The sequence below is a fragment of the Bacillus sp. FSL M8-0049 genome (assembly GCF_038593355.1).
In the GTDB taxonomy this organism is placed as follows: Bacteria; Bacillota; Bacilli; order Bacillales; family Bacillaceae; genus Bacillus; species Bacillus safensis.
Window position 1 is genome coordinate 2471244 of the sequence record NZ_CP151986.1, and the last position, 230686, is coordinate 2701929.

The following is a 230686-nucleotide window of genomic DNA, read 5'->3' on the forward strand; positions in this document are numbered from 1 at the left end:
CAGCCATTCCTAGATCATCGTGACAGTGAGCGGACAAGTTGACGCGGTCGATATTTGGAACGTGTTCCTTCATATATTTAAAGATGTTTCCGTACTCTTTTGGCGCTAGGTATCCAACTGTATCTGGCAAGTTAATGACACTCGCCCCAGCGTCAATCACCTTTTCTACAATTTCTGCCAAGAAAGCAAGATCTGTACGGCACGCATCTTCTGCTGACCATTGGACAACTGGAAAACGTTCTTTCGCATATTTCACCATTGCGACTGCCTGTTCTACGACTTCTTCACGTGTTTTCTTGAGTTTATGCTTCAGGTGAATGTCAGAAGTGGCAATAAAGACATGAAGCCTTGGCTCCACTCCATCTTTTAATGCTTCCCATGCAGCATCAATGTCACCTTTCACACATCGTGCAAGACCAGCTACAGAACAGCTTTTAATCGTTCTTGCTATTTCTTGTACGCCTAAGAAATCCCCTCGGGATGAAGCGGGAAAACCCGCTTCAATGATATTAACCCCAAGGCGCTCAAGCTGCTTTGCAATGATTAGCTTTTCTTGTGCATTTAAGTTCACTCCTGGAGATTGCTCTCCATCTCGAAGTGTTGTGTCAAAAAAATTAATTTTCCGCACCGACGCTCACCGCTTCCTTTTTCTTTCCTTGTTTAACGAAAGGCATCATTTCACGAAGCTTTCTACCAACGATTTCAATTTGGTGCTCATTTTCATTTGCATTGATTGCATTGAAACGCGGACGATTCACTTGGTTTTCAACAATCCATTCTTTTGCAAATGTTCCGTTTTGGATATCAGTCAAAACAGCTTTCATTGATTCTTTTACTTTTGCATCCACAACACGAGGTCCTGATACGAAGTCACCCCATTGTGCTGTATCAGAGATTGAATATCTCATGCCTTCTAATCCTTCTTCATACATAAGGTCAACGATTAATTTCAGTTCATGCAGACACTCGAAGTATGCAAGCTCTGGCTGATAACCAGCTTCTGTTAACGTTTCGAATCCTGCTTTTACTAGTGAAGTAAGACCTCCACAAAGAACTGCCTGCTCACCGAATAGATCCGTTTCTGTTTCTTCTTTAAATGTTGTTTCAAGAACGCCCGCTCTTGCTCCGCCGATCGCTTTTGCATAAGCAAGTGCTTTGTCTTTCGCTTGGCCAGATACATCTTGATAGATAGCAAATAGGGCAGGTACACCAGCGCCTTGCTCATATGTTCTTCTCACAAGATGTCCTGGACCTTTTGGAGCTACAAGATACACGTCTACGTCACTTGGAGGAACAATTTGATGGAAGTGAACGTTGAATCCGTGTGCGAATACAAGTGAGTTGCCAGCTTCTAATTGATCTTTGATTTCTTCATCATATACTTTCTTTTGCTGCTCATCTGGAAGTAGTACCATGACTACGTCTGCTTGTGCTGCTGCTTCTTTTACTGTGAACACTTGATGGCCGTCTTCTTGTGCTTTTGTATAAGATCCGCCTTTTCTCACGCCGACAATAACATCTACGCCGCTTTCTTTTAAGTTCAACGCATGTGCATGACCTTGTGAACCGTAACCAATGATTGCTACCTTTTGACCATTTAATACGTTTTCTTGAATATCACCGTTATAATATACTTTTACCATTTGACTCTCTCCTTTTGTTTAGACAATTGAAATTGTTTTATTTGTTTGCGGCTTTTGCTGATTATCTCTCGCAAAGGCCGTGGTGCCAGTTCTGGCGACTTCTTTAATGCCGTATGGCTTAAGTAATTCAATGAGTGCTTCAATTTTTGAAGACTCACCTGTCACCTGAATGACGACACTCTCTCTGCTTACATCTACAATAGAAGCTCTAAAAGGTTCAATGACCCCTGTGATCTCCATTCTTGATGCTGGTGCAGATACGACTTTTATCAAAGCCAGCTCTCGCTGAACGATTGATTGGTTTGTAATGTCTGTTACTTTCAGAACATCGATTTGTTTGTTCAGCTGTTTTGTCAGCTGTTCGATGTCTTTCTCCTGGTCTACATGGACGACGAACGTGATGCGTGATACATCTTGAATCTCAGAATGGCCGACCGTAATGCTTTCAATGTTGTAGTGTCTTTTAGTAAAGAGGCCTGTGATTCTGTTCAGTACGCCTGATCGATTTAATACAGTCAACACAATAATTCTTTTCAAGGTTTCACCCCCACCATCTCATGAAGTCCTTTCCCCGGTGCTACCATCGGGAATACTTTTTCATCTCTCGCTACATTGACATCGATGAAAACAGGCTCTCTAGAGGTTAAGGCTTCTTCAAGCTTTTCTTTCGCCTCTTCGTCTGATGAGATTCTGATTCCTTTAATGCCATAAGCTTCAGATAATTTGACGAAGTCTGGCTGCTCTGAAAATTTAGAATGTGAGTAGCGTTCTTCGTAGAAAATTTCTTGCCATTGTCTTACCATTCCAAGGCTGTGATTATTGAGTACAATCACTTTGACTGGAAGGTTCAGCTCACGGATAACGGCAAGTTCTTGCAGGGTCATTTGGAAACCTCCGTCTCCTAAAATTGCCACAACAGTTGCCTCTTGATCAGCCAGCTGAGCGCCGATGGCTGCTGGTAATCCGAAGCCCATTGTGCCAAGACCTCCAGATGTGACCCACTTATCTGCATTTTCAAATGGATAGAACTGTGCCGCCCACATTTGATGCTGTCCGACATCAGTTGCGACAATGGCTTCACCTTTTGTGAATTGATGAATGTATTCAATCAGCTTTTGAGGCTTAAAGCCTTCTGCTTCGTTTTCAACGTACCAGAGTGGATATTCTTCCTTCCACTGATCTAATTGATTTTTCCATTCGTCTGATTCCCCTTGCTTCCCGTCCTGCTTGATCAGCTCTTCAAGAACGAGCTTACTGTCTCCAACAACCGGGATATGGGTATGAATGTTCTTGCCAATTTCCGCTGGGTCGATGTCAATATGAGCCACCTTCGCATGTTTCGCAAAATGATTAAGGTTGCCTGTTACCCTGTCATCAAATCTTGCTCCGATTGAAATGAGCAGGTCACATTGATGAAGAGCCATGTTCGCTGCATATGTGCCATGCATACCGGCCATCCCTAGGAAAAGAGGATGCTTTGCCGGGAATCCGCCAAGTCCAAGCAATGTATGAGCGACTGGGATTTGCTGCTGCTCTACATACTGTCTTAATTCTTCAGATGCTTTGCCATGAAGAACGCCAGCTCCTGCTAGAATGACTGGTTTCTTCGCTCTGCTGACAGCTTCTACTAATTTGCGAATTTGCAAATAGTTTGGCTCTACTTTTGGCTGATAACCAGGTAAATCAATTGGCTGATCATATTCAAACGTTCCTTCAATGCCTGCGACATCTTTTGGAATATCAATCAAGACTGGACCAGGTCTGCCTGTTGTTGCGATATGGAACGCCTCTTTAATGACACCCGGTAATTCCTCTGGATTTCTTACTTGGTAGCTGTGCTTTGTAATTGGCATTGTGATGCCGAGTACATCAGCTTCTTGGAAAGCATCCGATCCAATGACTGACGTTGCCACCTGCCCTGTGAATACAACAAGGGGAAGTGAATCAATCATCGCATCTGCAATTCCTGTCACAAGGTTTGTCGCTCCCGGCCCTGATGTGGCTATGACAACACCCGGTTTACCAGATACTCTTGCGTATCCTTCTGCTGCGTGAATCGCTCCCTGCTCATGTCTTGGCAGGACATGAAATAAACCAGAATCGTAAATTTTATCGTAGATTGGCAAAACCGCTCCGCCCGGATAGCCGAAAATGACTTCTACTTTTTCTCTTTTAAGTGCTTCAATTAACATGAGTGCACCGTTCATCGTTTGTGGCGCTTTTGATTTTTCCGTCTCCATTTGTACATTTGTCCCCATTTGATTTCCTCCTCTTTGTCTTGCTTCAGTCAAGTCCTTTCACCCTTTTCTATTCAAGATAGAGATATGAGACCATATAAAAAAGCCTTCTCACCCCACAATGACACTACTTTTCACTAGGTCAAAGGGGCGAAAAAGCTTTGTTTTTTCGCGGTACCACCCTTGTTCACGGCATATCCTGCTGCCGTCTCATGGACATCTTTCGTCCATTTTGGTAACGAGTGAGCAATGTCACTCGGTCTGCCCTACTATCATTTCAAGCAGACACTCAGAGGTGAGTTCACTTTAGAAAGTAACACCGGTTTCCAGCTAGCACCGGCTCTCTGTAGATACTGACTCTAAAGCTACTAGTCCTCTTCAACGTTTATCGATATCTATTTAGCTTGCATGAATGTTTTCATTTGCAAAAACGACTTTTTCTCCTTCTTCAACTACTCGCTTGCGGAATTGTTCAAGAAGTTTGTTTGTGTGGAATCCAGGTTTCCCTTCACCGATTGTACGGCCGTCAACTTTTACAACGGCGATGACTTCGGCTGCGGTTCCTGTTAGAAATACTTCTTCAGCTGTATACACATCGTGTCTTGTGAATGGTTCTTCTTTCACTTCGTATCCTAAGTCTTCTGCAATCTCCATGATGGCATTTCTTGTAATGCCTTCAAGTGCGCCGATATAACCTGGCGGTGTATAAAGCTTGCCTTTTTTATAAATAAACACGTTGTCAGCAGAACCTTCCGCCACGTACCCTTGATCGTTCAGCATCAGCGCTTCACTCACACCGGCCATATGGGCTTCAATTCGGACAAGAATGTTATTCAAATAATTTAATGATTTCACTTTTGGGCTAAGGACATCTGGACGATTTCGTCTTGTTGGAACCGTCACAATATCAATACCCGTTTCATATAGGTGCTTTGGAAAAATGGCCAGCGGCTCTACAATGATCACTGTATTGGCTCTCCCGCAGTTGTTAGGATCTAATCCAAGATCACCTGCTCCTCTTGAGACGACAAGGCGGATATAGGCATCCTTTAGGCCGTTCCTTTCAACTGTATGAATCATTTTCTCCGTGAGTTCCTCAAGTGAATATGGAATGTTCAGCATAATGGATCTGGCGGAATCATACAGGCGGTCTAAATGTTCTTTCATTCGAAAGATATTTCCGTTATATACGCGAATCCCTTCGAACACACCGTCGCCATATAAGAAGCCATGATCGTAAACTGAAATTTTCGCATCCTCTTTTTTCACGAGTTCATCGTTTAAAAAGATCCACTGTTCCTTTTGGTCTTCCATTTTCAGTGAGCACCCTCTCTTTCAAACAAAAAGTAGTTGAATTTTCAGACACTTTATATTGAAGTGTCTCTCGCTTGCACTGCGTGTTTGTTTAGCTTTTGTTGAACCCATCTTACGCCGCTTTCCATACAGTGTCAACAGCATTTTTAAAATTATTAGACAATTTAGACTAATCAAAATTAAATGTATACGCTTACACCTTTGCTAGACAAGGAATGAAAAAACTTAAAATTTTTTGTATTTTTTCTTCAATTTATTTACTTTACATGAACGCTTTTCTTTTGAGAAAACTTTTGTGATATTTTTTCACATGATTTTTGATGAATATTGTGAGATTTCAATGACTTCGTTTTTTCTTTTGACATGCCTTTCTAAAGCGTTTTCCTATGAATTTATGATAGAATGAGAGCATCTAATAGAAGGAGGGCAATACATGGCTAACATCAGAGGTTATATTGGTACGTATACAAAGGCAGACAGTAAAGGTGTTTATACGTTTACATTAAATACGGACAAGCAGCAGATTGAGCAAGTAGAAGTCGCTGCTGAACTTGAAAATCCTACATATTTAACCGTGTCAGAGGATCAAAAGTTTGTTTATGCTGTTGTGAAAAAGGGCTCACAGGGCGGCCTTGCTGCGTATCAAATTGATTCAACGACAGGCAGACTTCACTTCATCAACCAAGAGCTTGCCGATGGAGCTTCTCCTTGCCACGTCAGCGTGGACAGTCAAACGAAAACGGCGTATACAGCGAATTATCATAAAGGGACAGCAGAGATGTATGAAATCGATGCTGAAACTGGCTCAGTGATCCGCACGCTCTCACAGGCGCAGCATGAAGGAACTGGCCCTAACGAAGATCGTCAGGAAAAACCGCACACTCACTTTATGGGTCTCACGCCAGATGAACAATTTGCAGTAGCTGTTGACCTTGGAACAGATGGAATTTATACGTATAAGAAAGAAGACGGCAAACTTGAGCTTGCTCATACATTTGAAACAAAGCCTGGCAGCGGACCTCGTCATATCACATTCCACCCAACGAAACCTGTGGCATATGTAATGACAGAGCTAAGCTCCGAGGTCATTGTGCTTCGTTACTTTGAAGATGGTCATTTTGAAGAGATCCAAACAATCGCGACCATTCCAAGCGATTTTACAGAGAACAATCAAGGCAGTGCCATTAATGTCTCTTCAGACGGACAATTTGTTTATGCAGGAAATCGCGGTCATGATAGCATTGCGATTTTTAAAGCAGATGATGACGGCCAATTAAGCCTAGTCGAGATTGCTTCTTCTGAAGGAAACTGGCCTAGAGATTTTGTGCTTGATCCAACAGAAGAATTCCTCGTCGGTTCAAACCAAGAATCTAGCAATCTTGTGTTATACAAACGCGACAAAGAAACAGGACGTCTCACTGTCTTACAATCAGACATTACCGTCCCTCATCCAGTTTGCGTGAAATTTTTAGGGTAAAGAAAAAAGCCTCCAATAACGGAGGCTTTTCTTTATGCAGACGGCATACCGCCATCCTCAAGCTTTTGATCAATCAGAGACGTATCCGTTTTTTCACCGAACCATTTTGACAGCCTGTCTTTTGCTTTCCCTTTCACATCATCATCAATGTACATTGCTACTTGAAGCAGAGCAAATGTGATGGCTCCTAAATCATCTGTGTAGCCGACGCCAATCAATGTATCCGGAATGAGATCAAGTGGAAGGATAAAATAGCCGAGTGCTCCAATAATCAAGGTCTTTGCTTTGACCGGCACTTCGGGTTTTTGCAATGTATAGTAAAGTAATAGCACAGCATAGACAAGAGAGACACCTGCTTTTTGTGCCGTCTTTTTTAACTTTTCCCAAAAGGCATGATCATTAAAATGCTTCTTTGAACGCTTTAATAGTTCTTTTTTCTCAGAACGATTCATCATATCGCCTCCATCTACAGCATAGCCCTTTTCCCTCAGTTATACAAGATATCCGCTGATTCGACAAACAAAAAGCAGCAGAAAGCTGCTGCATTCTACTGCTCTTTGTAAAACTTTTCAATTGCCTTATCGATGTACACCCATCCTTTATAAGACACATGAATCGTATCTTTAAAGAAATATGGATCGTACTCATGCTTAGTCAAATCCGCGACTTCATACCCATTATCTCGAATTTGACGATTGATTTTTTCATAATAACCTGTACGGCCTTCTTTCGGAAAACCGGTGTAATCATACCACTTTCCGTTGACAGGAATCGTCACAAACAAAGGCTTCGCCCCTGCCTGTTTTAAAATATCCAGCATGATTTGAAAATCTTTGTATTCTGGTGATTCGGCATAAGAATGACCTTCACGGGAATCCTTCATCTTTTTCATAATCGGTTTCAGCTTGTGGTCAAACAGTTTTTGGTTAATATAAAACGGGTTGTCCCCTGCTCTTTTCGCACCAAAAATGCTCGCTTCTTTTTCAAGCTCAGCCCATGTTTTTCCTTTGACTGAAGGAGACGGTTGAAGCTTGCGCTCATGCCCCGATCCAATCGTATAGTACATGTCTTTCTTTTGAAGCATACCATAATACATTTTCGCAATAGGAGAAATCGCGCCATAAGCGAACTTGTTCCCAGATAGCTCTGCTTTAAAAAGCTCTGTAATCACCATGTCGTTTTTGACTGCTTTAAACTTCATGATTCTTTTAATCAGTTCTTTTTTCACAGTTGGATCAATTTCTTTATTATAGGCGAGATTCAGCGCTTGAAGCGCTGAATAGTTAGGTGCAAAGTGATTCTCGTCAGATCCCCATTTCACAAACCACTGCGGAGACACGATAAATACAAGCTTCTTCCCTTTTAATTCATCCATATGCGCTGCGAAGTTCATCGCATGAATTAATGATTGCGATCCACCTTTTCCAATAAGATAAGGTGTAAACCCTTGAGGATTCTCATGAAAGAAATTCGAAGGGTGATATGGATCAAAACGTGATAGTTCAGAAGATCCATAGATCGGCAAATAAGTTGGATCTTTTAGCATTTCATCTTGTAAATAGAGCCCTTGAAACATCCCTGGATCTAATTCTGTGGCTGACTTTTGTAATTTGTCTTTTGGGATCAGGTGTGAAAGCCATGCATTTGGTACAAGAAGAACACCAATGAATAGAACAGCCGCTAAAATAAGCGGCCCAAAAAAACGCTTTTTCATTACTTCATCTCTGCCAGCTGCTCAGCAATATGATTCGGCGTATCCCACACATCACGATCGAATTCTGTAATCGGAACAGTGATTCCGAGTTGACTTTCAATTGCCATAAGCAGTTCTACTGTACCAAATGAATCAAGAAGACCTTCTTCAAAAATCGCAATCTCTGGATTTTCTTTCACAACGTCATCCTGACAAACCTCTGCAATAATACCGTATACTTGATTTTTAAATTCCATAATTTTCTACTCCCTTAATCATTAATGATGAAATGGTTTTCCTGAAAAAATATAAAATCCGAAACAAATCACATGGAATGTAATAATGATCGACACAACCATTGTGACCTTATTATCCGGCCACCACTTGTGCTTTTTATTCCATTTCTCAAATAAATTGTAACCGGACATGACAACTGCATGATATAGTCCGTAAATAATATATTGAAGGGCAAGACCATGCCAAGCACCCATCAATAGAAAAAGGACAAAGTACCCAATATTTGATACAGCCATTCGGTTCTTGATCCACTTCTTTTTAGTCATAAAGAACACAAATCTCATAAACACGTAGTCTCTGAACCAGAAGGACAGGGACATGTGCCAGCGATTCCAGAAGTCTTTAATGTTTCGGCTGATAAACGGTTTATTAAAGTTCTCTGGTGATTTAATCCCCATAATATAACTCACACCTACAGCAAATGCTGTATATCCAGCAAAGTCAAAGAACAAATACATGCTGTAAGCATACATATATGTTAACTGCTGAACAAAGTGACTGCTGCTAATGTGATGGATATTCATCAGAATATATGTGTGAATCAGATAGCCAATAATGAACTTATATAAGAAGCCAATAAAAATTTTATGAATACCGGCATATAGAAGATCACTGTATGCTTCTTTTTCAGGCGGCGTATCCATATCCTTTTCAAATCGGCGGTAACGGTCAATCGGACCTGATGAAATCGTCGGGAAAAAGACAATGAAATAGACCAAACGGTGAATCGGGATTTTCTTCTTAATCAAGCCGTCTCTTGTTTCAATAATTAACTGAACACCTTTAAATGTTAAGTACGAGATCCCCAAAAAGCTCAGCCAGTTCATTGGCGGCGGCTGGTGCGGCTGATGAGTTAAAAAGAATGGTAAAATCTTAGACAGCACAAGCGGCAAAATAGATGCCACCACTGCTGCATAGAAAACAGATGCCTGATTCGCCTTTAACCGATATGCAAGGTACAGGCGGATGATGAAGACTTGCCACACCGTGAACAAGAAGAGCAGCAGCGCGCCATGGGCATCCTTTGAGAAAATAAGTGCCAGCGCCACCACCGTTGCAAACATGTTGTAGCCCTGCATTCTTTTGCCGCGAAGACCAAGAATGATCGTCGGCAAAAGAAGAATACCAATTAGAATGAAGAAAAAGAATGAACTAAACGGAATCATAGAAGAACCTCTTTCGCGATTCTCTTACGGTCAACCTTCCCGTTTGGCGTCATGTACAGCTGCTCAAGATACACAAATTTTCTTGGAATCATGTACGCTGGCAGTGAATCCGCCATTTCCTTCTTAATCGCACTTGTCAGCTGATACTCTTTTTCAAATGAATGAGCTGCTGGAACAATCGCTGCAATCAAGTACTCGACATGACCGTTTGGCTGGAATGGCACAATCACACAAGCATTGACATAGGTTGTCTCGCTCACATGATATTCAATTTCTTCAAGCTCCATCCGATATCCATGAAGCTTAATTTGATAGTCGAGACGGCCATGGCACGTAATTAATCCATCCTGCGCCACACCTGCGTCACCTGTACGGTAAGCAGGGCGTCCCTCGTATTCAAAGAACACTTTATCCGTTAAGGCTTGTTCACCTAAGTAGCCTCTCGTGACGCTTGGGCCCACGATGACAATTTCCCCTTTTTCACCATCAGGAAGTGTCTTGCCTTCTTCATCTAAAATGACGATGTCTGTATCAGGTTTGGCATAGCCGACTGGTAAAGAATCGTGCTGATCAAGAATCGCCTGCGTGACTTCAATTGATGTGATCGCAACAGTTGCTTCAGTCGGACCATACGTATTAAAGACCTGCGCCTTTGGAAAACGCTCCAGAAGTGCACTTGCTACAGCTACAGGAAGCGCCTCACCGCAGAACAAGAAAACTTTCAGCTCAGGTAAAAGCTCCCCTGTAAAGGAAGGGTCCATTAAGCACATTTGCACAAAAGAAGGTGTTGATGTCCACACTTCAACGTCAGATTGACCAAGTGCTGCAAACATATCCTTTGGCTTATTGACGAGATCTTTTACTAAACAGTAAAGCGTGCCGCCTGATTGAAGCGCTGGATAAAGATCCATCACTGATAAGTCAAAAGAAAATGGTGCTTGATTTAAGAATGTGCGTCGCTCACCAATTGGGAAGTCACGGCACATCCAATCTGTAAAGCTTTCTAAATTATTGGCAGTTACCTGAACGCCTTTCGGTTTTCCTGTACTGCCAGAAGTATAAATAATGTAGAAAACATCATCTTGTTGAACCCACTGCGTGAATGGCGGTGCTTCTTTTTCAAGTGCTAAAAGCGATGCCGCACTCTTCACTTCAATGTGTTCTTCTACATCTAATACATTCTGCTCATTTGCACAAATCAATAGACTGGCTTTTGAGCTTTCAATAATTGAGACGATACGCTCGACAGGTATTGAGATGTCGACCGGAATATATGGTCTGCCTGATTTCACACTGCCTAAGAAAGAAATCAGCATCTCTGGCTCCATATGACCGTATACAATGACAGGTTCACTGCCAGCTGCGACTGCATCGATCGCACCAGCCATTTGGTCTGATAAATGCCAAAGCTCATCATATGTGATCGAAGCATGTTGAGAAACAAATGCTGGCTGTGTTGGTTTCGTTTGCTGGTATTCATGAATCGTTTGTAATAGTTTCATAATTTAATCTCCAATTAAAAATCGTTGTAAATGAATGATCCCGTATTTGCTGTATGGAATCCGTAAATAAAGAACAATAATAGCAAAATAAGTAAGTAAAAGCTTGTATATCCTATCCATTTTACAGACTTATTTTCTGATAGCTTTTTGAATAGCATATTGATAACCTCTTTTCTTTTGACACTTATAGAGACGCATGACTCATTCAAAGAGTTTCATATCAAACGATAAAATTTTTAAGAAATGCTAAAAAAATGTCGAACCTTGGAACGTCTCTTTTGAGCAAAGCTGTCTTATTGTAACAAAGATTTAATGTATTTGAAATGAAATTCGATCTTAAATTTGCCTTAAAATTGCTGAAAGCTGTCGAACTAACGCAAAAGCCACCTAGTTGGACTAGATGGCATTGATTTCATTTACTTCTTATATTTATTGACTTCGAACATGAGAATGTTTTTGAACACCACATAATCCTTTTTACTTTCAAAAGGACCTTTGTTGTTGTCATGCTCATCAATTTCATAAAAACCTGGTCCTTCTCCGGCATCACGTTTTTTGTACCAGGATAGGAAAGCGTTGACTTCTTTCATTGAAAGGTCATACTCTTTCTGTAAGCCATTGACCATGGTGATGATGAGAAGGGCATCGCCGTCTTCATCGTTTGCATCATCTTTAGGCGGTGTGGTTGGTTCTGGATCTTTGTCACCAGGTGTTTCTGTGTTGTTTGGGAATTGCAGGTCTTTTAAAGATAAAGAGATGACGGATTTGTAGTTTTGATCTGCAATCTCTGTATAATTCACATTATAATCTCGACCGCCAATAACGTATAAAGTATCGTCAATAATGACAGAGGAAGCACCTATACGAGGATTGTGATAAGGTACATCAACACCTATAATTTCTTCTTTATTAGCATCATAAATATTTAATTTTCTAGTTGAAGAGGCAGGAAATATCATATTTCCTTTATAAGTAACGCCAGTTAAATAACCTGAAAGATTTTTTTTCTTAAATGACCAAACTCCTTTGTTTGTGTCATACTCAAAAACTTGGCGATTATCGTTCTGTCCAATGATATAAAACTTCTCTTTTAAAACTAAACCGGTTGCACCCTCTGTTTTCACATTTAGAGGAGCTTCCTCTTTCCATGTTTGACTGGTTAGATCATAACTAAAAAATTCTTTACCGCCTAGTACATAAATTTTATTTCCAATAACACCCGCTTGAACGTTATAAGAGCCTTTTGATTTGCTGATAAAGGGAATATCAGGTAGTTTTTCCCATTCATCTTTTTTTGTATCATACACTTCGAACTTATTATAAGTAAAACCCGTATGTTTTCCAGCAAGGACATAAATTTTTGAACCTACTACTACTGATGCTGCTCCCCCTCTTCCAGTTGGTATATTATTTTTTTTAGTCCATTTATTTATAGATGGATCATATTCTAACGTTTCTTTGTCCGCATTAAACCCACCAATTACATAAATTTTCCCATCTACAGCATTAGCTACAGCTCCCACTCTTGCTGTTGGCAAATCAGCTAATTGATTCCACTCATCCTTAGCCGCATGTACCATTTGAATTGACTGCGTGAATGAAAGAATTACTAGTAACATCATGACGATCCATTTTTTCAAAAATAACACTCCCTTTTCATTATCTTACTTCTTCATTATCGGAGTGTTTTTAAATTTTTATAGAATAATTGATCTTTTTAAGGAGAAATTAATAGTAAAAAAGCATTAGAAAGGGCCTTACTAAAGAGAGCCTCTTAAAATAGCAAGTTCAATCAGAAACTGCCTGAGACTATAATCAGAGAACAATTTTAAAAAACCCATGGCTTTGCGATAAAAGATTTTTATATGGAGTGTCACATTCCCTTTTTGCAATTCTTTCAGATTGTCATTGAAGAGTACAGCAGTGCGCTAAAAAAGACAAAACAGTTGAAGTTATTCGAGATGGAATGCTATATCGGTTACGAATATCGGATCAAAACAAAGTGAATATTGAAAGCATCACAAAAATTTCTGATGTGAAAACGGGTGAACAAACCTCAAAAATCTTACATACAGCGGTTGAATTTACAGGAATAAATGATGCCATTCAAGTCATCACAGGGAGAGACCCTGTCACAGGTGACAAAGTTGCTGACATGGACCGTCTAGTATCAAGCTTGTACATGATACCAGGAGCTAAAATCGCTAAAGTTGGAAAATACGCATTTAAAATAATGAAAGGAGATAAAGCAGCCAAGAAGATTGTCAAAACACCTTCCTTCGGCAAACATTCCGTACCAAAAGGTCCGTATCGTGAAGTAAATGGTTTCCCGGCAAAAGTAAAACCAGGTGTTCAAGAGAAACATATTCCTGATACACCTAACTATAAACAGGAGATAGCTAATGGTAAAAAACAAAGAGTATCTTCTTTGGAGATAATAAAAAAGCACAAAAATTGCTTGATAAACATGCAGGTACTGGTGATATGTTAAAAACAAAAAATAAAGAAAGAGTGGATTTTGGTCAAGTCATAGGAGAGCATTACAATACAGAGACCAATAAGTATGAAGAGACTACAAGAGGCATTATACATTATAGTAAAAACGGCGCTCACATCGTGCCTTCACAACCATCCTAAATATGAGAAAAGAGGATTGACATGGAACCTGATTCTTTATTTAAAACATTATCAAAATACAAAAATAGAGACCTTAAATTGGAATATGAAAATGGATTAAGGCTAATCGGTAGAACTGATACATTTTTTGAAACTGATAACGGTCTAGAAGATGATGACATCAATTATAAAGAATATTACGCTACAGTCTTTCAAGTAAATAAGATTTTATCTCCTCCCCTTATTAATGAAAAAGACAGTTTATATACTTGGTTAATTGAGGGAAACACTTTGTTTGAGATTTCTCTTTATGAAGATACACCAAATGCAGTTTATATGGCAGACGGTCAAAAAATATGGGAATTGGCCAGTAATGAATAACTAAGAAAAGCCCCTCCATGTCGGAAGGGCTTTTCTTTTACTTCTGCTTTATTTCAACATATTTTAGTAGGATGTGTACTCAGCTTTACACCCTGGACATACAAGAAGATGTCGTTTAATGCCACGTCCGATTTTCATAATCCTAGAACAGAACTTGATTATAAAGATAGTTCCACATTGATCACATGTGCATTTTTTATAATCCATTTCCAAACCCTCCATCTTCTTTAGCTGTCTTCCTACCGTAACAGGATACACATAGCAGCTGCCAGTTAGAAGAATCCCAGAATAATTTTTTATCTCCCTTATGTGGTTTGAAGTGATCCACTACTGTATCAGCAATCCGTTTGCCTTGTAACATACAAGACTGACACAAAGGATGCTTTGCTAGATCACCTTCACGCGCTTTACGCCATCGGCTGTTATACCCACGGCGTGACGATGATTCACGGAACAGATCATATAAAGGCTTTGATGTCCTATGCTGCTGGCAATATCCTTCGCACGTTAGTTGAGGACATCCAGGTTCATTACACGGCTTTAATGACTTTTTCATTCATGTTCTTTATCCCCTCTATAAAACGTTTATCTTTAGCCTCTCTTTTAAGAGAGGCTAAAGATAAACGTTTTATAGCATAATAATATATCTAACTTAATTTGAATTTAAATCTTTTGCCTTTTTAGTATATATCGCTTTAACTTCCTTATCTGACAAAACTTTTCCATCTTGTATTTCTTGCTTAGTTCGACTCCATTCTGATTTTAGGATTACTTGCTGAAACATTATTATTTCTTTTTGATGTTTCATTGCAACATCTTTATCAAATTCGTCATTTTTTAATAATAACAAGAGAACATAATTGAATTCATTAATAAGTTTTTTCGCATATTCCTCTGTTGGATTGACTAGTAAACTGATATTAATTTGTAATCTCCTTATTGTTGCAATACTCTCACCGAAGTTGAAATCATCCTTCCATTCTTTCTCTTCTTGTGAATGTCTCAATAACGAATCCCATTTGACAATATGTAGAAATATCAAGTCATTAATTTCCACAAAATTATCTCTCATTTTATTAACCCATTCAATTCTTTGACTACTTATAGTGTCCACAATAGACGTCCTTCTTGCATTTTTTACTTGAATCACAATTGTTATAATACCAGTAACAACAGAAACAATACCTGCAATAATTGCAGCGGTTATAACTTCATTCATTAAATCTCCCCCTTTTATTTTTACCGGTGAATTTCGAAATTTGTCAAACGAAAAACGACCTCTACAATGGAAGCCGCTCTCAATTTATCACCTAATACCATCATAACCGCACTCAGACAAAATGCTTTGCCAAAAGTGTGCCATTTTATTAAAACTTATATAATTGGCTTGAAGCCACTACCTGTCCCTGTATATTCAACTTTCTTTATCGCTTCTAAGTCAACATATTCACCTTCTTCTTGTGTATCGTAATATGTAAAGTGTTTATATTTGATGAACACAGTAATTACTTGAGAATCTCGAGAAGAAAAGTTTCGATTGATTTCATTTAAAAAACTGATAATGTCTATTTTTTCCTTATTTTCGTATTTTTTTCTAACCCAGTATTTAAAATCATTAATTATTACTTTTTCTGGGATAATTCTAATGGATTCACCTTTAGCAATTTTTGTGTCTAAATCTGAAGTTTTCTTATTAAGTTTAATTAATAATTCGTCTAATTCTTCTCTGCTTATAGATTGCTCTTCCTTTTTAAATAATCCTTGTATTAATTCCTCGGTGCCATTTCTGTAATCTGAAACAGATTTTAATAATTCTTGTCTAAAATCAATTAATTCTTCTAATGTTTCTTTTAATTTCTGTATAGTATCTTGAGAAACTGATTGTGACTCAGCTAATTTCTCAGCAGTCTCTCTAATATCAACGATAGACTGCCTTTGACCAGCTACGTCTACTAAAGTCATTAAAATAGCTATAACCGCTAGTATTATAGAAATTCCTGTAGCCATAACATTAACTTGATTTCCGGCATCTTTATCGCTACCAAAAGCTAATACTAATGTAAATGTAATGATTAAGAGTGCAATAATAATATTGTATACAAAATGACCAATGCCTATTTTTTTATTTATCACCATAAATCCCCATTCTCTTTTTAAAGACATTATATAACTAGAATAGTTATTAATCCACACAATCCACCAATTAACCATATCTATTATTGTGTCTAACTCAGGGAATCGCTGAATCCTTTGCCCCTCTTGCTGTTCAGCCATTTTATTTAAAATGAGCTGGACATTTTCTCGTTATGGTGAGTTGATGAAAATAATCTCAAAAAAAGCCCACGTTTAATACCGAGGACTTTCAACTAACTCTATACACCTATTTCAATTTGATATAGTGCTTAGAATCCCATTCTCAAAATATAAATACTTATTCCCTTTATAAATCCACTGCTCCATAGTATGATCTGCTGTTTGAGTTTTGTTTATCTTTTCAGGCTTCCCCCATCCTTCAATTAATACTTCTTCTTTAGACATACCAACAGAAACACTTTGAGGACTATTAGTTCTCTCTTCTATCACAGTTGCTCTTTCTCTTATAGCAGAATACTTTTCTGCTTCTTCCACTTCCTTAATATTTTCTTGAATTTGGTCATCTTTATCATTTTGCAAAGCATCTATGTGTTTTTTATTATTTTCTTGGGTTTGAAGAAAATCTAAATCTGCATGACTGTTTTTGTATTTTACTTTATCTAACATTGCATCAACATAAGTATAATCATCATAATTATCTAAACTCACTTTAGCACCTTTTAACTGTTCTAACTTTTTGTATGCGGAAGCTATAAAATAATAATCTTTTTTAAATTCATTTTCTAAATCCCTTGTCTTTTTAATAACATGATCATATTCTTTATTTTTAATAAAATTAATAATTTTTTTGTCTTCTTTAGTGAGGTCATGTTTCTTTTGAGTTATTTTTTCTTCTCTTGATGATTCTTTAAGTTTATCTCCATTGAACTTAGTAACATTTTGATTAGAGCATCCGAATAAAGCAACTAAAAGTACGAATAAAACAAGAAGAAAATTTTTCATTGGAAACCTCCAACATATTATTTAAGTTCAAGTGACTAAATAACCCGATTTTTAGCATATCGTTAGAAAAAGCACCCCTTAGGGGATGCTTTATTTACTAAAAATAAGTCGATAAATCATTTCTTCATTGCGAATATCTTCTTTAAATTTTGACCTATCCAAAGAGTAAAGATACCATTTTTCATGACTATTAGAGGAATTAGCTAACTCCACTTTTATGATATCGGGAAAACTGTATGTATACTCTTCACCATTTTCTGGATTCTCCAAATGAATCAATAAAAGTACTCCTGTTCTAGTTACAAATAAATCATGACCAAGTATTTTATGCCATATACTCTCATCAAATCCTGGAATATCAGGTTCATAACTAATTTGAATCCTTTTAAAAATATTAAAACAACTAATCAAATTTTTATCAAATTTCATTTATATCCTCCTATTTTTTAAAAGAGCTCATTATAGACATAACGACTAAAACTATCAATATCCACTATAAGGCCCGACACATCATTTATTAATTTAATTTCAATATCGTTCATTAGAATTTCTAATATAATTTCAGTATATGGTCTACCAAATTTCTTTTTAAGTAGATTGAATAACTCATCGAAGTAAAGAGGTTTTTCATTAAAATAGTGCAGCTTATTTACTATGAATTTGCAAAATTTAATCATTAATTCACTCTTATCTTCTTCACTTAATTCATTCATTTTAAATGAAAAAGGGATTTTAAATTTTTCACCTTTCATATTATAAAAAATAGCATCTTCGTATTTCTCTTCAAACAACTTGGTTTTAAACGCTTCACTTACTTCTTTAACCTCTGAAACAGCTGATTGATCTAAACCACCCTTAATTTCTATAAATCCAATAGAGCTAAACATATAAAAATCTTTCTCTGATTTATTAGAGAATTCATTTAACAATTCTACTCTAGGACCAATAATTCTTCCTTTAGCTTCATACCACCAATCTTCTTTTTTTTCATCAGTTATGAAAATTATATTTGTGTTATTTTCGACAGCATAATCCAATACCTGTTTCCAAAGAATGAAGTCACCATACTTATTTTGTATCTGTACCCCATTATAATATTTAATACCTTTTTTATTTTTAACATCCTTATATCCAGGTGGTATTTCGTTATTAAATCTATTGTCTGCTTCTTTCATAATATCTATTAATTCTTCTTCAGAATAGGGGTCACCGACTCTATTACTATACAAATCAGTGATTTTTGATTTTATCGAATCACTTTGTAAAAGATCATCTTCTTCACTAATCTTTTTTAAATTATGTACCTTTACCTCAATTACTTTTTTAATCTCGTAAACTAAAGAATCTAAGTCATCTTTATGTCTTTTTTTAAAATTTGACAGATCTTTATTGAGTATGTCTCTAATTTTGTCAGGTATCTGTTGAAAAGCTGAACATACTTTTTCATTCGATCCTCTCTGTTCTAAAATAACTGATTTTCTATTGTAATGATATTCTAATCCTACGTGATGTGGCATCCATAAATTTTCTTTATATTTATCTAATAGTTCGAGAATTTGATCTGAAGTTTCCTTAGTGTATCTATATAAATTTAATAAAACGTTGGTATCAATAACAATTATTGACTCTTCCCAAATATTTTTATCTTCTTTATCAAAATAAAATTCGCGAAATTTCTCTTTCAATCTAATTCCTCCTATACAGATTTCATAATGATTATCGAACATAATTGCCTAATTTGAAGTAAATGCAAATTTTGTCGAACGAAACACCCTCTGCTATAAAAAAGTCTTTAAATTTATGACCTATTACAACAAGCCTACTCTCTTGGAATATGGGGTTTCCTGATAAAAAGTCGAATTTCATTTTTAAACTAATTACTGAAACATTTAAACATCCACCTGTCATGAGTACATGTGGGACTATAAACCGAAATTGTCCTTTGTCTTATCCGTTGTATCTTGTATAATCCCGATATATCGTAATCTAACGTCTGGTGTTGAATGATTGAATATTTCTTGCAACAAGGCAACGCCTTTGAATTTCTTATAGTGCCAATAACCAAATGTCTTTCTCAAAGTAAAGGTCGGAAACTTCAAAAGTTTCTTTACCAATAAGAGAAAGGGAAACCAATTCTGCGGCAATTAGCTTTACATATTTAAAGAGTGGAGTCTGACTACCTACTTTGAAAATCTCATGAACAAAATTGAGATACCTAATAGGACCTGTAAAATACTCTTCTTCGCCTTCATACATTTTTCGACTTCCGATAAATTGGTCTGCAACTTTTATTACTTCCCAGCCTTGATTGCTGATGCGTATTCAAACACCTTGAAATTCCAACCTACTCATAAAAGCTTACTAAAACTCTTCAAATAACTCCTTCACAAGTTTATTCATTATTAATACTTGGATTAGCAGTAAACAACATAAACATTTAAAGGGAATAAGTACGTTTGGAGGGAATTCAATGACACAAGATTCTGATGAGAGTAAGTTGCAACAAATAAAACAAATGCAACAGATGTTTCTAGAGAAAATGAAAACTCAACCTTATCCCATGTATCCTAATTACGGAAAAATCACACGCTATGAAGAAATCCCAATTAATTTACCTGAACAACGTCAACTTCGTCATCCTGGTGTAGAAGGTTTAATGGTACCACTTCCAATTATTGAAAATACAAATTACAAAGGGAGTGGTAAGTTAGCGGGAAAAGTTGCTCTCATTACAGGAGGGGATAGTGGTATTGGTGCAGCAGTAGCCATTGCCTTCGCAAAGGAAAGTGCTGACGTTGCGATTGCATACTTAGATGAACATGAAGATGCTAATAGAACAAAAGCAAGAATCGAAGAACTCGGGCAACATTGTTTATTGATGCCAGGAGACTTGCGAGATAAAAGGCAATGTATCAACATTGTAGAGAAAACAGTAAAAACCTTCGGGCGTCTAGATGTTCTATGTAACCACGTTGGTATCCAATTTCAACAACCAAGCCTTCTTGACATTACAGACGAACAATTCGATGACACCTTTAAAGTCAACATATACTCACATTTTTACACAACCAGAGCAGCGCTTCCATACTTAAAACCAGGCAGTTCTATTATCGGCACTTCTTCAGTCGTAACGTATGTAGGGGAGCAACAAATGATTGATTATACAGCCACAAAAGGTGCAATTGTTGGTTGGACACGTGCTTTGGCTAAAAATGTTGTAAAACAAGGAATTCGTGTAAACGCTGTTGCTCCTGGTCGAATCTGGACGCCACTCATTGCAGCAAGCTTCTCGTCAGATCAAGTGGGTGTATATGGAGCATTTAATCCAATGGAACGAGTTGCACATCCATTTGAACTCGCACCAACATTTGTTTATCTTGCTTCTGATGATTCACGTTTTGTTACAGGTCAAGTGCTGCATGTTGACGGCGGGGAATCCACACATTCCTAATATAAGGAGGTCATTGGATTGAGATATGAATTTAATCCAAAAGTAGAGTTATTACTTGTGAATCATTCAATGAAAAAAGTTACTATGGTTTATATGGAGCATTCATGGCTAATGTCTGAAATTGGACGTAGACCGCCTTATTATTGCTACCCACATTACGAACTGAATTATCCAATCATTTAAATAAATCGCAGTTATTCAGGCACGTTTAGGGCATACAAAAATGGATACAACTATGTCAATTTACGCTCATGTCATTGAAGAAGCTGATCAGAAATCAGCCACTCATTTTGATAGCTTCTTTGATACAAAAACAGGGAACGGAAATACTTAAAAATAAATCCGCTCCCAAAACCCTGTTTTGAAGCGAGTTGCGAACTAATGTTTCAATGAACAAAAAAGCCTGAAACCCTTTCTTATCAAGGGTTTCAGGCTTTTAAAATAGTACGTCCCAGGAGAGATTCGAACTCCCGACCGACGGCTTAGAAGGCCGTTGCTCTATCCTGCTGAGCTACTGGGACATGTTGTTATGTAGTGTGCTGTGGTGTATTACCTCAGCGACAAGATTTATTATATTACTATTGTTCTTTAAAGTCAACGGTTTTTCGAAAGTTTTTTCATAAGGGGCAAATGCTGCACCCTTATGAAATACCTTCCAATGTGACAGTGTTTTCGAGGTCTTGTATTGCAAGACCTTCGTCCGTGAAAAACTGTACGTTTGCTTCGCTTCCATCTAGTGTCAGTATAGCATAGCTGCGCTCTTTTCGCACTCTTGGCAGGTGCACGCTGCCTGGGTTAATGAGCAGTTTTCCTCTTAGCAGTTCACTGCCTGGGATGTGCGAGTGGCCAAAGCAGATAATGTCTGCGCCCAGCTCTTCTGCACGGTAGTAGACTTGAAGTAAGGATTGTTTGATGCCATGCAGATGTCCGTGAGTGAGAAATAGTTTTCCGCCCCCATCAAGTGGGAGCAGGAGCTCTTCTTCAAAATCGCCCATAAAGTCACAATTTCCTTTGACGACTTTGTATCCTTCAAGTGCTGGGTGGTTCGTTTCGAGTTCTGAATCTCCGCAGTGGATCATCATGTCAACTTCAGCCTCATGCCGTTTGGCAATGGTTTGAAGTTCGTCTGTGAGTCCATGACTGTCACTAATGATGAGTATCTTCATGGCTTCATTCCCCCTTATTCATTTGCGTCTAGCAGTGATGAAAGCTTTTGAAGCGCGACCGCTCGATGGCTGATCTTGTTTTTCTCCTCTGGTGATAATTCGGCCATCGTCTGGTCTTTGTCTTTGACGATGAAAATCGGGTCGTATCCGAAGCCGTTTTCGCCGATCGGTTTTTCAGCGATGAAGCCTTCTACTGATCCTTCTACCGTCTTTGTTTCTTTTCCCGGTATGCTGACAGCAAGGGCACATCTGAATCTGGCTGTGCGGTCTTCTTTTTCAATGCCTTGAAGTTCGCTCAGCACTTTTTCCACATTCTCCGCATCGTCTTTATGCTCACCTGCGTATCTCGCTGAATACACGCCAGGTTTTCCGCCCAGATAATCAATTGACAGACCGGAATCGTCTGCAATGACCATTTCACCTGCTTTGGCTTGAATGGCCTCCGCTTTGATGATGGCATTTTCTTCGAAGGTTTGTCCTGTTTCTTCAATTTCTTCAGTAAAGCCAATGTCTGCTAGTGTTTTGACCGTGAATCCTTTTGGCTCAAGAATGGCTTTGAATTCTTTCGCTTTACCCGCATTGTGCGTTGCAATGATGGCTGTTTTCATCCTGATCAAACCCTTCTCTTTATTCGATGACTTCTCCTGTTAGTGCTTTTTGCTTTTCGATTAATTCTTTGATGCCCTTTTCGGCTAAATCAAGCAGTCCGTTTAGCTGTTCTCTTGAGAATGTCGCTTCTTCGCCTGTTCCTTGAAGTTCAACAAAGCGACCAGCGCCTGTCATAATGACATTCATATCTACTTCAGCAGAAGAATCTTCTTCATAGTTTAAATCTAACAGAAGACCTTGCTGAGAATCAATTCCGACGGATATCGCCGCTAAATAATCAGTAATCGGGTTTTCTTTGATGACTCCTTCAGCCCGCAGCTTTTGAATCGCAAGTGTCATGGCAACAAAAGCACCTGTGATGGATGCTGTGCGTGTGCCGCCGTCTGCTTGAATAACATCACAATCAATCCAAATGGTGCGTTCGCCAAGCTTTTCTAAGTCAACAACTGCGCGGAGTGCTCGTCCAATTAAACGCTGAATCTCCATAGTGCGTCCTGTGACTTTTCCTTTAGATGATTCTCTTATCGTTCTTTGTGCAGTTGCTCTTGGAAGCATGCTATATTCTGCTGTGATCCAGCCTTTTCCTTCTCCTCTTAAAAAAGGAGGTACGCGGTCTTCGATCGATGCGTTACAAATCACCTTCGTATTTCCCGCTGAGATTAAGACAGAGCCTTCTGGGTGCGTGATGTAGCCTGCCTCTATTTCAATTTTTCTCAATTCGTCATATTGTCTTTCATCTAATCTCATGTTTTACCTCCGTTACGATATACATTCCTCGCGAGTGCCAGCGGGGTTCTCCTACTAACTTTGACAACCTCAGCTCGTTCTAATCGCTTGGAATAAAAAAGAGGCAGCGAATATGCATGCCTCTTTTTCTCCATTATATCAATGTGTGACGTTAAAAACTACCTGTATTCACTTGTTCTGGTCGTGAAACCGGCTTTGTAAGCTCTGCTCCTTTTTCGTTCACAAGCTCAGCCTTGCCGTTCACCTTGACAGATACGCTTTTGACGTCCGGCAGCTCGGTTAATGTGAGCACAATGCTATCAAGAACTTTTTGTGAAATGACCTTTTTCTTTTCATCTGCACTGCCAAAAATGGATTCGTTGAAATCAAGTGTCACATGGCCATCTTTTACTTTTGGTACATCATTCAGCTTCACATCTTGATCGAAGTCTGTAAGCAGATGGCTTTTTTTGCTTGGTCCAGAGACGAGCTCATCAATCGCTGCTGTAATCGGATCATCCTCGTCTTTTGGCGCTCTTTTGGTCACCGGAACATAGTACGTCTGTTCATCAGATTCAGCTAAATAGTAAACCGTCACTGGCTTTGTCGCTGTCATATCAGCAGCAGCCTCGTGCTGGATATTAATACCGTCTTCTCTGCTTAAATCATCTGAGATAGGTGTACCGTTCACAGGCATTTCTTTTAGTTCATGTCCATTCATCTTCAATTTGACTTTGGCTATGGAATCAAACTGTGTTAACGTCCAAGTAACAGATTGCAGGATGCGCTGCTCGTCTTCTTTTTTATAGTTTTTAAATTCATTTGAAAAATCGACAACCGCCGTTCCGTCTTTAATATCGACAGATACGCTCGTATCCGCTGGCAAAACTGCTCTGAATCCATTCGGCATTAAGTTCGAAATAGGCCCCCCATCCACGAGATATTCAAGGGTTTGTTTGGCACTCCCTTCATTTTTCGGCAATGGAATGGATTGAGATACGACATACCCGTTTTTATCTATTAAATATAATTCTCTCATGACCGTATCTGCCTGCTTCTCTTCTTTTCCTTCTTTGGCTGTTTGTTTATCTTCTTTATTTTCTTTCACATATGTGACGTTTTGTGGCGGGTCAATCTCTGTTTTCGCTTGGTCTGTTTGAAACAATCCGCATCCTGACAAAAGCATGGCTGACGCGATACACGTAACAGCTGCTGTAGATCCTTTTTTCAGCATACTTCACCCTCCTCTAGTAGTTTGTACTACTATGTATACGAGCTCCCCCAGAGGATTAGACCCTTTTCATAAAAAAATAACCCACTTCAAAATAGAAGGGGGTTATTGCTGGTAGATGTGTTCAAGTGACACAGTTTCGACCTTCCCTGGCAGGTAGCCAAACCAGTCACGAGCGATGTTTTGAAAATTTTGCTGCTGCCCCGTTGTGTAAAATGTATGGACAGGCGCTTCTTTAGAGGTATTTAACAGCCCTTTATATGAAAGAATCGTACTCGCTTCTCTCGCTGTCTCATCCCCTGATGAAATGATGCTGACATCACTGCCCATAAAGCGCTGAATCGGCTCTTTTAAAATCGGATAGTGTGTACAGCCAAGTATAAGTGTATCAATTCCTGTTTCCTTCATCGGTTCAAGGGAATCTTTCACCACTGCCTCTGCTGTCTGATCTAAAAACGTACCGCTTTCCACAAATGGGACAAGGAGCGGACACGCCAGACTTTGAACTGTTAGACCTGCTTTTAGTGACAGCAGCGCTTCTTTGTATGCCTCGCTTTTGATCGTATTGACTGTGCCAATAACGCCAATATGCTGGTTGTTCGTCACTTTAATTGCTGTACGGGCGCCAGGCTGAATGACGCCAATAACCGGAATATCAAGCGTTGCTTTAATTTCATCCAGTGCGATCGCTGTTGCTGTGTTGCATGCAATGACGAGCATTTTAATATGGTGGTGTTTTAATAAGTAGTGTGCCATTTCCCATGTATATTGAAGAACTTCTTCTTCTTTCCTTGGGCCATATGGACATCGTTTTGTATCGCCTACATAAATGATTTTTTCTTTTGGCAGTTGTCTCATGATTTCCTTTGCAACGGTTAAACCGCCGACGCCGGAATCAATGACGCCAATTGGTTGATCCAACAAAATCGCCTCATTTTCTTTTCATTTGCTGCTGTAGTTTCGTTAAGGATTGGTTGAAAACGATGGCTTCTTCTTCTGAGAAAGCCTCTAGAAGTTCACTGACGTATTCTTGGCGTTTAGCAATCACTTCTTGAATGATCCGCTCGCCTTCAGGCAATAAATGAATGCGAACCACGCGGCGGTCAGATGGATCTTTCACCCGTTCGACAAGTTCACTTTTTTCCATTCTATCAATTAAATCAGTGGTTGTACTGCAAGCCAAGTACATCTTTTGTGACAGCTCGCCTATTGTCATATCTCCGAATTCATAAAGCCACTGAAGCCCAATGAATTGTGGAGGTGTAATCGTATATTGATTCAGTATTTCTCTGCCTTTTTGCTTAATAATTGCGGCAATGTGACGCAATGATTTTTCAATCTCTGCAACATGGCCTGACTCATTCGTTTCCATTTAATTGATACCTCACTATAGCATCTCACTTTGATTAAAACGTACATGTCTATTTTCCTCGTTTTTCAAAGAAAATGCAAGAAGAGACTCATGGAAACCATATAGAAATAACCGGTTCCTTCCCGATATGGAAGGAAAACCGGCTGACTTTAGAGCTCTAGCTCACCCATACGCAGAAGCTCGACTACGGCCTGTGAACGGCCTTTGACTCCTAGCTTTTGCATGGCATTCGAAATATGATTTCGAACAGTCTTTTCGCTAATAAAAAGCTCGCTTGCAATTTCTTTTGTTGTTTTATCTTGGACGAGCAATTCGAATACTTCTCTTTCTCTTTTGGTTAATAGCGGCTTGGATTGAAACTCTTTCTCCTTCAAGTATTGTAACCCTCCTTGCTAAGGTGAGAGCTCTAGTCTCTATAGAATGGGATTCTGTATAGTCGAGATATCATATGCCGGGTGCCTGAGGTAGGTGACGTTAAAATCAAGAAATCCCGCATATCAGCGTCCAATTTCTACGCTTTCATCCACGCAAAAAAGGACGAGTCTCCTCCCCGAGACATCGCCTTTTTTTGCGTGGTATTTAAAAGATTGAAATGGCGCCTGTTAACAATGCAATAAGTGTTGTAAAAAGGGCAGTTAACACGGTCCATAGCAGTGCATATTTTTGCAAATCACCAATATCTTTGTTCAGCATACTGACAAGCAGCAGTGTTGAAGCGACAAGCGGACTCAGTAAGTGAACAGGCTGCCCTATGATAGAGGCACGTGCAATTTCCACCGGATCAATCCCATAAGCTGCGCCGGCTTCAGCCAGGATTGGCAGCACTCCGAAATAGTAAGCATCGTTTGAGAGCACAAATGTAAATGGCATACTCGTCAAAGCCACAATCAGCGGAAAAAATGAGCTGTAGGAATCCGGAATCATGTAAATGACCAAATGGGCAATGGCCTCAACCATTTTTGTTCCAGAAAAGATCCCTGTAAAAATCCCTGCTGCAAATACAAGTGTAATGACCGTTAATGCGTTGCCTGCATGAGATAAAATTCGCTCGCGCTGATCTTCAACCTTTGGATAGTTGATCATAAGAGCGATGACAAATCCAATTAAAAAGAGTACAGGAATTGGTATGATATCCATGACGAGTGTGACCATGACAGCAACTGTAAGGAAGAAGTTAATCCAAATCAGATTCGGTCTCTTGATATCGGCTACTCCATCTTCAATTGACGCAGCCAATTCAGGAGAAATGGACGGCTCTTCTTTGTACTGAATCTCTGCAATCCCAATCCGTTTTCTTTCTTTTTTCCCAAGTACATAAGCAGTAAAAAGTATAAAAAGACCGCCTCCAACCATCGTTGGGAGTAATGGAATGAAAAATTCGCCTGCATCTAATCCAAGCGCCGCGATTGCACGAGTAGCCGGGCCGCCCCATGGCGTCATTCCGCTCATAATTCCTAATGATAATAATGAAATTGTTCCTAAAATTAATGGGTTCATCCCGATTCTTAAGAAAAGTGGCAGCATCGCTGATACGGTAATCATGTACGTTGTTGTTCCGTCACCATCTAATGCAACAAGCATAGACAAAATTGCTACCCCAAAAGCAATTTTGACAGGATCACCTTTTACAATACGTAGAATGAGTTTAATCAGAGGATCAAACAATCCAGCATCCAGCATGACACCGAAGAATAAAATCGCAAATAACAATAAAGCAGCTGATGGTGCAACAGTTTTCAGTCCATCAAGCATCATGTCCCCTAACCCTTTGTTAAAGCCGCCGATCAATGCAAATATGATAGGTACAACGGTTAGAGCCACCACCGGATGCATACGTTTTGTCATAATGAGAAATGTAAATGTCAAGACCATCAAGATCCCTAAAATAGCTAGCACTTTATATCCCTCCATCCTCTTCTTTACATGATCTCCAAGCGCCCCCTTGCACTTGCGATCTATATGTTAGCGCTTTCTATTTCAAGGATATAATAGCTTTTTTTATAATGAAAATATCGATTTTTTCGTTTATTCAATAAATTTCTTTTATAATCAACCTTGCTGATTTCTTAAAAACTCAATGAACGCTTTCACCACAGACAAATGAAGTGAGTCTGGCTGATACATGAGCCATGTATCTCTTAAAACAGGCTGTCCATCTTTATACGAAAGTCCTTTTACAAATAACTCATCACTTGGTCTGAGGCAAATTTCTGGGACAATGGCATAGCCTAAACCATGCTTCACCATCTCTTTTGATGTATCCTGACGGTCTGTCTCCATCGTGACAAGCGGAGGCATTGTGAATGTTTCCTGCCACCATCTGTTAATCAGCCGTTTTAATGAACTGTCTGTATGATAGTCAATGAGCGGCAGATTCGGGAGATCCTTTAGCTGAATCTCTGATTTTGAAATAATGCAAAGACGCTCTTTATCAAGCAAAAAACGCTCTCCATTCCAGTCATAATCACCTCTTAAAATCCCTAAATGCACACTTGATGTTCCTAATAAATCCATTACCTTTGTGCTCCATCCTGTGTTGACCATAAATTGAACATGTGGATACTGCTTAGAAAATTCTTTTAATATTTCTGGTAGTTTATATTGGGCAAAGTTACTTGAGACCCCTAATCGGATCGTTCCTTTGACCTTTTTTTGCATATTGAGCATGCCATCTTTCGTTTGCTGCAGCTGTTTGAGCATGTCATTTGCGTATTTAGCCAAGTATTCGCCCTCTGATGTAAATTCAATTCCTCGTTTTCTTTTAAAGAAAAGCTTCATATCAAACTCCTCTTCAAGCTGTTTCAATCGATAGCTTAAGGCAGGCTGAGAGACAAATAATTTTTCTGCCGCTTTTGTGATGTTCTTTTCTTCATAAAGTACCTTTAAAAACCGCCAATCTTTTTCATCCATTGTATGGCCTCCTTTTCTACTAATTATAAAATATTTTTATTGATTTCTCTTAAAATAATGTATTTAACTTATTTCTTATTATACTTTACCATTTTGGTTAGATAAACAGTTCATTAAAAATTGAGGGTGAGAGTCATGAGAAAAGTTCCAATCACAATCATGCGAGGCGGTACAAGCAAAGGGGTATTCATTCACGCAAACAATGCACCATATGAACACGATGAGCTCGAGGCATTTCTATTAGACATTATGGGCAGCCCTGACCGGCTGCAGGTCGATGGGATCGGCGGCGGTAATTCTTTAACAAGTAAAGTGGCCATTATCGATAAAGCCACACGCCCGGATGTGGATGTGAACTATACATTTGCACAAGTCAGTATTAATGAGAGATATGTCGACTTTAAAGGAAACTGCGGGAACATCTCATCAGCCGTTGGGCCGTATGCGATCATTAAAGGACTTGTTCAAGCGGTTGAGCCCATTACGACTGTACGTATTCTCAATACCAATACAAATAAAGTCATTACGGCAGAGGTCGAAGTCGAAAATGGGGAAGTAAAATTTGAAGGACAGGCAGAAATTCCAGGCGTAAAAGGAACCGGTTCTCCCATTTATTTATCCTTTGAGAATCCTGAAGGCGCTGTCACAGGTAAAACCTATCCGACTGGAAACAAAATGGATACGATTCAAACAAAATTTGGAGAAATTCCAATCTCGATCGTTGACATTGCAAATCCAATTGCCTTTATTCGCGCCAAGGATATTCAATTAAAAGGAACTGAATTACCTGAAGAGTTTACAGACGAATTACTGGATGATTTAGAAGAAATTCGTTCACTCGCTGCTGAAATGTGTCACTTTGCACCAAAAGAAATGGCCACATTACAGTCTCCAGCTGTTCCAAAGCTTGCGCTCATCAGCGAGCCTGCGGATTATGTAGATACAAATGGAATCTTGAGACGAGCAGCAGATATGGACATCATTGTTCGTATGCTATCAATGCAAAGACCGCACCAAGCACTTGCCATTACCGGCTCTGTCTGCGTGACAGCCAGCTGTTTCCTGGGTGAAACGCTTCCTTCTCAGCTGTTCCAAGGTCAAGATGACACCCTTCGTATTGGGCATCCTGCCGGGATTATGCAAACGGAAATTGACATCTCTCAAAACAGAGTCAAAGTCATTCGAACCGCAAGAGAAATTCTAGACGGAGTTGTTTTCACAAAACAAGATTATGTGATTCAGCCTCATATTAAAAGAGAAGCTTAAAGCAGACGAGAATATCGTCTGCTTTTTTAATGCTGAAGCGGTGCATCTATATCTCCGGCAGAATGAGCTTTTATCTGCCCTTTCTCATCTTTGAGCTGGAGATGACCGTAGCGGTTGACTCCGCAGCAAATGCCCTCTTCCCATGTTTGTTTTTCACGGTCTAACGAGATCCGCAGCGGTTTATGAAGACGATATAACCGTTTGTTATAGAGGGAAGTGAGTGCTTCAAACCCTTCATTCTTCCAGCGTGTATGATATTTTTCAAAAGCGGCGGCAAGTTCCTTCACAAGCTGATCGGCTTTTACCTCTGTAAGCTCTGATAGGCAAATGGTTTTGTACGGAACATGCTCCGGCCTTGTCTTCACATTGATGCCAACCCCGATATAAATGGCGGTACGGTCCGCTTCAATCAATGTGCCTGATACCTTTGCTTCATTGATGAGAATATCATTTGGCCATTTGATCGCCAGCTGATCCTCAGCCCTGATGAGAGGTTTGAGTACATCGTAGATCGCTAGTGCCGTCAGCGGAGCAATCGTTGACTGGGTGGAGAGTTCTTCTGGCAGCAAAACCGTCATGGTCAAAGCGACATTCCCTGCAGGCGTTTCCCACGGCCTGCCTAGCCTGCCTCTTCCTTCTGTCTGCTGATGTGCATAGACAGCAAATGAAGGTTTTTCTCCTTGCTGAATGAGCCTTTTCGCTTCATTATTTGTACTATCAATGGTGTCATATTGAAAAATCTTCATGTGTTCTCCTTTTGTTCTTCTTGATATGATCTTTTTATTATAACAAAATGAAGCTTACACGTTGCTGAGGCTGCATGCTATCCATTTCGCTGAGCTTGAAATGTATCTTTTTCTTCCTCTGTAAATGGGACAGGTGCGCCTGTTTCTTTATTAATTTGCACCATAGTGACTGAGCCGGTAAAGCATGGTTCCTGCTGCTCGTTTTCTCCTAAATAATGAAGGATAAGTGAGCTTGATCCGACTTTTTCCGGCTTTACATACACACGAAGTCGCTCTCCTATCTCCACCTGTTTGATGTAATCACATTGCAGGTTTGCCACGACTGTAATCGTCTCTTTCACACGTTTCATTCGTTTATCCACAATTCCTGTTTTTTGAAAAAAGGCAATCCGTGCTTCTTCAAAATACACAAAAGGGGTGACATTGTTCATATGGCCGAACATGTCCGTTTCTGAAAAACGGACAGTCGTTTCGACATAAAATCGAAAGGATGCTCTCCATTCTTCAAATGGTTCCTCAATATATGATGGAAGTCTCACTTCATCATCTCCTTATTCATCAATAAACGCCTCTCCCATATTGGAAGAGGCGTTTATTTTGTGTTCCATCCAGCCTCTTTTAAACACTCATCATGATTGGCAAAGAGGACTGAATGTGATGTTATTCTGCGTGATCGCTTCCGAAGAAGTTACGGAAAGCTTGTAATGTTGTATCTCGGTTAAGTGCTGCAATTGACGTTGTCAGCGGGATTCCTTTCGGACAAGCCTGCACACAGTTTTGAGAGTTCCCGCAGTTCGCAAGACCGCCGTCTCCCATAATTTCTTCTAGACGGTCTGACTTATTCATCGCACCTGTCGGATGTGCGTTAAATAGACGAACTTGCGAAAGCGGTGCAGGGCCCATAAAGGAAGACTTATCATTCACGTTTGGACAAGCTTCAAGGCAGACACCACATGTCATACATTTAGAAAGCTCATACGCCCATTGACGTTTTTTCTCAGGCATTCTTGGTCCAGGTCCAAGATCATATGTGCCATCGATCGGCACCCATGCTTTTACTTTTTTCAAGGAGTTGAACATGCGGCTTCTATCAACCTGCAAGTCTCTCACGACCGGGAATGTCTTCATCGGCTGAAGACGGATCGGCTGATCTAACTTGTCAATCAAGGCTGTACATGACTGGCGCGGTTTTCCATTAATGACCATAGAACAAGCTCCGCACACCTCTTCAAGACAGTTCATGTCCCAGTTGATCGCCGTTGTTTTTTCACCTTGTTTATTGACCGGGTTACGTCTAATTTCCATGAGTGCGGAAATGACGTTCATATTTGGGCGGTAAGGGATTTCGAATTCCTCATCATAAGGCTTTCCATCTGCTGTATCTTGACGTGTGATAATGAATTGAATTGTGTTTTTTTCACTCATCTTATTTCTCCACCTTTTTCTTCGAGTAATCTCGTTTACGAGGTGCAATTAACGATACATCGACGTCCTCATAGTGGAATGCAGGCTTTTGATTTTTCCCTTTGAACGTAGCCATCGTTGTTTTAAGGAATTCTTCATCGTTTCTTTCTGGGAATTCCGGTTTATAGTGTGCGCCTCGGCTTTCATTCCGGTTATAAGCCCCGATCGTAATGACTCTTGCCAGCTGAAGCATGTTGTCAAGCTGACGTGTGAAGGCAGCGCCTTGGTTGCTCCATGATGCGGTATCATTGATGTTGATCTTCTTGTAGCGCTCCATTAGTTCTTCAATCTTCTGATCTGTTTTTAAGAGTTTGTCATTGTAACGAACCACTGTCACGTTATCCGTCATCCATTCTCCAAGCTCTTTATGAAGCACGTACGCATTTTCTGTTCCGTCCATGCTGAGGATGTTGTCCCATTTCTCCTGCTCTTTCTTCACGGCACTGTCAAATAGTGCAGAAGAAAGGTCTTCCGCAGATTTTTCAAGACCGCTAATGTACTTCACCGCATTTGGTCCAGCGACCATTCCGCCGTAAATCGCAGAAAGAAGTGAGTTTGCACCAAGTCTGTTTCCGCCGTGCATTGAGTAATCACATTCTCCGGCAGCGAATAGACCTTTGATATTCGTCATTTGATCATAATCGACCCATAATCCGCCCATTGAGTAATGAACAGCTGGGAAGATTTTCATCGGCAGCTTACGCGGGTCGTCACCCATGAATTTTTCATAGATTTCAATGATTCCGCCAAGCTTAATATCAAGCTCTTTTGGATCTTTGTGAGAAAGATCGAGATATACCATGTTCTCTCCGTTGATGCCAAGCTTTTGCTCGACACATACGTCAAAGATTTCACGCGTTGCAATGTCACGCGGTACAAGGTTCCCGTATGCTGGGTATTTTTCTTCAAGGAAGTACCAAGGCTTCCCGTCTTTATACGTCCAAACACGTCCGCCTTCACCACGAGCCGATTCACTCATGAGACGAAGCTTGTCATCTCCTGGGATCGCTGTCGGGTGAATTTGAATGAATTCTCCATTTGCATAATGCGCACCTTGCTGATAGACGATGGACGCAGCAGATCCAGTGTTAATCATGGAGTTCGTTGATTTACCGAACACGATTCCAGGACCGCCTGTTGCCATGATGACTGCATCTGAACGGAAGGATTCAATTTCCATTGTCGTCAAGTTCTGCGCGACAATCCCGCGGCATACTTCCTCGTCATCTAAAACAGCGCCAAGGAATTCCCAGCCTTCATATTTCGTGACAAGTCCTGCTACTTCATAGCGGCGAACCTGCTCATCCAGTGCGTATAATAGCTGCTGGCCTGTTGTAGCTCCAGCAAACGCTGTACGGTGGTGCTGTGTTCCCCCGAAACGGCGGAAGTCCAATAATCCCTCTGGTGTTCTATTAAACATAACACCCATACGATCAAGTAAATGGATAATGGACGGCGCTGCTTCACACATTGCCTTTACTGGCGGCTGGTTGGCTAAGAAATCTCCGCCGTATACCGTGTCATCAAAATGCTCATAAGGTGAATCCCCTTCACCTTTTGTATTAACCGCTCCGTTGATTCCGCCCTGTGCACATACAGAATGCGAACGTTTCACAGGTACGATTGAAAATAGTTGAACAGCTGTTCCCGCTTCTGCTGCTTTAATAGTTGCCATGAGACCAGCTAAGCCGCCTCCGACAACGATGATGCTAGAATTACTCATTGTAGCCCCTCTCCCTCTTCTACTAATCTATTTCCTCTTAAACAAAAGCGAAAATTGCTCTTAGCCCTACATATGAAAGCGCTATAAATATACCTAATGTCACATATGTGGAGATTCGTTGTGAGCGTGGTGAAACAGTAATTCCCCAGCTGACAGCAAATGACCACAAGCCATTAGCAAAGTGGAAAATAGTAGATAAAACGCCGACAATATAGAAGCCTAGCATAAATGGAGAGCTTAAAATATTCGCCATCATGTCATAGTTGACTTCAGCTCCAAGCTGAGCTTGAATTCGTGTTTCCCATACGTGCCAAGAGACAAAAATCAATGTGATAATACCTGAAATCCTTTGCAGTCTGAACAGCCAGTTTCTTAAGTAACTGAAGCGAGACGTGTTGTTTTGTGCCGTAAAGGCTATGTACACCCCATAAACAGCATGATAGATCAGTGGTAAGAAAATCACGAACAGCTCAAGTGCATATCTGAAAGGAAGCTGTTCCATAAAGTGTGCAGCTTTGTTAAACGCCTCAGGTCCATTCGTCGCAAAGTGGTTAACCACTAAGTGCTGTATTAAAAATAGACCGACCGGAATGACGCCAAGCAAAGAATGCAATCTCCGATAAAAAAATTCTTTGTTCCCCGACATTACTTTACCCCCTAGTAAAAAAAGTGCAATTGCTTGAAAATTGTCTTACCCCCGCTTCTTTCAATTGTAAGCACTTTATTCAAATTTATTGACAATTTCATTTTACTCCTATGTCAAAAAAGCGTCAAGAAACCGCGTACATAAATTAAAATTTTCCGAAATTTAAAAGTTTTAAATCAAAATTCGTTTTACTACAATAAGAATTTCTTAGACTTCAGGGAAAACTCTGTCATCATATGCCCACATAAGCTATAATAAATTGTTGAAAGAGGGGAGCCGTACAATGAATAAATTCGAATCTAACTTAGAACAGCTAAAAGAAATTGAAGTCAATGGATTTGCCTACGAGCTGATACGCGAAGTTCTGCTGCCTGATATTCTTGGTCAGGACCATTCATCTATGATGTATTTTGCGGGTAAACTGCTTGCTCGTAAATTTCCTCAAGAGTCATGGGAGAAGATCCCCGAATTTTTCCATGATGCCGGATGGGGGACTCTCACAATGGTCCATTCGAAAAAACAGGAAATTGAGTTTGAGCTCGAAGGTCCACTAGTATCAAATCGACTCACCTATCAAAAGGAGCCATGCTTTCAGATGGAAGCGGGTTTTATTGCTGAACAAATTCAGCTTCTGAATGAGCACGTGGCTGAATCCTATGAACAAGTGAAAAAGCGTGCTGAGAAAGTCATTTTAACCGTTAAATGGGATTTAAGAGACCCTAGCTAATACTCTTGATAAAAGGCGCGGACTTCAGGTCACGCCTTTTTTATATGTCTACATCTATCATAGCATACTTAATGAATGGGTTTACGCCCGTTTCAGCCGATTCCATATAGAAAAAAGAGGCGACCCTCTTTCATGAGAGCACCTCTTTACCTTTTTAAGAATGAGCAGCGGCGCTCACCTTTGATAAATCAAACGCATCATGCAGCGCTTCAACCGCTTTGACCATATCATCACGGCCGACCACTGTTGAGACTTTGATTTCAGACGTACTGACCATTTTCACTTGAATGTCTTTTTGCGCTAACACAGCAAACATTTCAGCAGCTACGCCTGGGTTTGAGACCATTCCAGATCCCACGATGGATACTTTCGCTAATTTGCTTTCTGTCTCAATCTGCTCGTAGCCAAGCGCCCCTTTATATTCTTCTAATACTTCAACTGTTTTGGACAAATCATCCGTTTTGACAGAGAAAGAGATCGACGTCTGATTGGTGCTTGTGACAGACTGAATGATGATATCAACATTGATATTCTGTTTCGCAAGCGTCGTAAAAATGGTCGATAATGTTGTTAAACCGCTTGAAAGTCCGCACACTGTCACACGTGTAATCTGATCTTCAAATGCAATGCCTCTGACGACTAAATTTTGTTCCATGGATGATTCCTCCTCAATTAACGTACCCGATTCATTTTCAATACTAGAACGGACTTCTAGCGGGACTTGATAATTTTTCGCAAATTCAACAGCTCTTGGATGCAGAACGCCAGCTCCTAAATTAGCCAGCTCAAGCATCTCATCGTATGAAATGCCTGCAAGTTTCCGCGCAGATGGTACATAACGCGGATCTGTTGTAAACACTCCTGGTACATCTGTGTAAATATCACATTTATCAGCTTTTAGTGCGGCAGCCAGTGCCACAGCAGTTGTATCTGATCCGCCGCGGCCAAGTGTTGTGATATGTAAGTCATCTGCAATTCCTTGGAAGCCTGCCACAACAACAACTTTCCCCGCACTTAATTCCTCTTTTATTCTTGATTCATCAATGTCCACGATTCTTGCATTTCCGTGTACATGCTCTGTTTTCATACCAGCCTGCCAGCCTGTAAAGGAAATGGCATCATAACCTCTTCTTTGGAGCGCCATCGCTAATAATGAAATGGTCACCTGCTCACCAGTTGCGAGCAGCATATCCATCTCTCTTTTGCTTGGATCGTCTGTGAGTTCTTTCGCTAAGTCTACTAGAACATCCGTTGATTTGCCCATCGCTGATACAACCACAACCACATCATGTCCTGCCTCGCGTTCAGCGATCACTCTCTCTGCGGCATTGCGAATTTTTTCTGCCGACCCAACGGAAGTTCCACCAAATTTTTGTACAATTAGTCCCATGTCTACCACCCTTTTTCAAAAGTTCACGTGTGAGAGAAGAGGCAGCTTTGGAGACTGTCCGCTCACTGCAAATAAAAAAGCAATGAGAGAACAAATCTCCCATTGCTTTAAAATCATCATTAAACGATGCAAACAATGAGATAGCCCTCCAAGAAATGAATTCTTGACAGCCCTACATTTCTTCAATGTACAGCCAGCGAATAAAATGAGTGGATTTTATTCACTTCGGCGACGCTCCCCTTTCAGCCCTCTTCTTAGATCCCATCGATCTCCGAAGGCTTACTCTTGAAGTTCGCACCTCTATCTTCAACAAACAACACGTTCATTTATTAAATTAGTCACATCTTAACAGACTTTTGGTAAAAGTACAATCTATTTTTTTAATGCTTCCATTAAAAGTTCAGCCGTCTGTTTCGGAATGCCAGCCTCCTGAAAGTCTTGGATAGAGGCTTCTTTCATCTTTTTCACAGAGCCAAAATGTTTGAGGAGCTGTTTTTTACGTTTCTCTCCGATACCTGGTACATCGTCTAAAATAGACTGGAATGCATTTTTTCCGCGCAGCTGCCGGTGAAAGCTAATGGCGAACCGGTGCACTTCATCTTGAATGCGCTGCAATAAGTAAAAAGCCTGGCTATTCCGCTCCAGCGCAACAATTTCAAGTGTATCTCCCATCATGAGATTCGATGTCCGGTGTTTTTCATCTTTTACAAGACCTGCGACTGGGACAGACAAATTCAATTCATTTTCAAGCACATCGATGGCTGCGTTGATCTGTCCTTTTCCTCCGTCAATTAAAATTAAATCTGGCAGCGGCAGTTCATCCTTTAACACGCGGGTATATCGTCTTCTAATGACTTCACGCATGGATGCATAGTCATCTGGCCCTGAGACGGTTTTAATTTTGTATTTTCGGTATTCCTTTTTATAGGGTTTTCCGTCCTGAAAGACGACCATGGCAGAAACCGGATCTGCCCCTTGAATATTTGAGTTATCAAATGCCTCGATTCTGTATGGCATATAAATATTAAGCGCATCCCCGAGCTGTTTCACCGCACCAATTGTCCGCTCTTCATCACGCTCAATGAGCGAAAATTTTTCTTTTAAGGCGATTTTGGCATTTTGATGGGCAAGTAAAAGTAAATCCTTTTTCTTTCCTTTTTTCGGCTGGTGAACGTTCGTCTCAAGCAATTGCTCAATCATCTCTTGATCGACACTGTCAGGCACCAAAATTTCCTTCGGCAGAAAATGGTTGTTCTTTTCATAAAATTGCCCCATAAACGTGAGGAACTCTTCCTCAGGGTCCTGATACATTGGAAACAGGCTGACATCACGTTCAATCAATTTCCCCTGTCTGATGAAGAAAACTTGGACACACATCCAGCCTTTATCATAGGCATAGGCAAAGACATCTCGATCTGATAAATCACTCATCGTCATTTTCTGTTTTTCCATCGTTGAGTCGATATATGCGATTTGGTCTCTTAGTTCTTTTGCCCGTTCAAACTCTAAATTTTCAGCAGCTTCCTGCATCTTTTCGGTGAGTTCTTTTTTGATTTGCTGATGTCCTCCGTTTAGAAACCTTGTGATTTCATCCACGAGCTGCTTATTCGTTTCCTCGGAAATGTCATACACACATGGCGCAAGACATTGTCCAAGGTGATAATAAAGACAGACCCGGTCAGGAAGAGTGGCACATTTTCTCAGTGGATATAAGCGGTCGAGCAGCTTTTTTGTTTCTCGAGCTGCTTGTACGTTTGGGTATGGACCGAAATATTTTCCTTTGTCCTTTTTTACATTGCGGGTGACGATCAGCTTAGGATGGCGTTCATTCGTAATTTTTATAAATGGATACGTTTTGTCATCCTTGAGCATGACATTGTATTTTGGGTCATATTTTTTGATTAAATTCAGCTCTAAAATGAGCGCCTCGATATTAGAAGAGGTGACAATGTATTCAAAGTCTTCAATTTCACTGACAAGCCGCTGCGTTTTGGCGTCATGTGATCCAGTGAAATAAGAGCGCACCCTATTTTTTAAAACCTTTGCCTTTCCCACATAAATGATCGTATTTTGTCTATCTTTCATTAAGTAACAGCCTGGTTGATCCGGCAGGACTGACAGCTTTTCTTTGATTAGTTTGTTCATCTTTTCATCCGTCCTTGTTTTCCTCTTTCACTCCTTCTAGTGTATCACGAACATTTGTTTTATACCATGTTGAAAGAAAAGCGGCTCTCGTCTTTACGAGAACCGCTTCAATGATTATGCCGCTTGAGCATAGATTGGTTTATAGATGTTTGTTGACAAGCTCAGCAAGTGCTTCTTTTGGTTTGAAACCAACAGAAGTTTCTACAACTTCACCGTCTTTTAAAACAAGAAGTGTTGGGATACTCATCACGCCGTATTTACCAGCAGTTTCTTGGTTATCGTCTACATCAATTTTTACAATTTTCATTTTGTCGCCCATTTCTTGATCAAGTTCTTCAAGAACTGGAGCAATCATTTTACAAGGTCCACACCATGGTGCCCAAAAGTCTGCAAGAACAACACCTTCTGCAGTTTCTTGTGAAAATGTTGCGTCAGTAGCTTTTACGATTGCCATTATTCATTCCTCCAATGTAAATTATGCTTTTTAGTATAGCATCTACCAATGTGACTTGCGAATGAAATGCTTACGAATCATTTTTTAGGAAATGAATTAAAAAACAAACCGTATAATCGCACCAATAACAACAATCGCACCGATGATCATAAGAATGGTTCTAAGCATATGACATGACACCCTTTCCGCTTCATTTACAATGTATGATGCCCCAACATTCTTCTCATCAAACATCGAAATATGCAATTAAGCGAGGTCGACAGTTATCATGACCACTGACATTGGCGGCAGCTCCACCGTTAATTCTCCGGACTTTACAGCCATTTGCTCAAAGTCTTTTGGCTGAACAGAATGAGGATCATCGAATGTATTATGGGCATTCATGCGATCAGCCGTCAGTACACGTCCAGTGACTTTCGTTTGTTCTTCAATCCCTGCAATGGCAAGGGATATCTCTGTTTGTTCATGCGGATTCAAGTGACAGTAGCTAATATGCATCTTACCTGATGAACGCGAGGCTGACACACTGACCTGAGGAATTTTTTCACCTCTTCGTTCATACGGCGGTGAAACGAACTCCACTTCAAGCGCTTCTTCCTCTTGATGCACTTGAAACATGTGAAATACATGATACGTAGGTGTCAGAAGCATCTTTTCATCCTTTGTTAATACCATCGCTTGCAGCACATTGACCGTCTGAGCAATATTTGCCATATGAATCCGCTCGCAATGGCGATGAAAAATATGAAAATGGAGGGCGGCCACAAGGGCGTCTCTTAGTGTGTTTTGCTGATATAAAAACCCAGGATTTGTCCCTGGCTCTGGGTCATACCATGTCCCCCATTCATCAATAATCATCCCGATTCGCTTGTCTGGGTCATAACGATCCATGATTTCTCCATGGTCTTCGACAAGCCGTTCCATCTCATAGGCCTTTTTCAGCGTGATAAACCATTCATCCTCATCGAATTCAGTCGCTGATCCTTTCTTCTCCCATGTACCCGGTACGGTGTAATAATGTAAACTGAGCCCATCCATCCACGGTGCGGCCCGCTCCATCAATACTTTCGTCCAATTCACGTCATTAGAGTTCGCGCCGCAGGCGATTTTATAAATACGCTGCCCTGCAAACTCTCTTACGTACGTTTGATAGCGTTTATATAAATCTGCATAGTATTCAGGCGTCATATTCCCGCCGCAGCCCCAGCTTTCATTGCCTACACCAACATAGGTCAGCTTCCAAGGTTCTTGTTTTCCATTTTTAATGCGCCAATCTGACATAGGTGTCCCTTTTGGAAATGTCATGTATTCGACCCAATCGGCTAATTCTTGAACAGACCCGCTTCCCACATTGCCGCAAATGTAAGGTTCACATTCAAGCAGCTCACACAATGCCATAAATTCATGCGTACCAAATGCATTGGATTCAACCGTACCACCCCAATGGGTATTGACCATTGGCTTTCGTTCACTCAGCTCACCTACACCATTTGCCCAATGATACTCGTCTGCGAAGCAGCCCCCCGGCCATCTCAGCACCGGAATATGTAATGCTTGAAGGGCCTTCAGTACATCAGTACGAATCCCCTCAATATGATCAATCTCTGAGTCTTTTCCTACCCAAATCCCGTCATAAATCCCTCTTCCTAAATGCTCTTGAAAATGCCCGTAAATGTGTTTAGAAATGCGTCCGATCACGTCATTGACTTTTACTGTCCCCTTCACTTGTCAACCGCTCCTTTTCTTCTTAATAACATACAAAAAAACCCAGAATACCTAGGCATTCTGAGTGTATGAGCGTTACGAGTGGATATTCATCTTTTTTAACTCTTCATTCAAAAGCGGTACCACTTCAAACAAGTCACCAACAATTCCATAATCGGCGATTTTGAAGATTTCCGCTTCTGGGTCTTTGTTGATGGCCACAATGACTTTACTGTTAGACATTCCCGCTAAATGCTGAATCGCTCCTGATATCCCGCATGCAATATAAAGATCAGGTGTGACGACTTTTCCCGTTTGACCAATTTGCAGGGCATAATCACAATAATCAGCGTCACAGGCTCCTCGCGAAGCTCCGACTGCTGCCCCCAGCGTCTCAGCGAGTTCATTCAGCGGTTCAAAGCCTTCCTTGCTCTTAACCCCGCGCCCTCCAGCAACAATGACCTTTGCTTCTGATAAATCTACACCTTCTGACGTTTTTTTAATGACTTCCTTCACGATCGTCCGAAGGTTTTGAATATCGACAGAAACTGGTGTGACTTCTCCCCCTCGTGACGTATCCCGCTCAAGTGGTGCCACGTTATTTGGCCGGATGGTCGCTAGAAGCAGAAGGTCTGTCGAAATGACTTTTTCGAAGGCTTTTCCAGAGTAAATCGGTCTAGTGAAAACAAGATGTTCACCAGTAACGCTTACATCAATCGCATCTGAAATCAAGCCAGTCTGGAGACGTGCGGCTATTTTCGGCGACAAGTCTTTTCCGATAGATGTATGGCCAAAGAGCACAGCATCTGGATCAACCTGATCTAATATGGCTTGAAGCGCCTGCGCAAAACCATCTGACGTATAATATGAAAGGTGCGGATGCTCCACAATCATGACATGATCCGCTCCATAGTAAAGCAGTTCATCTGCTAGGTCTTTGACGTCATCCCCTATTAACACGCCAATGACCTCACCGCCATCTGCCACTTTGTGAGCGGCAGCAATGGCTTCAAATGTCACATTTCTTAACTTACCGTCACGACTTTCTCCAAGTACAACAACTTTTTTACTCATCTTCAAGCTCCCCCTTGTTCTCGTGATATCGTAAAGTGGATGTTTAGATGACTTTTGCTTCATTTCTGAGTAGATCTGTCAGTTCTTTGACTTGATCCTGAAGCTCGCCGCTCAGCACCTTGCCACCCTGTTTTTTCTCCGGTAAGAAACGTTCAATTGTTTTGATTTTATATGGTACATCGTCTTCATCCAGATCTAAATCATCAAGTTCCAATTCTTCTAAAGGCTTTTTCTTTGCCTTCATAATGCCTGGTAATGATGGATAGCGAGGCTCATTGAGTCCTTGCTGAGCTGTGACGACAAGCGGGAGTTCGGCAGAAATGACTTCCACATCCCCCTCTGCATCTCGTTCAATCGACGCAGAGCCGCCGTCAATTTGAATACTTGTTATCGTAGTCACATATGAAAAACCGAGTAATTCAGCAAGACGCGGGGCTACCTGTCCAGAGCCGCCGTCAATTGCTACATTCCCTGCTAAGATCAAGGAAGCCTCTTTGTCTTTTAAATAGTGATAAAGAATGGTAGAAGCAGAATATTGGTCCCACTCTTCTAAGTCATCCTCCACATTTAATAAGACGGCCCTGTCACAGCCCATAGCAAGCGCTGTTCTCAGCTGTTTCTCTGCATCCTCACCGCCAACTGTCACAACGGTCACTTCTCCCCCGTGCTCATCGCGAAGCTGAATGGCTTCTTCAATGGCATACTCGTCATAAGGATTAATAATGAACTCTGCTCCATCTTCTTGAATTGCACCAGACTGAATCGAAATTTTCTCTTCCGTGTCAAACGTACGCTTCATCAAAACAAATATATTCATTTATTTCTCCCCCTTGTGTCGTACTTATCCCTTATTCCCCTTTAAAATTCGGTTTGCGCTTTTCAATAAAGGCCTGGATGCCTTCTTTGGCGTCATTTGATTGGAAAACCTCACCAAATTTTTTGGCTTCCAGCTTCATTCCGCCGTCATATGAATACAGTTTTGTGGCGTTCAATAAATCAAGCACATATTCAAGTGATTTAGGGCTTTTCGCGGCAAATTTCCCCGCAAGTGTTTTGGCCGCTTCGAGCGCTTCTTCCTCTGTTTCTGCCAGCTTTGTAACAAGGCCGCACGTAAATGCTTCTTCACCTGTAATCGGTTCAGCTGTTCCCATCATTTCAAGTGCTTTAGCAGAACCAACGTAGCGCGGGAGACGCTGCGTGCCGCCGAATCCTGGAATAATGCCAAGGTTTAGTTCTGGCAGTCCAAGCTTTGCATCTTTTGTTGCGATTCGGATATCACAAGACATAGCAAGCTCAAGGCCCCCGCCTAATGCTGCTCCGTGAATCGAGGCAATGACTGGCTTTGGACACTGTTCAATCCGTTCAAAGACTTGCTGTCCTCTATCAGCGAGGCTTGCATAATCAGACTCTTCCTGTAAAGTCGTAAATTCTTTAATATCAGCACCTGCTGAGAAGAATCTGCCTTCTCCGTGGATCACAATCGCTCTTACTTCTTCATTCTGTTCGAGCTTATCGAACATGTCATTAAGCTCAGTGAGCAGCTGAGAGGATAAGGCATTTGCAGGCGGGTTCTGAATCGTGATGAGCGCTGTCTGTCCTTCATGATGTAAGCTGAGTATTTTTTCCATGTCAATCATCCTTTTTCACATTGTCTTTAGGATTGATGTATTCCGTTTAACAGCAGATCATGTACACTTTCTGCGAGTGCAGGCAGATCATATTTTTGATCATTCATGACCCATGTTGTTGCGGTTTCATCAATCGTCCCAAATACCATTTGTCTTGCTAAGCGGACATCTAAATTTTGTCTGAATTCTCCTGTTTTCTTTCCTTCTGTTAAAATCGACTCGAGCATATTTAAATACCCTTTTAGCACCTCATTGATTTTTTGCCGCAGCTCAAGGTTTGACTGCCTGAGTTCAAGCTGTGTCACAAGAGCCAAATGATGATTTTGCGCCAGCATGCGAAAATGCTCCTCGATCAACAGTAGAAGCTTTTCTTTTGCAGACGGCTTCTTTTGAATATCTGTCTCCATCCGTTCGATGAATTGTCCCATTTTTTCTTTGAACAATGAGATGAGAATATCCTCTTTGTTTTTGAAATAAAGATAAATGGTTCCGTCTGCCACCCCTGCTTGTTTCGCAATCTTTGAAACTTGTGATTGATGATAGCCGTTCTCCGCAATCACCACAACTGCAGCATCAATAATTTGCATGTACTTCGGTCTTTTCTGCTTCAATGTGCTTCGTCCCTTTCTAAATTGAATGAGCATTCATTCATAACTTTATGTTAAAAAGAAACGGGTGATTTGTCAAGTGATCTTCTTCTTTCTTTTCAACCTTTATCATACCAGAGCAGACGGTCATCATTCAAATCATCCGGCCGCTCGACCGGATGATGAAGGTCGTTATTTCTTCAATTGATCGACAGGTGTCTCAGATGATGAAGCTTGCTTTCTTTTTTCTTCTTCAATTAATACTCTGCGCAAAATTTTTCCGACAGCCGTTTTAGGCAGTGATTCTTTAAATTCATACACGCGCGGTACTTTAAATGAAGCAATTCTCGTTCTGACAAAGCGATCGAGTTCATCCTCTGTTAAATAAGCATCCTTTTTCGGCACAACAAACGCTTTTACTGTTTCTCCTCTATAAGGATCTGGTATGCCTGCGACAACGGCTTCTTGTACAAGCTCATGCTCATAAAGGGCTTCTTCGACCTCTCTTGGGTAAATATTATAACCGCTCGCAATAATGACATCTTTTTTCCGGTCAACGATATAGAAAAAACCGTCCTCATCCATATACCCAATATCTCCAGTGAAAAACCATCCGTCCCTTAATACAGCTGCTGTCTCCTCTGGCTGATTCCAGTAGCCTTTCATGATCTGCGGTCCTTTGACGATAATTTCTCCGTGCTCATACGGCTCTTTAAGGCCACCCGTTTCCTCGCAATAAATACCTGCGTCTGTCCCAGGCCACGGACAGCCAATGCTGCCTGTTTTGTTCGCTCCCCATAAAAAGTTAGAATGGGTCACTGGCGAAGTTTCTGAAAGACCATACCCCTCAACTAAACGCCCTCCTGTTAATTTCTCAAAGCTCTGTTTGACTTCAACAGGAAGAGCCGCCGAGCCGCTTAAACATGCAGTGATGGACGACAGGTCATACTTTTCAATGTTCGGATGATGCAGCAAGGCAATATACATGGTGGGTGCACCTGGAAAGAGTGTCGGTTTCTGTTTTTCAATCGTTTTGAGGGTATCAGCTGCGTCAAATCGCGGAAGGAGAATCATTGAATGCCCTTCTTTCACAGCAAGGTTTAATACGGTCGTCATTCCGTATACATGAAAAAACGGAATGATGCCAAGGATTCGTTCTTTTCCTCTTGTCGTTTTATACATCCAAGAAGCGCACATTTCAGTATTCGCTAAAATATTTTCATGCGTCAGCATGACCCCTTTTGGTAAACCAGTCGTTCCGCCTGTATATTGCAAAACAGCGACATCCTCTTTCGGTTCAAAGGCAAGAGCCGGAATCTGTTCTCCTGACGATTCTTTCATAATTTGTGAGAAGTGATGAATGGTCTCGCTTTTCTCTACTTGGATGACCATTTTATTTTTTCTTTTTTGGACGATAGGAAACAGAATGTTTTTCGGAAATGGTAAATAATCCTGCAGTTTGGTGATGATCAAGTGCTCCATACTTGTCAGCGCTTTCATTTTATAGGCCTTTGGATACAATAAATCCAGTGTAATCAGCACTTTTGAGCCGCTGTCCTCCATTTGATATGCCAGTTCTTTCTCCGTATAAAGCGGGTTCGTTTGAACAACGATGCCGCCTGCAATTAAAACAGCATAATATGAAATGACAGATTGAGGACAGTTTGGCAGCATGATTGCTACTCTGTCGCCTTTTTTCACGCCAATTTTCATCAGGTGACCAGCTAGTTTCAATGCTTCTTCCTGGAGCTGTTCATAGGTGATGTTTTTTCCTAGAAAATGAATGGCTGTATGCTCAGGTGCAGCCTCTGCGGAGCTGAATAAGTAAGATTGTAACGTCTCATTTGGGATGGTGAGTTCGTGGGGAATTTGATTCGGGTAATGCAGAAGCCAACGTTTATCTGACTGCATAAAAACCCTCCTTCCTGAACTTTCGTACTATTTTATTATAGCAAACTTTTCCTTAAGGCAGTTTTCTTTTTTCAAATAGAGCTTGGTTCCATGGCATCTTTACTTCTTTGCCGGTGTTTCGATCGATGCTCTTTTTCCTTCATGATGCCACTGTTCATATAATCCACCGATTGCACGAAATGACTCATTTACTCTCTCCACGATCTGTTGATGGATACTCGGGTCATTAGGTAAATGCGTCTGGATGTTGTCGACTTGATACTGCCTCATCATATCTATGTAGACTGTAAGAAAGATTGTGTCTTCTAAAATCCAGTAAATGACTTCATCCGCCGCTTTTGTTCTTTTATGCAGCATTTGGATTCCTCGTTCATATTGAATGAGAATATAGCCACTCGGATCGATTTGAATATAAGGGCTCAAATCATCAAAAAATCCAGTCGTTTGAAATGGACGTGCAATATACGGTTCGTATATGTCTCTTGGCAGGGAAGTCATTTGGAGACAAGTATCAATTCGCTTTATGAGTTCGTCTTTTTGCAGAATTTGCTTCATGTGATTCACCGCCTTCTGGTGAGATAAAAGCTGCCAAGGAATCCCTGACAGCTTTCTCACTTTGTCTTATTCATTTCACAGGAACATGTAAACGGCACCAATGACCGCAAAAGTGCAGGCAACTACGATTAATACTTTTGCTAGCTTTTCCATGTCGTCTCCTTAAATGCCGGCTGCTACTACATAAGACAGCCCAACTGAAATAATGAGTGAAATAAACCCGACCGCTCTATTATCATTCTCAATTTCTTTGTCTACTTTAAATCGTGGTGTTAAAAATTCAAAAATGAAATAGCTGACAAGCAGCATCACAAAGCCGTATACGCCCCATCCAATCATTTGCAGAAGGGAATTGTGCTGTGCGATAGAATGCTGAAACACATTCGCAATCCCAAAGATCTTTCCGCCTGTTGCCATGGCAACAGCTAAGTTCCCCCGCTGGATCTCTTCCCAGTTTTTATAGGAGGTAACGAGTTCAAAAATGGTTAGAAATAAGACAAGACATAGGACGGCCACGCTGTAATAGGCGGCAATTTCCACAAGTTCATTTTCCCAAAAGGCTTTCATGCGTTTTCTCCTTTTTACTTTAATTCGACGATGGTAACGCCTGATCCTCCCTCGCCTTGTTCCCCAAAACGAGCATTTTTCACACTTCGGTGCTGTTTCAGTAATTCCTGAACCCCTTTTCTAAGGGCGCCAGTTCCTTTTCCGTGAATGATCGACACACGCGGATAACCAGCTAAGACAGCATCATCTAAATATTTCTCGACTCTGCTTAAGGCATTTTCATAACGCTCTCCCCTTAAGTCAAGCTCAAGCGATACATGATAGTCTTTTCCTTTGACTGCCGTAATGGCTTTCTCCTGCTTAAATTCAGGTGCTGATTTGATAAATTCCATGTCTTTTTCTTTTACTTTCATTTTCAGAATGCCCATTTGGACACTCCATTCTTTGTCACCTGTTTGTTCAAGCAGCGTTCCTTTTTGCCCGAAGGTGAGCACTTTCACTTCGTCGCCTGATTTTAGATGTCTTGCTGCTTTTTTCACCGGCTCTGGCTTTTTCTTCCGGTCAAACTCAGGGACTGCTTCTTCAAGACGCTTTCTCGCATCGATGAGTTCATGCTCTTTAAATGATCGATGCTCATTTTTTATCGAACGAAGCTCTTGAATGATGTCTTCTGCTTCTTTTGAGGCTTGTTCAATTTTTTCTGCCGCTTTTTTTTCAGCTTCTTCAAGCAGTTTGTCCTTTTGCTCATTCCATTCAAGAATTTGTCTCTGCAATTCTTTATGAAGCTTTTCTGCTTCTTTTCTATAGCCTTCTGTCTCATGCAGCTCTTCTTCTGCTTGTTTCTTGCTGTCTTCTAATGAAGCAATCATTTGGTCTACTTCATTATGCTCGGCATGCATATCCGCTTTTGCACGGTCAATGAGATGATCTGGCAACCCAAGACGTTTAGAAATTTCAAATGCATTACTTCGTCCGGGCACACCGATGAGCAAGCGGTACGTTGGTGATAAGGTTTCAATGTCAAACTCCACGCTCGCATTTGTGACACCTTCCCGGTTATATCCGTAAGCCTTCAGCTCAGGATAGTGGGTCGTTGCGATGACGCGTGCATTTGTTTGATGCACTTCATCTAAGATACTCATGGCCAGCGCGGCACCTTCTGCAGGGTCTGTTCCTGCCCCTAATTCATCAAATAACACGAGTGAGTTAGATGTCAAATTCTTTAAGATATCTACAATATTGACCATATGAGATGAGAACGTACTCAAGCTTTGCTCAATAGATTGTTCATCTCCAATATCAGCAAAGACTTGGTCGAATACAGCCACTTCCGAGCCTTCTTCAACTGGAATATGAAGGCCTGCCTGCGTCATCAGCGTAAGAAGACCAAGCGTTTTCAAGGTAACTGTCTTACCCCCTGTATTTGGGCCAGTAATAACGATGGTTGAAAAATCTTTGCCGAGCTCAATGTCATTTGCCACAACCTGATCCCTAGGCAATAGAGGATGTCTTGCCCGCTTTAAATAAATCTCCCCTTGATCATTCACAGCAGGCTTTGTGGCTTTTTCTGCCTTTGCATATTTGGCTTTAGCAAAAATAAAATCTAACGTCTGAAGCTCTTTTACATTGTGAAGAAGTTCCTCAATGTGTTCTGACACGCTCGCTGTCAGCATTTGGAGGATCTTTTCGACCTCTTGTTTTTCTTTTAAACGGGTTTGCTGCAAGGTGTTATTTAAATCCACGACCACTTGCGGCTCAATAAAAAGGGTTGCCCCAGATGATGATTGATCGTGAACAATTCCGCCGTAATTCGAGCGGTACTCCTGCTTTACCGGAATCACAAACCGATCATTACGAATGGTGACAATCGTGTCTGACAGCATTTTTGAAGCAGATTGTGAGCGAATCATGGATTCTAATTTATCTCGCACTTTTGATTCTAATGAACGTAATTGCGTACGTATTGTTCGTAGCGCCGGAGTTGCGTGATCAAGCACTTCTCCATTATCACCAATACAGCTTTCGATTTCTTTTCTGACTTCAGGCAGTAATATCAGCGTCTCTGCATATGTATGAAGGCGAGGTATGTCTACACCATCTTCATACAGGGACGTGAGAAAGTGCTTCATATTTTTCGCAGTGTATAATAGCGCTGCAATTTCCATGAGCTCAGATGGGCTTAATGTACTGCCGATTTCTGCCCGTTTGACCCCGCGTCTAATATCCGTCAGCCCGCCAAATGGCGCCGATCCCTTTAAGCGGATGACATCCTGTGCTTCTGCTACCTCTTCCAGCAAATGCTGAATGGTTTCTATATCCGTCAGCGGCGTTAAATCCTGCGCTCTTTCTTTTCCTAATGAGGATGCGGTATAGGACATGACTTTTTCTTTTACTTTATGAAATTCTAATGATGCTAACACTTTTTGTTGCAGCATGGTCCAGCCTCCTAACGACTACCTGTCACGCGTTAAAAACTTTTTGATCTCGCTTAGAGAAAAAGTATTCACGACATTTGCTTTTGGTGTCCAGCCTTTTCTTGCAGCTGTTACACCAACTTCCATATGATCCAGCATGGCGATATTGTGCGCATCTGTATTGATCATGATGTTCACACCTGCTTCGTTTGCTTTCATTAAATGCTCTGTTTTTAAATCCAGTCTTGACGGGTTGCTGTTGAGCTCTAGTGCAGTTCCCGTTTTCTTCGCAAGCTCTATGAGCTGATCTATATTTAAGGCATAGCCGTCCCGTCTGCCGATCAAACGGCCTGTTGGATGTGCAATTAAATCCACATGCTGATTCCGCAGGGCATTTTCAAGGCGCTCCATAATGACTTCTTCCGGCTGAGAAAAGCTCGAGTGGATAGACGCAATGACAAAATCCATGTCTGCTAAAAAGTCATCATCATAATCTAATGATCCATCCGGGAGAATATCCATTTCGACCCCTTTGAAAATGTGAAAATGCTCGAATTCTTGATTCAGCTTGTCAATTTCTTTTGCTTGCAGACGTAAACGTTCTTTTGTTAAACCGTTTGCTACTTTTAAATATTGCGAGTGGTCTGTAATCGCCATGTATTCATAGCCTTTTGCGATACATGCCTCTGCCATTTCGCGAATAGAAAATGCGCCGTCACTCCATGTTGAGTGCATATGAAGGTCGCCTTTGATATCTTTTAACTCTACAAATTGCATACTTTCTTTATACGTATCAATCTCCGCTCCGGTTTCACGAATTTCTGGCGGAATGAGCGGAAGTTGAAAATGCGCATAAAAAGCGGCCTCGTCTTCAAACGTTTTGACTTCTCCAGTTTCAATTGTTTCCACACCATATTCACTAATACGCTCTCCGCGTTCCTTCGCAAGCTGACGCATGCGAATATTGTGATCTTTTGAGCCAGTGAAATGGTGCAGCGTTGTTGCAAATTGATCTGTTGTCACAAGCCGGAAGTCTACACTGATCTCAAAATCAAGGGCAAGAATGACAGATACCTTCGTATCACCGCTTGCAATGACGTCTTTGACATCATCAAGTGCAACGAGCTGCTCTCTGACTTGTTCAGGATCGCTGGTCGCAATGATATAATCTAAATCTTTGACAGTTTCTCGTGCACGTCTTAGACTGCCAGCTCTAGAAAAACGAATAATCCCCTTCATCTGTTCTAGCGCATGATCAATCCGCTCTGCCACATCTAATGCAAAGCCAATTGGCAGTCGTTCTGGCTGCTTTCCGGCCTCCTCAAGAGCAGCGAGAATCTTCTCTTCTGTTTTTTTACCGAAGCCTGCAAGCGCTTGTACTTTTTCCGCTTCACATGCTTCTTTTAATGACTGGGCATCATGGACACCAAGCTCTTGGTAAAGCTTCGCAATCTTCTTCCCGCCAAGCCCTTGCAATTTCAAGAGCGGGACAAGTCCTTCAGGCACTTCCTTTTTTAATTGTTCGAGTGTTTCTGATTTTCCTTTTTCGATATACTCTGTGATCACAGCAAAGGTTCCTTTTCCAATGCCGGGTAATGCTAATAGATCATCTATTTGAGAAAGGCTGCGGTCGTCTTGTTCCAGTGCCGCTGCTGCTTTACGAAAGGCAGAAATTTTAAAAGGATTATCTCCTTTTAGTTCCATATATACTGCAATTGTTTCAAGAAGTTTGATAATATCTTTTTTATTCATCTCTCATCCTCCAGCCGCTTTCGCATCTTCCTATATAAATATACAAACTTTCCCTTCTTCCTACAACTTTCTGTCATGGAATGAGAAAAAACTTCTCCAGAAAAGGAGAAGTTTTTAAACTCCATACGTCGACCATAGGTCTTTGACAAGACCGGACAGGTAAGGGGTGTTGTTTACGATCACATCTGCTAACATTGATTTGCTCATCATTGTTTGGAGCGCATCTACTGGAAGTAATGCAGCGACAAACAATAGAATAAACACAAATAAATAGGTTTCAAGAAATCCTAAAACACCGCCAAGCAGTTTGTTCACCTGTTTAATCACAGGTATACTTGCAATGGTTGTGAGCAATCCGCCAATGATGGCGAGCAGGATTTTGGTCAAGATAAACAGAATGATAAACGCAATGGTATTATAATAAGCTGTTTCTAGATTCCCGCTAAAGAAAGCGAGCTGCGGTTGACCGCCGCTAAAATTAGGTGACGGAATCCACGTAAGCTGTGGTGCAAGTGACTGATAAAACATGGAAGCCACTAAGATAGAAACAACAAAGCTGATCAATTTAATAAATTGAAGAATAAACCCGCGTTTTAGACCGACAAGCGTTCCCATAAGAAGCAAAAACAAAATGATGATATCGATCACGGTAATTTCATTCCTTTTCTTTTAGCTGAATCTCTAATTTTTCGTATTGCTCTTTTAATTTCAAGTAGTCGTGGACGACATTGACTGCTGTCAGTACAGCTAATTTGTTTATATCAAGATATGGATTTTTTTCATTTATTTCTCTCATTTTATCATCAACAATTGACGCAACATGTCGCATATGCATCTTCGTTTCTTGTCCGATGATCGTATAGGACTGTCCGTAAATCTCAACTGTTGTTTTCGTTTTACCGCCGTCAGACAACGTTTCTCCTCCATTCCACGAGAATCCTAGTCTCTATCATAACATGTTTAGACATTGAATGGAAAGACGAGCCCTTCCCTGTTATGGTACACTTTAGAAATCAATGATATCAAGGTAAAAAGGAGTTATCCACTGTGCCCCAATCCGTTTTAAAAGCAACATCAGAAGACCTCAAAAAGATGAAGAGCGCGTATGCGCACCATTTAACAGACAATTTGCCGCCAGGCGCCCTCTTTCAAGCAAAAGTCCCTGGCTGTACGATTACAGCCTATCGATCTGGAAAAGTATTGTTTCAAGGACAAAAGGCAGAAGCTGAAGCCAGTCAATTCAGCCACTTGCAAGCAGCTGATACGAAAAGTCAAAAATCACCTGCTGTTACAAAATACAGTCCGCCGCCCGGCATTGCTTCCATGTCGGTCATCGGTTCAGATGAAGTAGGTACAGGTGATTATTTCGGACCGATCACAGTCTGTGCGGCCTATGTTGATGCCAGCCAGCTTGCTTTAATGAAAGAGCTTGGCGTAAAAGACTCAAAAGGGCTAAAGGACCCGCAAATTCTCAACATTGCCAAGGATCTCATCAAAACCATTCCGTTCAGCCTTCTCGTTCTCCGAAATGAAAAGTACAATACGATGCAGGAAAAGGGCATGAGTCAAGGAAAAATGAAGGCACTGCTTCATAACCAAGTCATCACCTCTGTGCTAGAAAAACTGGACGGACAGCAGCCTGAAGCCATTTTGATTGACCAATTTGCAGAACCAGGCATTTATTTCAAGCATCTTGCCGGGAAAAAAATTATTCGGGAACGGACGTATTTTAGTACAAAAGCAGAAGGCATCCATTTGTCAGTCGCTGCAGCTTCCATTATCGCAAGGTACGCCTTTTTAATTGAAATGGACAAATTATCACAGGCTGCAGGCTTTGACATCCCAAAAGGAGCCGGTCCTCATGTAGACAAGGCCGCCGCCAAGCTCATCAAGCTGCATGGTGAAGATACTTTACGTCAATTTACAAAGCTGCATTTTGCCAACACACAAAAAGCGAAAAAAATGCTATAAAAAAAGCTAGAGCCCATGAGGCCCTAGCTTTTTTCCTTTAACCGCGTAAGACGGCTTGATACGTATCTTCTAGTGCTTTCAAAACTTTTGTGTGAACAGCGGTGACTTCTTCCTCGGTCAACGTTTGTTCAGGGTTTAAATATTGAAGAGAGAATGCAACAGATTTTTTGCCTTCTTCCATATGTTCCCCTTCGTACACATCGAATACAGATAGGTCTGTGAGTAGATGACCGCCTGCTTCATAGATGACACGCTCCAGCTGTCCGCTTGAGATATGCTGATCGACAACAAGTGCGATATCTCTTGTCACAGCAGGGAATCTCGGAATCGCTGTATATTTCATATCCTTCGTTTCAGATGTCATCACATCTGTTAAATCAAACTCGAATACATACGTTTCTTTTAAATCCAATTCTTTTTCAACGACTGGATGCAGTGCGGCAACAAAGCCAATGACTTGACCATTTAAGTGAACATCTGCTGTTCGCCCTGGGTGAAGACCCTCACGCTCTGCTTGAACATATGTGATTTGGTCTGACACACCAAGCTTTTCAAACAATCCTTCAGCAATTCCTTTCGCTACATAAAAATCGACGGCTTTTTTCTCGCCCTGCCAAAGATTTTTATGCCATAAGCCTGTCAGCGCACCAGCGACATGTTCTTTTTCCACTGGCTTTGCCCCTTCAGCTTCTGCTAAGAAAACAGAGCCCGTTTCATAAAATCCAAATGAATCAGCTTGTCTTGCCAAGTTATATGCAACAGAATCAAGTAAGTTTGGCAGAAGACTTTGTCTCAGCACACTGCGTTCCTCACTCATTGGCAGAGAAAGTCTCGTTTCATAAGCTGGATGCAGGGCAAAAGCTGTGGACTTATGCTGATTCGTCAATGAATACGTAATCGCTTGAGAAAGTCCTGCGCCCTCTAAGAAACGTCTTACCTTTCTGCGCTTTACTTGGTATGGGGTGAGACCGCCAACAGTGCCGGCTGTCGCGGGCAGTGTAGATGGAATATTATCGTAGCCGTATAATCTTGCGACTTCTTCAATGAGGTCTTCTTCAATCGTAATATCCATTCTGCGGGAAGGAACTGTTACGACAAGAACATCATTTGATTCGCCCACTGTAAAGCCTAATTTGTTGAAAATCTGAATCATATCTTCTTTTGAAATGCTCATTCCAAGCACCTTGTTCACACGCTCAGTTGATACGTGGATGACATTCATACTTGCTTCAAGGTGATTTTCCTCAACTGTACCGCTTAGCACTTCACCGCCTGCATACATGCTGATCAATTGAGCTGCTCTTTCTGCTGCCGGTTTCGTACGCTGCGGATCGAGGCCTTTTTCAAATCGTGTGCTTGATTCACTGCGAAGCCCTAAGTCTCTAGATGCTTGACGGACTGTTTGACCGTTGAAATATGCCGCTTCTAAAAGAATCGTCGTCGTCTCATCCCGTACCTCTGATTCGAAGCCGCCCATGACGCCTGCTACCGCGTGCGCTTTCGTTCCATTCGTGATGACAAGATGCTTTGATGACAATGTACGCTCTTGCTCATCGAGTGTTTGAATGATTTCGCTGTCAGACGCTTTACGAACGACCACCTGCTTTGAACCAAAGCGGTCATAATCAAAGGCATGAAGCGGCTGGCCGTATTCAAGCAGTACAAAGTTTGTAATATCCACAACGTTGTTAATTGGACGGATGCCTGCATTCATCAATCTTGTTTGCATCCAAAGCGGTGCTGGTCCAACCTTTACATTTTTAATGATCTTCGCTGCATAAAGTGGATTCGCTTCTTGATCCTCAATTTTAACAGAAATATAGTCTGCTGCTTTTTCGGAAGAAGTGTCATGTGCTGTATCAGGAAGCTTGATATCTCTTCCTAAAATGGCGGCAACCTCATAAGCCACACCCAGCATATTCAGGGCATCGGCACGGTTTGGTGTTAAGCCAAGCTCAAGTACCGCATCATCTAATTGAAGTGCTTGAAGAGCATCATCCCCTGGTTTCACGTCATTCGGAAAAACAAAAATCCCTTCTGCATATTCCTTTGGTACGAGCTTGCTCTCTACGCCTAATTCTTGCAGAGAACAAATCATGCCATGAGACTCTTCACCGCGCAGTTTTGCTTTTTTAATTTTAAAGTTGCCAGGAAGGACTGCGCCAACCGTTGCGACGGCCACATACTGTCCTTTCTCCACATTCGGAGCCCCGCAAATAATTTGCACCGGTGCGTCTTCGCCGATATCAACAAGACATTTGTTTAATTTATCCGCATTCGGATGCTGTTCACGTTCAATGACGTGTCCAACGACAACTCCTTTGATGCCTTCGCCTTTATATTCAACGGTTTCCACTTCAATTCCGCTTCTTGTGATTTTTTCTGCTAATTCAGCCGGCTTGATGCCTTCTAAATCGACATAGTCTTCTAACCATTTATATGAAACAAACATGTTGATTTCCTCCTCTTAGTCCTGCTTGAATTGCTTTGTGAATCTAATGTCATTTGTGTAGAAATGGCGAATATCATCAATGCCGTATTTCAGCATCGCGATCCGTTCCACACCCATTCCAAAAGCAAAGCCTTGGTAAGTTTCTGGATCAAATCCGCTCATTTTCAGGACATTCGGATGAACCATTCCTGCACCTAAAATCTCAATCCAGCCTGTTCCTTTACATACAGAGCAGCCCTTCCCGCCGCATTTAAAACAAGACACATCGACTTCGACAGATGGTTCTGTGAAAGGGAAAAAGCTTGGACGCAGTCTAATTTCACGATCTTCCCCAAACATTTTTCTTGCGACTGTCTCCAGCGTTCCTTTTAGATCACTCATGCTAATATTGTGATCGACGACAAGCCCTTCAATTTGCATAAATTGATGTGAATGAGTCGCGTCATCACTGTCACGTCTATATACTTTACCAGGACAGATGATCTTCACAGGACCTTGTCCTTTATATTTCTCAAGTGTACGTGCTTGTACTGGTGATGTTTGTGTTCTCATCAGTGTATCTTCGGTAATATAGAAGCTGTCCTGCATATCACGTGCCGGATGCTCCTTTGGAAGATTCAGCGCTTCAAAGTTATAATAATCTGTTTCTACCTCAGGACCTTCCTCAACGGTATAGCCCATTCCGATAAATAAATCTTCAATATCTTCGACAACTATCGTTAATGGATGTCTTGCTCCCATTTTGATTGGACTTGCCGGCAAAGTAACATCGATCGTTTGAGAAGCAAGTTTTTTCTTCACTTCTTCTGCTTCCAGCTGTTCATTTTTTTCAGCAATGGCACTAGCAATCTGCTCTCTTACTTCGTTTGCAAGTGCACCCATTTTCGGTCTTTCTTCTGCGGAGAGCTTGCCCATTCCGCGAAGTACTTCTGTAATCGGTCCTTTTTTCCCTAAGTATTGAACACGAATGTCATTGACCTCTTTGAGCGAGCTAGCTGCTTCAACCTTTGCTATCGCCTCTGTTTCAAGCTGTTTTAACGTTTCTTGCATGAGTGTGATCCTCCTTTTGATATACAAAACCGCTCGGATAAACGGCTGTTTGATCGTTTGAAGACAATAAAAAAACTCGTTCCTCCATAAAAGAAGGGACGAGTTGTGGTCGCGGTACCACCCTTGTTAAGCACAAATGCATGTGCGAATAAGCTTCATTGACATAACGGAATCAAACGAATCCGGTCCACCTTTACGCAAAGCCTGCGGTCCCGGTGACAACTCCAGAGGTGAATTCCTGTTTCAGCATTCCTTAAATGCACTTTCAGTCTACGATGCATTCTCCCTAAAAGGCCGCTTCTTGAAACAATCTTCCTCTATCATGGTTTTTAAATATTAGTTTCATTATAGTGAAAATGAGCACTTGATGCAACACTATCCGCGCAAATGATAGACTAGAACAGCTGCTGCAACAGCGACATTTAATGATTCTGCCTGCCCATACATTGGCACATATAAATTTTGATCTGTCATTTGCAGAATCGCTGGATCAATACCTGCTCCCTCATTTCCAACAATTAATGCAAACGGACCTTCTGCCGTTACGCTTCTATACTCTTTCGCATCTTTTAAGGCACTCCCGTATACAGGTATGCCTCGTTCTTTCAGTTCGGTGATCGCCTGTTGAAGGGTTTGCTTTAAGATAGGCAGGTGAAAATGAGACCCTTGTGCCGAACGGAGCGTTTTTCCGTTAAACGCATCAACTGTTCCTTCTCCTAAGATCACAGCATCAAGACCAGCGGCATCTGCTGTTCGAATGAGTGTGCCTAAATTCCCCGGGTCCTGCACTGCGTCTAATAGAAGAATTCGTTCAACCTTCTTTTCTTCAAAAACAGGAACTGTACAGACTGCGGCAATGTGCTGAGGCGTTTCTGTTTCTGTCATGGCAGAAAAGGCCTCTTCGCTCAGTTCATAAAGCTCAATGTCAGGCTGGATATGAGAAGGAAGCATATCGGGCGAGGTGACCATTAATTCCTTCACGATCCCGCTCTTTAATGCTTCTTCGACTAAATGTATTCCCTCAACGAGAAATAGCCCCGTTTTCGTTCGTTCTTTTTTCGTATGGAGCTTCTTCCACTGTTTAATGTTTGTGTTTTTAGCTGATTCTATATATTTCAAGCGACGTTAACTCCTTTAATTATCATGAATTTATTATATCTCATGCACACTACATAATAAACCTGTCTTTGAGACAGAATAGGGCTATTACCATCAAAAAAGGAGTGTGGGCAATGGATTTTAATTTAAGAGGCGCAGTCATTCAAAACATTACTGGCCATAATCAAGAACAGCTTGAACATACGATTTTAGATGCGATTCAAAGCGGCGAGGAAAAAATGCTGCCAGGCCTTGGCGTGTTGTTCGAGGTGCTTTGGCAAGAAGCATCAGAAAACGAGAAAAATGAGATCCTTGAAACATTAGAGCAAGGCTTAAAGCCTCAACAGCAGCAATAAAAAAAGCCGGTTTGCTTATAAAAGCAAGCCGGCCTTTTTCATTTAGCCAGTGATAGGCGTTTCCATTCGAAGCGCTGGATCACGCCAGATTTCGACCCATTTTTTTATCGCAAACACAATAATCACAAAACCTAAGATCAGCATGATGATCGACAGCACCGCATTCAGCACGCTGTAACCGGATGCTTCAGGATTGAGATATACATTTGCTACCATCCAATAGCCTGCATAATTCACCGTCACATATAAGTAAGCAAGCGGAATTAAACAAGTCAGCATATATCGTCTTTTATCTGCAATTTTTAATACAACGGTTGCCCCGATGATCAACCCAACCGAGGCCATTAACTGATTTGAAACCCCAAACAGCGCCCAAATAGACCCGATGTCCCCTGAGTAAAGTAAGTATCCCCACATAAAACAAGCAAGCGCACTTGCAAACACCGAACCAGGTATCCAGTCAGTTCGTTTAAGCGGTTTATATGCTTCACCTAAGAAGTCTTGAATCAAATAGCGTGCCACACGTGTCCCCGCATCAATAGCAGTTAAAATAAAGACAGCCTCAAACATAATGACGAACTGGAAGAAGTAAGAAGCCAAATGACTAAAGAACGGAATCCCCGTAAAGATATACGCCATCCCTACCGCTAATGTTACGGCACCACCCGTTCTTCCTTCTAAGTCAAGGCCGATTTCCTTACTCAGCTGCGGAAGGTTTTCGACACTCATACCGAGTGTACGGAACACTTCGGGTGTACTGTTTATCGCAAAATAATCTCCTGGATGCAGAGCAGTAGCTGCAATTAAAGCCATAATCCCAACTAAGCATTCCACAAGCATTGCGCCAAACGCAACAGGCTTCATATCACTCCATCGGTCCAGCATCTTAGGTGTTGTCCCTGAACCAACAAATGCGTGGAAACCAGAAATGGCACCGCAAGCAATGGTAATCGAAATAAATGGCCAGACAGGACCAGCTAATACAGGTCCTCCTCCATTCACAAACTCTGTAAACGCGGGGAATTGAATGGACGGATTCACGACAAAGATACCAGCAATCAGCGCAATGAATACACCAATTTTCATAAAACTACTTAAATAGTCCCTCGGTGCAAGCAGCAGCCAAACTGGCAGAGCCGCAGCAAAAAAGGCATAGATCGGCAGGGCAAGAGCAAGCGTTTTTGTATCAAGTGTTAAAAAATCACCTAGTGCCGTTCCTTGAATATTTGGACCAAGGAATACCCCAAACATCAGCAAAATAAATCCCGCAGATGTCGCCAGCTTTAAATTGCCTGTTTTTTTATAATACAGACCAACCCCCATCGCAATCGGAATCGTGATTCCAACTGCAAATGTCCCCCAAGGGTTACGTTCTAAAGCATGAAGCACAACCATAGACAAACCTGCCATTGTGATTGTAATAATAAACAGCATCGCAAGCCCTGTACAAAACCCGGCAACAGGTCCCAGCTCTTCCTTCGCTACCTCTGATAATGATTTCCCCTTTTTTCGCATCGATGCAAATAAGACGACTAGATCATGTACAGCTCCGCCTATGACTGCTCCAATTAAAAGCCAAAGGAGACCAGGTAAATACCCAAATTGAGCGGCTAAAATCGGACCCACTAACGGACCAGCAGCTGCAATGGCAGCAAAGTGATGCCCAAATGTGACCCATTTATTTGTCGGCACATAATCTTTCCCGTCCTCTAGCGTGTGAGCCGGTGTAGGATGATCATCTGTGACCTTTAATACCTTGACCATCATAAATGTGCCATAAAGACGATAGGCAATCGCTAAAATACACATAGATCCTATTACAATTGTAACCGCATTCATTTAACCATCCCCTTTGTATAAACAATTTGTTACAAATATAACATAAATTGATTGATTTTTCTTTCTTTTAAAACCAAGTTGACAAATAAGAATAATATGTTTATTCTTAAGGTAGCTTCACCTACTTCCATAAACTCTCTTTTGACAGGGCATTCTATGGCTCTGTCCTTTTTATTGCTTTCATCTTACAAAAATAAACGCTCGATCACATGTGCCTTATTCACTAGGAAATATTCTCCTTTTTTACTGAAAATAGTTCTTTTGACTCACTTTGAACACACCGTTCATTTCCTGGGAAATTCAATAAAAAAGCCTTTCCCCTGTACTGAGGAAAGGCTTTCTTACTTAAGAACCGTACGTAATCTGTTCAACGGTTTTTTGATCAAGTCTTTTGATCACTTCTGTTAAAAGCTTCACTGCATTTTCATAATCATCTCGGTGAATCATTGCGGCATGGGTATGAATATATCTGCTCGGAATTCCGATAGATAGTGATGGAACACCATGGCCTGTTAAATGAATACCGCCAGCATCTGTCCCGCCGCCAGGCATTGAGTCATATTGATAAGGAATGTTCAGTTCATCAGCTGTTTGGACAACAAAATCACGAAGTCCTTTATGAGAGACCATTGAAGCATCAAATACAACAATCGTTGGGCCTTTGCCAAGTTTGCTAGTTGCTTCTTTCTCAGTGATGCCCGGTGTATCTCCTGCTACACCTACATCAATGGCAAATCCAATATCAGGCTGAATCGTAGCCGCTGCTGTTTTAGCTCCGCGCAGGCCTACTTCCTCTTGGACAGTTGCGACGCTGTAAGCAATATTCTCATGCTGAGCATTGTGCAAATTTTTCATGACATCAATGGCGACTGCACAGCCAATGCGGTTGTCCCATGCTTTTGCAAGGAGCATTTTTTCATCATTCATGACTGTAAACTCAAAGTAAGGAACGATTTGATCTCCAGGCAGCACGCCCCACTCCATTGCCTGTTCTTTGCTTGACGCCCCAATATCAATAAACATATCCGTAATCTCAATTGACTTTTTACGAGCTTCAGGTGACAAGACGTGTGGTGGCTTTGAACCAATTACCCCTGTGATCTCTCCCTTTTTCGTCACAATGGTGACACGCTGGGCGAGCATGACTTGTGACCACCAGCCGCCGACTGTTTGAAAACGAATGTAGCCTTTGTCATCAATTTTTGTCACCATGAATCCTACTTCATCTAGGTGACCAGCGAGCATAATTTTAGGTCCGTTAGCGTTTCCTTCCTTTTTAGCGATCAAGCTGCCAAGGCGGTCTGTAGAGACTTCATCTGCATATGATTCTATGTATGTCTGCATGACTTTTTTGACATCACGTTCATTTCCTGGAATCCCTTTTGCATCCGTTAGGTCTTTGAGCATAGTTAATGTTTGATCGAGCTTTGTCATTCCATTTATCCTCCTTTATCTTCATGGTGCATTCTTATTATACAAAACCTCTTTCGTTCAATACGATCTTTTTATGAATATTTTTTCGTTTTACGAAATATTTTTTTAAAAAAAGTTGAAACCTTTTGGCGTTTTCATTCGTAGTACATCAGATAACGGTATTGGAGGTGCATCCTGTCATGTTTGTAATCCTCATGAGACTAGCTCTTGTTGCACTGCTTGTCTACATCTTCTACATGGCGGTAAAATTCTTCTCAAATCCGAGAAGAAAGCTGAAACAAGCACAATTAAAAGAAGGCTTTTATTTTATGGATGAACAGCAAAATGCGCGCAAAAATTTTAATTTCGTCTATAAAGGTGTCTTGTTTGAAGGGGAGAAGCATGTTCCTTCTAAGGATCATCCTCTGTTTGTCCACTCCATTTACGTTTGGACGGAGTCACCTGAGAAGCTGAGTGAATTTACATTAGAAGACTTTGAAAAACTGGAGGAAAACATTATCGAGCGTTATCCTCAAACAAAAATTGATTGGGATCAGCCCATAAAAAAAATCAAACAAAAAAAAGGAGCAGACACGCCGTCCTAATGGCGTCTGCTCCTTTTTCAAATAACTTGGATATATCCCAATAGGATCAACTGCAAAATAATTAATAAAGGCATGCCGATTTGAAAGGCAGGATGCTTTGTTTTATGCCGGAAATACTGCATTCCTAGATACGACCCGGCAGCGCCAAAAAGAACCGCAACACTCCATAAATGCGCCTCTGAAATTCTCCATTTATGTGCTTTGGCCCGGCGTTTGTCTTCACCCATGAGAAAAAAGCCATAGCCATTCACCAAAATAAGCAGCAGGATCAAAGCCATATTCATTCATTTCACCTCAGAAAAAAGATCACCCCTCGAAGGAATGATCTTTTATAGAACTTACTTGTCTAGTTGTGCTTTTGCAGCATCAGCAAGCTGATTGAATGCATTTAGGTCATTCACAGCAAGGTCAGCAAGCATTTTGCGGTTTACTTCGATACCAGAAAGCTTTAAGCCATGCATTAAACGGCTGTAAGAAAGACCGTTCATACGAGCTGCAGCGTTGATACGAGTGATCCATAGTTTACGGAAGTCACGTTTTTTCTGACGACGGTCACGGAAAGCGTAGTTTCCAGATTTCATCACCTGTTGGTTTGCTACTTTGTATAATCTATGTTTTGAACCGAAATAACCTTTTGCTAATTTAAGAACCTTTTTACGACGCTGACGCGACACAGTTCCGCCTTTTACTCTTGGCATTGTAATTCCCTCCTATGATTCCTATTCCAAATTACTTAATGTTTGCAAGTTGTTGTTTGATACGTTTGAAATCTCCAGCACTTACGATTGCACTCTTACGCAATTTACGTTTTTGCTTTGTAGATTTGTTAGCGAACAAGTGACTTGTGTACGCATGAGAACGTTTAAGTTTACCAGAACCTGTTTTTTTGAAACGTTTAGCAGATCCGCGGTGAGTTTTCATTTTTGGCATTGGATGTTTCCTCCCTCTGTTACTTTACTTTTCGACTTTTGGTGCAAGCATGAGGAACATGCTGCGTCCGTCCATCTTAGGTTTTGTTTCTACTGTTGCTACTTCAGCGCAGGCTTCAGAGAAACGGTCTAACACGCGCTGTCCGATTTCTTTATGCGTAATCGCACGGCCTTTAAAGCGGATAGAAGCTTTCACTTTATCTCCCTTTTCAAGGAATTTGATTGCATTACGGAGCTTCGTGTTAAAATCATGTTCATCGATTGTCGGGCTCAACCGAACTTCTTTTAAGCTAATGATTTTTTGATTCTTACGTGCCTCTTTTTCCTTCTTCTGCTGTTCGAATCGGAACTTACCATAGTCCATGATTCGGCAAACAGGTGGTTTTGCATTTGCAGCAACTAACACAAGGTCAAGATTGGCTTTCGTAGCAATTTCCAGAGCTTCCTGGCGGGTTTTAATCCCAAGCTGATCGCCATTTTGTCCGATCAAACGAACTTCACGCGCACGAATACCTTCATTAACTAATTGATCTTTGCTAATAGTGAGCCACCTCCATGAGATTTTGAATTGAGTTCACAATTCATTTGACCATTTCGTTGTATGTTTTACAGGCAAACAAAAAGTGTGGGCATATAAAACACCCACACTGCGAACATTTGCATGAAAAAATAAATGTACGGTCAACCTGTCAACTACAAACATGTGTCAATCAGGTGAGAAGCGGGTGCTTCTGCTTGTGATATCTATTCAATTCGTTAATTATTCTACACAATTTTCATTCGTCCGTCAAGTAACCGAACTCTTGAAACAACTTTTTCAGTTTAACATGATGAGACGAATTGGGCAAGACTTTTTCACACAATGACGCCATCAAAGAATCAACTGCATAAAGATTGGAATGACGATAACGGTCACAACTCCTACGACCACAACGGCGATACTTGCCATCGCTGCTTCTACTTCTCCCATCTCAATTCCAACAGAAACCCCAAGCGCATGTCCTGATGTACCAAGTGCAAGACCTTTTGCCACTGGGTTTTTAATGCGAAATAATTTTAAGAAGAAGGCACCTAGTGCATAGACAATGACTGCGTTAAATATGACCGCAAAGGCTGTGATATCTGCGATTCCGCCAATATCCTTTGCAATCGGAAGAGCAATCGCTGTTGTCGCTGCTTGTGGAAGCATGCTTTTCATCACAGCCGCATCTAAATGAATCCCTTTCGCTACGAGATATACGATCGTAATGGAACAAAGTGAACCTACAAAAATAGCGGATAAAATTTGCCACCAATATTTTTTAAGCAAGGCTCTCTGCTTATAAAGCGGGATAGCGAAAGCAATCGTGGCAGGCTCTAAGAAAAATTTGATAATCTTGCCGCCCTCATTATAATCTGCGTAGGAAAAACCGCCAACTTTCAAAAATAAAATGCCTAGTACCATCGCCACAAACAGCGGGGTGAACAAGAAGAAACCTTTTGATTTTTTAAATAAGAATGTCCCTATCCCAAAGGCGACTAATGAGACGACAATGCCAAAATAAGGACTCATTGTACTTGTACCCATTTTGCATCTCTCCTTTAATGCGTACTTGAAGCTGGTTTATTTGAATGAGAAGGAGCAGATTTACTCTCCTTTGTCTCTTTACGTTTCTGCGGTCTTTCTGATAATTGCATGAGAAGCTGCGAAAACAGCCCTGTCGCTGCAAGTAGCATAATGGTTGCAATGATAATGACGCCGACTACTTGCACACCTACTTCTTGCATGACACCTAGTGATTGAATGACTGAGATTCCAGAGGGAACAAATAGAAAGCTAATGAGTCCTGTCAATGATGTTCCTAATTGCTCCACCTGCTCCAGTTTAACGATTTTCGTTGTTAACAAAACAAATAATAGAACCAAACCAATGACGGATGCGGGCATCGGAATCGGTAAATACATTGAAATGAGATTAGAAACAAACATTACGGTTGCAAAAATAAATGCTTGAGATAGAAATCCATATACTTTCGTGGCACTCATGCCGCTTCACCTCTTTCTTCGACTGCCCTCAGTATAAGGCATGAAATAAACGAATGAAGCGTTTACAATAAAACTCGCTCGATTCAATGACTGAAATGCAAAAAACGAGTATTGAAATACAAACAAAAAAAGCCCTCCTACTCTAGCAGGAGTGACTTCTTTAATTCTTTGGCATATGTGCGGCTGACAGGAATGATAGACCCGTCTGTCATATGCAGATTATACGTCGAATTAAACCACGGCTGTACTTCTTTCATATGAGAGGTATTCACGATATAGCTGCGATGGACCCTCATAAAGTAAGCCTCAGGAAGTTTCTTTTCAATGACCACCAGCGGTTCTGAGACCTCATACTCGTGATCCTTTGTTTTCACGACCTTTTTCCCCTCGCTGAGTCCTACATACATGATCTCTTCAACTCGCAGGATCACAATTGAGTCATCGACTGAGATCGCTAATTTTTGCTGGTGGGGCGCTTTCTCATCTGACAGCTGGTGATCTTGCGTCTCAACAGATTTCCACTTTTTAAACTTTTGAATGGTCTGGAGCAGCCGCTCTTCATCAAATGGTTTTGTTAAGTAATCAAGGGCACTTACCTCAAACGCCTTCAGCGCATATTGATCAAAGGCTGTCGCAAATACAACCGCTGGCGGATCAGACATCCGGTTGAGCCTTTTGGCAATATCAAATCCGTTCTCACCAGATAAATCAATGTCTAAAAAGAGCAGATCCGGCTTATGATCGACCATCCGGTCAAAAGCAGATTCTATATTTTCTGCTTCCTGTATTTGAACATCCTCTTTCGTTCTTCGTAATAAGTATTTTAATTCATCTCTTGCTAACACTTCATCATCTACGATTAATACTTTCATCAACGAGAATCATCCTTTTTTACATAGTCCATCGGAATGCGAAATGAGATGTCAGTGCCTTGGTCACTATAAATGGATAAAGCGGCTTGTCTGCCAAAAATCCCTCTTAACCGCTGATCTAAATTAAAAAGGGCTGTTCCTGTTCCTTCTAGTGATTCGACAGGCGCTTTTAATAGCTGAGCCATCTTGTCATCATCGATCCCTTGTCCATTATCTGTCACTTTCATATAAACATGCCCATCTTTCATCAAAGCGGATACGATGACTTCACAATTCTTTTGATGTTTAGGAAAAGCATGCCTCACTGCGTTTTCAACAAGCACCTGAAGCACAAAGGGCGGAATCATCACCTGCTCCAGCTCCTTTTCGATTTGAAAGGTCACATGGTATCTATTTGGAAACCTTGCTTGTTCGAGTGATAAATATGCCTCCACATGCTGAATCTCCTTCTGCATTGGAATCAGCAGCTGGCGGGCGCCTTGCATATTTGAACGGAAATAAATACTTAGCTGAAGCAGCAGCTTCCTTGCCATCTCCACATTGGTTCTGCATAAAACAGAGATGGTATTAATAGCGTTAAATAAAAAGTGCGGGTTCACTTGTGCTTGAAGTGCTTTGATCTCTGCATCTTTTAAGAGGCGGCTTTGAGTTTCCGCCTCCCCAAGCTCAAGCTGTGTGGAAAACAGCATCGCCAAACCTTCTGCAAGCTCCTCTTCCACCCTGCTTAATCCGACCGGAGAATTGAAATACATTTTTAACGTTCCGATCGTTTGACCGTTAGAAGTGAGCGGCAGCACGATGGCCGCTTCAAGAGGGCAATGGGCGACTGAACAATTGATTTCGCCCTTCGAATGCGCCTTCATAATCTTGCCGCTCATCAAGACCTGTTTCGACAGCCCTGTAATCAGGCTTTTAGATGGAATATGATGATCTGTTCCATCTCCGACATGCGCTAAAATCTTTTCTGTGTCTGTTAAGGAGACCGCATCTGTTTCAGTCAACCGATGAATGATCTCCGCCACACTTTTACATGACTGTTCATTTAACCCTTGGCGGAAAAAAGGCAGTGTTTGATCGGCGATCGAAAATACACGATGTGTCTGCATCGCTTTTGCCTGCTCTTCTTGCCGAATGACTGACTGTAAAATAGATAAAAAGATAAAGCTGCCGATTCCATTCACAAAGATCATCGGCAGGGCGATGATACTGACAAGCCCCCATGCATCCGCAAATGGCCTTGCAAACAGAAGGATAATGATCATCTGTAATGATTCCATCGCCACACCAAAAAGAGCTGCTTGGCGAGGTGTCACCATTCGATTCCTCCGCTTAAACCTGCTGCCGACATAGCCTGCAATGACACCCGCTAAAATGGAAGAAATCGCACAGCTGAGCGCGGTGCTTCCTCCTAAGGAATAGCGATGAATTCCAGCTAAAAGCCCTGCGCCAATCCCTACAAACGGCCCCCCGATTAAACCACCCATTTCGATCCCCATAATTCTCGTATTGGCGATAGAGCTTGACGAGCCAAGGTGATAAGAAAACTCATGATTCATGACAATTTGCTGCTGAATTTCAATTCCTGTGTAATTGCTGATAATACTAAAAGAAGCAAAAATGAAGACAAGAATTGCCTTTTTCCGAAACCCTTGATTATGTAGCAATAGATTGCGAAAGCCCTTCACATGGGCAAGCACAAATCCTAAAATAACGATGATCCCCACACGCTCGATCATCATGATAATTAAATGAAGCAAACCGGCCACCTCAAATGATGTATGTCATATCTACTGTCTTTCTATTCTATCATGCGCGGTCAATGATCAAATATCTCTCAAATCTTTTCTTTATTGCCCTCTTCTTCTATTGTAAAATGAACATGAGCCTGTCACTTGCAATTGAAGGTAACACATACATAACAAGGGAGAAGATCATGAAAGCCGTATTTTTCGATTTAGATGATACTTTGCTTTGGGATGAAAAAAGCATTCACACAACTTTTCAGGAAACTTGCCGGGAAGCGGAAAAGAAATATGGACTTGATCCAGAATCGTTTGAACAGATTGTACGTGAAGAAGCAAGAAAGCTGTACTCTTCCTATGAAACATATGATTATACTGTCATGATCGGCATTAATCCTTTCGAAGGACTGTGGTCGAATTTTAGTGAACCGATTAGCGAAGGCTTTCAAAAGCTGAACGCCCTTGCACCTGAGTATCGCAAAAACGCTTGGACCAATGGCTTAAGGGCAGCGGGAATTGAAGATGAGGCATTTGGACAATATTTGGCTGATTTCTTTGCAGCAGAGCGCAGAAAACGCCCATATGTCTATGAAGAAACATACCCTGTTTTAAACCGCCTGAAAGGCAGCTACGAATTGCTCCTTTTAACAAACGGAGATCCTAGCCTTCAAAAGGAAAAACTGGCAGGTGTTCCTGAGCTTGCCCCTTATTTTAACGAAATTGTGATTTCAGGAGACTACGGGAAAGGCAAACCTGATCCGGGTATCTTTGAGCACTGCCTTCAGCTGTTAAACTTAACAAAAGACGAAGTGATCATGGTTGGAGATAATCCGAAAACAGATATTCTCGGCGCATCTCGCGCTGGCATCCAAACCGTTTGGATCAATCGCCATGGCAAGAAAAACGAAACAGATGTGACGCCTGATTATGAAATCAAAGACTTACATGAATTGTTTGATATATTAAAATAGAACAAAAAAACACCCTTCTCCTGACGACGAGATTGGGTGTTTTTGTAGTCTTAGAGCTATATGATTGCCGCTAGACTTTGCGCTTGCCGGTCTAAGCCGCGTGCTGCTTCTCCTACAATGATGAATTCCTCACTTGCCTGCTTTACAAGATCCCGGTTAGTAAACACGGTTGTCTGTGCCCGGCTTGTTCCGCTGCTGACTTTCTCTACTTCTGCATGAATCGCCTTCACGTATTGATCTACCTTGACGATCGCTTCTTTTGAATTTGTCGCTAGCTTTCGAATTTCTGCTGCCACTACACTAAAGCCATTTCCATAGGAACCCGCATGTGCCGCTTCTATTGCCGCATTTAAGGCGAGCAGCTGGGTTTGTGAAGAAATGCTGTTAATGCTTGCAGCAATGGAGCTGATGGACTCTACCTGCTCGGTTAATCCTTTTAGCAAGCTCATATTTTGATCGGTTTCGTTTGCTATATGATCAAAGGAGGCATTGACACTTTGACTATGCTGAATGCCAACTTCTGCTCGTTCCATTAATTTTGCAGACATCTCCTTTAAGTCTTCTACGACTTGCTTCATTGTATGTTCTCTCTCCGTAATATCTGTCGCCACTTTCACAACACCTACTACAGTTCCTTCTTCATCTCGAACAGGTGAATATGTCGCTTCAAGCCATAAGCTGCTGCCGTTTTTCGTGATCCGCTGCACTTTTTCTTGAAAAACTTGACCTTCTCTCAAACGCTTCCAAAACATGTGATAGCTCGTGTGTTCTGTAATATGCGGAGGACAGAACTGTCTATGTTGAAGACCGATCATCTCTTCTTTAGAATATCCCATGGCTTTTGCAAAAATATTGTTCACCCATAGAACTTCACCTGTCACATTAAATTCAATCATTGCCAGCGAGTGCTCTAATGCACGAAGAACAGCTGATTGCTCCAATACATGTGACGATAAATTGTTTGTTGTTTGCATCATCGCTTTCATTCCCCCAATTTGTCTCGAACCAATAGTACATACTTACCCTTACTTTTGTACTATCTAAACGTCTCTTTTTAGGAATTGGATCACTAGTGGAGGTGTTCTCCAAAAAGAAAAAGCCAGTGATCTAAAGAGAATCACTGGCTGTGCTTATTATTTCTTTGCTTCTGCTACTGCATGTTTCACAAAGGCTTCAAGATCCATTGTTTCTGAATCTTGTTCCCCGTACTTTCTTACATTGACAGCGCCATTTTCTGCTTCTTGATCTCCGACGACAAGCATGTACGGAATCTTTTGCATTTGCGCTTCTCTAATTTTGTACCCAATTTTTTCATCGCGGCTGTCAAGTTCTACACGAAGGCCTTCAAGCTGCAAACGTTCTTGTACTTTTTTCGCATAGTCTAAATGAACAGACGGTGAAACTGGGATGACTTGGAATTGTACAGGTGCCAGCCATGTTGGAAGGGCTCCTTTGTATTCTTCAATTAAGAAGGCAACGAAACGTTCCATTGTAGAAACAACGCCTCTATGAATCACGACTGGACGATGGTGCTTTCCATCTTCTCCGATATATGTGAGATCAAAGCGTTCTGGAAGTAAGAAATCAAGCTGTACAGTGGATAATGTCTCTTCTTTTCCAAGAGCTGTCTTCACTTGTACATCAAGCTTCGGCCCATAAAATGCCGCTTCGCCTTCTGCTTCATAGTAGTCGTGACCAAGCTCGTCCATTGCATCCTTCAGCATCGATTGTGCTTTATTCCACATCGCATCGTCATCGAAATACTTCTCAGTATCTTCCGGATCACGGTAAGATAAGCGGAATGTGTAGTCATTCAAGCCAAAGTCTTGATACACTTCTTCAATTAAGCGAACTGTACGGATGAACTCGTCTTTAATTTGATCTGGACGAACAAAGATGTGTGCATCGTTTAATGTCATACCGCGAACACGCTGAAGGCCGGATAAGGCACCTGACATTTCATAGCGGTGCATTGTACCAAGCTCTGCAATACGAATTGGCAATTCGCGATAGCTGTGCGGCTCGTTTTTGTAAATCATCATATGGTGCGGACAGTTCATCGGACGAAGAACAAGATCTTCGTTGTCCATTTCCATTACTGGGAACATGTCTTCTTGATAATGCGCCCAGTGTCCTGATGTTTTATACAATTCAACACTTGCAAGAACTGGTGTGTACACATGTTCATAGCCAAGACGCACTTCTTTATCGACAATGTAACGCTCAATGACGCGGCGGATTGTAGCACCTTTTGGCAGCCAAAGCGGAAGTCCTTGACCAACCTTTTGGGAATTCGCAAACAGTTTCAGCTCTTTTCCAAGCTTACGGTGATCGCGTTCTTTCGCTTCTTCCAGCAGACGTAAGTGCTCATTTAAATCTTCTTTGCTGAAGAAAGCTGTTCCGTAAATACGCTGAAGCATTTGGTTGTTACTGTCGCCTCTCCAGTATGCACCGGCAAGGCTTAACAGTTTAAACTCTTTGATTTTTCCTGTAGACGGCAAATGAATCCCGCGGCAGAGGTCAAAGAATTCCCCCTGCTCATAAATCGTCACAGCTTCACCTTCTGGAATCGCCTCTAACAGTTCAAGCTTTAATTCATCACCAATCGCTTCAAAGCGCTTTTTCGCTTCTTCTCTTGATACTTCAATTCGCTCAATTGGCAGATTGCTGTTAATGATTTTCTTCATTTCTTTTTCAATCTTTGGTAAGTCTTCAGGTGTGATGGCAACATCGATGTCCACATCGTAGTAGAAGCCATTTTCGATGACAGGACCTACGCCAAACTGAACGTGATGCTCTTTTCCATACAGGCGTTTGATCGCCTGCGCTAGCAAATGTGCTGTGCTGTGGCGCATAATGTCGAGTGCTTCTTCACTTTTATCTGTGATGATCTCGATTGTCCCACTTTCTAATAGCGGCGTACGCAGATCTATTTCTTTACCGTTCAATTTACCGGCAAGTGCTTTTTTCTTTAGGCCCGGGCTAATTGATGCCGCGATGTCTTCTGTTGTAGCTGTTTTGTCAAACTCCTTGACTGCTCCATCTGGAAATGTAAGTTGAATTTGTTCTGACATCTCTGGTCACTCCTTTTTTTGGCAATATAAAAACCCCGCCCCCTGGAAAGGGACGAGGTTGAATAAACGGAATCGTGGTTCCACCCTTTTTCCCGTACTTGCAGCTTGCTTTTTCATAAGCAAATACGGCTTGTGTTTCGATAACGGGAATTCCCGTCAGCCATTACTAAAATGTTCACAGCTGATGTTCAAAGGTGGTAAAGCAAATGGTCCTCTGCTAGGAAGCTTTCAGCCGCGGCTTCCCTCTCTTTAAGCGGGTGTTCATTTGTTCATGTCCTTATCAATACGGTCTCTGTATGAAGTTACACCGTATTATAAAACGTTTTTTCGTGAAAATCAAGAAAGCTTTTCACTTTTCTTTTCGAAATGGTCATGTACAAATTGAACATTCTGCTCTTGGAATGAATGAGACGGGAACACCTCGACCCTTTCTTGAAAAATATTTTGAATGGTTTGCACCATCGAGTGACCTGTATCATTTGTAAACAGGTCAATTTTTTGCGGTGCAATGGAGACAAGCGGTGCAATCAGCTGCGAATCAATATACATTGGATGCTCTCTTACAAACTGTCTGTCTATGTATTGTTTTTGATCACGCTCAGAAGCGTAGCGAAATTCCCAAATCACCAGGCGGTCCTGATGCACAACATGTACTTTTTCGAGCCTAGGCTCTCTTGCCATCACATAGTCTCGAAGCGATTGAATGAAGTTTTGATACTCTTGCTCCATTTTGTATTCTTCAATGGACACTTCAACATAGTTCTTCAGCCTTCGGTCATACTCTGACAGCCTAAATGTCATAAATGAACCAATTGAAAAAACACCTTGCTGTAAAGAAATCGCCTCAAGCTCCTTTTTTAAAAGGGCTTCTCTTGACGGGTCTTGCTGAATGCCGGGAATATCATCTAAGTCCCCATTCATGATACTGTGTGCGATGGAAAGAATTTGGTGCTGCTCTTCGGGATCTTTAAACAAATAGGTGTTTTCAAGGATGCTGCGCATGCGCTCATTTTCTTTGCATTCCAAAAAAAAGTGAACCAATAATGGCCGCACAATGTGCTCAAGTGCTTCTTCGGATTCCTTCGCCTCTATGAGAAGCCGGTCTTTCCCTTGTTGAATTGACATGTGATGCCGACTGTCTAAGTGTTCAGCAAGATGTAAAAAAGCGGCGGTATCATATTCATCTTCAAAGATTATTTCAAGCATGTTTGTCCCCCCTAACGACATCTGTTACATATATATGGGGGGAACATAAAAAATAGACGCCTAAAATAAATCAGGCATCTTTCTTTTTAAAATGAGTGGAACAGAGATAAAGATCAAATAAATCAAACAAACAACCGCTAAGGCGGCATAATTGCCGCTGACAAAGCTTGAGCCAAGAACATTTAACGCAATTGTACCCGGTATTAAGCCTAAAAAGGTGGCTGTCACAAATGCACGATAATTTGCACGTGAAGCAGCTGCCGCATAGCTGACAAAATCAAAATGAATCGGTGCAATACGCAATAACAAAATATAAAGAAATCCATGCTCCTGAATACGGGACGTCACCGCTTTCAGCTTCCGGCTGTTTGATTCCGTTTCCTTCTTTTTTGCTCGAAAGGTTGAAGCAATCATGAAGGAGCCTGTTGCCCCGGCTGTCGCTCCAATGAGGGCATAAATCGTCCCAAGGACACTGCCGAATGCCAAACCCGCCGCCAGCGAAAAGACCGTAATCGGGACGAGAACAAACGGGCGGAAAAGAGATAAGAAAAGAAAAACAAAGGGAGCCAGCATTCCAAATTGAAGCACCCAATTCTTCACATCTTTCGGCGCCAGCTGAAGATGCTGTTTATTCAGCCACCACAGCGCAGCAGCAAGAATGCCAATCACAAGAAAAAGCAGCCATTTTCTTTTGTTCATTTCATTTGCTCCTCCTTCAGGTGACATACGCTTTTATAAATGACGGCGGTTTTCTCCTTCGAGCAAGACAGGCTCTGCTAAATAGAGAATCCGTTCCATTAAACGAGCGGCTTTGACCTCTTCTTTTTCCCCCCGCTGTGAGTACGTAAAGTGATGCTTTAGCTCATTTGGTGAGAAATTAGAAGAGAAAAATGTCGGCAGCTGTTCTGCCATACGGTATTGTAAGATCGTACCGAGCAGTTCATCCCGCACCCAGCTTGTCATCGATTCTGCCCCAATATCATCAAGCATTAAAATAGGAGTGGATTTAACCATATTCAGCTTTTCTTCTAGCGTATGATCAGCTAATGAATTTTTTAACTCTCTTACAAATTCAGGAACGTAAACAAGGAGAGATGGGTATTCTTTTTCCGCTAGCTGCTGCGCAATAGCTGCTAGTATATACGTTTTTCCTACTCCAAACTTTCCGTGTAAATACAAGCCTTTTCCTTTTCCAGTCTCATCATAGCTTTGGAGGAATTGACCTACTTTTTGAATGACCTCTTGTCTTCCCACAACGTTCAGATCAGCGAACGTCGCTTGAAGGACATTTTGCGGAATATACATGCTTTTCATCAGCTCTTGCTGTTTTTTCTGTCTATCGAGCCGCAGCTTGACTGGACAAGGTGAATATTCAATATCAATACTCTGACCTTTGATCACAAGCTTCGGGTGATACCCATCTAAAATGGCATTGACGTTTTCGTCATCTAAGCAGTAAGAGCAGCCCTTCGACTGCTGCACATATTCAAAGAGCCGGTTCAAGCTGCGATTGATCATGTCTTCATGTATCTCTTCTTGATGCTTCTGTAAAAATGCCTTCACATCTTCATCAGACAACACACTTTCTTTAATCTGATTGTATCTCACGCGAAAATCTACTCGTCCTTTTAGCTGTTCAAATGAACGACCGATCGGTTTCATCCCAACTCACCTCACCTTAATGTGCATTGTACTTTTTCATATTTTTAAACTGATCTAACAGTTTTTCTTTTTCTCGTTCAAGGTCTTCTGTAGACAGATTGTCCGTTTGCTCTTTTGCCGGCTGTTCTTTTGTTTCGGTTTCTTTCATCCAGTCAGGCAATTTCTCTTCCCGGACGACTTTTCCTGAACCATATGGGCTGCGCTGCTTTTTCTGCTGCGCCCACTCTGTCATTTGTCTGTTCTCTTCTTTGGCAATTTTCATGGCCGCAGCAACGGTTTTGATTTTCTTTCTCACCCAATGAGCGGCGATTTTTTGCATATATGCTTTCGACAGCTTCATATCTGTTTTGAGTAATGTATAGTAAATGAGAACATTCATGACACCTGGCTCTAGCTGCTGCTCGAGCATGATATCTTCGACAATTCTTAAGTCGGCATATGTTGGCTCAATACCATCCGCCATGTCTTTTAGCAGCTCCCTAGGCGAAATATGATCCAGCTTTTCAATCAATTTTGCATCTGGAGTATCTGCCGCCTGCGTCTTTGAAGCATCTTGGCGCAAGTGTCTTGGCTGTTTTTGATCAATCAGCTTTGGCTGTTCGCCTCTGTATTCAATTTGGTACCAGTCTCTTGCTGCTTTTCTCAGCTCTTCTGTTGAGATCATTTGATCCGAACCGCATGCACCTGCTACAATATTTTGCATTTGAAGCGGGGTGATTCCGTATACAACAGCTAACTTCTTAATTGTTTCTTTTACCTGCTTTGTCAAAGCCTTTCTTGGAATCATCATGTCAGACATACCGGCTAATAATAGATCGAAATCAAAGGATTCGTCCGAGAGCGGTGCCGGCTGACTCGATCCAACGGTCACATATTCATAGCCTTGATCAAGCGATGACGCCTGATGAATTTCTTCTGTCATCTTGCGCTCGCCTGGCTGCAATACGTGAAACACTTCTTCAAACGACCGTGAAATATTCTTTGCTTCTGCAGGAACACCCGGATAAGAGAAATAATCACGCAGCTGCATATATTTTGCTTTCTCTACACGATGGTACAGCAGGACATTCAGCATACCATCTTGGAAAAACTCATCTGGTCTTAGCGGTGGTACAAGCTCATATGTAAACAGTCTGCCTTCTTCCGTTTCCTGTTCATATGTGCGGAGTAAGCCGATCGCTTCAAGCTTTAAACGTTCCTCAAAAATATCATTTAAATTCGTTTGCAGCATGACCATGAGCTGCCGATGAGGTGCAGGTTTCCCCCACATACGATTTTGTTCCAGCTCTCCCCACAGCGTCATGTATAAGCTGAAAGCGGACATGCCAATAAGCGGCTGATATAAAAGAGTGATGAGCTGTCTATCGATGTCACCGAGCAATGAAGCGCTTTTGACGACATACGGATCGACGGCTAGCACTTCCTTCCAATGCTCTGTCATATGCTGATCCTCCCCATGAATTGCGATTGTTTCCATTGTACACTCTTTTTGCGTTTTACGCTTTACGCAGGAAAAAGAGCATGAAGAATCTCCAGCTCTTTTTAGCGTTCTTTCTTTAATAGGTCTTTTAATTCATCAATAAAGACATTGATGTCTTTAAACTGCCGGTAAACCGAGGCAAACCTGACGTAAGACACTTCATCAATTTTCGCCAGCTCGTCCATGACCATTTCACCTACAAGCTCGCTTTTCACTTCTGACATGCCTTGATTGCGCAGTTCTTTTTCAATATTAAAGCAGACATCCTCCAGCTGCTTTAAAGCGACAGGACGCTTTTCACACGCTTTGATGAGTCCTCTCAGCATTTTTTCGCGGCTGAATTCTTCTCGAATCCCTTCTTTTTTCACCACAATCAGCGGTAATTCTTCTAATTTTTCAAACGTCGTAAAGCGATATTGGCAGCTTTCGCACTCTCTTCTACGACGGATGGATTTCCCTTCATCTACTGGTCTTGAATCAAGCACCCTTGTGCCAAGGTGCTGACATGTGGGACATTTCATTTCATCAGCTCCGATCTATTCTTGGAAGTTGTTTGTCTAGTTCATCATAAAGGGACAGAACGGTCTTTTGACTATAGCCGAAATCTGTTGGCAGGGCCGTTTCTGTTGTTACATTAAAATCGACAGCTGTTTCAAAAGGACGAATTGAAATGACAGTCGCCACGAGAAAGGCTTTTTTCGGCAATCGTATGTTTGCGCTGATTTCACCTCGTTCTGCTGAAACAGATGTCACTTGATAAGAATCGCTTCGGGAAAGAATGGTTTCCACCGCTTGAAAAACTTGTGTATTCGTCGATTTGTAGTAATGGCTTTTCAGTTCTGACACTGGATGCTCGTCAGATGTTTCTGTATGGTTTGACATGAACCGTTTAAACTTTTGTCTTAAAGTCATACACGTATCCCCTTTGCCATAATGCCTCTTTCTTTATTTTATAAAAAAAACCTTTGTTTTCCTAGAACAAAAGTATAGACAAGCTGGGGAATGTTGGATTTTTTATCAAAAAAAATATAAAAAGGAGCATAACACAAAGGCATTCAATGCTTTTGGCCAGCTCCCATTGCAATCTTTTTTATGTTTACAGTGCTTTGGCTTGTGCCTGTTTTACTTGTACAGGTCCCATGCCTCGAGGAATTTCGATGTTTTCTCTTGTTTCAGCACCTAATTCATCTCCGATATGATCTGCTGCAATATTCGGATCTAGGTCACCGCAAGTATAAACATCTATGCTCGCATAACCATGTTCAGGAAAGCTGTGAATTGTCAGATGAGATTCAGAAATAATGACAACTCCACTTACTCCTTGAGGTGCAAATTTGTGAAAAGCAACCTCTCTTACCTCAGCTCCTGATTTCAAAGCTGCATTTACAAACGTTTTTTCAATAAAATCCATGTCGTTCAGTTTATCACAGTCGCATCCCCATAGCTCGGAGATAACGTGACGTCCGATTGTTTCCATCATGGACCCCCCTTTAAACAAGAATGAAAGAGTGAAGTTCTAAGCAGCCGGACCGGACATATACCACGGGGGAAAGTTAGTCCTAAGAGGTCCTAACCCTTTAAGTATACCCGAATGAGTCTGCGAACAAGAAGTTCACGAAAAATAGTATACTTTGTTTAGACCCATTTTGCAAGCTGTGTTTTTAGTGGGATTTTCTCTCATTTCTTGAAAAGGGACGATCGTCTTCTTCATTTCAAACAGCAGACAGCTCTTTCATCTGTGCGCCGACAAACTTTACAAGGTCAACCACTCGGCATGAATAACCCCATTCATTGTCATACCATGCAAGAACTTTCACTTTTCTCCCTTCCATTACCATCGTTGTCAGTCCATCAACGACTGCTGAATAAGGGTTTGTGTTAAAGTCCGTAGAGACAAGCGGCTCATCTGTGTAATCTAAAATACCGGCAAGAGATGTTTTAGATGCATTCGAGAAGGCTGCATTGACTTCTTCTGCTGTGACATCTTTTTTCAAGTCAACGACAAGATCAACCATCGACACATTGGAAACTGGTACGCGGAGTGCAAGTCCGTGTAATTTCCCTTTCATGTGCGGAAGCACTAAAGAAAGCGCTTTAGCGGCACCCGTCGTAGTTGGAATAATGGACTGAGCACATGCTCTTGCCCGGCGCAGATCCTTATGCGGGTTATCGATATTTTTTTGATCATTTGTATAAGCATGAACCGTTGTCATTAAACCATTGTCGATGCCAAATTCATCATCTAACAGTTTCACAACTGGTGCTAAACAGTTTGTTGTACAAGATGCGTTTGAAATAATGACGTGCTTTTCAGGATCAAGATCATCCTCATTGACACCCATCACAATCGTAATGTCTTCATTTTTACCTGGAGCTGTTAGAACGACTTTTTTCGCTCCGGCATCTATATGGCCCATCGCTTGATCTTTTGAATTAAATTTACCTGTTGCTTCAATGACGATATCAATCCCAAGCTCTCCCCATGGAAGCTGCTTCGGGTCTCTATTATTAAGCAAAAGAACTCTTTTGCCATTCACAATCAAGGCGTCATCTTCTGCTGTCACATCACATTCGTAACGTCCATGATTTGTATCATATTTAATTAAATGTGCTAGCGTTTCGGCAGGATAGCTTGCGTTCACCGCTACAATTTGAATTTGATCATCAAGCATTGCTTTTCTGAAGACCATGCGTCCAATTCTGCCAAACCCATTGATCGCTGCTTTTACCTTCATGAACAGGTCACTCCTCTATTATGTGTTATACTCAATAAATTTATTTATGAAATTAGTATATCACATTAGAATGTAATTGCCAGTATATAAACGTATATTTTCTAAAAAGGGCTGTTCTTTTCAAAGGAAATCAGAATAAAGCATAAAAAAAGAAGAGTACGTGTATGTACTCTTACTTATCTGTATGTTCCCATTCATTTAATATGTTCTGCAATTGCTTTCTAATAAACGCGAGATCTTGTGTGTTCTCTATCACGCGGTCTGCTTTTTTACATTTCTCCTCAAGAGGCTGCTGAGAGTGAATACGATTCAGCGCTTCTTCCTCGCTGAGGTCATTTCGATTCATGAGCCGCGACAGCTGCAATTCGGGCGTTGTATACACCACAATGATGCGGTCGACGAGACTTTCCAGCTGACTTTCAAATAAAAGCGGGATATCGAGGACAACGAAGGTTTCCTTCTGACTAACCCCTTCATCTCTCTGTTTGAGCATTTCTTTTCTCACTTCAGGATGAACAATCGCATTCAGCTGCTTTCTTTTCTCTTCATCAGAAAAAATGACGGCTCCAAGCTGCTGCCGGTTCAGCTCCCCATTTGGCAGGAGAACATCCTCACCAAAGGTTTGAACGATTTGTTGAAGAGCTGGTGTTCCTTTGGCAACTGCTTCTTTTGCAATGACATCTGCGTCCACGACCCGGATGCCCTGCTCTTTTATCATTTGCGAGACGGTGCTTTTTCCACTAGCAATCCCGCCTGTTAATCCAATGACAAGCGTCAATTGATTTCCTCCTTTACAGCTTCCACACCCCAATTAAAATGAGCAGGAGCCCTGGTAAGCATGCAAGTTTATCGATCCAGCGCCAATTGGCCAAGTAATGACCGGAACGGAGCCCGATACACACAAAAAGTGAGCTCATCACGGCCACAGTGATACTCATGACAATTGGAGAAAAGCCTAGAATCGCAGCGCCAATCCCTGCGCCAAATGCATCAATGGATAAAGCAATCCCAAGAAGCACCGCTTCTATTCCATTGATCGTCCCAGAACGGTCAATATCTGCACTTGTCGGCTTTCGCAAAATTTGAATGACAAGACCAAGCGATTGCACTTCCACATTGAGCAATGTCTTTTCATGAAGGAGCAAATCACGCTCTTTCGCTGGTTTGTAAAATTGATAAAGGACCCAAAGTCCAATGGCGATTAAAATGCCTCCACCAAGTTTATCTGTCACTGAGACAGGGAGGAATGTCGTCAGCAGGCTGCCAATCAGCATGGAAATGAGCAGCACAATCCCTGAACAGCACGCAATAATGACAATCGCTTTAAATGGAATCTTCATTTTACGAAGTCCATACGTAAATCCTACAGAAAAGCTGTCAATGCTGACTGCAATAGCTAAAAACAGGAGCGAAATCGAAATCATACCTGAACTCTTCCTTTCTGTTCATGCAACGATGATCAAGAGTCTCTAGGCGTCCTTAGACTCTTCTTCACTATATGAAGAGCAGGTGGGCTGTGTGTCAGTCTACACCTTGCTGAAAAATGAATGTTTTTTATCGTATGCACAGCAAAAAGGAAGCATGCTGATGGCTGATTTTTATTGAGGACGCTTTTGGCAGGTCACACAAAAATGAGTGCCGCGCCCTCCGACTACTGTTTTCTCAATGATGCTTCCGCATGTTTGACAAGGCTCTCCCCGCCGGTCATACACAAGAAGCTGCAGCTGAAATGTTCCAATATCACCTTGTGAATTGATATATGAGCGAATCGTGCTTCCTCCTGCATCTACCGCTACTTGAAGTGTATCGATAATATGCCTGTGAAGCACTTTGCACGATTCAAGGCTGAGCTGATTCGCTTTTGTTTCTGGATGAATGCCTGCTTTAAACAAAACCTCATCTACATAAATATTACCTAGTCCCACGACAATCTTTTGATCAAGCAGCGCTGTTTTGACCACACGGGAAGTTTTTTCCAATTGCTCCCATAAATATTCCGGAGTGAATTGATCATCAAAAGGCTCATACCCCAGCTGCGAGAGCGGGAGTTCCTTTTCTTCTTCACCCGGATGAAATAAATGCATCGTGCCAAATTTACGCACATCATGATACCGAAGCTCAGTACCGTCTGTAAATGTAAAGACGACGTGTACATGTTTATCGTATGGCTCATGCGCTTCATGTACACGGTATTTCCCTTCCATCCTTAAATGGGAGACCATCACGTAGTGGTCTAAATGAAAGAGCAGGAACTTTCCTCTTCTTTCAATGGTTTGTATCGTTTCTCCTACCATCCTTCTTGCGAACTCTTCCGGCTCCCCAGGACGTTTGATGATATTTGGCCATTTGATATCGACCGTTTCAATCGTCTTTCCTTCGACTAACCGCTTGAGTGTGCGCCGGACGGTTTCAACTTCTGGTAATTCCGGCATGCTCCCCGCTCCTTTTTCTCTCTCTATTATTTTGCGTCGTACCAAGATGGCCCTGAAGCAAAATCAACTTTTAGCGGCACATCTAGCTGAAGTGCATTTTCCATGACTTCAGGAACAACTTTTTCGAGTATGGCAATTTCTTCTTTCGGCGCTTCGAAAATCAATTCATCGTGCACCTGTAATAAAAGATTTGCCTGCAAGTTTTCTTCTTTTAATTTACGCGCCATATCAATCATGGCCTTTTTAATAATATCAGCTGCACTTCCTTGGATCGGTGTGTTCATGGCTGTTCGTTCGGCAAAGCTTTTGATATTAAAATTACGGCTTGTGATATCCGGGATATACCGTCTGCGTTTGAGAAGCGTCGTGACATATCCTTTTTGTTTCGCTTCCTGCACGATCTCTTCCATATAGGTTTTCACGCCTTTAAAGCTTGTTAAATAGCGTTCGATAAAGGCAGCTGCTTCTTTTCTTGTGATCCCAAGGTTTTGAGATAACCCATAATCACTGATCCCATATACAATACCGAAGTTGACAGCCTTGGCTTGTCTTCTCATAGAGGAAGTCACTTCTTCTTCTGAGACATGGAACACGTCCATCGCTGTCTTCGTGTGAATATCCATATCTTGCGTAAACGCTTCGATCAAATTCTCATCCTGAGAAATATGAGCGAGTACACGCAGCTCAATTTGTGAATAGTCAGCAGCAAACATGAGCCAGCCTTCTTTTGATGGAACGAATGCTTGTCGAATCTTTCGTCCTTCTTCTAAACGAATTGGAATGTTTTGCAGGTTTGGGTCTGTCGAGCTTAGTCTTCCTGTTTGCGTGAGCGCTTGATTAAATCGTGTATGCACTTTATGGGTATCCTTGCGCGTTACTTTCATTAAGCCTTCCACATAGGTCGATTGGAGCTTTCCAATTTGGCGGTAATGCAGAATGGACCGAATGATCTCGTGCTTATCTTCAAGCTTTTCAAGAACATCCGCAGATGTCGAGTAGCCCGTCTTTGTCTTTTTAATAATCGGCAGTCCTAATTTTTCAAAAAGAATCACGCCAAGCTGTTTAGGAGAATTGATGTTAAATGTTTCACCTGCTAAGCGGTGAATGGTTTCTTCATATTCTTTCAGCTTTTTCGTTAACTCTTCACCCATCTTCTCTAGGCGCTCAATATCTACCTTTACCCCAAGGGATTCCATTTCACCTAAGATGAGGGCAAGCGGCAGCTCTAAGTCTTCATATAGTTCATGCTGATCATTTTTTTCTAACGCTTCAAGTGTTAAATCATGCAGAGCAGAGATCGCCGCTGCTTTTCGTCCAAGATGTTCCTTCAGTTCATCTTCAGGTGGAATCGCCTGCTTTGCTCCTTTTCCGTACACTTTTTCATCAGAAAGAGCGATGTTAAGACCGTATTCCTTCGCTACACTTGCGACGTCCTCATACGATTTCTGAGGGTTGACGACATAGGAAGCGAGCAGGACATCGTTATCGACACCTTTTAGATCGACATCATGCCATCTGAGGGCGACAACTGCTCTTTTTGAATCAAAGACCCATTTCTTCTTCGTTTCATCCTGTACCCATTGTTTAAATGCGTCTGATTGAAGTGCATCTTCTTTCGTGATAAAAAACGCACCATTTTCATTATGGATTGCAAAACCAATCAAATCTGCTTCATGATAATTATCTCCAAGCTGCTCTACCACAAGAGCAGCTTGATCTGTCAGCATCTCATCCGTTACTTCGGTCATTTTTTTCACTTCTAATGCTTCTACTTCGACCTGTTCACCTGTTTCTGGTGCTTCTCCTAGACGCTCTAGCAGCGTTTGAAAGCCTAGTTCTTTATAAAGAGAGATCACTTGATCCATATGAGGACCTTCATATGCGAGATCCTTGCTTGATACATCTATTGGCGCTTCTACAAGAATCGTTGCGAGTTTTTTACTCATCACCGCTTGCTCTTTATATTCTTCAAGCTTTTCTTTGAGTTTTTTACCGCTGACTTCGTCAATATGTTCAAGCAGGTTTTCAACCGTTTCAAACTGCTTTAACAATTTAATCGCTGTTTTTTCACCTACACCTGGCACCCCTGGGATATTATCTGAGGAATCTCCCATCAAACCTTTCATATCGATGATTTGATCTGGGCGCAGGCCATATTTCTCTTCAATATGAGCCGGTGTGTAATATTCTACTTCTGTAATGCCTTTTTTCGTAATTGCTACCGTCGTATGGTCTGTTGAGAGCTGCGTTAAGTCCTTATCTCCTGAGAAAATTTTGACTTCAAAGCCGTCTTTTTCTGCCTCCACAGCCAATGTCCCAATAATATCGTCTGCCTCGTATTGAGGAAGCTCGTACCTTTTCACCTGATAGGCATCTAATAGTTCACGGATAAACGGCATTTGTTCTGATAGCTCTGGCGGCGTTTTTTGTCTTCCGCCTTTATATTCTTTAAATGTCTCGTGGCGGAACGTTGTTTTTCCCGCATCAAATGCGACAAGCATATGGGTTGGCTTCTCGTCCTCGAGCATCTTCATTAAGATCATCGCAAAGCCATAAATGGCATTTGTATGGACGCCTTTATCATTTGATAATAGCGGCAAAGCAAAAAAGGCTCGATAAGCGAGACTGTTTCCATCCACTAGTACTAATTTCTTTTTGTCTGTCATGTTTTAATCCTCCATCGGCTGAGCCATTTCAGCCGTCTCTTTCACACATTGTATCATCATTTTATCAAAGTTTATTTTGAAAAGAAAATAGTCGAACCTGCATAAAAAAAGGGACGAAAACAACAAGTGTTTTCGTCCTTACAAAATTGGCTCCTTGGATGAAGGGGTTCCTATTCATCCTACCAATGATTGTTTAACTAAACATGAATCCATTGTAAAGATCATGTAAATTTTAACGCGACTTTCCTTTTTTCCCTATTTTGATTTCAGGCTCACTGTAAAAGTCGTTCCTTTACCTTGTTTGCTATGGACCGAAATCGTCCCTTCATGCGCCTCCACAAGGTGTTTGACGATGGCAAGACCAAGTCCTGTACCGCCTGAATTTCTACTTCTATCTTTATCAATTCGATAAAATCTCTCAAATATTCTTGGAATCTCGCTTTTCTTCATGCCGATTCCTGTATCTGCTACATCAAATTCATAGGCGCCTTTCCGCGGTCTTGCCGAAATGGTGACACTCCCTCCCTCTGGTGTATAGGTAAGGGCATTGTTCACGAGATTGAGGAAGATTTGTTTTAACCTCAGCGGATCTGCCATCACATAGACAGGCTCTTTCGGGATACGCACTTGTAGTTGAATGCCTTTTTCTGCAGCCTTTTGTTTTAAAAGGACTTCAATCTCTTGAATGATTTCTGTCGCATTGGCGTCTTGAATATTCAGTTTGAAATGCTGCTGCTCGATTTTGGAAAGATCGAGTAAATCTTGAATGAGTGTTTCGAGACGGACACTCTCTTTTAGAATGATGGAAAGGAATTGTGTCAGCGCTTCTTTGTCATCAATCGCTCCATCAAGAAGAGTTTCGGAGAATCCTTTAATCGACGTAATCGGTGTCTTTAACTCGTGAGACACATTGGCGACAAAATCTTTTCGCATCTGCTCCAGCTGCTTTGTTTCTGTCACGTCATGAAACACAAGGACTATTCCTTTCCATTCATCGTCTGTACTTAAAATGGGAACACCATCCACCTGGAAGTAGCGCCGTTCAATGTCAACGGCCAGGCGTAAAAACTTCCGCACCTTCGTTTCTGTCATGAAAATTTCGTCAATCAGCTCAATAATTTCTTCATGTGTAAATGCTTCATGATACAGCTTGTGCATGTAAATGTGCTTTTGCACCTTAAACTGCTTGCGGAAAGTTCGATTGACTAGGTTAATATACCCCATCTTATCAATCAAAATAATCCCTGCTCCGATGTTTTCAATGACTGTTTGCAGACGGTCCCGCTGCATTTCCCCAGTGCTAGTCATTTCTTGAAGGCTTTCTGCCAGGCGCTTCATTGATGTATTAAGCTCACTTGTTTCAATGATGAGCTCTTCATAATGATTGGTATCATAGTTCCCGCGTTCCAGCTGTTTGGCTACCTTTGTGGCATAATCTATCGGTTTTACATATTTCATCGACATGCGGTATCCAAAGAAAACGATAATAATAATTGCCGTTCCAAGACAAACGGCTAATGCGAGCCAAAGCTGGCCGTCAATTTCATTTAAAGGCTGGAATGACGCATGGAGAAATAAATAGCCTGCCGGTTCATTTTGTTTCAGGATAGGGACTGCGTAATGAAACAGCGCATCCTTTTCATCCTCAATGACGACTCCTTTTGTTTGAAGGCGTTCATTGTTCAGTGTGTTTTGAATGATGCCCCTTTGCTCCGCTTGACCTGTTGTATGTATGATATTCCCCTTCTGGTCCACAATTGACGCATTCATATCGAGATGCTGCTTTGCCTGATTGAGGATCTCCTTGTTCTGCTTCGCCTGCAGATCATCACCATCCATGGAAGAAAGAAGAAAGCTCGATTCATTTTCCATTCGTTCCGTTAATTTAGTTTCATAAAAAACATGGAACATGTGATCCAAAAAAAGGCCAAGTGCAACAAACACAATAAAAAGGAGAAAAATAAGTCCCGAAAACAGGCGGGTTCGAATTTTACTCATTTGGCTTTGGCTCCTCCAATTTGTAGCCTAAGCCGCGAATGGTTTTAATGTATGTTGGTTTTTTCGTATTCTTTTCAATTTTGTCCCGCAAGTGGCTGATATGTACATCCACAATACGAGTGTCACCTGCAAAGTCATAATTCCAAACGGCACTTAGCAGCAGATCACGTGTGAGGACACGTCCTTTATGCTTGGCCAAATAAAGCAGCAGTTCAAATTCCTTCGGCGTAAGCTCTAGACGTTCTTCTTGGAAGTAGACTTCGTAGTGTTCTGGTAAAATGCGCAGTTCACCAATTTTGATTTGGTCTGCAATAACCTCTTCCTTCTCCTCTTGCGCGGGGACAGGCTGAGATTGCTGCGCTCTTCTCAAGATGGCTTTTACCCGAGCACCCACTTCTCTAGGACTGAATGGCTTTGTCATGTAATCATCGGCTCCAAGTTCAAGACCGAGCACCTTATCAAATTCATCGTCCTTTGCTGTCAGCATTAAAATAGGGAACATCATTTTTTGAATTCTCAGTTGTTTGCACACTTCAATACCGTCCATTTTCGGAAGCATTAAATCTAATACAATGAGATCAGGCTGTTCACTTGCTGCTTTTTCAAGCGCTTCTTCCCCATCTCTTGCTGTGACGACATCATAGCCCGCCCTTTCAAGGTTATAGCTTAGAAGTGTTACAATCGATTCTTCATCATCCACAACTAATATTTTTTTATTCATGTTGTGCCTCCAATTAGTGATTTCCCCTGCATCCGTTTTTTTGTATCTTATGTGAAAAGCGAGAAGTCATGCTTTCTCTTTCATTTTAACGAAAGCTTAACAAGAGGACAATTTAAAATTTCGACAAGATTGGTTTTGTAAACAAAAAGAAGGCCCCTCATAAGAGAAGCCTTCTTTTTTTCATATTAAGACAATACTTTCATGACGTTCTTAACAGATTCAACAGAACGGTCAAGCTGACTTCTTTCTTCTTCTGTCAGCTCAAGCTCAATGATCTGCTCAAGGCCGTTTCCACCTACGATTGTTGGTACACCAAGGTAAATGCCTTCGTAGCCATATTCACCTTCAAGGTATGCAATCGTTGGGATCACGCGTCGCTGATCTTTTAGAATCGCCTCAACCATTTCTACTAGTGAAGCAGCAGGTGCATAATAGGCACTACCGTTACCTAATAGGTTTACGATTTCGCCGCCGCCTTTTCTTGTTCTTTCAACAATCGCATCAATACGATCTTTTGGAATCAATGTTTCCAGCGGGATACCGCCTGCGTAAGAGTAACGAACAAGCGGAACCATGTCATCGCCATGTCCACCAAGCACAAAGCCCGTCACATCTTTGACAGATAGGTTTAATTCTTGAGCAACAAACGTACGGAAGCGTGCTGTATCAAGAATGCCCGATTGTCCAATGACTTTTTCTTTTGGTAATCCTGATTCTTTATAAACGGCATATGTCATTGCATCAACAGGGTTTGTTAACACAACAATAATGGCTTCTGGAGAATATTTAACGATTTCGCGTGTCACGCTGCGCATGATTTTTTCATTTGTTGACACGAGATCGTCACGGCTCATTCCCGGCTTTCTTGCAATTCCTGCCGTAATGACCACGACATCAGAACCGGCTGTATCTTCGTAGTTAGAAGTGCCTGTAATGTTCGCATCGAAGCCTTGAACAGGGCTTGCTTCCAGCATATCAAGAGCTTTCCCTTTTGTTGGGTTCTCAAGCTGCGGGATATCAACTAATACGACATCCGCTAATTCTTTTTGAGCCGTTAGAAATGCTGTAGTTGCTCCTGTAAAACCTGCTCCGATGACAGATACTTTTTTACGCTTGTTTGCCATTTCCTTTTTCCCCTTTAACTTTAAAGTTTAAGAATCAAGACAAGTTTTTGATGAGCTCGTCAGCAAACTCAGAACATTTCACTTCTGTTGCGCCATCCATTAATCTAGCAAAATCGTATGTGACGACTTTAGATGCAATTGTTTTTTCAACAGATTGAATCACTAGATCAGCTGCTTCCTGCCAGCCAAGGTGCTCAAGTAAAAGCACGCCTGATAGAAGAACAGAAGATGGATTCACTTTATCAAGACCAGCATATTTTGGTGCTGTTCCGTGAGTCGCTTCAAAAATAGCGTGTCCTGTTTCGTAGTTGATGTTTGCACCTGGTGCGATACCAATTCCACCAACTTGAGCTGCAAGTGCATCAGAGATGTAATCTCCATTTAAGTTCATTGTAGCCACAACATCGAACTCAGCTGGACGAGTTAGGATTTGTTGAAGGAAAATATCTGCAATGCTGTCTTTGACAATGATTTTGCCAGCAGCTTCTGCTTCACTCTGCGCTTTGTTTGCCGCATCTTTTCCATCTTGTTCTACAATACGATCATATTGTGCCCATGTAAAGACTTTGTCGCCAAACTCTTTTTCAGCCACTTCGTAGCCCCAGTTTTTGAAGGCACCTTCTGTAAATTTCATGATGTTTCCTTTGTGAACAAGCGTCACAGATTTACGGCCTTGGTCAATTGCATATTGGATAGCCGCTCTGACAAGACGGGATGTTCCCTCTTCAGAAACTGGCTTGATTCCGATACCTGACGTTTCTGGGAAACGGATTTTATTCACACCTAATTCGTTTTTTAAGAAGTCAATTAACTTCTTCACTTCGTCTGAACCTTTTGCATACTCGATACCAGCATAGATATCTTCTGTGTTCTCACGGAAGATCACCATATCTGTGTCTTCTGGACGTTTCACAGGAGAAGGTACCCCTTTGAACCAGCGAACAGGACGTAAGCATGTGAATAAATCAAGCTCTTGTCTAAGTGCCACGTTTAATGAACGGATTCCTCCGCCAATTGGTGTTGTTAGTGGCCCTTTAATCGCAATTAAGTATTCGCGAATGTCTTCAAGCGTTTGCTCAGGAAGCCACTCTCCAGTTTTATTGTAAGCTTTCTCACCTGCATATACTTCTTTCCAAGTGATTTGCTTTTCACCTTTATATGCTTTTTCTACAGCTGCTTCAAGTACTCTTGATGCTGCTTTCCAAATGTCAGGACCGATTCCGTCCCCTTCAATAAACGGGATAATTGGATTATTTGGTACATTCAATACGCCGCCAGTAACTGTAATTTTTTCGCCTTGTGACAATGATATTACCTCCCAGGTTATGTAGTGAATATTTGAAACTTCTTGGCTTGATGTCTGCAAACAAAGAAGTTTTTCACGTGATTCGTTTTTTTTGTTGATATGGAGGCTGATTGGCCTTTTGAAATCAGCCCCCGCTTATTCTATAAACATTAGTCTCTTTCACTGATCGGAACAAAGGTTTGAAGATCAGGTCCAATGTAGTCAGCTCTTGGACGGATGAGACGGTTGTTGTCATATTGCTCTAGAATGTGAGCAATCCATCCAGAGAATCGGCTGATCACGAAAATTGGTGTAAACAAGTCATGATCAATCCCAAGACTGTGATATACAGATGCAGAATAAAAATCAACATTTGGTGGAAGATTTTTCTCTGATGTCACGATTTCCTCTGCGCGAACAGACATTTCATACCATTTCGGCTCGCCAGTGAGGTTTGTTAAACGCTGGCTCATCTCTTTTAGATGCTTTGCACGCGGGTCGCCTTGACGGTATACACGGTGGCCAAAGCCCATAATTTTTTCTTTCTTCTCTAGCTTACCATGAATATAGGAATCTACGTTTTCAACTTCGCCAATTTCTGAAAGCATCTTCATCACGCCTTCATTAGCGCCGCCATGAAGCGGTCCCTTCAGCGCACCGATAGCCGCTGTCACACCAGAGTAGATATCTGATAGTGTAGCAACACATACACGTGCTGTAAATGTCGATGCGTTTAATTCATGATCCGCATGGAGAATTAGTGCCTTATCAATGGCTTCAATTTCTACTGGTGACGGCTCTTCGCCATTTAGCATATACAAGAAGTTTGCAGCATAGCTGTATTCTTCTTTTGGCTGTACAGGCTCAAGCCCTTTGCGGATGCGTGAAAACGCAGCGACTAGTCCAGAAATTTTCGCCTGTAAGCGAATCGCCTTTCTGTAATTCGCTTCTTTGTCCATAATCTCTGATTCGTCATCAAGTAAACCTAGTAAAGATACTGCTGTACGAATCGCAGACATTGGATGAACCCCATCAAGCGAATAAGATTTAAAATGCTCAATGATTTCTTGCGGAATCTGAGCATTTTCATTGAGCTGCTGTTTTAATTCACTCAGCTCCTGCTCATTCGGCAGCTTTAAGTGCCATAACAGGTAGACAATTTCTTCGAATGTAGCTTTTTCAGTTAAATCATCGATATTGTACCCTACATAAGTAAGAGTATCATCAATAATTGAGCTTACGGATGAAGTTGTTGCCACGATACCTTCAAGACCTCTTGTTGCTGTCATGTTCAATCTCCCCTTTTTAAAAAGATTCCCCTTCGTTGCAGAATTCTCACTTTTTGAAAGCGCTATCCAATCCGGATAAGATAACAGGCTCAGAAAAGAAAATGCTTACATTTACCTATACGGTTAGAGCGCTTTTAGCCTCATATCTCTTGTGTGATCAATGAGTTCAAAATTAAGCCTATTCCCATTATAAACAATAATCAGACATTTGTTAAATGTTTAACTATAATTTTTTTTGATATTTTTTTTTCCAGTCTCCCATATCAGGCATGGAATAAAGGGATTTTGCTTCTTTTAATATATTTAATTATGTTTTTTTGCAAAAGCTCACGCAAGAAAAAATTTAAAAAAGAAAGTGGCAGGAACCACTCTCTTTTCACCCGCTGAAAAATTTCACAGCCTGCATCGCCAAATAAGCAATTCCAGCCCCGATAAGCGGTCCAACTGCCACACCTTTAAATAAGCTGACTGCCAAAATGGTACCGAACACAAGCGCTGCCGTAATATGCGGATCATTTTCGAGTAGCACAATCCCGTTTTTTGCAATTAATGCTACTAATATACCCGCTCCAAGAGCTATCCAAGCATAGGAAGATTTCATCGCTTCTCCAAGCTGCTTAAATCCAATGTCACCTGTTGCAATCGGGACCAGAACTGCAATGGTAATAACGGTGACCCCCCAATTAATGCCTTTAGATTGGAGAACCGGGAAAATTTTTTGATCCAGGCCAATCAGCTTAATCGCGATCAGCACAGAGACTGCTACAATTAACGAATTGTTTTTTGCAATAAGTGCAATAACGAGTAAAAGAACCAAAAACAAATTTGCTTGAGTAAACATACGCCGCTCCTTTCTTTCTTTTTATTGCGACCTTTTCATATTACTAATCTTTTTGAATAAAATGAAGTATCGGACATGCTTGTTTTTTGGAGGGGATTGTGTGAATCACGCCTATGTGGCCATTTTTCTTCGAAGTTTGATGATGATCAGCATTGCTGTTTTTGCGGTTGTCTTTTTATATCAGTCTTTTCCGTTTTTATATCCTTTTTGGATCGCCCTTATCGTGTCTTGTTTAATTCATCCTGCCGTCTGCAAAATCGAAGAGATCACCGGGATGCCAAGAGGATTTGTTGTGGTCATTGTGCTCTTGCTCTTTTTAGTCGCAGCCGCCGGCTTAATGACGCTTCTAGTTGCGGAAATCATTTCAGGAAGTGCTTATTTGGCAAAAGTGCTGCCCCGTCATCTTGATCAAATGATTGGGATTGTAGAGCAATTTTTCACAGACAAGATTCTGCCTTTATATCATGATGTGACGGCCCAATTTAATACGCTTCAAGCAGGTCAAAAGGAATCGATTTTGGGACAAATTCAAGCACTTGGTGATGAAGCGGCCGCAAAAATCGGGTCTTTTCTTTCAAAAACATTCGAGCTTATTCCGGCTTTTTTAGGTCTTTTGCCTGATGCAGCAGCCACACTGTTATTTTCTGCTCTGGCGACTTTTTTTATCACGAAAGATTGGTTTACGTTAAAAACATATGGCTCACGTATCTTTCCCGCAAAATGGATGCAGCATACACGCGCTATTTTATCTGAAATCAAAAAAGCCATTACCGGCTTTATGAAGGCTCAGCTTCTGCTTGTTGCCATGACGATTGGTATTGTATTGATTGGACTCATCATTTTAAAGGTCAAGCATGCCTTCGTCATCGCTCTATGTATCGGGCTCGTCGATTTACTTCCATATATCGGGAGCGGCACTGTTTTTCTACCGTGGATCATTTATTCTGCTATGACAGGAAATCTTTCTCTCGCCATTGGACTGGGCATTTTGTATATTGTCGTCCTCATTCAAAGACAAATATCAGAGCCAAAAGTCTTAAGCAAATCCATCGGACTTAATCCTTTAGCAACGCTTGTGGCGCTATTTGTAGGGTTAAAATGGTTTGGTTTTCTAGGACTTGTGATTGGCCCTGCTTCCCTTGTCGTGTGGCAGGCATTCCGTAATGCAGGAGTTTTCAGAGATATTTATGAGTACATTCGGTATGGCATGCAAAAATAAAAGAGACCTTCAGCTGAAGGTCTCTTTAACGAATGATCGTGTAGCGGTTGCGATTAGACATGTTTCTAAGCCAGCGTTCAAAGAGCGGCTTGATTCTCTTTCTCGTCACCGGAATGAGCAGCAAAGCCCCAATGAGATCCGATAAGAAGCCTGGAATGAGCAGCAGCAGACCGCCAATTAGAATACAAAAACCATCGACAATCGCTCCCCCTGGCATCTTGCCATATTGTAAATCTCGCTGCACTTTTTGGAAGGCTTCTATACCTTGTTTTCTTGCAAAATAAGCACCTAAGGCACTTGTCAGCACGATGAGCAGCATGGTTGGCAAAATGCCAATGATTTTACTTGAGATTAAAAATAAACTAATTTCCACCGCAGGGAACAGAATTAATAATAGTAGAAAATATTTCTTCAACCATATCACCTCATGGGGTATCTTTCATCGAAAGCTGTTTACTTTTTTTAGTGTAACATAAAAAAAGAGAGGAGTCAGACAACTCCCCTCTAGTATGATTTAAAGGACGCTTGCACGGCCTTTGTAGATCGCTCCGCGTGCTGGATCTACTGTAATCTCTTCGCCTTCTTTTAATAGTGTCGTTGCGCTGTCAAGACCAACAATCACTGGAATGCCGAGGCTTAGTCCAACAACTGCTGCATGGCTTGTTAAACCGCCTTCTTCTGTGATAAGGGCAGATGCTTTTTCTAAAGCTCCCATCATATCACGATCTGTGCAGTTTGCAACCAGGATCGCACCATCGTACATTTTTTCTTCTGCTTCTTTTCCGCTTTGTGCAATGACAACCGGTCCAAATGCAGATTTACGGCCAATACCTTGACCTTTCGCAATGATGTCACCGACAACATATACTTTCATTAAGTTCGTCGTACCTGTTTCACCAACTGGCACACCTGCTGTAATCACGATTAAATCGCCGTGTCTTACATAGCCTGTTTCAATTGACTTTTCTACTGCATTCTCAAGCATTTCATCAGTAGACGTCGTTTTTGATCCGCTCTTTGCAAATACACCGAATACGAGTGAAAGCTTTCTCGCCACTGATTCGTTTGCAGTAACTGCTACGATTGGTGCTTTTGGTCTATATTTTGAAATCATTCTTGCTGTGTGTCCGCTTTCTGTCGGTGTCACAATGGCTGCTACATCAAGCTTCATTGCTGTATGTGCAACAGATTGACCAATCGCGTCTGTAATGCTGACTTCTACTTCTTCGCTTCTGCGAGAAAGAATGGCTTTATAGTTTAGTGCTTCTTCTGAACGTGATGCAATGTTATGCATTGTTTGTACGGCTTCTACTGGATATGTTCCTGCTGCTGTTTCACCAGAAAGCATAATCGCATCTGTGCCGTCAAAAATAGCATTTGCCACGTCACTTGCTTCCGCACGGGTAGGACGTGGGTTACGCTGCATGCTGTCCAGCATTTGAGTCGCTGTGATGACAGGCTTGCCTAAACGATTGCATTTTTTGATCAGCATTTTTTGAACAAGCGGTACTTCTTCTGCCGGGATCTCTACACCAAGATCTCCACGCGCAACCATTAAACCGTCAGATACCTCAAGGATCTCGTCGATGTTATCAACACCCTCTTGGTTTTCAATCTTAGGGATGATTTGAATATCAGTCGCATTGTTCTTTTCAAGAAGCTCACGAATTTCAAGAACATCAGAAGCTCGTCTCACAAAAGAAGCTGCGATGAAATCGACGCCTTGTTCAATTCCAAACAGGATATCATTGGCATCCTTTTCTGTAATACCTGGCAGGTTCACACTGACGCCAGGTATGTTGACGCCTTTTTTGTTTTTGAGCGTGCCTGTATTCATGACTTTAGTGACGATTTCTTTGCGGTCCTTGTTAATTTCTTTTACTTCTAAACCAATCAGACCATCATCTAATAGAATCGTTGAGCCTACTTCTACATCATGAATTAAATCTTCGTATGTCACACTAATTTTTTCCGTATTTCCAACAATGTCTTCCATACTCACGATAAGATCAGCACCAGCGACTAGCTCAATTGAGCCGTTTTCAACTGTACGTGTACGGATCTCTGGACCTTTTGTATCTAGAAGGATCGCAATGTCCTTGCCTAATGTTTTACCTGCTTTACGTATGTTTTCAATGCGTGCACCATGCTCTTCAAAATCTCCATGGGAGAAGTTGAGTCTGGCTACATTCATTCCTGCTTCAATCAATTCAGTCAGCTTTTCAATGCTTTCACTTGCTGGACCGATTGTACAAACGATTTTTGTCTTTCTCATTACTGTTCCTCCTAAGGTCTTCTCGTTTTATATAGAGAGCTCTTGTGAAAGTCGGTACATATTTTTATCGACTGTATGTTTTTTATCTAAGATTTCTAAAATATCGTGATGAACGAGTTCATTGCTTTGAATGCCTACACAGCGTCCGCCTTGTCCTTCAAGAAGAAGCTCGACTGCATATGCTCCTAAACGGCTTGCCAGTACACGGTCAAACGCACTCGGAGAACCTCCGCGCTGAATATGCCCTAAGACAGATACACGTGTTTCAAGGCTTGTCTCCTCTTCAATCCGCTTACCAAATTCAACACCGCTGCCTACGCCTTCTGCAACGATGATGATACTATGCTTCTTGCCGCGTTCGTGACCTCTTCTTAACCTAGCAATAATTTCGTCCATGTCATAGTCTGCTTCAGGAATCAAAATAGATTCGGCTCCGCCCGCAAGACCTGACCAAAGGGCAATATCACCAGCATGTCTTCCCATTACTTCCACTACGTATGTACGTTCATGAGATGTGGCTGTATCACGAATTTTATCAATGGCATCAATGACAGTATTCAGTGCTGTATCAAAGCCAATAGTGAAATCAGTACCTGGAATATCGTTGTCAATCGTGCCTGGAACACCTACACATGGAAAACCGAGCTCTGTTAATTTCTTCGCTCCCATAAATGACCCGTCTCCACCAATGACTACAAGTCCTTCAATACCGAATTTTTTTAAGTTTTCAATTCCTTTTTCACGACCTTCAACTGTCTTGAATTCAGGACATCTTGCCGTGTAAAGTTTTGTTCCTCCACGATGAATGATATCGCCTACTGAACCTATTTCGAGTTTCTCAATTTTACCGTTAATTAGACCTGAGTATCCATTATAAATACCGTAAACTTCAACATTATGGTAAATTGCTTTCCTTACAACTGCGCGCACAGCTGCATTCATTCCTGGGGAATCCCCACCGCTTGTTAAAACTCCTATACGCTTCATCTTTTTCACCTCAGAGACCATATATGAATTAAACATACCATTTCCACTGCTTGAAAACAATCATGAGCAAATTTGGATGTTTTCAATACGAATTTCTAAAACCGTACTTATTATACAATTAAATAAACCGTTTTTAAACAAAAGTTAAGAACGTCATGAAAGCAAATCTCTCTGAAATCTGTGAAGGGAGGTGCTATAAACCTTATCATATCAAGGTTTTCAGACGTTTCAAATTTTATGAAAACAAAAGAAAATTATTTTCAAATAGCGCTTACATGAAGTCGGTTTTCATGAAAAAAGATGAAAAAAAATAAACGCCAGCCAAAATGGCTGTACGTTTATTTAGTTTACCCCAATATATTGATTTTCAATCGATACTTTCCCGATTGCTTTATATTTTTCATATCTTTGTTCGACTAGTTCTTCAGGTGTTAGTTTGAGCAAAGATGTAAGTGACTGTTTTAATGTTTTTTCCATGTAAGCTGCTTGTTGTTTCACGTCTCGATGTGCTCCACCTTGCACTTCTTTAATAACATCATCTATAATATCTAATTCTTTTAGGTCTGGAGCGGTAATTTTCATTGATTCTGCAGCTTTTTTCGCAAGTGATGAGTCCTTCCAGAGCAGCGCTGCTGCACCTTCAGGTGAAATCACTGAATACGTTGAGTTTTCTAGCATGAATAGGTGGTTTCCTACGCCTAAGCCTAGTGCGCCGCCGCTTCCGCCTTCTCCAATGACAATACAGACAACTGGTACACGAAGTCCTGCCATTTCGAATAGGTTTTTCGCAATTGCTTCACTTTGTCCGCGCTCTTCAGCTGCTTTACCAGGATAAGCTCCTTTTGTATCAATAAAGCAAATGATCGGGCGATTAAATTTATCTGCTTGTTTCATCAAGCGCAGCGCTTTACGATAGCCTTCTGGATGAGGCATTCCGAAATTACGGCGCAAGTTTTCTTTTGTATCTTTACCGCGCTGATGGCCAATAACAGTGACAGGAAGCCCTTTAAACGTGGCAATTCCTCCAACGATCGCTTCATCATCACCATAAAAACGGTCACCGTGACATTCGAAAAAGTTGTCAAACAGCTCTTGAATGTAATCGAGAGTTGTTGGGCGCATCGCATGCCGAGCAATCTGCACTCTGTCCCACGGCTTTAAATTTGTATAAATGTCTGCTTCAAGCTTGCTCAGACGTGTTTCAAGGCGCTCAATTTCTGCACTTAAATCCATTTCTGAGTTTTGTGTGAACTTTTTCAGTTCATCAATTTTCGCTCGAAGTTCAATGACAGGTTTTTCAAATTCTAGTTCTCCAGCCACTCTCGTTCACCTCCTGTGCTGTGTAGTGCTAAGATTCGGCCTAGTGTTTCTTTCATTTCTGCACGATGGATGACAGCATCAAGCTGTCCATGCTTCATTAAAAATTCAGCCGTCTGGAAGTCCTCTGGCAGGTCTTCACGAATCGTTTGTTCAATGATTCTTCGTCCTGCAAAACCAATTAAAGCACCAGGTTCTGCAAAATTGTAATCACCGAGAGACGCAAAACTAGCTGATACACCGCCAGTTGTTGGGTTCGTCATCACAGAGATAATCAAACCTTGATCCTCGCTGAACAGTTTTAATGCTGAACTTGTTTTTGCCATCTGCATGAGACTAAGAATTCCCTCTTGCATTCTCGCTCCGCCAGATGCAGTAAAGATAATAAATGGCACCTTGTCCGCTTTTGCTTTCTCGATCGCCAGCGTGATCTTTTCACCAACAACGGATCCCATGCTGCCCATACGGAACGTGGCATCCATGACAGCAATCACAGCACTTTGGCCTTCAATTTCACCTTTACCTGTGACAATGGCTTCATTCAAAGATGTCTTTTCTCTGTCTTTCTCAAGCTTTTCTTCGTAGCCTGGGAAACCGAGCGGGTTTGCTGAAATGAGGTGCCCGTTAAATTCTTCAAATGTGCCTTCATCTACAAGGCTTTCAATACGCTGTTTTGCATTCATTTGCAAATGTCTGCCGCAATTCATACAAACACGTAAATTTTTATCTAGTTCTTTGGTGAGCATTATTTTTTTACATTGCGGACATTTGGTCATGATGCCTTCAGGCACATCTTGACTTGCCTGTTCAGAGGGTACAGATGCATATTTTTTCTTTTTACTGAAAATATTCTTGATTGACAAATGACTACCTCCCTTTTTGAAGGGTTTTTTCTTTACACGCACATCCACTATTATAGGACATGTCATAACTGTACCGAAACTATTGTACTTTTTTTGTCAAACGCTGTCATCCTTCATTCAATTTTTTCAGTGGGGAATTGATGAGAAATGAGTATGTGTTTGGGGCGCTGAGCAGTTGATATGTTTGAATTGTGAACGTCTACAAAAAAATCTCATTCCGGATGAAAAATTTTTCGCATAAGAGAGGAAATGGTGCACGCTTTTCCTCCAATTTCAGAAAGAACGTGCACACTTTTCCAGTTGATTATTCGCCGATAATCGTTAATTTTCTTGTTTTTTCAGCGACAGCTTCTGGGTCGACCTTGATTCTTGCAACACCAGTTTCCATTGCTGCTTTTGCCACCGCTTTTGCTACCGCTGGTGCTACGCGTGCATCAAATGGTGCAGGGATGACATATTCAGCTGACAATTCTTCATCTGAGACAAGAGACGCAATTGCTTCAACAGCTGCGATTTTCATTTCTTCGTTAATGTGAGTTGCACGTACATCTAATGCTCCGCGGAAAATTCCTGGGAATGCCAGTACGTTGTTCACTTGGTTCGGGAAGTCAGAACGGCCAGTTCCTACAACACTTGCACCTGCTGCATGTGCATCTTCTGGCATGATCTCTGGATTTGGATTAGCCATAGCAAATATGACAGGATCTTTTGCCATTTTTCCAACCATTTCTTTTGTTAAAGCGCCTGCTACTGAAACCCCGATAAAGACGTCTGCACCTTCAATGACTTCTTCTAATGAACCTTCTTTGCGGTCTTGGTTCGTGAATTTAGCTACTTCGTTTTTCACTGCATTCATACCGTTCGGGCGGCCTTCGTAAATAGCACCTTTCGTATCACACATAATGATATCACGTACACCGAAATGATAAAGAAGCTTGATAATCGCAATTCCTGCTGCCCCGGCGCCGTTTGCCACTACTTTGATTGAAGACATGGATTTTCCAGATAGCTTCAGTGCATTCACAAGTCCTGCTACTGTCACAATGGCTGTTCCGTGCTGATCATCGTGGAAAACTGGAATGTTTGTCTCTTTTTTCAAGCGCTCTTCGATGATAAAGCAGTTAGGTGCTGCAATATCTTCAAGGTTCACACCGCCAAAAGTCGGCTCAAGAAGCTTCACTGTTTCAACGATTTTGTCAACATCGTTCGTTGCAAGCGCGATTGGGAAAGCATCTACGCCTGCAAAACTTTTGAATAATACAGCTTTCCCTTCCATTACTGGAAGAGATGCTTCTGCGCCAATATTTCCAAGCCCTAAAACAGCGCTTCCGTCTGTGACAACAGCGACCATATTGCCTTTCATTGTATAATCATACACTTTGCTTGTGTCGTCATAAATATCTTTACATGGTTCTGCAACACCAGGTGAATAAGCCAAGCTCAAGTCTTTCGCATTTTTCACTTGTACTTTTGATTTTGATTCGAGTTTGCCTTGATTCTCTTTGTGCATATGTAATGCTTCTTCTCTTAATGACATGTGATGAACACTCCTTCAAGTGGAAAATGATTTAATGATTTGCTAAGTTGATAAGCACATACTGGCAGTTTTAAATACACAGAATCTTTAAAATGATAACACAATAGGTGAATTTGTAAAACATATTCAGGCGATTTGTCATCATTTAATCACAACGTTTTGTTCACCGAGCAGCTCTTTTAACTGGAAAATCACAGCATGATTTGCATGAACTTTGTATGCATCTGGAAGTCTCATCGTCTTTTTTTGCTTCTCATAATACAAATAGACATCTGCTTCTCCGCTGTGCATCGAGAGGACTCGTTTTACTTGCTCTAGCAGCTCCTGCGTATGATTCTCTTCTTTGACCCGAATGTAGACAGACTCTTTTCTTTTTGCGTCCATCTCTTCCAGCAAAGCAGCTTCTTGCACGATGATTTGACTGCTGTCATTTCTGACCTCTACTCTGCCTTCAACATAAAGCATGGTGCCCTCCTCAAGTAAGGGGGACAGCTTTCTAAATTGCTCTGGAAAGACGACGCCTTCCATTTCTCCCGTTTCATCCCCAAATGTAACAAATGCCATCGATTGTCCATTTTTTGTCCGAATCGATTTCACTTTTGTCAAAAGACCACCCATTGAGATTTTACGCTTTATATAGGAAGAAAGCCTGATGATTTCCACTGCACTATTCTCTCTTAAGCGGTCTCGGTACGCTTGTACTGGATGATTTGATAAATATAACCCGAGTGCCTCTTTTTCAAATTGCAGGAGGTCAACAAGCGGCATTTCTTCTATCTCCGCATATTTTGGCTTAATGGAGAAGGTTGTATCCCCAAGAAAGTCAAGCTGATCCTCTGGATTTAAAAATGACACGTGGTCTAACGCAATATCTATCGATGCTAATAACGAAGCACGATTGGGATAAAATTCATCCATCGCCCCTGAAAAAATGAGCGCTTCAATCGTTTTTCGGTTGACACTCTTTGGTGATACTCTTGCGCAAAAATCAAATAAATCTTCAAACGGCTTTTCCTGTCTTGCTCTGTATATATCCTTTACAGCTGACACTCCGACATTTTTGATCGCTCTTAAGCTGTAGCGGATCTCCCCTTTTTCAACCGTAAATGGAAACTCACTCTTATTAATAGAAGGCTTCAACACAGATATCCCTTTTTCCTTCGCCTCATAGAAATATTGAGCAACTTTGTCTTCATTTCCAATTACACTCGTTAAAAGACCGCACATAAAATATAACGGATAATGCGCTTTTAAATAAGCAAGCTGAAAGCCAATCATGCTATATGCAACAGCATGGCTTCTATTAAAACCATAGTTTGCAAATTTGACGATTAAGTCATAAACGTCATTTGCAATGTTAACAGGATACTCCTTTTTTAGGCATCCTTCAACAAAATGGCTTCGCTCTTCATCAAGAACCTTTTTATCCTTCTTCGAAACAGCTCTTCTTAATAGATCTGCCTCGCCCAGCTGAAAACCAGCCATCTTCGCTGCAATCAGCATGATTTGCTCCTGATAGACGATGACCCCATATGTATCCTTTAATATGTCATACAAATCAGGATGAGGATAGGAGACCTTGACTCTGCCATGCTTTCGGTCGATAAAAAGCGGGATATTTTCCATTGGACCTGGACGATAGAGGGCATTGACCGCCACGATATCTTCTAAACTAGACGGCTTCAGGCGTCTCAGCACCTGTCGCATTCCCTGTGATTCAAGCTGGAATATTCCAGTTGTATCTCCGGCGGATAACAATTCAAACGTTTTCTGATCCTCGTATGAAATGTCACTAAAGTTAATGTGGACGTTTTCCTGTCTTTCAATCTGGTTTTTAATGGATTCAATTAATGTTAAGTTTCTGAGCCCTAAGAAATCCATCTTTAAAAGTCCAAGGTCTTCTAAATAATTCATGGCGTACTGCGTTAAATACACACCTTCATGGCCGTCTTGAATCGGAACGACCTCTGTCAGCGGCTCTTCGCTCAGCACAACGCCAGCTGCATGTGTCGAGGTGTGTCTTGGCAAGCCTTCTACTTTTAAAGCAGTTTGGAAGACCTTTCGAAGCTCTTCGGATTGCTGAAGCATCGTTTTTAATTCAGAAGATGCAGTCACCGCTTCTTTCAGCGTCGTTCCTGGCTTTGATGGAATCAGCTTGGCAAGACGGTCCGCTGCTTTTGAATCAATTCCCATCACACGTCCAACATCCCTTAAAGCAGCTTTTGCTGCAAGAGTTCCAAACGTGACAATTTGCGCCACATGCATGTCTCCGTATTTGTCTTTTACATAAGAAATGATTTCATCTCTTCTCGTATCAGGGAAATCAATATCAATATCTGGCATACTGATCCGCTCTGGATTTAAGAAACGCTCAAATAAAAGACCGTGACGGATCGGATCGACATCCGTAATAAACAGAACATAAGCAACAAGTGAACCCGCTGCTGATCCCCGTCCAGGGCCTGTGACAATCCCTTTGTCATGCGCATACTTCATAAAATCCCACACAATGAGAAAATAATCACTGAAATTCATTTTTTGGATAATGCTCAGCTCATATTCAAGCCTTTTAACATACATGTCATTTGAAGCAATCTTTCTTTGCTTCATCCCTTCTGCGCACACTCTGCGTAAAAACTGATCTGCTGTTGATTGATCAGGAGTTGGATAGGATGGAAGTTTTGTCTGCCCAAGATTTAAATCGACTTCACAGCGGTCTGCAATCTCCACCGTTCTTGTCAGCAGCTCTCGATCATCTCTATACCATTCCAACATTTCATCAAAGGATTTGAAATGCTTTTCTCCTCGGTCTTCCTCTATCTCTGAAAGCTGCTTACCTGCTTTAATCGCCTTTAAGCACGTATAAGCCATTTTGTCTTCTCGATTGATATAGTGAACATCACCCGTCGCAACAAGAGGAATGTCCATACTTTGTGAGACGTCCCGCAGTTTGCCGGCGAGCGATTCGTCCTGCTGAAATGGCTGAAGTGCGATATACACATGTCCCTCGCCGAATATATGCTTCAATTGTTTGGCGGCTTCACGCGCTTCTTCTAACTGATCATGCTGCAAAAGCGTTTCAATATACCCAGATGCGCCTGGTGTGATGGCAATGAGCCCGCGGTGATAGCTTTTGAGCCATTTCTCTTTCAATCCGGCTTTTGATTTTGATTTCAGCACACTGCTGATTTTGATCAGGTTTTGATAGCCTTCATTGTTTTTTGCAAGGAGTACCAAGGGATAAGCCTCTGTCTCTTGTTCATCTATGAAGACAGAAGCTGTTAAACCGATAACCGGCTTGATGCCATGTTTTTTACATTCCTTATAAAATTCAACCGTGCCATACATCACATGGTCATCGGTAAGAGCAAGCGCCTTGCAGCCAAGTTCTTTTGCTTTCAGCACAAGCTCCTTTACTTTAGCTGCACTGCTTAACAAGCTGTATCCACTGTGGACCTGAAGATGAACATAAGACATGCTTAATCCACTCCTTTCGTCTAAAGTCATTCTTTCATTATAAAACGCGATGCGATGAGAAACAAATGTTCTTTCTTTTCTGACCGTTCATACTTGTCCAGCACACGCCATATATTGAATAGAGTGAGGTGGACAAAATGGATGTGAAGGAAGCTTTTATTCCGAATTTTATCAGCTGTTATTTTATCGCCCTTGGAGTCATTTTGGGTGGTGCTATCATAGGCGGTGTTGGTGCGTATTTATCTGGTCAGCCGCCTTTATCCATTATTACTAGTCTTGCCAACCGTTTAAAGATTTGGGCGCTTGTCGCCGCTATCGGTGGAACATTTGATGCTGTTTATAGCTTTGAACGAGGCATTTTCGAAGGAAACACGCGTGATATTTTCAAGCAGATTTTATTAATTATCTCTGCCATGGGCGGTGCACAAACGGGGTATCTCATTATTACGTGGCTCACCCAGGAGCATGTGTCATCATGAGGGTGCCGGAGCTGTATAAACGCCCAGGCTGGCAGCGTTTTTTTGCAGGAATGATGTTTGGTGCGATTGTAAGCTGGCTCATTTTTCTCTTTACATACGGAACCTTTCAGGAAAAGCAAGTGACACTGCTGAGAAGCCAGCAGCATCATATGGACAGTTTGAAAGAACAAATCACACTCTATCGGGAAGATTTGCATAAGTTAAATGAGGATAATAAGAAGCGGCTGCTGATTCAAAGCGTAGATGTTCATCTCGTGAATCGTGAGCAGTATAAAATCCCAGAGCCAGATACGCTAAAGTTTGAAGATCAGGTCAAGGAGGATATCTCAGAAGTCATTACAAAGGATATTGAAAGTGTCTATAAAACAAAGGAATTACTAAAACGGACAGTGGAAAATAAAGAATATACCATTCGGGAAAAGGCATATCGCGCGAAAGTGACAGAGCTGACAATTTATACGAAGCTTTCACTTGAAGTACGTATTTCATTTGCTGAATAAGGAGGTTGTGGAATTTTTATGAATTTCTGCCCTCAATGATCGCTTTTCACGCTTCATTTTTATACACTAAAAGTAGAACGAGATCTTAAATAGAAAGAGGTGAGGACAATGGAGGTTTACAGCTATCGTCAAATGGCACGAGACAAAGCAAGCCGGATCAAAGACGGCATGTGCGCCTATGCTGAGACAGAAATGATGGCTCATTTAATTAAAAAAGAATTAAAGCATCAAAATCTCCAAGCCTATGAAGATTCAACAGACATCGGCTGCTGGTTTATCCCTGTATGCAAGTAACCCTTTTCTCCATGACAAAAAAGAGAGAAGGGACTTAAGTATCCCTCCTCTCTTATGATGATGATTTACATACTTCCTCTAAATCACGCAAAATCTCATCTGCTACTGCCCAATCATAAATGGACGCACCGGCTGCAAGCGGGTGGCCGCCGCCATGATATTTTTTCGCAATGGTGTTAATGACGACTCCTTTAGAGCGGAATCTAACACGAATCTGATCGTTTTCTTCCACAAAAAAGACCCATGCCTTAATGCCTGCAATATTTCCTAGTGTCCCAACAAGCTGTGAGGCTTGCTGCGCTGTTGTTTGGAACGATTCCAAAATTTCACGCTTAATGAAAACAGATGCAACCCCGTTCTCTGACAAAGAAATATGTTGAAAAATATAACCATTTAATTTCACGACATTCAAATCTGTCTCATACAATTGATTGAAAAGATCTGAAGATGAAAATGGATATTCGATGAGTTCACCTGCATATTTGAGTGTCTTTTTCGTTGTGTTTGGGAAAAGGAAGCGGCCTGTGTCTCCTACAATGCCGGCATAGATCAATTCAGCCGCCTTTGTATTCAGCTGATATCCTTCTTCTTTCCCCTCTAAGTACAATTCATAAATCATCTCGCTCACAGAGCTTGCCTCTGTATCCACCCAAAGCAAATCACCATAAGGATCTTCATTTGGATGATGGTCGATTTTCATCAGCTTATCGCCCATTAAATAGCGCTGATCATCGATTCTTGCTTGGTTGGCCGTATCACAGACAATGACAAGGGCCCCTTTATACACGTCGTCTGGTACCTCATCGAGTTCATATAAAAATGAAAGGGATGGCTCAGGCGTTCCTGTCGCATAAATATTTTTTTCTGGATAGGTGGCACGCAAGATTTCCGTAAGGCCGCACTGCGATCCATACGCATCAGGATCTGGTCTTACATGTCTATGGATGATGATGGTGTCATATAATGATATGGTTCTAATCAGTTCTTTTTTCATAAAAACTCCTTCTCATGCGATACTCTTTTTATTATTAAATCATAATCTATCGTGACGGAAAAGTGAGGAATAGACAATTTATTCTAGTAAGCAAGCCTATTTACGTTTAAAATAGGGTTGTAACCACTTACAATGGAGGCTTGGCACATGCTTGTTTTGATTGTGTTTATTATTTGTTCTGCCATGTTTTATTTATACTACAAAGCAAAAAATGTCCGTACGAACCGGCCAGTCGAGAAAAAATTCTGGTCGGCGAAATCCAGTATGGCACTTGGCTGCTTTGTCCTGCTCTTCGGTGTGAATCAATTATTTTTAAACCGCTCGTCACTCGCATTTGTCATCGGATTTATTTTTGTTGCCGTCGGTATCGGCAGTACGTGGGCTGGGTATAAAGCCTACAAGCATTACCTTCCGCTCTTCTTAAAGGAAGGCGAAAAAGATCACGCGTAATAAGGAAAGGGGCGACATAAGTTCGCCCTTTTTATCATTATCCCCTCTCCATCAGCTGCACCATCAGCATCGCTTTGCCTACGATATTCGATTGGTGATAAACCTCGACTTCCAGCTTTCCAAACTTGCGTCCTACTTCTAAAATATTCGGCTTAATCTGGATTGTGGATTCCATTTGGACCGGTTTTAAGAAATAGACAGAGAGACTCTCGACGATCAGTTCGCCCTTTTTATGAGATTTTAAGAAGCGGTTGGCAGATTCGATTAAAATTTGTGTGAACACCCCATATGAAATGTTTCCAAGCTGGTTCGTCATTTGCGGGGTAACCTCGTATTGATAAACCGCATCCGCTTTTGGTTTTTCTGTATCGGTTTCTTTAAATCCTCTTGAGACAACATCATCCAGCTTTTCTCCGACCTGCGGCTGCTTTTGAATCATTTGGAGCGCCTTGAGCACATCCTGACGGCTGATCATACCGATCAACTTCGCATGATCATCCACAACTGGCAGCACCTCAATGCCTTCCCACACCATCATTTGTGCAGCTGAGGCGACAGATGTCTTGCCAATGACCGTCAGCGGATTTTTCGTCATCACTTTTTCAATCGGTGTGGAGCGGTCATGCCCCGCAATATCCTTTGAGGTGAGGATTCCGTGAATCTTCATTTGATCATCTGCGACCGGGAAACGGCCGTGGCCAGTTTCATAATTCTTTTCATACCATTTTTCAAGCTTATCCTCTGGTGATAAATACACGGTGCGTTCAATCGGCGTTAAAATATCTTCTACAAGCACAATTTCTTTTTTAATTAATTGGTCATAAATGGCTCTGTTAATGAGAGCCGCTACGGTAAATGTATCGTAGCTTGTCGATAAAATCGGCAGCTCCAGCTCATCTGCGAGCTGAATGATTTCATCATCTGTTGAGAATCCGCCTGTGACCAGCACAGCCGCTCCTGCCTCTAATGCCTGCCTATGGGCATTGATCCGGTTTCCGACGATGAGCAGGTTGCCAGCAGCCGTATAGCGCATCATTGCGTCCAGCTCCATCGCTCCAATGACAAATTTGTTTAACGTTTTATGTAATCCGGCGCGTCCTCCAAGGACCTGTCCATCAATGACATTGACCACTTCTGCATATGTCAGTTTTTCAATATTTTCTTTTTTCTTTTGTTCAATTCGAATGGTGCCGACTCGTTCAATGGTACTGACGAATCCTTTATTTTCAGCATCTTTGATGGCCCGGTAAGCGGTACCTTCACTCACTTTCATTTCTTTCGCTATGCGCCGGACAGAAATTTTCTCTCCGACATCTAATGAATCAATATACGATAAAATTTGCTCATGCTTTGTCGCCAATCCCGTTCACCCTTTTTGTTTTCAGCGTTTTCATCTATGTTTCATTATAAGGGCAGGAGGCTTTTAATAGCAATTTGTCTTTTCTTTCAGCAGATGAAGGCAAATAAAAAAAGCCGGCATTTGTTTGCCAGCTTTATTCATATGAGGATTAAATCTCGATTGATTCCCCGCTGTTTAACACATGACCGACGCCGCCATGCAGGCTGTCTGCAAATGCATGCGGATCCTGTTCAATTGGCGGGAATGTGCTGTAGTGAATCGGAACGACCTGTTTTGCCCGCAGCCATTCTGCTGCGATTCTTGCATCCTCCGGTCCCATCGTGAAGTTATCACCAATTGGAAGGAATGCAAGCTCAATATGATTCAGTTCACCGATCAGCTTCATATCTGAAAAGAGTGCAGTGTCTCCAGCATGATAAATGGTTTTGCCCTCTGCCGTGAATAAAATACCTGATGGCATCCCTGTATACGTAATTGTCTGTGCCTCTTCATCAATGACAGCTGAACCATGGAACGCTTGCGTGAGCTTCACTTTACCAAATTCAAACTCACGGCCGCCTCCAATAGAAAGCGGGTGCGTTTTCACCCCTTGCCAGCTTAAATACGTGGCAAGTTCGAAGGGCGCGACAACAAGTGCATCATTGTTTTTAGCCATTTCAATGGTGTCGCCGATGTGATCTCCATGTCCATGTGTCAGTAAAATGACATCCGCTTTCACATCTTGCGGTTTGATCTCTGTGTGCTTATTTCCATTTAAAAATGGATCAATCCAAATATGGTATCCGTTTGTTTCAATGTGTACAACTGAATGTCCATGATATGTAGCTTTCATGTGAGTATATCCACCTTTCAATTTTTGATCTCATATCATTTATTCCCTCTATAAAAAGCTGAAAAACTTAATGCCTGTGAATCACGTTAAGACCACCTGTTGCTTCAATGACGGTCCCTGTAATAAGATCTGAACGGTCATCGCATAGAAATGAGATGATACGTCCTATATCCTCTCCAGTGCCAGACCTGCCTATCGGCGTTTCATCGTCTTTGATTTGACGGGCTTCCTCTATTGTCGATTCTTTCATGTCTCCAACGATTTTGCCTGGACACACCATATTGGCCGTGATGCCATTTTCGGCTTCTTCAATCGCAATGGTTTTCGTCAATGACGCAAGGCCCACTTTTGCCGCTCCAAAGGCTGATCTGTGCATCCAGCCTGGCGCATGGTCTGCACCTTGGAAGCCATAAGTGATAATGCGGCCAAAGCCTTGTTTTCTCATCATTGGGATGACCATTCGGAACAAATGGAATACTGCTGATAGGTTGCCTTCCATCATTTGATACCATTCATCCTCAGAATAATCCGCCAGTTTTTTTCGTTCAAAAATATAAGGGCCAGCATTGTTAATCAGGGCATCAATCCGCCCAAATCGCTCTGCTGCCAGCTCTACCATGTTTTTTAAATCTTCTTTTTTTGTCACATCACCTTGGACAAATTGAAGCTTATCTTCGTACTGCTGTAGTTCTTCTTTCATCTGCCGGACAGCTTCATCATCACTTCGATAATTCACTGTCACAGAATACCCCATATTCAGTAAAGACTCGGTGACTTTCCGGCCAAGTCCTTTAGAACCCGCTGTTATTAATGCGTGTCGCACACAATCTCCTCCTAAAGCAAAGGTTGCAAGTTCACGTGTTTCTTTTGTTATCTTTACTTTACTATAAACCGGCATCTGGCGCACTTATGAACCCTTTATCGATATGAGTCAAACAATATAGGGTGATTCATCCACATTTTCAAATCCCATGAGCCATGGATATCGAGCAGCAGAGAAACAAAACGATAGCACTCTTTCACCTCATGAAGATCACGAGGAAGCGGGCAAATCTCTTCATAGCCCAATTGAACATTGTGGGCAGCTTCTTTCGTCAAAAGGTATTCCAATGCAATAAAATCAAACGCAGCTGGTCCATATACGACATATTCTGTATCAACTAAACTCGTCACTTGATCATCTTTTTCAATATATTGAGACGGATCTAAATCAATTAAAATGAGACTTGCTGAATCAGGGGGCTTTAGCTTTTCAATCTTTTGCAGCACAATTTCTGCATAACAGTGAAATTCTTGCTGATCAGCGTAATAGCGGCCTATGAGTTTGGATACAGCCTTTTTTAACACAGCATGGAATTCTCTCAAATGCTTCTTTTCAGCTCCGTAGACTGCACCAAAAAAGTCAGTACGATATGAATGAAGATGTGCTAGTTTCCTCCCATAATCCTTATAAAAGTCTGATGAACGTCCCTCAAAAGATGTACAAGGTGTTCCTTCTACTTTTTCCATTACATAAAAATGTCTCCCTGCCTTCTTCACTTTACGAACAACTTTTGGAATATGAAAGGAATTCGTATGAGACAGCTTTTGATTGATTTGATCGATATGCTCTTCTACAGTACGGTCATCTACTCCATAGATCATTTTGATCCCAGAAACAAATTCACTTTCTTCTCTTGCAGTTTTAGGAGATTTGACTACATATTCCGTTTTATCTTGTAAGGAGATCAGCCACACATCATTAGCCCGTCCGTCATATTGTTCTCCTAACGTTTTCACTGATACGAGTGGTTGATGAAACAAAGCCTCAAGCGTTTTCTTCATGATCTGCTGTCACTCCCTCTTCTGCTTGACGCAGGTATGCTTTCATTTCTCCAATGATCATCAATCTCCTTTTTCCATGACAAAAAAACCATCCGTATAAACGAATGGTCTTGATAAGTTATGCCAGGCAGGCTTTTGCTTTTTCTAAAGCGAGCTGAATTTGTTTGAATCCAGTTCCGCCTGCACTTGTTCTTTTTTCAACCGCAACATATGGATCAAGAACAGTGTAAATGTCTTGTTCAAAAAGATCGCTTGCTTCTGTGAATGTTTCAAAAGAAAGATCACTTAGATAGATGCCTTTTTGAATACATGTATACACAAGCTTTCCAACGATTTCGTGTGCTTCACGGAATGGCATGCCTTTTTTCGCAAGGTAGTCTGCCACTTCTGTCGCATTTGAGAAATCTTCTTTTGTTGCCTTTTTCATGACATCTTCGTTCACTGTCATCGTTTGGATCATGCCTGTGAAGATTTGCAGGCTGCCAGCGATGGTTTTCACTGTATCAAACATGCCTTCTTTATCTTCTTGAAGGTCTTTGTTATACGTAAGCGGCAAGCCTTTCATAATCGTGAGAAGCCCCATCAGGTTGCCATACACACGGCCTGTTTTCCCGCGGATTAATTCAGCCATATCCGGGTTTTTCTTCTGCGGCATCATGCTGCTGCCTGTTGCATACGTATCATCGAGTTCAATGAATTTGAATTCTTGCGAGCACCATAAAATGATTTCCTCACAAAAACGTGAGAGGTGCATCATCACAAGACTGCTATTAGACAAAAACTCTAAAATGAAGTCCCGGTCACTCACACCATCGAGGCTGTTTTCGTAAATGTGGTCAAAGCCAAGCTGCTCTGCTGTATATTCACGATCAATCGGGAATGTCGTTCCTGCTAACGCACCGCATCCAAGCGGCGACACGTTAATTCGCTTTAATGAATCTTGGAAACGCGCTTTGTCACGCTCAAGCATCCAGAAATAGGCGAGCATATGATGGGCAAACGAAATAGGCTGTGCACGCTGCAGGTGTGTATATCCTGGAAAAATCGTTTCAACGTGCTGTTCTGCCTTTTCTACAAGCACTGTTTGAAAGGAAGAGATCAGTTCAATGATATGCTCGACTTGGTTATTCAAATATAAGTGCATATCAGTTGCGACCTGATCATTCCGGCTTCTCGCTGTGTGCAATTTGCCGCCAAGCGGACCAATCTCATCAATGAGCATTTTTTCAAGGTTTAAATGAATGTCCTCATAATCCACTGAGAATTCCAGTTCATCCGCCTCTGCCTTTTTCATGAGCGTATTCAGCCCGTCTTTGATGGCAGCGGCCTCCTCATCGCCGAGGATACCGCATTTATTCAGCATACTTGCATGAGCAAGGGAGCCGGTCAAATCTTCTTTGACTAATTGTTTGTCGAAATGAATGGACGCGCCAAACTCATCAACCCATTTTTCTGGTGTTTTTTGAAATCGGCCTCCCCAAAGCTTTTTCATGCTTTAACCTGCTCCTTTTTATTCACGATGCTGTTTACTTTTGTCGGTAAGCCCCAAAGGTTAATAAATCCTACAGCTGCATCATGATCGAATTCGTCTGCTTTTGTATAAGTTGCTAGATTTTCATCATAAAGTGAATATGGTGATTTACGTCCTTCTACAATGGCATGACCTTTAAATAGTTTCACACGTACAACACCCGTTACGTTCTGCTGTGTTTCTTGTAAGAATGCATCTAGTGCTTCTTTAAGCGGTGAGAACCATAAGCCGTTGTATATTAATTCAGCCATTTTTTGTTCAACGATTGGTTTAAAGTGTGCCACTTCCTTGACAAGCGTTAAGTCTTCAAGCTCTTTATGTGCTTTAAGAAGTGTGACAGCACCTGGGCATTCGTACACTTCACGAGATTTGATGCCAACAAGACGGTTTTCAACGTGATCGATTCTGCCTACACCATGCTGACCAGCGACTTCATTTAAATGAAGGATGAGATCAGATAATGAATATTGGATACCATCAATCGCTGTCGGTTTTCCTTTTTCAAACGTGATCTCAATGATTTCAGGTGTGTCAGGCGTTTTTTCAAGTGGATTTGTCAGATCGTATGCACCCTCTGGCGGCGCAGCCCAAGGATCTTCTAAAATGCCACATTCGTTACTTCTGCCCCAAAGGTTTTGGTCGATTGAATATGGGCTGTCTAAGTTAATCGGGATTGGAATACCGTGTTTTTGTGCATAATCGATTTCTTCATCACGAGACCATTTCCATTCACGCACTGGTGCAAGAACTTCTAGGTCTGGATTCAATGCTTTAATGGATACTTCGAAACGAACTTGGTCATTCCCTTTTCCAGTACATCCATGAGCAACTGCTACTGCATTTTCTTTTTCTGCCACTTCCACTAATTTTTTTGCAATAAGCGGGCGGGATAGTGCAGATACTAGTGGATATTTTCCTTCATACATTGTGTGTGCTTGTAATGCAGTGAGTGCAAACTCTTCAGCAAATTCTTCTTTTGCGTCAATCATGTATGATTGAACAGCTCCGACTTGAAGTGCTTTTTGTTGAACGAATGCTAAATCTTTTCCTTCACCTACGTCCAGGCAGCAAGCAACGACTTCGTAACCTTGCTCTTGTAACCATTTAACTGCAACAGAGGTATCAAGACCTCCGGAATATGCTAATACGACTTTTTTATTTTGTGACATGATTGAAAAGCTCCTCTCGCTTGTTTTGATTCTGGGAATGTTTTTGCATAAAAATAAGTTTTTATTTATAAACATGCATTTAGTATGTATACACTGTAACAAGGAAAAATTGTTTTTTCAACCCCTTTATGAAAAAAACTCTGCCAAATTTTCTTGGCAGAGTCATTTTGGGCTATTTTTGATCCTTTTCAAGCTCTCGTAAGACATGAGGAAGCTCTGGAATCACGAGTTTGGTCATGGCTAAACGAACGGCTCCGGTAGATCCCGGCGTGGCAAAGACAGCCTTTTGATTGACGACCCCTGCCGTTGCCCTGGATAAAATAGCAGCTGAACCTATGTCTTCTGTATAACTGAGCATGCGGAAGATTTCGCCAAAGCCAGGCAGTTCCTTGGAAAAAAGAGGGGTGATCGCTTCAATGGTCACATCCCTTGCAGCAATTCCTGTGCCGCCATTTAACAAGACGGCATCTATTTTCGGTTCGCTTGTTCCCTCCAGCACAGCGTCTTGAATCGATCCTATATCATCTTTTACAATATCGTATGCAAGAACAAGATGTCCCTGTTCTTTGAGCAAATCAATCATCAGACGACCGCTTTTATCTGTATCTTTCGTTCTTGTATCACTGACCGTAATGACTTTCACATAAAGCCTTTCTTTCGCCTCACGTTTATGTTCTGTCACGCTCATCTTTCGCACCGCTCCCTTTTGCTTCGTATTGGACAACATTATAGCATGCTGCTTTTAACAGAAAAAAGCTCTTTTCCTTATTGGAAAAGAGCTTCTCAAACTTGATTACGCTAAACGCATAACGTCTCTTGCAATCATTACTTCTTCGTTTGTTGGGATGACGATTACTTTTACAGGTGAGTGCGGGTAGCTGATGAATGCTTCTTCGCCTCTCATGTTGTTTAGGGATGGATCCCAGTAAACGCCCATGAATTCTAGACCACGAAGTACACGTGCTCTTACTTCTGAACTGTTTTCACCGATTCCAGCTGTGAAGATGATCGCATCTACGCCATTCATTCTAGCTGCATAAGAGCCGATGTATTTATGAATACGGCTCGCAAAAATATCAAGAGCAACTTCTGCACGGTCGTTTCCTTCTTCTGTTGCTTCTTCGATATCACGAAGGTCACTTGACAGACCAGACACACCTAAAAGACCACTCTTCTTATTCAAAGTAGAAAGCACTTCTTCAGCAGTATGTCCTGTTTTTTCCATAATAAATGGAATAAGGGCAGGGTCAATGTTACCAGAACGTGTACCCATTGCAACACCAGCAAGTGGTGTAAAGCCCATAGATGTATCGATTGATTTTCCGCCTTCAACTGCTGCGATACTCGCACCATTTCCAAGGTGGCAAGAAATCAGACGAAGCTCTTCTAGTGGACGGCCTAATAGCTCTGCTGCACGCTCTGTAACGAACTTGTGGCTTGTCCCGTGGAATCCGTATTTACGAATACCAAAGTTTTTGTAGTAGTCGTACGGAAGGCTGTATAGGTAAGACTGCTCTGGCATAGTTTGGTGGAATGCTGTATCGAACACAGCAACCGCTGGTACGTCAGGCAGAATTTGTTTGAATGCTTTGATTCCTACAACGTTTGCAGGGTTGTGAAGTGGTGCAAGCTCTGAAAGCTGATCAATGTCATTGATCACTTCATCAGTTAAAAGAACAGAATCGCTGAATTTCTCTCCACCGTGAACAACGCGGTGTCCTACGCCATCAATTTCATTAAAGTCTTTGATGATGTGAAATTCAGTTAGTTTTTCAAGCAGCATTTTGACCGCTACTGCGTGATCTGGAATATCTGTCACTTCTGTTTTCTTTTCTCCATCTACAGAGATCGTGAAGATACTGTTGTCCATTCCGATTCTTTCAACAAGCCCTTTTGTTAAAACGGTTTCTTCTGGCATGTCGAACAATTGGAATTTAAGAGATGAGCTTCCTGCGTTGATTGCAATAATTTTGGACATTACTGTCGCTCCTTTTACTCAGTTGTTATATAAGGTTTCACGTTTTTTCCGGTGCTATATTCAACCTGTTTGACGGGTCTTTTATAGTTTAACGATAAGTCCGAAAAATATCTGACTTTTTCATTTAAACATTGAAAACTTTGCATTTCAAGTGCACCTTCAAACTGTTATCGCTTACATCAATAAGTCGTTATTTTCTGAATAGTAAAATAGCCAGAAATCACTCTGGCTATTGTTTCGTTTCTTTTTCTTCTATAAACCACTGGTCTAGTTTTCTCATCACACCGACCATTGCTTCCTTCTGTGAGAAAGATGGAAGATTGGCAAACAGCATTCGTTTTGGTGCTTCCAGCCCTTCTTTTTTCTTTTGCATCACAAATAAGCTTTTGGCGTGTTTTTTATCCTTAAACATGGACACTGGCAGCTGAATTAACGCATTCATATACGCATGATCTTTGATGAAATCCTTTAATTGTACGCTCTCTTTTCCTTCAAACAAATCATTTGGAATGATGAAGAATAGGAAGCCGCCTTCTTTTGTGTAGCGAAGGCTTTGTTCAATGAATAAATAATGGGCAAAAGCATGTCCTTCTTTCGCCTTTAATTCAAAGTCTGCTGCACGCTCATCATTTGGATAATAGCCGACTGGGAGACTGCATACAGTGACATCTGCCGGTGAGATCAGAAGCGGCTCAAGACTGTCCTGGTGGAAAAGCTCAACTTCTTTCTCCTCTAAATTCGCCTGCGCCCAAGCAATTTTAATGAGCACATCATCAATTTCAGATGCAAAGCCGCGTTTTGTTTCTGCAGTGAGATTATTTAAAACAGCAAGAAGTAAGTTTCCTGTTCCCGCTGCTGGATCAAAGACTACAAGCTCTTTTTGACCATCTAAAAATTTGTTCACCAAATAGCTGACAAACAGTCCAATCGTATCTGGTGTCATCTGGCGATTTGGATGAGAAATATCCTTTTGACCTTTCAATACGGCGAGCTGAAACGCTTTACGAATCTGCTCATGATCATAAGAAGCAAAATCTGCTTTCTCTATTAAATCCTTTAATAAACCGTTTCGATCATTTGCTTGGAAAAAGGCTTCTCCTGCTTCTGCCAATGCTTCAATATAAGAAATGCTCTGTTCCTTTTTTAATCGAATAGAAGCTGTATCGAGCAGTTCAAAAATCGTACTTACTTGATCTTTCTGCAATGCTTTTCTCTCCTCGCTTTGTTAAAAGCTATATGTTCTCATTGAAAAGAGCCCCAGGATGAAGCCGGAGCTCTTGTCGATGCTGCTTTTATAACAGTGATTTTGCAGCTTCAATGGCTTTTTCATAATTTGGGTGATTCGTTGCTTCACTTACGTATTCAGTGTAAACCACTTTTCCGTTAGGGTCTAATACGAAGACTGCGCGCGCCAATAAACGCAATTCTTTCATATACACTCCGAATGCTTCACCAAATGACATATCTCTGTGATCAGATAATGTTTCGACATTTTCAATTCCGTTTGCTCCGCACCAGCGTGCTTGTGCAAATGGAAGGTCTGCACTAATCGTATAAATATTGACAGGACCTAAACCCGCTGCCTCTTCATTGAAACGTCTTGTTTGTGCGTCACACACACCTGTATCAATAGAAGGAATCACTGAGATGATCGTCACTTTTCCTGCTAAATCAGAAAGTGAAACTTCTCCAAGTGAGTTCGTTAATACCGTAAAATCAGGAGCCTGCTCGCCTACTTTTACTTCATTTCCTACAAGCGTGACAGGACTTCCTTTAAATGTGATCGATGCCAAAACAATTCCTCCCTTTTCAAATGTATGGTTCTATCATAGTAGAGAAAGCAAAAAACTGCAAAGCCTAATCGTCCATTTTGCAAAAAAAGTTAACTGCAGCGCAGCTAACTTTTTAAAGGTCTATGTCATCTAGTTTTCGTTCTTTGTGACGGTGCTCCCGCTCATCCTTCTTAAACATGTGCTGAAGACGTTCAATTGCTTGAGGAGCAGAATCCAATATTTTATCGAGCAGATGGGTGTGTTCATCCAAATGAAGCATTCGAACTCCGTTTGTTCCTACAATTAAGAAGGCGATTGGTGTAATCGACACCCCGCCGCCGCTTCCGCCGCCAAATGGGAGTCTCGGCTCTTTTCGTTCCTGTTCATCAGAACGCTTTTCTTTCTTTTGGTTCCCGTTAAATTCACTGCCGCCGGCTGCAAATCCAAAACCAACCTTTGACACAGTGAGAATGACACTGCCGTCAGGGGTTTCGACTGGATCGCCGATGATTGTATTCACATCTATCATTTCTTTTAAGTTTTCCATCGCTGTCTTCATGAGACCTTGGATTGGATGATCTGCCATTTTCGGGTTCCTCCTTAAACAGATGATTCATTCTTCGTTGCTTGAAGAGAGGCACTTTTTCTCGCCTTTCTTCCTTTTAACCAATGGACAAGTAAACGAATGGCTGCAAGCATAGCATGTCCAATACGGAAATAAGCTATACATGCAAACTGAGTCTGTGACACATTGTGCTGAAAGGCCGGAATGACTTCATATATCGGTTTATGCTTAAAGGTGAGATGCTCCTGCATAAAGGCAAGCAGTGCTCCTTTAACTGACCACACACCGCCGGCTGCTACACCTGTTAAAGCGGCGTCTTGAAAGCCGATCCATGTCGACCAGTGAAACGAGACAATCTTTACGTGGATGAAGAACTTGCGCATGATCCGGTTTAAATCGACAATCTCTTTTGTGATGCGCTCCATTTGATGAAGGATCTGCTTCATATCACGTTTTCCTACTTTTTTATGCATCGATTCTTTTTCGTGATCAGGCGTTTTGGCGCTCTTCATTTTCTTCTCACGAATATCAATCGTTTGGTCTTCTGGATTGATCCTCACCATCGGAATCTCTTTTTTGAGTCTGACCAATCCATATAAGGTGATGACCTTCAGTGCAATGTGGTCATTGTCGTTTGTATGCGAATAGTCCAGCGAAATGGTTACTTTCATGAAAATCAACAAGATCACAAGAAACAAAAACGCTGCGATCCAAACGTAAAGCACTGTGCTCACTTCCTCCATAACAAATGATGCTTCCCCTACGATTATGGCTCTCATTCTGGATTTTATACCCAATCAACAAAAAAGAGTTTGACCGTTACGGCCAAACTCCCTCTGATTATACGTTTGATTCTGTTTTTTCATATAAATGTTCATGGACGACCACCGTATCGGCAAAGTAATCATGAACCCCTTGCTTTTTCGGTGAGAACCCAACGATAGCATAGAGAATAAAGATCGTATTAATGTAGCGTCCCACAATCTCTCTAAAGAAAATAACATCCCATGTCAGCTTCTTCTCAGGCTGAAGTGAGACCACTTTAATCCCAAACACCATCTTGCCAAGTGTTTGTTGAAAGATTTTCGTCATGATGGCGAAATAAAGGAGGAATACAATCGTCGTTGTGACGGAAAATGGAGAAAACCATCCCCCTCCTTTGGACCAGCCAAACAGACTAAAGATTGGAGAAACCGTCAAATGGTTTACACCCCAGACGACGAGCCAATCAAGAATAAATGCCCAAAATCTAATCCAAAAACCTGCAAACGCCTGTGCTTCAATTGAAGCGCGCTTCACAAAGGCCGGCTTCGATTCTTCCTCTTGGCTGCGGCTTTCGCTTACTTCATCGAATGTAGAATCCATCTATGATCCCTCCTTTATTTTGAATAGAGATACATCGGTTTAGACCCATTTGAGCCAGCCAGTGTTTCTTTTAAATTCAGAAAATCAATTTCGCTTTTAAAGAGCTTGCTTGCACTCATGTTGAAAAGAGAGTTCCAGCCAAAGCTTTGAGAATAGCTGACCACTGTTGCTCCTTTTAAGCCTTTTTCATTTTTCTTCATCGCTTTTAATGCATCTTCATAATACCCAAGCTCATCGACTAATCCGTTCGATTTTGCCTGTGTCCCGTCATATACCCGGCCGTCAGCGATTTTCTTGACTTCCTGTTTTGACATGCCGCGTCCTTCAGAGATCACTTTGACAAATCCTTCATAAGAGTTGTCGACCATGCTTTGCATGATGTTGCGCTCATCTTTTGTCATATCACGGTTTGGAGACATGATATCTTTGAATTTCCCGCTCTTAATCGTTTCATATTTAATACCCAGATTATCTGCGAGCTTTGAATAATTCAAGCTTTGCATGATGACACCTAACGATCCTGTTAATGTTTCAGGTGAAGCAAAGATTTTCTTCGCTGGAGTTGACACGTAGTAGCCGCCTGAAGCTGCCATGGATCCCATAGATACGTAAATCGGCTTCTTCGCTTTTTTCACTTCTTCTAATTTTTTATGTATTTCAGCACTTTCATAGACACCGCCGCCAGGAGAGTTTACGCGCAGAAGTACACCTTTTACCGAAGCATCCTCTTTCGCTTTATCTAGTTCCTTGAGGAATGCACGATGATCATAACCTTCTCCGCCTAATAGGCTCGATGCGCCGCCATTATCTTGAATGGTTCCATTAATCTCAAGAACAGCAATCTTGCCTGCACCGCTGCCATTCTCTAGTACCTTCTCTTCTATTTCATCCCCGAATTGATAGCTCATTTTATTGTCATTGAAGCTATCGAACAAGGCCATCGTGACACTAATCACAATTGAAAATCCGAAAACACCAAGTGCAATAATTAGTGCTACCCATCTTTTCGCATTCATCTTTTTCTCCTCCTTTTTATCTCACTTCATTCATACGAATGCCCACACGAAATGTTTCACAGGAATTGTGGTTTTTTTACATTTCATGTAGGCATATGATAGCACCTCTCTTAAATAACGATCAACTTTACATCGTCTACTTAGACATGCGCATGACGAAAAATTGGCTTTTTTATCCTCTCCCTGCACCTAATAGGCTAGATCTTCACCGCAACGAAACACCTAAACCATTCTTTCATGAGAAAACGGCTATTCAATTATGCTCAGGATTCAGCCATTTCAAATCACTCACATCGACTCATTTCTCATAAAGCAATCCGATCTTCAGATGGTTCTTTCTAAAATTTTTACTTTCATATGAAAAAAGTGTAAAATGTGAGCAAGGGTTTTCATGTAAGCCCTTTATCATTGAAAATTATTTTTGACAGCAAAGGGGAGAACGTCAATGACAGACAATCGTCGCAATGTATTTTTCTTTTACAAAAAAGATCATGAATTGGATGGACACATTTCTTCTCTCGAGAAGCTCGCTACTGATCAAGGCTTTCACGTCGTCAAGCGTGCAGAGGATGCCCACATTATTGCTTCAATTGGCGGGGATGGCACATTTCTTCAAGCAGTACGTAAAACAAAATTCCGGGATGACTGCTTGTATGTAGGGGTATCAAAATCAGAGAATACGCACCTATACTGCGATTTCTCGTTAGAACATTTTGATAAAATGATTGATGCCATGAATACTGAACAGCTTGAAGTGAGAAAATATCCGATCATCGATGTAAGCGTTGACAGCACAAACCAGTTCCATTGCTTAAATGAACTGTCAATCCGCTCCAGCATTATTAAAACATTTGTGATCGATGTGTATATAGATGATTTCCACTTTGAAACTTTTAGAGGCGACGGCATGATTATTTCCACTCCGACTGGCTCAACGGCCTACAATAAATCCGTGAGCGGCGCCGTGGTTGATCCGATGCTTCCTTGTATGCAGGTCACAGAACTTGCATCGCTGAATAACAACTCTTACCGTACATTAGGCGCTCCTTTCATCTTGAGCAGTGACCGCAAGCTGACGCTGAAGGTAGTGCAGGATGGAAACGATCATCCAATTATCGGGCTTGATAACGAAGCACTCGGCACAAAACACGTCAAACAAATTGACATTGGCCTTTCAGGAAAAGTCATTAAAACGGTGAAATTAAAAGACAACTCTTACTGGGAAAAAGTAAAACGCAGATTCCTTTGAGAATTTGTCCGCACGCTGAAAGCTCCTTTACGGGGCTTTTTTCTATGTCTTTTCATTCACGGTCATGGTTATGGTATGATGTCACAAGTATGAATGTACGAAAAGGAGAACACGATGACATTACAACATTTTGATCAATATCCATTAAGTGATGAATTGAAACAAGCGTTAGAAGCGCTTCACTTCCATACACCTACACCTGTTCAGCACGAGACATTATCAATTGCTTTTTCAAAGCAGGATTTAATCGTCAAATCTCAGACTGGGAGCGGCAAGACTGCAGCCTATGGTCTGCCGATTTGTGAAATGGTTGATTGGGCTGAAAATAAACCTCAAGCCCTCATCCTCGTTCCAACACGAGAGCTCGCCATGCAGGTCAAACAAGACCTCACAAGCCTCGGGCGATTCAAACGAATCAAAGCCGCAGCCATTTATGGAAAAGCCCCTTTTCAAGCGCAGAAAGTAGAGCTTTCACAGAAAAACCATATTGTGTGCGGGACACCAGGCCGCATTTTGGATCACCTTGAGAAAGGCACCCTTTCTTTAGAAAATCTCAAATTTTTCGTGTTAGATGAAGCGGATGAAATGCTGAACATGGGATTTATCGATCAAGTCTCTTCTATTATTCAGTATCTGCCGCCAAAGCGCATGTCGATGCTGTTTTCAGCGACAATGTCTGATGACATGAAGAAATTGAGCGAACAGTTTTTACAATCACCCAAAGTCATTGAGATCGCACGTGAAGAAACGTCTGTACAGCAAATCACTCACACCGTGATTGAAACAGAAGAAGAATCGAAATTCTCCCTTCTTCAGCGTACGATCGTCATTGAAAATCCAGATAGCTGCATTATTTTCTGTAATACACAAGACCGGGTGAATGAACTCACGCTGAAGCTGGACGAATGGGATGTGCCCTGTGACAAAATTCATGGCGGCATGAGACAGGAAGACCGCTTTGATGTGATGGATGAATTTAAAAAAGGTGAATTCCGTTATCTGATCGCAACAGATATAGCAGCCAGGGGAATTGATGTGAGTGATATGACGCATGTCATTCATTATGATCTTCCTTATGAAAAAGAGCGCTATATTCACCGGACTGGCAGAACAGGCAGAGCGGGAAAAAGCGGGAAAACGATTGCCTTTATGACAAAGAATGCAAAACCGCTTATTGATGAATTAAAGCAGGATGCCGGCATAGATTTTCAAACTCAGCCTTATCCGACAAAGGAAGAAGCAGAAAAGCATGTAGAAAGCTTTGAAGAAAAGATTGAAACGCCTATTCAAAAGGAAAATAAACAGGCAGGCGTTGAGAAGGATATTATGAAGCTTTATTTTAACGGCGGAAAGAAAAAGAAACTGCGGGCTGTTGATTTCGTTGGGACCATTGCCAAAATAGAAGGCGTTGCATTCGATGACATTGGGATTATTACGATTCAAGACACGAAAACATATGTCGATATTTTAAACGGCAAAGGCCCTCTTGTGCTGAATGCTATGCGCCACACAACCATTAAAGGCAAGCAGTTAAAAGTACATGAAGCTCGTTCATAAAAAGTAAAGGCCCAGCGCCTTTACTTTTTTTATTGATGAGAAATAAACTCAAAACCGTGATCCCATCAGCCTTTTTGAGGTCAAACATGACAAATGTCATATTGAATACATGATGGGTGCTACTATGAGTATGACACCTTTCCTTCTATACTTTGAAGTAGAAAGAAACGGAAAGGACTTGAACGTTCATGACGACTTCAACAAACACACAGCAGCAAGCCTCTTTAAGAAAACAAGTTGGCCAATTCTCTGGTGCTGATTCAAAAAAAAGTATCATTCAACTCTTTAATACATTCATTCCATTTTTGGGGCTTTGGTTTCTTGCCTATTATAGCCTGAACATCTCCTACCTTTTAACCCTCTTTTTTGCGGTTATTGCAGCTGGTTTTTTAGTACGTGTCTTTATTATTTTTCACGACTGCTGCCATCAATCCTTTTTCAAACAGAAGCCGCTGAATCACCTGTTCGGTTTTTTAACGGGCGTACTCACCCTTTTCCCTTATCTTCAATGGCAAAGAGATCATTCAATTCACCATGCCACAAGTAGTAATTTAGACAAACGAGGTACTGGCGACATTTGGCTCCTGACAGTCAAAGAATATCAAGAAGCATCAGCATGGACAAAATTTCGCTACAGATTTTACCGTAACCCTTTTGTGATGTTTATTTTAGGTCCGATCTTTGTCTTTCTCTTAAAAAACCGTTTCAACGTCAAAAATGCTCGTAAAAAAGAGCGCTGGAACACGTATTTCACAAACGTGAGCATCATTGCGCTAGCAGCTGCAACGTGTCTTCTTTTTGGCTGGCAGGAGTTCCTGCTTGTCCAAGGTCCAATCTTCCTGATCTCAGGATCAATCGGTGTATGGCTGTTTTATGTTCAGCATACGTTTGAGGATTCTTACTTTGAAGCAGATGAACATTGGAATTATGTGCAGGCAGCGGTAGAAGGTAGTTCTTTTTACAAATTGCCAAAGCTTCTTCAGTGGTTAACAGGCAATATCGGTTATCACCATGTCCATCATTTAAGTCCGAGGGTACCGAATTATCACTTGGAGCATGCACATGATCATAGTGAGCCGCTTCAAAATGTTCCAACCATCACTTTAAAAACAAGTATTGAATCAATGAAATTTAGACTTTGGGATGAAGAAACGAAAGCATTCGTTACCTTTAAAGAAGCACGGCAATCTAAGAAGATGCCCGCACCTGTCATTAAAGGAGACATTCTAAAGAAAAATGCATAATTGGTGCAAGCTCTTTCTTACACTAGAAGGAGCTTGTTGTCATTTACAGGATGCAACCATGAGTTGAATTTGATAAAGTAAGGAAAAAGAACGAAAACGGAAAAGGTGGCACACGGATGAAAAAACAGTTTAAAATTCAAAAGTTGCATGGGATTTCTCCCTATATATGGGCCATTTTTTTCATCCTGCCCTTCTATTTTATCTTTAAAACACCTTCGACTTTAGGTATTGTGATCGGCATTATTTTGAACGTCGTCTTTTTCGCTGTGTATCGTTTTGCCTTTGTCGCAAAAGGCTGGTCTTTATATGTCTTTGGTCTTTTATTGATCGGTATTTCAACTGGTTATGTGATGCTCTACAGCTATATTTATTTCGCTTTTTGCATCGCCTATTTCAATGGGCATATTAAAAGAAAAGTACCTTTTTATATCTTATACTATATTCATCTAGGGAGCGCTGCTATAGCGGTGAACTTTAGTTTGATCTTAAAAAAGGGCTGGTTTCTCACACAAATTCCTTTTGTCGTGATCACCCTGATTAGTGCCATTCTTCTTCCTCTCAGCATTCGGAGCAGGAAGGAACGTGAACGGCTTGAGGAGAAATTAGAATATGCCAATGAACGGATTGCTGATCTTGTGAAGCTTGAAGAAAGGCAGCGCATTGCACGCGACCTGCATGACACCCTTGGACAAAAGCTTTCTTTGATCGGGTTAAAAAGTGATCTTGCCCGTAAACTCGTGTATAAAGACCCTGAACAGGCCCGTGCCGAACTCAAAAGCGTCCAGCAGACCGCCAGAACGTCTCTCAATGAAGTACGGAAGATTGTTTCCTCCATGAAGGGGATCCGAATCAAAGAGGAAATGTCGAACATCGAGCAAATTCTCGATGCAGCTGGCATTGAGTTGATCTATGATGAAAAGGAAGCACCGAAACACATCTCACTTCTGAACGAAAACATTGTGAGCATGTGCATCAAAGAGGCGGTGACAAATGTCGTCAAACATAGTGACGCGACTGTTTGTAAAATCACCATTCACCAAAAATCAAAGGAAGCCATCATCACCGTTGAGGATGACGGAACATTTAAAGGCGACTATCCGCCCTCTCAAACGAAGGGTCACGGCCTTTTAGGAATAAGAGAAAGATTGGAATTTGCAAATGGCCGCCTGCGTATTGAAACAAAAGACGGGACAAAGCTCATTATGAGCATTCCAAATGATTCAGCAGCAAAAGAAAAGGAGGGGATGAAATGATCAACATCTTTATCGCAGAAGATCAGCAAATGCTGCTTGGTGCACTCGGTTCACTTCTCGATTTAGAAGACGATATGACGGTTGTTGGGAAAGGTACGAACGGCCAAGATGCCATCGATTTTGCCAAAACACACCCTGTTGATATTTGCTTAATGGATATTGAAATGCCGGGAAAAACCGGGCTTGATGCAGCGGAAGAGCTTAAAGGATCAGATGTGAAAATCATCATTTTAACGACCTTTGCCCGCTCCGGTTATTTCCAAAGGGCGCTAAAAGCTGGCATCAGCGGCTACATGCTGAAAGACAGCCCAAGCGAGGAGCTGGCAAGTGCCATTCGCAGTGTGATGAAAGGGAAAAAGGTGTACGCACCTGAATTGATGGAAGACTTATATAGTGACGAAAACCCTTTAACGGAGCGAGAGAAATCGGTTCTTGAACTCGTCGCAGATGGTAAAAACACAAAAGAAATTGCAAAAGAACTGAGCATTAAAAGCGGCACTGTCCGGAACTACATTTCCATTATTTTAGATAAGCTGGAAGTGAAAAACCGCATCGAAGCCATTACACGATCAAAAGAAAAAGGCTGGTTTAAATAGAAAAAAGATCAGGACACATGCTGCCTTGATCTTTTTTTATCGAAAATCCCCTCTTTATTTTTTATCACCAGCTATCAAAATGTCATTGACAACAGCCCACAGTTCTATGATATGATATCCAAGTGATAATAATTATCATTATCACTAATACAACCAATATCCGGCTTATGTGCCGATTTCAAAGGAGTCTACATTCATGAAGAAAATATTGTTCCCTCTGATGCTCATCTTTGTACTTGCATTGAGCGCATGTGGCAATAGCAGCAGCTCTTCCTCAAATAAAGGAAATCAATCCACATCATCAGACAAAATTACATATCAATCTGAAAATGGGCCTGTGAAACTGCCAGCGCATCCAAAACGTGTTGTTGTGCTCGGTTCTTACACAGGGAATGTCATGTCACTTGGTGTGAACCTTGTCGGCGTTGACTCTTGGTCCAAAAAGAATCCGCGCTTCCAAAAGGAATTAAAAGATGTGGAAGAAGTATCGGATGCCAATATAGAAAAAATCATGAAGCTAAAGCCTGACGTCATCATTGGCTTAAGCAATACTAAAAATGTAGAAAAGCTCAAAAAAATCGCACCAACCGTTTTATTTACGTATAACAAAGTTGATTACCTTCAGCAGCACATTGAAATTGGAAAAATATTAAACAAAGAAAAAGAAGCAAAAGCTTGGGTTAAAGATTTCAAAAAACGCGCAGCTGAAGCTGGAAAAGAAATCAAAGCAAAAATCGGCGAAGATGCAACCGTTTCTGTCTTTGAAAGCGGCACAAAAGATCTTTACGTCTTTGGAGATGCATGGGGCCGCGGAACAGAAATTCTTTATCAAGCCATGAAACTGAAAATGCCTGAGAAAGTGAAAGAAAAAGCATTAAAAGCCGGCTACTACGCAGTTTCACAAGAGGTCATCCCTGAATTTGCAGGAGACTATATGATCATTAGTAAAAACAGCGAAATGGACAATTCCTATCAAAACAGTGAAATTTACAAGTCCATCCCGGCTGTCAAAAAACAGCGTGTGTATGAAGCCAATGCAGAGGAATTCTATTTTAATGACCCACTCACACTTGAATTCCAACTATCATTCTTTAAAAAGCACTTTTTAGGTAAATAAGCTGAAGCAAGGGACCTCTTCCCTTGCTTTTTTCTTGTCTGCTTCTAGCGGCAGGGACTTTTTTCCGCTACAATGACAACAAGCGAATACAAAAAGTGTGGTGCTGATTTTGTTTAAGATTCTACTGATTGAAGATGATACAACCCTCTTCCAAGAAATCAAAGAACGTCTAGTCAACTGGTCCTATGATGTCTATGGGATTCAAGATTTTCATCAGGTGCTGCAGGAATTTACGGATGTCCAGCCTGATCTCGTCATTATTGATATACAGCTGCCAAAATACGATGGCTTTCACTGGTGCCGGATGATTAGGCATCATTCAAATGTTCCGATCATCTTCCTCTCCTCAAGAGACCACCCTGCTGATATGGTCATGTCGATGCAGCTCGGAGCCGATGATTTCGTGCAAAAGCCCTTCCACTTTGACGTACTCATTGCCAAAATTAGTGCTGTTCTTCGCCGCGTGCATGATTATAGTGCAGAACCGGCCAGCCTAAAGGTATGGTGCGGCGCTGCGATTGACCTAGAAAAAAATACCGTAACAAATGATCATGGTGAGGTTGAATTAACAAAAAATGAGTTATTTATTCTCAAGGAATTGATTCAGCATAAAAATCATATCGTCAGCCGTGAATCACTCATTCAAGCATTGTGGGAGGATGAACGTTTTGTCAGTGACAATACACTGACTGTAAACGTCAACCGCCTCAGAAAAAAACTAGACGAGATCTCCCTTGGTGCCTTCATTGAGACAAAAGTGGGTCAAGGCTATCTTGCAAAGGAAAAGGATGATCAATGATGCTGCAAGCATTTTTAAAAGAACGAAGAAGCTGGATTCTTTTCTTTCTTAGTTTGCAGCTCCTCATTCTGTTTGTTGCTTATTTGGATACGACCATTCCAATCGCTTCTCTTTTTTATATTGTGCTATTGTCTACATTTCTCATGATTGTCTTTCTCTTTTTTCGATATCGAAAAGAAACGGCTTATTATGAAAGGCTCAAAGAATGGGATGATGACATTGAACATCAAATACGGCTAACCCCCTCTTCCCCATTTGAGCAGCTCATCCATGATGCAACGTCAGAGCAAATTGCACGCTACCGGCAGATGGCAACAGAGCAGAAAATCGCTCTCGAAGAAGAAAAAGATGAATTGCTCTCTTGGATACATGAGGTCAAAACACCGCTTACAGCGATGCGCTTAATGATTGACCGCTTAACAGATCAGCAGCTGAAATCAAATATGACGTATGAGTGGCTCAGAATCCATTTATTACTTGATGCCCAGCTGCACCAAAGCAGAGTACGTCATATCGAAAATGATTTATTCATTGAAAAGCTGGACCTGCAAAGCATCATAGCGAAAGAAATCAAGGCTCTCCAATCCTGGTGTATGCAAAAAGGAATCGGCTTTGAGCTGGCGCTGGAGGAACGCACCGTATTAAGTGATATAAAATGGTTATCCTTTATGATTAGACAGGTACTCACAAATGCCGTCAAATACAGCCATTCTTCCGATATTGTTATTGAAAGCAAGCAAATAAATGACCAAGTCATGCTGACGATTACAGATCAAGGCAGAGGAATTGATCCAAGAGACATCTCTCGTATTTTTGAAAAAGGCTTTACCTCAACAAGACATCACAATGACACCGCCTCAACGGGAATGGGGCTCTATTTAACGAAAAAAGGAGCAGACGCTCTTCATATCACGATCGAGGTCAACTCCACGATAGATGAAGGTACAACCTTCACCTTCATCTTTCCGAAAAAGAATGATTTTGTTCATATTGCGAGCATGTGACAACAATGTCACATGCTCGTCTATTTTGTTCGCCAAATCGAAGGACGTCTAGCAGGCTTCTTTTTATACTAGAGATATCAATTAAAAGAAAAAGGGGTTCAGCAAATGAACATTTTAGAAGCTCGCAAAATTTATAAAAGCTATGGAAATAAATTCAACAAACAAGAGGTGCTGAGCGGCATTGATTTGACCATTGAAGCCGGGGAATTTGTCAGTATTATGGGGCCATCAGGCTCGGGGAAAACAACTCTTCTGAACGTATTGTCCTCTATCGATCATGTGTCCAGCGGATCCATTCGTATTGCAGATGCTGAGATGACGCAAATGAAGGATCAGCAGCTTGCGGAATTTAGAAAAAAGCAGCTTGGCTTTGTTTTTCAAGATTATAATTTACTTGATACACTCACGGTCAAAGAAAATATTCTTTTGCCTTTATCCATCTCCAAAACACCAAAAAAAGAAGCTTTTGAACGTTTTCAGCAGCTCGCAGAAGACATGGGGATTTATGAACTAAGAGACAAATACCCGAATGAACTCTCTGGTGGACAAAAGCAGCGGACATCGGCGGTGCGTGCCTTCATTCATGAACCAAGTCTTATTTTCGCTGATGAACCTACAGGGGCACTTGATTCCAAATCTGCATCTGACCTGCTCAACAAGCTGCAAGATTTCAATCGTAAACGAAAAGCGACCATTGTGATGGTGACACATGATCCTGTCGCAGCCAGCTATTCAAGCCGCGTCATTTTTATCAAGGATGGACAGATTTATACACAGTTGAATAAAGGCGCTTTAGAAAGAAAAATGTTTTTCGAGGATATTATGAAAACGCAAGGTGTCTTAGGCGGTGTGAAGCATGAACATTAATCAGCTCATCTTCCGTAACCTGAAGAAAAATTTGAAGAATTACTATTTATATGTGTTTGCTCTCGTGTTTAGTGTCGCGCTCTATTTTTCCTTTGTCACCTTGCAGTACTCACCAGCACTTGATGATGTAAAAGGCTCCATTAAGGGCGGTGCGGCGATCAAAGCCGCTTCTGTACTACTCATTGCCATTGTTGGGATCTTCCTGTTATATGCGAACAGCATTTTTATTAAACGCAGAGGGAGAGAAATAGGCCTCCTTCAGCTCATTGGCATGACGAAACAAAAAATTGCTAAACTGCTTAATGCAGAAAATTTTATTCTATACGTATTCTCCATGGGTGTTGGCATCATAGCTGGATTTATCGGTTCAAAACTCATGCTGATGGTGCTATTTAAAGTAACCGGCGTCAGCGCCATCGCCAACCTGCACTTTTCAGGCATGGCCCTTTTACAGACACTTATCGTCTTTTTCATCATCTATGGATTAATCATGTTAAGAAATAGATGGTTTATTAATAGACAGACCATTTTATCTTTGTTTAGAACAACATCTTCGACAGAACAGCGTGTGAAAAAGATCTCTGTGTTTGAAATCATCATTGGGGTTTTCGGTATTGTCTTGATCAGCTCAGGCTATTATATTTCTTCTAAGCTTTTTACCGGGTCATATACGTCGATGCTTGAGTTACTTTTAGCTATGATTTATATTTTAGCCTCTGTCATCATCGGTACCTTTCTTTTTTACAAAGGCTCTGTTTCTTTCATTGCCAATATCGTACGCAAAAGAAAAAATGGCTATCTCGCCATTCACGAAGTGTTATCTTTGTCATCCATTATGTTCCGGCTAAAATCAAATGCACTGCTTTTAACGATTATTACAACCGTATCTGCACTTGCCATCGGTTTGCTGGCTCTAAGCTACATTTCCTATTACTCAGCAGAAAAAACCGCTGAGCAGCAAATTCCAGCTCATTTCGTCATGGGCTCAGAAAAAGAAGCAGCAACTTTCACTCGTGCACTTTCTGACAAACATATTGCTTATGATCAAAAGCAGGTCAAAGTGATTCAAGCGAAATTTGATGCGAAAAAAATCATGGATTCAGAGTTGAAAAATATGAATAATGATCCAGGCGTATTGACACTGCCTGTGATCAGTGAGAAAAACGCACCAAATATTCATGTGGAGAACAACGAAGTGATCTTAAGCGGCTACAGTGATCTATTAAAGAAATTCATGCCGATTCAAAGCTCAGGCAATGTGAAACTTCTCATCAAAAAGCCTGTTGATTTGAAAGTCATGGATATGAAGAAAGATTATCTCATTTCTTACAACTTCACTTTTGGCGGTCTGCCTGTTGCCGTCGTGAGTCAAAATGTTTTTGAGCAGCTCGACAAGCAGAAAGATCCAAAGCTGCAGCTTAAGAATAGCCAATATAACGCAGTCAATATAAAAGATGATAAAAATCTTGAACAAGCAAATAGCGTGTTTACATCTTTAAAACTAAGTGACAAAAGCATGTCTCAATTAGCTTCAGCTCAGCAGCAAAAACAAACAATAGGACTGATGATGTTTGTGGTCGGATTTTTAGGTCTCAGCTTCCTTGTTACATCAGGCTGTATTTTATACTTTAAACAAATGAATGAAAGTGAAGAGGAACAAAGCTCCTACACGATCTTGCGTAAGCTTGGTTTTACTGAGAAGGATCTATTAAAAGGCATCCGGCTTAAACAGCTGTTTAACTTTGGGATTCCGCTCATCATCGGATTGCTGCACAGCTACTTTGCTGTACAATCAGGCTGGTTTTTGTTCGGCGGAGAATTGTGGACTCCAATGCTCATCGTCATGTCGATTTACACTGCCCTCTATTCTGTCTTCGGATTTCTGTCTGTCCAATATTATAAAAAGGTCATCAAAGAATCCTTGTAAACAATTCCCCATAGGCATCGCCTATGGGGTTATTTTATTTACGAAGGTGTTGATTCAAACTTGTGTGATAAAATATGGTCTCTTGCTGCATAAGCTTTTCGTTTGACCTCTTCTAGGTTCACATCAACAAGCTTTCCGTTTCGTTTCACTGCTTTCCCAGCCACATAAACAGAATCAACATTTGAAGGGTGTGCCGTTTGGACAACCGCGCCAGCCGGATCTGTCATCGGCAGAAGATTCATGCTTGTCCGGTCGATTAGGATGAAATCAGCTTCTTTCCCAGGTGTAAGCGACCCAATTTTATGATCGAGCTGTAATGCACGAGCCCCATTGATCGTCGCAGCTTCAAGCATTTGATGAGCAGACAGCCCAAGTTCAGGCCCCGGCATGATCCCATCCATTAACAACGATTGATTTTGGATCGCGCGCTCTGCTTGAAGTCCGAATTTCATTTGGGCAAACAAATCTCCTCCTGTCGCTGTCACTACGTCTACACCGAGCGTTGGAAGAACACCTTGTTCAATCGCAAGTCCTGTGACAGGATAACCGTGACCCATCATCATTTCAATTTCAGGGGTAATGGATATGGAGCTTCCGCTGTCTGCCAGCATCTTCATTTGATCCGCATCTATTGCATTAATATGCACCATGTTCAAATCCGGTCCGAGTAACCCTGCTTTGTGAAGCCGCTCAATCGATCGATCCTCCGCTCCCCAATTCCCAAAGCCGATGTGCATACTGCATAGAGCATCTAGAGACCGGGCTGTTTCAATTTCAAATACCGACGTCTCCCATGAAGAAAACTCTGGTCCACGAATCGCAAGTCCCATTGTTAAAAGCTGATCTGATGATTGAAAATGTGCTTTTTTCACACGTGCTGCGTCCTCCATATTGGTGAGCGTACTCTCTCTATCCCAATATTCAGCATCTCCAGAGGACCCAAAAGCAAAAACAGCTCGTATGCCCGCATCTTTTAATCCTTCAATGAGCTCTTCTGTATGATCCATTGAATTGATCATCGTCCAGTCTAAAAACGTGGTCACACCTGCATCTAAAGCCTCTAATGCCCCTAAATAATTGGCGATTCGATCGTCGGATGGGCGTCTCATCGCTCCATAGTTGCCATAATAGATTTTGCTCAAATATGTCTGCAAAGACCAATCTGTTCCTATGCCCCGGATGACAGACTGCCACACATGCCGATGTGTATCTACAAGACCTGGCATGATGACCATATCAGATGCATCAACAATGTCAGCATCACTTACTTCAATTGAAGGTCCAACTTCTAAAATATGTTTCCCTTCAATTAATAAATCTCCCTTTTCAAGAAAACCTAAAGATGGATCCAGTGTTAAAAGAGCTGCATCTTTAAACAATGTTTTTTTCATCCATATCCCCCTTTTCAAATGACGAGGATGAGTGACCCCGTCTCAATGTCATTTTAAAACAGAACAGGATCAAATTAGAAGAAAAGTGACTTATCTCAACATATGAAGAGCAGACGTTTCTGAAATAGTTCTTTCGACCATCCCAAACTCAAAGAATTTCATAGGTTTGATTCCGATATATTGTAAGACTGCTACACTTCCAACATAAAAAAAGCGCAGGATCATTACGTCCAAACGCTTCTTTGTTTAATTCTCTATGTATCTTTACACAATCAATTGATACGCAATGTATAACGCAACCAGCCAGATCATGACCGCTGAAGCCTTATTAATACGGTTCATCCATTTGCCGTTTGTATCTAACTTTCCTAACATCTTCCCTAAAAGGGCGAGTCCAATAAACCATAACCAGGACACGATGATACAGGCAAGTGTAAACGCCAGCTTTTCTGCGCCGTTATATTGCAGCGAATTCGTACCAATGACACCAATTGTATCGAGAATCGCATGGGGATTTAAAAGAGAAACTGAACAGGCGAATACGATTTGTTTTCTTGCAGGCATTAATTTCTGCTTCTCTTGATCACCTGATGATGAGCTTGTGTTCCATACGGTCCATCCCATATAAACTAAAAAACAAAAACCAATGATATAAAGACCCATTTGCAGCACTGGAATGGTAAACACCACAACAGAAACACCTATGACAGCTAAAGCAATTAAAAGTGTGTCACAAAGAGCAGCCGTGATGACGACAGGCATTGCTCGATATAATCGAGGCTGCAGCGCTCCTTGTTGAAATACAAATACATTTTGTGCGCCCAAAGGTAAAATAAGACCAAAGGCAAGCACAATTCCATGAATGATCGCAATGGACATCTACTAACATTCTCCTTTTTCAGCAATTCCTACACATTTTAACATAAAACATTATGCTCACTTTCAACGAATTTGATTTTCCATACAAAAAAGCGCTGGATGCTTCCATCCAAACGCTTCTCGCTTCTTTATGATTGACCTTTTCGTGCAAGCTCTCTTTCTCTCAGCTCTACACGGCGGATTTTCGCTGACGGTGTTTTTGGCAGTTCGTCAATGAATTCGATTTCTCTTGGGTATTTGTAAGGTGCTGTTGTGTTTTTCACATGTGTTTGCAGCTCTTTGATCAATTCATCACTTTGCACAGTTCCATCACGAAGGACGACGTATGCTTTCACGATTGATCCTCTGATTTCATCCGGGCTTGCCACAACTGCACATTCCTTCACTGCTGGATGCTTGATCAGCGCATCCTCTACTTCAAACGGTCCAATTGTATAGCCTGAGCTGACAATGATGTCATCTCTGCGGCTTTCAAACCAGAAGTACCCATCTTCGTCTTTTTTCGCGCGGTCACCCGTAATAAAGTAATTTCCGCGGCGCTGCGCCTTTGTACGCTCTTCGTCTTTATAGTATTCCTTAAATAAAGCCGGCGTTTCAAGATGGACCGCAATGTCACCAATTTCTCCAGGTGCGCAGACGTTTCCATCCTCATCAATGATATCTACTTCGTTGCCAGGGGTTGGTTTTCCCATACTGCCTGGCTTGATGTCCATTCCTTTTAGCACCCCTACGAGCAGTGTGCTTTCAGTTTGGCCATAGCCGTCTCGTACTTCTATATCGAAATGCTTTTTGAATGTATCAATGACTTCACGGTTCAGCGGCTCTCCCGCAGAAACAGCACTATGCAGCTTTGGCAGCTCATACTGACTTAAATCATCTACTTTTGCCATAAAGCGGTATTCTGTCGGTGTACAGCATAGGACATTGATTTCATTTTTTTGAAGCAGCTCTAAGTATGTATTTGGATTGAATTTTCCTCCATACACAAAGCCTTCTGCTCCACTTCCTAACACAGATAAGAGGGGGCTCCACACCCATTTTTGCCAGCCTGGTCCTGCTGTTGCCCATACTTTATCTCCTTCACTAATGGAGAGCCATGCTTTGGCAGCTGTGCGTAAATGTGCATACGCCCATCCGTGTGTATGAACAACCCCTTTTGGGTTCCCTGTTGTACCTGATGTGTAGGATAAAAACGCCATGTCTGTGCGCTTTGTATCTGCCAATTCAAGTTCGTTTGATTGCTCTTCTTTTTGCGCTAGAATGTTTCTCCAGCCATGATCGTTTTCACCGATTGAGAATGTTTTAAAATCGTTTGGCTGTTTGGTTCCGTCGAACGATTGAATGAATGAAGAGTAAACGATCGCTCCCTTTGCTTCTGCATGTTCAATTCGATAATCTATATCTTTTGCACGCAGCATTTCTGAACAAGGAATCACGACCATTCCTGTTTTCAAAATCGCTAAATAAATGCTGTATGCCTCGAGCATGCGCGGCACCATCACAATGATTTTATCGCCTTTTTTGAAGCCTGCTTTTAATAAAACATGTCCAATTTTATTTGCCTCTTCCACTAATGCTGCATACGTCACATGCGCTTCGTGGCCATTGCCATCCTGCCAGTGCAGGGCCATTTTCTCCTTGTCATGACTGAACGCTTCAATCTCGCTGACTAAGTTATATTGTTCTGGTGCAATTAAGTCTTCTCTTTTCATGGTACAGCTCCTTTTAGCCTCTTTCTTATGAAACGAAACATGTTTCAATTTACCTATTTTAACACTCATAACTGAAAAATGCTTGAATTAGGACCTACTCCTAGTATTATGCCATAATTTTTTTCATCCGTCTTCTTTTTTAAAAATATTCTAACTATTTATATGTACAAAAAGAAAAGAGCGGGAAGGATCCCGCTCATAAGCCATAGCTTTTAAATTGTGTGTCTTAGAAAGATCCGCCACCCATATGTTGTTGAGCGTAAGATACAAGACGCTTAGTGATTTCTCCACCAACTGATCCGTTAGCGCGAGATGTAGTTTCTGCACCAAGGTTTACACCAAATTCAGAAGCGATTTCGTACTTCATTTGGTCGATAGCTTGTGCAGCGCCTGGTACTAGTAATTGGTTAGAACTGCTTTGTCTGTTTTGTTGAGCCATGTGTTCTCACCTCCTTGTGAATATAGAATGTGTAGAAACACATGACTTCATGCGATTGATTTTATGGTAATTATTATGAAATTATCGTTTTAGAATAAATCAGCGAATTCGTCTGCTGCTTTCTTTTCATTTGTCACAATAATTGTTTCAATTTGCTCTACTGCCTCGTCCAGCATCGGCTCGAAATCAGCAAAGCTTTCGTAGCGTTCTACCTTCTCAAGCTTTGGTTTTGTTTTAGGAGACGGCGGCGTAAAGATCGTACAGCAATCCTCGAAAGGCTGAATGCTTGTATCGTATGTGCCAATTCTTCTCGCTTCATCAATAATGTCATTTTTATCGACAGCAATGAGCGGGCGGATAATTGGTGTATTGGTCACATGGTTAATGGCATACATGCTTTCAAGTGTCTGACTTGCCACTTGACCAAGGCTTTCTCCGGTAATAATCGCAAGGGCATCGCGCTTTTCTCTTATTTTGTCAGCTATTTTCAGCATCATTCTTCTTGTTGATGTCATCGTATAGTTTTCAGGTACTTGTTTGTGAATCAGCTCTTGAATTTTTGTAAAAGGTACGATGTGAAGCTTCACTTCGCCTCCATATGCTGCCAGGCATTCTGCAAGATCAATGACCTTTTGTTTGGCACGTTCACTTGTATACGGCGGACTAAAGAAATGCACAGCTTCAATTTCAATTCCGCGTTTCATTGCTTGATAGCCGGCAACCGGGCTGTCAAAGCCGCCGGAAAGCATGAGCATCGCTCTTCCGCTAGAACCGACCGGCAGGCCGCCTGCACCTTTAACATCTTTAAATGTAATGTACGTTGCGTTCTCTCTGATTTCTATGCGTAAATGCACATCCGGCTGTTTCACATTGACCGTTAAGTTTTCCGTATTCCTTAGAACATGTCCGCCAATTTCACGGTTCATTTCATTTGAATCAAGTTCAAATTGTTTATAAGAGCGTTTCGTTGAGACTTTAAATGTATTTCCTTGTTCATACACTTCCTGTACCGCTGTTAGTGCCGCTTCTTTAATCACATCTAGATTCGTCTCACATTTAACCGCAAGACTAAAGCTCTGAATGCCAAATACACTTTTGAGCTGTTCTGAAATTGGTTCAGGGTCTTCTCCGTTCAGCATAATCGTGATGCGGTCTCTATCAGATGCAACCTTTAATGCTTCAAAATCCTTTAAGACGAATCGAATGTGCTGTCTTAGTTTTTCAATAAATTTCTTTCTATTCTTCCCTTTTGTTGAGATCTCACCAAAACGGACTAAAATATGATCATATTTCATGCTGTTATCTCATTCCTTTTAATTTTTTCACACTTTGTGCGATCGATGTGATGATTTGCGGCGTTAGCTCTGGTCCTTGTCCATACGTCAAGCTGATTCTCATACTGCTTTTGGCTACTTCCTCTGGTTTTCCCATTGCCAGCAGGACACGGCTTGGCTCTTTTTTCTTAGCTGAGCAGGCAGAGGTTGTAGAAACATATATGCCTTCTTTTTCAAGCATATGGAGGAGGACCTCAATTTGAATACCCGGCACTGAAAAATTCACAATGTGCGGCGCACTTAGCGCCTGCGGTGTGTTCATCACAATACCTTCTATGTCTCCAAGCTGTTTTTGCAGCTGCGTTTTTAAGTTCAGCATCTCATCATGATACTTGTCAAGCTGTTCAAATGATTGTTTCATGGCTTTTGCTAAGCTGACAGCTCCAGCAGGGTTTTCAGTACCTGAACGAAGCCCTAATTCCTGCTCTCCCCCAGTAATGAAAGGGGCGAGAGTGACATCTTTCTTTAAAAAGAGTGCTCCAGTGCCTTTTAAACCATGAATTTTATGGCCTGACATCGTCAAAAGGTCTACATCCAGCTGTTTATTGAGTGCTACCTTGCACATTCCCTGCACCCCGTCGACATGAAAAAGTGCGTTTTCGGCATGCTCACGAATGATGCCAGCAGCCTCTTCAATCGGCTGGATGGCACCGGTTTCGTTATTGACGTGCATCATGCTGACAAGCACTGTATCAGGGCGAAGCACTTCTTTTAAATGAGTCATATCTGCATGGCCATGCTCATTTACTTGAATATAGGAAATGTCAAAGCCAAATAACGCCTTCAGCTGTTCAAACGATTCAATAACAGAAGGATGCTCTATTTCTGTGGTCACAATATGCTTGCCCCGGTTCATTTTGGCAAGTGCTGCCCCTTTAATGGCAATGTTATTCGCTTCTGTTGCACCAGAAGTAAAAATAATCTCATATTGTTTCAAGCCCGTGTAGTGAAGCATTTGTTTTCTCGTTTCATTTAACAGCCGGCTTGCATCAATTCCGAGCTGATGAAGCGAAGATGGATTTCCAAAATAACGCTCACTCACTTGCTGATATACTTGTAAAACCTCAGGGTACGGTTTTGTGGTTGCACTATTATCAAGATACATCATGGCGAAACTCCTTATCCTCTTGCGTTTAACTAATATGATCCGAATTCCTTTTATTTCAATATAAAGCGGTATATTGACAACCTCATCAATTCACTATATCATGCATAGTGCCATTGTCATATTTTTTCCTAAATTGACAGAATATTTAAACATGGCGGAAAAATAAAATAATAGGGGGATAACCTTATGAATAATAAGTTAAGTCAAACAGACACATTAGCCATCGGCTTAATGTTGTTTGCACTCTTTTTCGGCGCAGGCAATATGATATTCCCTCCTGTACTTGGACAGTACGCAGGTGAAAACGTATGGCTTGCGATCGGTGGATTTTTACTGACAGGAGTTGGACTTCCGCTCTTAGGTGTCATCGCCGTTGCCCTGACAGGAACTGGTGCAAAAGGGCTTGCTGACAAAGCTCATCCTACATTCGGTACCATTTTCACCGTCATTTTATATTTATCCATTGGGCCTTTCTTTGCGATCCCTCGTACTGGAACGGTTTCTTATGAAATTGGGCTGGCGCCGTTTCTGTCTGAAGCGCAGTCTGAATCATGGATTCCATTATTCTTGTTTTCTATTGCTTTTTTCGGCATTACTTATGCTCTTGCTTTAAATCCATCGAAGCTTGTTGACCGAATCGGTAAAATTTTAACACCAATTTTACTCGCTGTCATTGCTTTAATTGTGATAAAAGCCATCGCGACACCAATGGGTGGAATTGGCAGTCCGCATCCAACTTATGAAGGAAGCCCGCTCTTTACCGGGTTTTTAGAAGGCTACAAAACGATGGATGCTCTTGCTTCAATCGTTTTCGGAATTGTCGTTGTCACGGCTGTGAAAGAACGCGGTATTACTGAACGAAAATCGATTGCAGCAGCCTGTATTAAAGCAGGGCTTGTCGCAGCTGCTGGACTAGCTCTTGTGTACATATCACTCGCTTATGTCGGAGCGTCAAGTCCTGAGGCTACAGGCATGGTCGGGGCAAATGACGGAGGGAAACTCCTTTCGCTTGCGGCGAACTTTTTATTTGGTTCTGCTGGTAATATTGTGCTAGGGGCTGCGATTTTATTTGCATGTTTGACCACAAGTATTGGACTGGTTTCATCCTGCGGGGAATATTTTTCTTCACTATTTCCACGCTTTTCTTATCGTACAGTTGTTTTAGTTGTATCTTTATTCAGTACAGTTGTAGCAAACCTTGGACTAGCGCAAATTATTTCGCTCTCTGTTCCAGTTCTTGTTGCGATTTATCCGTTAGCCATCGTGATCATTCTCTTATCTTTTCTTGATCGCTGGATCAACGGAAGACGGATTATTTATATCGCTTCACTCATTTTTACAGGTGTCTTTGCTGTGATTGATGGGTTAGTTGCAGCGGAAATCCCTCTTGGCGGATTACCTGAATTTTTAGAAGCTGTTGTTCCTTTATACAAACTTGGGATCGGCTGGGCTATCCCTGCCGTACTTGGAGCCATTATTGGTCTTCTTATTTCTTTGTTTACGAGTCCACCTAAACAGCCTGCTTAATCAAGCATCAAAACTAAAAACATCCCTTTCCATAAGAGAAAGGGATGTTTTTTTATGTTCTTCATATACTAAAATAGAAAAATTCATGACTTTTGTATGAAAACACATGTTGACATCAGGCGTACATCCTTTATAATTAGTGAATGTTAATGAAGAACCGTTTTAGCAGCTAATTAACAGAATATTTCAACATAATATTGGAGGCTTTATATTCAATGAAGGCAACATTGTCGACGAAAGATACGATTATTATAGGTTTTATGTTATTTGCTTTATTCTTCGGCGCCGGAAATATGATTTATCCACCAGAGCTTGGGCAATATGCCGGAACAAATGTATGGAAAGCAATGGGCGGATTTTTATTAACAGGTGTCGGTTTACCTCTACTCGGGATTATTGCAATTGCTTTAACAGGGCGTGATGCAAAAGGACTTGCAGATAAGGCTCACCCAGTGTTTGGAACAGCATTCACCGTCATTTTATATTTATCCATTGGACCGCTTTTCGCTATTCCGCGTACAGGAACGGTTTCGTATGAGATTGGCGCATTACCATTTTTATCAAGCGTACCAGCTTGGCTGTCTCTGCTTTTATTTACACTCGTCTTTTTTGGTATTACGTATTACCTTGCTTTAAATCCAACGAAAATCGTGGATCGTGTAGGTAAAATTTTAACACCGATTAAATTTACGATTATTTTTATTATCATTGTAAAAGCCATTTTGACGCCGATGGGCGTGATTGGTACACCAGATGTATCTTATAGCAACGGATCGTTTTTTAAAGGATTTTTAGAGGGCTATAAAACAATGGATGCTCTTGCTTCTATTGTGTTTGGAATTGTTGTCATCAACGCGATTAAAGGACGCGGTGTGACAAGCAAAAAGGCACTGGCTTCTGCTTGTATCAAAGCGGGTTTGATTGCAGCTGCTGGATTAACCTTCGTTTACCTGTCGCTTGCGTATCTAGGCGCTTCTAGTACACATGCCATTGGATTCGTTGGAGATGGAAGCAAAATCTTAGCTCAGTCTTCTCGGTTCCTTTTCGGCAGTCTAGGAAATATTGTGTTAGGTGCTGCCATCACAGTCGCTTGTTTAACAACAAGTATCGGTCTTGTCACATCATGCGGAGAGTATTTCTCAAAGTTACTTCCTAAACTTTCTTATAAAATGGTCGTGACACTTGTTACATTATTTAGTTTCATCATTTCTAACTTTGGACTTGCTCATATTGTTGCTTTCTCTGTTCCAGTCTTAACAGCGATTTATCCGCTGGCGATTGTGATCATCGTTCTATCACTTGCTGATAAATGGCTTGGACATAGAAGACCTGTGTATGTCCTCTCGTTAATTTTAACAGGGTGCGTCAGCTTATTTGACGGCTTAGCAGCAGCAAAGCTTCCAATCGGTCCAGTAAAAGACATTTTCCAAACAGTGCTGCCTTTTTATGACCTTGGCATTGGCTGGCTTGTCCCTGCGATACTTGGGGTCGCCATTGGGTTCGTGATCTCACTTTTCACTTCTTCTGCTTCAGAAGAACGCCAGAAACAGGCATCATAATACAAAAAAAGCTGAAGTCCTATCAATGGACTTCAGCTTTTTTATTGATGCTGATATTCTTTTTCGTGCTGAGCTAATAGCTTCTGAACGGCTCCAGGTGATGCTTTTTCAACAGCTGATGCTGCTACATCAAATGAACCATTATAATCATACGCATAAAATCTTCGCTCTGCCTCTTTTAATTGTTCTGAAAGAATATGATTTTGGCTTCTAAAACGATTGCCAAATTGAATGATTCGTTCAATTTGATCCACTTTAGTGAGCATTTCTTCCGTCTCATTCACAACATGTCTCACTGTGTCGGAGGCTTCTTTTAATTGCCCATTCACAGCTGGCATGTTGAGCGGCAGGTTCTCCAGCTGCTCGTGCACTTGCTGAATCATCTCCTGCGCTTTTTCAGCCTGCTCTTTCATGTCAGCAGGTACACCTGGAATATTGCTTTTTTGCAGCTGACGCACTGTATCTGTCAGCATCGTTTTGAGCTCAGCCAGTGTTTCTCTCGCTAGCAGCTCTTCTTTTCTTAATGATTGAAGATGATCCTTAAATGTATCATGCAATGTTTTTGCATCATCGATAAAGGTCTCAAGCTGATTGATTTCATTCATTAATAGTGAATATGCGACATGATCACGATCAAGCTTCTCGCGAATTTGTTTCATGAGCTTTTCAATTTCTTCTAGGCGTTTTTCGAACGCCTTCTGTTGATCAAGCTCTCCGGCTGTCAGTTTGTAACTTTCTTTTACAAGAGCTGTTTCTGCCTTGGTTTGGGTGTGATCCTGTTCGAGCTTTTCAAATGCTTCCGTCAGCTCAGGCATTTTACTTTTGATTTCCTGACCTGCTTCTACTTCCGCTTCCAGCTGATCATACAGCGTCTGAATGGCATCATCAATCATTTGCAAAATGCTTGATGCTTCTTCCAGATTGAGTTCATCAATCAGTAGTTTTTCCGCACGGGTCAGCTGTTTGTTTAAGTTCTCAAGCTCTTTAGTGATCTGGATGTGCTCGAGCTTGTAGCCTTTGTCTGTCATTTCTTTATATCCGTCTTTCAGCTTCGTCAGCTGGCCTGGTACGGTTTGTTTACAGTCTGCAATGAGCTTCGGTACATCATTGATATACAGCTGAAGCTGATCGAGTCTGCGGTCTTGTTCAAGCAAAATCTTTCTTGCTTTCATATAGTTGCCGTTTTCTGTCTCTTCTTCGTACTGCTTGATCCCTTCCCAGGCTTCATCTAAGTCCTGCTCCATTTTGTCATAAAGGGTGCCGTATAAATGGCTGTACGCAAGCAGATTTTTTCGAACTGTTTGATATTGTTCTTTGACCTTTTCAATGTCCTTGCGATTTTGCTCCTCGCTTGTGACAAGGTCTGCAATCTCTTTTAAAATGTCTTCAATGTTCGAATCAGCAGCACTCAGCAAGTCCTCAATGTGCGTAAGAACCTGCTTGGCTTTGGAGAATCGATATTTATCAGAATACTCTTCTGCATCATATAATAGCTCCTCTACCTTTGGAAGATGGGCTGTGACGATATCGTCCCACTCTGCACGCCATCTTTCAAAAAATTGCTCTGTTTCTCCGGTCATTTTTAAATGTTTGATCTTTGAAATTTCTTCTACAATTGATCTGTTTAAAATTTCAATTTTCCATGCTTCCAATCGGTCAATCTCTTTATATATATTTTTTCGCAGGAAATAACCGACTGAAAACAAAGCAAGCAAAATGACAATTAAACCGATGATTAACTCCATAATGAGCCCCCTTGTTGTGATCTAAGTGATGTCAGGGTAAAAGTGTCCCGAGTAGACCTGAGAACCCTTTCGTGTCCGCTTTGCATTTGTTTTTTTATAAGCAGGATCGTATGTTTTCCAATACCATCCATTCACGGTTTTATTTATGTTTTTTCAAGAAAGTATTTGTGCGCTTTCTATCATTTGATCACACGTATCAATGTGACCTGCTTTTATGTATGCGGAAGCTGTCGTTTTCATTGTTATTATGATACCATGTAACCAGCATTTTTGGTCATGATTTTTCATTATTTTCGCTGATAAACATCACGTTTTTCAAAATATCGACAAGAGGTGACGACATGCTGAAACAAGATGCACATCTACATACACCGTTTTGCCCGCACGGTTCGCTTGATTCTTTTCATTCTTATATTGAAAAAGCCATTAAAAAGGGATTTGATTCCATAACCTTTACCGAGCATGCCCCGCTGCCTCCATCGTTTCAAGATCCAACACCTGAGCAGGATAGTGCCATGAAGCTCCAAGACCTTGAAGCGTATATAACGAAACTGGCTCAGCTGAAACAAGAATACAAAGGACAATTAATAGTAAAAACTGGGCTTGAGGTTGACTTTATCAAAGAGTATGAAGAGGAAACAAGAACCTTTTTAGACTGCTACGGTCCGGAACTAGACGACGCCATTTTATCTGTTCACTTTCTTCCTGCTGGCGATGATTATATTTGCCTTGATTTTGACGAGCATGCCTTCCAGCAGCTAATAAGCATCTATGGCAGCATCGAACAGGTCTATCAAAGCTACTATGACCAAATTCATTCTTCTATTCTATCATCTTTAGGCCAATATAAGCCAAAGAGAATCGGTCATATCACCCTTGTCCAGAAATTCAAACAGCTTTTTCCATATGAAATGTCACCTGAACTTTGTCAAAAGGTCACCCTCTGCCTTGAAGAAACGGCAAAAAAAGGTATGTCCTTAGATTTTAATACATCAGGTCTTCGTAAAACATATGCCAGAAGTATCTATTTAGATCAATGGATGATAGACCTTGCAAAAAAGAAAAAAATTCCGCTCATATTCGGCTCTGATGCCCATCAAGCGGAAGATCTCGGATATGCGTATGATCAATTCGAGGACATCATGAGGTTCAGATGAGAATCTAGTGCCGGCTCTTTTGGTTCTAACAGATAATGAAGCGAGCGGCTCAGCTCCTTAAAGTACATTTGATAGAAATACGGCTCACTTGGGTTCAAATAAAGCACCTCTGTTAAATATTGCGGCTGTAAATATGGCATCATGAGAAGTGATTTTAGCTGAATCATAAAGGATGCGAGTGAAAGCTGCTCACAAATGACATGGGTGCTTTTTCCTTTTTCAATGATAAGCTGAAACAAATACTTTTCTTTTGTTAAATATGTCGACATGATTTCTCTGATGAGTGTCGAATCAATCGTCACCTCCCGATAAACGAAACGGGTTAATTGACGGTGCTTGTGCTGATAAGATAAAATATCAAAAACCACATGTAGTAAGCATTCTTTTGCGTGACGGGTTTCCATGTGATGGAGATGTGATTCAATCATGTGAATGTAACCTTCATAAAAATCGGATACGAGCTGCTCAAGCAGCCCTCCTTTTCCTTGAAAGTAATAAGAAATGTGGGCAACGTTGACGTTTGCTTCCTTCGCAATCTCACGGACAGAGGTTCCAGAAAATCCTTTTTGGTTAAAAAGTCTGATGGCAGCATCCATAATACGGTCTTTTGTTTGCACGGTTGTTGATGTTTTCATCCGCTCACCCCTCTTCATGTGTACATACTTCAAGATGAAGGCGGAAGTTCCTTTTACAATTGCTCGACAAATCCCACATGCGAGACGCAAGTTATGTATTTTTAAGATAGAAAGTAGGAGATTTTCATGTTTCATGTCGAAAAACAGTCTGGCGATCCTTCAAAAGACTATCAATTGCTTGTCAAACAGGTAGAAGCCATTACAGATGGTGAACCTGATCTGATTGCCAACTTGGCAAATGCAGCTGCGCTACTCTATCACTCACTTCCTGAAGTCAATTGGGCCGGGTTTTATTTAGCAAAGGGCGGCGAGCTTGTGCTTGGACCATTTAACGGACTGCCTGCATGTGTGCGCATCCCTTCTGGAAAAGGCGTTTGCGGTACAGCCTTTGCGACAGGTGAAGTGCAGCGTATCGCTGATGTCCATGCATTCCCTGGACATATTGCCTGTGACGCAGCATCGCAATCTGAAATAGTCATTCCGCTCAAGGTCAATGGACAGATCATTGGGGTGCTCGATATTGACAGCCCTGTGAAAGACCGCTTCAGTGAAGTAGATGAGTCCTACCTTATTCAATTTACAGAAATTCTCCAACAGGCGTTATCCGTCTCTACGGATGCGTAATCATGCAGAAAAAGCAGGCACATTGTCTGCTTTTTTATGTTTCTTTATATAATGGAGAACGTCTCCTCTGCCTCTAAATAGGTTGACTTCTCCTACCCGGCGTCATATAATAGATTTTGTGTGAAATATGGCAGCCTTTTTGTTCGGCTTTTTTGTATCATTTTGTTCCTTCTATATTATGAAGGTGCATCTTGTAACTCCCTGCTGCTGGAGCGAGGATGCATGAAAACATAATGACGAAAAAGAGGAAGAACAGACGGTTTTTATTTTTCACAAATAAAAACAATAAGGAGGAGTCACATTATGGCTCGCTATACAGGTCCAAGTTGGAAGATTTCCCGCCGTTTAGGCATTTCATTAAGCGGAACAGGTAAGGAACTTGAAAAACGCCCTTACGCTCCAGGCCCACATGGTCCAGGACAACGCAAAAAACTATCTGAATACGGTTTACAATTACAAGAGAAGCAAAAGCTTCGTCACATGTACGGTGTCAACGAACGTCAATTCCGTACACTATATGACAAAGCTGCTAAACTTCCTGGTAAACAAGGTGAAAACTTCATGATCCTTCTTGAAACTCGCCTTGACAACCTAGTATACCGTCTTGGCCTTGCTCGTACTCGCCGCCAAGCTCGTCAGCTAGTAAACCATGGTCACATCCTTGTTGATGGAAGCCGTGTAGACATCCCATCTTTCTCTGTGAAACCAGGTCAAACGATTGCTCTTCGTGAGAAATCTCAAAACCTTGCAGTAGTGAAAGAATCAGTTGAAGTAAACAACTTCGTTCCTGAATACCTTTCTTTCGATGCTGAAAAGCTTGAAGGAACTTTCACTCGTCTTCCAGAGCGTTCTGAATTAGCGCCTGAAATCAGCGAACAACTAATCGTTGAGTTCTACTCTCGTTAATTTCATTACTCCTCTAAGAGAGCAAACAAACCCTAGATCCCTTGATTGTTCAAGGATTTCTAGGGTTTTTTGTATGTTCTCAATTATACATGAAATCATTTGAAGTCATCTTCCATTTTCAACACTTATTTTCCCCGGCTGCCTGCTCCATTCTTACTTCAATCAAACCTGCCTCTATTTTTATATACAAATATAGGAAACATTTCATTGAAGTGCCTTTTTTCTATTGGTACAATCATGATAGATGACACATCAGTCGTATGGTCTTCTATAGTACTTAGATGGAGGAGTTCCATGTATAGTATCACGATTATTCTATTCTTACTTTTAACCTTATCAGTGATTGCCTATTCTCTTCTAAGAAAAAAACAGATTATCGATGAGCCGCCCAATAGATTTGCTGCAAGTCTGTTTATCTTTCTGCTCTTTTTTTCTATCTGCTTTGTGATCGCGGTTCCAAGTGTATTGCTATACATCACTGTTTTAGGCGTGAATTTTCTTTTTGGAGAAACCATCACGTATGATTCGTTTTTTTCTTTGATCTCTTTCTCTTTGTTAGTGAGTGTTATCGTCGTTTTTTGGTCACCTGTCCTTCTATTCATAGGAAAAGGACTGGCTTATCTCCTTAAACTTCCTATATGGCTCACTTATGCTTTGGAATGGGTGAGTTCTTGGATCGTTTTACATCTCTCTATCAAGTATGTCCTTTACTTAAATTTAATGAATGTATCGATAGGGGATTCCGGCGTATTGATTTTATCATTCTTTGTCAGTTTTTTATTTATTGAGATTGATCTCGTTTACTCACGTAAGAAACAACGAAAACAATCGCTGGACACATATACTTAGCATAAAAAAAGCTCCTAGATCTCTTCCTAGGAGCTTTCAAACGTTCATTCTGGACTTGTCCATTTTGCGATGAGCTGCTCTGTTGTCATGACAGTCGCAAATTCATCATGCAGGGTTGCAAGTGAGAGCCGGTGGATCGTTTCTGGGTCAAAATATGTACCATTTTGATCTGTTAGTCCAAAGGCGGCTGTTGCATCTGAGATCAGATACGTATCAAAGCCAAGATTTCCGCTCATTCTTGTGGTCGTTGATACGCAGTGAGGGGTTGTTAATCCTGCGATCACGACCGTGTCAATCTGGTTTGATCTTAGATGTTCCTCTAAGTTAGTACCAATAAAGCTGCTGTTGACTTTCTTTTGTATCACCATTTCTTCCTCTAGCGGTTTAGCCATATCTTTGAAAAGGTGCCCTTCATTTGCTGGATGAAATACAGAGTCCGGATTGTCGGATGTATGCTGAACATGAATCACTTTCCAACCTTTCTCTCTCCAAAACGTTAATAGCCGGCTAATATTCTCCTCTGCCTCTAGGTTATTGCGTTCTCCCCATTTTTCATGCTCGAACGCTTTTTGTACATCTACAATGATGAAAGCCTTTTGATTCGTTTTCACAAACGCCCACCTCCGAATATTCACATTCACTACATGTAGTGTAAGGAATGGTGAACGTTTTGTACATGTTTTTATTCAGCTATGTACGATGGTCTGTTTCTGTATCATCGTTTTGCCACCCTTTTCAATATCTCTAGCTGCCATATGCCAGCTGACATCAAAAAAGACAGCATATGCCGCTGTCTTTTTTCGTTTTTTAATTCGTATTTTGTCCTCCGCCGTTCAGTCCTTCTTTAATATACCCTTTCACTTGGCTTGAGGTTAATAGACCGATATGACCAACGCCATGGATCAGGATGTTTCTTGCGCCAATTAAACGAGAGAGGCTGTTGACGACAATAAGATCTGCTGAGCTATAGACGGATGTGTAAAGAATTTTTTGATTTGGATCTGTGCCTGGTAATGCTCTGCTTGAAACGAGTCCGTTTGCTCCACCAATTGTGACAACGTTCTCAATTTTATCGCCGCCATCTAGATTCTTGATATAGTATAGCGTGTTCGCTCCACCCATACTATGAGCCACAATATCTACTTTTTTGGCACCCGTTTTGTCTAACACATCTTTGACGAATCTCGATAGACGCGGACCATTGTTGCGGTTATTTCCTGTTTTGTCTATGAAATCAATAGCATATAATTGGTTTCGATCCCAGCCTTGTGTGGCCAAATAACTTTTAATAGAAAAAAAGTTATAAGAGGCACCGCCAATGCCGTGCACCATCACAACCGGATTATGCTCAGCCGCCTTCGCCTCTTTCGGCTGGATAAACGCCATTGAACCAATCACCAATGCAAGCGCAATGAGAATTTGCAAACTCCTTTTCTTAACAAACATCACTTTCATTCCCCCTTATTCATCTTATACGACTCTATTTTATACAAGAAAAATATGTCAGAAAAGTGAACAAGGTAATGTTTATGAGATGATTTTACAAAAATATAAATAATCAAAAAGCACCTTGGACTTTTTTAAATTAAAACAAAAAGACTACGAGACCTTCTTTCTTTCATATATAATATCAATAGACTAAGGAGGTTCTACTAGATGCTATTTACTCAAACACCTGCACCACCCTACTACGCCGCGATTTTCACATCAAAACGAACAAATGTCGAGCAGAAAGAATACGCTGCTGCTGCTCAAAAAATGGAAGAATTAGCGAAAGATCTAGATGGGTTTCTTGGAATGGAAAGTGTACGAGATGAACATGGTGTTGGAATCACTGTCTCTTACTGGGATTCATTAGAAGCCATCAAAGAATGGAAAGCACATACAGCACATCAGCGTGTTCAAAAAAAGGGAAAAAAAGATTGGTATGAATCCTATACAACCCGAATTTGTAAGGTAGAACATGCTTATACAAACAAAGATTCACTCCTTGAACAAGAAGCAGACGAATGAGCTACTTCTACATAAAAAAAGAAAAGCACCTCAATGTTGGGGTGCTTTTCCATGATGCTTACTGTTTCATAAAGATTTATTTATACGTTACGAGGAAGTATTTCTTTTTCCCTCTTCTTAAAACGGTAAATTGGTTTTCAATTCGGTCGTCAGCGGAAAGAACATAATCTTTATCTGTTTGTCTTTCTCCGTTGATGGAGACAGCACCATTTGTGATATCTTCACGTGCTTGACGCTTTGATGGAGACAGCTTTGATTCCACAAGGATATCGACTAGTGTTAATTCTTCTGTGCTGCTTTTCTCCATTGATGGAACATCCTTAAAGCCTACTTTCACTTCTTCAGCTGTAAGAGATTTGATCTCACCTTTGAATAGCGCATTTGAGATGTTAACAGCCTGTTCTAGTGATTCACGGCCATGTACAAGTGTTGTCACTTCCTCTGCTAGACGGCGCTGCGCTTCACGCTTTTCAGGTGCTGTTTGCACTTTTTCTTCGTACGATGCGATCTCTTCTTTTGATAAGAACGTAAAGTATTTTAAATATTTCACGACATCACGGTCATCTGTGTTGATCCAGAATTGGTAGAACTCGTATGGAGACGTTTTTTCTTTATCTAACCAGATGGCGCCGCCTTCTGTTTTACCAAACTTTGTGCCGTCTGCTTTTGTGACAAGCGGCATCGTCAGACCAAATGCTTTTGCCCCTTCTGCTTCAGACTTACGGATCAGCTCAAGTCCAGATGTGATATTTCCCCACTGGTCACTACCGCCGATTTGCAGCTTACAATTTTCATTTCTGTAAAGGTTTAAGAAGTCTAAAGACTGCAGGATAACGTAGCTGAATTCTGTGTAAGAAATCCCTGTTTCGATACGTGAGCTCACGATATCTTTTGCCAGCATGAAGTTTACACCGAAGTTCTTTCCAATATCACGAAGGAACGTGATGACATTCATTTGGCTGATCCAGTCGTAGTTATTCACGATGACGGCTGGATTCTCGCCTGCTTCAAAATCAAGAAATTGAGACAGCTGTCCTTTGATTTTTTCTGACCACTGTTCGACGATTTCTGCTGGATTTAGTGAACGTTCCGCTTTTTTGAAGCTAGGGTCGCCGATTAGTCCAGTTGCGCCGCCAACAAGAGCAATCGGATGATGACCTGCTTCTTGGAATCTGCGTAATGTTAAAATTGGCAATAGATGACCAATGTGTAAGCTGTCAGCTGTCGGATCAAAGCCGGAGTATAGTTTGATTTTTTCTTCTGCTAATAATTTTGTTAAACCTTCTTCATCTGTTTGCTGCTGGATTAATCCTCTGAACGATAGCTCTTCCATCAATTGACTCATTTCCAAATCTCCTTTTTTTACAATTCAACAAAAAAACGCCCCTTCGAATGAACGAAGGGACGATATATATCGCGGTACCACCCTGCTTAAAAGACAAAAATCTCGTCTTTTCACTTACACTGATAACGGACAGATCCGTTCTTTCACTAATCAGGGCATGCTCCTTTTCGTAAAAGCGGCTCGTGAGGGTAATTCGAATATCTCTTTGTACTGACTCGCACCAGCCGTCAGCTCTCTTCAACAGGGAAAGATCATTCTACTGAATCTCAGTCAAAACCTTTTCATATTCAACTAATGTCATTTTTAACACACTTTTGATATCAAGTCAACTGATGAAAAAATTTAATCTTCCATTGTCGAAAGGTCGCCAGCAGGTAAATTCAGCTCCCACGCCTTTAGCACACGTCTCATAATTTTTCCGCTTCTCGTTTTCGGCAGTTTGTCTTTAAACTCAATTTCTCGCGGTGCCGCATGTGCTGCGAGTCCTTTTTTCACAAATGTACGAATCTCTTCTTTCAGCTCATCTGTCGGCTCATATCCGCTTCTAAGCGCTATAAATGCTTTAATAATTTCACCGCGGACCGGATCTGGCTTTCCAATGACACCAGCCTCCGCAATAGCTGGATGTTCGACCAGTTTACTTTCCACCTCAAATGGACCGACCCGCTCTCCTGACGTCATGATGACATCATCGACACGTCCCTGGAACCAAAAGTATCCGTCTTCGTCCATATAAGCTGAATCTCCTGAAACATACCAATCTCCCGGCATAAAGTAAGATTCATATTTTTCAGGATTGTTCCAGATCGTATGCATCATAGAAGGCCAGCCTTTTTTAATCGCAAGGTTGCCCATCCGGTATGGCGGAAGTTCATTTCCTGCATTATCAACAATCGCTGCTTCTACGCCTGGAATCGGTTTTCCCATCGAACCTGGCTTGATGTCCATGCATGGATAATTACAAATCAGCTGTGCTCCGGTTTCTGTCATCCACCAAGTGTCGTGAATCCGTTTGCCAAAAACAGCATCTCCCCAGCGGATGACTTCTGGATTAAGCGGCTCTCCCACACTTAAGACATGGCGGAGCGAGCTGAGGTCATATTTTTGAATGAGATCATCCCCTGCCCCCATGAGCATTCTAAAGGCGGTCGGGGCACTGTACCAAACGGTTACACCGAGTGATTCAATGGTTTCATACCACGTATCAGGATTAAACCGGCCGCCTAAAATCACATTCGTCGCCCCATTTAACCACGGTGAAAAAATACCGTACACTGTGCCTGTAACCCAGCCTGGATCAGCTGTACACCAGTAAACGTCATCTTCTTTCAAGTCAAGCACCCATTTACCAGTCTGACCTTGCTGGACCATTGCACCATGGACATGAAGCACACCTTTTGGCGTACCAGTAGATCCTGATGTGTAATGAAGCAGAAAGCCGTCTTTTTCATCCATCCATTCAATCTCAAGCTCCTTTGCTGCCTCCTCAAACGCCTTTTCATAGTGAATTGTCCGCACGCCATCGACGTCTTCGTTTTCACCGCCGACAATGATGACAGATTCAAGCTTCGGAAGCTCTGCAAATGGAATTCGCTCAAGCAAATCTGGTGTTGTCACGATCACCTTTGCCTCACTATTTTCTAAACGGTCTTTGACGGCACCTTCCATAAATGCCTCAAATAATGGGCCAACGATCGCTCCAATTTTAACTGCACCAAGCAAAAGAAAATAGAGCTCAGGTGATCTTGGCATAAAGATAAACACGCGATCCCCTTTTTCTACATGTGCCTTTTCTCTGAATAGATTCCCCGCTTTGTTTGTGTTGATTTTCATATCCCTGAACGTATACTTTTCATCCCGCTGTGAATCTTTGTAGTGAAGCGCCACCTTGTTCTGACGAATCGAGTCCGCATGTCTGTCAATCGCTTCATAGGCTGCATTTATTTTTCCTGTTTCATACCAGGAGAAGTTTTTTCTAGCTTCCTCCCATGAAAAATCTTTGTATGCCTGCTCATAATCATTTAAATGATAATCCCCTTTTACTGATGGTAGCGTTTCCAATTTCATCAAACAGTCCCCCTTTGCATACGTTTACAATGACCATTATAGTATAGATGACTTTTTTTCTCAATTTTTAAAAAACTTCTGATGAAACCGTTTTAATTATTGCAAGTTTTAAGATAGAATAGAGACGACTCACTAGAATTAGGGGCGGTGGATACGTGGAGCATCCTAAAACTTATTATTCAAAAACCATTGAGCGAGAAACAGGTTCCATCCTGGTTGAAGGACCGGTACCTGCATCAGAGCTTGCGAACTATACGTTTCATGAAGGACTAACGGCATTTCGCACGCCTGAGGAACAGAAACAAGCACTTGTTGAAATAGCAGATCTTCCAGAAGGACGTATTATCATTGCAAGAGCGAATGAGCTTGTCGTAGGCTATGTCACGTATTTGTATCCTGATCCACTTGAGCGTTGGTCAGAAGGCAAAATGGACAATTTAATTGAGCTTGGCGCGATTGAGGTCGCTCCTCCATTTAGAGGATGCTCACTTGGCAAGCATTTGCTTGATGTGAGCATGATGGATGAACAAATGGAGAATTACATCATCATTACAACTGAATATTACTGGCATTGGGATTTAAAGGGGACAAAGAAAAACGTTTGGGAGTACCGCAAAATGATGGAGAAAATGATGAACGCAGGCGGTCTTGTCTGGTTTGCAACAGACGAGCCAGAAATCAGCTCACATCCAGCCAATTGTTTAATGGCCAGAATTGGGAAACATGTGAGTCCTGATTCGATCGAGCGTTTCGATCGTCTTCGCTTCCATCAGCGCTTTATGTATTAACGTTCAATTCGTTTTTTTGGCAAAGGGGATTGGTAAACAATGATGATTGAACAAATTATGGAGCGTGATGTGATCACGCTGCGAAAAACCGATACGATTGAAGAAGCCATTCAAAAAATGAGTGCACACCACATCCGGCATATCCCGATCGTATCTGATCAAGGGTCTGTCATTGGGATGGTGACAGATCGGGATATTAAAAATGCCAGTCCAAGTATTTTTGAAACAGAGAAAAGGAAGCTCTTTATTCAGCGGCCAGTAGAAGAGATCATGGTATTAGAGACGATCACTGCTCACCCGCTTGATTTCGTTGAGGAGATATCAAGTGTCTTTTTTGAGCACGGAATTGGCTGTCTTCCAGTGGTGAGACGCGGCAAGCTTGTAGGCATTATCACAAAAACAGATCTGCTTCGTACGTTTGTAAGACTGACAGGTGCAGATCAGCCTGGGTCGCACTTAGAGGTTGAAGTGGAGCAGATGACAGAAAGCCTCTCAGATATTACAGCCATTTTAAAAGAGCAGCATATTCAAATGCTGAGTGTGCTCGTGTACCCGCATGCCAATGAGGCATCTAAAGTGCTCGTATTCCGCCTTCAAACCATTCATGCAGATCATGTGACGAAGCTGATTCGCGCAAAAGGCTATAAAGTGCTCTGGCCTATGGAGCAGACGATCAAATGAAGGAAGCGACCTTTGTTTTTTCACCATCTTTTCAAACGTACCAATTTAACCAAGATCATCCCTTCAATCAGCTTCGTGTCTACTTAACTTATGATCTTCTTCAAAAAATGAAGGCGTTAACAGAGGATGAAATCGTTGCACCGCGTATGGCTACTCTGGAGGAATTAAAGCTCGTCCATACAGCAGATTATATCCAGGCTGTGCAGCGGGCAAGTGAAGGAAAGCTGTCTACGGCAGAGGGTGAACGGTACGGTCTTGGCACTGAAGATACACCGATGTTCGCAGGCATGCATGAGGCGGCATCTCTCCTTGTTGGCGGAACATTAACAGCGGTTGACCAAGTGATGCTCGGTCATTCGCAGCATGCCCTCAATCTTGGCGGCGGGCTTCACCACGGATTCAAAGGGCGTGCATCTGGCTTTTGTATTTATAATGACAGCTCTGTGGCGATTCAATATATTCAAAAGACATATGGCGCTAGAATTTTATATATTGATACGGATGCTCATCACGGCGATGGTGTCCAGTTCAGCTTCTATGACGACCCAGAGGTATGTACGGTGTCCATTCATGAAACGGGACGCTACTTATTCCCTGGAACCGGACAAGTACAGGAAAGAGGCCACGATAAAGGCTATGGCTATGCTTATAATATTCCACTAGATGCATTTACGGAAGATGAATCGTTTCTCGAAGCATACCGAACAGCAGTGACTGAGATTGCTGCTTTTTTTAAACCAGATGTGATTTTGACGCAAAACGGGGCAGATGCACACTACTATGACCCGTTAACTCATTTATCTGCCACCATGAAAATATATGAAGAAATTCCTAGACTTGCTCATGAGCTTGCACATCAATATTGTGACGGCAAGTGGATCGCTGTTGGCGGAGGGGGATATGATATTTGGCGCGTCGTTCCAAGAGCGTGGAGCCGCATTTGGCTTGAGATGAAAGGCATTACACCGCCAGATGAGCTCCCTCAGGACTGGATACAGTCATGGAATAAGCAATCGCCTGTTACCCTTCCACCTACATGGAAAGATCCTGACGATTTATATCCACCGATCCCAAGAAAAGCAGAAATCACAGAAAAAAATGCTCAAACAGTAGAAAAAGCACTCATGCCTGTTAGAAGAGAAAAGAAAAAGGCATAAGAAAAGCAGGCTTTCCCTCATGAGGTAAGCCTGCTTTTTTTGTTTTATTTTGTTGATTGTCTTTCTTCAATTCTGTGCGGAAGCTCAACAATTTGATCGTCCACTTGTTCTTTGTTCATCAGCTTTGTGAGCAGTCTCATCGCAACAGCACCAATATCATATGTCGGCTGTACAACTGTTGTCAGCTGAGGACGCACCATGAGAGAAAGTCTTGTGTTATCAAAGCCAATCACTTCTAAGTCTTCAGGAATAGATACCCCTCTGTCTTGTGCTCCATGAATGACACCTAGAGCCATTTCATCTGTAGCTGCGATAACAGCTGTCGGCTTGTCAGACTGCTCAAGCAGATGAGCAAGTGCTTCAATTCCAGAATCATAAGAGTAATCGCCTTCAGCGACGAGCGTATCGTCAAACGCTATGCCCGCTTCTTCAAGTGCTCGCTTATAACCTGCAAGCTTTCTCACGGAATTAATTGGTTCTGACATTGGACCAGAAACAAATGCAATTCGTTTATGTCCTTTTTCAACTAACAGCTGAACTGAGTCATAAATGGCCTGCTCATAGTTGATGTTGACGGATGGTGTTTGAGCCTGCTCTTCAACAGATGCTGCAAGAACAATTGGCACAGGAGAGCGCTTAAATTCTTCCACATGCACATCTGTAATATTTCCGCCCATAAAGACAATTCCGTCTACTTGTTTGCCGAGCATCGTATTTAACAAATGAAGCTCTTTATCTGTATTTTGATCTGAGTTGCTCAAAATAATGTTGTATTTATACATCGTAGCGATGTCTTCAATACCGCGTGCTAATTCCGAATAGAAGATACTAGAAATATCAGGGATGATGACCCCGACTGTCGTTGTTTTTTTACTTGCTAGGCCTCGAGCCACTGCATTCGGACGATAGCCAAGGCGGTCAATCGCTTCAAGCACCTTTTTTCTTGTTGTTGGTTTTACGTTTGGATTACCATTTACTACGCGTGATACCGTTGCCATACTTACATTTGCTTCTCTTGCTACATCATATATTGTAACATTATTCACATAAATCACTCCTTCAAATACACTTCATATCTATAGCATTCACCAATTGGATAGAGACATGTCAGATACGAGGAAAATAATATCCTATTTGTCATTAAAACGATGAAAAGAGACACATAATTTTTCAATCTACATCAAAATGACATTCTTTTATGAAATTATACACGTTTTTTTGTCATATGAAAACGTTCCCTTTCTTTTTATAACTAAATTAAACAAACTTTAATCAGCTTGTTACCTGTAAATTGAATCATATTTCATAAAAAAACATTGAGAACGCCAGCTATGACAATGATCTTAGCAGATTCTATCAAATTTTAAAAATGAAAACATTGTGAACAAGCACTTTTTAGGGTTGCAATGTGCTTTCTTCCTTTCATTCCCAAACTTCATGGTATTTCTCCATAAAAAAACCGCCGGGCAGTTATCCGGCGGCTATTTCTATCTATGATTACGCGTGAATATTCACAAGTGGTCTTAACGCATCTAACCATTTTTCGAATTGTGGAATGTCCATTTGCTGCGCTGAGTCAGACAGTGCAACAGATGGATCTGGATGTACTTCTGCCATGACACCGTCTGCTCCAATCGCAAGAGCTGCTTTTGCTGTTGGAAGGAGAAGATCTCTACGTCCAGTTGAGTGCGTCACATCAACGAAGACTGGTAAATGTGTCTCTTGTTTTAAGATTGGCACTGCCGAGATATCTAGTGTATTTCTTGTCGCTGTTTCGTATGTGCGGATACCGCGCTCGCAAAGGATGATTTGATCATTTCCTTGGGCGATGATGTATTCAGCTGCATTGATGAATTCTGAAATGGTCGCTGCAAGACCGCGTTTTAAAAGAACTGGTTTCTTCACGGAACCGGCTTCTTTTAATAGCTCGAAGTTTTGCATGTTACGTGCCCCAATTTGGATGACATCGATATGCTCAATCGCTTCTTCAATATGAGCAGGATTGACAATTTCACTAATGACAGCAAGACCGTATTCATCCGCTACACGCTTTAGAATCTTTAGACCGTCTACACCAAGTCCTTGGAAATCGTATGGACTTGTGCGAGGTTTAAATGCGCCTCCGCGAAGTAGTTTTAATCCCTGCTGTTTCGCTGCTGCCGCTACTTCTGCGACTTGCTCGTAGCTTTCAACGGCACATGGTCCAACGATGAAACGCTGCTTTCCATCACCGATCGCTTCCCCATTGATATTCACGATTGTGTTTTCTGGCTTTTTCTTACGAGAAACAAGAAGTGCTTTGCTGTGGTCATCTTCTTGAAGCTCTAGACCTGCTTTGAAAATCTCTTTGAAAATATGCTGAATCGTTGAGTTTTCAAATGGCCCATCATTTTCTTCAAGAATTTGGTTCAGCATTGTGCGCTCTCTGACAGGATCATAACGGTTGACACCTTGCGCTTCTTTTGCTTTTCCAATTTCTTTGACAATGTTTCCTCTTTCATTGATCAGTTTTAGAATTTGAAGATTTAGTTCATCTGCTTGCTGCCTCAATTTTTCTAGTTCATTGTTGCTCATTTTTGTCATCCTTTCCTCTGCCTGCTCTCGCTTTTTATTTTTTCATTCTTGCATGATAGGGTTTATTATAAACAAAGATTTCGGAATTGTCACGAAAATTTTCTTTATTACCCAAACGCTTTTAAGCGATAAAGTATTGTATGTAAGATTATAGCATACTTTTCGTTCAAGTAAACCTTTTTTATAAAAAAAACGTCAGCCGCTGCTGACGTTTCTTTCTTTTACAGATTATGTTCAAGCGCTTCTTTTGTAATGCTTGAGTGAGAAGCATGCCATTTTACTTTTCCTCCGCTAAAGACGAGTGCCTGCGGACTTTCGTGCTTTACACCTGATTTTTCAGCCACGTAGGATGAAAGCTCTCTCGTGTTTTGAATTTGCAAGAAATACGTTGGCACGTCTTCATGTGCAGACGCAAATGCTTCAAACTCTTGAAAAGCCGCTTGGCTGATCGGACATGTCAAACTGTGCTTAAAAAAGACAAAGGTCCCATCTTGATTCGTTAGTTGATCAAACTGTTCTTCTGTTTCAATGAGTTGTTTTGACATGATGTTCTCCTTCTTCACTTCGAGCAGTGAGAGTTAGCCTTTAGTAGATTGTTCTACTTTTTCTTTGACATCTTTGATGCCATCTTCAATTTCTGATTTTGCTTCTTGTGCTCTTACTTTTGCTTCATCTGCTACATCAGATGCTTCGCTTGCCAAATCCGCTGCCGCATCTTCTGCTTCATTTTTCACATGATTAGCTTTTCCAGCCGCACGCTCTTTTATGTCTTTCACTTTGTCTAAAATCTGGTTTGACTGCTCTGCTACAAGCTGAGACAATTCAGACGTTTTATCTTTTGCAATCGTCACATATTCAGTGCCTTTTTCTTTTGCATCTGTTGTGAGCCGGTCTGTTTTTTCTTTTAACGCATTCGCTTGGGTGTTCAAATCATCGCGAAGCTCTTTCCCTGACTTCGGTGCTAAAAATAATGCTGTTGTTGCACCAACAATTCCACCAATAAGTGTTCCGATCAAAAAGTCTTTGCTATTGATTCCGTCTTTGCTCATGATTATTCCTCCTATGCGAATATGGTTTATTTTTGATGTTTACGCTGTTTCCATTTTTTATAAATTTCAAGTGCTGCGTTACTCCAGCTTACCACATCCGTCACTTTTTCTTGATTTCTTTCAACGGATGAAGAAACCGCACCAGCTGCCTGCTTTATGCTTGTATTAAATTGGTTGATCGAGCCACCAATTCCCTGCACCGCATCCACAACTGTGTTAAGTTTTGCTGATTTGTCTTGAATATCTTCAGCAAGCTGATTCGTCTTATGTAGCAACTGTGCTGTCTCTGTGGTGATGCCTTGCATCTGACCTTCAAGACCTTCTAAAGTTGATGCAACATTCTTTAATGTCAGCTGTAAGGATTTTAATGTTTTGGACAAATAGATGACAAGAATGAGGAAAGCAATTGCGATCAGTGCAACGCTTAGATATAGAATAATAATCATCTGATACCTCCTTTGCTGCGGGCATATTTAATTCATTACCCTCTCGTTGTATCATTCAAACATCGCCTAGAATGACCGATTGAATAATAATTCTACACTTATTCGCTAATTCCTGTCCACAGCGAACGAAAAAAAGCGCCGCATGTTGACACATTTAGCCCTTTTGTCACATTTTATTCAAAATAAAAAAAGTGCCGTGTGAAACGGCACTTTTTTAAAGCATTTATACAGCGACTTTTTCATAAGCACGCAAATACTTCTGAATGTCTCCTGCTCCCATAAAGATCAGAATCGCATCTTCGTGCGTTTTCAGCACAGATGTATCTTCTTCCTCAATTAATTGGGCCTGCGGGATTTTTTCTCGTAAATCTTCAATGCTCAGCTTCCCAATGTTTTCACGGGCTGAACCGAAAATATCACAAAGGTAGACATAGTCGGCTTTCTTTAGACTGTCAGCAAATTCACTTAAGAATTGCTGTGTACGTGTGAACGTATGCGGCTGGAAGACAGCCACAATATCACGGTCCGGATATTTTTGGCGAGCTGCTTCAATCGTGACTTCAATTTCAGTTGGATGATGTGCATAATCGTCAATTAAGACCTGCTCACCGACCACTTTTTCATTAAAGCGTCGTTTCACACCGCCAAATGTCGTTAATGCGCCTTTGATAAGCTCTACATCAATGGACTCATAGTGACATAATGCAATGACAGCTAACGAGTTGAGGACATTATGATTTCCGTAGGCAGGAATGTAGAAGGTATCATAAAACGTATTGCGTACAAATACATCAAATGTGGTACCTTCCGTATTTTTCACAACATTGCGTGCTTGGAAATCATTTTCTTCGTTGAAACCGTAGTACACAACAGGTACCTTCGCTTGAATCTTTGGCAGATGCTCATCATCACCGCAGGCAATAATGGCTTTTTTCACTTGAAGCGCCATGTTTTGAAACGCATCAAACACGTCATCAATATCCGAGAAATAATCAGGATGATCAAAATCAATATTGGTCATGATCGCATAATCTGGATGATAGCTGAGGAAGTGTCTGCGGTATTCGCATGCTTCAAAAACAAAATACTCGCTGTTTTCTTTCCCCATTCCAGATCCATCACCGATTAAGTACGAAGTAGGTTTGGCTGCCTGCATGACGTGAGCAAGCAGTCCTGTTGTCGATGTTTTGCCATGAGCACCAGTAATCGCAACGTTTGTGAATGAATCCATGTATTCTCCAAGGAATTTATGGTAACGAATGACAGGAATCCCTTCAGAAAGGGCGCGTTCAATCTCAGGGTGTGTATCAGGGAATGCATTTCCTGCGATGACCGTCATCCCTGGCTGAATATTATCTGGGTCAAATGGTAGAATTTTAATATTTCGTTCTTCTAATGCTTTTTGTGTAAAGATATGTTTTTCGATATCCGATCCTTGGACAGTATACCCAGTATCATGAAGAATTTGGGCCAGTGGACTCATACCTGTCCCTTTTATTCCAACAAAATGATAAACAGTCATAATTGTACCTCCAACAAACGTCTATCTGACTTACAGTATATGACGCTCATTTCAATTTGCAACTTGTGATTTTGCCTCTAGCTGATCACAGATCGCAGCTCCAAATAAAGATTTTTTCCGATCTTCCTATTCTAATCAATATTAACTATGATTAGTATCCGACAACTTTCCCATTTCTAACACCTGTTTCCGCTTATTTTACATAAAAAAGCGCTCTGACAGACATGCGAAAAGCGTCCAATTACAAAATTGCACCTATGTGCTATCATACCATGTTTATGAAAAAAATGAAGTGGTTTGTTTAGATCAACTGTTCTAAGTCACTCAGTGTCATGAGCACTTCTCTTGGCTTACTGCCTTTCGCACCAGAGATCATGCCCTCGCGCTCCATCATGTCAATCAACCTGGCTGCACGGTTGTAGCCAATTCTAAATCTTCGCTGCAAACTTGATGTACTAGCGCTATTCTGCTCGATGGCAAAACGGCAGGCATCCATAAACAATTCATCTTCGTCTGTAATCGCAGAGCCCTGCAGCATTAGTTCCTCCTGTTCAAAAAGGAACACTGGCTTGCGCTGCTTTCTCACATGTGCCACCACTTGATCAATCTCACGGTCTGATACAAAGTTCCCTTGCAGCCTTGTCGGTTTGCCGGAGCCATTTTCTAAGAAGAGCATGTCTCCTTTTCCGAGAAGCTTTTCTGCACCTGCCATGTCAATGATCGTTCTTGAATCCACCTGACTTGAAACAGAAAATGCAATTCTTGTTGGAATATTAGCTTTAATGAGACCTGTAATGACATCAACAGAAGGTCTTTGTGTCGCAATCAATAAGTGAATGCCGCATGCTCTTGCTTTCTGCGCAATTCGGCAGATGCTTTCTTCGACTTCATTTGGTGCGACCATCATTAAATCAGCCAGCTCATCGATCACCACGACGAGATAAGGCAGTTTTTCTCCCATTTGTTTTTCTTTCACAAGCTCATTGAATCGTTTAATTTCTCTCACGCCAGAGTGTGCAAATAGTTCATAGCGTCTTTCCATTTCATCCACTACCCATTTCAGCGCAGCAGTTGCTGTCTTGGCATCGGTGATGACTGGACTCACAAGATGCGGAATGTGGTTATACGGCGCTAATTCAACCATTTTAGGATCAATTAAGAGCATTTTCACTTCATCTGGTGATGCTTTAAACATGAGGCTCACTAAAATCGTATTAATGCAGACGCTTTTTCCTGAACCAGTGGCTCCGGCAATTAAGCCATGCGGCATTTTTTGCAGATCAACCACGACAGGCTGGCCTGAAATATCTAATCCGAGTGCCGCTGTTAAAGGAGATGGATTGTCTCTAAACGCACTGCTTCTGATCATTTCTCTTAAGAACACCATTTTACTGTGCAGATTTGGCACTTCGATCCCGATCGTGTTTTTCCCTGGAATCGGGGCTTCAATTCGAATATCCTTTGCGGACAAACTAAGTTTAATATCATCTGACAGGTTCGTGATTTTGTTCACTTTGACACCTGGTTCTGGATGTACTTCAAACCTTGTCACAGAAGGTCCCTGTGTGACATGAACGACACTTGCTCTTACGTTGAAATTTTTAAGCGTCGCATTGAGCAGCTCTGCCCGCTCTTTCACCCATGTGCCGTCCTCTTCTTTTTGAGCTGGCGGTACGTCTAAAAGGGCAAGGCTTGGAAAAACATACCCTTGTGTATCGGCTGCTTTCTTTTGTCCTTGCACGCGCTGATCGCTTTTTAACATCATGACATTAAACGGAACCGTAGAGGTTTGCCCGCTTGTGCGTTGTGGCTGCGGAGATGTCTGTTTTGGTTCTTCTTTCTTGACTTCATGCGTTTGTTCTTGCTGCTCTGTCTGCTCTATAACCGTTTCTGCCGCTTCAGATGTTTGTTCCTCTGTTACTTGTTCTACTGGCAGCACTTGATCTTCTTCAATTTCAGCTTCTTGGACCAGCTGATCTTCCTGCAGGTCATGTTTGACTGGCTCAGCTTCTTCAAATGCTGCCGCAGGCGCTTCTTCTTGTTTGTCTTCTATTGGATCAGCCGCTAGTTCTTCCACCGGTTCTGCTGAAATGTTTTCTGTTAACGCCGCTTCTTCTGATGGCATGTCTACTTCCATTTCAATCGCTGGCTGCGAAGGTTCCGGTGTTTCGAAGGTCAACATGTCTATTTCCTCAGTATGATCTTCAAACTGATGGACAGGCTCGTCCTTAATTTCTTCTTCATCACCGGAGACAGTCTGTTCCGGCTCAGACTCAACGGGCTGCTTCTGATAGACTTCTGTTTGCTGCTTATGTACATCAGCTTCATGATGATCTTCTGGCTCGTTTTCTTCTTGCTGGACGAACGGCTCGTCAGTTAAACGTTCCATCGTCGTTTGAACATGATCTTGATAAGCGAGTTCTTCTTTCAATGTATGCGGGGTTACTGCTGGCTCTTTGTCCGTTCTCTCTTCTGCTGACGCTGAAGCCATTTCCTCGATACGTTTTTCTTTCTGTATAGACGGGATGTTCATTTGCTGTCTGACATTCCGTTCACGCTCTGCCTCTTCTGATAACAGTGTGACACGCTGCGCCGTTTCTTCTGCTGATTTCCTTTGAACTGAAGCTGTTTCTTCTTTTGCATCTGCCCGTTTTGGACGCATATCCTGATGATAGCCATAGATCGGTGATGGAATTTGCTCTGGCTTGAATGGCTTTTTATTTATATCAGGCTGAAGCGTTTGTTTAGGCTGATAGGTTTTCTGCTTTGCCTTTGGCTGGCTTGGTTTCACGCGTCTTCTCTCCTGCTTCACTCCATCACGCTGGGGTTCATCTGGAACGAGCGGAAAGCGAAAGTTCCCTTTTGGATATTCATAATACACTTTCGTATCTTCGATTTTTTTATATTCTTTATGCGGTTCAAAAGCTGGCTGCTTTGGTGCAGCTAGATCTTCTTCAGGTCTTGCAGCTTTTTCTTCTTTCTTTTCTTCTCCTAAAAATACACTGAAAAATTTATCTAACCAACTCATCATTTATCACTCACTTTAACTCCCCTTACGTTTTCTTGGGCGATTTTTAGTATACCATTGCTTTTTCATGCAGAAAAGCGAGAAAAGTGCCGCTTTATGCTGTTCATGCTGTTGTAGATGAAAAAAAGTCACTAAGTACGTACTTAGTGACTTTTGGTATAACACATTCTTCGCTCCTATGTGCCCGTTTATGGGAGGTTACGCTTTAAAGGGTTCGCCAGCTTGATGGCTTCCATCTAAAACAAGAATCCCTTTTTCAGCAGGTGCGTCTGGAAGATCTAACTCTTTTGCAGAACAAATCATACCGCTTGATGGAACGCCTCTTAGCTCAGCATCTTTGATGACCATACCGCTTGGCATCACTGCACCGACCTTCGCCACCACAACATATTGGCCTTGGTCAACGTTTGGTGCACCGCACACGATTTGTAAGGTTTCATCGCCCACATCAACTTGGCAAATGTTTAATTTATCTGCATTCGGATGCTTTTCTTTTTCCTTTACATAGCCGACAACAAATTTTGGTGATAGATCCACAGTCAACGTTTCACTGACACCGTTACGGTTTAAAATTTCATTGATATCTTGAACAATGGTTTCAGAAAGCGGAACAGATCCGTTTTCTTCAATTTTCATGTAAGTGGATGCATTGAAGATATTAAAGCCTGTTGTTTCTTTTGTTTCTTGATTGAAGATTCGTACAACATCTCCAAACGTCTCATGACCTACTTCTTCTCTCGTCACATCTTTCAATGAAATAAGGAGTGTGTCGCCTACACCTTCTGCATTATAAAAAACGTTCATTCTTCAAAATTCCCTTCTACTGCTGTTTTGGTCTGCTTTTTGCAAGTATAAAGATCGGTTCAAGCTTACCCTCATCATATAAAAATGACAATGCGGTAATCGGAACCGTGCCGCTGGCGAAGAAGCTCATCGACATCTGTCCTAAAATATCATAGCCTGAATCATTGCGAACATCAGCAATGATGAAAACGTCTTGATGGGGAACAGAAATTGCCATCTGCCCTTCTATTTTTTGCGCGTATTCTTGTAATAACGATTCATTTAAAAGTCTGCTGGCGTCATACCCGTCATTTGCACGGAAGAAATAAAACCGGTTGCCTGCCACTTCATCCATTTTCACTACTGTTTCTAGCGAACGGACGTTGAAGCTTGCAGTTTCTCTGATTCGCTCTTTTGTCCAGTTTTCCTTTTGGAGCATCTTTTCATCAATTAATCGGTAGGTGCTTCCAAGGTCAAGCGCATAGTAGATTCTCGTTTCTGCTGTATGCTCATCAAACACAAGCGGAATCCCATCACTTGATGCCTCAGGAAAGGAAGTGGAACGAATGACCGGATAGATCTGCTTTTCTTTTCCTGAGATGTGCTGCGCTTCGCCTTTCATGGCACTCAGCGCTTCTTTCACATAATAGACGATCTCATCGATTGTTTCATCAGGCTTTACTTCCCACTTTGCAATAATTGGCGGGAGTTCTAGTGTGATGCCTTTGCCTGTTTGTTTATCTTCAATACGAAGCGTATCTTTTTCCCGGTCAAACTCGTGTGACCAGCTGTCGTTCGTCAGACGGCTTTTGAGTTCATTCGCAAGCTGTCTTGATGTCATTTTTGCCATCGTTTTAGACTCTCCTTTCGTTATTTAGAAAGAGAATCTGTTAAAAATGCTTCAATCTCTTCCTTTGTCTTACGATCTTTGCTGACAAAGCGGTTAATCTCTTGTCCGTTTTTAAAGACTAAAAAGCTTGGAATACCGTAAATTTCCCACTCTGCACAAGTGTCAATGAACTTGTCTCTATCGACATAGAAGTACTCAAATTCTGGGTAGTTTGCTTCAAGCTCTGGCAAGAATGGCTCAATAAATGTGCAGTCCGGGCACCAGTCAGCCGAAAATAGCAATACGGTTAAGTCTTCTTGAATCACTTTTTGTAATTCTTCGTTTGATTCAATTTTTTTCATGTTTCATTCCTCCAGTTTGTATGGTTAAATCTCCGAATTGTATATAGCCTTTCTTTCTCATCCATTCTGATACTACCAAACTAATCACTGCCGGGCCAACGATATGCAAGAGAGCGATCGCCAGAAATACAGATGGATGAAACCCCATGACGGTCAGCGTCATGAGTTGTCCAACAAGCCCGCTCGTTCCCATTCCCGCTCCTGCCGCATTATTGACCATCCCAAAGCCAATAATACCAATTGGCGCGAGAATCAGACCAGCAATTGTCGGAGGAATCAGGATGAGGGGGTTTTTCACAATGTTCGAAAGCTGCAACTTTGACGTTCCAATGCCGACAGCCGCAAGACCGCCAAAGCGATTTTCTCTAAAGCCTGCAGCAGCAAAGCCGACCATTTGAGCACAGCAGCCAATCGTTGCAGCACCAGCAGCTGTCCCGCTTAAGTCAAGCATGAGCGCAAGTGCAGCACTTGAGATCGGAGAACTGAGAGCAAGTCCAACAATGGTCGCTACCAGCATGCCCATGATCAGCGGGCTTTGATCTGTCCCCCACATGATGAGCCTGCCGAGCCCTGTCATCATGGCTTCAATTCCAGGTCCGATTAGGGCAGCGGTGAAAAAGCCAGTGATAATGGTGACAAGCGGCGTTAAAATAATATCAATTTTTGTCTCACCACTGACCAGCTTGCCGAGTTCCACACCAATTAATGCTGCGGCAAAGCTTCCAGCAGGCCCCCCAAGCTCTGCTCCTGCAGCGCCTGAGACAACACTTGCAAAAATGATCAAGGGAGATGCATGTAAACGGTACGCAACCGCTACGCCGATCGCCGGTCCCATGAGCCCCATGGCAAGGGTTCCCATTTTAATGATGAGTGGAAGTGATAACAGACCGCCTGCTGTTTTTAAAATCAGTCCTACCACTAATGTAGCAAATAGACCTAAAGCCATATAAGAAAGTGCATCAATGAAATACACCTTTGGCGAAAGGGAGATCCCCTTTCTTTTTAAATAAGTCATCAACGTCGTCTTCCTGCTTTCTCATAGGAAAGACGAAGAGGCCTGTCCTTCCCATTATATGTAGTATTCTTGCGATGAAAAATAGTCTCTACCATGAATATCATAATCATATTTTTTTTGCTTTATCAAGCACTTCTTGTGTAACATGAAAAGAAACAGGACAAACCTTTACTAAGTTTGTACAAAAGGAGGAGATCGTTATGCAATTAACTGTCTATTTAGCTGGAGAAATTCATAGCCAGTGGCGTGATGAAATCAAGGAGAAAAGCCAATCTTTGAAGCTGCCGGTGACATTTGTCGGTCCAATGGAAAATCATGACCGCTCAGATAACATCGGTGAGGATATTTTAGGTGAGCAGCCGAATGCCATTTTCAAAGATGATGCAGCTTCTGATTTGAATAATTTCCGCACTGAAATTTTATTAAACAAAGCAGATGTCGTCATTGCGCGCTTTGGTGAGAAATATAAGCAGTGGAACACAGCCATGGATGCATCTGCTGCGATTGCAAAAGGGAAACCTCTTATTTTAATCCGTCCAAAAGAGCTGCACCACCCGTTAAAGGAACTCTCAAACAAAGCAAATATCACTGTGGAAACCGTAAACCAAGCGATCAAGGCGTTATCTTATGTGTTTGAACAGCAATAAGAAAAAAGGCTGCTCTCATTGAAGAAGCAGCCTTTTTCTATTCTATTTATACTTGTTGGTAAATAGAATCCACTGTACTTTGATCACAATTTTTGACAAGGCGGACAATTAACTCTTTTGCCGCTGCGTAATCGTCCACATGCAAAACAGAATGACTTGTATGAATGTAGCGTGCGCAAACCCCAATGACAGCAGAAGGCACACCTTGGTTTGAAATATGAACACGTCCAGCGTCCGTACCACCCGGTGATACGAAATATTGATATGGAATGTTGTTTGTCTCAGCAGTATCAAGCACAAAGTCTCTCATTCCGCGGTGCGTAATCATTGTCCGATCAAAAATACGCAGAAGTGCACCTTTTCCAAGCTGGCCGAACTGTGTTTTGTCACCTGTCACATCGTTTGCAGGACTCGCATCTAAAGCGAAGAAAAGATCTGGCTGAATCATATTCGCAGCTACCTCAGCTCCTCTAAGCCCAACTTCCTCTTGAACAGTTGCTCCTGAGTACAGCTGACATGAAAGTGATTCGTCTTTTAATTCTTTTAATAATTCAATTGCAAGGCCGCAGCCATAGCGGTTATCCCAAGCCTTCGCTAAAATCTTTTTTGGATTCGCCATTGGGGTAAAAACCGTTGCAGGAACGATTTGCTGTCCTGGACGAACGCCAAGCTCTTTTGCCTCTTCTTCACTGTCTGCACCAATATCAATGAGCATATCTGACGGCTTCACAGGTTTGCTTTTTTGTTCTGGCGTGAGAAGGTGAGGAGGTGTACTAGAGACGACACCAGGAATTGGCCCGTGATCGGTATGGACGTCCACACGCTGCGCCAGCATGACTTGACTCCACCAGCCGCCAAGTGTTTGAAAACGAATCATCCCGTTTTTCGTAATCGATGAGACCATGAATCCGACTTCATCCATATGACCCGCTACCATAATTTTCGGTGCGTTTTCCCGTCCCTTGCGTACGCCAAACACTCCGCCAAGACGGTCTTGAATGAGTTCATCAGAATATTTTTCAAGTTCCTTTTTCATAAAAGCACGCACATGGTGCTCATTTCCTGGAGTTCCCTGTAATTCTGTTAAATTTCGGAAAAGCGACAATGTTTCTTCGTTCATTCTACAGTTTACCTCGTTTCTATGTAATGACCATATATATTCCTATAAAAATAACACTCACTTTATACTATAAGAATTCTTTCGGTTTTCCAAGTATCTCTCCAGAAATTTTGAATATGCTTTCAAGTATTCGGATTCCTTAACATCGTTGGACAAGTTTTGTATAATGGAAAAAACAGCAATACGGAGGTGCAGCACGTTGAAGTTAAAACATGTTCTGATTGGTGCGAGTATTGGCGTAGCCGCTGCAATTGTTGCAAAGAAAGTATTTTTCCCTACGTATATCTCATCTGAAAAAGCATTAAAAATTGTGAAATCTGCTTTTAAACAGCGCGGCCCGATTGATGGCTCTTGGATTTATACTGTACCAGAGCCGTATACCGTAAATGGCGAAACGATTGATGTATACAAATCTGGCATTACCCGCTCTGCATTTGGTGAGCTTGAACAGTATGAAGTGATGATTGATGCCAAAACTGGCATGATCGTGGATGTAATTGATTCTGTTGCTTGATCAAGAAAGCTTCGCAAAGACATGTCCTTGCGAAGCTTTTTTTATATGGCTTTGATTTTTTTGTAGACAGGATGCCACATAGCGTCCTGCACAGCCTGAATGAGATCATCAGGCGTTTCTTCTGCAATTCCTTCATCAATTGCTGCCTGCGCCACACGGACGGCTACTGTCGCTGAAACGGTTCGAAGCTGATCGACACTTGGCAGCATCGCTGCACCCGGCTTCCCAACATTGACCATGCTTGCAATGGCTTCAGCACTCGCAACAAACATACTATCTGTCATGAGGCGTGCTTTTGACACAATTGTGCCTAGACCAAGGCCTGGGAAGACAAGGGCATTATTCGCTTGTCCAATTTCATATGTGACACCGCCATATTCGACAGGATCAAATGGACTTCCCGTTGTCACAAGGGCACGTCCTTCAGTCCACTCGATCAGATCTTGCGGCTTTGCTTCTGAAAGAGGTGTCGGATTCGACATCGGTAAAATCGCAGGACGCTCCACGTGTGACGCCATTTCTTTTACAATTTCCTCTGTAAATGCTCCTCCGACCGTCGAAGTGCCAATTAAGATTGTTGGTTTCGCCTGCTTGACGACCTCTAATAGATCAATCGAATGCTTTGGACCATTACGGGCATAATTTTTTACTTCGTCAGAGCGCCTTGCATACGGCTTTTGAAATGGCTGAATGTCAGGTGAATCATCTGTGAGCAGCCCCGTTTTATCAATACACCAGAAATGATCATAGGACTCCTCTTCTTTGACTCCATCTCTGACAATGGCATCACGGATTTGCTCGGCTATGCCAATACCTGCCGTACCCGCTCCAAAAATGACAATACGGTGATCTTTCAGCGGAACCTTCGAAGCTTTTGCACATGCCAGAACTGCAGCAAGTGAAACGGCGCCAGTCCCTTGAATGTCATCGTTAAATGTACAAATACGGTCCTTATATTTTTCCAATATCGCACGTGCATTCTTTGTCCCAAAGTCTTCCCAGTGAAGGAGGGCATTTGGGAAAGTAGCGCGGGCAAGCTCGACATATTGATCAATGAACTGATCATAGCGCTCTCCTCGAACGCGGGAGTGCTGGTTTCCAACATAAAGCGGATCATTCAAGAGACTTTCCTGGTTCGTTCCGGCATCAAGCACTACTGCCAGCACGCGGCTGGGATCAATGCCTGCTGCAGCTGTATAAACAGCAAGTTTTCCAACTGAAATGGCAATCCCGCCAACGCCCCAGTCTCCAATACCTAAAATGCCTTCTGCATCCGTTGCAACGATTAAGTCGATTGATTCATCAACACCATAAGAGGCAAAAATCTCCTCCATGCCTTCCAGATCATCAATCGATAAATACAGCCCTCTCGGCTTCCGATACTCATGGCTATAACGCTGAATAGCCGTTCCTACAGTCGGCGTGTAGACAATCGGAAGCATTTCCGCCAAGTGCTCATTTAGCAGTTTGTAAAAAAGCACTTCATTTCTGTCATGAAGCGCTGTTAAATACACATTTTTCCCCAGTTCATCAGGCTGTGCCTTGAACTGTTCATATGCACGCTTTGCCTGATCCTCTAAGGTTAAGACCTTAGGCGGAAGAAATCCCTTTAACCCGAGCTCCTCCCGCTCTTCCTTTGTAAATGCAACCCCTTTGTTTAAATAAGGGACTGACATGACTTCCATCCCTCTTAATGGTGTTTCGATCACATCACCATGTACACGATAAAATTGGTTCACCTGCACTCTTCCTTTCACAAGTTCATTTTGTCGTTATTTTGTGTGAAAGGTGAAAAAAACATACAGATGATCTTTTATCTTCCTGTTTCTCTTTTAATTTCGTGTGTGATCTGCCCGTCTTCGTCCCATTTTACAGCACGATAAATGGCATCATGATAAAACAAGTACCACGCATTTTTTTCTTCTGCAAATGCCTGCCACTTTTGCTTGGCTGGAATCGAGGTCATTGGGTAATCATCATATGCCAAAACCCAAAGTGGATTTTTATGAGCATGTGTTGGCATGATATCAGCTAAATGAATCGCTGTTTCTCCCTCACTTGTGAGCGTTAAAATGCTATGACCATTGCTATGGCCGCCTGTATGATGCAGCTCGATTCCTTCTGTCACTTCGATGCTTTCTTCAAATGTGACGACTTGATCTGCCACAGGCTCCCAGTTTTCTTTCCAATATGTATTTCTTGAGCGAATGTTTGGCGCTCTCATTTCATCCCATTCGATTTTCGATGTGATGATTTTTGCCTGCTGAAAAACAGACACGAGCTTATCGCCTTCACGTTTTGTTAATCCGCTGGCATGATCAAAGTGCAGATGTGTCATCAATACGTAATCAATATCTGCTGGGCGCAGGCCAAGCGCCGCTAGAGATTCTTCCAATTTGGTTTCCTCTGTCACGCCGTAATTGCGTTTTTGTTTATCTGTCAGCTTCCCTGATCCGATGCCGGAATCCACTAACAGGTGAAGACCCTTCCACCGAATGAGAATTGGATCACATCGTAATTCAATTTGATTGCGGTCATTTACCGGGTATTTTTTTGACCATAATGGCTTTGGCACGACACCAAACATCGCTCCGCCGTCCATGTGCGTATCTCCCCCGTTTAACCAAAACAGTTCCATTTCACCTATTTTCATTGTCTCCATTGCTGTCATCCCTCCTTTTTCTATCGTAGCAAATACAGCCAAAAATCGCATGCACCAATCTTTTCATAAAAAAAGCTGACTGCCATTTTTCTATTGCAGCCAGCTTGAAGTCACTTGTTATTCTGGGAATTTGACTTCTGATCGATAGATCGGTTGTCCCATAGACGAGAATTTCTCTTCATATTCAGTCATCACGTTTCCTTCTAAGCCGTCCTCATGTAAATCTAGGCTGACATACGTTAAAAGAAGGCCATATGCAGAAAAACTTTTTAAGGAATATTCAAATAACCCGCGGTTATCTGTTTTGAAATGTAACTCACCGCCTGGACGGAGTATATGTTCATATCGCTCTAAAAAGGTTTTAAACGTCAATCTGCGCTTTTCGTGTCTTGCTTTTGGCCACGGATCAGAGAAATTCAAATACACCCGGTCAATCTCATTTTCCGCAAACACATCTGTCAGCGTCTCAGCATTGATGTTCAAAAGCTTTACATTTTCAACATCTGTCTCTTTGATTTTATCTACTGCCGTCACAATAACACTTTTAAATAATTCAATGCCAATATAGTTGATATCAGGATGAAGCTTGCCCATTCCAGCAATAAAGCTCCCTTTTCCTGTCCCAACTTCGATATGGATTGGATGATCATTTCCAAACAGCTCATGCCATTTCCCTTTATATTGCTCGGGACTTGCTAAAGCAATATGAGCATTCTCAGCTAAGTAATCATCCGCCCATGGTTTATGTCGCATTCTCAATTTGATACACCTCTATTTTCTTTACATTTTATCAAGATACCATGAAACATAAAGACCCGCAAGACAGCATCTTCTATGTCCATATAAAAAGACCAGCCCTTCGCTTGAGCTGGTCTGCCGCATGTATAAATTGGACGCTGAATGCACAGTTTAACCTCATAAATGACACGCAGGAAAGGAGCATTTGTATGGGTTTAAACCGTCAACATCAGCTTCAATTAATAAAAGATATTTTAACCGATCACCAGCTAGATTGCTGCGGGACTGTTGCAGAATATGAACAGGTGGGACGCGTGATTCAATTAATGCTGGCAAAAGAAGATCTGGATGCCGACATTCGTCAGCTGTTAACAGATATTTATGATTACAGCCAAAAGGGCACCTCTGTCAGTTCAATTGATGCACATATTGAGGAGCATCAATCACATCTGTCTGAGTGGGTCGAGAACATTCCACTGTCTTAATGGATGTTTAACCGTTTTAAGAGTGCATTTAGCTCCGCTTGCACTTCTTTTTGCGCCTTTTCATTCCCTTTTCGTTTATGCCAAACGACAAACGATACGGTTTCAGCGAGCACGTACCACGCCATGCGCTTTCGCAAATTGTCCGTCAGCGGGGCGCCGTACATAGAGAGCCAGCTTTCCCAGTTCTCTTCCTCAACATAATGGTATAAAAGCGGTCCAAGATCAATCGCTGGGTCTGCAATCATCGCCCCATCCCAATCGATCAAATAGAGCTGGTTTTCATCTGTCAGCAGCCAATTATTATGATTGAGATCGCAATGACAGACGACCTTGTCCTCAAAATGGACAGCCTCCACATGCTTCTCTAAATACTGGATGGCACGCGAAATGTCTTGTGAATCAATTTGCTCGTTTAATATGGACTGTTTCAGATGCATCAGAATGGATTCTGGGTCTAGAGAGTGCTTCTCTAATCGTTTCAGCATATCGAGCAATTCTTTTGATGTATGAATTTTTCTTAGCTGCTCTGCTACAGGACGATCATTCATGTCCTTTGGCTTCAGCTCTCTGCCGCTCAGCCAGTGCTGTGCAGTAATCACATCTCCATTTTCCATCCGTTTTGTCCAGACAAGCTTCGGCACAATGCCTTCAGCTGACAAAACCGCAAGAAACGGTGACGTATTGCGTTTTAAAAATAGCTTTTGGTCATTGTGTGTTGCGAAGTACGCATCTCCCGTAGCGCCTCCAGCCGGAGAGATGTGCCATTCGCTACCTAATATTTGTCCCAACCAGTTCATATCAATTTTCAACCCATCATTTCTTAAAATATTTTAAATCTTGCTTTTTTAGTCGACAAAATTCAGCCGATTGAGGATCAATTGGCTGTTTCTTTTTTTATTTATATGATCATAAAAACAAAAAGGACAGCTATTGAGAATGAGATGCTAAACAATAGCCGTCCTATAGATTTTATCGTTACCTTCTTATACTCGTCAAGCAAAACTAAAAAATCAGGACAAGAACCTTACGAAAAAGAAGGCTTTTTTCATGGTTCTTTGACTAAGGATATACCGCAAGTTATTTAAGCACGTAATTTTAAGGATCGTTCACTTGCCTTTACAAAGACAGGCGTTGCGCCGATCACTTCTCCATCTGCGTGAAATAAGATTTTTTCATCTGCTTCTAAAAACGCTTCCTCATGCTGAAACAGGGTAACCCCCTTCATCCCAAGGTGCTTTCGGAACACCATCGCGCTTAGAAACAAGAGGACTTTGAATGGATTCAAATCTGTGACAACCAACGTTTGAAAACCTGGCTGCCTCGCACTCACTTCCGGTGCCGCTTCCAGCCCTCCCCCGTAATACGGGTGATTGCAGACGATCACAAACCACACTTGGCGAAAGACTTTCTTCTCATTTTCAATAAATAACGCAAGATCAAACGGCTTAAACGACCATAAAGAATGGAGAAATGACAGAGGGTAGATGATAAAGCCAAGCCCCAGCCGTTTCAGCCACTTTTTCCCTCTAAAATGCACCGTTTTCCTCAGTACATGTGCGTCAAACCCCGCGCCGATATGATTGAGAAAGAGAACAGATTGCGGACTTTCGGCATGATCTTGAAAGGAGCCGAGAGAAAATGTTTTGGTGAGCATTCTCTTTTGCTTTCTCACTTCTTTTAGGACATCATGACGATGGATACCGAGACCCTTCGCAGCATCATTCCAATGACCAGCAGGGACAAAACTAAGCTGCACATGATCGATTTCCTTTAAGCCATTCAGTACTTCATGAATGGTGCCGTCACCGCCAATAACAATCAAGCGCTTCAGCCTGTCATCCTGCATGGCACTGATTTGTCTTGCCAAAACTTCTGCATGGCCTTCATGCTGGGTGAGAAATGATCGATAAGAGACCTCCACCTTTTGTAATTCTTTCTCTATGCTCCTCCATGTGCGGAGTCCTTTTCCATGTCCTGCTTCTGGATTAACGATAAAGTACCATTCATTCATATATTAGCTCCACTCAGGTCTCATTTTTCGTGACCTTCCATCATGCCTTTAATCGAGCCATTCCTGTCTTCTTTTGCTGTCTGATTCACCATAAGCAAGCAATGCCTTTGTCGCCTTAAATTGCTGATGCTTTGTCGGCGCCGTATTTTTCCGCTGCTTTTCAAACCACTCTTCTGCCTTCTTCTTATCGATAACCTCCATCCCATATGGAACTTCAGGTAAATCAATATAAGAGGTTCGGCTGATGAGGATTTTTTTCACAGGAAGGTCTACACCACTTTGCTGTAAGATTTTTGACACGACGGTGCCAGATCGCAAAAGGCTTGCACAAGGATTCAAGACGGACTGAACAGCTTTCCCAGTCGCCCGTTTTTCCCAAAAACGTTCCTTCGTTCCGATATAGACGCTGTCTGGCTCGGCCTCTAAGAAAGATAAACAGATCACTTCGAGCGGCGTGATGAGTATCGGACATAATTCCATCTCAGCTTTTTGAATGAGCAGCACCGGCTTGTACATCACAAAATAAGAATCCGGAAGCTGCCTTGCAAGCATCCGCAGCTTTTCATCATACCGAATATGATGGGAAACGGTTGAAATATGTGAAATCGTCGAACTCGCCCATTTTAATTGCACTTCAAAGAGATGATCCTTAAAAAAGTGAATCAGCTTCGTTGCATCGGTAGGAACGTTTCTGAAAACCCCTTGCTCTATATCTGTCGGCTCGTTAAAAAGACTCAGGTCCCGTTCCTTTTTCATATCGGCTTCTTTTTGCTTTCTCTTTAAGGAGAATTTCTTTCTCTTTTCTTCCTCTTGTTCTGGCGCTTGTTGAGGAATTTGATCAAACGGTTGCTGCGCCTCCTCTTTTGAAGCCTTTTTTAACTCGTCCCATCTTTGTTTTTTCAACCGATTGAATTGATTGATATAGTGATGCGGGTCTTGTTCATATCGTGATATATAATCTTGAATTTTGATAATTTGCGCCATCTGCTGCTCACTCCAACTTCTAGAATCATTTATGTAGTGTAAATTGTTTGATTGCGTGATAACGAGGGGTTTCCTTCGGACGTATTTCAAATAAAGTGATACGAGAAACCTCCATCACATATGGCTCTTTGCGTAAAGGAGCTTGCTTTTCATAAGGGTCATCCGCATTCCATTTGCGCGCAATCGTCATATGCGGATGAAACGGTCTCTTTTCAACAGGGTGTCCTGCTGACAAGACGGCTTCCTTTACCTTTTCTCTTAAATGCATGAGCGGCTCACTTTCATGAGGCTTTGCAAAAAAGACTCTTGGGCGTTCTTTCGCACCAAACTGCCCTACCTCATTCAGCTCTAGTGGAAATGCAGACGCTTCATTTGAAAGGATGTCAAGCAGCTGGATGATCCTTTTTAAACGCTCTTCTGGAATGGCGCCTAAAAAGATAAGGGTCACATGATAATCATGTGGTGCTGTCCATTTTTGAAAGAACAGTCCGCTCCTTTGATCAATGTCTTGTTTGATTTGATGCGCAAGTTGTTCAGGGATGTGAATCCCTATAAAATAATGACGGCTTTCTGACACAATATCACCTGTCCTTTTTTAACAAACTTTACGAATCCCCATTGATGATAGTATAACTAAAGAAATGCGTAATGAGAAGAAAGGGTGTCATCTGATGAAAGTAGCACAAAATATAGCTGAGCTGATTGGCGATACACCGCTTGTCAAATTACAGCGGCTCCAGCCAGAAAATGCGGCGGCTGTTTACTTAAAGCTGGAATCATTTAATCCGAGCGGAAGTGTAAAAGACCGCGCGGCTTACAATATGATCGTCGAGGCAGAAAAACAAGGGAAACTCACAAAAGGAGCAACCATTATTGAGCCTACGAGCGGGAATACAGGGATTGGTTTAGCCATGAATGCCGCCGCAAGAGGCTACAAAGCCGTCCTTGTCATGCCTGATACGATGACAAAGGAAAGAATCAATATTTTGAAGGCATACGGGGCGCAGGTCGTCTTAACCCCAGGAGAAGAAAAAATGCCGGGCTGCATCCGCAAGGCTGAGGAACTGGCTGCTCAAATTCCTCACAGCTTTATTCCCATGCAGTTTGACAATAGAGCGAACCCAGATGCACATAGAGGCACAACAGCAGTCGAAATTATGGAAGCTGTGAAACAACTTGGACAGCCTCTTGGAGCCTTTATCGCAACAGCTGGAACTGGCGGTACTATTACAGGAACTGGAGAGGAATTAAAAAAGGCATTCCCTCATTTAACCATCCGTGTGGCAGAGCCTAAGGGCTCCCCTGTCTTATCTGGCGGGAAACCTGGGAAGCATAAGCTCGTTGGCACAAGCCCAGGATTTATCCCCCATATTTTAAACGAGCACGTCTATGATGACATCGTTCAGGTAAGTGACGAAGATGCGTACCACATCACACGGCAGCTCGCTCAGCTTGAAGGAATTTTAGTAGGCCCATCCTCTGGGGCGGCTTGCTATGCAGCCATTGAAACAGCCAAGCAATTGCCGGCAGATCAAATTGTGATCTGTATGACAGCAGATACGGGCGAACGATACTTATCAAGTGATGTTTTTCAAGATTAAAAAAGGAACAGGGCGATGAATCCCTGTTCCTTTTTCTTCATTTCACGGTTAAGATGCTTTGACAGATTTCACCTCAGCCTGCTCCCCTGTGACAAGTAAAGCCTGTTCATCAGTAAGCGGACATAAATCAAGCGTCTGCTGATGCTTCTCTGTGATTTGCTGCGCAGCCTCGCCTAAATAGGTATTGTGCATATGCGGTACTGGATAGCGGCTTATTTCATTGAAAGCTTGATATGATGAAAGCTCCGGTGCCTTCTTTTGATCATCCATCAGAGAGATATATTCAATGCTTGGCGCCATGATAATACTCCCAGCAGACTCTCCGATGTACAGCTTGCCGTTGTTGATTTCTTCTTTCAACACGTCATCGAGACGATGCTTTCTTAATTCCTGCAATAAATAAAACGTGTTGCCTCCTGACACGTAGATCACATCATTTTGTTTGATCATCTGCGAGATCTCTTCAGCGGACTGTTCATCTATCTGCACAGTCTCAAGCTGCATCCCTAATTGCTGAAAGGCTTCCTTCGCTGCCTCTACATAGTGCGTGACTTCTTCTACAGCACTTGCCGTTGGAAAGAAAGTCACGTGCTTTCCTTTTAATGATTCCCCCGCAAAGTCAGATAAGAGAGAATAGCTGTCTTTGAATGAAGAGCATAAGAACATTTTTTTCACTATGAATCCCCTCTTCTCTTTTCCATTTCTATTTTGCTAATTCATACATGGCTTGTGCGTAAAGAGCAGCTGCTCTCAGTAAGTCATCAATTTCAATATATTCATCCTTTTGATGGGCGCAGTCTGGCCTGCCAGGAAATAAAGGTCCAAAGGCAACGCCTGCTTCTAAAGATCTTGCATACGTTCCTCCCCCAATGGCAATAAGGGTTGCAGGATCTCCCGTTTGTTCCTCATATACCCGCTGCAAGGTTTTCACAAGCGGATGATCTTTTGAGACGTGATGCGGAGGGCTGTCTTCGAATTTTAGAACGGACGCCCCTTTTATGCTTTCAATTCCTTTTTTGACGTCCCTGCCGTCTGCTGTTACTGGATAGCGGACATTTAACCCTAGCTTTGCTTCCTCATTCTGTTTAAAGCGGATTGTCCCAACATTCAACGTCAAATCTCCACTAATCTCATCTTTGCAAGCAATTCCCAGCTTTTGTCCTCTTGTATCTTGATCAAATAAAGCGTTGATTTGGGAAGTAAAGGCAAGTCCCTGCTCATCTAATTCGTGTCCGCATAAGAAATTCGCCATATGAATGCCCGCATTTGTCCCATGCGCCGGCTCCATGGCATGAACGGATACCCCTTTTAATGTAAAATGCAGTCCATCCGCCGTGTTCTTTACCTCACCAGATAATTGGTGATCAGCAAGATAGGCTTCGAAGGCTGTTTTTAATGATTCAGCATCGTGTTCCTGTGCAGCAGTCACAGTAGCAGCTGCCTCATCTGGTACCATATTGAGCCTCATACCCGATGTAAATTGCTTCAGCGTATAGCGCTGATGATTCGCTGTTTGTTGATATGTAAATGACACAACCGCATCAATGATCCCTTTTTCCGCATGAATAATCGGAAAATCGGCATCTGGTGCAAATCCAATTTGCGGCATTGGCTCATGCTTGAAATAATGATCCACACAGCGCCAATCACTTTCTTCATCTGTTCCAATGATCATGCGGATTTTTTTCGACAGCTGCAGACCAGAATCTTTTAAGATCTTCAGCGCATAAAATGCCGCCATGGTTGGGCCTTTGTCATCAATAGCCCCGCGTGCAAAGATTTTATTTTCTCTGATGTCAGCTGAAAATGGCGGGGTTGTCCAGCCGTCACCAGCAGGCACCACGTCCACATGGCAAAGCACACCTACAATGTCATCGCCTTCCCCATATTCAATATGACCCGCATAGCCGTCGACATTCTTGACTGTGAAGCCTTCGTCTTCCCCTTTTTTCAGCATATACTGCAGGGCATCATCGACTTTTTCACCAAATGGCTTTCCTTCTTTGCCGCCTTCTTCATCAAGGACACTTTCAATTTGTAAAAAAGATTGTGTGTCCTTGATCAAATCGTCTTTTTTTCGTATTACTTCAGCTTCCCAATTCATTTTTCCATTCCTCCTTGAAAAAAGGTTGCAATCCACCCTTAAAACGAATATTATATTAATTGTTTTGTAATAATGTTCGTAAATGGAGGATTTTATGTTTCAGTTAAAAGAAAATCAAACCAACATAAAGAAAGAAATAATCGCTGGTATGACGACATTCTTTACTATGGTCTATATTGTTGCCGTCAACCCGGGAATTCTTTCAAAAGCAGGTATTCCTTTTGACCAAGTCTTTACTGCAACAATCATTGCTGCTGTTGTCGGTACGCTCTGGATGGCACTATTTGCAAACTATCCGATTGCCATTGCACCAGGCATGGGGCTGAATGTCTATTTCACCTTTACCGTTGTCGGCGGTGGCGGCATCAGCTATCAAACAGCGTTTAGTGCGGTATTTGTTGCTGGTATACTCTTTATTATTTTATCGTTAACATCCCTTAGAAAACAACTGATTCAAGCTATTCCAGATAATTTAAAGTACGGCATTACAGCAGGAATTGGGCTTTTCATTGCGTTCATCGGCCTCCGTCAGTCTGGGATCATCGCTGCTGATCCAGAAAACCTTGTGAAGCTTGGCAATTTAAGCTCGCCTGTTGTCATTTTAACGCTTGTCGGCTTAATGATTTCGGTTATTTTAATGGTTCTGCAAATAAATGGTGCACTGTTTATCGGTATGTTAGCGACCACATTGATTGCGCTAGCAACTGGCCAGCTTCATTTCCCTAAAACACTGATGGACATCCCTGCACTGCCTGAAGGCATGCTGATTACAAATCCGATCTCTGCCTTTGGTGACGTGTTCTCTCATCATTTGTATGCCGTCGTCTTCTCCTTCTTACTGGTGACGATTTTTGATACAACAGGCACGATGATCGGCGTTGCAGAACAAGCCGGATTAATGAAAAATGGCCAGCTGCCAAAAGTGCGCAGAGCCCTGCTCGCTGACTCGGCTGCAACGACGGTTGGTTCTATGTTTGGTACAAGCCCAACCACTGCTTATATTGAATCATCATCAGGAGTTGCTGCTGGCGGAAGAACTGGGCTGACGTCTCTAACGGTCGCTGCACTGTTTATTGTGGCATTATTTTTTGGCCCGCTCGTTCAAGCGATTTCTTCTTTACCATCCATCACATCACCTGTTTTAATCATTGTTGGCTGCTTGATGATGAACTCGGTGTCACGCATTCGCTGGAACGAACTAGACGAAGCATTCCCTGCTTTTCTTGTCATTCTTTCGATGCCGCTGACTTCTAGTATTTCTACAGGGATTTCACTTGGATTTATTTCATATCCGCTTGTGAAATTGGCGAAAGGGAAATGGAGAGAAGTACATGTGCTGGTTCTCATCTTTGCGGTCTTATTTTTCATTCAGCTCTTTTTCTTAGAAGGATAACAGAAACAAAAAAGGCACATCCTTACATGGAATGTGTCTTTTTGCTTCACTGAATTTTTTATTTTGTAAATTTTCTGTGTTTATTTTTCGGACATTTGAAAATGTCAGCTCCAATCGCATCCCTTATCATTATTGGGTTGTAACCGGATTCAAATCATGATATATACCATATTTCATTTCATGAAGACAAGTTTAAAAACACGTAAAGTTGACTTTTTGGTGGAACTAGATGCATAATAACGTGTATAATAGAATAAAACATTAACAAACACGAACATTTACCATTGTTGCATGTCCTTATTTCGCAGTTTTAGTGTAGTAAGTTGTGGTTAGTCAAGTCCATCCGATCTTATTGATAGGGAGTGGTTTTTTGAAACCTTCAACAAACCGTATGATGACTCGAATCAAATCAGTCTATATGTTCATTCAAGAGAAAGGTCTTGTGACGACACAAGAGCTGGTTGATGAATTCGGGATCACACCTAGAACCATTCAAAGAGACTTAAACGTGCTTGCCTATAACGATCTTGTTCATAGTCCAAGCAGAGGCAAATGGGAAACAACGAGAAAAAAAGTAAAAATATCATCTTAAGCGTATAATGAATTGTCCATATAACAAAAAGAACCGGCGATATGCCGGTTCTTTTCTTTTGTTCTTATGTTATTCGCGATTCATTAAGCTGTCTAATTCTTCATCCGTCAATTCACGGTACTCTCCAGGTGCTAGATCTTCATCTAAAGAGACAGCCCCCATCGAGAGCCTTTTTAAAAAGATCACTTCATTTCCCACCGCTTGCGCCATCAGCTTCACTTGATGGTACTTCCCTTCAGTAATCGTTAGACGGATGCGTGTATCTTCGTCTTCATTCGCATCTACTTCCACCTTCGCCGGCTTCGTGTGATAATCATCTAAGATGACAACGCCCTCTTCAAGACGCTTAATGTCTTGATCTCCTAAAGGATATTTCAAATGAACCTCATACGTTTTTGGCACATGCTTTTTTGGAGAAAGTAATTGATGAGCAAGCTGTCCATCATTTGTGAGGAGAAGGAGACCGACCGTATCCTTATCCAGTCTCCCCACAGGGAATGGCTCCCTTGCGATATCCTCCGGCTCAAGTAAATCGACAACCGTTTCATCCCGCAGATCTTCAGTTGCTGAGATCACCCCGTCTGGCTTGTTCATCATTAAGTAAATGAATTCTTTATATTCTACACGCTCTCCGTGTACGAGCACTTCATCATTTGATGGATCAACATGATCTTTCACCTGCTTTGCCACTTCTCCATTCACTGTGACCGCCCGGGCCTTGACAAGCTTTTTCACATCTTTTCTTGAACCAAAGCCGCTGTTAGCAAGTAATTTATCAAGCCTCATGAATATCTACCTCTTCTTAACTCTTTTTTCTTAAAAATTTCGGCATACGGCTACCAAGTACACGCTCTAGTAATCCCACCTTATAAGACAAGAACATATACACACCGCCGCCAGTGATCATGGAAATCAAAATGACGATACCCGCTTGTACAATTCCGCCTTCATAAGAAATCACTTGGCTCACAAGTTGACTTGTCACATATGCCACGACAGCCATGATCGCCGTTAAAATACCAATGAGAATAAAACGTTTGAAAATTCTGCGGAACGAATAGCCGGCATGGCGTTTAATCATGATAAACATATACAAGATGGACGCACTGTAGCCTAACGCTGTTGCAAGTACAGAACCATTTCCTTGCAGCCAGCTGATCAGCGGGATGTTCAGAACCGTTTTAATAATGATCCCTAACAAAAGACTGACGATGGCAAATTTTTGTTTGTTGATCCCTTGCAGAATCGCTGCATTAATGGTGAATAAAGAAAACAATAATGCAACAGGTGCATACCAGAACAAAATGGAGATCCCAATCTCAGGATGAACAGACGGATAGAAAAACCAATAAACCGGTCCAGCCAATGCAGAGATACCAAATGAAGCAGGCAGCACGAAAAATAAAATGACTTGCATCGTCTGATCAATTTGTCTATTGAGCAGCTTGTAATTACGTGCTGTAAATGATTCCGTTATCGTCGGAATCAAGGTTAAGCCAAACGCTGTTGCAAGTGACACAGGAATCATCACGAGCTTCGGTAAATATAACGTCACAATGGACAATACCGCTGTACTAATATCCTGATGTCCTGATGCAATCATGGCTCTGTTAATTGTGTTTGTATCGATATAAGAATAAATTGGAATCGCAAGTCCAACAAATACATACGGCGCTGCATAGCTAAACAGCTCTGTAAACATTTGCTTATAAGATAATTCAGAGTGAGCGCCTGTATTCGGCTGCATAGCTAAGAGCCGATCCTTCCGCTTCAGCCAATATAAATAAAGCGTGAATAAACCGCCAAATGCACCGATCAGTGCGGCAAATGTTGCATATCCGACAGCAATGACAAGCCCGCCGTCAAGCACCTTTAAAATAATAAACGTCGCCGTTAATAGGAAGATGATTCTGACAAGCTGTTCAATCACTTGGGAAACAGCTGTCGGTCCCATCATGGAGTGTCCTTGGAAGAACCCACGTACAAGACTCATGATCGGTACAACCAAAAGACCTAAGCTGACCATTCGAATCACATATACTACTTGATCGACAGTCAAACCGCCTGTTTCATTTGATCCGCCAAGCTGAATTTTGGCAAAAATCGGTGCGGACAAATATAAAATAGAAAAGGCGATAATCCCGGTGACAAGCATGACCGACATACCAGCCCTGAACATTTTTCTTGTTGTCTCATAATCGCCGATCGCATTATATTTGGAAACAAATTTTGATACCGCTGTTGGAAAACCAAGCGTAGCAATACTTAAAAAGATCGTATATTGATTGTATCCATATTGGAATAGCGCACCACCAGTAGCTCCAACCATTGCGCTAAATGGAATTAAATAAATCATACCAAGAATACGAGAGAGATACGTCCCTATCGTTAAAACCAACGTACCACGAAGCAGTTTATTAGACATGCGCTTAACCACCATTTTTCTAATGAATATTCAACTTAACTATTTTACCACATCAATTCAACACACAGGTAACAAATCCAATACGGAAGTCACAAAACCAATCAATTCATATTTCAGCCTTCCCTAATCTTCGATATAATAGAAAAATGACTGAAAGTAGAAAGAGGAATGTAACATGAAACATTATGATGTCATTGTCATTGGCGGCGGACCTTCTGGGCTGATGGCCGCGATTGCATCAGCAGAGCACGGTGCGACTGTTCTGTTAATTGACAAAGGAAACAAACTTGGCAGAAAGCTGGCCATTTCTGGCGGAGGACGCTGTAACGTCACCAATCGCCTTCCAGTAGAAGAAATCATCAAGCATATTCCCGGAAACGGCCGTTTTCTATATAGTGCATTTTCTGAGTTCAACAACGAGGATATTATTTCGTTTTTTGAAAACCTTGGCATTGAACTAAAAGAAGAAGACCATGGACGTATGTTCCCTGTCTCAAACAAAGCACAATCTGTTGTGGATGCCCTTCTAGACAGGCTCCGCGCCCTCAATGTCACCATTCGAACGAACGAAAAGATTAAAACGGTTCTGTATCAAGACGGACAAGCAGCTGGAATTGTTACAAATAATGATGAAAAAATTTCAAGTAAGGCTGTCGTCATTGCTGTCGGCGGAAAAAGTGTGCCGCATACCGGCTCTACTGGTGACGGCTATGCATGGGCAGAAGCAGCGGGTCATACCATTACAGAGCTCTTCCCAACAGAGGTACCGGTCACATCCGATGAACGATTTATTAAAGAAAAAGTGCTTCAAGGTCTTTCTTTAAGAAGTGTGGCTGTCAGTGTTTTAAATAAAAAAGGGAAACCCGTCGTCACACACGTCATGGATATGATCTTTACTCACTTTGGTTTATCAGGTCCAGCTGTTCTTAGATGCAGTGGATTTGTTGTGAAGGAATTGAAAAAACAGCCGAGTGTACGTCTTCAAATTGACTTATATCCGAAGCTGAATGACGAGGAGCTGTTCCAAAAGCTTCATCGCGACCTAAAAGATGAACCGAAGAAAGCCATTAAAAATGTCCTCAAGTCTTGGATGCAAGAACGCTATTTATTGTTTCTGTTAGAACGGAACGGGATTGATCCACAAGACACATTCTCTGGTCTAGCCAAGGATAAACTGCGTGCATTTGCCCATGATTGCAAACATTTTATTGTGCATGCAAATGGTACGCTATCCTTGGACAAAGCGTTTGTGACAGGAGGCGGCGTTTCTGTGAAGGAAATTGAACCGAAGAAAATGGCGTCTAAAAAAATGCCCGGTCTTTATTTCTGCGGAGAAATTTTAGACATCCATGGCTACACAGGCGGCTACAATATCACATCAGCACTTGTGACAGGCAGGCTTGCCGGCATGAATGCTGCACTAGAAGCAAAGGAGAGAGATCAATGATCAGACGTGCATTACCGATTGTTCTTGCGGTCGTTATCAGTTTGACAGCTGCTGTTTTCTTGAAGCTGTCCATTACCCCGTTAAAAGTCGCCATTGTTTTGGCGTTTACCATTTTCGCAGTATGTTTAAAAGAATATGTCTACCGTCTTCGTAAACGAATTGAGGAAAAATCGTCTTCCCATATCGATAGTTGATAAATGAAAGCAAAACATGTTACGGTAAAGTAGAGGTCGAGTGAGAAGCTCGCCTCTTTTTGTTTGAAATAAGTTGAGTTAGGGGATATTAAGCGAAGTCCTCTGCTTAAACGTGTAGAACAACAGGAGAGTGAGATGGTGTGAAAAACGTATCAAGTGTATTTTGGATTGTGATTGCGATCACATTTGTTGCCGTGATGTGGGGAGCGTTTTCTCCAGACACATTGCAAAATGTCACAGATCAAATTCAAACATACATTACAAATGACTTTGGCTGGTATTACTTGTTAGTGGTATCACTGCTTGTCGGCTTTTGTCTATTCTTTATCTTTAGCCCAATCGGTAAGATTACGCTAGGAAAACCCGGGGAAGAGCCTGAATTTGGTTTATTTTCTTGGTTTGCTATGCTATTTAGTGCCGGTATGGGAATTGGTCTTGTTTTTTACGGAGCAGCTGAACCGATCAGCCACTATGCTATTCAGTCACCAACAGGGGAGACTGAAACAGCTCAGGCCTTCCGCGATTCCCTTCGCTATACATTTTTCCACTGGGGGCTTCATGCATGGGCTATTTATGCCATTGTTGCACTTTGCATTGCTTACTTTAAATTTAGAAAAGATGCACCTGGCTTAATCAGTGCAACGCTGCAACCCGTTTTAGGAAATAAAATTCACGGATGGATCGGTAAAACCATCGATTGTATTGCGGTATTTGCAACTGTGGTTGGTGTTGCAACAAGCCTAGGATTAGGCGCGGCACAAATAAATGGTGGATTGAATTACCTTTTTCATATTCCAATTGCCTTTAGCACACAATTGATCATTATTATCATTGTGACAGTGCTTTTCCTTGCATCTGCTTTAAGCGGGATTGGAAAAGGCATTAAATACTTAAGTAATATCAATATGGTATTAGCAGCTGTTCTGATGTTTTTCTTACTTTTGGTAGGTCCAACTGTTTTTATCTTAAATTCTTTTACTGATTCGATTGGACAATACTTATCCAATATCGTTCAAATGAGCTTTCGTCTATCTCCCAATGATCCTGAAAAGAGAGAATGGATTAATGGATGGACGATCTTTTATTGGGCATGGTGGATTTCTTGGGCTCCATTTGTCGGGATCTTTATCGCTAGAGTGTCACGCGGGCGGACAATTCGTGAATTTTTAGTGGGTGTCTTAGTCGCTCCTTCCATCCTAGTATTCCTATGGTTCTCGATTTTCGGTGTATCTGCAATGGACTTACAGCAAAAGAATATTGTCGATGTTGCAGGTCTTTCAACTGAAACGATGCTCTTCGGTGTACTGCATGAATATCCGCTGGCGATGATCACATCGATACTGGCACTCATTTTAATCGCCGTATTCTTTATTACATCGGCTGATTCAGCTACATTTGTGCTTGGAATGCAGACAACCTACGGATCATTGAACCCTTCTGGCAGTGTCAAAGTCAGCTGGGGCATTATCCAATCGGCTGTTGCTGCTGTGCTTTTATTTTCAGGGGGACTTGAAGCCCTGCAAAATACAGCCAAGCTCGCAGCCTTACCGTTCTCCGTTGTCATTATATTGATGATTGTCTCGCTGTATAAATCACTAAATGATGAACGAAGAATCATCAAACAAACCAATCAAGTCAATAAACCAAGAAGTCCAAGAGTAAAAAAAGCATAATCGCAAGCGAGAAAAAGCCGTTCCTTATCCGAACGGCTTTTTTCTATATATACAATTTAAGATTGTCGCGAGCTTGAGGATTCCTTTGAAATAGTGATGAATCATCACTTTCTACATAATGGAGGTTTATATGACGTTACTACGTTCAAGTACAACCCAGATCCAGTTTCGTTAAACGTGATCAAAAAAGAGCATACGACATGTCCTGTTTGTGAGAAAGAAAGAGACGCCAGCTAACCAAAGAAAAAGGACCCTTCAAGCGGGTCCTTTTTTGAGCTGTCTATTTTTTATATAAAATGAGTGCAGAAAAACAGTAGAGCTGTTCCCCTCCCTGCTCACAGATCACCGCTACATTGTACTTGATGTCAATGATTTGGTCGTCATCCATTCCTTTTAAAAAATGATTGATTTCACTCTGCAAATCTTTCTCATGCTCTTCATCAAATACAGCTACCTTTAGCACCTATGCCACTCTCCCTTCTCTCGCTACTCTATCTTTATGCAAATAGAAAGAGGCATATGAACAAAAAAACCTTTCATCGTTAAGATGAAAGGCCTTCTATTTACAGCTTCGGTTTTGTTTCTCCTGTCCAAGCAAGCATCCCGCCAACGACATTTGTCGCTTGGTAGCCTTGATCTTCTAGGTAATAGCAGACATTTTCACTACGTTTACCAGAACGGCAAATAATATAATATTCCTGCGTTTGATCGAATGCATCCAGCTTCTCAGGGATATCGCCCATTCGAATGTGGATGGCTTCCGGGATCATACCTTCTGCTACCTCTTCATCCTCACGTACATCGATAAGCTGAATGGCGTCTTCCTGCTCCAGCTTTTGTTTTAATTCTTCTATTGAAATTTCTTTCACTGACACGACTCTCATCTCTCCTTTTCATTACAGTGACACCATTATAGCAAATGATTCACTTCACTGCGTATTCACCCGCTTTGATTGAAGGAAAGACGGCAGCCGCTTCTTCACTTCGGCTGTCTCGTGCTCGATTTCAAACTCTACCTTTTTAAAAACTTGATAGGCCAGCCACATATGACCATAGGCGATTATGCTCACACTGAAAAACGGCACGATTCCCGGTAAATAAGCAAACAGAACAAACAGCACAGCCGAGAAAACAAGCATAGAGAGTGTATATTGCAAATATGAGATACCGAGCAGAAGAGAGAATTTCAGATAGAGACGTTTTTTCCAATCGTAATGCGCAAGCAGCGGAAAAATATAAAATAAGCTCACAATAAACAGAAAACCGAAAATATATATAGCAAAGCGAAGCACATGTAAGAGCCAGCTCGCCGGATAGATATAAGCAAGGTCGACATAAATAATCGTTCCAATGATGCATAGCACCACTCCAATGATGTTAGAGCGTATAAACTCCTCCCTGAATACCTTCCAAAAAGTGCGGAATACATTGACCTGCTCATGCCCTTGAATCCACTTTCTCATCACGGAAAATAACGCAGTGGTCGCAGGCATCAAGCCAAATACGCCAAGCCCCAGGATGGTGAACAAAAGCCATAACAAATTCGTATAGGCGAGCCTCATCACCCACTCACACATCCTCAGCATTCTGCTCATTGAACCATCATGATCCATCTCTTTCCCCTCCTCTCTTTCTCTTTACACCGTCTCTTTATGGAACAATTCATCGATTTCAATTGGGCGCTTTTCTGCGACAGAGCGCCACATGCCTTCCCCAAGAGCAATCGAATAAGCACCAGCCTCTGCTCCTGCTAAGATGTCATAGTGAATCAAGGGATCTTTTCCTATAAATAAATCAGCCAAAAGCAGAGGATCTCCTCCGCCATGTCCGCCTGGCTGCTTTACGACTTCAATCGTCTCCTTTGATCCAAACATCGGGTAATAAGAAATTGTTTGTTCTGGGAATTGAAAAGGAATTCTTGATGGCACATGAAACTCATTTGTTTCAATACGCCCCTTCGTCCCATTAATGGCAAGACGATAGCCTTCATATGGGGCAGAGAATTGAATCGAATAGCTGAGCAAAGCCCCTTGGTCATAAGCGACTGACGCCACATATGTATCCTCAATATCAATTTCCTCATCAAAAATGCAGGCATCCGGACGATAATTTGAGTACTGCTGCGTTTGCTCCTGACCGGATTCAATATGATCGTCCTCCACCTTCGAACGCTCAACCCGCGGATTCCACCTTGCTTCATAGTGACATATATCTTTCACATGACATGTTCCGCAAAATCTATTTTCCTCCCCCTGCAAGGGATTCCAAGGGCTTTCGCTGCCGTAATAGTTCAGCGCCCCGTAGGCAAATACTTGCTTCGGTTTTTGATCAATCCACCAGTTGACCAAATCAAAATGATGCGTCGACTTATGAATGGACAGCCCGCCAGAAAATTGACGTGTGCGGTTCCACCTTTTGAAATAACTAGCACCATGATACGTATCAATGAGCCAGCTCAGTTCAACAGATGTGACCCTCCCAATTTTCCCGTCTAAAATAAGTTCTTTTACTTTTCGATGGAAAGGATTGTAGCGATAATTAAAGGTGACCGTGACCTTCCCTTTACTTTCCGCCTCTTTTTCCACCACTTTTTTGGCGTCTTTTGCTGTTGTCACCATCGGCTTTTCAGTGATGACATCTAGATCATGGTCAAGTGCCTGCATGATATATGTGACATGTGTGTCATCCCTGCCTGCCACAATGACGATATCTGGCTTTGTTTCCTTGACCATCTGATCAAATGCATCTTCATGAAAAAACGAAACGCCCCGGAGTGATGGAAAACGCTCCTGACAAAGTGTATACCGCTGATGATCTATATCTAGGAGTCCTGTAATCCGATAATGCTTATTGAAATCCTCTGTGAGCGGTTTAATAAACATATTAAACGCACGATGGCTCAGCCCGCAAATCACGACCCGTTTCACATTCCCCACCCCATTTTCTATTGGTTTTCACGAAGCTGTTTCATAAGAGACAGCGCCTCTTCCGTCTTATCAGCATACACGGGAATGAAAGCGACCATATCCCGGTGTAATTGAAAGGTATAGCCGTTGAGTTTTTTCTTTCCTTTATTGATTTGAACCGCATAATCGACCGTTTTCCCTGTCTTTTTGTCCTCGACCGTATATGGTCCTGCTGCTTGACCGCCTATTTCCATCTCTTCAAGCAGCTGAAAGCTTTCAGGATCATCATATGTTCTAAACATTTCTTCTGGAACAAGCATCACGTCCCCCTCTTTTGAGGTAATTTCAACAAGAAGCTTTTCAGGAATCGCCGGAAAGATGTGGACGCTATACGTCTCTTGTTCCGGCTGAAAAGCCTTCTCCACTAATTGATCCTTCATCCCCTTTGACATATCAGAAAAAATCAGGACATCGATCCCGTTTGTTTTCCCCTGACAGGCAGATAAACAAATGACAGCGATGATACTGATGAGCCATACGGCGGCTCTTTTTTGCCTCCTCATGCCTTTTGAAAAACAGACAGCTTTTCTAGCTCAGTTAACGCCATAATAAAAGCGCCTGCCCCGTGCAAGTCATTAGTGCTCCGCTCTCTTCCAACGTAGTAATCATAAAATCCCGCAGATGTTCCAATACAAATATCATTGATAGTAAAATCACCATTTTCTTTCTCAGCCGTCTTATGCTGAATCAAGCCTTGATATGCTCTGACCACATGATCAACATAACGGAGGCTCACATACCCTTCATTCATGGCCTTTGCCATGGCATACATGAATAAACACGATCCCGAGCTTTCAAGCCAATTGTCACTGTGATTTCCTTTATCAATGATTTGATGCCAGAGACCTGTCTTTTGATCCTGGTACTTTGCCACACTTTCCAGCATGTCTGTCAGCGTTTCCTTCCACACCTTCCGCCTTTCATGATGCTCGGGCAAGTCCTCGATCATATCTGCTAATGCAAGGACATACCAGCCAAACGATCTTGCCCAAAACTCTGGGGAACAGCCGGTCTTTTGATCAGCCCATGGCATCGTTTTTCGTTCATCCCACGCGTGATAATACAGACCTGTTTGTTCATCTTTCGTATGCTTTCTCATGAGATGCTCTTGATGGATGACCATATCCACTAGTGACTCTTCACCTTTAAGCTGTGCATACTTTAAGGCAAAAGGACCGCCCATGTAGAGACCATCGAGCCACATTTGATAAGCATAATTGTCTTTATGCCAAAATCCGCCCTCAGACGTGCAGTTTAGCGTACGATATAGTCCGCGCAGCTTCTCCGCCGCCAGCACATACCGCTTCTCTCTCGTTCGTTCGTAAAGAGGGAATAAAATGAGTCCTGCTTGAATGGCATCAAGCTCATCCCTGCGAAATAACAGATTACCGTACTCATCAATGAGGGAGTCCGCATAGTTTTTCACATAATCGAAATACGCCTCGTTCCCTGTTGCCTCATATAGCTTCATGACGCCGCAAAGGAAAACGCCTTGATGATAATGCCACCTTCCAGCTGGCGGCAGCTCAATTGGTGTATACGCTTTCATAATGGTTTGTGCTAATTTCTCTGCATGCTCAAGCGGTGATCCCTTTTCAATCGATAAAGTCATTCTTCCTCATCTCCCTTTTTAATAAATACCTTCTTCCCCGAATTTCTTCGCTAAACGGTTTGCCAGCATGACCAAAATAAGTCCAACAGCTGCTTTAAATAAACCAACAGCGGTACTATAGCTGAATTGTCCTTGCTTAAGACCTGCTGTATAAACGTACGTATCAAAAATCTCTGCTACTTCCCGGTTCGTTGCGTTCAGTAATAGATAGACATGCTCAAAGCCAAGCTCAAGCGTATCACCGATTTTTAAAATAAGCAGAACCACAATGACACTTTTAATGGCAGGAAGTGTGATGTGCCACATTTGTCTCAGTCTCCCGGCCCCATCCATTTTTGCTGCTTCATATAGCTGCGGATCTACCGCTGTAATCGCCGCAAGGTAAATGATTGTTGACCATCCTGCTTCCCGCCAGATGACCTGTAAAATGTACATCGGTCTAAACCATTCCTGACTAAGAAGGAAGTTAATCTTTTCTCCACCAAAGAAAGCAATCAATTCATTCATTAACCCGCCATCTACTGTTAACAAAACAAAAGATAAGGACACGACAATCACCCATGACATGAAGTGAGGAATATAAATCATCGTCTGTACAAATTTCTTAAACAATGCCAATCTCACTTCGTTTAAAAGAAGCGCTAATAAGATCGGAATTGGAAAGAAAATCACGACATTCATGGCAAATAAAATCAGTGTATTTTTTAATAAGATGAAAAATGTTGGTTCTGTAAACAATCGAATAAAGTGTTTGAAGCCAACCCACTCACTGCCAAGAATGCCGAGAAACGGCTGGTAATCTTGAAAGGCAATGATGAGCCCCCACATTGGCACATATTTAAAAACAATAAAATAAATGAGCCCCGGCAAAATCATTAAATACAAAAACTTTTGACTTAGCAATTGATTAAGTAAGCGCTTTCTTTTTTCGCTTTTCAAAGCTGCCGCAGGCACACCCTTGGCAGTGACATCCTCTGTTTTCATTGATAAAGCCTCCCCTCATGCTAATGCATGTGTTAACTGTATCTTAAGGATGAAAAATCCGTCTACAATCATATCAACAGATCATATTTTCATAGGTGATGCTGATCAAAACGTTACATAAAACATAAGAAAATGATCCTAATCTCAGAAAATGATTATTGACAAACCTACCAGATTTTTGGATTAATAAATTAAGGGGAAAAGATTGTTTTGTTTGAAATGGGGGGTTTTATGAAAAGAAGGCAGTACAAATTTTATTACAAGCTAGTGACGTTTTTTTTCATACTTAGTACGATTCCTGTTATCATTGTCGGCATTTTTTCTTATCAGCATTCGCAAAAAACAGCACTTGAAAATATCTCAAATGAAAAGCTCGACAGCGTCAAACAAACGCAATCCAATATTGAGCATATTTTAAAAACTGTTGATCATTCTCTCACTCACTATGTCAGTTCGCCGCCTCTCCTTCAAACACTGGCAGAACCTTTAAATCCAGACCAATTTCAGCTTTATAATCAAGTACAGCAGGAACTGAACTACCTGCAAACCTTTGACACCGACCTTTCCAATATTACACTCGTCAGTAAAATGGAAGACTGGTACATGAACAATTCGGGGCTTTATCATGTCACAAGCGAAGACCAAGAAAAAGCGCTGACCTCTTACCTCAATATACCAAGTCACTCCAGCTGGGCACTTGAAGAGAATAATCCACTTGTTGCGACAAAAGAAGGAAAAGCATCCTTTTGTAAGTACAATGTGAATTTAATCAAACAACTGCCTATGAACAGCGTTCAAAAAAAGGGAATCGCTGTCGCCAGCATTCCAAGCTGCGTAATTGCTGATAACATGCCTGACTTCTCTCAATCAGATAGTATGTTTGTCATCGATACCAACGGAAAAGTGCTGCTACATAACCGCAAAGAACAAATTGGTGAATCGCTGAAACATCAGGATTTCGTCAAGCATGTGCTCTCACTTGAAAAACGATCAGGGCAATTTGATATGAAGATCGACGAACTCAACTATCAAATCACATTTCAAAAATCAGATTATAATGAATGGACGTACCTATCCTTCGTTTCTATTCCAGAGCTTAAACAGCAAACGAAATCAATTGGGTGGATTACCTTTATTATCTGCACTATTTTGTTAGCGCTTTCATTACTATTTTCATGGTTTGGTTCCAGACACTTTTATAAACCAATCCGCTTATTATACGAGTCATTTGCACGTAATGAATCATTTTTGCAAAAACAGCCTTTTCAAAATGAATTTGAGTTGATTGAATCGAGTATTAAACAAATGAAAGATCAAAACAATGATTTAGAGGAACGGATTGAGCAGCAAGTGACACACTTACAGCAATACTTTATGGTACGGCTGCTGCTTGGAAAGCTGACAGATGAAGAAGTTAACAACCGGTTCCAAAGCTTAGGCTTTCCTCAGGGCTGGTCTCATTTGTCTATGCTTGTGACCCAAATCGATACGTTAAAAGGAACACCTTATGAAAAAAAAGATGCTGACTTGCTTTTATTTGCGATCAATGGACTGATCGAGCAGATTATTCCGCAAGAGGAGCACCTTCAGCCAACCGTTGTCAATCAGCATCAAACAACGATTATCCTCAACCACTCAAAGTCAGATGAAGAGTTTACTGAATATTTAAATCAATTAGCAGAAAGCATTCAGCAGCGTATTGAAGAAGAGCTCGGTTTATCGATCAGCATTGGGATCAGCCGCCAGTTTAAGGAACTCACGATGGCAAAACATGCTTACATTGAAGGAAAAGAAGCCTTAAAATACAGACTCAAAGCAGAGAAAAAGTCCATTATCTTATATGAGCATATCCAGCAAGGAAAGACGTTCAAAACCCATTTTCCAAAGCAGCTGCAGCATGATTTATTTGATGCGATGAAAGCTGGCGATCAAGGCAAAGCGGATCACTATTTACATGTGCTCCTGCAATCCATTTTTTCTAAAAATGCAGGACCGCACGAATACCATATCGCCCTCGCTCGTTTCTTAAACAATTTAATTGAGCTGATGCATTTGCTGGGCATTGAATTATTTGAGGTTGAAGATAACAAAATGCTCTATGATACGATTTTTGAATTTAAAACCTTTGAAGATACGGAAGCATGGCTGAAACATGAAATTATTCGGCCAATTATTGACCAGCTTGCTGCACGTGAAGACTCACAATACAAAAACATCTCAGAAAAAATCATTCATATCATTCATCAAGAATTCGACTCAGATCTCACATTGGATGAAATCGCCACACGTCTCCATTACAATCCAAATTATTTAAGCAGTATTTTCAGAAAGGAAATGGATATCTCCTTTAGTGAATATCTCTCTTCCTACAGACACCATGTCGCTAAAAACTGGCTTGTAGAAACCGATATGTCCGTCAAAGAAATTTCGGAAAAACTGAAATATAAAAACCCGCAAAATTTCATCCGGTCCTTTAAAAAGCTGGAAGGTACAACTCCTGGGAAATACCGCGACCAGAAAAAAGGCATGTAAGACAAAGAGTCCCGCTCTCACAAGAAAGCGGGTCTCTTTTATTTAAACTGTTCATTTAAGATGCTGTCTTCCAGCACGGAAAGCGGCTCTCCATACACACGTTCAATATGAGATGCCCCCCAATCGCATAGCGCATTGAGAATTCTTTCGAGCGACTGTCCGTATTCACTTAATTCATATTCCACTTTAGGCGGCACCTGTTCATAGACAATCCGGTTAATGACCCCATCACTTTCAAGCTCTCTCAGCTGCTGCGTGAGCATTTTTTGTGTGATGTTTGGCATGAGCCGCTTCAATTCGCTCGTCCGTTTTTTCCCGTGTGTCAAATGACATAAAATCACACACTTCCACTTCCCGCCTATGACCTCAAGCGTTGCTTCCACAGAGATATTATATTTTTTCTTTTCCATCGAATGTTCACTCCTCTTTGTACGAACAGGCACTTTTTAGTACCTATATTACAAAAAAGTACGTACTTTTTTTTTCGTCATCTATGTTAGATAATAACTCTTGCCGATCGGCTTCGTCTATCAAAATGTCATCACAGAAGGATGTGAACTTACTTATGAAGAAAAAGCAAAACCATTTTGCTCTTCTCGCACTAGCGATTAGTGCTTTTGCTATAGGAACAACTGAGTTCATTAGTGTCGGTCTTTTGCCAATGATCTCAGAGGACTTTGGAGTGAGCGTCAGTCAGGCAGGCTGGACTGTCTCTTTATATGCACTTGGTGTGACATTTGGCGCGCCTATATTGACTTCCCTTACTTCCACGATGAAAAGAAAGACATTGCTTTTGCTCATTATGCTCGTCTTTTTGATTGGTAATACACTTGCCACCATTGCCCCGACTTTTTCATTGCTGTTAATCGGCCGGGTGATTTCAGCCTTGTCCCATGGAATCTTCATGTCTATCGGCTCTACGATTGCTGCAAGCCTTGTCGTGAAAGAAAAACGGGCAAGCGCCATTGCCTTTATGTTCACTGGTTTAACAGTAGCGACTGTGACAGGTGTGCCATTCGGGACATTTCTTGGTCATGAGCTCGGCTGGCGGACATCATTTGGTGTGATTGTGATCATTGGTCTGATCGCACTGATATCCAACTATTTTCTTGTGCCGTCTCAATTAAAGCAGGGGGTGAAAACATCTTTTAAAGATCAAGCTGTCCTATTAAAAACAAAAAGAATTTTGCTTTTATTCGTCATTACAGCCACAGGGTACGGAGGAACCTTTGTCGTCTTCACGTATTTATCTCCTCTCTTGCAGCATGTGACAGGTCTTGCGCCTGGGGCTGTGGCCTTGATCCTTCTTTTATACGGAATCACGATCGCAGCCGGAAATGTCATTGGCGGAAAAGCTGCTAATGAACAGCCAATGAAAGCACTGATCTATATGTTTATTATCCAAAGCATCATCTTGTTTATCCTTAGCTTCACTGCAGGATTCACAGTGTTAGGCATTGGAACCGTCATGCTGATGGGACTGTTTGCTTTCATGAATGTGCCTGGACTGCAAGTAGCCGTCGTTGATTTTGCAGAAAGATACACACCCGGAGCGGTCGACGTCGCATCTGCAATGAATATCGCTGCCTTTAATGCCGGTATTGCCATTGGCTCATTTTTAGGCGGCATCGTGACTGATACACTTGGTCTTGTGCATACAGGCTGGGTCGGCGGCATCATGGTCCTCATCGCAGCCATTCTTACGATGATCAGTTATCAAATGGAACAAAAAGAACAAACACAAACCATTTAAAGGAGTTTTTATGATGGAACATTTACAAAGTACAAAAACATTAAACAATGGGGTGCTCATGCCAGGCTTTGGCCTTGGTGTATTCAAGGTGGAAGATGGAGCAGAATTAATTGATGCTGTCAAAACAGCCATTCAATTAGGCTATCACAGTATTGATACAGCGGCTATTTATGGAAATGAAGAAGGTGTTGGACGAGGCATACAGCTTGGTTTAGCAGAAACAGGACTGCGCCGCGAGGATATCTTTGTCACATCAAAAGTGTGGAATGCCGATTTAGGATATGAATCTACCCTAAATGCATACGAAGAAAGCTTAAAAAAGCTTCAGCTTGACTACCTTGATCTGTATTTAATCCATTGGCCGGTTGAAGGAAAATACAAAGAAGCTTGGCGTGCACTGGAAACCTTGTATCGTGAAGGAAAGGTCAGAGCCATCGGAGTGAGCAACTTCCAGCCGCATCACCTAGACGAACTATTAAAAGATGCAGACATCAAACCAGCGATTAACCAAGTAGAATTTCATCCAAAACTAACGCAGGAAACACTCTCTACGTATTTGAACTCTCATGGCATTCAAATGGAAGCTTGGTCACCGCTGATGCAGGGTGAACTGCTGCATCACCCGCTGATTACAGAGCTCGCAGACACATATGGTAAAACACCTGCTCAAATTATTTTGCGCTGGGATGTACAAAAAGGTGTCATCACCATCCCAAAATCAACGAAAGCACATCGTTTAAAGGAAAACGCTGATATATTTGATTTTGTCTTAACTGATGAAGATATGAAACGTCTTTCTGACTTAAATGAAAACAAACGTATTGGTCCAGATCCAGATAACTTCGACTTTTAATGAAAACACCCCCGCTTTTTTGCTTTGCGGGGGTGTTCCTATTGGTCATTTTGATTTTTTAAAGGAAGCTTCATATTCTTCTATGATTTTATTCCCACCATTGGATTTCCACTTCTCTACATCCTTCTGAAATTGATCTTCACTGATGTCTCCAAGAATGAACTTATACGTCGCATCATCGATGATTTTCTTCAATTCGTTTCCACGCTCTGATGCTGTTTCTGAATACAGGCTTTCAGCAGGATTGGCAACGATGATGTTTTGATTGTCTTCTTCTAGCTCTTCATATTTAGAACGAACTGCATCCCCTTTATTTTTCAAGTAACGTTTATCAATTCCTACAAGACTGACAAGCGGCTGTACATCTGTCTGCCAGCTTTTCACTTGGCTTTCTTCCCTGACAAATGTATTTCCTTCTTCTTTCTTATAATGCTGGCCATCTATACCGTACGTCATGAGACCATATACATCTTCTTCGGCAATGCGGTCAAAGAAGGCCAAAATCCGCTTTAATTCTGCCTCTGATTTCACGCTTGTTTTAGGGAATGCGAAGATGCCATTATGACCACCTGATGCCCACACACGTTCTTTGCCATCTGGGCCTTTGATTCGGTTGATAATATCTACTTTCATGTTTTTATCTGTCGCATCATCTCTCAGGTTCACGGCATCTACCATATTTCCAACATAGATGCCTGCTTTTCCTTGTGAGAATAATTCCTGCTGCTGTGTTTTGCTTGTCACTGGGAAGTCTTTGTTAATATAGCCATTGTCGCGCAGCTTTTTCATGTATTTCATTGTATTCATGTACTCATCTGTCATAAAGTCTGGCGTGAATTTCCCGTTTTCTTCTTTCCAGTCTGTGGGCATTCCTTCATATGAACCAAGTGTTTTAAATGCGCCATAAATTAAATCGTTCCGATCCGTAAAGCCAATTGTATCCGCTTTTCCGTTTTGATTCGGGTCTTTTTCAGTAAAGGCTTTGGCTACTTCATATAGATCATCCAATGTTTTTGGTGTATCCAAATTTAAATTTTCAAGCCAATCCTTTCGAATGACAATCCCTTGTCTTGAAAGTGGTCTCTCTCTATAGATGCCATAAAGCTTCCCGTCTATAGAGGCGTTTTTATTAATCAATTCGTTCATCTTACTTAAATTTGGATAATCCTTTAAATACGGACCGACTTCCCAAAACATGCCTGATCTGAACGCATTAATCGCAGACGAATTTTTAATGTCTTGAATCGTCACAATTTGCGGCAAATTCCCTGCTGCAAGTGCGGAATTTAACCGATCTTCCTTCACAGCATCAGGCACCCATGTAATATCAAGCTCTGTATTTGTGAGTTTTTCAATCTCTTTTAAAACGGAATCCTTCGGCGGCTGCTGATGATATAAAATCGCCATCCATGTCAGCTTTACCTTTTTGTCTAGATCAACCTTCTCATCTGATGAGTTTGCCCCTTTACTTGAACATGCTGACAGAATACCGCTTGCTGCAAATAACAGGACAAACGCAATCAGCCATAATTTCTTTCTCCCCATAAGATCCCTCCGTTGTTCCATCTTTTTAACCCTTTACAGAACCTAGTAATGCCCCTTTGTTGAAATGCTTTTGAATAAATGGATAGACAAGCAGAACCGGAATGGTTGCTACAACGATCACAGCCATTTTAATCGTCTGGTCTGGCGGTGGTGTGGATGAGCCCATATCCGACATATCTCCCTGCATTCCGCTTGAGACAATGACAATCTGTCTCAGCAGCACCTGAATCGGCCACTTCACTGAATCATTTAAATACAGAATGGCAGTCATATACGTATTCCAATACGTCACGGCATAAAAAAGTGAAATGGTTGCAATGGCTGGCAAAGAAAGTGGGAGCACAATTTTAAAGAAAATCCCTAAATCGTTACAGCCGTCCATCTTCGCTGATTCCTCAAGGCTTGCCGGTATGTTTTGAAAGAAATTTTTCAAAATGATTAAATTGAACGCATTGATTGCAACCGGTAGAATAAGTGACCAATACGTATCAAGCAGACCAAGTGTTTTCACCACAATAAACGTCGGAATCATCCCTCCGCTAAACAGCATCGTGAAAACAACGAGAAACATCAGTGTTCTTCGGCCTTTTAGCTCCTGGCGAGACAGCCCGTATGCCATAAGCGAGGACAAAAACATGCTGACAGCTGTTCCAACGAGCGTCACAAGAATGGACACAATGAGGCTGCGATACACAATATCTGTAGAAAAAATATATCGATATGCCTCTAAAGAAAACGTCGTCGGAAACAAGATAAACTTCTTCGTGATGACCTCTTCTACTGTTGCAAAAGAGGCCGCAATGACATGGATGAACGGAAGCACACATATTAATGCGAACATGAGTAGAAAAGAGTAATTAAATAAATTGAACAATCGGCCTTTAATAGAACGATCTATGTTCATCACGCCCTTTCTTTGAAAGCGTTATCATTTCATCTGAAAGTAAGCTGCAGCCTGTGACGATATCGTGATTAAAATGTAACAAACGGGGGAAGAAAGCGTCTATAATCATTTTGACAGACCAACTGGATAGATCATGTCAGCCGTGCTTTTATGCTCATGAAACAAAAGAATAAGATCATTAGCTCATGACATGATTATGCCTTATGCTCGATCATTTTCTTCGAGGATTTCCGTCGTATTGACATCTGGTTCATAGCCTAACTCCAGCTTCGTTTTCTCAGTAGACCACGGCTTTTCTTCATTCTCTGATACAGCATAATAGGTCCCAAAGGAGATATTCGTTTCAATCGCTGCCTTTATCATACCTGCAAGATCTTCATGTGACAGCAGTGTTCTTTTTGTTCTTTGTTTTTTGTGTAATGCCGTCATCTCATCTGTCACCACTGTTCCAATTCTTAAATTGATGACAGACATTCCCGTTTGATCGTGGAACAAACCCCCTAGCTGTTCGGAAGCAAATTTTAAAATGCCATAGACATTTTTAGTCGCAGGCACATCGTCAGTTGTAATCTGCCGCCCAAGTAAGGAGCGTCCATCCTCTTCATAACGATCCGTCACATGGTTGCTGCTTGCAAAAATGACTTTTCGTATGCCATGCCGCGCGGCTGAACGAAACATATAATAGGTACTCCTCCAAAAAATATCAGTCATTTTTGCAAATTCTTCATGATCCATCACATCATGCGTCATGTCCATGTTTAGAAGATGCAAGATGACATCTGTATCCCGCGGAATTGCCTCATATACATTCTGTTCATTCGCTGCATCGGCTAAAATGACTCCTTCTACACAGCTCGTTAGATCAATAATCGTGACGCTGTACTCATCAGAGAGCGCTTTTGTTAAAAGACGTCCAATCACACCGCATCCGCCAATGATGGTGATTTTTTTCATCTGTCTCCTCCTTTCTTTTGACGTAGTATGTCCAAGCGTTTCTTGATTACAGCCACTTTTTCAAAAATCGTGTCGCCTCGTGACGCATAGCGGCTGTTTCAAAATGACCTGCATGAAGACGGGTAAGCTGATATCGTTCTTTCAATGAAGCAGCTTCATAGGTTTGACTCAATACCTTTTGAATCCTTCCAACGCCTTCAGCAGGCGTGAGCTGATCAAGTTTTCCAACTAAGCTTAAATGCGGTCTTGGAAAAATCATTTCTTGAATGTCCGCTGCTGTAAAATGCTTCGCCAAGCTCGGTACATAGTAATAAAAGCCATGTCTGTCCAAATTGTTCGTTTCAATTAATGTATGATGGTCCACCTGTGCACAAAGATCAATACACACACTGACCCTCTCATCAAGTGCAGCCGTCCACCAGGAAAGAAGACCGCCCATTGACATCCCAAAGACAGCTAACCTGTCCGCCAGCACATCAGATCGAGACAGCAAATAATCAATCGCACACATACTTTCATACAGCATCATGCCCCACATCACTTTTCCTGTTAAAAGCATTTCCTTAAAAATTTCACTTTCTGTTCTTCCTCTTCTCTCGCCGAACCCTGCATGATCAATGGCCAGTACACTATATCCTTTTGACGTAAACTCTTTTGCATATGAAGGCGTTTGCAAATAATGAGCACCTTTTAACAGCTCGTCCTTCCCATTCACGTAATTCCCGCCATGAGAGTGCTGGAACAGCACAACGGGTCTTTTTTTCACTGTATCCTTCGGTTTCACGAAATAAGCAGGGAGTTCCTCTACACCATTCATGGAGAGAATGAGTGTTTCCACTACATATGATTCACGTTCTTCCATTTTTAACGTATAAGCCTCCACGCGATGACGTTCTGGCATTTCTCCTAACAGACTGAGCAGTTGTTCACGTTTGTTTTCCTTTTCCATTGACGTCACTCCTCATTTTCTTGGTCACCTGTTAAAATACGAGACCGATGCGGGAATCACCTTGTTTTCGACAAAATTATGTCCCGGGAAATAAAGAACACCCACCGGTTTATACCGATGGGTGTCATCATTAGTTCGCAACAATATTGACAAGCTTCCCAGGAACCGCAATCACTTTACGAATGGTCTTCCCTTCAAGCTGTTCTTTTACGCGTGCATCATTTTTCGCGAGCTCTTCTAACTGCTCCCTTGTTGCATCAGCAGGAACGGTTAATTTTGCTTTTACTTTACCGTTAAGCTGTACGACAATTTCTACTTCATCGTCGACAAGTTTTGACTCATCATATTGAGGCCATGCTTCATAAGAAATAGATCCTTCATGACCAAGTTTATTCCAAAGCTCTTCTGCTAAATGCGGTGCAATTGGAGAAAGAAGCTTTACAAAGCCTTCTGCATATTCTTTCGGCAGTGTATCAGCTTTATAGGCATCGTTGATAAACACCATTAATTGTGAAATGCCTGTATTGAAACGCAAGCCTTCATAATGATCCGTTACCTTCATGACTGTTTCATGATAGCTGCGTTCTAATGCGCCGCCAGATTGCTCTGTCACTTTATCACTGAGTGAGCCATCTTCATTTGTAAAGAGACGCCATACACGATCAAGGAAACGACGAGCGCCATCAAGTCCTGTTTCAGACCAAGCAATTGACGCATCTAAAGGTCCCATGAACATTTCATAAAGTCGTAATGTATCCGCACCATGAGATTCTACGATATCATCCGGGTTGACCACATTTCCTTTTGATTTACTCATTTTTTCATTGTTTTCCCCAAGAATCATACCTTGGTTGAACAATTTCATGAAAGGTTCTTTTGTTGGAACAACACCGATATCATACAAGAACTTATGCCAGAAGCGTGCATATAGAAGATGCAGTACAGCGTGTTCTGCTCCACCGATATACACATCAACTGGAAGCCATTTCTTCAGCTTCTCAGGAGAGGCAAGCTCTTCTGTGTTATGAGGATCAATATAACGTAAGAAATACCAGCAGCTGCCTGCCCATTGCGGCATTGTATTCGTTTCGCGGCGGCCTTTCTTACCTGTAACAGGATCTACAACCTCAACCCAGTCTTTAATATTGGCTAATGGTGATTCACCTGTACCACTTGGCTTAATCTCTGTCGTCTTAGGCAAGATCAGTGGAAGCTCTTCTTCTGAAACAGCTGAAGATGTTCCGTCCTCCCAATGAATGATTGGAATCGGCTCACCCCAGTAGCGCTGACGGCTGAACAGCCAGTCTCTTAAACGATATGTGACTTTCTTTTCACCTTTTTGATGTTCTTCAAGCCATGCAATCGCTTTTTCAATCGCTTCTTCTTTTCCTAAGCCATTTAGGAAATCAGAGTTAATGTGCTTTCCATCACCTGTGTAGGCTTCTTTTTCAATGTCTCCGCCTTCTACAACTTCTTTAATTGGAAGATCAAAGGTTTTGGCGAATTCATAGTCACGTTCATCATGGGCAGGAACCGCCATAATGGCTCCAGTTCCATAAGTCGCCAGCACGTAATCGGCAATCCAAATCGGCATCTTTTCACCATTTAAAGGATTGATGGCATACGCTCCTGTGAAAATACCTGTCTTCGTTTTAGCAAGATCTGTCCGCTCTAAGTCACTCTTTGATTGAATCTCTTTGATATACGCTTTGACAGCTTCTTTTTGAGCATCTGATGTAATTTTTTCAACAAGTGCATGCTCTGGTGCAAGCACTGCATATGTTGCGCCAAATAGTGTATCAGGACGCGTTGTAAAAACCGTAAACTGTTCGTCATGTCCTTCTACTTCAAAATGAACGTGCGCACCTTCAGAGCGTCCGATCCAGTTACGCTGCATATCTTTGATGCTTTCAGGCCAATCAATGTCCTCTAAATCTTCTAACAGCCTGTCCGCATATGCTGTAATCTTTAGCATCCACTGCTTCATAGGACGTCTTTCAACAGGATGCCCTCCGCGTTCACTTTTTCCATCAATGACTTCTTCATTTGCAAGCACTGTGCCAAGCGCTGGGCACCAGTTCACTGGTACTTCATCGATATAGGCCAATCCTTTTTCGTACAATTTTAAGAAAATCCATTGTGTCCATTTGTAGTAATTCGGATCTGTCGTGTTGATTTCTCGATCCCAATCATACGAGAACCCTAGTGATTGAATTTGGCGGCGGAAGTTATTGATGTTCTCTTCTGTAAAAGCCGCCGGATCATTTCCTGTATCAAGTGCATACTGTTCTGCTGGGAGACCAAATGCGTCCCATCCCATTGGATGAAGAACATCATATCCCTGCATGCGTTTCATGCGTGATAAAATATCCGTTGCTGTATAGCCCTCAGGGTGCCCGACATGAAGCCCTGCTCCTGATGGATATGGAAACATATCAAGTGCATAAAACTTCGGTTTATCTTCCGAGTCAGATGTGGCGAATGTTTTATGTGTCAGCCAATAATCCTGCCACTTCTTTTCAATTTCCCGATGCTGAAAACTCAATGTGAAAACCTCCTTTAATATGTACGGCTTTATCTGCTTAGATGACCACTGCAAGAATTCAGATTTTTCTAAAATCAACAAAAAACCCTCATCCCTGGAAAGGGACGAGAGATTTTTTGGTTCCCGCGGTACCACCCTTGTTAGCGTAACATGCTGTTCGTACGCTCACTTAATATCTTTAACGCAGACATGCGACAGAAGCTTTAACGCAACTGCAACTCTGAGGCGAGTTCAGAAGCAGATTTGATTGACTTTCACCAGCCGTCAATTCTCTAAAGACAAATACTGCTTTCCTACTACTCCTCTTCACTGTTCTTATCGTAACCGTCATCTAAGTAGTATTTTATAGAATTATGATCATAAGTGCAAGCAGGTTTGTATACAATGGGAATGTACCCTAGACTAGGGTAAAGTAGAGGATATTATTCGTGTGGAGATCGGTTATGACGGTTGGAGCCTGCATCCTGTGAACGTTCTTCTCTCACAAAATCGAAGCTTCGCAGAACTGCTTCTCCTCCGTAACCTGAAATAATGGATAAGATGATCAAGTGCAGACTAGATTCGGGATTTGAGGATAAGACAAGCAGTGTAGCGGCAATCATCCCAACGAGCCAATCTTCAATAAACCCTAAGTAAATAAACTTTTTTGTCATTCTGGGCTTCTCTAGCCTGCCTTTTTTCTTTACGTGACCGAGAATGCCCATGACCCCTCCAATGGCGCAAGCAATAATGACTTGTTGCAGCATTTTCATCACCTTCCTAAAGCCCTTAGAATAGTAAAGCGACTTCAGGCTGTCCAGCCCCCTGTAATGCCATTCTGCTGTTCCGTCATAATCCATGTAAAAGGTCTATTCTCTCTAACGAAGAAAAAAAGCTTGTTTCTTCCATTATATGTGAATGACCTAAAAACAATCTTGATGCATTGGAATCATTTTTACCTAATCCATATTAACTATTTTTGTCATTTTATGAATGATGAGTAATTGATTCCTTCTTTTTCTAATGAAAAGTCTCCTTACTTACTCTATTCTAATGGAGGACAAACTATGATGACAAATTTAACAAAGCGTTTGCAATCGTTGAAACAGAACATATGTTATGTTACGTTTAAAAGGATTCATTTGGTTGAAAAGACAACCATTTGATATGTCTTATAGCAGCAAAGGAGGGTAATATGGTCAGCTCGAACATTTTCGGCTTGCAAAAACAGCTTGAACTCATCAAAAAAGCGCTGGATCATGCGCGGATCGGTGTTGTCATTACAGACCCTTCCTTAGAGGATAACCCTATCGTTTATGTGAATCACGGCTTTACACAAATGACTGGATACAAACCAGATGAAATTCTTGGTCGTAATTGTCGATTCCTTCAAGGAAAAGACACGGATCAAAAGCAGCTTGCTTTAATTCGTCATGGAATTCAAAACAAAACACCTATTACCACACAGCTAAAAAATTATAAAAAAGACGGCACTTTTTTTTGGAATGAACTCAATATAGATCCTCTATACATTGAACAAGATGACAAAACATTTTTCATTGGTTTTCAAAAGGATATTACGAAACAGAAAGAATATGAACAGCTCCTAGAAGATTCCTTACAGGAAGTCACCTCTCTTTCGACGCCAATCGTCCCAATCAAAAATGGTGTATCTGCTCTTCCGCTTATCGGGAAATTATCTGAAGAACGCTTTGATGCTATTGTCGCTAAGTTAACCTGTATATTAGATGATTCAAAGGATGATTATTTAATTGTCGACCTTTCTGGTTTAATCGAAGTCGATGATTCCGTTGCAGCACGTATTTTCAAACTGCATCATCTTCTCAATCTTACTGGAACCGAACTGATCATCACTGGGATTAAGCCGCAGCTTGCGCTGAAAATGAAAGACCTCGATACAGATTTCCAGAATACGATCACTTATTTGACAGTAAAAGAAGCCATAAAAGGATTACCATTAGCTGAAAACCCTGTGTAAACAGGGTTTTTTTAATTGAACCGCTCCCCAAAATGGAAAAATGAGGTATGATAGGTGTAAATAGCAATTTAGGGGGGCTGTTAGATATGCTGTTACTCATATTAGGTCTTTTATGTATTTGTTTTGCCATCGGATATGCTGTCAATTTCTTCTTACTCAAACGCAAGAACGAGCTGATTTTTTCAAAGAAACTTTTTTATCCTTTTTTGATCATTGGTCTCTTCTTTTCCATTATGTCATTACCGCTTACTGCTGGAAATGCGCCAAAGGCACAAGCCGATCCATCTTCCGAACAGCTGTTAAAGGATCAAAAGGAACTCTCCTCTGACATTTCGCGCTTAACAGCTGATAAAGAGTCGCTTACCTCCTCTTTAGAAGATGCGGAGAAGGAAAAAGAAAAGCTGGAAAAAAAGCTAGAAACCATCACCTCAGAAAAAGAAACGGTCAAACAGCAAGAAAAGACCATTCAATCGCTTGAACAGAAAATAGACAAGCTCACCTCCAGCAATGAAACACTCAAACAAGAAATCAAGAATAGCAGCAGCGATACGAAGTCTTCCACCGTCCAGCGCTCCGCACCTAAAGATGAAGGAAAAAGCACAGGCGGTCATGAATCACAAAAGGAAACAAAAAAAGAATCGGCTGCCTGTAACATTAAAGGGAGTGTCAACGGTATTTACCACACACCAAGCAGCAGATACTACTCTAGAACAAAGAATATAACCAAAATGTTCTGCTCTGTTGAAGAGGCAGAGCGTGCCGGATACAGGGCACCTAAGCAATAGCGATGTTTAATTAGATAAAAAAGAACCTCCTGAGCGCCCAATCGGGTTTACAGGAGGTTCTTTTTTAGATTTCTCTTCTTAAAGCTGCTAATACATTCGTTTTTGTTGCCTTACGTGCCGGGTTAAGCCCTGAAATGATCGCTACCCCTGCGCTGATCACTGTCGCTGTAATGACAAGGCTGAGTGGAATATAGGAAAAAGTAATCGAGAATTGATCGCTTGATCCTCCCTCAGACATGGACGACAAAATGGCTGGGATGATTAAATTAACGGCGAAACTAATCAAATATGAGATGATAATACCGATGATTGATCCGATTACTCCAATATAAGCACTTTCCATTAGGAACATCCGCTTGATAATGGATGGATTCGCGCCAATGGCTTTCATAATCCCAATCTCTTGTGTTCGCTCTGTTACCGCCATGGTCATCGTATTGAAAATTCCGATGGCAGAAATAATGACTGCAATACATCCGACAAAAATGAGTCCAATTTTGAAGACCGTAAAGAACATATCCATTCCTTCAAGCTGGTTCGTCACAGAGATGACTTGATAGCCCTCATCTGTCAGTTTATTCGTGAGCGTACCGACATTGTCGAATTTATCTGCATAAACAGAGGTCATTTTCTCGACATTTCCTGCTTCAGGAGACAGATCGAGTATTTGACCAAATTCTTTTTCATAAGCATTCGGAATCAGAATTTTATGATCCTCCTGCCACTCCAAATTCGGCTTTTTCAAAACGCCTACTACACGGAAATCAAATGTTTTTTCTTTAACGACTTCACCTTCTTCATTTAGTTTTGGCACTTTGATTTGAATCACTTTATTTAAAATATCCTTCGTGTAGCCTTTTGGCTCCTTCGGTGTTTCTTCCCCATTTGACGTCTGGTTTAATTCTTTTTCATAGGCTTCGCGTTCTTTTTTTGTCCACAGTTGCTGCGCCATATGATACCCAACCACAATTTCGTTCGCTGATGTTGGGACTTTTCCTCGGTCTAGTTCAAGACCTGCTTCTTTTTCTTCTTTCATATCAGTCAAAGCAGCCTGCGTTTCACTTGAACGGTTATCGAGCTCGACGTTAACCGAAGGATTGATTGCCGTTCTTGAGACGACAGATTTCACATGATCATATTTCTTTAAATCATCAATCTTAACGTCTCCTTTTTCTTTTCCTAACACTTTAATTTCTGTGATGATTTGCTGCTTCATAATTTCATCTTGAGCTGATTTTTGCAAACCAAAACCGACAGACGCTAGAACGATTAAGAAAGAGCATGCCATTGTCGTCGCAAGAATGGTCATAAACACACGCAATCTATTTTTCTTCATATTTCTTCTAATGAATTTGACCTGATCTCTAAATTTCAATGGATTGTTCCCCTTTCTTTAATACACCGTCGTGAAGCTGGAACGTTGTGTCTGCGATTGAAGCGACTTCATCGTCATGTGTAATGATGACAAATGTAATTCCTTTTTCGCGATTGAGCTGCTGGATAAAGGCTAAAATTTCTCCTTCAGTTTCTGAATCCAGACTGCCTGTTGGTTCATCTGCTAAAATAATTGATGGATTTAAAATCAAGGCTCTTGCAATACTCACACGCTGCTGCTGTCCGCCTGACAGCTCATTTGGGTAATGTCCTGCGTGGTGTTCGAGTCCTACTCGTTTCAGCATTTCTTTTACTTTCACTTTTCGTTCAGACGGCTTCACCCCTTTTAAAGTGAGCGGAAGTTCAACATTCTCATACGTTGTTAAGCTCCCGATCAATTGAAAGCTTTGAAAGATAAAGCCAAAGTGATCTAAGCGAAAGTCTGCCCATTCTTTTTCATTAAAGCCGGTCACATCGGTGCCATCAATGACAATTTTTCCGCTCGTTGGCGTAATATAGCCTGATATTAAGTTCAATAAAGTCGATTTCCCCGAACCACTTCGTCCAACAATACAAGCAATATCGCCTCTTTTGATGGACAGGTCAATCCCTTTCAGCACAGGAATTTCATTTTCCCTGCCCTTTTTACCAATTTTAAATACATGATCTAATGCTTGAATCTGAATCATCTCTACTCCCCTGCTCTCTGTTTATCTTTTTCTATAGATTAAGAAATAACTCGTTAAGGCGCCTACGACTCCACCGATGAGCATGCCAACGATATAACCAAATATGGAATTATCTGAAGAAAAACCAAACCATCCAAACCCTAGAACACCGAAGACGATGACCATAATCTGAATAGGTCTATCCATACTTGAGTAAAGGAAGAAGCGGCCATTTCTTTCAATTGGATGTTTTATAAAGCTAATTAAGCCAATTAGATAAAACAGAACCACCATGACAATAGGTATAATGATTTTTTCGCCTGAGAACCAAAGAGGATAATCAGATCGGAAAGGTTCATCTATAATATAGTTGATTGGAGATATAGGCGATATCAAATAAGCGAAGCTCTTATCTAACCAACTCCCACTTGTCTTGATGATAAAATCTACATGAACAAGCGGTAATCCGATCACTAAAAAGGGTAAAATAGCTGTGCTGAACCCAACGATTGCTTGCGCAATGGAACTTCCGGTTAAAGTACCCGCTGCAAAAAATAAACTATAAAACATCAAGGAGGACACAAGCGAAATGATATAAACGCTATGAAAGCCAGGTGTCTCTAGTGGGTCAAGTCCTAAAATAAGTAAATAAGTAAGAACATAAGAAACGGCATGAGCGACTGCAATGATTCCAGCACCTAAGAAAAACTTTGTGTGATAGATTGTACTCCTGCTAAATGGTAAGGATAAGGTAAAATCCATCTGCCCTTTATTTCTCTCAAATCCAAGCTGCATGACAGCAAAGAAAATTCCCATTAGCCATGAAAGAGAGAGGAATGGATCCGTCTTAAAGATATAAGAAAAACGTGGTGCATCCGTAATACACTCTGTATCGTTTAGACACGTTTGAAAAGACGAATATTCCATTAAGAATGCGAAGGGCGTCGCAAGCGCAGCAACAAGCATCACTAAAATGAATGTCAGCTCAGATTGCTTCCACTCCTTATATAATAATTGCCGCTTTACCATCTGCGTTTCCCTCCAAACTTCGCAATGAATACTTCTTCTAAATTCACAGGCAGTTCATGCCATACTTTTGGCTTCAGTGACTTCAAGTACTCTTTAGCTTCTTCGTCGGTTTTTAGAACAAGCGCTGTATAGAAAACGCCCGCTTGATCCAAAATCGCAACGCCATTTTTTCGAATACTTAAGTTCATATCTTCTTCAAAGGCCATTTGGATTTTGACATAGTCATTCTTTAATTCATCTAAATCCATGACACTTGTGAGTTCATTTCCTTCTAAAAATCCAATTCGATTACACATACGCTCAATGTCCTCTAAGCGGTGAGATGTAATTAAAATCGTTGTTTGTCGTTCTGCCACCTCGTCAATCATCAGCTGAAGAACGTCATTTCTTGTGACGGCATCAATACCATCAGTCGGCTCATCTAATAAAATGACCGCTGGTTTGATGGCAAAGCTTAAAATTAATGACAGCTGTTTCTTTAACCCTGTCGACAACTCACGATACTTCACTTTTTCCGGAATTTCATAGCGGTTCACAAGCTCATTGGCATAGGTCACGTCAAACTTTGGATACATATGCTTTAACAGCTGGACAAGCTGTCCGTAATTGTATCTGTCAAAGTAAGGATTCACGACCGGCATAAATACAATATTTTGCTTTACTAAAGGGTGGTCTTTCACCAGCACATCTTTAAAATAAATCTCTCCTTCATCCGGAAGAAGAATTTGCTGAATCAATCTGAGAAGTGTTGTTTTCCCAGAGCCATTCCGGCCAAGCAGACCGAAGATCTCACCTTCGCCTATTTTGAAGGAAACGTCGCTGAGTACTTCGCGTCCATTTAATTTCTTCGATACATTTCTGACCTCAATCAACTTGTTTTCCTCCTTTTAGACTTGAGCCGATCTCTTCCAGCCATTCCTTGAGCTGATGAATATCAATACCAGCATAATGAGCTTCTATGATGAGTTGTCTTAACTGTTCTTTCATCTCGAGCACCTTCCCTTCATTCAGCTTTAACTGAGCACCTTCTGTTACATACGTACCGCGGCCCCGCAGAGTTTCAATAATCCCTTCCCGCTCCAGCTCTTTATACGCTTTACTGACGGTGTTTGGGTTGGCAATAATAATGGTGGCGAGCTCTCTGACAGAGGGCAGTTTGTCACCTGGCTTCATCACGCCTTTTAAACATAAAATTTTGAGCTGCTCAATGATTTGTTCATATATTGGCGCAGCGCTTCTTGGATCTATTTGAATCATGATGACTCCCTCTTTCCTCATTCATGCTTTTGCAGTCCTATCGCTTGATCATGTCCTTGCATTAAAGGAACTGAATTGGGTATCAAATCTTTTTGAACTTCAAAACCAATGAAAACAAGAACGAAAAAAAATGTACATGCTAACGCAACAGCCAGCACCATCCACTTCAAATTGATTGGTTTTTTTTCTTTTTTCATGGTTGAACACCTTTCTTCACTTTTTAAGTGTCTGTAGTGTATTAGTTGATGTAGTACACTTAATACAATATAGACACTTAATTGAAAAGTCAAGAGACTCTAGAAAAAATAGGCTGTTTCGTAAAGATTGTTGCTTTCCTTGATTATACTGTTAAAAGGTTATTACAATGGGCATTCGAGAAGCGTTTTAAGTATGTGGGTAAATGTTTATGAAGAGTTCAGCGATTTAACCAAATCAGAGCAAATAGCCTTGTTAACGCAATGAAACAAGACTTGTTTCCAGACGAACCAGATAAAATTACGAAACTACTTAAAAGCATTCGTGAAGCCAAATTTGCTTCTGGTTTAGGGTGTGTTCATTGCGGTAGTACATCCATTAAACGGAACGGGAAATATCGCTCAAGACAACGCTATCTGTGTAACGATTGTGGAAAATCCTTCATTGATATGACCAACACATCATTCTCAGGCTCTCGTTATCAAGAAAAATGGGTAAAATACATTGAACTAATGGTTGAGGGTTATAAACGCTTTAAAAAACACATTTCCACCGCATTTTATTGGAGACATAAAATCTTGAACGCATCAGGCAGTTTCGGATTTAATCAACTTTAAGGTATCGTTGTAAATGATGAACCTTTCTTTCGTGAGTCTATGAAGGGGCGAGAAATCACCCATAGAAAAGCCAAAAAGCGTGGAGAAAAGGACGAAAAGGGAGGTATTTCTAACCTTAAAATCTGTTGTCGTAGCACAAGACCGTAATGGAAGTGTAATTGCTTGTAAGGCAGGAACAGGTCGTGTTAAAGCAGAAGGGTGAGTATATTCACCCTTCTGCTTTGTTATGCACTGATACAGCAACAAATTATAAAAAGTTCGCCAAGTAACAGGATTACAACATGAAACAGTCAATGAGCGTCAAAAACAGCGTGTAAGAAGGGGATTTACCACATTCAACACGTTAATAACTTTCACAATCGCCCAAAAAATGGATGGAGCGTTCCCAAGGAGTTGCAACAAAATATTTGGACAACTACCTCTACTGGTTCCGATGGCTTGATAAGGAAAAGAATTTAGCATTTGAAAAATGAGTAGAGCAAATGCTTGTTTTAGCGTGTCAAAAATCTAATTATTGTACAGTTGAGATGTTGAGAAGTGCATAATAAAAGACCCCGAATATTAAGGTTTCTACAAGGTTTTAATTAGATACTATTGCTTGGTTTTTGGACTTGCTTTTGAACAGGATTAGCACCCACCATACTAATAAAAATATATAGCCTATAACTGTAAAGATAGACCAAACTTCACCCTGTTGCAATTGACTAAATAAGTGTTCAAATTCATTCATTTCTTCTACTCTACCAATGCTATTTATCAGGCTAATAATCGGTATTGTAACAGTAAATACAATGGTTAGAATGGACAATCCCCTATGTTTATTTTTCACAACACTGAATATTGCAGTTCCTAATGTTGCTAAGAAAAACAAGTAATATAATGCCCAAAACCAATTAGGAAGAGTCTCCAACATTTTTTCTACCCCCTTGATTAAAGATATTTGCAATTTCTTTATAGAACATATTTTAACAGAATAAAACCAATTACAAATATATATCCAAAACAACAATCTTTGCGAAAACATCCAAAAAATAAAAAACAGACCCTTAAAAGAAGGATCTGTTCATCATTCATTATCGTAGGAAATCCCTAAAATCATTTGGTTTTGCAAGCTCTGAATTTGAACACGCGCCCTGTCTAACCGTTCTCTTTGCTGGTCATTGGCGACATCTTTTAATTTTTCTAATTCGTTGACCGTATTCTCAAGCATGAGCTGTGCTTTTGAAAACTCTTCCTCATTATAATGTTCCTGACGTGAGCTCAAATCAAATTGTTCATTTGCAAACTCAAGGGTTTCCGTACTTTTTTGGATAAATTCATCGATCGACTGCCTTGTTGCCATCTTACATTCCCTCCATTTCATCATCGCTCCCGCCTATTTTGCCCATGTAACGCTTTTTCACTAAAGAAAATGTTGGACAGATTCAATTGTCCTCCTTCGTGATTTTTGTTAAACTTTAAGGATGCCTATTATTATGCAAGGAGGTTACTGACTTGGATCAGCATAACCCTTTTTTATATTCAAACAGTGAAAAACGTTATCACACATGGAACTACCATTTGCGTGAACACTTTGGTCATAAAGTATTTAAAGTAGCCTTAGACGGCGGCTTTGACTGCCCAAACCGTGATGGTACTGTAGCCCACGGCGGCTGTACATTTTGCAGTGCCGCTGGATCTGGTGATTTTGCAGGAAACCGGGCTGATGATCTCATCACTCAATTTAACGAAATCAAAGACCGGATGCATACAAAATGGAAAGACGGAAAATACATGGCGTATTTCCAGGCGTATACAAACACACACGCTCCGCTACCTGTCCTAAAAGAAAAATATGAAACCGTTATGAATCTGGATGGTGTCGTAGGTCTATCCATTGCAACAAGACCTGACTGTCTGCCGGATGACGTAGTGGAGTATTTAGCCGAATTAAACGAACGCACTTACCTATGGGTAGAGCTTGGTCTTCAAACGGTACACGAACGGACAGCTATGCTCATTAACCGTGCTCATGATTATGAATGCTACGTTGAAGGTGTAGAAAAACTGAGAAAACACGGAATTCGTGTCTGCTCACATATCATCAATGGATTGCCTCTTGAAAACCGAGACATGATGATGGAAACAGCAAAAGCTGTTGCGGATTTAGATGTGCAGGGAATTAAAATTCATTTGCTTCACCTTTTAAAAGGAACCCCAATGGTCAAGCAATATGAAAAAGGAAAGCTTGAGTTTTTAAGCCAGGAGGAATATGTTCAGCTTGTTTGTGATCAGCTGGAGATTCTGCCGCCAGAAATGATTATTCATCGTATTACAGGCGACGGCCCAATTGAATTAATGGTTGGTCCAATGTGGAGTGTTAACAAGTGGGAAGTGCTCAATGCCATTAATGCTGAGCTCGAAAGACGTAACAGCTACCAAGGGAAACGTTTCGTCAGATTGGAAGAAGCAGCAAAATGATTTTGAAACGCATGCTTCCTTTTAGTAAAGAGCTGTTAGAACGCGCTTGTCAAAAAGGCGACATCGTTATAGATGCAACAATGGGCAACGGCCACGATACACTCTATTTAGCGGACCTTGTAGGAACTGATGGACAAGTGTTTGCATTCGACGTGCAAGAGGAAGCCTTGCAGCAGACAAGCAAAAGGCTTGGCGGTCAATATCCTTACGTTCACCTGATCCATGATGGACATGAAAAACTGGCGGATCATCTTCCGAAGGATGTTTATGGACATATATCTGGTGCAGTGTTTAACCTTGGGTATTTGCCTGGAGGCGATAAAGCCGTTACCACTCAGGCTCATACAACCATTGAATCGATCAAGCAGCTCCTCGAATGGCTCAAACCCGGAGGTCTAATCGTCCTTGTGATCTACCATGGACATCCCGAAGGAAAAAGAGAAAAAGAAGTGCTTCTCGACTATTGCAGATCCCTGCCTCATGAAGAGGTACAAGTTTTATCATATCAATACATGAATATTCAAAACGACCCGCCGTTTGTGGTCGCCATTGAAAAAAAGCTCAAATCCTAATGGATTTGAGCTTTTTTATGATGATTTCATCCAAGGCATTTTCTGATAGGTCCGATAGGCTCTTCCGTTAATATAGAAAAAGAACGATGTTTTCCCGCTTGATTTGATCAGCCGCTTTGCCAGCTTGTTCATCTCTTTTTGGGCTGTCACTTTTTCATCGGACAAATAGACCGCCAGTAATCCTCTGTTAATCAATTTGTGAAAGTTTTCATGCGGAATACCTTTCAGCTGCTCATCCGCTTTTTCGATAAAATGCTGAAGTCTATCCATCATCTCATGATGAGAATCATAGTATGAGCAAAAGTTCAGATCTCCCCCAAGCCGATCCTCTTCTTGGTCTATTAAATAATCGAGTAAAATGTGCAGACCTTGAATATAAGGGAAATAGCTTTCGTAAATTTGCTTCGCCTGCTTTTCTGTAAAATCAGGCTGCAGCGCATACGCCACAAGACAGAATATCCCTAACGTTGATCCCGCACAAGCTGAAAACTCATACCATTCCATCTTCGGCAAATCCTTTTCATATTGACGGAACCACGACTCTAATCTTGGCACACGTTCATGAGGAACGACGTGCTTATGTACTTGCAGGTCACTATAGTAATCACACAGCGTGTGTAAATATGGCTGAATGATCGGATAATGCCGAACGCGCGTAAGCACGTCTTGACATGTGCGGACAAGCGCATGTAAATATCCATGATCCTCTTGATCATCACGGAACTGATAGTATGGCTTGAGCTCAGCATGAATATCAAGCGCATCTCTCATCGCCTGATGCAGCATATGGAAATCCTTTGGATCAAGCGACGTGCTGCGGTCACATAGGTTATCTAAGTAATCACTAATGGTTTGATACGCCACAATGAATTCAATACACGTTTCTTTCTCTTCACCTGCTAGAAGAGATAAAATGCCTCCGCCTTCACAGTGAAACGTTTTACTCGATATGCTCGCTAGTGCCTGCGTTCTCAGTTCTTCATTTTCAATCATTTCGGCATGAGCCCGCCACTTTTTCAGCTCCTGATGAACAAGCGGAAAAATATCTTTATACACCTTTGTCATCAGTGCAAAAGGACGCTCTGGTACTGACAAATCACTCCACCCCCAACTTAAAGCTCACAATCAAATATATTGATCTGTAAAGGCTCTTGCCGCCTTAAACACATCTTCTCTTTCTGGTTCATTAAAAATTTCGTGATACAGCTCTTCCCATTCACGGTATGATTTATTGGTTGATTCTATGCCATTGAACCATTTAATCACCCTCGTTTTATCGACGATCTTATCATCACCCGCCTGCATTAAAAGGAGCGGGATCGATTTAAAGACATTCGTCGGCTGCATTGCCGCATCGATATTTTTGATCAGCTCTCGATACCAACGAACCGACACCTTTGTCACGTAAAGAGAATCATTTGAGTCTGCCTCAATGACCGCCTGATTTCGTGTGGCTAGTTCAATCGACAGCCCTGACTCCACTTTAAAAGACGGTGCCAGCACATTTAGACCTTTTGACGCAAAATCCATCAGCTTCTTCGGTTTAAATTGCAGACCTAAACAAGGTGATGATAAAATAAGGCCATTCAACTTCGTATGGGTATACTGCTTCATCCACTCAATTGAAATGAGTCCACCCATACTGTGTCCAAGTAAAAAAGTAGGAAGCCTGAATGATTTCGCATGTTCGATCCATTCATCGACTGTATCAATGTATTCTTGAAACGAACGAATGTGGCCTCGCGCACGTGTCGATGTGCCTTGTCCAGGCAAGTCACCCATGACGACGTGATAGCCTGCATTCCGCCACATTTCAATCAGCCATTTATATCGGCCGTGATATTCACTCGCACCATGTACAATGACAATTGTACCAACTGGTCTTTCAGCATGCCAAGTCCACAAAGGAAACACCTCACAAATGTTGTATTAAGAAAGGAAGTCGAAAAAGTGATTTATCCATATCATCAGTTTACACCTGAGATTCATGAATCGGTTTTTGTCGCAGATAACGCCACCATTACCGGTGATGTCACAATTGGAGAATATTCGAGCGTATGGTTTCAAACCGTCATCAGAGGCGATGTTGCACCTGTGAGAATTGGAAAGAACGTCAACATTCAAGATTTATCGTGCCTGCATCAAAGTCCTGGAAAAACACTTCTTATTGAAGATGGTGCTACTATTGGACACCAAGTCACATTACATAGCTCAATCATTCGAAAAAATGCCCTCATTGGCATGGGTTCCATCATTCTCGATGGTGCGGAGATTGGCGAAGGCGCCTTTATCGGTGCAGGAAGTCTTGTCCCTCAAGGAAAGGTCATCCCAAAAGGATCACTCGCTTTTGGCCGTCCAGCCAAAGTCGTTCGGCTGTTAACAGATGAAGATATTCAAGACATGGACCGAATCCGCAGAGAATATGTAGAAAAAGGACAATACTATCGTTCCCTTTTATCTCGTTAACATCATACGTGTATCTTCACTTTATCACGTTTTTTTCAGGATATTAAGCAATAACTATGAACCGCTTGTTATTTTACCCTTTTCCGCCACTTTCTATCATGAAAAAAGGTTTTCAGCACAAAGCTGAAAACCCTTTTTCATTAACTAAAGATGACTTCTTTTGGTTGATGATTCAATTGCTCTGGATCAATACTGCGCTCAACATAAATGCTGTGCCAAATCATAAAGATCAGGACGGTCCAAATCTTACGGCTATGATCTGCTTTACCAGCACAATGTTCATTTAATAAATCAAGCACATACGCTTTGTTAATATATTCGTCAGTTTGACTGTTTTTAATGATGTCTTTCGCCCAAGCGTTCATCTCATTTTTCAGCCAATGACGAATTGGAACAGGGAAGCCCAGCTTCTTGCGGTTTAACACATGGTCAGGCACAATGCCTTCTGCTGCTTTACGCAATAAATATTTCGTTGTGCCATCTTTTGTTTTCAGCTCTTCTGGAATTTTAGAAGCCGCTTCAAATACGACCTTATCAAGGAAAGGAACGCGAAGCTCAAGAGAATTCGCCATTGTCATCTTATCTGCTTTCAGTAAGATGTCCCCGCGCATCCACGTATGAATGTCAACATATTGCATTTTGTTAATATCACTGTAGCCTGCACTTTCCTCGAAGTATGTCTTCGTCACATCACGATACGTAATGTTCGGATCATACTGCTTTAAGAGGTTTTTCTTTACTGGCTCTTCAAAGATTTTCGCATTACCGATATAACGTTCCTCTAATGGTGTACAGCCGCGGACGATAAAGCTTTTTCCTTTCATTCCTTCTGGCATTAAGCGCGCCAGACGAAGAAGAAGCTTTTTCAGCATAGATGGAACAGATTCAAATGGTTTAAGAGAAAGCGGCTCACGGTAAATATTATATCCACCGAACAGCTCGTCTGCTCCCTCACCAGAAAGAACGACCGTCACTTGTTTCTTCGCTTCCTTTGCCACGAAATACAATGGAATCGCCGCCGGATCAGCTAAAGGATCATCTAAATGCCAAACAATTTTCGGAAGCTCATTCATATATTCCTCAGGAGAAATTACCGCACTGAAGTTTTGTAAGCCCAGCTTATCAGCCGTTTCCTTCGCTACATCAACTTCACTAAAGCCATCCTGCTGGAAACCAACAGAAAACGTCTTCAGCTCAGGATGAAATTCCTTTGCAACAGATACGATGAAAGAAGAATCGATACCACCTGATAGGAATGAACCAACAGGAACATCACTTCTCATATGAACTTTCACAGAATCATAGATTGCATCGCGTACTTCTTCAATCAGCTTCTGTTCTTGTGTTTGCTCAGGCTTGAATTGAACTTTCCAGTAAGTCTTAAATTCAATCTCCTGTCCTGGGCGTAAAGTAAACTGATGACCTGGCTCTACTTTGTGCACCTTTTGATCAAGTGTATTTGGCTCAGGTACGAACTGGAATGACATGTATTGCTGCAAAGCAGTCTCATCAAATAAAATGTTCTCGTTCACTGCCATTAAGCTTTTGCGTTCAGACGCAAAGTACACTTGCTCATCCATTTGTGTAAAATAAAGCGGTTTGATGCCAAAAGGATCTCTTGCGCCATATAACAATTGCGCTTCTTTATCCCAAATTAAAAATGCAAACATACCGCGAAGCTTAGAAGCCGCTTCTTCTTTATAATGACGGTATGTAGCAAGAAGTACTTCCGTATCAGAATCTGTGCTGAACGTATAGCCTTTTTTCACAAGCTCTTCCTTCAGCTCCACATAGTTATAAATTTCTCCGTTGAAAATAATCCAATACTTTTCATCTTCATAAGAAAGCGGCTGCTTTCCGTGCTCAACATCTATAATACTTAAACGTCTAAATCCAAATCCTACATGCTCATCATGAAAGTAACCCTCATCATCCGGACCACGATGAACGATGAGACGATTCATTTGTTTAATTAGCTCTTCCTGTTCAGTAGTTTCGGACAATGGACGGTGATTAAATACACCAACAAACCCACACATATTATTGCCTCCACGTTATGTTATTTCTTAAAAGTAGACCTATAATTAGACAGTATTTTGTCCGATTTTGTTTCACATTTTTTCGCTTTTTGAAGATTTTTTTTTTAATCAAAAGGAAAACCGCTTAAAATAAGCGGTTTTTTATGTTGTTATTGTCCCAATGCTTCTTTGCGAAGTGTATCGGCTTTATCCGTTTTTTCCCACGGAAGATCTAAGTCGTGACGGCCGAAATGTCCGTATGCAGCTGTTTGTTTGTAGATCGGACGGCGCAGGTCAAGCATTTTAATAATGCCAGCTGGACGAAGATCAAAGTTTGCACGAACCACTTCAATTAATTTTTCTTCTGAAGCTTTTCCTGTCCCGAATGTATCAATTGAAATCGATACAGGCTGTGCTACACCAATTGCATAAGCAAGCTGTACTTCACAAGAATCTGCAAGGCCGGCAGCTACGATGTTTTTCGCTACGTAACGAGCAGCATATGCCGCAGAACGGTCAACCTTCGTTGCATCCTTACCTGAGAAAGCACCGCCGCCATGACGAGCGTATCCGCCATACGTATCAACGATGATTTTACGTCCAGTCAAACCAGCATCCCCTTGAGGTCCACCGATCACGAAACGGCCAGTTGGGTTAATGAAGTATTTTGTCTGTTCATCAATCAGTTCACTTGGAACGACAGGACTGATGACATGCTCTTTTAAGTCACTTTGAATTTGTTCAAGCGTCACTTCTGGTGCATGCTGCGTAGAAATAACCACTGTATCAATACGAACTGGTTTGTTTTGCTCATCATATTCAACTGTGACTTGTGTTTTTCCGTCTGGACGAAGGTATGCAAGTGTTTCATTCTTGCGTACTTCTGTTAAACGGCGAGATAATTTATGCGCTAGTGAAATTGGCAGCGGCATGAGCTCTTCGGTTTCGTTGTTGGCAAAACCAAACATCAATCCTTGGTCACCTGCACCAATCGCATCAATTTCTTCTTCAGTCATTGTTCCTTCACGTGCTTCAAGCGCTTTGTCTACACCTTGCGCAATATCAGCAGACTGTTCATCAATTGATGTAAGTACCGCACATGTTTCCGCATCAAAACCATATTTCGCACGTGTGTAGCCAATTTCCTTAATTGTGTCACGCACCGTCTTTGGAATATCGACATAAGTAGACGTTGTAATTTCACCGCTTACTAATACGAGACCGGTTGTAACAGAAGTTTCACAGGCAACACGTGCATTTGGATCTTTCTTTAAAATTTCATCCAAAATGCTGTCTGAAATTTGATCACAGATTTTATCCGGATGTCCTTCTGTCACTGATTCTGAAGTAAATAAACGACGATTTTGACTCATAATGGCTATTTCCTCCTGTACAAGACCACATCATCCCAAGATGAGGCCTCCAATATGATACGGAACTCGTTCCCTCTTATATTTGAAAACGTTTATATTAGAGATGTTATTGGCAATTTGTTCATATGATATCCCAAAAATAAAAAAACCATTTCCTTCATTGCGAGGAAAGGGTCTGAGATCGCATGCCTTTCACTCTTATCGCTCAAGGTGTTCTTGTACCTTGCATCAGGTTAGCACCTTGGTTTCTCAGCATTTTCATGCCTTTTAAATAAGAAACCGGTTGCTGGGCTTCATCGGGCCTGTCCCTCCACCAACTCGGGATAAGAGTATCCGTTCAATAAGATATCTTATCTTAAACCCTTGCGTCATGTCAATGCTTCATAAGAATTATCTCCCTCTTTTTTCTCCTCACCATTAGCATCACCAAAAAGCATATTTTCATAGCAGAAATGAAAAAACACACACAAAAATTTTTAAATAGTATAGACTATTATTATTAATGTGTTATACTAATCGAAACAAACAAATTCAACGGTAAAGGAAGGGTTTTTTTATGAACTCAGTGGATTTAAAAGAAGATTTGCAGTCATTGCTCTCATTAGAAAATACGCACCAAAATTTATCTGTTCCGAAACTTGTTGAAAAGATTTTGGCACGTAATGAAGGCGTTTTAACATCAACTGGAGCTGTCCGCGCTACAACTGGAGCCTACACAGGACGTTCGCCTAAAGATAAATTTATCGTCAAAGAAGAAAGCTCTGAACATAAAATCGATTGGGGTCAAGTCAACCAGCCGATCTCCAAAGAAGCATTTGACCGTTTATATACAAAGGTTGTGTCATACTTAAAAGAACGTGATGAACTATTCGTCTTTGAAGGATTTGCAGGCGCTGATGAAAGATATCGTATGCCGATTACAGTTGTAAACGAATTCGCATGGCACAATCTTTTTGCCAAGCAGCTATTTATCAGACCTGACGGGTCAACACCTTCTTCAAACGAAAAACCTTTCACCATCTTATCTGCACCGCACTTTAAAGCAGATCCTGCAACAGATGGCACAAACTCTGAAACGTTTATCATCGTTTCTTTTGAAAAACGCACGATTCTTATCGGTGGAACAGAATATGCAGGAGAAATGAAAAAGTCCATTTTCTCTGTGATGAACTACCTGCTTCCTGAGCAAGACATTTTATCCATGCACTGCTCAGCAAACGTAGGTCAAGAAGGCGATGTAGCCTTATTCTTCGGGCTTTCAGGTACTGGGAAAACGACGCTTTCTGCAAGCGCAAGCCGCAAGCTGATCGGAGACGATGAGCACGGCTGGTCTGGCACAGGGGTCTTCAATATCGAGGGCGGATGCTATGCGAAATGTGTGAACTTAAGTGAAGAAAAAGAACCTCAGATCTACAAAGCGATCAGCTTCGGATCAGTTCTTGAGAACGTTGTGCTTGATGAAGAAACACGTGAAGCGGATTATGATGATACCTTCTTTACTGAAAATACACGCGCTGCTTACCCAATCGAAATGATTGATAACATCGTGAAACCAAGTATCGCAGGACATCCATCTGCCATTGTCTTCTTAACAGCTGATGCGTTTGGCGTCTTACCTCCAATCAGCCGTTTAACAAAAGAGCAGGCAATGTACCATTTCTTGAGCGGGTACACAAGTAAATTAGCTGGAACTGAGCGCGGTGTCACATCACCTGAAACGACATTCTCTACTTGCTTCGGTTCACCATTCCTTCCGCTTCCAGCTCACGTCTATGCTGAAATGCTTGGCAAAAAGATTGATGAGCACGGTGCAAAAGTATTCCTTGTGAATACAGGCTGGACTGGCGGAGGCTACGGTACAGGCAAACGAATGAATCTCGCTCATACAAGAGCAATGGTGCAGGCAGCAATCGAAGGTGACCTTGACAATGCCGAGATGATTACTGATGACATCTTTGGCTTACACATCCCGCTTCATATTCCTGGTGTACCAGATGAAGTGCTTCAACCTGCTAAAACATGGGATGACCAAGAGGCTTATCAAGAAAAAGCACACTTCCTTGCCAATGAATTTAAAAAGAACTTCCAAAAATTCAGCCACGCGGCAAGTGACATTGAAGCCAAAGGCGGTCCACTCGTATAACCAAATGAAAAAAGCTGAGGAGAATAAAATCCCTCAGCTTTTTTAGTTTGTTGAATGCAATGACACAAGACGGTACGTCACCTTCGTGACATTGTCTGTCAGTTCCAGCTTTTCAACATGTGCTGTCCCTGTTTTTTCTCCGTCTTTCGTTTTGCGCACCTCAAGTGGAATATTTAATGGATAAATGCGGTATCCATCCTTCATGAGTTCAAATACATTTTCTTCAATTCTTGTCTCTTTTCCCTTTGTGACAATCATTGTATTAAATTCAACAGGCATTCCCATAATGAAAATCCCCCTACTTTCTATATTTCGTTATACTGCTTATTTTACCACATTTCCGCTTTTTCGGCTGTGCATCCATGTAGTCAGCCTTCTCACAATTTCTCGATTATGCTGCGGCGGGAAATAGTGGTTGTATCCGTGGAAATACCACGTCTCCACGGACTTTCCGTGCTGGCGCAGCGCATCTTCTAACAAATACGCATGCTCAATCGATACATTTTGATCCTCTTCTCCGTGGATGATAAGGACAGGTGCTTCAATTTTGTCCACATCATTTAAAGGGGTTCTGTTCTCATATGCCTCTGGCACCTTATGCGGCGGACCGCCAATCACACGTTTCATCATCCGTCTCATATCCACACGCTCTTCATAAGTCAGTTTCATGTCACTGACGCCTCCCCATGTGACAAAGGAAGCTGCCTCCTGTTTCATTTCAACAGCGGTCCAGATGCCCATAATACCTCCTCGCGAAAAACCAAAAATATGAATGCGGTCCTTCTTCACTTTTTTGTGCTGTTTTAACAGCTGAAAGGCAGCGAACGCATCTTTTCGATCTTCTCCGGCAAAATCTTCGTTCCCTTCGCCTCCCTGGTTTCCCCGGTAAAAGGGAGCAAAGACGACAAAGCCCTGTGCGGCAAATTGCACAATCCGGCCAGGTCTGACCATCCCCACATTTTTAATGCCGCCTCGTAAATACAAAAAGCCGTCGTAGAAACCTTCCCCGGCTGGTTCAGCGAGCAGGCCTTTCATCCGAAGTCCATCTGCCTCATAGGTCACTGTATATAAGTGAATATGCGGATGGGGCGACGGAAACCTTCTTTTTTCCACAAACACTCGATTTCTCTCCTTTTCACCTTTGATTACGTCCATTGCTTCAATATCGCTTCTGCGACAAGCTGGCCTGATTTTGTCACCATCGGCGTGCCGCCGCCTGGATGACTTGTTCCACCAACAAACCAAAGTCCTTCAATGTCCTTTGACTGATTATTGATGCGAAAGAATGCCTGTTTGAACGAGTTTGAAGACATGCCATAAATGGCTCCACGATATGCCCCCGTTTTCTGCTGCAGATCGAGCGGGGTTTGAACCGCTTCATATTCGATAAGCTCATCCAAATCAAAAAGACCTTTTTCCATTAATTTGTTTTTTACATGCTGACGATATGTCTCCTTTAGCATGTCCCAATCTTGCTCTTTTGTCACATAAGGTGCATTGGCCAGTACAAACAGGTTGCTTCTTCCCGGTCCTCCGCTTAAAGCTGGTTCTGAATGGCCTGAATAGCATATGTATAGCGCCGGGTCTTGAGGCAATTGTTTTTTCTGAAAAATATCCTTGAATTCTTGCTCATAATCCTCAGGGAAAAACACATTGTGATGGACCAGCTGTTCATAGACTTTAGGTAGCCCTAATAAGAGAACAAAGCCCGACAACGACGGTTCAATGCCAGACAGTTTTTGATTTAAAAAACGAGGACGGTCTTTTTCATCTATGAGATGACGGTATACAGTCAGCGCATCTGCTCCTGCAATGACTTGATCTGCCTCATACATCTGCTGATCCGTCTCAACTCCTTTGATCCGCCGATCCTTCACATGAATCTTGTTCACTCGTTCATTGAGGTAAATCTGAACGCCTAATTCTTTTGCCAGTGTCTCAAATGCCTCAACTAGACGATATGTACCGCCCTGTATTCCATAAATCCCTTTCTCTCCTTCTAAATATGCCATCATGTTAAAAATAGCCGGCGCCTCGTAGGGAGAAGAGCCAATATAAGTGGCATATCGTCCAAACATCGCCAATGTATGGGGGTGACGGAAATATTGACGCAGCAGGCGCTGAACCGATGTGAATGGTTTGACAGCGAGAAGTGCTTTCATCAGCTTTACATCCGCCTTATCCTTCCAGCTCAATAACAAACGATTTAAAAACTGCTCCTCTGCCTTTTGAAAAAGCGTCTTTGATTCCTGCAAAAATGCGCGGTATTGCTTCGCATCTTCAGGACTGAATGCAGCAATTTGTGATTCCATTTGCTCAATATTCGGCGTAAACTCGACCGTATGGCCATCTGAAAAAATATTTTTGGTCAGCGGAGAAATCGGATAAAAGGTCACATAATCCTCCATCCGTCTATGACAGGCTGTAAACACTTCTTCAAAATAGGCCTTCATTGTAATGGTACTCGGTCCTAAATCAAAAGAGTAGCCTGCCTCGTGATGGCGCTGCAATTTCCCGCCTAAAGCCGCTTCTTTTTCTAAAATGGTGACCTGAACCCCGCGTGACTGTAGACGGATCGCGGCTGATAATCCGCCAAGTCCGCCGCCGATGATGATCACTTTTTTCATTCGTACCTTCTCCCTTTCCATTCATACCCTTCTTTTTTCAGACCGATTTTCATAGAAGCAAAGCCAATGGCGATCAGGCTTAAAATACTGACCGGCAATAAAAAAGCCATCGCAGATGTCCTCCCATTTTCAGTATCTATTGCCGCTTTAATCGACACACCCAGCCCATAACAAAGAATCGCTAAGCATATGCTCAAAACATCCAGCTGAAACAATGCGATCATGAAACAAATGACAGGAACCAAATAAAGGAGGGTGTATAAACAAAAGACACTGCTTAACAAAACAATGCTTCGATTCACACCTGGGAATAAATTTTTCCGGTAACCTTCCCAAACCTCTTGTCCACTTTCATACATTCTCATATACACAAATGGATGAATGCTTGCAAGTGTGAACGGAAAGCCTTTTTTCTTCACCCGCCTAGCCAAGGCCATATCATCAACGAGTGAATCCTTAATCGCTTCATGCCCGCCAATGTCGTGATAACAATTCTTTTCAATGGCCATAAAACCGCCATGTGCTGCGGCAAAAGCGGGGTTCTTAGATTTTCTTACCCATTTCACTGGCAGATGACAGCCAATGGTAAACATCATCATAGGAACGACAAGATGCTCAAAAAATGTACCTGTTTTTTGTTCTGGAAAACCTGACAGCATGCCCGTTTTTTGCATACATAACTGCTTGTATACTGATTCAACTGCCCCTTTTTTTAACCGGACATCCGCATCTAAAAATAGCAGCCAGTCAGAATCTGCTGCCTCTGCGAGCTGAGAACAGGCATATGATTTACCAAGCCAGCCCCGCTTTAATGGCTGACCTGACTGGACTCGGATCCACGGATATGTTTCTGCGAATCGCTCTACCAGCGCTCGTGTCTGATCTGTCGAATGGTCATCAAGGACGATGAGCTCTTTCGGGTAAAGACGTTGATCAACGATCGACTGAAGACAGGCTTCTATTCGTTTTTCCTCATTTCTCGCTGGAATCAGAATTGATAACGAAATAGGTTCACCCGGCGAAAAGGGTGCTGGCTTTAAAACAGGAAGATGCCTCATATTCCATATGGTGAAAATAAACTGACAGAGCAAGAGTACACTGATTACGGTTAAGAAGACCACCATGTTTTCACCCACTTTTTAAAGGAATCAAACGCATCACTTGTTGATTGACTTGTCCTTGTCATCTGTCTAAATTCTTGATTAGTTGAAAAATCAGGATCTGCGATGACCTGTGCTTGATGTGTATTTAGCTGCGTTTCAAGCAGATCTCTAAGCAGATGCGTCACGTCCTTGCTTCGAAATTCTCCGCCAGATACTAAGGTATCTTCACCAAACACAGCAGATACTGTCGGCTTTTGAAATTGATTAAATGTATAATGCAAGGTCACAGGCTTCACCACGACTTGCTCAAATTGTCTCACTAAAAATGAAGCCCCGCCCTCCAATTCAAGCGGCCGCATATCCTGATGCATGATTTTCCCCTGTGGAAAAAGCCATACAGCCCTGCCAGCCTGCATGTTCTCTTTTGCCGTCATTAATGCTTGCTTCACACTTTTCAGATTCTCTTTCTGAACCGGAAAGGCACCAAGCTTTCGGAAAAAGGCATATTGCTTCAGCTGTTTCTCCTCCATCATCATATAGTGATCGAGTTCGGACGCTTTTTCTGTTAAAAGAAAGATGATCAGTCCATCCCACCATGAGCTATGATTGGCGATATAAAGAACAGGCAGCTTCTCGTTTGGATCCACAGTGCCTTTCATCATCACGCAGCGGAAATGTTTATGAAGTAAATACCGCTCAAGATAAAGAGAAAATATACGTCTAAACGATCGGCTTTTGTCGCTTTCTTTCAAATTGAACCCTTCCTTCACACAAAATAACAATGATCAGTGCTAAATAAAAAATGACATCGAGCCCGCCCTTTAATGCCAGCACACCAAAAAAGAACACCATTGCCTGATAAATACGGCTCGTCCAGCTCAGAGCCTTTTGATCAATCTGAACAAGTGGGAAGAGAAAGGAAAGTCCTGCTCCAATCATACCCCAGCTCACAAAATTCTCAAAAGGAATACCATAAAAAGCGCCGCCGTCATACCACACCCAAAATTTCCGTTCAGCCGCTACTGGGTCTAATATGAGGTCAAGCAAGACAATCCATATCCCCGTTTCGACTGCTCGTTTCCATTTCGACTGCTGATTGGATAAAAAAAGGCTGTTTAAAAACACACCAACCCATGCAAAAGCAATGGTTAAAGGCACCCCTCCCACTAGAAAACCTAACGTCGGATAATAGTCATAGGCCCCAAAAGGAAAACCGGTTGTGATCCCAACCCATTCAACCGTAAATGTCAGCACCCCGACAACGGCTGCCCTTTTGATCACACCCCCCCATGCCCCATAAATATTTCGCCCAATCTCTATCACACAGCAGGCATACAGCACAAGGAAAATGCCATTTGCAAACTGAAGCCATGCTGGCACTTCAAAAGAGACCATTAATATGAGCCCTACTAAATACCATCCAAGAAATACCCAACTCACTCTATACACGAAACCGCCCCTTTATTTCTTCCAAATTCAAGAAAGTATTCATGCTTCTAGTATAGAAAAAAAGACACGTTCTATAAATAAACAATGCGCTTCTTATTTTCATCTAGGCACTCACCAAAAATCCCTTTTGACATACTTTAATTAGTGATCTAGAACAAAGGAGGCGAATTACTCTTGAATCGTTCCATCAAAGTCAGACTGGCATTCATCGTCGTTGTCCTGCTCTTTATTCCATTTGTCGCCTGTAAAAAAGAACAAGAGCAGACCGTACAAGTAGCCGAGGTGACCCATTCGGTTTTTTATGCTCCGCTATATGTTGCCTTATCTGAGGATTTCTTCAAAGAAGAAGGGCTAGAGGTTGAATTAAAAACGACTTGGGGCGGTGATAAAACGATGACAGCTCTCTTATCCGGCGGTGCAGATATCGCCCTGACCGGATCTGAATCCTCTATCTATGTAGAGGCTCAAGACACAAAAGACTCTGTCATCAACTTTGCACAGCTGACACAAACAGACGGTACATTTCTTGTTTCAAGGGAGAAAGTGAGCGAATTCTCTTGGGATCAATTAAAAGGAAAAGACTTTCTTGGACAGCGGAAAGGCGGCATGCCGCAAATGGTCGGTGAATATGTCCTGAAAAAGGAAGGCATTGATGTAAAAAAGGATCTCCGCATGATTCAAAATATTGATTTTGCCAACATTTCAGGCGCTTTCTCCTCTGGAACTGGCGATTTTGTGCAGTTATTCGAACCGACAGCATCCTTAATTGAAAAAGAAGGCAAAGGGTACATTACCGCCTCCTTTGGAGAGGCTTCCGGAAAGGTGCCGTATACCACCTTCATGGCAAAGAAGAGTTACTTAGAGGAAAACAAAGAGACAGCTGAAGCCTTCACTCGCGCCATTTACAAAGCGCAGAAATGGGTAGAAGCCAAGCAGCCGGAGGAGATTGCCAAAACCATTCAATCTCATTTTCCTGACACAGAACTTGATGTTTTATCAACTGCCATTAAACGCTACAAACAGCAGGACTCCTATGCAGCAGATCCCCTTCTGAATGAAGAGGAATGGAACAAATTGCAGGAAATCATGAAGGAGAGCGATGAATTGCCGAAATTTATCCCGTACAAACAACTTGTCGATTCATCCATTGCAAAGAAGGTCACAGAACACAAATAGAATAGGAGGTAGCACATGTCTTTCCTTCAAATTGACCATGTGACCCACACGTACTTCTCTTTAAAAGAAAAAACAACGGCCATACAGCACATCAATATGGAGATAGACCAAGGAGAATTTATCTCATTTATTGGTCCCAGCGGCTGCGGAAAAACCACCCTGCTGTCTATCATTGCAGGAATAACGCCGCCTTCTGAAGGCCGAATTTTAATCGAAGGAAAAGAACCGAATCAAAAAGAGCATCAAATCGGCTACATGCTCCAGCAAGATTATTTGTTTCCTTGGAAAACCATCAAGGAAAATATCATTCTCGGGTTAAAAATTACCAAGCAAGATTCACATGAAGCCACCTCCGCCGCTCTTGGCTTACTGCCTAAGCTTGGCCTTCATGATGTAGAGGAAAAATACCCGAAGGAGCTGTCAGGCGGTATGAGGCAGCGTGCGGCTCTCGCCCGAACGCTTGCAGTGAATCCCGGTCTGCTTTTACTAGATGAACCCTTTTCAGCTCTAGACTATCAAACCAAACTCACTTTAGAGGATCTCGTCTTTCATACACTCAAAAACTATCAAAAAACAGCGGTCCTTGTGACACATGACATTGGCGAAGCCATTGCGATGAGTGACCGCATTTTCTTATTCTCTAAGCATCCTGGCTCAATCAAGCGAATTTTTACCGTTCCAGATGATCTTAGGATTCTTTCTCCTTTCGAAGCAAGACAGACCCAGAGTTTCCAAGAGCTCTTTCAAACGATTTGGAAGGAGCTGAAAACCGTTGAAACACAGTGACCTTTTACATGAAGCCTATCGCAAAAAATACCGAATGGAAAAACGCATGACCCGAATCTATCAGTT

226 protein-coding genes, 1 tRNA gene, 3 pseudogenes, 2 riboswitches and 5 other annotated features (2 of these 237 only partly in view) are annotated in these 230686 nt (G+C 41.7%); of the genes and pseudogenes, 59 read left to right on the forward strand and 171 right to left on the reverse strand.

From position 1 onward, the window contains the following. From NSU13_RS12745 to ilvE, 5 genes are all read right to left on the reverse strand, one after another. Window positions 1-628: the beginning of a 2-isopropylmalate synthase gene (locus NSU13_RS12745; RefSeq protein ID WP_034279793.1), read on the reverse strand. The gene continues 926 nt to the left of window position 1, outside the view; only the first 628 of its 1554 coding nucleotides appear in the window; the start codon lies at window positions 626-628; the stop codon falls past the left edge of the window. Beyond that, window positions 615-1643 (reverse strand): ketol-acid reductoisomerase, encoded by a 1029-nt coding sequence (ilvC, locus tag NSU13_RS12750; RefSeq protein WP_024423187.1) that lies wholly within the window; start codon window positions 1641-1643, stop codon window positions 615-617. Before ilvC ends, NSU13_RS12745 begins: the two co-directional genes overlap by 14 nt. A gap of 18 nt (window positions 1644-1661) precedes the next feature. Then, entirely contained in the window at window positions 1662-2180 is a 519-nt protein-coding gene (ilvN, locus tag NSU13_RS12755; protein ID WP_007501584.1) for an acetolactate synthase small subunit, read from the reverse strand. Next, window positions 2177-3901 carry an acetolactate synthase large subunit gene (gene ilvB, locus NSU13_RS12760; protein WP_025092480.1) on the reverse strand — a complete coding sequence of 575 codons (1725 nt, stop codon included), beginning with the start codon at window positions 3899-3901 and terminating at the stop codon, window positions 2177-2179. Before ilvB ends, ilvN begins: the two co-directional genes overlap by 4 nt. Window positions 3902-4023: 122 nt before the next feature. Continuing rightward, window positions 4024-4271, reverse strand: a binding site (T-box leader). A gap of 8 nt (window positions 4272-4279) precedes the next feature. After that, window positions 4280-5194 (reverse strand): branched-chain-amino-acid transaminase, encoded by a 915-nt coding sequence (gene ilvE, locus NSU13_RS12765; RefSeq protein WP_070326430.1) that lies wholly within the window; start codon window positions 5192-5194, stop codon window positions 4280-4282. Between the two features lie 433 nt (window positions 5195-5627). Here ilvE and NSU13_RS12770 point away from each other — a divergent pair, with 433 nt between their 5' ends. After that, window positions 5628-6671, forward strand: coding sequence for a lactonase family protein (locus NSU13_RS12770; RefSeq protein ID WP_342489547.1), 1044 nt, complete (start codon window positions 5628-5630; stop codon window positions 6669-6671). Window positions 6672-6703: 32 nt separating this feature from the next. Here the strand turns inward: NSU13_RS12770 and NSU13_RS12775 are convergent, their stop codons facing one another. From NSU13_RS12775 to NSU13_RS12805, 7 genes are all read right to left on the reverse strand, one after another. Then, on the reverse strand, window positions 6704-7123 hold the full coding sequence (locus NSU13_RS12775; RefSeq protein ID WP_034279788.1) for a YkvA family protein: 420 nt from the start codon (window positions 7121-7123) through the stop codon (window positions 6704-6706). Window positions 7124-7218: 95 nt separating this feature from the next. Next, window positions 7219-8385, reverse strand: a complete 1167-nt coding sequence (dltD, locus tag NSU13_RS12780; RefSeq protein WP_025092477.1) for a D-alanyl-lipoteichoic acid biosynthesis protein DltD — start codon at window positions 8383-8385, stop codon at window positions 7219-7221. Then, complete coding sequence (dltC, locus tag NSU13_RS12785) at window positions 8385-8621, reverse strand: D-alanine--poly(phosphoribitol) ligase subunit 2 (protein WP_024423191.1); 237 nt, start codon at window positions 8619-8621, stop codon at window positions 8385-8387. The genes dltD and dltC overlap by 1 nt, the downstream gene beginning before the upstream one ends. A 21-nt stretch (window positions 8622-8642) precedes the next feature. Beyond that, a complete protein-coding gene (dltB, locus tag NSU13_RS12790) occupies window positions 8643-9827 on the reverse strand; it encodes a D-alanyl-lipoteichoic acid biosynthesis protein DltB (protein ID WP_024427822.1) in 1185 nt (394 codons plus the stop codon). After that, window positions 9824-11329 carry a D-alanine--poly(phosphoribitol) ligase subunit DltA gene (gene dltA / locus NSU13_RS12795; RefSeq protein ID WP_101676802.1) on the reverse strand — a complete coding sequence of 502 codons (1506 nt, stop codon included), beginning with the start codon at window positions 11327-11329 and terminating at the stop codon, window positions 9824-9826. The genes dltB and dltA overlap by 4 nt, the downstream gene beginning before the upstream one ends. 14 nt (window positions 11330-11343) lie before the next feature. Beyond that, window positions 11344-11493: a teichoic acid D-Ala incorporation-associated protein DltX gene (locus NSU13_RS12800; protein WP_024427820.1), complete on the reverse strand. Its 150-nt coding sequence runs from the start codon at window positions 11491-11493 to the stop codon at window positions 11344-11346. Window positions 11494-11745: 252 nt separating this feature from the next. Next, the gene (locus tag NSU13_RS12805) at window positions 11746-12969 is read right to left on the reverse strand and encodes a DUF1668 domain-containing protein (RefSeq protein ID WP_211044153.1); all 1224 of its coding nucleotides are present in this window, start codon (window positions 12967-12969) and stop codon (window positions 11746-11748) included. A 225-nt stretch (window positions 12970-13194) separates the two neighbouring features. Between NSU13_RS12805 and NSU13_RS12810 the strand changes: the two genes are divergently transcribed. From NSU13_RS12810 to NSU13_RS12820, 3 genes and pseudogenes are all read left to right on the forward strand, one after another. Then, window positions 13195-13335: a hypothetical protein gene (locus NSU13_RS12810; protein ID WP_080769767.1), complete on the forward strand. Its 141-nt coding sequence runs from the start codon at window positions 13195-13197 to the stop codon at window positions 13333-13335. An 83-nt stretch (window positions 13336-13418) separates the two neighbouring features. Then, window positions 13419-13966, forward strand: a pseudogene (locus tag NSU13_RS12815) (polymorphic toxin type 50 domain-containing protein); the annotation flags it as partial. 21 nt (window positions 13967-13987) lie between these two features. Continuing rightward, a complete protein-coding gene (locus NSU13_RS12820; RefSeq protein ID WP_211043145.1) occupies window positions 13988-14326 on the forward strand; it encodes a hypothetical protein in 339 nt (112 codons plus the stop codon). Between the two features lie 196 nt (window positions 14327-14522). On the opposite strand, the gene NSU13_RS12825 is transcribed toward NSU13_RS12820, so the two are convergent. From NSU13_RS12825 to NSU13_RS12855, 7 genes and pseudogenes are all read right to left on the reverse strand, one after another. Further along, window positions 14523-14882 (reverse strand): HNH endonuclease, encoded by a 360-nt coding sequence (locus tag NSU13_RS12825; protein ID WP_125587594.1) that lies wholly within the window; start codon window positions 14880-14882, stop codon window positions 14523-14525. Window positions 14883-14978: 96 nt separating this feature from the next. Continuing rightward, window positions 14979-15545: a hypothetical protein gene (locus NSU13_RS12830; RefSeq protein ID WP_125587593.1), complete on the reverse strand. Its 567-nt coding sequence runs from the start codon at window positions 15543-15545 to the stop codon at window positions 14979-14981. 155 nt (window positions 15546-15700) lie between these two features. Beyond that, a complete protein-coding gene (locus tag NSU13_RS12835; RefSeq protein ID WP_211043143.1) occupies window positions 15701-16600 on the reverse strand; it encodes a hypothetical protein in 900 nt (299 codons plus the stop codon). Between the two features lie 111 nt (window positions 16601-16711). Then, entirely contained in the window at window positions 16712-17422 is a 711-nt protein-coding gene (locus NSU13_RS12840; protein ID WP_211043141.1) for a hypothetical protein, read from the reverse strand. Window positions 17423-17512: 90 nt separating this feature from the next. After that, window positions 17513-17851, reverse strand: a complete 339-nt coding sequence (locus NSU13_RS12845; protein ID WP_125587590.1) for a hypothetical protein — start codon at window positions 17849-17851, stop codon at window positions 17513-17515. 17 nt (window positions 17852-17868) lie between these two features. After that, entirely contained in the window at window positions 17869-19107 is a 1239-nt protein-coding gene (locus tag NSU13_RS12850) for a PIN-like domain-containing protein (protein WP_125587589.1), read from the reverse strand. 237 nt (window positions 19108-19344) lie between these two features. Continuing rightward, a pseudogene (locus NSU13_RS12855) lies at window positions 19345-19600 on the reverse strand (hypothetical protein); the annotation flags it as partial. A gap of 292 nt (window positions 19601-19892) precedes the next feature. On the opposite strand from NSU13_RS12855, the gene NSU13_RS12860 reads away from it, so the two are divergent. Continuing rightward, a complete protein-coding gene (locus tag NSU13_RS12860; RefSeq protein WP_211043138.1) occupies window positions 19893-20873 on the forward strand; it encodes an SDR family oxidoreductase in 981 nt (326 codons plus the stop codon). A 447-nt stretch (window positions 20874-21320) separates the two neighbouring features. Here NSU13_RS12860 and NSU13_RS12865 read toward each other — a convergent pair. The 10 genes from NSU13_RS12865 to NSU13_RS12910 form a co-directional block, all read right to left on the reverse strand. Next, window positions 21321-21394, reverse strand: a tRNA-Arg gene (locus NSU13_RS12865). 120 nt (window positions 21395-21514) lie between these two features. Further along, window positions 21515-22039, reverse strand: a complete 525-nt coding sequence (locus NSU13_RS12870; RefSeq protein WP_265192796.1) for a metallophosphoesterase — start codon at window positions 22037-22039, stop codon at window positions 21515-21517. 14 nt (window positions 22040-22053) lie between these two features. Then, window positions 22054-22656 carry an XTP/dITP diphosphatase gene (locus NSU13_RS12875; RefSeq protein WP_162860205.1) on the reverse strand — a complete coding sequence of 201 codons (603 nt, stop codon included), beginning with the start codon at window positions 22654-22656 and terminating at the stop codon, window positions 22054-22056. A gap of 10 nt (window positions 22657-22666) precedes the next feature. Beyond that, the gene (rph, locus tag NSU13_RS12880) at window positions 22667-23395 is read right to left on the reverse strand and encodes a ribonuclease PH (RefSeq protein WP_046311987.1); all 729 of its coding nucleotides are present in this window, start codon (window positions 23393-23395) and stop codon (window positions 22667-22669) included. A 151-nt stretch (window positions 23396-23546) separates the two neighbouring features. After that, window positions 23547-24608: a GerMN domain-containing protein gene (locus NSU13_RS12885; RefSeq protein WP_034279767.1), complete on the reverse strand. Its 1062-nt coding sequence runs from the start codon at window positions 24606-24608 to the stop codon at window positions 23547-23549. 102 nt (window positions 24609-24710) lie between these two features. Beyond that, window positions 24711-25526: a glutamate racemase gene (gene racE, locus NSU13_RS12890; RefSeq protein WP_034279765.1), complete on the reverse strand. Its 816-nt coding sequence runs from the start codon at window positions 25524-25526 to the stop codon at window positions 24711-24713. Between the two features lie 10 nt (window positions 25527-25536). Next, window positions 25537-25977 (reverse strand): MarR family transcriptional regulator, encoded by a 441-nt coding sequence (locus NSU13_RS12895; protein WP_034279763.1) that lies wholly within the window; start codon window positions 25975-25977, stop codon window positions 25537-25539. Window positions 25978-26126: 149 nt separating this feature from the next. Continuing rightward, the gene (gene gerE / locus NSU13_RS12900) at window positions 26127-26351 is read right to left on the reverse strand and encodes a spore germination transcription factor GerE (protein WP_003184172.1); all 225 of its coding nucleotides are present in this window, start codon (window positions 26349-26351) and stop codon (window positions 26127-26129) included. 205 nt (window positions 26352-26556) lie between these two features. After that, the gene (locus NSU13_RS12905) at window positions 26557-27873 is read right to left on the reverse strand and encodes a citrate:proton symporter (RefSeq protein ID WP_081125285.1); all 1317 of its coding nucleotides are present in this window, start codon (window positions 27871-27873) and stop codon (window positions 26557-26559) included. A 153-nt stretch (window positions 27874-28026) separates the two neighbouring features. Continuing rightward, on the reverse strand, window positions 28027-28887 hold the full coding sequence (locus NSU13_RS12910; RefSeq protein WP_024423208.1) for a LysR family transcriptional regulator: 861 nt from the start codon (window positions 28885-28887) through the stop codon (window positions 28027-28029). Window positions 28888-29022: 135 nt separating this feature from the next. On the opposite strand from NSU13_RS12910, the gene NSU13_RS12915 reads away from it, so the two are divergent. After that, complete coding sequence (locus tag NSU13_RS12915; protein WP_144496286.1) at window positions 29023-30153, forward strand: PrpF domain-containing protein; 1131 nt, start codon at window positions 29023-29025, stop codon at window positions 30151-30153. Window positions 30154-30179: 26 nt separating this feature from the next. Here the strand turns inward: NSU13_RS12915 and NSU13_RS12920 are convergent, their stop codons facing one another. From NSU13_RS12920 to NSU13_RS12940, 5 genes are all read right to left on the reverse strand, one after another. Continuing rightward, window positions 30180-30899, reverse strand: a complete 720-nt coding sequence (locus tag NSU13_RS12920; protein WP_342474527.1) for a biotin--[acetyl-CoA-carboxylase] ligase — start codon at window positions 30897-30899, stop codon at window positions 30180-30182. A gap of 77 nt (window positions 30900-30976) precedes the next feature. Beyond that, entirely contained in the window at window positions 30977-31438 is a 462-nt protein-coding gene (locus NSU13_RS12925) for a thioesterase family protein (RefSeq protein ID WP_101676790.1), read from the reverse strand. Window positions 31439-31559: 121 nt separating this feature from the next. Further along, entirely contained in the window at window positions 31560-32324 is a 765-nt protein-coding gene (sdhB, locus tag NSU13_RS12930) for a succinate dehydrogenase iron-sulfur subunit (protein ID WP_034279749.1), read from the reverse strand. A gap of 1 nt (window position 32325) precedes the next feature. Next, window positions 32326-34086, reverse strand: coding sequence for a succinate dehydrogenase flavoprotein subunit (sdhA, locus tag NSU13_RS12935; RefSeq protein ID WP_034279746.1), 1761 nt, complete (start codon window positions 34084-34086; stop codon window positions 32326-32328). A gap of 37 nt (window positions 34087-34123) precedes the next feature. Beyond that, window positions 34124-34732, reverse strand: coding sequence for a succinate dehydrogenase cytochrome b558 subunit (locus NSU13_RS12940; protein WP_024423213.1), 609 nt, complete (start codon window positions 34730-34732; stop codon window positions 34124-34126). A gap of 283 nt (window positions 34733-35015) precedes the next feature. Between NSU13_RS12940 and NSU13_RS12945 the strand changes: the two genes are divergently transcribed. Further along, window positions 35016-35459 (forward strand): YslB family protein, encoded by a 444-nt coding sequence (locus NSU13_RS12945; RefSeq protein ID WP_024423214.1) that lies wholly within the window; start codon window positions 35016-35018, stop codon window positions 35457-35459. A gap of 154 nt (window positions 35460-35613) precedes the next feature. Here the strand turns inward: NSU13_RS12945 and NSU13_RS12950 are convergent, their stop codons facing one another. The 15 genes from NSU13_RS12950 to zapA all read right to left on the reverse strand — a co-directional run bounded on the left by NSU13_RS12950 (window position 35614) and on the right by zapA (window position 52493). Then, on the reverse strand, window positions 35614-36849 hold the full coding sequence (locus NSU13_RS12950) for an aspartate kinase (RefSeq protein ID WP_034279740.1): 1236 nt from the start codon (window positions 36847-36849) through the stop codon (window positions 35614-35616). Window positions 36850-36982: 133 nt separating this feature from the next. Then, window positions 36983-37160: riboswitch (Lysine riboswitch) on the reverse strand. Between the two features lie 61 nt (window positions 37161-37221). Further along, window positions 37222-38994 carry an excinuclease ABC subunit UvrC gene (gene uvrC / locus NSU13_RS12955; protein ID WP_024423216.1) on the reverse strand — a complete coding sequence of 591 codons (1773 nt, stop codon included), beginning with the start codon at window positions 38992-38994 and terminating at the stop codon, window positions 37222-37224. A 139-nt stretch (window positions 38995-39133) separates the two neighbouring features. Beyond that, window positions 39134-39448 carry a thioredoxin gene (gene trxA, locus NSU13_RS12960; protein WP_007501629.1) on the reverse strand — a complete coding sequence of 105 codons (315 nt, stop codon included), beginning with the start codon at window positions 39446-39448 and terminating at the stop codon, window positions 39134-39136. 246 nt (window positions 39449-39694) lie between these two features. Further along, entirely contained in the window at window positions 39695-41173 is a 1479-nt protein-coding gene (locus NSU13_RS12965; RefSeq protein WP_041115053.1) for an alpha-N-arabinofuranosidase, read from the reverse strand. Between the two features lie 75 nt (window positions 41174-41248). Next, entirely contained in the window at window positions 41249-42226 is a 978-nt protein-coding gene (locus NSU13_RS12970) for an electron transfer flavoprotein subunit alpha/FixB family protein (RefSeq protein WP_327827676.1), read from the reverse strand. A 43-nt stretch (window positions 42227-42269) separates the two neighbouring features. Beyond that, complete coding sequence (locus tag NSU13_RS12975; RefSeq protein ID WP_327827677.1) at window positions 42270-43043, reverse strand: electron transfer flavoprotein subunit beta/FixA family protein; 774 nt, start codon at window positions 43041-43043, stop codon at window positions 42270-42272. Window positions 43044-43074: 31 nt separating this feature from the next. Next, a complete protein-coding gene (locus NSU13_RS12980; RefSeq protein WP_025092456.1) occupies window positions 43075-43854 on the reverse strand; it encodes an enoyl-CoA hydratase in 780 nt (259 codons plus the stop codon). A 26-nt stretch (window positions 43855-43880) separates the two neighbouring features. Further along, on the reverse strand, window positions 43881-44465 hold the full coding sequence (locus NSU13_RS12985) for a TetR/AcrR family transcriptional regulator (protein WP_024427175.1): 585 nt from the start codon (window positions 44463-44465) through the stop codon (window positions 43881-43883). A 168-nt stretch (window positions 44466-44633) separates the two neighbouring features. Then, window positions 44634-46352, reverse strand: coding sequence for an AMP-binding protein (locus NSU13_RS12990; RefSeq protein ID WP_070326352.1), 1719 nt, complete (start codon window positions 46350-46352; stop codon window positions 44634-44636). A gap of 99 nt (window positions 46353-46451) precedes the next feature. Next, on the reverse strand, window positions 46452-46907 hold the full coding sequence (locus NSU13_RS12995; RefSeq protein ID WP_034280732.1) for an immunity 63 family protein: 456 nt from the start codon (window positions 46905-46907) through the stop codon (window positions 46452-46454). 162 nt (window positions 46908-47069) lie between these two features. Next, window positions 47070-47474 (reverse strand): DUF350 domain-containing protein, encoded by a 405-nt coding sequence (locus NSU13_RS13000; RefSeq protein ID WP_008345990.1) that lies wholly within the window; start codon window positions 47472-47474, stop codon window positions 47070-47072. Between the two features lie 14 nt (window positions 47475-47488). Further along, window positions 47489-49846, reverse strand: coding sequence for an endonuclease MutS2 (locus tag NSU13_RS13005; RefSeq protein WP_251232264.1), 2358 nt, complete (start codon window positions 49844-49846; stop codon window positions 47489-47491). Between the two features lie 21 nt (window positions 49847-49867). Further along, the gene (gene polX / locus NSU13_RS13010; protein ID WP_268414145.1) at window positions 49868-51580 is read right to left on the reverse strand and encodes a DNA polymerase/3'-5' exonuclease PolX; all 1713 of its coding nucleotides are present in this window, start codon (window positions 51578-51580) and stop codon (window positions 49868-49870) included. 114 nt (window positions 51581-51694) lie between these two features. After that, a complete protein-coding gene (locus tag NSU13_RS13015) occupies window positions 51695-52228 on the reverse strand; it encodes a CvpA family protein (protein ID WP_046312011.1) in 534 nt (177 codons plus the stop codon). 7 nt (window positions 52229-52235) lie between these two features. Continuing rightward, entirely contained in the window at window positions 52236-52493 is a 258-nt protein-coding gene (zapA, locus tag NSU13_RS13020) for a cell division protein ZapA (protein ID WP_012010831.1), read from the reverse strand. A gap of 134 nt (window positions 52494-52627) precedes the next feature. On the opposite strand from zapA, the gene rnhC reads away from it, so the two are divergent. Then, window positions 52628-53551 carry a ribonuclease HIII gene (gene rnhC / locus NSU13_RS13025; protein WP_342489548.1) on the forward strand — a complete coding sequence of 308 codons (924 nt, stop codon included), beginning with the start codon at window positions 52628-52630 and terminating at the stop codon, window positions 53549-53551. 37 nt (window positions 53552-53588) lie between these two features. Here the strand turns inward: rnhC and pheT are convergent, their stop codons facing one another. The 3 genes from pheT to NSU13_RS13040 form a co-directional block, all read right to left on the reverse strand. Beyond that, on the reverse strand, window positions 53589-56003 hold the full coding sequence (pheT, locus tag NSU13_RS13030) for a phenylalanine--tRNA ligase subunit beta (RefSeq protein ID WP_342489549.1): 2415 nt from the start codon (window positions 56001-56003) through the stop codon (window positions 53589-53591). A 15-nt stretch (window positions 56004-56018) separates the two neighbouring features. Beyond that, entirely contained in the window at window positions 56019-57053 is a 1035-nt protein-coding gene (pheS, locus tag NSU13_RS13035) for a phenylalanine--tRNA ligase subunit alpha (protein ID WP_034624184.1), read from the reverse strand. A gap of 375 nt (window positions 57054-57428) precedes the next feature. Next, entirely contained in the window at window positions 57429-58172 is a 744-nt protein-coding gene (locus NSU13_RS13040) for an RNA methyltransferase (RefSeq protein WP_046312017.1), read from the reverse strand. A gap of 113 nt (window positions 58173-58285) precedes the next feature. On the opposite strand from NSU13_RS13040, the gene sspI reads away from it, so the two are divergent. Next, window positions 58286-58507 (forward strand): small acid-soluble spore protein SspI, encoded by a 222-nt coding sequence (gene sspI / locus NSU13_RS13045; protein WP_024425725.1) that lies wholly within the window; start codon window positions 58286-58288, stop codon window positions 58505-58507. A 42-nt stretch (window positions 58508-58549) separates the two neighbouring features. Here the strand turns inward: sspI and cstA are convergent, their stop codons facing one another. Continuing rightward, window positions 58550-60346: a carbon starvation protein CstA gene (gene cstA, locus NSU13_RS13050; RefSeq protein ID WP_046312019.1), complete on the reverse strand. Its 1797-nt coding sequence runs from the start codon at window positions 60344-60346 to the stop codon at window positions 58550-58552. Window positions 60347-60691: 345 nt separating this feature from the next. After that, window positions 60692-61780, reverse strand: a complete 1089-nt coding sequence (locus NSU13_RS13055; RefSeq protein ID WP_024425723.1) for a M42 family metallopeptidase — start codon at window positions 61778-61780, stop codon at window positions 60692-60694. 179 nt (window positions 61781-61959) lie between these two features. Here NSU13_RS13055 and NSU13_RS13060 point away from each other — a divergent pair, with 179 nt between their 5' ends. Next, window positions 61960-62364, forward strand: coding sequence for a hypothetical protein (locus NSU13_RS13060; protein ID WP_024426127.1), 405 nt, complete (start codon window positions 61960-61962; stop codon window positions 62362-62364). A 17-nt stretch (window positions 62365-62381) separates the two neighbouring features. On the opposite strand, the gene NSU13_RS13065 is transcribed toward NSU13_RS13060, so the two are convergent. The 8 genes from NSU13_RS13065 to NSU13_RS13100 all read right to left on the reverse strand — a co-directional run bounded on the left by NSU13_RS13065 (window position 62382) and on the right by NSU13_RS13100 (window position 67947). Next, window positions 62382-62648, reverse strand: a complete 267-nt coding sequence (locus NSU13_RS13065; RefSeq protein ID WP_342489550.1) for a DUF1294 domain-containing protein — start codon at window positions 62646-62648, stop codon at window positions 62382-62384. A 54-nt stretch (window positions 62649-62702) separates the two neighbouring features. Next, window positions 62703-63062, reverse strand: a complete 360-nt coding sequence (gene rplT, locus NSU13_RS13070; protein ID WP_007501659.1) for a 50S ribosomal protein L20 — start codon at window positions 63060-63062, stop codon at window positions 62703-62705. Window positions 63063-63093: 31 nt separating this feature from the next. Then, the gene (rpmI, locus tag NSU13_RS13075) at window positions 63094-63294 is read right to left on the reverse strand and encodes a 50S ribosomal protein L35 (protein WP_003216324.1); all 201 of its coding nucleotides are present in this window, start codon (window positions 63292-63294) and stop codon (window positions 63094-63096) included. 24 nt (window positions 63295-63318) lie between these two features. After that, window positions 63319-63834 (reverse strand): translation initiation factor IF-3, encoded by a 516-nt coding sequence (gene infC / locus NSU13_RS13080; RefSeq protein ID WP_024718649.1) that lies wholly within the window; start codon window positions 63832-63834, stop codon window positions 63319-63321. 70 nt (window positions 63835-63904) lie between these two features. Beyond that, window positions 63905-64036: a sequence feature (ribosomal protein L20 leader region), on the reverse strand. 128 nt (window positions 64037-64164) lie between these two features. Beyond that, window positions 64165-64860, reverse strand: a complete 696-nt coding sequence (gene lrgB, locus NSU13_RS13085) for an antiholin-like protein LrgB (protein WP_024425719.1) — start codon at window positions 64858-64860, stop codon at window positions 64165-64167. A 14-nt stretch (window positions 64861-64874) separates the two neighbouring features. Continuing rightward, on the reverse strand, window positions 64875-65318 hold the full coding sequence (gene lrgA / locus NSU13_RS13090) for an antiholin-like murein hydrolase modulator LrgA (protein WP_024425718.1): 444 nt from the start codon (window positions 65316-65318) through the stop codon (window positions 64875-64877). 137 nt (window positions 65319-65455) lie between these two features. Further along, window positions 65456-66193, reverse strand: a complete 738-nt coding sequence (locus tag NSU13_RS13095; RefSeq protein WP_211043124.1) for a LytTR family transcriptional regulator DNA-binding domain-containing protein — start codon at window positions 66191-66193, stop codon at window positions 65456-65458. Next, window positions 66190-67947, reverse strand: a complete 1758-nt coding sequence (locus NSU13_RS13100) for a sensor histidine kinase (protein ID WP_101676778.1) — start codon at window positions 67945-67947, stop codon at window positions 66190-66192. Before NSU13_RS13100 ends, NSU13_RS13095 begins: the two co-directional genes overlap by 4 nt. Window positions 67948-68123: 176 nt before the next feature. On the opposite strand from NSU13_RS13100, the gene NSU13_RS13105 reads away from it, so the two are divergent. Then, entirely contained in the window at window positions 68124-68903 is a 780-nt protein-coding gene (locus NSU13_RS13105; RefSeq protein ID WP_081124654.1) for an HAD family hydrolase, read from the forward strand. Between the two features lie 56 nt (window positions 68904-68959). Here the strand turns inward: NSU13_RS13105 and NSU13_RS13110 are convergent, their stop codons facing one another. The 20 genes from NSU13_RS13110 to NSU13_RS13205 all read right to left on the reverse strand — a co-directional run bounded on the left by NSU13_RS13110 (window position 68960) and on the right by NSU13_RS13205 (window position 91416). Beyond that, on the reverse strand, window positions 68960-69880 hold the full coding sequence (locus tag NSU13_RS13110) for a methyl-accepting chemotaxis protein (RefSeq protein ID WP_342489551.1): 921 nt from the start codon (window positions 69878-69880) through the stop codon (window positions 68960-68962). A gap of 156 nt (window positions 69881-70036) precedes the next feature. Further along, on the reverse strand, window positions 70037-71977 hold the full coding sequence (gene thrS, locus NSU13_RS13115; RefSeq protein WP_024426134.1) for a threonine--tRNA ligase: 1941 nt from the start codon (window positions 71975-71977) through the stop codon (window positions 70037-70039). A 45-nt stretch (window positions 71978-72022) separates the two neighbouring features. Beyond that, window positions 72023-72270, reverse strand: a binding site (T-box leader). Between the two features lie 43 nt (window positions 72271-72313). Next, window positions 72314-73183 carry a putative sporulation protein YtxC gene (ytxC, locus tag NSU13_RS13120; protein WP_046312028.1) on the reverse strand — a complete coding sequence of 290 codons (870 nt, stop codon included), beginning with the start codon at window positions 73181-73183 and terminating at the stop codon, window positions 72314-72316. Between the two features lie 60 nt (window positions 73184-73243). Next, window positions 73244-73882, reverse strand: a complete 639-nt coding sequence (locus tag NSU13_RS13125) for a TVP38/TMEM64 family protein (protein WP_046312323.1) — start codon at window positions 73880-73882, stop codon at window positions 73244-73246. Window positions 73883-73915: 33 nt separating this feature from the next. After that, window positions 73916-74845, reverse strand: coding sequence for a primosomal protein DnaI (gene dnaI / locus NSU13_RS13130; RefSeq protein WP_024425710.1), 930 nt, complete (start codon window positions 74843-74845; stop codon window positions 73916-73918). 16 nt (window positions 74846-74861) lie between these two features. Beyond that, complete coding sequence (locus NSU13_RS13135) at window positions 74862-76286, reverse strand: replication initiation and membrane attachment family protein (protein WP_252050512.1); 1425 nt, start codon at window positions 76284-76286, stop codon at window positions 74862-74864. Between the two features lie 101 nt (window positions 76287-76387). Further along, window positions 76388-76846, reverse strand: a complete 459-nt coding sequence (nrdR, locus tag NSU13_RS13140; RefSeq protein ID WP_003216720.1) for a transcriptional regulator NrdR — start codon at window positions 76844-76846, stop codon at window positions 76388-76390. A 4-nt stretch (window positions 76847-76850) separates the two neighbouring features. Further along, window positions 76851-77237 carry a hypothetical protein gene (locus NSU13_RS13145; RefSeq protein ID WP_034279668.1) on the reverse strand — a complete coding sequence of 129 codons (387 nt, stop codon included), beginning with the start codon at window positions 77235-77237 and terminating at the stop codon, window positions 76851-76853. A 184-nt stretch (window positions 77238-77421) separates the two neighbouring features. Then, entirely contained in the window at window positions 77422-77802 is a 381-nt protein-coding gene (gene speD, locus NSU13_RS13150) for an adenosylmethionine decarboxylase (protein ID WP_003216492.1), read from the reverse strand. Between the two features lie 235 nt (window positions 77803-78037). Next, window positions 78038-79060 (reverse strand): glyceraldehyde-3-phosphate dehydrogenase, encoded by a 1023-nt coding sequence (locus tag NSU13_RS13155; protein ID WP_024425707.1) that lies wholly within the window; start codon window positions 79058-79060, stop codon window positions 78038-78040. A gap of 172 nt (window positions 79061-79232) precedes the next feature. Next, window positions 79233-79838: a dephospho-CoA kinase gene (gene coaE, locus NSU13_RS13160; RefSeq protein WP_034279663.1), complete on the reverse strand. Its 606-nt coding sequence runs from the start codon at window positions 79836-79838 to the stop codon at window positions 79233-79235. A gap of 13 nt (window positions 79839-79851) precedes the next feature. Further along, window positions 79852-80484, reverse strand: coding sequence for a sporulation membrane protein YtaF (ytaF, locus tag NSU13_RS13165; RefSeq protein ID WP_034279660.1), 633 nt, complete (start codon window positions 80482-80484; stop codon window positions 79852-79854). A gap of 174 nt (window positions 80485-80658) precedes the next feature. Further along, a complete protein-coding gene (gene mutM, locus NSU13_RS13170; RefSeq protein WP_342489552.1) occupies window positions 80659-81492 on the reverse strand; it encodes a DNA-formamidopyrimidine glycosylase in 834 nt (277 codons plus the stop codon). Window positions 81493-81518: 26 nt separating this feature from the next. Beyond that, on the reverse strand, window positions 81519-84158 hold the full coding sequence (gene polA / locus NSU13_RS13175) for a DNA polymerase I (RefSeq protein WP_326133419.1): 2640 nt from the start codon (window positions 84156-84158) through the stop codon (window positions 81519-81521). Between the two features lie 255 nt (window positions 84159-84413). Further along, window positions 84414-86156 carry an ATP-binding protein gene (locus tag NSU13_RS13180; RefSeq protein WP_144496297.1) on the reverse strand — a complete coding sequence of 581 codons (1743 nt, stop codon included), beginning with the start codon at window positions 86154-86156 and terminating at the stop codon, window positions 84414-84416. Beyond that, window positions 86149-86877: a response regulator transcription factor gene (locus tag NSU13_RS13185; RefSeq protein WP_024426141.1), complete on the reverse strand. Its 729-nt coding sequence runs from the start codon at window positions 86875-86877 to the stop codon at window positions 86149-86151. The genes NSU13_RS13180 and NSU13_RS13185 overlap by 8 nt, the downstream gene beginning before the upstream one ends. Before the next feature lie 185 nt (window positions 86878-87062). Further along, window positions 87063-88001: a malate dehydrogenase gene (gene mdh, locus NSU13_RS13190; protein ID WP_008356047.1), complete on the reverse strand. Its 939-nt coding sequence runs from the start codon at window positions 87999-88001 to the stop codon at window positions 87063-87065. Between the two features lie 34 nt (window positions 88002-88035). Continuing rightward, entirely contained in the window at window positions 88036-89307 is a 1272-nt protein-coding gene (icd, locus tag NSU13_RS13195) for an NADP-dependent isocitrate dehydrogenase (protein ID WP_024424789.1), read from the reverse strand. Window positions 89308-89456: 149 nt separating this feature from the next. Beyond that, window positions 89457-90575: a citrate synthase gene (gene citZ, locus NSU13_RS13200; protein WP_024424790.1), complete on the reverse strand. Its 1119-nt coding sequence runs from the start codon at window positions 90573-90575 to the stop codon at window positions 89457-89459. A gap of 376 nt (window positions 90576-90951) precedes the next feature. Next, a complete protein-coding gene (locus tag NSU13_RS13205; protein WP_024424791.1) occupies window positions 90952-91416 on the reverse strand; it encodes a DUF441 domain-containing protein in 465 nt (154 codons plus the stop codon). Window positions 91417-91516: 100 nt separating this feature from the next. Here NSU13_RS13205 and ytvI point away from each other — a divergent pair, with 100 nt between their 5' ends. Next, window positions 91517-92635, forward strand: a complete 1119-nt coding sequence (ytvI, locus tag NSU13_RS13210; RefSeq protein WP_034279643.1) for a sporulation integral membrane protein YtvI — start codon at window positions 91517-91519, stop codon at window positions 92633-92635. Between the two features lie 25 nt (window positions 92636-92660). On the opposite strand, the gene NSU13_RS13215 is transcribed toward ytvI, so the two are convergent. The 7 genes from NSU13_RS13215 to dnaE form a co-directional block, all read right to left on the reverse strand. Further along, on the reverse strand, window positions 92661-93050 hold the full coding sequence (locus NSU13_RS13215; RefSeq protein WP_060697594.1) for an FxsA family protein: 390 nt from the start codon (window positions 93048-93050) through the stop codon (window positions 92661-92663). A gap of 99 nt (window positions 93051-93149) precedes the next feature. Further along, window positions 93150-94910 carry a pyruvate kinase gene (gene pyk / locus NSU13_RS13220; protein WP_024426143.1) on the reverse strand — a complete coding sequence of 587 codons (1761 nt, stop codon included), beginning with the start codon at window positions 94908-94910 and terminating at the stop codon, window positions 93150-93152. A 27-nt stretch (window positions 94911-94937) separates the two neighbouring features. Beyond that, window positions 94938-95897 (reverse strand): 6-phosphofructokinase, encoded by a 960-nt coding sequence (gene pfkA, locus NSU13_RS13225; protein WP_024424794.1) that lies wholly within the window; start codon window positions 95895-95897, stop codon window positions 94938-94940. Window positions 95898-96239: 342 nt separating this feature from the next. Beyond that, window positions 96240-97217, reverse strand: a complete 978-nt coding sequence (gene accA, locus NSU13_RS13230; RefSeq protein WP_024424795.1) for an acetyl-CoA carboxylase carboxyl transferase subunit alpha — start codon at window positions 97215-97217, stop codon at window positions 96240-96242. Then, window positions 97202-98077 (reverse strand): acetyl-CoA carboxylase, carboxyltransferase subunit beta, encoded by an 876-nt coding sequence (accD, locus tag NSU13_RS13235; RefSeq protein WP_034279640.1) that lies wholly within the window; start codon window positions 98075-98077, stop codon window positions 97202-97204. The genes accA and accD overlap by 16 nt, the downstream gene beginning before the upstream one ends. A gap of 304 nt (window positions 98078-98381) precedes the next feature. Next, entirely contained in the window at window positions 98382-99614 is a 1233-nt protein-coding gene (locus NSU13_RS13240) for a malic enzyme-like NAD(P)-binding protein (protein WP_025092260.1), read from the reverse strand. Window positions 99615-99755: 141 nt separating this feature from the next. Continuing rightward, on the reverse strand, window positions 99756-103091 hold the full coding sequence (gene dnaE, locus NSU13_RS13245; protein ID WP_342489553.1) for a DNA polymerase III subunit alpha: 3336 nt from the start codon (window positions 103089-103091) through the stop codon (window positions 99756-99758). Window positions 103092-103228: 137 nt separating this feature from the next. Between dnaE and NSU13_RS13250 the strand changes: the two genes are divergently transcribed. The 3 genes from NSU13_RS13250 (at window position 103229) to NSU13_RS13260 (ending at window position 104364) form a co-directional block, all read left to right on the forward strand. Further along, window positions 103229-103570 carry a YtrH family sporulation protein gene (locus NSU13_RS13250; protein WP_024424798.1) on the forward strand — a complete coding sequence of 114 codons (342 nt, stop codon included), beginning with the start codon at window positions 103229-103231 and terminating at the stop codon, window positions 103568-103570. After that, entirely contained in the window at window positions 103567-104070 is a 504-nt protein-coding gene (gene ytrI / locus NSU13_RS13255; protein ID WP_003216226.1) for a sporulation membrane protein YtrI, read from the forward strand. The genes NSU13_RS13250 and ytrI overlap by 4 nt, the downstream gene beginning before the upstream one ends. Before the next feature lie 108 nt (window positions 104071-104178). Next, window positions 104179-104364 carry a hypothetical protein gene (locus NSU13_RS13260; protein ID WP_003216400.1) on the forward strand — a complete coding sequence of 62 codons (186 nt, stop codon included), beginning with the start codon at window positions 104179-104181 and terminating at the stop codon, window positions 104362-104364. Window positions 104365-104416: 52 nt separating this feature from the next. On the opposite strand, the gene NSU13_RS13265 is transcribed toward NSU13_RS13260, so the two are convergent. Beyond that, complete coding sequence (locus NSU13_RS13265) at window positions 104417-105358, reverse strand: bifunctional oligoribonuclease/PAP phosphatase NrnA (RefSeq protein WP_024424800.1); 942 nt, start codon at window positions 105356-105358, stop codon at window positions 104417-104419. A gap of 147 nt (window positions 105359-105505) precedes the next feature. Here NSU13_RS13265 and NSU13_RS13270 point away from each other — a divergent pair, with 147 nt between their 5' ends. Next, window positions 105506-105808: a YtpI family protein gene (locus NSU13_RS13270; RefSeq protein WP_003216665.1), complete on the forward strand. Its 303-nt coding sequence runs from the start codon at window positions 105506-105508 to the stop codon at window positions 105806-105808. A 37-nt stretch (window positions 105809-105845) separates the two neighbouring features. Here the strand turns inward: NSU13_RS13270 and NSU13_RS13275 are convergent, their stop codons facing one another. The 14 genes from NSU13_RS13275 to sppA all read right to left on the reverse strand — a co-directional run bounded on the left by NSU13_RS13275 (window position 105846) and on the right by sppA (window position 119220). After that, complete coding sequence (locus tag NSU13_RS13275) at window positions 105846-107168, reverse strand: CBS domain-containing protein (protein WP_034279630.1); 1323 nt, start codon at window positions 107166-107168, stop codon at window positions 105846-105848. Window positions 107169-107316: 148 nt separating this feature from the next. Beyond that, window positions 107317-108000, reverse strand: coding sequence for a metal-dependent hydrolase (locus NSU13_RS13280; RefSeq protein ID WP_041115017.1), 684 nt, complete (start codon window positions 107998-108000; stop codon window positions 107317-107319). 67 nt (window positions 108001-108067) lie between these two features. Further along, complete coding sequence (locus tag NSU13_RS13285) at window positions 108068-108823, reverse strand: SDR family oxidoreductase (protein WP_034279624.1); 756 nt, start codon at window positions 108821-108823, stop codon at window positions 108068-108070. Between the two features lie 95 nt (window positions 108824-108918). After that, a complete protein-coding gene (locus NSU13_RS13290) occupies window positions 108919-109824 on the reverse strand; it encodes an aminoglycoside phosphotransferase family protein (protein ID WP_342489554.1) in 906 nt (301 codons plus the stop codon). A gap of 118 nt (window positions 109825-109942) precedes the next feature. Continuing rightward, window positions 109943-111316: an argininosuccinate lyase gene (gene argH / locus NSU13_RS13295; RefSeq protein WP_034624205.1), complete on the reverse strand. Its 1374-nt coding sequence runs from the start codon at window positions 111314-111316 to the stop codon at window positions 109943-109945. Next, complete coding sequence (locus tag NSU13_RS13300) at window positions 111313-112524, reverse strand: argininosuccinate synthase (protein ID WP_024424806.1); 1212 nt, start codon at window positions 112522-112524, stop codon at window positions 111313-111315. Before NSU13_RS13300 ends, argH begins: the two co-directional genes overlap by 4 nt. A gap of 172 nt (window positions 112525-112696) precedes the next feature. Then, window positions 112697-113212 (reverse strand): MogA/MoaB family molybdenum cofactor biosynthesis protein, encoded by a 516-nt coding sequence (locus tag NSU13_RS13305; protein WP_024426150.1) that lies wholly within the window; start codon window positions 113210-113212, stop codon window positions 112697-112699. Window positions 113213-113317: 105 nt separating this feature from the next. Beyond that, window positions 113318-114502 carry an acetate kinase gene (locus tag NSU13_RS13310; RefSeq protein WP_024424808.1) on the reverse strand — a complete coding sequence of 395 codons (1185 nt, stop codon included), beginning with the start codon at window positions 114500-114502 and terminating at the stop codon, window positions 113318-113320. 229 nt (window positions 114503-114731) lie between these two features. Further along, entirely contained in the window at window positions 114732-115706 is a 975-nt protein-coding gene (locus NSU13_RS13315) for a class I SAM-dependent methyltransferase (protein WP_342489555.1), read from the reverse strand. 88 nt (window positions 115707-115794) lie between these two features. Continuing rightward, window positions 115795-116295 (reverse strand): thiol peroxidase, encoded by a 501-nt coding sequence (gene tpx, locus NSU13_RS13320; RefSeq protein ID WP_024424810.1) that lies wholly within the window; start codon window positions 116293-116295, stop codon window positions 115795-115797. 112 nt (window positions 116296-116407) lie between these two features. Beyond that, window positions 116408-116860 (reverse strand): GerW family sporulation protein, encoded by a 453-nt coding sequence (gene ytfJ, locus NSU13_RS13325; protein ID WP_007501733.1) that lies wholly within the window; start codon window positions 116858-116860, stop codon window positions 116408-116410. A gap of 14 nt (window positions 116861-116874) precedes the next feature. Further along, the gene (locus NSU13_RS13330; protein ID WP_041115010.1) at window positions 116875-117582 is read right to left on the reverse strand and encodes a DUF2953 domain-containing protein; all 708 of its coding nucleotides are present in this window, start codon (window positions 117580-117582) and stop codon (window positions 116875-116877) included. Window positions 117583-117679: 97 nt separating this feature from the next. Further along, a complete protein-coding gene (locus tag NSU13_RS13335) occupies window positions 117680-118204 on the reverse strand; it encodes an RDD family protein (RefSeq protein ID WP_081124663.1) in 525 nt (174 codons plus the stop codon). Window positions 118205-118218: 14 nt separating this feature from the next. Beyond that, window positions 118219-119220, reverse strand: a complete 1002-nt coding sequence (gene sppA / locus NSU13_RS13340) for a signal peptide peptidase SppA (RefSeq protein ID WP_024424813.1) — start codon at window positions 119218-119220, stop codon at window positions 118219-118221. A 445-nt stretch (window positions 119221-119665) separates the two neighbouring features. On the opposite strand from sppA, the gene NSU13_RS13345 reads away from it, so the two are divergent. From NSU13_RS13345 to NSU13_RS13390, 10 genes are all read left to right on the forward strand, one after another. Then, entirely contained in the window at window positions 119666-120469 is an 804-nt protein-coding gene (locus NSU13_RS13345) for an NAD kinase (RefSeq protein ID WP_034279604.1), read from the forward strand. Window positions 120470-120583: 114 nt separating this feature from the next. Further along, window positions 120584-122026 carry a DEAD/DEAH box helicase gene (locus NSU13_RS13350; RefSeq protein WP_041115008.1) on the forward strand — a complete coding sequence of 481 codons (1443 nt, stop codon included), beginning with the start codon at window positions 120584-120586 and terminating at the stop codon, window positions 122024-122026. A gap of 188 nt (window positions 122027-122214) precedes the next feature. Next, window positions 122215-123270: a fatty acid desaturase gene (locus NSU13_RS13355; RefSeq protein ID WP_034279598.1), complete on the forward strand. Its 1056-nt coding sequence runs from the start codon at window positions 122215-122217 to the stop codon at window positions 123268-123270. A gap of 116 nt (window positions 123271-123386) precedes the next feature. Further along, window positions 123387-124523, forward strand: a complete 1137-nt coding sequence (locus tag NSU13_RS13360; protein ID WP_034279595.1) for a sensor histidine kinase — start codon at window positions 123387-123389, stop codon at window positions 124521-124523. Next, complete coding sequence (locus NSU13_RS13365; protein WP_342489556.1) at window positions 124520-125119, forward strand: response regulator transcription factor; 600 nt, start codon at window positions 124520-124522, stop codon at window positions 125117-125119. The genes NSU13_RS13360 and NSU13_RS13365 overlap by 4 nt, the downstream gene beginning before the upstream one ends. A 196-nt stretch (window positions 125120-125315) precedes the next feature. Then, window positions 125316-126236 carry an iron-hydroxamate ABC transporter substrate-binding protein gene (locus NSU13_RS13370; RefSeq protein ID WP_342489557.1) on the forward strand — a complete coding sequence of 307 codons (921 nt, stop codon included), beginning with the start codon at window positions 125316-125318 and terminating at the stop codon, window positions 126234-126236. Between the two features lie 109 nt (window positions 126237-126345). Then, the gene (locus tag NSU13_RS13375) at window positions 126346-127035 is read left to right on the forward strand and encodes a response regulator transcription factor (RefSeq protein WP_034279586.1); all 690 of its coding nucleotides are present in this window, start codon (window positions 126346-126348) and stop codon (window positions 127033-127035) included. Continuing rightward, window positions 127035-128039, forward strand: a complete 1005-nt coding sequence (locus NSU13_RS13380) for a sensor histidine kinase (protein ID WP_342489558.1) — start codon at window positions 127035-127037, stop codon at window positions 128037-128039. Before NSU13_RS13375 ends, NSU13_RS13380 begins: the two co-directional genes overlap by 1 nt. A gap of 105 nt (window positions 128040-128144) precedes the next feature. Next, window positions 128145-128906, forward strand: coding sequence for an ABC transporter ATP-binding protein (locus NSU13_RS13385; protein ID WP_024426158.1), 762 nt, complete (start codon window positions 128145-128147; stop codon window positions 128904-128906). Beyond that, complete coding sequence (locus NSU13_RS13390; protein ID WP_061109472.1) at window positions 128896-130833, forward strand: ABC transporter permease; 1938 nt, start codon at window positions 128896-128898, stop codon at window positions 130831-130833. The genes NSU13_RS13385 and NSU13_RS13390 overlap by 11 nt, the downstream gene beginning before the upstream one ends. 38 nt (window positions 130834-130871) lie before the next feature. On the opposite strand, the gene NSU13_RS13395 is transcribed toward NSU13_RS13390, so the two are convergent. The 6 genes from NSU13_RS13395 to NSU13_RS13420 form a co-directional block, all read right to left on the reverse strand. Continuing rightward, the gene (locus NSU13_RS13395) at window positions 130872-132224 is read right to left on the reverse strand and encodes an amidohydrolase family protein (RefSeq protein WP_342489559.1); all 1353 of its coding nucleotides are present in this window, start codon (window positions 132222-132224) and stop codon (window positions 130872-130874) included. Window positions 132225-132488: 264 nt separating this feature from the next. After that, on the reverse strand, window positions 132489-133103 hold the full coding sequence (locus tag NSU13_RS13400; RefSeq protein ID WP_342489560.1) for a LysE/ArgO family amino acid transporter: 615 nt from the start codon (window positions 133101-133103) through the stop codon (window positions 132489-132491). 128 nt (window positions 133104-133231) lie between these two features. Beyond that, complete coding sequence (locus NSU13_RS13405; RefSeq protein ID WP_211043089.1) at window positions 133232-134815, reverse strand: acyl--CoA ligase; 1584 nt, start codon at window positions 134813-134815, stop codon at window positions 133232-133234. Window positions 134816-135041: 226 nt separating this feature from the next. Further along, complete coding sequence (locus NSU13_RS13410; RefSeq protein WP_024424829.1) at window positions 135042-135254, reverse strand: alpha/beta-type small acid-soluble spore protein; 213 nt, start codon at window positions 135252-135254, stop codon at window positions 135042-135044. An 89-nt stretch (window positions 135255-135343) separates the two neighbouring features. Continuing rightward, window positions 135344-136549, reverse strand: coding sequence for a tRNA uracil 4-sulfurtransferase ThiI (gene thiI, locus NSU13_RS13415; RefSeq protein WP_342489561.1), 1206 nt, complete (start codon window positions 136547-136549; stop codon window positions 135344-135346). A gap of 4 nt (window positions 136550-136553) precedes the next feature. Next, complete coding sequence (locus tag NSU13_RS13420) at window positions 136554-137696, reverse strand: cysteine desulfurase family protein (protein WP_061109477.1); 1143 nt, start codon at window positions 137694-137696, stop codon at window positions 136554-136556. 186 nt (window positions 137697-137882) lie between these two features. Here NSU13_RS13420 and brnQ (NSU13_RS13425) point away from each other — a divergent pair, with 186 nt between their 5' ends. Beyond that, window positions 137883-139223, forward strand: a complete 1341-nt coding sequence (gene brnQ, locus NSU13_RS13425) for a branched-chain amino acid transport system II carrier protein (protein ID WP_342489562.1) — start codon at window positions 137883-137885, stop codon at window positions 139221-139223. Window positions 139224-139438: 215 nt separating this feature from the next. Further along, window positions 139439-140782, forward strand: coding sequence for a branched-chain amino acid transport system II carrier protein (gene brnQ / locus NSU13_RS13430; RefSeq protein WP_342489563.1), 1344 nt, complete (start codon window positions 139439-139441; stop codon window positions 140780-140782). A gap of 41 nt (window positions 140783-140823) precedes the next feature. Here the strand turns inward: brnQ (NSU13_RS13430) and ezrA are convergent, their stop codons facing one another. Continuing rightward, window positions 140824-142527: a septation ring formation regulator EzrA gene (gene ezrA / locus NSU13_RS13435; protein WP_342489564.1), complete on the reverse strand. Its 1704-nt coding sequence runs from the start codon at window positions 142525-142527 to the stop codon at window positions 140824-140826. 341 nt (window positions 142528-142868) lie between these two features. Here ezrA and hisJ point away from each other — a divergent pair, with 341 nt between their 5' ends. After that, entirely contained in the window at window positions 142869-143684 is an 816-nt protein-coding gene (hisJ, locus tag NSU13_RS13440; protein WP_034279551.1) for a histidinol-phosphatase HisJ, read from the forward strand. On the opposite strand, the gene refZ is transcribed toward hisJ, so the two are convergent. Next, the gene (gene refZ, locus NSU13_RS13445; RefSeq protein WP_024426169.1) at window positions 143654-144319 is read right to left on the reverse strand and encodes a forespore capture DNA-binding protein RefZ; all 666 of its coding nucleotides are present in this window, start codon (window positions 144317-144319) and stop codon (window positions 143654-143656) included. The two genes, hisJ and refZ, sit on opposite strands and share 31 nt — an antisense overlap. Before the next feature lie 126 nt (window positions 144320-144445). On the opposite strand from refZ, the gene NSU13_RS13450 reads away from it, so the two are divergent. The 3 genes from NSU13_RS13450 (at window position 144446) to NSU13_RS13460 (ending at window position 146698) form a co-directional block, all read left to right on the forward strand. After that, window positions 144446-144943 (forward strand): GAF domain-containing protein, encoded by a 498-nt coding sequence (locus NSU13_RS13450; RefSeq protein WP_061109481.1) that lies wholly within the window; start codon window positions 144446-144448, stop codon window positions 144941-144943. A gap of 303 nt (window positions 144944-145246) precedes the next feature. Continuing rightward, on the forward strand, window positions 145247-145849 hold the full coding sequence (gene rpsD / locus NSU13_RS13455; protein ID WP_024424838.1) for a 30S ribosomal protein S4: 603 nt from the start codon (window positions 145247-145249) through the stop codon (window positions 145847-145849). A gap of 294 nt (window positions 145850-146143) precedes the next feature. After that, a complete protein-coding gene (locus NSU13_RS13460) occupies window positions 146144-146698 on the forward strand; it encodes a hypothetical protein (RefSeq protein ID WP_342489565.1) in 555 nt (184 codons plus the stop codon). 44 nt (window positions 146699-146742) lie between these two features. Here the strand turns inward: NSU13_RS13460 and NSU13_RS13465 are convergent, their stop codons facing one another. Next, on the reverse strand, window positions 146743-147309 hold the full coding sequence (locus tag NSU13_RS13465; protein WP_081124679.1) for a cysteine hydrolase family protein: 567 nt from the start codon (window positions 147307-147309) through the stop codon (window positions 146743-146745). Window positions 147310-147505: 196 nt separating this feature from the next. Continuing rightward, a complete protein-coding gene (locus tag NSU13_RS13470) occupies window positions 147506-148147 on the reverse strand; it encodes a triacylglycerol lipase (protein ID WP_117603436.1) in 642 nt (213 codons plus the stop codon). Between the two features lie 207 nt (window positions 148148-148354). Here NSU13_RS13470 and NSU13_RS13475 point away from each other — a divergent pair, with 207 nt between their 5' ends. Further along, a complete protein-coding gene (locus NSU13_RS13475) occupies window positions 148355-148711 on the forward strand; it encodes an antibiotic biosynthesis monooxygenase (RefSeq protein WP_041114974.1) in 357 nt (118 codons plus the stop codon). Between the two features lie 76 nt (window positions 148712-148787). Here NSU13_RS13475 and tyrS read toward each other — a convergent pair whose 3' ends face one another. Together tyrS and acsA are read right to left on the reverse strand one after the other, a co-directional pair. Next, window positions 148788-150056: a tyrosine--tRNA ligase gene (gene tyrS, locus NSU13_RS13480; RefSeq protein WP_024424846.1), complete on the reverse strand. Its 1269-nt coding sequence runs from the start codon at window positions 150054-150056 to the stop codon at window positions 148788-148790. A gap of 52 nt (window positions 150057-150108) precedes the next feature. Then, window positions 150109-150339 (reverse strand) — a binding site (T-box leader). A gap of 59 nt (window positions 150340-150398) precedes the next feature. Next, on the reverse strand, window positions 150399-152123 hold the full coding sequence (acsA, locus tag NSU13_RS13485) for an acetate--CoA ligase (RefSeq protein WP_342489566.1): 1725 nt from the start codon (window positions 152121-152123) through the stop codon (window positions 150399-150401). Window positions 152124-152278: 155 nt separating this feature from the next. Here acsA and NSU13_RS13490 point away from each other — a divergent pair, with 155 nt between their 5' ends. The 3 genes from NSU13_RS13490 to NSU13_RS13500 are packed head-to-tail and all read left to right on the forward strand — an operon-like array spanning window position 152279 to window position 154749. Continuing rightward, window positions 152279-152911: a GNAT family N-acetyltransferase gene (locus NSU13_RS13490; protein ID WP_034279534.1), complete on the forward strand. Its 633-nt coding sequence runs from the start codon at window positions 152279-152281 to the stop codon at window positions 152909-152911. 39 nt (window positions 152912-152950) lie between these two features. Beyond that, window positions 152951-153592: a CBS and ACT domain-containing protein gene (locus tag NSU13_RS13495; RefSeq protein WP_065214513.1), complete on the forward strand. Its 642-nt coding sequence runs from the start codon at window positions 152951-152953 to the stop codon at window positions 153590-153592. Further along, window positions 153589-154749: an acetoin utilization protein AcuC gene (locus NSU13_RS13500; RefSeq protein WP_149126376.1), complete on the forward strand. Its 1161-nt coding sequence runs from the start codon at window positions 153589-153591 to the stop codon at window positions 154747-154749. Before NSU13_RS13495 ends, NSU13_RS13500 begins: the two co-directional genes overlap by 4 nt. A gap of 44 nt (window positions 154750-154793) precedes the next feature. Here NSU13_RS13500 and ccpA read toward each other — a convergent pair whose 3' ends face one another. The 11 genes from ccpA to NSU13_RS13555 all read right to left on the reverse strand — a co-directional run bounded on the left by ccpA (window position 154794) and on the right by NSU13_RS13555 (window position 166357). Next, window positions 154794-155795, reverse strand: a complete 1002-nt coding sequence (gene ccpA, locus NSU13_RS13505; protein WP_034279529.1) for a catabolite control protein A — start codon at window positions 155793-155795, stop codon at window positions 154794-154796. A gap of 451 nt (window positions 155796-156246) precedes the next feature. Further along, the gene (locus tag NSU13_RS13510; protein WP_034279528.1) at window positions 156247-157323 is read right to left on the reverse strand and encodes a bifunctional 3-deoxy-7-phosphoheptulonate synthase/chorismate mutase; all 1077 of its coding nucleotides are present in this window, start codon (window positions 157321-157323) and stop codon (window positions 156247-156249) included. A gap of 221 nt (window positions 157324-157544) precedes the next feature. After that, window positions 157545-157868, reverse strand: coding sequence for a bacillithiol system redox-active protein YtxJ (ytxJ, locus tag NSU13_RS13515; protein ID WP_046312088.1), 324 nt, complete (start codon window positions 157866-157868; stop codon window positions 157545-157547). A 33-nt stretch (window positions 157869-157901) separates the two neighbouring features. Continuing rightward, window positions 157902-158372, reverse strand: coding sequence for a YtxH domain-containing protein (locus tag NSU13_RS13520; protein ID WP_034279523.1), 471 nt, complete (start codon window positions 158370-158372; stop codon window positions 157902-157904). 26 nt (window positions 158373-158398) lie between these two features. Further along, the gene (locus tag NSU13_RS13525; RefSeq protein WP_024424855.1) at window positions 158399-158818 is read right to left on the reverse strand and encodes a DUF948 domain-containing protein; all 420 of its coding nucleotides are present in this window, start codon (window positions 158816-158818) and stop codon (window positions 158399-158401) included. 223 nt (window positions 158819-159041) lie between these two features. Beyond that, the gene (gene murC / locus NSU13_RS13530; protein ID WP_025092288.1) at window positions 159042-160340 is read right to left on the reverse strand and encodes a UDP-N-acetylmuramate--L-alanine ligase; all 1299 of its coding nucleotides are present in this window, start codon (window positions 160338-160340) and stop codon (window positions 159042-159044) included. A 301-nt stretch (window positions 160341-160641) separates the two neighbouring features. Further along, entirely contained in the window at window positions 160642-163371 is a 2730-nt protein-coding gene (locus NSU13_RS13535) for a DNA translocase FtsK (RefSeq protein ID WP_342489567.1), read from the reverse strand. Window positions 163372-163566: 195 nt separating this feature from the next. Then, window positions 163567-164172 (reverse strand): YtpR family tRNA-binding protein, encoded by a 606-nt coding sequence (gene ytpR, locus NSU13_RS13540; protein WP_024424858.1) that lies wholly within the window; start codon window positions 164170-164172, stop codon window positions 163567-163569. A gap of 16 nt (window positions 164173-164188) precedes the next feature. After that, window positions 164189-165001 carry a DUF1444 domain-containing protein gene (locus NSU13_RS13545; protein WP_034279516.1) on the reverse strand — a complete coding sequence of 271 codons (813 nt, stop codon included), beginning with the start codon at window positions 164999-165001 and terminating at the stop codon, window positions 164189-164191. A 20-nt stretch (window positions 165002-165021) separates the two neighbouring features. Then, complete coding sequence (locus NSU13_RS13550) at window positions 165022-165342, reverse strand: thioredoxin family protein (protein ID WP_024424860.1); 321 nt, start codon at window positions 165340-165342, stop codon at window positions 165022-165024. Then, complete coding sequence (locus NSU13_RS13555) at window positions 165329-166357, reverse strand: PTS sugar transporter subunit IIC (protein WP_034279513.1); 1029 nt, start codon at window positions 166355-166357, stop codon at window positions 165329-165331. Before NSU13_RS13555 ends, NSU13_RS13550 begins: the two co-directional genes overlap by 14 nt. Window positions 166358-166557: 200 nt before the next feature. On the opposite strand from NSU13_RS13555, the gene NSU13_RS13560 reads away from it, so the two are divergent. Further along, the gene (locus NSU13_RS13560; protein ID WP_024426182.1) at window positions 166558-167004 is read left to right on the forward strand and encodes a YtoQ family protein; all 447 of its coding nucleotides are present in this window, start codon (window positions 166558-166560) and stop codon (window positions 167002-167004) included. Window positions 167005-167050: 46 nt separating this feature from the next. Here the strand turns inward: NSU13_RS13560 and NSU13_RS13565 are convergent, their stop codons facing one another. Continuing rightward, a complete protein-coding gene (locus tag NSU13_RS13565; RefSeq protein WP_211043071.1) occupies window positions 167051-168124 on the reverse strand; it encodes a M42 family metallopeptidase in 1074 nt (357 codons plus the stop codon). A gap of 199 nt (window positions 168125-168323) precedes the next feature. On the opposite strand from NSU13_RS13565, the gene NSU13_RS13570 reads away from it, so the two are divergent. Then, window positions 168324-168638 (forward strand): PepSY domain-containing protein, encoded by a 315-nt coding sequence (locus NSU13_RS13570; RefSeq protein WP_003217759.1) that lies wholly within the window; start codon window positions 168324-168326, stop codon window positions 168636-168638. 41 nt (window positions 168639-168679) lie between these two features. Here the strand turns inward: NSU13_RS13570 and NSU13_RS13575 are convergent, their stop codons facing one another. The 3 genes from NSU13_RS13575 to trmB all read right to left on the reverse strand — a co-directional run bounded on the left by NSU13_RS13575 (window position 168680) and on the right by trmB (window position 172059). After that, the gene (locus NSU13_RS13575) at window positions 168680-170377 is read right to left on the reverse strand and encodes an NAD-dependent malic enzyme (RefSeq protein ID WP_034279508.1); all 1698 of its coding nucleotides are present in this window, start codon (window positions 170375-170377) and stop codon (window positions 168680-168682) included. Between the two features lie 74 nt (window positions 170378-170451). Further along, complete coding sequence (locus tag NSU13_RS13580) at window positions 170452-171300, reverse strand: MBL fold metallo-hydrolase (RefSeq protein ID WP_081124685.1); 849 nt, start codon at window positions 171298-171300, stop codon at window positions 170452-170454. A gap of 117 nt (window positions 171301-171417) precedes the next feature. Then, window positions 171418-172059: a tRNA (guanosine(46)-N7)-methyltransferase TrmB gene (gene trmB, locus NSU13_RS13585; protein WP_024424866.1), complete on the reverse strand. Its 642-nt coding sequence runs from the start codon at window positions 172057-172059 to the stop codon at window positions 171418-171420. Window positions 172060-172247: 188 nt separating this feature from the next. On the opposite strand from trmB, the gene NSU13_RS13590 reads away from it, so the two are divergent. Then, window positions 172248-172523: a YtzH-like family protein gene (locus tag NSU13_RS13590; RefSeq protein WP_024424867.1), complete on the forward strand. Its 276-nt coding sequence runs from the start codon at window positions 172248-172250 to the stop codon at window positions 172521-172523. Here NSU13_RS13590 and NSU13_RS13595 read toward each other — a convergent pair. From NSU13_RS13595 to thpR, 4 genes are all read right to left on the reverse strand, one after another. Continuing rightward, window positions 172520-173320, reverse strand: coding sequence for a phosphotransferase family protein (locus NSU13_RS13595; RefSeq protein ID WP_024424868.1), 801 nt, complete (start codon window positions 173318-173320; stop codon window positions 172520-172522). The two genes, NSU13_RS13590 and NSU13_RS13595, sit on opposite strands and share 4 nt — an antisense overlap. A 284-nt stretch (window positions 173321-173604) precedes the next feature. Then, entirely contained in the window at window positions 173605-174534 is a 930-nt protein-coding gene (locus NSU13_RS13600) for a YegS/Rv2252/BmrU family lipid kinase (RefSeq protein ID WP_034279500.1), read from the reverse strand. Window positions 174535-174582: 48 nt separating this feature from the next. Further along, a complete protein-coding gene (locus NSU13_RS13605; protein ID WP_211043069.1) occupies window positions 174583-175518 on the reverse strand; it encodes a hypothetical protein in 936 nt (311 codons plus the stop codon). 25 nt (window positions 175519-175543) lie between these two features. After that, on the reverse strand, window positions 175544-176095 hold the full coding sequence (thpR, locus tag NSU13_RS13610; RefSeq protein WP_211043067.1) for an RNA 2',3'-cyclic phosphodiesterase: 552 nt from the start codon (window positions 176093-176095) through the stop codon (window positions 175544-175546). A gap of 91 nt (window positions 176096-176186) precedes the next feature. On the opposite strand from thpR, the gene cysK reads away from it, so the two are divergent. Further along, window positions 176187-177119: a cysteine synthase A gene (cysK, locus tag NSU13_RS13615; protein ID WP_326134878.1), complete on the forward strand. Its 933-nt coding sequence runs from the start codon at window positions 176187-176189 to the stop codon at window positions 177117-177119. Window positions 177120-177167: 48 nt separating this feature from the next. On the opposite strand, the gene NSU13_RS13620 is transcribed toward cysK, so the two are convergent. Beyond that, on the reverse strand, window positions 177168-177794 hold the full coding sequence (locus NSU13_RS13620; protein ID WP_046312106.1) for a Type 1 glutamine amidotransferase-like domain-containing protein: 627 nt from the start codon (window positions 177792-177794) through the stop codon (window positions 177168-177170). Window positions 177795-177822: 28 nt separating this feature from the next. Further along, window positions 177823-179223 (reverse strand): dipeptidase PepV, encoded by a 1401-nt coding sequence (gene pepV / locus NSU13_RS13625; RefSeq protein WP_081124690.1) that lies wholly within the window; start codon window positions 179221-179223, stop codon window positions 177823-177825. 94 nt (window positions 179224-179317) lie between these two features. Here pepV and NSU13_RS13630 point away from each other — a divergent pair, with 94 nt between their 5' ends. Both NSU13_RS13630 and NSU13_RS13635 read left to right on the forward strand, forming a co-directional pair. After that, window positions 179318-180616, forward strand: a complete 1299-nt coding sequence (locus tag NSU13_RS13630; protein WP_034279487.1) for an NCS2 family permease — start codon at window positions 179318-179320, stop codon at window positions 180614-180616. Between the two features lie 370 nt (window positions 180617-180986). Continuing rightward, window positions 180987-181208 (forward strand): DeoR family transcriptional regulator, encoded by a 222-nt coding sequence (locus NSU13_RS13635; protein ID WP_008356419.1) that lies wholly within the window; start codon window positions 180987-180989, stop codon window positions 181206-181208. Between the two features lie 69 nt (window positions 181209-181277). On the opposite strand, the gene NSU13_RS13640 is transcribed toward NSU13_RS13635, so the two are convergent. Then, the gene (locus NSU13_RS13640; protein ID WP_046312109.1) at window positions 181278-181994 is read right to left on the reverse strand and encodes a pseudouridine synthase; all 717 of its coding nucleotides are present in this window, start codon (window positions 181992-181994) and stop codon (window positions 181278-181280) included. A gap of 16 nt (window positions 181995-182010) precedes the next feature. Continuing rightward, entirely contained in the window at window positions 182011-183633 is a 1623-nt protein-coding gene (locus NSU13_RS13645) for a polysaccharide biosynthesis protein (RefSeq protein WP_070326313.1), read from the reverse strand. A 175-nt stretch (window positions 183634-183808) separates the two neighbouring features. On the opposite strand from NSU13_RS13645, the gene NSU13_RS13650 reads away from it, so the two are divergent. The 4 genes from NSU13_RS13650 to NSU13_RS13665 all read left to right on the forward strand — a co-directional run bounded on the left by NSU13_RS13650 (window position 183809) and on the right by NSU13_RS13665 (window position 187184). After that, window positions 183809-185080 (forward strand): NAD(P)/FAD-dependent oxidoreductase, encoded by a 1272-nt coding sequence (locus NSU13_RS13650; protein ID WP_041114950.1) that lies wholly within the window; start codon window positions 183809-183811, stop codon window positions 185078-185080. Further along, window positions 185077-185274 (forward strand): hypothetical protein, encoded by a 198-nt coding sequence (locus NSU13_RS13655; protein WP_024424878.1) that lies wholly within the window; start codon window positions 185077-185079, stop codon window positions 185272-185274. The genes NSU13_RS13650 and NSU13_RS13655 overlap by 4 nt, the downstream gene beginning before the upstream one ends. 140 nt (window positions 185275-185414) lie before the next feature. Beyond that, window positions 185415-186947 (forward strand): BCCT family transporter, encoded by a 1533-nt coding sequence (locus NSU13_RS13660; protein ID WP_046312112.1) that lies wholly within the window; start codon window positions 185415-185417, stop codon window positions 186945-186947. A 96-nt stretch (window positions 186948-187043) separates the two neighbouring features. Then, window positions 187044-187184 (forward strand): CbrC family protein, encoded by a 141-nt coding sequence (locus NSU13_RS13665; RefSeq protein WP_342490038.1) that lies wholly within the window; start codon window positions 187044-187046, stop codon window positions 187182-187184. Window positions 187185-187227: 43 nt separating this feature from the next. Here the strand turns inward: NSU13_RS13665 and NSU13_RS13670 are convergent, their stop codons facing one another. The 7 genes from NSU13_RS13670 to NSU13_RS13700 form a co-directional block, all read right to left on the reverse strand. After that, complete coding sequence (locus NSU13_RS13670; RefSeq protein ID WP_024424881.1) at window positions 187228-187410, reverse strand: sporulation protein Cse60; 183 nt, start codon at window positions 187408-187410, stop codon at window positions 187228-187230. A 100-nt stretch (window positions 187411-187510) separates the two neighbouring features. Then, window positions 187511-187822, reverse strand: a complete 312-nt coding sequence (locus NSU13_RS13675) for a rhodanese-like domain-containing protein (RefSeq protein ID WP_065214504.1) — start codon at window positions 187820-187822, stop codon at window positions 187511-187513. Between the two features lie 54 nt (window positions 187823-187876). Next, complete coding sequence (locus tag NSU13_RS13680; protein WP_111926273.1) at window positions 187877-188560, reverse strand: YesL family protein; 684 nt, start codon at window positions 188558-188560, stop codon at window positions 187877-187879. Window positions 188561-188584: 24 nt separating this feature from the next. Continuing rightward, window positions 188585-189874 (reverse strand): Gfo/Idh/MocA family oxidoreductase, encoded by a 1290-nt coding sequence (locus NSU13_RS13685; protein WP_317221878.1) that lies wholly within the window; start codon window positions 189872-189874, stop codon window positions 188585-188587. A 17-nt stretch (window positions 189875-189891) separates the two neighbouring features. Beyond that, on the reverse strand, window positions 189892-190416 hold the full coding sequence (locus NSU13_RS13690; protein WP_342489568.1) for a lipoprotein YteS: 525 nt from the start codon (window positions 190414-190416) through the stop codon (window positions 189892-189894). Then, window positions 190413-191525, reverse strand: coding sequence for a glycoside hydrolase family 105 protein (locus tag NSU13_RS13695; RefSeq protein ID WP_342489569.1), 1113 nt, complete (start codon window positions 191523-191525; stop codon window positions 190413-190415). Before NSU13_RS13695 ends, NSU13_RS13690 begins: the two co-directional genes overlap by 4 nt. 18 nt (window positions 191526-191543) lie before the next feature. Next, window positions 191544-192509: a sugar ABC transporter permease gene (locus NSU13_RS13700; protein ID WP_024424886.1), complete on the reverse strand. Its 966-nt coding sequence runs from the start codon at window positions 192507-192509 to the stop codon at window positions 191544-191546. A 231-nt stretch (window positions 192510-192740) separates the two neighbouring features. Between NSU13_RS13700 and NSU13_RS13705 the strand changes: the two genes are divergently transcribed. Next, on the forward strand, window positions 192741-195041 hold the full coding sequence (locus NSU13_RS13705) for a helix-turn-helix domain-containing protein (protein WP_034280716.1): 2301 nt from the start codon (window positions 192741-192743) through the stop codon (window positions 195039-195041). A gap of 38 nt (window positions 195042-195079) precedes the next feature. Here the strand turns inward: NSU13_RS13705 and NSU13_RS13710 are convergent, their stop codons facing one another. Beyond that, entirely contained in the window at window positions 195080-195451 is a 372-nt protein-coding gene (locus NSU13_RS13710; protein ID WP_280806375.1) for a winged helix-turn-helix transcriptional regulator, read from the reverse strand. A 155-nt stretch (window positions 195452-195606) separates the two neighbouring features. On the opposite strand from NSU13_RS13710, the gene NSU13_RS13715 reads away from it, so the two are divergent. Together NSU13_RS13715 and NSU13_RS13720 are read left to right on the forward strand one after the other, a co-directional pair. Further along, window positions 195607-196794 (forward strand): MFS transporter, encoded by a 1188-nt coding sequence (locus NSU13_RS13715; protein WP_342489570.1) that lies wholly within the window; start codon window positions 195607-195609, stop codon window positions 196792-196794. Window positions 196795-196804: 10 nt separating this feature from the next. Beyond that, window positions 196805-197647: an aldo/keto reductase gene (locus NSU13_RS13720; protein WP_342489571.1), complete on the forward strand. Its 843-nt coding sequence runs from the start codon at window positions 196805-196807 to the stop codon at window positions 197645-197647. A gap of 45 nt (window positions 197648-197692) precedes the next feature. Here NSU13_RS13720 and NSU13_RS13725 read toward each other — a convergent pair whose 3' ends face one another. The 6 genes from NSU13_RS13725 to NSU13_RS13750 form a co-directional block, all read right to left on the reverse strand. Beyond that, window positions 197693-199192 carry an extracellular solute-binding protein gene (locus NSU13_RS13725; protein WP_120208840.1) on the reverse strand — a complete coding sequence of 500 codons (1500 nt, stop codon included), beginning with the start codon at window positions 199190-199192 and terminating at the stop codon, window positions 197693-197695. 25 nt (window positions 199193-199217) lie between these two features. Continuing rightward, on the reverse strand, window positions 199218-200078 hold the full coding sequence (locus NSU13_RS13730; protein WP_087976618.1) for a carbohydrate ABC transporter permease: 861 nt from the start codon (window positions 200076-200078) through the stop codon (window positions 199218-199220). A gap of 219 nt (window positions 200079-200297) precedes the next feature. Further along, window positions 200298-201050: an NAD(P)-dependent oxidoreductase gene (locus NSU13_RS13735; RefSeq protein ID WP_327825874.1), complete on the reverse strand. Its 753-nt coding sequence runs from the start codon at window positions 201048-201050 to the stop codon at window positions 200298-200300. A 46-nt stretch (window positions 201051-201096) separates the two neighbouring features. Continuing rightward, window positions 201097-201999 carry a dienelactone hydrolase family protein gene (locus NSU13_RS13740; RefSeq protein WP_335370748.1) on the reverse strand — a complete coding sequence of 301 codons (903 nt, stop codon included), beginning with the start codon at window positions 201997-201999 and terminating at the stop codon, window positions 201097-201099. A gap of 130 nt (window positions 202000-202129) precedes the next feature. After that, entirely contained in the window at window positions 202130-204544 is a 2415-nt protein-coding gene (leuS, locus tag NSU13_RS13745; protein WP_024424893.1) for a leucine--tRNA ligase, read from the reverse strand. A gap of 97 nt (window positions 204545-204641) precedes the next feature. Next, window positions 204642-204863, reverse strand: a binding site (T-box leader). Window positions 204864-204966: 103 nt separating this feature from the next. After that, window positions 204967-205296, reverse strand: a complete 330-nt coding sequence (locus tag NSU13_RS13750; protein WP_008343006.1) for a DUF4257 domain-containing protein — start codon at window positions 205294-205296, stop codon at window positions 204967-204969. Window positions 205297-205718: 422 nt separating this feature from the next. On the opposite strand from NSU13_RS13750, the gene NSU13_RS13755 reads away from it, so the two are divergent. Together NSU13_RS13755 and NSU13_RS13760 are read left to right on the forward strand one after the other, a co-directional pair. Further along, entirely contained in the window at window positions 205719-206522 is an 804-nt protein-coding gene (locus NSU13_RS13755; RefSeq protein WP_024426208.1) for an STAS domain-containing protein, read from the forward strand. Between the two features lie 86 nt (window positions 206523-206608). Beyond that, window positions 206609-207307 (forward strand): hypothetical protein, encoded by a 699-nt coding sequence (locus NSU13_RS13760; protein ID WP_098677212.1) that lies wholly within the window; start codon window positions 206609-206611, stop codon window positions 207305-207307. Between the two features lie 64 nt (window positions 207308-207371). Here the strand turns inward: NSU13_RS13760 and NSU13_RS13765 are convergent, their stop codons facing one another. Genes NSU13_RS13765 through NSU13_RS13790 form a run of 6 tightly spaced genes read right to left on the reverse strand, consistent with a single transcriptional unit; the run spans window position 207372 to window position 211832 of the window. Continuing rightward, complete coding sequence (locus NSU13_RS13765; protein ID WP_024424896.1) at window positions 207372-208682, reverse strand: ABC transporter permease; 1311 nt, start codon at window positions 208680-208682, stop codon at window positions 207372-207374. Next, the gene (locus tag NSU13_RS13770) at window positions 208672-209370 is read right to left on the reverse strand and encodes an ABC transporter ATP-binding protein (RefSeq protein WP_044332340.1); all 699 of its coding nucleotides are present in this window, start codon (window positions 209368-209370) and stop codon (window positions 208672-208674) included. The genes NSU13_RS13765 and NSU13_RS13770 overlap by 11 nt, the downstream gene beginning before the upstream one ends. Before the next feature lie 21 nt (window positions 209371-209391). Continuing rightward, window positions 209392-210378 (reverse strand): ABC transporter permease subunit, encoded by a 987-nt coding sequence (locus NSU13_RS13775; protein ID WP_211043045.1) that lies wholly within the window; start codon window positions 210376-210378, stop codon window positions 209392-209394. Next, the gene (locus NSU13_RS13780) at window positions 210372-211250 is read right to left on the reverse strand and encodes an ABC transporter ATP-binding protein (RefSeq protein ID WP_135032626.1); all 879 of its coding nucleotides are present in this window, start codon (window positions 211248-211250) and stop codon (window positions 210372-210374) included. Before NSU13_RS13780 ends, NSU13_RS13775 begins: the two co-directional genes overlap by 7 nt. After that, window positions 211243-211635, reverse strand: coding sequence for a GntR family transcriptional regulator (locus NSU13_RS13785; protein WP_019743690.1), 393 nt, complete (start codon window positions 211633-211635; stop codon window positions 211243-211245). The genes NSU13_RS13780 and NSU13_RS13785 overlap by 8 nt, the downstream gene beginning before the upstream one ends. Window positions 211636-211652: 17 nt before the next feature. Then, complete coding sequence (locus NSU13_RS13790) at window positions 211653-211832, reverse strand: hypothetical protein (protein WP_024424901.1); 180 nt, start codon at window positions 211830-211832, stop codon at window positions 211653-211655. Between the two features lie 193 nt (window positions 211833-212025). Here NSU13_RS13790 and NSU13_RS13795 point away from each other — a divergent pair. Next, window positions 212026-212992 (forward strand): annotated as a pseudogene (locus NSU13_RS13795) (IS1595 family transposase). A 35-nt stretch (window positions 212993-213027) separates the two neighbouring features. On the opposite strand, the gene NSU13_RS13800 reads toward NSU13_RS13795, so the two are convergent. Together NSU13_RS13800 and NSU13_RS13805 are read right to left on the reverse strand one after the other, a co-directional pair. Continuing rightward, a complete protein-coding gene (locus tag NSU13_RS13800; RefSeq protein ID WP_034622631.1) occupies window positions 213028-213360 on the reverse strand; it encodes a hypothetical protein in 333 nt (110 codons plus the stop codon). 153 nt (window positions 213361-213513) lie between these two features. Continuing rightward, entirely contained in the window at window positions 213514-213789 is a 276-nt protein-coding gene (locus NSU13_RS13805) for a YtzC family protein (RefSeq protein ID WP_024424902.1), read from the reverse strand. A gap of 152 nt (window positions 213790-213941) precedes the next feature. On the opposite strand from NSU13_RS13805, the gene NSU13_RS13810 reads away from it, so the two are divergent. After that, window positions 213942-214907: a TIGR01212 family radical SAM protein gene (locus tag NSU13_RS13810; protein WP_017358356.1), complete on the forward strand. Its 966-nt coding sequence runs from the start codon at window positions 213942-213944 to the stop codon at window positions 214905-214907. Continuing rightward, a complete protein-coding gene (locus NSU13_RS13815) occupies window positions 214904-215479 on the forward strand; it encodes a class I SAM-dependent methyltransferase (protein WP_041107355.1) in 576 nt (191 codons plus the stop codon). The genes NSU13_RS13810 and NSU13_RS13815 overlap by 4 nt, the downstream gene beginning before the upstream one ends. Before the next feature lie 15 nt (window positions 215480-215494). Here NSU13_RS13815 and NSU13_RS13820 read toward each other — a convergent pair whose 3' ends face one another. Then, window positions 215495-216574 carry a tetraprenyl-beta-curcumene synthase family protein gene (locus NSU13_RS13820; RefSeq protein WP_024424905.1) on the reverse strand — a complete coding sequence of 360 codons (1080 nt, stop codon included), beginning with the start codon at window positions 216572-216574 and terminating at the stop codon, window positions 215495-215497. Between the two features lie 30 nt (window positions 216575-216604). Continuing rightward, a complete protein-coding gene (locus NSU13_RS13825) occupies window positions 216605-217384 on the reverse strand; it encodes an alpha/beta hydrolase (RefSeq protein WP_024424906.1) in 780 nt (259 codons plus the stop codon). 45 nt (window positions 217385-217429) lie between these two features. Between NSU13_RS13825 and NSU13_RS13830 the strand changes: the two genes are divergently transcribed. Beyond that, entirely contained in the window at window positions 217430-217945 is a 516-nt protein-coding gene (locus NSU13_RS13830; RefSeq protein ID WP_024426216.1) for a gamma carbonic anhydrase family protein, read from the forward strand. A gap of 140 nt (window positions 217946-218085) precedes the next feature. On the opposite strand, the gene asnB is transcribed toward NSU13_RS13830, so the two are convergent. Together asnB and metK are read right to left on the reverse strand one after the other, a co-directional pair. Then, window positions 218086-219984, reverse strand: coding sequence for an asparagine synthase (glutamine-hydrolyzing) (asnB, locus tag NSU13_RS13835; RefSeq protein ID WP_046312154.1), 1899 nt, complete (start codon window positions 219982-219984; stop codon window positions 218086-218088). 149 nt (window positions 219985-220133) lie between these two features. Beyond that, window positions 220134-221336: a methionine adenosyltransferase gene (metK, locus tag NSU13_RS13840; protein WP_024424909.1), complete on the reverse strand. Its 1203-nt coding sequence runs from the start codon at window positions 221334-221336 to the stop codon at window positions 220134-220136. 195 nt (window positions 221337-221531) lie between these two features. Continuing rightward, a riboswitch (SAM riboswitch) is annotated at window positions 221532-221666 on the reverse strand. 226 nt (window positions 221667-221892) lie between these two features. On the opposite strand from metK, the gene pckA reads away from it, so the two are divergent. Further along, window positions 221893-223479, forward strand: coding sequence for a phosphoenolpyruvate carboxykinase (ATP) (pckA, locus tag NSU13_RS13845; RefSeq protein WP_024424910.1), 1587 nt, complete (start codon window positions 221893-221895; stop codon window positions 223477-223479). Window positions 223480-223521: 42 nt separating this feature from the next. Here pckA and NSU13_RS13850 read toward each other — a convergent pair whose 3' ends face one another. The 6 genes from NSU13_RS13850 to NSU13_RS13875 are packed head-to-tail and all read right to left on the reverse strand — an operon-like array spanning window position 223522 to window position 228658. Continuing rightward, window positions 223522-223764 (reverse strand): DUF2584 domain-containing protein, encoded by a 243-nt coding sequence (locus tag NSU13_RS13850; protein WP_025092385.1) that lies wholly within the window; start codon window positions 223762-223764, stop codon window positions 223522-223524. Between the two features lie 39 nt (window positions 223765-223803). Beyond that, the gene (locus NSU13_RS13855; RefSeq protein ID WP_342489572.1) at window positions 223804-224598 is read right to left on the reverse strand and encodes a prolyl oligopeptidase family serine peptidase; all 795 of its coding nucleotides are present in this window, start codon (window positions 224596-224598) and stop codon (window positions 223804-223806) included. Window positions 224599-224624: 26 nt separating this feature from the next. Beyond that, on the reverse strand, window positions 224625-226106 hold the full coding sequence (gene crtI, locus NSU13_RS13860) for a phytoene desaturase family protein (protein WP_342489573.1): 1482 nt from the start codon (window positions 226104-226106) through the stop codon (window positions 224625-224627). Further along, a complete protein-coding gene (locus NSU13_RS13865; RefSeq protein WP_342489574.1) occupies window positions 226103-227230 on the reverse strand; it encodes a glycosyltransferase in 1128 nt (375 codons plus the stop codon). The genes crtI and NSU13_RS13865 overlap by 4 nt, the downstream gene beginning before the upstream one ends. Continuing rightward, the gene (locus NSU13_RS13870; RefSeq protein ID WP_326149166.1) at window positions 227215-227961 is read right to left on the reverse strand and encodes a lysophospholipid acyltransferase family protein; all 747 of its coding nucleotides are present in this window, start codon (window positions 227959-227961) and stop codon (window positions 227215-227217) included. The genes NSU13_RS13865 and NSU13_RS13870 overlap by 16 nt, the downstream gene beginning before the upstream one ends. Further along, complete coding sequence (locus NSU13_RS13875; RefSeq protein WP_342489575.1) at window positions 227930-228658, reverse strand: carotenoid biosynthesis protein; 729 nt, start codon at window positions 228656-228658, stop codon at window positions 227930-227932. Before NSU13_RS13875 ends, NSU13_RS13870 begins: the two co-directional genes overlap by 32 nt. 174 nt (window positions 228659-228832) lie before the next feature. Between NSU13_RS13875 and NSU13_RS13880 the strand changes: the two genes are divergently transcribed. The 3 genes in view from NSU13_RS13880 to NSU13_RS13890 are tightly spaced (at most 15 nt apart) and all read left to right on the forward strand, a layout consistent with a single transcriptional unit that may run on beyond the window. Next, window positions 228833-229834 (forward strand): ABC transporter substrate-binding protein, encoded by a 1002-nt coding sequence (locus NSU13_RS13880; protein WP_202738706.1) that lies wholly within the window; start codon window positions 228833-228835, stop codon window positions 229832-229834. Window positions 229835-229849: 15 nt separating this feature from the next. Next, window positions 229850-230620 carry an ABC transporter ATP-binding protein gene (locus NSU13_RS13885; protein ID WP_202738705.1) on the forward strand — a complete coding sequence of 257 codons (771 nt, stop codon included), beginning with the start codon at window positions 229850-229852 and terminating at the stop codon, window positions 230618-230620. Continuing rightward, window positions 230607-230686 carry the beginning of an ABC transporter permease gene (locus NSU13_RS13890; RefSeq protein ID WP_024424919.1) on the forward strand. The gene runs 715 nt beyond the window's last position, so only the first 80 of its 795 coding nucleotides appear in the window; the start codon lies at window positions 230607-230609; its stop codon lies off the right edge, out of view. The genes NSU13_RS13885 and NSU13_RS13890 overlap by 14 nt, the downstream gene beginning before the upstream one ends.

What these genes read in the sequence shown, in the direction of transcription:
- ilvC (WP_024423187.1), bottom strand. Translation starts at nt 1,643, where the DNA reads ATGGTAAAAGTATATTATAACGGTGATATTCAAGAAAACGTATTAAAT.
- ilvB (WP_025092480.1), bottom strand. Translation starts at nt 3,901, where the DNA reads ATGGGGACAAATGTACAAATGGAGACGGAAAAATCAAAAGCGCCACAA.
- ilvE (WP_070326430.1), bottom strand. Translation starts at nt 5,194, where the DNA reads ATGGAAGACCAAAAGGAACAGTGGATCTTTTTAAACGATGAACTCGTG.
- NSU13_RS12770 (WP_342489547.1), top strand. Translation starts at nt 5,628, where the DNA reads ATGGCTAACATCAGAGGTTATATTGGTACGTATACAAAGGCAGACAGT.
- NSU13_RS12775 (WP_034279788.1), bottom strand. Translation starts at nt 7,123, where the DNA reads ATGAATCGTTCTGAGAAAAAAGAACTATTAAAGCGTTCAAAGAAGCAT.
- dltD (WP_025092477.1), bottom strand. Translation starts at nt 8,385, where the DNA reads ATGAAAAAGCGTTTTTTTGGGCCGCTTATTTTAGCGGCTGTTCTATTC.
- dltC (WP_024423191.1), bottom strand. Translation starts at nt 8,621, where the DNA reads ATGGAATTTAAAAATCAAGTATACGGTATTATTGCAGAGGTTTGTCAG.
- dltB (WP_024427822.1), bottom strand. Translation starts at nt 9,827, where the DNA reads ATGATTCCGTTTAGTTCATTCTTTTTCTTCATTCTAATTGGTATTCTT.
- dltA (WP_101676802.1), bottom strand. Translation starts at nt 11,329, where the DNA reads ATGAAACTATTACAAACGATTCATGAATACCAGCAAACGAAACCAACA.
- NSU13_RS12810 (WP_080769767.1), top strand. Translation starts at nt 13,195, where the DNA reads ATGGAGTGTCACATTCCCTTTTTGCAATTCTTTCAGATTGTCATTGAA.
- NSU13_RS12820 (WP_211043145.1), top strand. Translation starts at nt 13,988, where the DNA reads ATGGAACCTGATTCTTTATTTAAAACATTATCAAAATACAAAAATAGA.
- NSU13_RS12825 (WP_125587594.1), bottom strand. Translation starts at nt 14,882, where the DNA reads ATGAAAAAGTCATTAAAGCCGTGTAATGAACCTGGATGTCCTCAACTA.
- NSU13_RS12830 (WP_125587593.1), bottom strand. Translation starts at nt 15,545, where the DNA reads ATGAATGAAGTTATAACCGCTGCAATTATTGCAGGTATTGTTTCTGTT.
- NSU13_RS12835 (WP_211043143.1), bottom strand. Translation starts at nt 16,600, where the DNA reads ATGGCTGAACAGCAAGAGGGGCAAAGGATTCAGCGATTCCCTGAGTTA.
- NSU13_RS12840 (WP_211043141.1), bottom strand. Translation starts at nt 17,422, where the DNA reads ATGAAAAATTTTCTTCTTGTTTTATTCGTACTTTTAGTTGCTTTATTC.
- NSU13_RS12845 (WP_125587590.1), bottom strand. Translation starts at nt 17,851, where the DNA reads ATGAAATTTGATAAAAATTTGATTAGTTGTTTTAATATTTTTAAAAGG.
- NSU13_RS12860 (WP_211043138.1), top strand. Translation starts at nt 19,893, where the DNA reads ATGACACAAGATTCTGATGAGAGTAAGTTGCAACAAATAAAACAAATG.
- NSU13_RS12870 (WP_265192796.1), bottom strand. Translation starts at nt 22,039, where the DNA reads ATGAAGATACTCATCATTAGTGACAGTCATGGACTCACAGACGAACTT.
- rph (WP_046311987.1), bottom strand. Translation starts at nt 23,395, where the DNA reads ATGAGATTAGATGAAAGACAATATGACGAATTGAGAAAAATTGAAATA.
- NSU13_RS12885 (WP_034279767.1), bottom strand. Translation starts at nt 24,608, where the DNA reads ATGCTGAAAAAAGGATCTACAGCAGCTGTTACGTGTATCGCGTCAGCC.
- NSU13_RS12895 (WP_034279763.1), bottom strand. Translation starts at nt 25,977, where the DNA reads ATGGAAACGAATGAGTCAGGCCATGTTGCAGAGATTGAAAAATCATTG.
- NSU13_RS12910 (WP_024423208.1), bottom strand. Translation starts at nt 28,887, where the DNA reads ATGGATGAAAAAGATTGGCGGTTTTTAAAGGTACTTTATGAAGAAAAG.
- NSU13_RS12915 (WP_144496286.1), top strand. Translation starts at nt 29,023, where the DNA reads ATGAGAAAAGTTCCAATCACAATCATGCGAGGCGGTACAAGCAAAGGG.
- NSU13_RS12920 (WP_342474527.1), bottom strand. Translation starts at nt 30,899, where the DNA reads ATGAAGATTTTTCAATATGACACCATTGATAGTACAAATAATGAAGCG.
- sdhB (WP_034279749.1), bottom strand. Translation starts at nt 32,324, where the DNA reads ATGAGTGAAAAAAACACAATTCAATTCATTATCACACGTCAAGATACA.
- sdhA (WP_034279746.1), bottom strand. Translation starts at nt 34,086, where the DNA reads ATGAGTAATTCTAGCATCATCGTTGTCGGAGGCGGCTTAGCTGGTCTC.
- NSU13_RS12940 (WP_024423213.1), bottom strand. Translation starts at nt 34,732, where the DNA reads ATGTCGGGGAACAAAGAATTTTTTTATCGGAGATTGCATTCTTTGCTT.
- NSU13_RS12945 (WP_024423214.1), top strand. Translation starts at nt 35,016, where the DNA reads ATGAATAAATTCGAATCTAACTTAGAACAGCTAAAAGAAATTGAAGTC.
- NSU13_RS12950 (WP_034279740.1), bottom strand. Translation starts at nt 36,849, where the DNA reads ATGGGACTAATTGTACAAAAATTTGGTGGAACTTCCGTTGGGTCGGCA.
- uvrC (WP_024423216.1), bottom strand. Translation starts at nt 38,994, where the DNA reads ATGAACAAACTAATCAAAGAAAAGCTGTCAGTCCTGCCGGATCAACCA.
- trxA (WP_007501629.1), bottom strand. Translation starts at nt 39,448, where the DNA reads ATGGCAATCGTAAAAGCTACTGACGCAACATTTTCACAAGAAACTGCA.
- NSU13_RS12970 (WP_327827676.1), bottom strand. Translation starts at nt 42,226, where the DNA reads ATGAGTAAAAAAGTTGTTGTACTTGGAGAAAGTCGTGACGGTAAGTTA.
- NSU13_RS12975 (WP_327827677.1), bottom strand. Translation starts at nt 43,043, where the DNA reads ATGAATATATTTGTTTTGATGAAGCGTACGTTTGACACGGAAGAGAAA.
- NSU13_RS12980 (WP_025092456.1), bottom strand. Translation starts at nt 43,854, where the DNA reads ATGGAAAAAATACTCAGCTTACATCATGAAGGACAGACAGCGCTCATC.
- NSU13_RS12990 (WP_070326352.1), bottom strand. Translation starts at nt 46,352, where the DNA reads ATGCAGTCAGATAAACGTTGGCTTCTGCATTACCCGAATCAAATTCCC.
- NSU13_RS12995 (WP_034280732.1), bottom strand. Translation starts at nt 46,907, where the DNA reads ATGAAGCAAATTCTGCAAAAAGACGAACTCATAAAGCGAATTGATACT.
- NSU13_RS13000 (WP_008345990.1), bottom strand. Translation starts at nt 47,474, where the DNA reads ATGAAAGCCTTTTGGGAAAATGAACTTGTGGAAATTGCCGCCTATTAC.
- polX (WP_268414145.1), bottom strand. Translation starts at nt 51,580, where the DNA reads ATGAATAAAAAAGATATTATCAAACTTCTTGAAACAATTGCAGTATAT.
- pheT (WP_342489549.1), bottom strand. Translation starts at nt 56,003, where the DNA reads ATGTTTGTTTCATATAAATGGTTAGAAGACTATGTCGATTTAGAAGGC.
- pheS (WP_034624184.1), bottom strand. Translation starts at nt 57,053, where the DNA reads ATGCAAGAAACGTTAAAACAGCTTGAAACAGAGGCGATAGCAAAGGTT.
- sspI (WP_024425725.1), top strand. Translation starts at nt 58,286, where the DNA reads ATGGATTTTAATTTAAGAGGCGCAGTCATTCAAAACATTACTGGCCAT.
- cstA (WP_046312019.1), bottom strand. Translation starts at nt 60,346, where the DNA reads ATGAATGCGGTTACAATTGTAATAGGATCTATGTGTATTTTAGCGATT.
- NSU13_RS13055 (WP_024425723.1), bottom strand. Translation starts at nt 61,780, where the DNA reads ATGACAAAGCTCGATCAAACATTAACTATGCTCAAAGACCTAACGGAT.
- NSU13_RS13060 (WP_024426127.1), top strand. Translation starts at nt 61,960, where the DNA reads ATGTTTGTAATCCTCATGAGACTAGCTCTTGTTGCACTGCTTGTCTAC.
- NSU13_RS13065 (WP_342489550.1), bottom strand. Translation starts at nt 62,648, where the DNA reads ATGAATATGGCTTTGATCCTGCTGCTTATTTTGGTGAATGGCTATGGC.
- rplT (WP_007501659.1), bottom strand. Translation starts at nt 63,062, where the DNA reads ATGCCAAGAGTAAAAGGCGGAACTGTGTCGCGTCAGCGTCGTAAAAAG.
- rpmI (WP_003216324.1), bottom strand. Translation starts at nt 63,294, where the DNA reads ATGCCAAAAATGAAAACTCACCGCGGATCTGCTAAACGTTTCAAAAAA.
- lrgB (WP_024425719.1), bottom strand. Translation starts at nt 64,860, where the DNA reads ATGGGTACAAGTACAATGAGTCCTTATTTTGGCATTGTCGTCTCATTA.
- lrgA (WP_024425718.1), bottom strand. Translation starts at nt 65,318, where the DNA reads ATGAGTGCCACGAAAGTATATGGATTTCTATCTCAAGCATTTATTTTT.
- NSU13_RS13105 (WP_081124654.1), top strand. Translation starts at nt 68,124, where the DNA reads ATGAAAGCCGTATTTTTCGATTTAGATGATACTTTGCTTTGGGATGAA.
- NSU13_RS13110 (WP_342489551.1), bottom strand. Translation starts at nt 69,880, where the DNA reads ATGATGCAAACAACAAACAATTTATCGTCACATGTATTGGAGCAATCA.
- thrS (WP_024426134.1), bottom strand. Translation starts at nt 71,977, where the DNA reads ATGTCAGAACAAATTCAACTTACATTTCCAGATGGAGCAGTCAAGGAG.
- ytxC (WP_046312028.1), bottom strand. Translation starts at nt 73,183, where the DNA reads ATGCTTGAAATAATCTTTGAAGATGAATATGATACCGCCGCTTTTTTA.
- NSU13_RS13125 (WP_046312323.1), bottom strand. Translation starts at nt 73,882, where the DNA reads ATGAACAAAAGAAAATGGCTGCTTTTTCTTGTGATTGGCATTCTTGCT.
- dnaI (WP_024425710.1), bottom strand. Translation starts at nt 74,845, where the DNA reads ATGAAACCGATCGGTCGTTCATTTGAACAGCTAAAAGGACGAGTAGAT.
- NSU13_RS13135 (WP_252050512.1), bottom strand. Translation starts at nt 76,286, where the DNA reads ATGACAGAGCATTGGAAGGAAGTGCTAGCCGTCGATCCGTATGTCGTC.
- nrdR (WP_003216720.1), bottom strand. Translation starts at nt 76,846, where the DNA reads ATGAAATGTCCCACATGTCAGCACCTTGGCACAAGGGTGCTTGATTCA.
- NSU13_RS13145 (WP_034279668.1), bottom strand. Translation starts at nt 77,237, where the DNA reads ATGACTTTAAGACAAAAGTTTAAACGGTTCATGTCAAACCATACAGAA.
- speD (WP_003216492.1), bottom strand. Translation starts at nt 77,802, where the DNA reads ATGGAAACAATCGGACGTCACGTTATCTCCGAGCTATGGGGATGCGAC.
- NSU13_RS13155 (WP_024425707.1), bottom strand. Translation starts at nt 79,060, where the DNA reads ATGAAGGTAAAAGCAGCGATCAATGGGTTTGGCAGAATTGGACGCATG.
- ytaF (WP_034279660.1), bottom strand. Translation starts at nt 80,484, where the DNA reads ATGATTTCGATTTCGCTCCTGTTTTTAGCTATTGCAGTCAGCATTGAC.
- mutM (WP_342489552.1), bottom strand. Translation starts at nt 81,492, where the DNA reads ATGCCGGAATTACCAGAAGTTGAAACCGTCCGGCGCACACTCAAGCGG.
- polA (WP_326133419.1), bottom strand. Translation starts at nt 84,158, where the DNA reads ATGACAGACAAAAAGAAATTAGTACTAGTGGATGGAAACAGTCTCGCT.
- NSU13_RS13180 (WP_144496297.1), bottom strand. Translation starts at nt 86,156, where the DNA reads ATGAGTAAAATTCGAACCCGCCTGTTTTCGGGACTTATTTTTCTCCTT.
- NSU13_RS13185 (WP_024426141.1), bottom strand. Translation starts at nt 86,877, where the DNA reads ATGAATAAAAAAATATTAGTTGTGGATGATGAAGAATCGATTGTAACA.
- mdh (WP_008356047.1), bottom strand. Translation starts at nt 88,001, where the DNA reads ATGGCAAACAAGCGTAAAAAAGTATCTGTCATCGGAGCAGGTTTTACA.
- citZ (WP_024424790.1), bottom strand. Translation starts at nt 90,575, where the DNA reads ATGACAGCAACAAGAGGTCTTGAAGGTATCGTGGCAACAACTTCATCC.
- NSU13_RS13205 (WP_024424791.1), bottom strand. Translation starts at nt 91,416, where the DNA reads ATGTTTACTCAAGCAAATTTGTTTTTGGTTCTTTTACTCGTTATTGCA.
- pyk (WP_024426143.1), bottom strand. Translation starts at nt 94,910, where the DNA reads ATGAGAAAGACAAAAATCGTTTGTACAATCGGTCCAGCAAGTGAAAGC.
- pfkA (WP_024424794.1), bottom strand. Translation starts at nt 95,897, where the DNA reads ATGAAGCGTATAGGAGTTTTAACAAGCGGTGGGGATTCCCCAGGAATG.
- NSU13_RS13240 (WP_025092260.1), bottom strand. Translation starts at nt 99,614, where the DNA reads ATGTCATTAAGAGAAGAAGCATTACATATGCACAAAGAGAATCAAGGC.
- dnaE (WP_342489553.1), bottom strand. Translation starts at nt 103,091, where the DNA reads ATGTCTTATGTTCATCTTCAGGTCCACAGTGGATACAGCTTGTTAAGC.
- NSU13_RS13250 (WP_024424798.1), top strand. Translation starts at nt 103,229, where the DNA reads ATGGATGTGAAGGAAGCTTTTATTCCGAATTTTATCAGCTGTTATTTT.
- ytrI (WP_003216226.1), top strand. Translation starts at nt 103,567, where the DNA reads ATGAGGGTGCCGGAGCTGTATAAACGCCCAGGCTGGCAGCGTTTTTTT.
- NSU13_RS13260 (WP_003216400.1), top strand. Translation starts at nt 104,179, where the DNA reads ATGGAGGTTTACAGCTATCGTCAAATGGCACGAGACAAAGCAAGCCGG.
- NSU13_RS13265 (WP_024424800.1), bottom strand. Translation starts at nt 105,358, where the DNA reads ATGAAAAAAGAACTGATTAGAACCATATCATTATATGACACCATCATC.
- NSU13_RS13270 (WP_003216665.1), top strand. Translation starts at nt 105,506, where the DNA reads ATGCTTGTTTTGATTGTGTTTATTATTTGTTCTGCCATGTTTTATTTA.
- NSU13_RS13280 (WP_041115017.1), bottom strand. Translation starts at nt 108,000, where the DNA reads ATGAAAGCTACATATCATGGACATTCAGTTGTACACATTGAAACAAAC.
- NSU13_RS13290 (WP_342489554.1), bottom strand. Translation starts at nt 109,824, where the DNA reads ATGAAGAAAACGCTTGAGGCTTTGTTTCATCAACCACTCGTATCAGTG.
- argH (WP_034624205.1), bottom strand. Translation starts at nt 111,316, where the DNA reads ATGAAAAAGCTTTGGGGAGGCCGATTTCAAAAAACACCAGAAAAATGG.
- NSU13_RS13300 (WP_024424806.1), bottom strand. Translation starts at nt 112,524, where the DNA reads ATGTCACAAAATAAAAAAGTCGTATTAGCATATTCCGGAGGTCTTGAT.
- NSU13_RS13305 (WP_024426150.1), bottom strand. Translation starts at nt 113,212, where the DNA reads ATGAGCGTGACAGAACATAAACGTGAGGCGAAAGAAAGGCTTTATGTG.
- NSU13_RS13310 (WP_024424808.1), bottom strand. Translation starts at nt 114,502, where the DNA reads ATGTCCAAAATTATTGCAATCAACGCAGGAAGCTCATCTCTTAAATTC.
- ytfJ (WP_007501733.1), bottom strand. Translation starts at nt 116,860, where the DNA reads ATGGCAGATCATCCAATCCAAGGTCTCATGAAGACAGCGATGGAAAAC.
- NSU13_RS13330 (WP_041115010.1), bottom strand. Translation starts at nt 117,582, where the DNA reads ATGGAGGAAGTGAGCACAGTGCTTTACGTTTGGATCGCAGCGTTTTTG.
- NSU13_RS13335 (WP_081124663.1), bottom strand. Translation starts at nt 118,204, where the DNA reads ATGGATTCTACATTCGATGAAGTAAGCGAAAGCCGCAGCCAAGAGGAA.
- sppA (WP_024424813.1), bottom strand. Translation starts at nt 119,220, where the DNA reads ATGAATGCGAAAAGATGGGTAGCACTAATTATTGCACTTGGTGTTTTC.
- NSU13_RS13345 (WP_034279604.1), top strand. Translation starts at nt 119,666, where the DNA reads ATGACAGACAATCGTCGCAATGTATTTTTCTTTTACAAAAAAGATCAT.
- NSU13_RS13350 (WP_041115008.1), top strand. Translation starts at nt 120,584, where the DNA reads ATGACATTACAACATTTTGATCAATATCCATTAAGTGATGAATTGAAA.
- NSU13_RS13355 (WP_034279598.1), top strand. Translation starts at nt 122,215, where the DNA reads ATGACGACTTCAACAAACACACAGCAGCAAGCCTCTTTAAGAAAACAA.
- NSU13_RS13360 (WP_034279595.1), top strand. Translation starts at nt 123,387, where the DNA reads ATGAAAAAACAGTTTAAAATTCAAAAGTTGCATGGGATTTCTCCCTAT.
- NSU13_RS13365 (WP_342489556.1), top strand. Translation starts at nt 124,520, where the DNA reads ATGATCAACATCTTTATCGCAGAAGATCAGCAAATGCTGCTTGGTGCA.
- NSU13_RS13370 (WP_342489557.1), top strand. Translation starts at nt 125,316, where the DNA reads ATGAAGAAAATATTGTTCCCTCTGATGCTCATCTTTGTACTTGCATTG.
- NSU13_RS13380 (WP_342489558.1), top strand. Translation starts at nt 127,035, where the DNA reads ATGCTGCAAGCATTTTTAAAAGAACGAAGAAGCTGGATTCTTTTCTTT.
- NSU13_RS13385 (WP_024426158.1), top strand. Translation starts at nt 128,145, where the DNA reads ATGAACATTTTAGAAGCTCGCAAAATTTATAAAAGCTATGGAAATAAA.
- NSU13_RS13390 (WP_061109472.1), top strand. Translation starts at nt 128,896, where the DNA reads ATGAACATTAATCAGCTCATCTTCCGTAACCTGAAGAAAAATTTGAAG.
- NSU13_RS13395 (WP_342489559.1), bottom strand. Translation starts at nt 132,224, where the DNA reads ATGAAAAAAACATTGTTTAAAGATGCAGCTCTTTTAACACTGGATCCA.
- NSU13_RS13400 (WP_342489560.1), bottom strand. Translation starts at nt 133,103, where the DNA reads ATGTCCATTGCGATCATTCATGGAATTGTGCTTGCCTTTGGTCTTATT.
- NSU13_RS13405 (WP_211043089.1), bottom strand. Translation starts at nt 134,815, where the DNA reads ATGAAAAGAGAAGACTTAATTGCACCAGAACAATATAACTTAGTCAGC.
- NSU13_RS13410 (WP_024424829.1), bottom strand. Translation starts at nt 135,254, where the DNA reads ATGGCTCAACAAAACAGACAAAGCAGTTCTAACCAATTACTAGTACCA.
- thiI (WP_342489561.1), bottom strand. Translation starts at nt 136,549, where the DNA reads ATGAAATATGATCATATTTTAGTCCGTTTTGGTGAGATCTCAACAAAA.
- NSU13_RS13420 (WP_061109477.1), bottom strand. Translation starts at nt 137,696, where the DNA reads ATGATGTATCTTGATAATAGTGCAACCACAAAACCGTACCCTGAGGTT.
- brnQ (WP_342489562.1), top strand. Translation starts at nt 137,883, where the DNA reads ATGAATAATAAGTTAAGTCAAACAGACACATTAGCCATCGGCTTAATG.
- brnQ (WP_342489563.1), top strand. Translation starts at nt 139,439, where the DNA reads ATGAAGGCAACATTGTCGACGAAAGATACGATTATTATAGGTTTTATG.
- ezrA (WP_342489564.1), bottom strand. Translation starts at nt 142,527, where the DNA reads ATGGAGTTAATCATCGGTTTAATTGTCATTTTGCTTGCTTTGTTTTCA.
- hisJ (WP_034279551.1), top strand. Translation starts at nt 142,869, where the DNA reads ATGCTGAAACAAGATGCACATCTACATACACCGTTTTGCCCGCACGGT.
- refZ (WP_024426169.1), bottom strand. Translation starts at nt 144,319, where the DNA reads ATGAAAACATCAACAACCGTGCAAACAAAAGACCGTATTATGGATGCT.
- NSU13_RS13450 (WP_061109481.1), top strand. Translation starts at nt 144,446, where the DNA reads ATGTTTCATGTCGAAAAACAGTCTGGCGATCCTTCAAAAGACTATCAA.
- rpsD (WP_024424838.1), top strand. Translation starts at nt 145,247, where the DNA reads ATGGCTCGCTATACAGGTCCAAGTTGGAAGATTTCCCGCCGTTTAGGC.
- NSU13_RS13460 (WP_342489565.1), top strand. Translation starts at nt 146,144, where the DNA reads ATGTATAGTATCACGATTATTCTATTCTTACTTTTAACCTTATCAGTG.
- NSU13_RS13475 (WP_041114974.1), top strand. Translation starts at nt 148,355, where the DNA reads ATGCTATTTACTCAAACACCTGCACCACCCTACTACGCCGCGATTTTC.
- tyrS (WP_024424846.1), bottom strand. Translation starts at nt 150,056, where the DNA reads ATGAGTCAATTGATGGAAGAGCTATCGTTCAGAGGATTAATCCAGCAG.
- acsA (WP_342489566.1), bottom strand. Translation starts at nt 152,123, where the DNA reads ATGAAATTGGAAACGCTACCATCAGTAAAAGGGGATTATCATTTAAAT.
- NSU13_RS13495 (WP_065214513.1), top strand. Translation starts at nt 152,951, where the DNA reads ATGATGATTGAACAAATTATGGAGCGTGATGTGATCACGCTGCGAAAA.
- NSU13_RS13500 (WP_149126376.1), top strand. Translation starts at nt 153,589, where the DNA reads ATGAAGGAAGCGACCTTTGTTTTTTCACCATCTTTTCAAACGTACCAA.
- NSU13_RS13510 (WP_034279528.1), bottom strand. Translation starts at nt 157,323, where the DNA reads ATGAGCAACAATGAACTAGAAAAATTGAGGCAGCAAGCAGATGAACTA.
- ytxJ (WP_046312088.1), bottom strand. Translation starts at nt 157,868, where the DNA reads ATGTCAAAACAACTCATTGAAACAGAAGAACAGTTTGATCAACTAACG.
- NSU13_RS13520 (WP_034279523.1), bottom strand. Translation starts at nt 158,372, where the DNA reads ATGAGCAAAGACGGAATCAATAGCAAAGACTTTTTGATCGGAACACTT.
- NSU13_RS13525 (WP_024424855.1), bottom strand. Translation starts at nt 158,818, where the DNA reads ATGATTATTATTCTATATCTAAGCGTTGCACTGATCGCAATTGCTTTC.
- murC (WP_025092288.1), bottom strand. Translation starts at nt 160,340, where the DNA reads ATGACTGTTTATCATTTTGTTGGAATAAAAGGGACAGGTATGAGTCCA.
- NSU13_RS13535 (WP_342489567.1), bottom strand. Translation starts at nt 163,371, where the DNA reads ATGATGAGTTGGTTAGATAAATTTTTCAGTGTATTTTTAGGAGAAGAA.
- ytpR (WP_024424858.1), bottom strand. Translation starts at nt 164,172, where the DNA reads ATGAACGTTTTTTATAATGCAGAAGGTGTAGGCGACACACTCCTTATT.
- NSU13_RS13545 (WP_034279516.1), bottom strand. Translation starts at nt 165,001, where the DNA reads ATGGCAAAAATGACATCAAGACAGCTTGCGAATGAACTCAAAAGCCGT.
- NSU13_RS13550 (WP_024424860.1), bottom strand. Translation starts at nt 165,342, where the DNA reads ATGAAAAAAATTGAATCAAACGAAGAATTACAAAAAGTGATTCAAGAA.
- NSU13_RS13555 (WP_034279513.1), bottom strand. Translation starts at nt 166,357, where the DNA reads ATGACTTATTTAAAAAGAAAGGGGATCTCCCTTTCGCCAAAGGTGTAT.
- NSU13_RS13560 (WP_024426182.1), top strand. Translation starts at nt 166,558, where the DNA reads ATGCAATTAACTGTCTATTTAGCTGGAGAAATTCATAGCCAGTGGCGT.
- NSU13_RS13565 (WP_211043071.1), bottom strand. Translation starts at nt 168,124, where the DNA reads ATGAACGAAGAAACATTGTCGCTTTTCCGAAATTTAACAGAATTACAG.
- NSU13_RS13580 (WP_081124685.1), bottom strand. Translation starts at nt 171,300, where the DNA reads ATGGAGACAATGAAAATAGGTGAAATGGAACTGTTTTGGTTAAACGGG.
- NSU13_RS13590 (WP_024424867.1), top strand. Translation starts at nt 172,248, where the DNA reads ATGGGTTTAAACCGTCAACATCAGCTTCAATTAATAAAAGATATTTTA.
- NSU13_RS13595 (WP_024424868.1), bottom strand. Translation starts at nt 173,320, where the DNA reads ATGAACTGGTTGGGACAAATATTAGGTAGCGAATGGCACATCTCTCCG.
- NSU13_RS13600 (WP_034279500.1), bottom strand. Translation starts at nt 174,534, where the DNA reads ATGAATGAATGGTACTTTATCGTTAATCCAGAAGCAGGACATGGAAAA.
- NSU13_RS13605 (WP_211043069.1), bottom strand. Translation starts at nt 175,518, where the DNA reads ATGGCGCAAATTATCAAAATTCAAGATTATATATCACGATATGAACAA.
- pepV (WP_081124690.1), bottom strand. Translation starts at nt 179,223, where the DNA reads ATGAATTGGGAAGCTGAAGTAATACGAAAAAAAGACGATTTGATCAAG.
- NSU13_RS13630 (WP_034279487.1), top strand. Translation starts at nt 179,318, where the DNA reads ATGTTTCAGTTAAAAGAAAATCAAACCAACATAAAGAAAGAAATAATC.
- NSU13_RS13640 (WP_046312109.1), bottom strand. Translation starts at nt 181,994, where the DNA reads ATGAGGCTTGATAAATTACTTGCTAACAGCGGCTTTGGTTCAAGAAAA.
- NSU13_RS13645 (WP_070326313.1), bottom strand. Translation starts at nt 183,633, where the DNA reads ATGTCTAATAAACTGCTTCGTGGTACGTTGGTTTTAACGATAGGGACG.
- NSU13_RS13650 (WP_041114950.1), top strand. Translation starts at nt 183,809, where the DNA reads ATGAAACATTATGATGTCATTGTCATTGGCGGCGGACCTTCTGGGCTG.
- NSU13_RS13655 (WP_024424878.1), top strand. Translation starts at nt 185,077, where the DNA reads ATGATCAGACGTGCATTACCGATTGTTCTTGCGGTCGTTATCAGTTTG.
- NSU13_RS13665 (WP_342490038.1), top strand. Translation starts at nt 187,044, where the DNA reads ATGAATCATCACTTTCTACATAATGGAGGTTTATATGACGTTACTACG.
- NSU13_RS13680 (WP_111926273.1), bottom strand. Translation starts at nt 188,560, where the DNA reads ATGGATCATGATGGTTCAATGAGCAGAATGCTGAGGATGTGTGAGTGG.
- NSU13_RS13690 (WP_342489568.1), bottom strand. Translation starts at nt 190,416, where the DNA reads ATGAGGAGGCAAAAAAGAGCCGCCGTATGGCTCATCAGTATCATCGCT.
- NSU13_RS13695 (WP_342489569.1), bottom strand. Translation starts at nt 191,525, where the DNA reads ATGACTTTATCGATTGAAAAGGGATCACCGCTTGAGCATGCAGAGAAA.
- NSU13_RS13700 (WP_024424886.1), bottom strand. Translation starts at nt 192,509, where the DNA reads ATGAAAACAGAGGATGTCACTGCCAAGGGTGTGCCTGCGGCAGCTTTG.
- NSU13_RS13705 (WP_034280716.1), top strand. Translation starts at nt 192,741, where the DNA reads ATGAAAAGAAGGCAGTACAAATTTTATTACAAGCTAGTGACGTTTTTT.
- NSU13_RS13710 (WP_280806375.1), bottom strand. Translation starts at nt 195,451, where the DNA reads ATGGAAAAGAAAAAATATAATATCTCTGTGGAAGCAACGCTTGAGGTC.
- NSU13_RS13715 (WP_342489570.1), top strand. Translation starts at nt 195,607, where the DNA reads ATGAAGAAAAAGCAAAACCATTTTGCTCTTCTCGCACTAGCGATTAGT.
- NSU13_RS13720 (WP_342489571.1), top strand. Translation starts at nt 196,805, where the DNA reads ATGATGGAACATTTACAAAGTACAAAAACATTAAACAATGGGGTGCTC.
- NSU13_RS13725 (WP_120208840.1), bottom strand. Translation starts at nt 199,192, where the DNA reads ATGGGGAGAAAGAAATTATGGCTGATTGCGTTTGTCCTGTTATTTGCA.
- NSU13_RS13735 (WP_327825874.1), bottom strand. Translation starts at nt 201,050, where the DNA reads ATGAAAAAAATCACCATCATTGGCGGATGCGGTGTGATTGGACGTCTT.
- NSU13_RS13740 (WP_335370748.1), bottom strand. Translation starts at nt 201,999, where the DNA reads ATGGAAAAGGAAAACAAACGTGAACAACTGCTCAGTCTGTTAGGAGAA.
- NSU13_RS13750 (WP_008343006.1), bottom strand. Translation starts at nt 205,296, where the DNA reads ATGAAAATGCTGCAACAAGTCATTATTGCTTGCGCCATTGGAGGGGTC.
- NSU13_RS13755 (WP_024426208.1), top strand. Translation starts at nt 205,719, where the DNA reads ATGGTCAGCTCGAACATTTTCGGCTTGCAAAAACAGCTTGAACTCATC.
- NSU13_RS13760 (WP_098677212.1), top strand. Translation starts at nt 206,609, where the DNA reads ATGCTGTTACTCATATTAGGTCTTTTATGTATTTGTTTTGCCATCGGA.
- NSU13_RS13770 (WP_044332340.1), bottom strand. Translation starts at nt 209,370, where the DNA reads ATGATTCAGATTCAAGCATTAGATCATGTATTTAAAATTGGTAAAAAG.
- NSU13_RS13775 (WP_211043045.1), bottom strand. Translation starts at nt 210,378, where the DNA reads ATGGTAAAGCGGCAATTATTATATAAGGAGTGGAAGCAATCTGAGCTG.
- NSU13_RS13785 (WP_019743690.1), bottom strand. Translation starts at nt 211,635, where the DNA reads ATGATTCAAATAGATCCAAGAAGCGCTGCGCCAATATATGAACAAATC.
- NSU13_RS13790 (WP_024424901.1), bottom strand. Translation starts at nt 211,832, where the DNA reads ATGAAAAAAGAAAAAAAACCAATCAATTTGAAGTGGATGGTGCTGGCT.
- NSU13_RS13800 (WP_034622631.1), bottom strand. Translation starts at nt 213,360, where the DNA reads ATGTTGGAGACTCTTCCTAATTGGTTTTGGGCATTATATTACTTGTTT.
- NSU13_RS13805 (WP_024424902.1), bottom strand. Translation starts at nt 213,789, where the DNA reads ATGGCAACAAGGCAGTCGATCGATGAATTTATCCAAAAAAGTACGGAA.
- NSU13_RS13815 (WP_041107355.1), top strand. Translation starts at nt 214,904, where the DNA reads ATGATTTTGAAACGCATGCTTCCTTTTAGTAAAGAGCTGTTAGAACGC.
- asnB (WP_046312154.1), bottom strand. Translation starts at nt 219,984, where the DNA reads ATGTGTGGGTTTGTTGGTGTATTTAATCACCGTCCATTGTCCGAAACT.
- metK (WP_024424909.1), bottom strand. Translation starts at nt 221,336, where the DNA reads ATGAGTCAAAATCGTCGTTTATTTACTTCAGAATCAGTGACAGAAGGA.
- pckA (WP_024424910.1), top strand. Translation starts at nt 221,893, where the DNA reads ATGAACTCAGTGGATTTAAAAGAAGATTTGCAGTCATTGCTCTCATTA.
- NSU13_RS13850 (WP_025092385.1), bottom strand. Translation starts at nt 223,764, where the DNA reads ATGGGAATGCCTGTTGAATTTAATACAATGATTGTCACAAAGGGAAAA.
- crtI (WP_342489573.1), bottom strand. Translation starts at nt 226,106, where the DNA reads ATGAAAAAAGTGATCATCATCGGCGGCGGACTTGGCGGATTATCAGCC.
- NSU13_RS13865 (WP_342489574.1), bottom strand. Translation starts at nt 227,230, where the DNA reads ATGGTGGTCTTCTTAACCGTAATCAGTGTACTCTTGCTCTGTCAGTTT.
- NSU13_RS13885 (WP_202738705.1), top strand. Translation starts at nt 229,850, where the DNA reads ATGTCTTTCCTTCAAATTGACCATGTGACCCACACGTACTTCTCTTTA.